General features: G+C 35.2%; 228 protein-coding genes, 6 tRNA genes, 1 other RNA gene and 5 pseudogenes (2 of these 240 running past the window's edge). 127 read left to right on the top strand and 113 right to left on the bottom strand.

Translation table 11 applies throughout. The features are described from left to right. Together purD and serS are read right to left on the bottom strand one after the other, a co-directional pair. Positions 1–593: the 5' portion of a phosphoribosylamine--glycine ligase gene (gene purD, locus NOX90_RS06190; RefSeq protein WP_375603936.1), read on the bottom strand. The gene continues 679 nt to the left of window position 1, outside the view; only the first 593 of its 1272 coding nucleotides appear in the window; it begins with the start codon at positions 591–593; its stop codon lies off the left edge, out of view. 31 nt (positions 594–624) lie between these two features. Next, positions 625–1905, bottom strand: coding sequence for a serine--tRNA ligase (gene serS, locus NOX90_RS06185; RefSeq protein ID WP_375604622.1), 1281 nt, complete (start codon positions 1903–1905; stop codon positions 625–627). 142 nt (positions 1906–2047) lie between these two features. On the opposite strand from serS, the gene NOX90_RS06180 reads away from it, so the two are divergent. Then, complete coding sequence (locus NOX90_RS06180) at positions 2048–3361, top strand: hypothetical protein (protein WP_375603935.1); 1314 nt, start codon at positions 2048–2050, stop codon at positions 3359–3361. 5 nt (positions 3362–3366) lie between these two features. Then, positions 3367–4329, top strand: a complete 963-nt coding sequence (dusB, locus tag NOX90_RS06175) for a tRNA dihydrouridine synthase DusB (protein WP_375603934.1) — start codon at positions 3367–3369, stop codon at positions 4327–4329. A gap of 6 nt (positions 4330–4335) precedes the next feature. On the opposite strand, the gene NOX90_RS06170 is transcribed toward dusB, so the two are convergent. The 23 genes from NOX90_RS06170 to NOX90_RS06060 form a co-directional block, all read right to left on the bottom strand. Next, positions 4336–12849 carry a DNA-directed RNA polymerase subunit beta/beta' gene (locus tag NOX90_RS06170; RefSeq protein ID WP_375603933.1) on the bottom strand — a complete coding sequence of 2838 codons (8514 nt, stop codon included), beginning with the start codon at positions 12847–12849 and terminating at the stop codon, positions 4336–4338. Between the two features lie 58 nt (positions 12850–12907). Beyond that, entirely contained in the window at positions 12908–13309 is a 402-nt protein-coding gene (gene rplL, locus NOX90_RS06165) for a 50S ribosomal protein L7/L12 (RefSeq protein ID WP_015588768.1), read from the bottom strand. Positions 13310–13335: 26 nt separating this feature from the next. Further along, complete coding sequence (gene rplJ / locus NOX90_RS06160; protein ID WP_375603932.1) at positions 13336–13854, bottom strand: 50S ribosomal protein L10; 519 nt, start codon at positions 13852–13854, stop codon at positions 13336–13338. A gap of 12 nt (positions 13855–13866) precedes the next feature. Continuing rightward, the gene (rplA, locus tag NOX90_RS06155) at positions 13867–14520 is read right to left on the bottom strand and encodes a 50S ribosomal protein L1 (RefSeq protein WP_375603931.1); all 654 of its coding nucleotides are present in this window, start codon (positions 14518–14520) and stop codon (positions 13867–13869) included. A 4-nt stretch (positions 14521–14524) separates the two neighbouring features. Further along, entirely contained in the window at positions 14525–14965 is a 441-nt protein-coding gene (locus NOX90_RS06150; RefSeq protein WP_375603930.1) for a 50S ribosomal protein L11, read from the bottom strand. A 2-nt stretch (positions 14966–14967) separates the two neighbouring features. Continuing rightward, the gene (gene nusG, locus NOX90_RS06145) at positions 14968–15804 is read right to left on the bottom strand and encodes a transcription termination/antitermination protein NusG (RefSeq protein ID WP_375603929.1); all 837 of its coding nucleotides are present in this window, start codon (positions 15802–15804) and stop codon (positions 14968–14970) included. Next, on the bottom strand, positions 15794–15994 hold the full coding sequence (gene secE, locus NOX90_RS06140; protein ID WP_375603928.1) for a preprotein translocase subunit SecE: 201 nt from the start codon (positions 15992–15994) through the stop codon (positions 15794–15796). The genes nusG and secE overlap by 11 nt, the downstream gene beginning before the upstream one ends. Before the next feature lie 19 nt (positions 15995–16013). Continuing rightward, positions 16014–16086, bottom strand: a tRNA-Trp gene (locus NOX90_RS06135). A gap of 13 nt (positions 16087–16099) precedes the next feature. Further along, positions 16100–17272, bottom strand: a complete 1173-nt coding sequence (gene tuf / locus NOX90_RS06130) for an elongation factor Tu (RefSeq protein ID WP_250296088.1) — start codon at positions 17270–17272, stop codon at positions 16100–16102. Positions 17273–17283: 11 nt separating this feature from the next. Then, the gene (fusA, locus tag NOX90_RS06125) at positions 17284–19356 is read right to left on the bottom strand and encodes an elongation factor G (protein WP_375603927.1); all 2073 of its coding nucleotides are present in this window, start codon (positions 19354–19356) and stop codon (positions 17284–17286) included. A gap of 21 nt (positions 19357–19377) precedes the next feature. Further along, complete coding sequence (gene rpsG, locus NOX90_RS06120; RefSeq protein WP_375603926.1) at positions 19378–19857, bottom strand: 30S ribosomal protein S7; 480 nt, start codon at positions 19855–19857, stop codon at positions 19378–19380. 5 nt (positions 19858–19862) lie between these two features. Then, positions 19863–20237 (bottom strand): 30S ribosomal protein S12, encoded by a 375-nt coding sequence (gene rpsL / locus NOX90_RS06115; RefSeq protein ID WP_375603925.1) that lies wholly within the window; start codon positions 20235–20237, stop codon positions 19863–19865. Between the two features lie 111 nt (positions 20238–20348). After that, complete coding sequence (locus tag NOX90_RS06110; protein WP_375603924.1) at positions 20349–21104, bottom strand: SGNH/GDSL hydrolase family protein; 756 nt, start codon at positions 21102–21104, stop codon at positions 20349–20351. A gap of 93 nt (positions 21105–21197) precedes the next feature. Further along, positions 21198–23219 (bottom strand): RNA polymerase sigma factor RpoD, encoded by a 2022-nt coding sequence (rpoD, locus tag NOX90_RS06105; RefSeq protein WP_375603923.1) that lies wholly within the window; start codon positions 23217–23219, stop codon positions 21198–21200. A 123-nt stretch (positions 23220–23342) separates the two neighbouring features. Further along, positions 23343–23669, bottom strand: coding sequence for a cation:proton antiporter subunit C (locus NOX90_RS06100; RefSeq protein ID WP_375603922.1), 327 nt, complete (start codon positions 23667–23669; stop codon positions 23343–23345). Then, the gene (locus NOX90_RS06095) at positions 23666–24085 is read right to left on the bottom strand and encodes a Na(+)/H(+) antiporter subunit B (protein ID WP_250296097.1); all 420 of its coding nucleotides are present in this window, start codon (positions 24083–24085) and stop codon (positions 23666–23668) included. Before NOX90_RS06095 ends, NOX90_RS06100 begins: the two co-directional genes overlap by 4 nt. Next, positions 24078–24605 (bottom strand): DUF4040 domain-containing protein, encoded by a 528-nt coding sequence (locus tag NOX90_RS06090; protein ID WP_375603921.1) that lies wholly within the window; start codon positions 24603–24605, stop codon positions 24078–24080. Before NOX90_RS06090 ends, NOX90_RS06095 begins: the two co-directional genes overlap by 8 nt. 1 nt (position 24606) lies before the next feature. Beyond that, on the bottom strand, positions 24607–24894 hold the full coding sequence (gene mnhG / locus NOX90_RS06085) for a monovalent cation/H(+) antiporter subunit G (RefSeq protein ID WP_250296099.1): 288 nt from the start codon (positions 24892–24894) through the stop codon (positions 24607–24609). Positions 24895–24900: 6 nt separating this feature from the next. Continuing rightward, positions 24901–25146 (bottom strand): monovalent cation/H+ antiporter complex subunit F, encoded by a 246-nt coding sequence (locus NOX90_RS06080; protein ID WP_375603920.1) that lies wholly within the window; start codon positions 25144–25146, stop codon positions 24901–24903. Positions 25147–25174: 28 nt separating this feature from the next. Then, on the bottom strand, positions 25175–25570 hold the full coding sequence (gene rpoZ, locus NOX90_RS06075; protein WP_375603919.1) for a DNA-directed RNA polymerase subunit omega: 396 nt from the start codon (positions 25568–25570) through the stop codon (positions 25175–25177). Positions 25571–25630: 60 nt separating this feature from the next. Further along, on the bottom strand, positions 25631–25927 hold the full coding sequence (locus NOX90_RS06070) for a helix-turn-helix domain-containing protein (RefSeq protein ID WP_375603918.1): 297 nt from the start codon (positions 25925–25927) through the stop codon (positions 25631–25633). Between the two features lie 123 nt (positions 25928–26050). Continuing rightward, positions 26051–26509 carry a transposase gene (locus NOX90_RS06065; RefSeq protein ID WP_375604575.1) on the bottom strand — a complete coding sequence of 153 codons (459 nt, stop codon included), beginning with the start codon at positions 26507–26509 and terminating at the stop codon, positions 26051–26053. A gap of 64 nt (positions 26510–26573) precedes the next feature. Next, entirely contained in the window at positions 26574–26816 is a 243-nt protein-coding gene (locus tag NOX90_RS06060; RefSeq protein WP_375603621.1) for a transposase, read from the bottom strand. A 368-nt stretch (positions 26817–27184) separates the two neighbouring features. Between NOX90_RS06060 and purE the strand changes: the two genes are divergently transcribed. The 8 genes from purE (at position 27185) to NOX90_RS06020 (ending at position 35902) form a co-directional block, all read left to right on the top strand. Then, positions 27185–27676, top strand: coding sequence for a 5-(carboxyamino)imidazole ribonucleotide mutase (gene purE / locus NOX90_RS06055; RefSeq protein WP_375603917.1), 492 nt, complete (start codon positions 27185–27187; stop codon positions 27674–27676). A 7-nt stretch (positions 27677–27683) separates the two neighbouring features. After that, a complete protein-coding gene (gene mutL / locus NOX90_RS06050; protein ID WP_375603916.1) occupies positions 27684–29525 on the top strand; it encodes a DNA mismatch repair endonuclease MutL in 1842 nt (613 codons plus the stop codon). Between the two features lie 906 nt (positions 29526–30431). Further along, positions 30432–31307, top strand: a complete 876-nt coding sequence (locus NOX90_RS06045; protein ID WP_375603915.1) for a J domain-containing protein — start codon at positions 30432–30434, stop codon at positions 31305–31307. 77 nt (positions 31308–31384) lie between these two features. Further along, positions 31385–34030: a 2-oxoglutarate dehydrogenase E1 component gene (locus NOX90_RS06040; protein ID WP_375603914.1), complete on the top strand. Its 2646-nt coding sequence runs from the start codon at positions 31385–31387 to the stop codon at positions 34028–34030. A 243-nt stretch (positions 34031–34273) separates the two neighbouring features. Continuing rightward, positions 34274–34813 carry a hypothetical protein gene (locus NOX90_RS06035; RefSeq protein ID WP_375603913.1) on the top strand — a complete coding sequence of 180 codons (540 nt, stop codon included), beginning with the start codon at positions 34274–34276 and terminating at the stop codon, positions 34811–34813. 132 nt (positions 34814–34945) lie between these two features. After that, positions 34946–35311, top strand: a complete 366-nt coding sequence (locus NOX90_RS06030; protein WP_375603639.1) for a transposase — start codon at positions 34946–34948, stop codon at positions 35309–35311. Then, on the top strand, positions 35254–35712 hold the full coding sequence (locus NOX90_RS06025) for a transposase (RefSeq protein WP_375604575.1): 459 nt from the start codon (positions 35254–35256) through the stop codon (positions 35710–35712). The genes NOX90_RS06030 and NOX90_RS06025 overlap by 58 nt, the downstream gene beginning before the upstream one ends. Before the next feature lie 10 nt (positions 35713–35722). After that, a complete protein-coding gene (locus NOX90_RS06020) occupies positions 35723–35902 on the top strand; it encodes a hypothetical protein (protein ID WP_375603912.1) in 180 nt (59 codons plus the stop codon). Between the two features lie 72 nt (positions 35903–35974). Here the strand turns inward: NOX90_RS06020 and NOX90_RS06015 are convergent, their stop codons facing one another. Then, on the bottom strand, positions 35975–36568 hold the full coding sequence (locus tag NOX90_RS06015) for a TIGR02217 family protein (protein WP_375603911.1): 594 nt from the start codon (positions 36566–36568) through the stop codon (positions 35975–35977). Positions 36569–36766: 198 nt separating this feature from the next. Further along, positions 36767–37525: a DsbA family protein gene (locus tag NOX90_RS06010; RefSeq protein ID WP_375603910.1), complete on the bottom strand. Its 759-nt coding sequence runs from the start codon at positions 37523–37525 to the stop codon at positions 36767–36769. Positions 37526–37857: 332 nt separating this feature from the next. Here NOX90_RS06010 and NOX90_RS06005 point away from each other — a divergent pair, with 332 nt between their 5' ends. The 4 genes from NOX90_RS06005 to NOX90_RS05990 all read left to right on the top strand — a co-directional run bounded on the left by NOX90_RS06005 (position 37858) and on the right by NOX90_RS05990 (position 42699). Further along, positions 37858–38028 carry an ATP-binding protein gene (locus NOX90_RS06005; RefSeq protein ID WP_375603909.1) on the top strand — a complete coding sequence of 57 codons (171 nt, stop codon included), beginning with the start codon at positions 37858–37860 and terminating at the stop codon, positions 38026–38028. A gap of 8 nt (positions 38029–38036) precedes the next feature. Next, positions 38037–39917, top strand: a complete 1881-nt coding sequence (locus NOX90_RS06000) for a DUF3857 domain-containing protein (protein ID WP_375603908.1) — start codon at positions 38037–38039, stop codon at positions 39915–39917. 132 nt (positions 39918–40049) lie between these two features. Then, positions 40050–41129 (top strand): Fic family protein, encoded by a 1080-nt coding sequence (locus NOX90_RS05995; RefSeq protein WP_375603907.1) that lies wholly within the window; start codon positions 40050–40052, stop codon positions 41127–41129. A gap of 88 nt (positions 41130–41217) precedes the next feature. Next, positions 41218–42699 carry a UbiD family decarboxylase gene (locus NOX90_RS05990; protein WP_375603906.1) on the top strand — a complete coding sequence of 494 codons (1482 nt, stop codon included), beginning with the start codon at positions 41218–41220 and terminating at the stop codon, positions 42697–42699. Positions 42700–43504: 805 nt separating this feature from the next. Here NOX90_RS05990 and ftsH read toward each other — a convergent pair. Then, positions 43505–45337: an ATP-dependent zinc metalloprotease FtsH gene (ftsH, locus tag NOX90_RS05985; protein WP_375603905.1), complete on the bottom strand. Its 1833-nt coding sequence runs from the start codon at positions 45335–45337 to the stop codon at positions 43505–43507. Between the two features lie 145 nt (positions 45338–45482). Further along, entirely contained in the window at positions 45483–46598 is a 1116-nt protein-coding gene (locus tag NOX90_RS05980) for an AAA family ATPase (RefSeq protein ID WP_375603904.1), read from the bottom strand. A gap of 334 nt (positions 46599–46932) precedes the next feature. Here NOX90_RS05980 and NOX90_RS05975 point away from each other — a divergent pair, with 334 nt between their 5' ends. Genes NOX90_RS05975 through NOX90_RS05965 form a run of 3 tightly spaced genes read left to right on the top strand, consistent with a single transcriptional unit; the run spans position 46933 to position 47583 of the window. Further along, positions 46933–47280 (top strand): transposase, encoded by a 348-nt coding sequence (locus NOX90_RS05975; protein WP_375603903.1) that lies wholly within the window; start codon positions 46933–46935, stop codon positions 47278–47280. Then, the gene (locus NOX90_RS05970) at positions 47223–47420 is read left to right on the top strand and encodes a transposase (protein ID WP_375604568.1); all 198 of its coding nucleotides are present in this window, start codon (positions 47223–47225) and stop codon (positions 47418–47420) included. The genes NOX90_RS05975 and NOX90_RS05970 overlap by 58 nt, the downstream gene beginning before the upstream one ends. Next, a complete protein-coding gene (locus NOX90_RS05965; protein ID WP_375603902.1) occupies positions 47326–47583 on the top strand; it encodes a hypothetical protein in 258 nt (85 codons plus the stop codon). The genes NOX90_RS05970 and NOX90_RS05965 overlap by 95 nt, the downstream gene beginning before the upstream one ends. Here NOX90_RS05965 and NOX90_RS05960 read toward each other — a convergent pair. The 6 genes from NOX90_RS05960 to NOX90_RS05935 form a co-directional block, all read right to left on the bottom strand. Further along, positions 47569–47925: a transposase gene (locus NOX90_RS05960; protein ID WP_375603641.1), complete on the bottom strand. Its 357-nt coding sequence runs from the start codon at positions 47923–47925 to the stop codon at positions 47569–47571. The two genes, NOX90_RS05965 and NOX90_RS05960, sit on opposite strands and share 15 nt — an antisense overlap. Then, a complete protein-coding gene (locus NOX90_RS05955; RefSeq protein WP_375604568.1) occupies positions 47831–48028 on the bottom strand; it encodes a transposase in 198 nt (65 codons plus the stop codon). The genes NOX90_RS05960 and NOX90_RS05955 overlap by 95 nt, the downstream gene beginning before the upstream one ends. After that, on the bottom strand, positions 47971–48336 hold the full coding sequence (locus tag NOX90_RS05950) for a transposase (protein WP_375603639.1): 366 nt from the start codon (positions 48334–48336) through the stop codon (positions 47971–47973). Before NOX90_RS05950 ends, NOX90_RS05955 begins: the two co-directional genes overlap by 58 nt. A 12-nt stretch (positions 48337–48348) precedes the next feature. Continuing rightward, complete coding sequence (locus tag NOX90_RS05945) at positions 48349–48939, bottom strand: AAA family ATPase (RefSeq protein ID WP_375603901.1); 591 nt, start codon at positions 48937–48939, stop codon at positions 48349–48351. 196 nt (positions 48940–49135) lie between these two features. Next, positions 49136–50416: a tRNA lysidine(34) synthetase TilS gene (gene tilS / locus NOX90_RS05940; RefSeq protein WP_375603900.1), complete on the bottom strand. Its 1281-nt coding sequence runs from the start codon at positions 50414–50416 to the stop codon at positions 49136–49138. Between the two features lie 184 nt (positions 50417–50600). Next, positions 50601–51080, bottom strand: a complete 480-nt coding sequence (locus NOX90_RS05935) for an OmpA family protein (RefSeq protein WP_375603899.1) — start codon at positions 51078–51080, stop codon at positions 50601–50603. A 275-nt stretch (positions 51081–51355) separates the two neighbouring features. Between NOX90_RS05935 and NOX90_RS05930 the strand changes: the two genes are divergently transcribed. From NOX90_RS05930 to NOX90_RS05865, 14 genes are all read left to right on the top strand, one after another. After that, positions 51356–52777, top strand: a complete 1422-nt coding sequence (locus NOX90_RS05930; RefSeq protein ID WP_375603898.1) for a carboxypeptidase — start codon at positions 51356–51358, stop codon at positions 52775–52777. Positions 52778–52800: 23 nt separating this feature from the next. Further along, positions 52801–53877 (top strand): rod shape-determining protein, encoded by a 1077-nt coding sequence (locus NOX90_RS05925; RefSeq protein ID WP_375603897.1) that lies wholly within the window; start codon positions 52801–52803, stop codon positions 53875–53877. Positions 53878–54184: 307 nt separating this feature from the next. Next, entirely contained in the window at positions 54185–55297 is a 1113-nt protein-coding gene (gene mnmA / locus NOX90_RS05920) for a tRNA 2-thiouridine(34) synthase MnmA (RefSeq protein WP_375603896.1), read from the top strand. Positions 55298–55396: 99 nt separating this feature from the next. Continuing rightward, positions 55397–56608, top strand: a complete 1212-nt coding sequence (locus NOX90_RS05915; protein WP_375603895.1) for a hypothetical protein — start codon at positions 55397–55399, stop codon at positions 56606–56608. A gap of 59 nt (positions 56609–56667) precedes the next feature. After that, positions 56668–57174 (top strand): inorganic diphosphatase, encoded by a 507-nt coding sequence (gene ppa / locus NOX90_RS05910; protein ID WP_375603894.1) that lies wholly within the window; start codon positions 56668–56670, stop codon positions 57172–57174. A gap of 131 nt (positions 57175–57305) precedes the next feature. Next, a tRNA-Ser gene (locus NOX90_RS05905) sits at positions 57306–57399 on the top strand. 304 nt (positions 57400–57703) lie between these two features. Beyond that, positions 57704–58714 (top strand): hypothetical protein, encoded by a 1011-nt coding sequence (locus tag NOX90_RS05900; protein ID WP_375603893.1) that lies wholly within the window; start codon positions 57704–57706, stop codon positions 58712–58714. A 59-nt stretch (positions 58715–58773) separates the two neighbouring features. Next, positions 58774–59139: a transposase gene (locus NOX90_RS05895; RefSeq protein WP_375603639.1), complete on the top strand. Its 366-nt coding sequence runs from the start codon at positions 58774–58776 to the stop codon at positions 59137–59139. Next, positions 59082–59279, top strand: a complete 198-nt coding sequence (locus NOX90_RS05890) for a transposase (RefSeq protein ID WP_375604568.1) — start codon at positions 59082–59084, stop codon at positions 59277–59279. Before NOX90_RS05895 ends, NOX90_RS05890 begins: the two co-directional genes overlap by 58 nt. After that, positions 59185–59541, top strand: a complete 357-nt coding sequence (locus tag NOX90_RS05885; RefSeq protein WP_375603641.1) for a transposase — start codon at positions 59185–59187, stop codon at positions 59539–59541. Before NOX90_RS05890 ends, NOX90_RS05885 begins: the two co-directional genes overlap by 95 nt. A gap of 2 nt (positions 59542–59543) precedes the next feature. Then, positions 59544–59729, top strand: a complete 186-nt coding sequence (locus NOX90_RS05880; RefSeq protein ID WP_375603892.1) for a hypothetical protein — start codon at positions 59544–59546, stop codon at positions 59727–59729. Positions 59730–59866: 137 nt separating this feature from the next. Continuing rightward, positions 59867–61006, top strand: a complete 1140-nt coding sequence (locus NOX90_RS05875; RefSeq protein ID WP_375603891.1) for a SurA N-terminal domain-containing protein — start codon at positions 59867–59869, stop codon at positions 61004–61006. Between the two features lie 100 nt (positions 61007–61106). Beyond that, entirely contained in the window at positions 61107–61727 is a 621-nt protein-coding gene (locus NOX90_RS05870; RefSeq protein ID WP_375603890.1) for an oxidoreductase, read from the top strand. Then, positions 61711–62262, top strand: a complete 552-nt coding sequence (locus tag NOX90_RS05865) for a 5-formyltetrahydrofolate cyclo-ligase (protein ID WP_375603889.1) — start codon at positions 61711–61713, stop codon at positions 62260–62262. The genes NOX90_RS05870 and NOX90_RS05865 overlap by 17 nt, the downstream gene beginning before the upstream one ends. A 620-nt stretch (positions 62263–62882) precedes the next feature. Here NOX90_RS05865 and NOX90_RS05860 read toward each other — a convergent pair. After that, the gene (locus NOX90_RS05860; protein WP_375603888.1) at positions 62883–63314 is read right to left on the bottom strand and encodes a hypothetical protein; all 432 of its coding nucleotides are present in this window, start codon (positions 63312–63314) and stop codon (positions 62883–62885) included. Between the two features lie 54 nt (positions 63315–63368). Here NOX90_RS05860 and NOX90_RS05855 point away from each other — a divergent pair, with 54 nt between their 5' ends. Continuing rightward, on the top strand, positions 63369–63734 hold the full coding sequence (locus NOX90_RS05855) for a transposase (RefSeq protein WP_375603639.1): 366 nt from the start codon (positions 63369–63371) through the stop codon (positions 63732–63734). Further along, the gene (locus NOX90_RS05850; protein WP_375604575.1) at positions 63677–64135 is read left to right on the top strand and encodes a transposase; all 459 of its coding nucleotides are present in this window, start codon (positions 63677–63679) and stop codon (positions 64133–64135) included. Before NOX90_RS05855 ends, NOX90_RS05850 begins: the two co-directional genes overlap by 58 nt. Here NOX90_RS05850 and NOX90_RS05845 read toward each other — a convergent pair. Continuing rightward, positions 64107–64250 (bottom strand): hypothetical protein, encoded by a 144-nt coding sequence (locus NOX90_RS05845; RefSeq protein WP_375603887.1) that lies wholly within the window; start codon positions 64248–64250, stop codon positions 64107–64109. The genes NOX90_RS05850 and NOX90_RS05845 overlap by 29 nt on opposite strands. Before the next feature lie 137 nt (positions 64251–64387). On the opposite strand from NOX90_RS05845, the gene elbB reads away from it, so the two are divergent. Next, positions 64388–65095 (top strand): isoprenoid biosynthesis glyoxalase ElbB, encoded by a 708-nt coding sequence (gene elbB / locus NOX90_RS05840; protein WP_375603886.1) that lies wholly within the window; start codon positions 64388–64390, stop codon positions 65093–65095. Between the two features lie 175 nt (positions 65096–65270). Next, positions 65271–65579: a hypothetical protein gene (locus tag NOX90_RS05835; protein WP_375603885.1), complete on the top strand. Its 309-nt coding sequence runs from the start codon at positions 65271–65273 to the stop codon at positions 65577–65579. A 2-nt stretch (positions 65580–65581) separates the two neighbouring features. Here the strand turns inward: NOX90_RS05835 and NOX90_RS05830 are convergent, their stop codons facing one another. Next, positions 65582–67408, bottom strand: a complete 1827-nt coding sequence (locus tag NOX90_RS05830) for a peptidoglycan D,D-transpeptidase FtsI family protein (protein WP_375604621.1) — start codon at positions 67406–67408, stop codon at positions 65582–65584. Positions 67409–67428: 20 nt separating this feature from the next. Here NOX90_RS05830 and ispH point away from each other — a divergent pair, with 20 nt between their 5' ends. Continuing rightward, a complete protein-coding gene (ispH, locus tag NOX90_RS05825) occupies positions 67429–68358 on the top strand; it encodes a 4-hydroxy-3-methylbut-2-enyl diphosphate reductase (protein ID WP_375604620.1) in 930 nt (309 codons plus the stop codon). 229 nt (positions 68359–68587) lie between these two features. Here ispH and NOX90_RS05820 read toward each other — a convergent pair whose 3' ends face one another. Next, positions 68588–69565 carry a quinone oxidoreductase family protein gene (locus NOX90_RS05820; protein WP_375603884.1) on the bottom strand — a complete coding sequence of 326 codons (978 nt, stop codon included), beginning with the start codon at positions 69563–69565 and terminating at the stop codon, positions 68588–68590. A 118-nt stretch (positions 69566–69683) separates the two neighbouring features. Between NOX90_RS05820 and NOX90_RS05815 the strand changes: the two genes are divergently transcribed. Continuing rightward, a complete protein-coding gene (locus tag NOX90_RS05815) occupies positions 69684–70394 on the top strand; it encodes an ankyrin repeat domain-containing protein (RefSeq protein WP_375603883.1) in 711 nt (236 codons plus the stop codon). A gap of 80 nt (positions 70395–70474) precedes the next feature. Here NOX90_RS05815 and NOX90_RS05810 read toward each other — a convergent pair whose 3' ends face one another. The 3 genes from NOX90_RS05810 to rlmB all read right to left on the bottom strand — a co-directional run bounded on the left by NOX90_RS05810 (position 70475) and on the right by rlmB (position 72569). After that, a complete protein-coding gene (locus NOX90_RS05810) occupies positions 70475–71011 on the bottom strand; it encodes a cytochrome c oxidase assembly protein (protein ID WP_375603882.1) in 537 nt (178 codons plus the stop codon). Beyond that, positions 71012–71725 carry a Bax inhibitor-1/YccA family protein gene (locus tag NOX90_RS05805; RefSeq protein ID WP_182309587.1) on the bottom strand — a complete coding sequence of 238 codons (714 nt, stop codon included), beginning with the start codon at positions 71723–71725 and terminating at the stop codon, positions 71012–71014. Positions 71726–71804: 79 nt separating this feature from the next. Further along, complete coding sequence (gene rlmB / locus NOX90_RS05800) at positions 71805–72569, bottom strand: 23S rRNA (guanosine(2251)-2'-O)-methyltransferase RlmB (RefSeq protein WP_375603881.1); 765 nt, start codon at positions 72567–72569, stop codon at positions 71805–71807. Positions 72570–72661: 92 nt separating this feature from the next. Here rlmB and NOX90_RS05795 point away from each other — a divergent pair, with 92 nt between their 5' ends. Then, entirely contained in the window at positions 72662–73159 is a 498-nt protein-coding gene (locus NOX90_RS05795) for a Smr/MutS family protein (protein WP_375604619.1), read from the top strand. 153 nt (positions 73160–73312) lie between these two features. Here the strand turns inward: NOX90_RS05795 and NOX90_RS05790 are convergent, their stop codons facing one another. Then, positions 73313–73495: a hypothetical protein gene (locus NOX90_RS05790; RefSeq protein WP_375603880.1), complete on the bottom strand. Its 183-nt coding sequence runs from the start codon at positions 73493–73495 to the stop codon at positions 73313–73315. Between the two features lie 54 nt (positions 73496–73549). Here NOX90_RS05790 and NOX90_RS05785 point away from each other — a divergent pair, with 54 nt between their 5' ends. Both NOX90_RS05785 and NOX90_RS05780 read left to right on the top strand, forming a co-directional pair. After that, positions 73550–74068, top strand: a complete 519-nt coding sequence (locus NOX90_RS05785) for an IS5 family transposase (RefSeq protein WP_375603879.1) — start codon at positions 73550–73552, stop codon at positions 74066–74068. Positions 74069–74087: 19 nt separating this feature from the next. After that, a complete protein-coding gene (locus NOX90_RS05780) occupies positions 74088–74318 on the top strand; it encodes a transposase (RefSeq protein ID WP_375603878.1) in 231 nt (76 codons plus the stop codon). 104 nt (positions 74319–74422) lie between these two features. Here the strand turns inward: NOX90_RS05780 and NOX90_RS05775 are convergent, their stop codons facing one another. After that, positions 74423–75544 carry a hypothetical protein gene (locus NOX90_RS05775; RefSeq protein ID WP_375603877.1) on the bottom strand — a complete coding sequence of 374 codons (1122 nt, stop codon included), beginning with the start codon at positions 75542–75544 and terminating at the stop codon, positions 74423–74425. A 904-nt stretch (positions 75545–76448) separates the two neighbouring features. On the opposite strand from NOX90_RS05775, the gene NOX90_RS05770 reads away from it, so the two are divergent. The 5 genes from NOX90_RS05770 to NOX90_RS05750 all read left to right on the top strand — a co-directional run bounded on the left by NOX90_RS05770 (position 76449) and on the right by NOX90_RS05750 (position 80413). After that, positions 76449–76655 carry a GIY-YIG nuclease family protein gene (locus NOX90_RS05770; RefSeq protein ID WP_375603876.1) on the top strand — a complete coding sequence of 69 codons (207 nt, stop codon included), beginning with the start codon at positions 76449–76451 and terminating at the stop codon, positions 76653–76655. A gap of 82 nt (positions 76656–76737) precedes the next feature. Then, a complete protein-coding gene (locus NOX90_RS05765; protein WP_375603875.1) occupies positions 76738–76929 on the top strand; it encodes a hypothetical protein in 192 nt (63 codons plus the stop codon). 74 nt (positions 76930–77003) lie between these two features. Further along, entirely contained in the window at positions 77004–78041 is a 1038-nt protein-coding gene (gene hflK / locus NOX90_RS05760; protein WP_375603874.1) for an FtsH protease activity modulator HflK, read from the top strand. Between the two features lie 2 nt (positions 78042–78043). Next, positions 78044–78916 (top strand): protease modulator HflC, encoded by an 873-nt coding sequence (hflC, locus tag NOX90_RS05755; protein ID WP_338406295.1) that lies wholly within the window; start codon positions 78044–78046, stop codon positions 78914–78916. A gap of 3 nt (positions 78917–78919) precedes the next feature. Continuing rightward, positions 78920–80413: a DegQ family serine endoprotease gene (locus NOX90_RS05750; protein ID WP_375603873.1), complete on the top strand. Its 1494-nt coding sequence runs from the start codon at positions 78920–78922 to the stop codon at positions 80411–80413. Positions 80414–80885: 472 nt separating this feature from the next. On the opposite strand, the gene dnaK is transcribed toward NOX90_RS05750, so the two are convergent. Together dnaK and NOX90_RS05735 are read right to left on the bottom strand one after the other, a co-directional pair. Then, positions 80886–82808: a molecular chaperone DnaK gene (gene dnaK, locus NOX90_RS05740; RefSeq protein ID WP_375603872.1), complete on the bottom strand. Its 1923-nt coding sequence runs from the start codon at positions 82806–82808 to the stop codon at positions 80886–80888. An 86-nt stretch (positions 82809–82894) separates the two neighbouring features. Continuing rightward, entirely contained in the window at positions 82895–84658 is a 1764-nt protein-coding gene (locus NOX90_RS05735; RefSeq protein WP_375603871.1) for an Rne/Rng family ribonuclease, read from the bottom strand. A 149-nt stretch (positions 84659–84807) separates the two neighbouring features. On the opposite strand from NOX90_RS05735, the gene rpmG reads away from it, so the two are divergent. Both rpmG and NOX90_RS05725 read left to right on the top strand, forming a co-directional pair. Continuing rightward, positions 84808–85008 (top strand): 50S ribosomal protein L33, encoded by a 201-nt coding sequence (gene rpmG / locus NOX90_RS05730; protein WP_006279743.1) that lies wholly within the window; start codon positions 84808–84810, stop codon positions 85006–85008. Positions 85009–85033: 25 nt separating this feature from the next. Then, positions 85034–85309 carry a helix-turn-helix domain-containing protein gene (locus NOX90_RS05725; RefSeq protein WP_250296286.1) on the top strand — a complete coding sequence of 92 codons (276 nt, stop codon included), beginning with the start codon at positions 85034–85036 and terminating at the stop codon, positions 85307–85309. Between the two features lie 62 nt (positions 85310–85371). On the opposite strand, the gene NOX90_RS05720 is transcribed toward NOX90_RS05725, so the two are convergent. After that, a complete protein-coding gene (locus tag NOX90_RS05720; protein WP_375603870.1) occupies positions 85372–86253 on the bottom strand; it encodes a zinc ABC transporter substrate-binding protein in 882 nt (293 codons plus the stop codon). Here NOX90_RS05720 and NOX90_RS05715 point away from each other — a divergent pair. Together NOX90_RS05715 and ubiB are read left to right on the top strand one after the other, a co-directional pair. Then, positions 86245–86985 (top strand): metal ABC transporter ATP-binding protein, encoded by a 741-nt coding sequence (locus NOX90_RS05715; RefSeq protein WP_375603869.1) that lies wholly within the window; start codon positions 86245–86247, stop codon positions 86983–86985. The genes NOX90_RS05720 and NOX90_RS05715 overlap by 9 nt on opposite strands. After that, positions 86982–88412 (top strand): 2-polyprenylphenol 6-hydroxylase, encoded by a 1431-nt coding sequence (gene ubiB, locus NOX90_RS05710; protein WP_375603868.1) that lies wholly within the window; start codon positions 86982–86984, stop codon positions 88410–88412. Before NOX90_RS05715 ends, ubiB begins: the two co-directional genes overlap by 4 nt. A gap of 957 nt (positions 88413–89369) precedes the next feature. On the opposite strand, the gene NOX90_RS05705 is transcribed toward ubiB, so the two are convergent. Further along, entirely contained in the window at positions 89370–90293 is a 924-nt protein-coding gene (locus NOX90_RS05705) for an FKBP-type peptidyl-prolyl cis-trans isomerase (RefSeq protein ID WP_375603867.1), read from the bottom strand. After that, a complete protein-coding gene (locus NOX90_RS05700) occupies positions 90286–91077 on the bottom strand; it encodes a polyprenyl synthetase family protein (RefSeq protein ID WP_375603866.1) in 792 nt (263 codons plus the stop codon). The genes NOX90_RS05705 and NOX90_RS05700 overlap by 8 nt, the downstream gene beginning before the upstream one ends. 145 nt (positions 91078–91222) lie before the next feature. Between NOX90_RS05700 and acpP the strand changes: the two genes are divergently transcribed. The 4 genes from acpP (at position 91223) to thyX (ending at position 95047) form a co-directional block, all read left to right on the top strand. Further along, positions 91223–91483 (top strand): acyl carrier protein, encoded by a 261-nt coding sequence (acpP, locus tag NOX90_RS05695; protein WP_006279836.1) that lies wholly within the window; start codon positions 91223–91225, stop codon positions 91481–91483. Between the two features lie 13 nt (positions 91484–91496). After that, entirely contained in the window at positions 91497–92768 is a 1272-nt protein-coding gene (gene fabF / locus NOX90_RS05690) for a beta-ketoacyl-ACP synthase II (protein ID WP_375603865.1), read from the top strand. A gap of 143 nt (positions 92769–92911) precedes the next feature. After that, on the top strand, positions 92912–94189 hold the full coding sequence (gene murA, locus NOX90_RS05685; RefSeq protein ID WP_375603864.1) for a UDP-N-acetylglucosamine 1-carboxyvinyltransferase: 1278 nt from the start codon (positions 92912–92914) through the stop codon (positions 94187–94189). Positions 94190–94198: 9 nt separating this feature from the next. Continuing rightward, positions 94199–95047: an FAD-dependent thymidylate synthase gene (thyX, locus tag NOX90_RS05680; RefSeq protein ID WP_375603863.1), complete on the top strand. Its 849-nt coding sequence runs from the start codon at positions 94199–94201 to the stop codon at positions 95045–95047. 24 nt (positions 95048–95071) lie between these two features. Here the strand turns inward: thyX and NOX90_RS05675 are convergent, their stop codons facing one another. The 6 genes from NOX90_RS05675 to NOX90_RS05645 all read right to left on the bottom strand — a co-directional run bounded on the left by NOX90_RS05675 (position 95072) and on the right by NOX90_RS05645 (position 99949). Further along, positions 95072–95863 carry a hypothetical protein gene (locus NOX90_RS05675; protein ID WP_375603862.1) on the bottom strand — a complete coding sequence of 264 codons (792 nt, stop codon included), beginning with the start codon at positions 95861–95863 and terminating at the stop codon, positions 95072–95074. 225 nt (positions 95864–96088) lie between these two features. Then, entirely contained in the window at positions 96089–96472 is a 384-nt protein-coding gene (locus NOX90_RS05670) for a transposase (RefSeq protein WP_375604573.1), read from the bottom strand. A gap of 17 nt (positions 96473–96489) precedes the next feature. Continuing rightward, positions 96490–96807: a transposase gene (locus NOX90_RS05665; protein WP_375604617.1), complete on the bottom strand. Its 318-nt coding sequence runs from the start codon at positions 96805–96807 to the stop codon at positions 96490–96492. Between the two features lie 90 nt (positions 96808–96897). Further along, positions 96898–97221 carry a DUF2163 domain-containing protein gene (locus tag NOX90_RS05660; protein ID WP_375603861.1) on the bottom strand — a complete coding sequence of 108 codons (324 nt, stop codon included), beginning with the start codon at positions 97219–97221 and terminating at the stop codon, positions 96898–96900. 378 nt (positions 97222–97599) lie between these two features. After that, positions 97600–97818: a ParD-like family protein gene (locus NOX90_RS05650; protein ID WP_264702559.1), complete on the bottom strand. Its 219-nt coding sequence runs from the start codon at positions 97816–97818 to the stop codon at positions 97600–97602. A 115-nt stretch (positions 97819–97933) separates the two neighbouring features. After that, positions 97934–99949 (bottom strand): hypothetical protein, encoded by a 2016-nt coding sequence (locus NOX90_RS05645; protein WP_375603859.1) that lies wholly within the window; start codon positions 99947–99949, stop codon positions 97934–97936. Positions 99950–100289: 340 nt separating this feature from the next. On the opposite strand from NOX90_RS05645, the gene NOX90_RS05640 reads away from it, so the two are divergent. Beyond that, positions 100290–101477, top strand: coding sequence for a lipase family protein (locus tag NOX90_RS05640; protein ID WP_375603858.1), 1188 nt, complete (start codon positions 100290–100292; stop codon positions 101475–101477). Positions 101478–101520: 43 nt separating this feature from the next. On the opposite strand, the pseudogene NOX90_RS05635 reads toward NOX90_RS05640, so the two are convergent. Together NOX90_RS05635 and era are read right to left on the bottom strand one after the other, a co-directional pair. Continuing rightward, positions 101521–102340: pseudogene (locus NOX90_RS05635) on the bottom strand (3'-5' exonuclease). Continuing rightward, complete coding sequence (gene era / locus NOX90_RS05630) at positions 102333–103217, bottom strand: GTPase Era (protein WP_375603857.1); 885 nt, start codon at positions 103215–103217, stop codon at positions 102333–102335. The pseudogene NOX90_RS05635 and the gene era overlap by 8 nt, the downstream one beginning before the upstream one ends. A gap of 1086 nt (positions 103218–104303) precedes the next feature. On the opposite strand from era, the gene NOX90_RS05625 reads away from it, so the two are divergent. The 3 genes from NOX90_RS05625 (at position 104304) to NOX90_RS05615 (ending at position 107077) form a co-directional block, all read left to right on the top strand. Further along, positions 104304–104903, top strand: a complete 600-nt coding sequence (locus tag NOX90_RS05625) for a peroxiredoxin (protein ID WP_375603856.1) — start codon at positions 104304–104306, stop codon at positions 104901–104903. Continuing rightward, complete coding sequence (trxB, locus tag NOX90_RS05620) at positions 104890–105837, top strand: thioredoxin-disulfide reductase (RefSeq protein ID WP_375603855.1); 948 nt, start codon at positions 104890–104892, stop codon at positions 105835–105837. The genes NOX90_RS05625 and trxB overlap by 14 nt, the downstream gene beginning before the upstream one ends. Positions 105838–105925: 88 nt before the next feature. Next, complete coding sequence (locus tag NOX90_RS05615) at positions 105926–107077, top strand: ankyrin repeat domain-containing protein (protein ID WP_375603854.1); 1152 nt, start codon at positions 105926–105928, stop codon at positions 107075–107077. Here the strand turns inward: NOX90_RS05615 and NOX90_RS05610 are convergent. Then, the gene (locus NOX90_RS05610; RefSeq protein WP_375604575.1) at positions 107068–107526 is read right to left on the bottom strand and encodes a transposase; all 459 of its coding nucleotides are present in this window, start codon (positions 107524–107526) and stop codon (positions 107068–107070) included. The genes NOX90_RS05615 and NOX90_RS05610 overlap by 10 nt on opposite strands. Positions 107527–107590: 64 nt before the next feature. Then, complete coding sequence (locus tag NOX90_RS05605; protein WP_375603621.1) at positions 107591–107833, bottom strand: transposase; 243 nt, start codon at positions 107831–107833, stop codon at positions 107591–107593. A 113-nt stretch (positions 107834–107946) separates the two neighbouring features. Here NOX90_RS05605 and NOX90_RS05600 point away from each other — a divergent pair, with 113 nt between their 5' ends. Further along, complete coding sequence (locus NOX90_RS05600; RefSeq protein ID WP_375603853.1) at positions 107947–108438, top strand: hypothetical protein; 492 nt, start codon at positions 107947–107949, stop codon at positions 108436–108438. On the opposite strand, the gene NOX90_RS05595 is transcribed toward NOX90_RS05600, so the two are convergent. Genes NOX90_RS05595 through NOX90_RS05585 form a run of 3 tightly spaced genes read right to left on the bottom strand, consistent with a single transcriptional unit; the run spans position 108435 to position 111848 of the window. Beyond that, a complete protein-coding gene (locus tag NOX90_RS05595; protein WP_375603852.1) occupies positions 108435–109364 on the bottom strand; it encodes a tyrosine recombinase XerC in 930 nt (309 codons plus the stop codon). The two genes, NOX90_RS05600 and NOX90_RS05595, sit on opposite strands and share 4 nt — an antisense overlap. Positions 109365–109366: 2 nt before the next feature. After that, positions 109367–110746 carry a dihydrolipoyl dehydrogenase gene (gene lpdA, locus NOX90_RS05590; RefSeq protein ID WP_375603851.1) on the bottom strand — a complete coding sequence of 460 codons (1380 nt, stop codon included), beginning with the start codon at positions 110744–110746 and terminating at the stop codon, positions 109367–109369. Next, positions 110739–111848, bottom strand: a complete 1110-nt coding sequence (locus NOX90_RS05585) for a PQQ-binding-like beta-propeller repeat protein (RefSeq protein WP_375603850.1) — start codon at positions 111846–111848, stop codon at positions 110739–110741. The genes lpdA and NOX90_RS05585 overlap by 8 nt, the downstream gene beginning before the upstream one ends. A 373-nt stretch (positions 111849–112221) precedes the next feature. On the opposite strand from NOX90_RS05585, the gene NOX90_RS05580 reads away from it, so the two are divergent. From NOX90_RS05580 to tsaD, 3 genes are all read left to right on the top strand, one after another. Beyond that, positions 112222–112959, top strand: coding sequence for a hypothetical protein (locus NOX90_RS05580; protein ID WP_375603849.1), 738 nt, complete (start codon positions 112222–112224; stop codon positions 112957–112959). Between the two features lie 123 nt (positions 112960–113082). Next, a complete protein-coding gene (locus tag NOX90_RS05575) occupies positions 113083–113514 on the top strand; it encodes a hypothetical protein (protein ID WP_375603848.1) in 432 nt (143 codons plus the stop codon). A 75-nt stretch (positions 113515–113589) separates the two neighbouring features. Further along, on the top strand, positions 113590–114597 hold the full coding sequence (gene tsaD / locus NOX90_RS05570; RefSeq protein WP_375603847.1) for a tRNA (adenosine(37)-N6)-threonylcarbamoyltransferase complex transferase subunit TsaD: 1008 nt from the start codon (positions 113590–113592) through the stop codon (positions 114595–114597). Between the two features lie 125 nt (positions 114598–114722). Here tsaD and NOX90_RS05565 read toward each other — a convergent pair whose 3' ends face one another. From NOX90_RS05565 to NOX90_RS05530, 8 genes are all read right to left on the bottom strand, one after another. Then, a complete protein-coding gene (locus NOX90_RS05565) occupies positions 114723–115142 on the bottom strand; it encodes a transposase (RefSeq protein ID WP_375604608.1) in 420 nt (139 codons plus the stop codon). 64 nt (positions 115143–115206) lie between these two features. Beyond that, positions 115207–115449 (bottom strand): transposase, encoded by a 243-nt coding sequence (locus NOX90_RS05560; RefSeq protein ID WP_375603621.1) that lies wholly within the window; start codon positions 115447–115449, stop codon positions 115207–115209. A 37-nt stretch (positions 115450–115486) separates the two neighbouring features. After that, positions 115487–115684 (bottom strand): hypothetical protein, encoded by a 198-nt coding sequence (locus NOX90_RS05555; protein WP_375603846.1) that lies wholly within the window; start codon positions 115682–115684, stop codon positions 115487–115489. Between the two features lie 333 nt (positions 115685–116017). Further along, complete coding sequence (locus NOX90_RS05550; protein ID WP_375603845.1) at positions 116018–120541, bottom strand: ankyrin repeat domain-containing protein; 4524 nt, start codon at positions 120539–120541, stop codon at positions 116018–116020. Between the two features lie 744 nt (positions 120542–121285). Continuing rightward, positions 121286–121903 carry an SURF1 family protein gene (locus NOX90_RS05545; RefSeq protein WP_375603844.1) on the bottom strand — a complete coding sequence of 206 codons (618 nt, stop codon included), beginning with the start codon at positions 121901–121903 and terminating at the stop codon, positions 121286–121288. Position 121904: 1 nt separating this feature from the next. After that, positions 121905–122381 carry a bacterioferritin gene (bfr, locus tag NOX90_RS05540; RefSeq protein WP_375603843.1) on the bottom strand — a complete coding sequence of 159 codons (477 nt, stop codon included), beginning with the start codon at positions 122379–122381 and terminating at the stop codon, positions 121905–121907. A 59-nt stretch (positions 122382–122440) separates the two neighbouring features. Beyond that, positions 122441–122926 carry an RDD family protein gene (locus tag NOX90_RS05535; protein ID WP_375603842.1) on the bottom strand — a complete coding sequence of 162 codons (486 nt, stop codon included), beginning with the start codon at positions 122924–122926 and terminating at the stop codon, positions 122441–122443. Next, positions 122926–123564 (bottom strand): HAD family hydrolase, encoded by a 639-nt coding sequence (locus NOX90_RS05530; RefSeq protein WP_375603841.1) that lies wholly within the window; start codon positions 123562–123564, stop codon positions 122926–122928. The genes NOX90_RS05535 and NOX90_RS05530 overlap by 1 nt, the downstream gene beginning before the upstream one ends. Before the next feature lie 312 nt (positions 123565–123876). Here NOX90_RS05530 and NOX90_RS05525 point away from each other — a divergent pair, with 312 nt between their 5' ends. From NOX90_RS05525 to NOX90_RS05495, 7 genes are all read left to right on the top strand, one after another. Then, positions 123877–124941: a hypothetical protein gene (locus NOX90_RS05525; RefSeq protein WP_375603840.1), complete on the top strand. Its 1065-nt coding sequence runs from the start codon at positions 123877–123879 to the stop codon at positions 124939–124941. A gap of 263 nt (positions 124942–125204) precedes the next feature. Next, positions 125205–128513 carry a carbamoyl-phosphate synthase large subunit gene (gene carB, locus NOX90_RS05520; protein WP_375603839.1) on the top strand — a complete coding sequence of 1103 codons (3309 nt, stop codon included), beginning with the start codon at positions 125205–125207 and terminating at the stop codon, positions 128511–128513. 127 nt (positions 128514–128640) lie between these two features. Further along, positions 128641–129804, top strand: a complete 1164-nt coding sequence (locus NOX90_RS05515) for a hypothetical protein (protein WP_375603838.1) — start codon at positions 128641–128643, stop codon at positions 129802–129804. 135 nt (positions 129805–129939) lie between these two features. Next, a complete protein-coding gene (locus NOX90_RS05510) occupies positions 129940–130119 on the top strand; it encodes a transposase (RefSeq protein WP_375603837.1) in 180 nt (59 codons plus the stop codon). 59 nt (positions 130120–130178) lie between these two features. Then, positions 130179–130946 carry an IS5 family transposase gene (locus NOX90_RS05505; RefSeq protein WP_375603836.1) on the top strand — a complete coding sequence of 256 codons (768 nt, stop codon included), beginning with the start codon at positions 130179–130181 and terminating at the stop codon, positions 130944–130946. Positions 130947–130948: 2 nt separating this feature from the next. Beyond that, positions 130949–131467 carry a DUF2163 domain-containing protein gene (locus tag NOX90_RS05500; protein WP_375603835.1) on the top strand — a complete coding sequence of 173 codons (519 nt, stop codon included), beginning with the start codon at positions 130949–130951 and terminating at the stop codon, positions 131465–131467. A gap of 31 nt (positions 131468–131498) precedes the next feature. Then, a tRNA-Ser gene (locus NOX90_RS05495) sits at positions 131499–131585 on the top strand. Between the two features lie 110 nt (positions 131586–131695). Here NOX90_RS05495 and NOX90_RS05490 read toward each other — a convergent pair. Continuing rightward, positions 131696–132883 (bottom strand): class I SAM-dependent methyltransferase, encoded by a 1188-nt coding sequence (locus NOX90_RS05490; protein WP_375603834.1) that lies wholly within the window; start codon positions 132881–132883, stop codon positions 131696–131698. Positions 132884–132963: 80 nt separating this feature from the next. Here NOX90_RS05490 and NOX90_RS05485 point away from each other — a divergent pair, with 80 nt between their 5' ends. Both NOX90_RS05485 and NOX90_RS05480 read left to right on the top strand, forming a co-directional pair. After that, positions 132964–133347 carry a hypothetical protein gene (locus NOX90_RS05485; RefSeq protein ID WP_375603833.1) on the top strand — a complete coding sequence of 128 codons (384 nt, stop codon included), beginning with the start codon at positions 132964–132966 and terminating at the stop codon, positions 133345–133347. Next, a complete protein-coding gene (locus NOX90_RS05480; protein ID WP_375603832.1) occupies positions 133348–133632 on the top strand; it encodes a DUF2610 domain-containing protein in 285 nt (94 codons plus the stop codon). Between the two features lie 6 nt (positions 133633–133638). Here the strand turns inward: NOX90_RS05480 and dapD are convergent, their stop codons facing one another. After that, positions 133639–134469: a 2,3,4,5-tetrahydropyridine-2,6-dicarboxylate N-succinyltransferase gene (gene dapD, locus NOX90_RS05475; RefSeq protein ID WP_250296361.1), complete on the bottom strand. Its 831-nt coding sequence runs from the start codon at positions 134467–134469 to the stop codon at positions 133639–133641. Between the two features lie 75 nt (positions 134470–134544). Here dapD and NOX90_RS05470 point away from each other — a divergent pair, with 75 nt between their 5' ends. Together NOX90_RS05470 and rpe are read left to right on the top strand one after the other, a co-directional pair. Beyond that, positions 134545–134973, top strand: coding sequence for a zinc-ribbon domain-containing protein (locus NOX90_RS05470; protein WP_375603831.1), 429 nt, complete (start codon positions 134545–134547; stop codon positions 134971–134973). A gap of 93 nt (positions 134974–135066) precedes the next feature. Next, on the top strand, positions 135067–135747 hold the full coding sequence (gene rpe / locus NOX90_RS05465) for a ribulose-phosphate 3-epimerase (RefSeq protein ID WP_375603830.1): 681 nt from the start codon (positions 135067–135069) through the stop codon (positions 135745–135747). A gap of 437 nt (positions 135748–136184) precedes the next feature. Here the strand turns inward: rpe and pnp are convergent, their stop codons facing one another. From pnp to truB, 3 genes are read right to left on the bottom strand one after another with little or no spacing between them, the layout of a single operon-like run. Beyond that, positions 136185–138458: a polyribonucleotide nucleotidyltransferase gene (gene pnp / locus NOX90_RS05460; RefSeq protein WP_375603829.1), complete on the bottom strand. Its 2274-nt coding sequence runs from the start codon at positions 138456–138458 to the stop codon at positions 136185–136187. A 14-nt stretch (positions 138459–138472) separates the two neighbouring features. Continuing rightward, positions 138473–138745, bottom strand: coding sequence for a 30S ribosomal protein S15 (gene rpsO, locus NOX90_RS05455; protein ID WP_006279944.1), 273 nt, complete (start codon positions 138743–138745; stop codon positions 138473–138475). Positions 138746–138757: 12 nt separating this feature from the next. Further along, a complete protein-coding gene (truB, locus tag NOX90_RS05450; RefSeq protein ID WP_375603828.1) occupies positions 138758–139831 on the bottom strand; it encodes a tRNA pseudouridine(55) synthase TruB in 1074 nt (357 codons plus the stop codon). 134 nt (positions 139832–139965) lie between these two features. Here truB and NOX90_RS05445 point away from each other — a divergent pair, with 134 nt between their 5' ends. Further along, the gene (locus tag NOX90_RS05445) at positions 139966–140499 is read left to right on the top strand and encodes a hypothetical protein (protein WP_375603827.1); all 534 of its coding nucleotides are present in this window, start codon (positions 139966–139968) and stop codon (positions 140497–140499) included. Positions 140500–140571: 72 nt separating this feature from the next. Here the strand turns inward: NOX90_RS05445 and ribD are convergent, their stop codons facing one another. Together ribD and NOX90_RS05435 are read right to left on the bottom strand one after the other, a co-directional pair. After that, positions 140572–141780 carry a bifunctional diaminohydroxyphosphoribosylaminopyrimidine deaminase/5-amino-6-(5-phosphoribosylamino)uracil reductase RibD gene (ribD, locus tag NOX90_RS05440; protein ID WP_375603826.1) on the bottom strand — a complete coding sequence of 403 codons (1209 nt, stop codon included), beginning with the start codon at positions 141778–141780 and terminating at the stop codon, positions 140572–140574. After that, a complete protein-coding gene (locus NOX90_RS05435; RefSeq protein ID WP_375603825.1) occupies positions 141780–142961 on the bottom strand; it encodes a deoxyguanosinetriphosphate triphosphohydrolase in 1182 nt (393 codons plus the stop codon). Before NOX90_RS05435 ends, ribD begins: the two co-directional genes overlap by 1 nt. A 47-nt stretch (positions 142962–143008) precedes the next feature. Here NOX90_RS05435 and NOX90_RS05430 point away from each other — a divergent pair, with 47 nt between their 5' ends. Next, on the top strand, positions 143009–143470 hold the full coding sequence (locus NOX90_RS05430) for a HesB/IscA family protein (RefSeq protein ID WP_375603824.1): 462 nt from the start codon (positions 143009–143011) through the stop codon (positions 143468–143470). 368 nt (positions 143471–143838) lie between these two features. Then, positions 143839–144513, top strand: a complete 675-nt coding sequence (locus NOX90_RS05425) for an ABC transporter ATP-binding protein (RefSeq protein ID WP_375603823.1) — start codon at positions 143839–143841, stop codon at positions 144511–144513. A 238-nt stretch (positions 144514–144751) separates the two neighbouring features. Here NOX90_RS05425 and NOX90_RS05420 read toward each other — a convergent pair whose 3' ends face one another. Then, on the bottom strand, positions 144752–145450 hold the full coding sequence (locus tag NOX90_RS05420; RefSeq protein ID WP_375603822.1) for an alpha/beta hydrolase: 699 nt from the start codon (positions 145448–145450) through the stop codon (positions 144752–144754). Positions 145451–145596: 146 nt separating this feature from the next. Here NOX90_RS05420 and NOX90_RS05415 point away from each other — a divergent pair, with 146 nt between their 5' ends. From NOX90_RS05415 to NOX90_RS05385, 7 genes and pseudogenes are all read left to right on the top strand, one after another. Next, positions 145597–146733 carry a cysteine desulfurase family protein gene (locus NOX90_RS05415; protein WP_375603821.1) on the top strand — a complete coding sequence of 379 codons (1137 nt, stop codon included), beginning with the start codon at positions 145597–145599 and terminating at the stop codon, positions 146731–146733. Between the two features lie 944 nt (positions 146734–147677). After that, positions 147678–149144 (top strand): phage terminase large subunit, encoded by a 1467-nt coding sequence (gene terL, locus NOX90_RS05410; protein ID WP_375603820.1) that lies wholly within the window; start codon positions 147678–147680, stop codon positions 149142–149144. Positions 149145–149545: 401 nt separating this feature from the next. Further along, positions 149546–151996: a type I DNA topoisomerase gene (gene topA, locus NOX90_RS05405; RefSeq protein ID WP_375603819.1), complete on the top strand. Its 2451-nt coding sequence runs from the start codon at positions 149546–149548 to the stop codon at positions 151994–151996. A 186-nt stretch (positions 151997–152182) separates the two neighbouring features. Continuing rightward, positions 152183–153136 (top strand): annotated as a pseudogene (locus NOX90_RS05400) (D-alanine--D-alanine ligase); the annotation flags it as partial. A gap of 3 nt (positions 153137–153139) precedes the next feature. Continuing rightward, positions 153140–153916, top strand: a complete 777-nt coding sequence (locus NOX90_RS05395) for a cell division protein FtsQ/DivIB (RefSeq protein WP_375604616.1) — start codon at positions 153140–153142, stop codon at positions 153914–153916. Between the two features lie 204 nt (positions 153917–154120). Next, on the top strand, positions 154121–155482 hold the full coding sequence (locus tag NOX90_RS05390) for an NAD(P)H-dependent flavin oxidoreductase (RefSeq protein WP_375603818.1): 1362 nt from the start codon (positions 154121–154123) through the stop codon (positions 155480–155482). Positions 155483–155562: 80 nt separating this feature from the next. Then, positions 155563–156456, top strand: coding sequence for a hypothetical protein (locus tag NOX90_RS05385; RefSeq protein ID WP_375603817.1), 894 nt, complete (start codon positions 155563–155565; stop codon positions 156454–156456). Between the two features lie 277 nt (positions 156457–156733). Here NOX90_RS05385 and NOX90_RS05380 read toward each other — a convergent pair whose 3' ends face one another. Beyond that, a complete protein-coding gene (locus NOX90_RS05380; protein WP_375604575.1) occupies positions 156734–157192 on the bottom strand; it encodes a transposase in 459 nt (152 codons plus the stop codon). A 64-nt stretch (positions 157193–157256) separates the two neighbouring features. Beyond that, the gene (locus NOX90_RS05375) at positions 157257–157499 is read right to left on the bottom strand and encodes a transposase (protein ID WP_375603621.1); all 243 of its coding nucleotides are present in this window, start codon (positions 157497–157499) and stop codon (positions 157257–157259) included. 110 nt (positions 157500–157609) lie between these two features. Between NOX90_RS05375 and rnpB the strand changes: the two genes are divergently transcribed. After that, positions 157610–157954, top strand: an RNA gene (gene rnpB / locus NOX90_RS05370) — RNase P RNA component class A. A gap of 54 nt (positions 157955–158008) precedes the next feature. Here the strand turns inward: rnpB and NOX90_RS05365 are convergent. Next, the gene (locus tag NOX90_RS05365) at positions 158009–158767 is read right to left on the bottom strand and encodes a response regulator transcription factor (RefSeq protein WP_375603816.1); all 759 of its coding nucleotides are present in this window, start codon (positions 158765–158767) and stop codon (positions 158009–158011) included. 332 nt (positions 158768–159099) lie between these two features. Between NOX90_RS05365 and NOX90_RS05360 the strand changes: the two genes are divergently transcribed. Genes NOX90_RS05360 through NOX90_RS05345 form a run of 4 tightly spaced genes read left to right on the top strand, consistent with a single transcriptional unit; the run spans position 159100 to position 162533 of the window. Further along, positions 159100–160083 (top strand): NAD(P)H-dependent glycerol-3-phosphate dehydrogenase, encoded by a 984-nt coding sequence (locus NOX90_RS05360; RefSeq protein WP_375603815.1) that lies wholly within the window; start codon positions 159100–159102, stop codon positions 160081–160083. Positions 160084–160102: 19 nt separating this feature from the next. Continuing rightward, the gene (locus NOX90_RS05355) at positions 160103–160585 is read left to right on the top strand and encodes a phosphatidylglycerophosphatase A (RefSeq protein ID WP_375603814.1); all 483 of its coding nucleotides are present in this window, start codon (positions 160103–160105) and stop codon (positions 160583–160585) included. Next, on the top strand, positions 160575–161354 hold the full coding sequence (locus tag NOX90_RS05350; RefSeq protein WP_375603813.1) for a GNAT family N-acetyltransferase: 780 nt from the start codon (positions 160575–160577) through the stop codon (positions 161352–161354). The genes NOX90_RS05355 and NOX90_RS05350 overlap by 11 nt, the downstream gene beginning before the upstream one ends. A gap of 42 nt (positions 161355–161396) precedes the next feature. Continuing rightward, complete coding sequence (locus tag NOX90_RS05345) at positions 161397–162533, top strand: hypothetical protein (RefSeq protein ID WP_375603812.1); 1137 nt, start codon at positions 161397–161399, stop codon at positions 162531–162533. A 3-nt stretch (positions 162534–162536) separates the two neighbouring features. Here NOX90_RS05345 and NOX90_RS05340 read toward each other — a convergent pair whose 3' ends face one another. From NOX90_RS05340 to NOX90_RS05295, 9 genes are all read right to left on the bottom strand, one after another. Next, positions 162537–163325 (bottom strand): succinate dehydrogenase iron-sulfur subunit, encoded by a 789-nt coding sequence (locus tag NOX90_RS05340; protein ID WP_375603811.1) that lies wholly within the window; start codon positions 163323–163325, stop codon positions 162537–162539. 86 nt (positions 163326–163411) lie between these two features. Continuing rightward, positions 163412–163864, bottom strand: coding sequence for an rRNA maturation RNase YbeY (gene ybeY / locus NOX90_RS05335; RefSeq protein ID WP_375603810.1), 453 nt, complete (start codon positions 163862–163864; stop codon positions 163412–163414). A 345-nt stretch (positions 163865–164209) separates the two neighbouring features. Beyond that, entirely contained in the window at positions 164210–164608 is a 399-nt protein-coding gene (locus tag NOX90_RS05325) for an EVE domain-containing protein (RefSeq protein ID WP_375603809.1), read from the bottom strand. After that, positions 164608–165804 (bottom strand): cell division protein FtsZ, encoded by a 1197-nt coding sequence (gene ftsZ / locus NOX90_RS05320; RefSeq protein ID WP_375603808.1) that lies wholly within the window; start codon positions 165802–165804, stop codon positions 164608–164610. The genes NOX90_RS05325 and ftsZ overlap by 1 nt, the downstream gene beginning before the upstream one ends. A 353-nt stretch (positions 165805–166157) precedes the next feature. Continuing rightward, positions 166158–166550, bottom strand: a complete 393-nt coding sequence (locus tag NOX90_RS05315) for a hypothetical protein (RefSeq protein WP_375603807.1) — start codon at positions 166548–166550, stop codon at positions 166158–166160. Between the two features lie 97 nt (positions 166551–166647). Further along, positions 166648–168111: a YifB family Mg chelatase-like AAA ATPase gene (locus tag NOX90_RS05310; protein WP_375603806.1), complete on the bottom strand. Its 1464-nt coding sequence runs from the start codon at positions 168109–168111 to the stop codon at positions 166648–166650. After that, the gene (locus tag NOX90_RS05305; protein ID WP_375604614.1) at positions 168041–169447 is read right to left on the bottom strand and encodes a recombinase family protein; all 1407 of its coding nucleotides are present in this window, start codon (positions 169445–169447) and stop codon (positions 168041–168043) included. Before NOX90_RS05305 ends, NOX90_RS05310 begins: the two co-directional genes overlap by 71 nt. 128 nt (positions 169448–169575) lie before the next feature. Next, a complete protein-coding gene (locus tag NOX90_RS05300) occupies positions 169576–170034 on the bottom strand; it encodes a transposase (RefSeq protein WP_375604575.1) in 459 nt (152 codons plus the stop codon). 36 nt (positions 170035–170070) lie between these two features. Beyond that, positions 170071–170343, bottom strand: a complete 273-nt coding sequence (locus NOX90_RS05295) for a transposase (protein ID WP_375603804.1) — start codon at positions 170341–170343, stop codon at positions 170071–170073. Positions 170344–170404: 61 nt separating this feature from the next. Between NOX90_RS05295 and NOX90_RS05290 the strand changes: the two are divergent. The 5 genes and pseudogenes from NOX90_RS05290 to NOX90_RS05270 form a co-directional block, all read left to right on the top strand. Continuing rightward, positions 170405–170650 (top strand): annotated as a pseudogene (locus tag NOX90_RS05290) (terminase gpA endonuclease subunit); the annotation flags it as partial. A 1-nt stretch (position 170651) separates the two neighbouring features. Continuing rightward, positions 170652–170867 (top strand): hypothetical protein, encoded by a 216-nt coding sequence (locus NOX90_RS05285; protein WP_375604613.1) that lies wholly within the window; start codon positions 170652–170654, stop codon positions 170865–170867. A gap of 26 nt (positions 170868–170893) precedes the next feature. Beyond that, on the top strand, positions 170894–171931 hold the full coding sequence (locus tag NOX90_RS05280) for a YhcG family protein (RefSeq protein ID WP_375603805.1): 1038 nt from the start codon (positions 170894–170896) through the stop codon (positions 171929–171931). Further along, positions 171931–172339, top strand: a pseudogene (locus NOX90_RS05275) (phage portal protein); the annotation flags it as partial. The gene NOX90_RS05280 and the pseudogene NOX90_RS05275, both read left to right, overlap by 1 nt. Before the next feature lie 53 nt (positions 172340–172392). After that, positions 172393–173340 carry an IS5 family transposase gene (locus tag NOX90_RS05270; protein ID WP_375603607.1) on the top strand — a complete coding sequence of 316 codons (948 nt, stop codon included), beginning with the start codon at positions 172393–172395 and terminating at the stop codon, positions 173338–173340. Between the two features lie 144 nt (positions 173341–173484). On the opposite strand, the gene NOX90_RS05265 is transcribed toward NOX90_RS05270, so the two are convergent. Both NOX90_RS05265 and hemF read right to left on the bottom strand, forming a co-directional pair. Next, positions 173485–173757: a transposase gene (locus NOX90_RS05265; protein ID WP_375603804.1), complete on the bottom strand. Its 273-nt coding sequence runs from the start codon at positions 173755–173757 to the stop codon at positions 173485–173487. A 271-nt stretch (positions 173758–174028) separates the two neighbouring features. After that, the gene (hemF, locus tag NOX90_RS05260; protein ID WP_375603803.1) at positions 174029–174853 is read right to left on the bottom strand and encodes an oxygen-dependent coproporphyrinogen oxidase; all 825 of its coding nucleotides are present in this window, start codon (positions 174851–174853) and stop codon (positions 174029–174031) included. 152 nt (positions 174854–175005) lie between these two features. Between hemF and NOX90_RS05255 the strand changes: the two genes are divergently transcribed. From NOX90_RS05255 to NOX90_RS05245, 3 genes are all read left to right on the top strand, one after another. Beyond that, positions 175006–177486, top strand: coding sequence for a response regulator (locus NOX90_RS05255; RefSeq protein ID WP_375603802.1), 2481 nt, complete (start codon positions 175006–175008; stop codon positions 177484–177486). A gap of 90 nt (positions 177487–177576) precedes the next feature. Further along, positions 177577–178419, top strand: a complete 843-nt coding sequence (locus NOX90_RS05250) for a ParA family protein (protein ID WP_375603801.1) — start codon at positions 177577–177579, stop codon at positions 178417–178419. Then, the gene (locus NOX90_RS05245) at positions 178416–179270 is read left to right on the top strand and encodes a ParB/RepB/Spo0J family partition protein (RefSeq protein WP_375603800.1); all 855 of its coding nucleotides are present in this window, start codon (positions 178416–178418) and stop codon (positions 179268–179270) included. The genes NOX90_RS05250 and NOX90_RS05245 overlap by 4 nt, the downstream gene beginning before the upstream one ends. Before the next feature lie 308 nt (positions 179271–179578). Here NOX90_RS05245 and NOX90_RS05240 read toward each other — a convergent pair whose 3' ends face one another. Both NOX90_RS05240 and NOX90_RS05235 read right to left on the bottom strand, forming a co-directional pair. Next, positions 179579–179962, bottom strand: a complete 384-nt coding sequence (locus NOX90_RS05240; RefSeq protein ID WP_375604573.1) for a transposase — start codon at positions 179960–179962, stop codon at positions 179579–179581. Between the two features lie 17 nt (positions 179963–179979). Beyond that, positions 179980–180345 carry a transposase gene (locus tag NOX90_RS05235; protein ID WP_375603639.1) on the bottom strand — a complete coding sequence of 122 codons (366 nt, stop codon included), beginning with the start codon at positions 180343–180345 and terminating at the stop codon, positions 179980–179982. 748 nt (positions 180346–181093) lie between these two features. Between NOX90_RS05235 and NOX90_RS05230 the strand changes: the two genes are divergently transcribed. Continuing rightward, a complete protein-coding gene (locus NOX90_RS05230; RefSeq protein WP_375603799.1) occupies positions 181094–181624 on the top strand; it encodes a phospholipase D family protein in 531 nt (176 codons plus the stop codon). 109 nt (positions 181625–181733) lie between these two features. After that, positions 181734–182276, top strand: a complete 543-nt coding sequence (locus tag NOX90_RS05225; RefSeq protein WP_375603798.1) for a hypothetical protein — start codon at positions 181734–181736, stop codon at positions 182274–182276. A 70-nt stretch (positions 182277–182346) separates the two neighbouring features. Here the strand turns inward: NOX90_RS05225 and uvrC are convergent, their stop codons facing one another. The 11 genes from uvrC to NOX90_RS05170 all read right to left on the bottom strand — a co-directional run bounded on the left by uvrC (position 182347) and on the right by NOX90_RS05170 (position 196359). After that, positions 182347–184149: an excinuclease ABC subunit UvrC gene (gene uvrC, locus NOX90_RS05220; protein ID WP_375603797.1), complete on the bottom strand. Its 1803-nt coding sequence runs from the start codon at positions 184147–184149 to the stop codon at positions 182347–182349. Further along, positions 184133–186250 (bottom strand): glycine--tRNA ligase subunit beta, encoded by a 2118-nt coding sequence (glyS, locus tag NOX90_RS05215; RefSeq protein ID WP_375603796.1) that lies wholly within the window; start codon positions 186248–186250, stop codon positions 184133–184135. Before glyS ends, uvrC begins: the two co-directional genes overlap by 17 nt. Positions 186251–186253: 3 nt before the next feature. Beyond that, complete coding sequence (locus tag NOX90_RS05210) at positions 186254–187093, bottom strand: glycine--tRNA ligase subunit alpha (RefSeq protein WP_375604612.1); 840 nt, start codon at positions 187091–187093, stop codon at positions 186254–186256. Positions 187094–187137: 44 nt separating this feature from the next. Next, positions 187138–187896, bottom strand: a complete 759-nt coding sequence (locus tag NOX90_RS05205; protein WP_375603795.1) for a phosphatidylglycerophosphatase — start codon at positions 187894–187896, stop codon at positions 187138–187140. A 146-nt stretch (positions 187897–188042) separates the two neighbouring features. Continuing rightward, positions 188043–189038, bottom strand: coding sequence for a porphobilinogen synthase (hemB, locus tag NOX90_RS05200; RefSeq protein ID WP_375603794.1), 996 nt, complete (start codon positions 189036–189038; stop codon positions 188043–188045). Then, complete coding sequence (gene nuoH, locus NOX90_RS05195) at positions 189031–190056, bottom strand: NADH-quinone oxidoreductase subunit NuoH (RefSeq protein WP_375603793.1); 1026 nt, start codon at positions 190054–190056, stop codon at positions 189031–189033. The genes hemB and nuoH overlap by 8 nt, the downstream gene beginning before the upstream one ends. Before the next feature lie 425 nt (positions 190057–190481). Then, positions 190482–192530 carry an NADH-quinone oxidoreductase subunit NuoG gene (gene nuoG / locus NOX90_RS05190; protein ID WP_375603792.1) on the bottom strand — a complete coding sequence of 683 codons (2049 nt, stop codon included), beginning with the start codon at positions 192528–192530 and terminating at the stop codon, positions 190482–190484. A gap of 5 nt (positions 192531–192535) precedes the next feature. Next, positions 192536–192748, bottom strand: coding sequence for a hypothetical protein (locus tag NOX90_RS05185; RefSeq protein ID WP_375603791.1), 213 nt, complete (start codon positions 192746–192748; stop codon positions 192536–192538). 239 nt (positions 192749–192987) lie between these two features. Beyond that, positions 192988–194490: a leucyl aminopeptidase gene (locus NOX90_RS05180; protein WP_375603790.1), complete on the bottom strand. Its 1503-nt coding sequence runs from the start codon at positions 194488–194490 to the stop codon at positions 192988–192990. 96 nt (positions 194491–194586) lie between these two features. Then, positions 194587–195237, bottom strand: a complete 651-nt coding sequence (locus tag NOX90_RS05175) for a protocatechuate 3,4-dioxygenase (protein ID WP_375603789.1) — start codon at positions 195235–195237, stop codon at positions 194587–194589. A gap of 174 nt (positions 195238–195411) precedes the next feature. Next, entirely contained in the window at positions 195412–196359 is a 948-nt protein-coding gene (locus NOX90_RS05170; protein ID WP_375603607.1) for an IS5 family transposase, read from the bottom strand. Positions 196360–196456: 97 nt separating this feature from the next. On the opposite strand from NOX90_RS05170, the pseudogene NOX90_RS05165 reads away from it, so the two are divergent. From NOX90_RS05165 to sucD, 7 genes and pseudogenes are all read left to right on the top strand, one after another. Beyond that, positions 196457–196900, top strand: a pseudogene (locus NOX90_RS05165) (hypothetical protein); the annotation flags it as partial. A 68-nt stretch (positions 196901–196968) separates the two neighbouring features. Further along, positions 196969–197040 (top strand) — tRNA-Glu (locus NOX90_RS05160). A 28-nt stretch (positions 197041–197068) separates the two neighbouring features. Further along, positions 197069–197755 (top strand): 16S rRNA (uracil(1498)-N(3))-methyltransferase, encoded by a 687-nt coding sequence (locus NOX90_RS05155; RefSeq protein ID WP_006279818.1) that lies wholly within the window; start codon positions 197069–197071, stop codon positions 197753–197755. 209 nt (positions 197756–197964) lie between these two features. After that, positions 197965–198038 (top strand) — tRNA-Pro (locus NOX90_RS05150). A 199-nt stretch (positions 198039–198237) separates the two neighbouring features. Then, entirely contained in the window at positions 198238–198438 is a 201-nt protein-coding gene (rpsU, locus tag NOX90_RS05145; protein ID WP_006279819.1) for a 30S ribosomal protein S21, read from the top strand. Between the two features lie 37 nt (positions 198439–198475). Continuing rightward, positions 198476–199627 carry an ADP-forming succinate--CoA ligase subunit beta gene (sucC, locus tag NOX90_RS05140; protein WP_375603788.1) on the top strand — a complete coding sequence of 384 codons (1152 nt, stop codon included), beginning with the start codon at positions 198476–198478 and terminating at the stop codon, positions 199625–199627. Between the two features lie 3 nt (positions 199628–199630). Then, positions 199631–200506 (top strand): succinate--CoA ligase subunit alpha, encoded by an 876-nt coding sequence (gene sucD, locus NOX90_RS05135; RefSeq protein ID WP_375603787.1) that lies wholly within the window; start codon positions 199631–199633, stop codon positions 200504–200506. Positions 200507–200514: 8 nt separating this feature from the next. On the opposite strand, the gene dapF is transcribed toward sucD, so the two are convergent. Next, positions 200515–201312: a diaminopimelate epimerase gene (gene dapF / locus NOX90_RS05130; protein WP_375603786.1), complete on the bottom strand. Its 798-nt coding sequence runs from the start codon at positions 201310–201312 to the stop codon at positions 200515–200517. A 103-nt stretch (positions 201313–201415) separates the two neighbouring features. Between dapF and NOX90_RS05125 the strand changes: the two genes are divergently transcribed. Further along, the gene (locus NOX90_RS05125) at positions 201416–202507 is read left to right on the top strand and encodes a glycoside hydrolase family 5 protein (protein ID WP_375603785.1); all 1092 of its coding nucleotides are present in this window, start codon (positions 201416–201418) and stop codon (positions 202505–202507) included. Position 202508: 1 nt separating this feature from the next. Here the strand turns inward: NOX90_RS05125 and NOX90_RS05120 are convergent, their stop codons facing one another. Further along, positions 202509–203099 carry a nitroreductase family protein gene (locus NOX90_RS05120; protein WP_375604611.1) on the bottom strand — a complete coding sequence of 197 codons (591 nt, stop codon included), beginning with the start codon at positions 203097–203099 and terminating at the stop codon, positions 202509–202511. 85 nt (positions 203100–203184) lie between these two features. Here NOX90_RS05120 and NOX90_RS05115 point away from each other — a divergent pair, with 85 nt between their 5' ends. The 6 genes from NOX90_RS05115 (at position 203185) to petA (ending at position 208715) form a co-directional block, all read left to right on the top strand. Further along, on the top strand, positions 203185–203712 hold the full coding sequence (locus NOX90_RS05115; RefSeq protein ID WP_375603784.1) for a biotin transporter BioY: 528 nt from the start codon (positions 203185–203187) through the stop codon (positions 203710–203712). Then, positions 203709–204098, top strand: coding sequence for a DUF1284 domain-containing protein (locus NOX90_RS05110; protein WP_375603783.1), 390 nt, complete (start codon positions 203709–203711; stop codon positions 204096–204098). The genes NOX90_RS05115 and NOX90_RS05110 overlap by 4 nt, the downstream gene beginning before the upstream one ends. Before the next feature lie 160 nt (positions 204099–204258). Next, the gene (locus NOX90_RS05105; protein ID WP_375603782.1) at positions 204259–205134 is read left to right on the top strand and encodes a tetratricopeptide repeat protein; all 876 of its coding nucleotides are present in this window, start codon (positions 204259–204261) and stop codon (positions 205132–205134) included. A gap of 61 nt (positions 205135–205195) precedes the next feature. Then, positions 205196–205268 (top strand) — tRNA-Val (locus NOX90_RS05100). A 52-nt stretch (positions 205269–205320) separates the two neighbouring features. Then, on the top strand, positions 205321–208029 hold the full coding sequence (gyrA, locus tag NOX90_RS05095; protein WP_375603781.1) for a DNA gyrase subunit A: 2709 nt from the start codon (positions 205321–205323) through the stop codon (positions 208027–208029). An 86-nt stretch (positions 208030–208115) separates the two neighbouring features. After that, on the top strand, positions 208116–208715 hold the full coding sequence (petA, locus tag NOX90_RS05090) for a ubiquinol-cytochrome c reductase iron-sulfur subunit (RefSeq protein WP_375603780.1): 600 nt from the start codon (positions 208116–208118) through the stop codon (positions 208713–208715). A 9-nt stretch (positions 208716–208724) separates the two neighbouring features. Here petA and priA read toward each other — a convergent pair whose 3' ends face one another. After that, positions 208725–210728 carry a primosomal protein N' gene (gene priA / locus NOX90_RS05085; protein WP_375603779.1) on the bottom strand — a complete coding sequence of 668 codons (2004 nt, stop codon included), beginning with the start codon at positions 210726–210728 and terminating at the stop codon, positions 208725–208727. Between the two features lie 100 nt (positions 210729–210828). On the opposite strand from priA, the gene NOX90_RS05080 reads away from it, so the two are divergent. From NOX90_RS05080 to NOX90_RS05070, 3 genes are all read left to right on the top strand, one after another. Then, the gene (locus NOX90_RS05080) at positions 210829–211224 is read left to right on the top strand and encodes a DnaJ domain-containing protein (protein ID WP_375603778.1); all 396 of its coding nucleotides are present in this window, start codon (positions 210829–210831) and stop codon (positions 211222–211224) included. A gap of 132 nt (positions 211225–211356) precedes the next feature. Further along, on the top strand, positions 211357–212526 hold the full coding sequence (locus tag NOX90_RS05075) for an IS4 family transposase (protein WP_253303197.1): 1170 nt from the start codon (positions 211357–211359) through the stop codon (positions 212524–212526). Between the two features lie 14 nt (positions 212527–212540). Continuing rightward, positions 212541–213479, top strand: coding sequence for a reverse transcriptase domain-containing protein (locus NOX90_RS05070; RefSeq protein ID WP_375603777.1), 939 nt, complete (start codon positions 212541–212543; stop codon positions 213477–213479). A gap of 463 nt (positions 213480–213942) precedes the next feature. Here NOX90_RS05070 and dxr read toward each other — a convergent pair whose 3' ends face one another. Next, positions 213943–215106: a 1-deoxy-D-xylulose-5-phosphate reductoisomerase gene (gene dxr / locus NOX90_RS05065; protein ID WP_375603776.1), complete on the bottom strand. Its 1164-nt coding sequence runs from the start codon at positions 215104–215106 to the stop codon at positions 213943–213945. 65 nt (positions 215107–215171) lie between these two features. Next, a complete protein-coding gene (locus NOX90_RS05060; RefSeq protein WP_265043335.1) occupies positions 215172–215669 on the bottom strand; it encodes a hypothetical protein in 498 nt (165 codons plus the stop codon). A 415-nt stretch (positions 215670–216084) separates the two neighbouring features. On the opposite strand from NOX90_RS05060, the gene NOX90_RS05055 reads away from it, so the two are divergent. Further along, entirely contained in the window at positions 216085–217254 is a 1170-nt protein-coding gene (locus NOX90_RS05055) for an IS4 family transposase (protein ID WP_253303197.1), read from the top strand. 204 nt (positions 217255–217458) lie between these two features. Here the strand turns inward: NOX90_RS05055 and NOX90_RS05050 are convergent, their stop codons facing one another. After that, positions 217459–218160, bottom strand: coding sequence for an ABC transporter ATP-binding protein (locus NOX90_RS05050; RefSeq protein WP_375603775.1), 702 nt, complete (start codon positions 218158–218160; stop codon positions 217459–217461). Then, positions 218153–218935 (bottom strand): MlaE family ABC transporter permease, encoded by a 783-nt coding sequence (locus NOX90_RS05045; protein WP_375603774.1) that lies wholly within the window; start codon positions 218933–218935, stop codon positions 218153–218155. Before NOX90_RS05045 ends, NOX90_RS05050 begins: the two co-directional genes overlap by 8 nt. Positions 218936–219493: 558 nt before the next feature. Here NOX90_RS05045 and rpmF point away from each other — a divergent pair. The 10 genes from rpmF to NOX90_RS04995 all read left to right on the top strand — a co-directional run bounded on the left by rpmF (position 219494) and on the right by NOX90_RS04995 (position 227091). Then, the gene (gene rpmF, locus NOX90_RS05040; protein ID WP_065094662.1) at positions 219494–219676 is read left to right on the top strand and encodes a 50S ribosomal protein L32; all 183 of its coding nucleotides are present in this window, start codon (positions 219494–219496) and stop codon (positions 219674–219676) included. Positions 219677–219686: 10 nt separating this feature from the next. Then, positions 219687–220724, top strand: a complete 1038-nt coding sequence (gene plsX, locus NOX90_RS05035) for a phosphate acyltransferase PlsX (protein WP_375604610.1) — start codon at positions 219687–219689, stop codon at positions 220722–220724. After that, on the top strand, positions 220717–221673 hold the full coding sequence (locus tag NOX90_RS05030) for a beta-ketoacyl-ACP synthase III (protein WP_375603773.1): 957 nt from the start codon (positions 220717–220719) through the stop codon (positions 221671–221673). Before plsX ends, NOX90_RS05030 begins: the two co-directional genes overlap by 8 nt. Before the next feature lie 545 nt (positions 221674–222218). Continuing rightward, positions 222219–222398: a hypothetical protein gene (locus NOX90_RS05025; protein WP_375603772.1), complete on the top strand. Its 180-nt coding sequence runs from the start codon at positions 222219–222221 to the stop codon at positions 222396–222398. Positions 222399–222439: 41 nt separating this feature from the next. Then, positions 222440–222805, top strand: coding sequence for a transposase (locus NOX90_RS05020; protein WP_375603639.1), 366 nt, complete (start codon positions 222440–222442; stop codon positions 222803–222805). Next, positions 222748–223206 (top strand): transposase, encoded by a 459-nt coding sequence (locus NOX90_RS05015; RefSeq protein WP_375604575.1) that lies wholly within the window; start codon positions 222748–222750, stop codon positions 223204–223206. The genes NOX90_RS05020 and NOX90_RS05015 overlap by 58 nt, the downstream gene beginning before the upstream one ends. A gap of 2 nt (positions 223207–223208) precedes the next feature. Then, complete coding sequence (locus NOX90_RS05010; RefSeq protein ID WP_375603771.1) at positions 223209–224525, top strand: hypothetical protein; 1317 nt, start codon at positions 223209–223211, stop codon at positions 224523–224525. A 131-nt stretch (positions 224526–224656) separates the two neighbouring features. Then, positions 224657–224857 carry a hypothetical protein gene (locus NOX90_RS07385; protein ID WP_410543686.1) on the top strand — a complete coding sequence of 67 codons (201 nt, stop codon included), beginning with the start codon at positions 224657–224659 and terminating at the stop codon, positions 224855–224857. Positions 224858–224949: 92 nt separating this feature from the next. Continuing rightward, positions 224950–226116, top strand: coding sequence for an aspartate kinase (locus NOX90_RS05000; protein WP_375603769.1), 1167 nt, complete (start codon positions 224950–224952; stop codon positions 226114–226116). A 207-nt stretch (positions 226117–226323) separates the two neighbouring features. Beyond that, positions 226324–227091 (top strand): IS5 family transposase, encoded by a 768-nt coding sequence (locus tag NOX90_RS04995; RefSeq protein WP_375603768.1) that lies wholly within the window; start codon positions 226324–226326, stop codon positions 227089–227091. Between the two features lie 127 nt (positions 227092–227218). Here the strand turns inward: NOX90_RS04995 and NOX90_RS04990 are convergent, their stop codons facing one another. Next, positions 227219–229150, bottom strand: a complete 1932-nt coding sequence (locus NOX90_RS04990; RefSeq protein ID WP_375603767.1) for a hypothetical protein — start codon at positions 229148–229150, stop codon at positions 227219–227221. Positions 229151–229374: 224 nt separating this feature from the next. Between NOX90_RS04990 and nuoE the strand changes: the two genes are divergently transcribed. Continuing rightward, entirely contained in the window at positions 229375–229875 is a 501-nt protein-coding gene (gene nuoE / locus NOX90_RS04985) for an NADH-quinone oxidoreductase subunit NuoE (protein WP_375603766.1), read from the top strand. Further along, a protein-coding gene (tgt, locus tag NOX90_RS04980) for a tRNA guanosine(34) transglycosylase Tgt (RefSeq protein ID WP_375603765.1) crosses the window boundary here: on the top strand, positions 229876–230686 show its 5' portion. 407 nt of this gene lie beyond the right edge of the window; only the first 811 of its 1218 coding nucleotides appear in the window; the start codon lies at positions 229876–229878; its stop codon lies off the right edge, out of view.

Genomic DNA, 230686 nt, shown 5'->3' with positions numbered 1-230686 from the left:
AAAAAGCTTACTTCTTCTCCAATTAAAAATTCTTCTATGATTATTTCTTCACCTGATTCACCAAATTCTTTCTCCACTAGCATTGAATCTATTGCTGAAAAAGCTTCGTTTTCTGCGCAACATATCATCACGCCTTTCCCTGCCGCAATTCCATTTGCTTTCACTACAAGTGGAAACTTTATTTTATTGCTACGTACAAAATCTTTAGCTAATCCTTCATCAACAAAACACTCGTACTTGGCAGTTGGTATGCCATATCGCTTGCATAGTCCTTTGGTGAAAGACTTTGATCCCTCAAGTTTTGCAGTTGCTTGACTCGGAGCAAAAACATTTATTCCCTCTGCAACTAAATCATCAGCAAGCCCATCAATTATTGGTTGTTCTGGACCAATAACAACCAACTCTATATTTTCTCTCTTGCAAAATTGTGTAACATCCACTGAATTTTGAATATTTACATCCACAAGAATTCCCAAATTTTCCATGGCCGGGCGACCAGGAGTGACATATAACTCAGTCAAGATAGGAGATTTTTTTAGAGCCCAAAGTAGAGCGTGCTCACGCCCACCAGAACCTATAACCAGAACCTTCATCTTTGTTTCCTCGCTTTTCTATATGTCAAAATTATTGTTTGTTTATAACAGTATCATTACTCATATATTTTTGCAACACGTTTGGTATTGTAACTGATCCATCAGAATTTTGATAATTCTCCATTATGGCAACAATTGTTCTTCCTATGGCTAAAGCTGAGCCGTTTAAAGTGTGAACGTATTTTTTTGTTTTTCTGTCAGTTTCTAAGAAGTATTTAGTGTTCATTCTTCTTGCCTGGAACGTACCGCAATTTGAGCAGCTTGATATTTCTCTGTATTTATTTTGCTCAGGTAACCATACCTCTATGTCATAAGTCTTTTGTGCAGCAAAGCCCATATCGCCACTGCACAGCAGCATTACTCTATACGGTAATTCTAGTTTTTTTAATATCTCTTCAACAACACTCGTCATGCGCTCAAGTTCATCATTTGATTGGTCTTCAGTTGTAATACTCACCAACTCCACTTTACCAAATTGGTGCTGCCTTATCATGCCTCTCGTGTCTCGTCCTGCGCTGCCTGCTTCTTTACGAAAACACTCTGAATACGCAGTAAAGCGAATAGATAGTTCTTTTTCCTCTACTATTTTATCAGCAACCAAATTTGTTAAAAACACTTCACTTGTGGGAATCAACCTCAATTCGTCGGTAGTTAAATACGAATCATCAGAAAATTTCGGTAGCTGACCAACGTTATACATAGCTTCGTTTTTCACCAAAGCCGGGTGATACACCTCAGTATAGCCAAATTCATTAACATGCATTTCAAGCATAAAATTTATTAGCGCTCGTCCAAGCTTAGCTAACTGTCCTTTTAATATCGCAAATCTTGATCCGGAAATTCTCGCCGCTTGTTCGAAGTCCATTAAACCTAACTTTTCTCCGAGTTCATAATGAGATTTTGCTGTAAAATCAAATTGCCTTTTTTCTCCATATTTTTTCACTTCTAAATTAGAGTTCTCATCTGCGCCTATTGGCACATCTTGCGCAGAAATATTCGGCAAGTTAGATAAAACATTCACTGACTTATCCTTTTCTGCTTGTTCTTTTAAGCTGATTGCCTCTATCTCATTTGTGATGTTTTTTGACAATTCTATTTGCTCTTCACAAGGGCTCTTGCTCATTTTAAGCTTCTTTATTTCCTCTGTGATTTCATTGCGCTGCCTATTTAAATCCTGTAGTTTAGTGGTCAGTGATCTTTTCTCGTGATCAATTTCTAATATCTCTTTTGCAGTAAACTCTCTTATCCCCCTGCTTCTCATTGCCTTTTCAAATCCTTCAGGGTTTTTGCGTATATATTCTATATCGTGCATATATTGTGCTATTACTAACATTGTTACTGTACTCCAAAAGCTCTTAATATTCAATATTTTCTCATACTACTAAACTTATTATGGTTGATTTTTTTGTTAGAATTTGTTAAAACTAATTAACTTAGCGTTCATAAGATATAGTATGTTGGGCATCACAGAAAAATATAATCAATTTAAAAAGAGCACTTACTTTGCTGGTGGGAAATTTGTTATCAGCGCTACTTGTGTATGCCTAGCAGCCACATTCGCTGCTGGCTGTTTAGGGGCGGTAATAGGATCCCCTCTATTGACCTTTCCACTTGCTATGCTCATCTCTAACCCCGTAGTTTGGGTTTTAATGGGAATAATTCTTACAGTAGCATACAAAATGGTTGTTGAACCTTTATTTTACTTAGCGAAGAACTATATTAATGGAAAAGGAACTTCAAAAGGGGAAAAGAGTGAAGAAAAATCTCCTGAGCAAGAACAACCTGAAGAAAATCAAGAAAGGCCAAAAACTCCGGATAGGGATAGTGGTGTTGTACTAGATGACACAGAAAGCCCAAAGAATAGAAGTCGTAGAAATTCTGATGCTTCTTTGGATAGTGGTTTGGATATGAATTCAAAAATTGTTACATATGATACTGCAGGGGACGGTAACTGCTTTTTCCATGCGGTATTTGGTGATAATAGCTCTGGTCCATATAAGGCTGAAAAAGCACAAGATATGAGATTAGATTGGCACAGATTTTTAAGTCAATTTACATTTTTGGATGATCCGAGCATGCCAGCTCCTCTAAGAGGGCATCTAGAAACGCTTTTTAATATGTTTTTAAATAAGCCAGAAGATCTAACTGGGAGATCAAACGAAATAAAGAAGCTGGTTGAACAGACAAATGAAAAGACTAGAAGTGCTAAAGATAAGGTTGGGAAGCTAGTAGGTAGAATTATTAGAAATTTTAATGTATCGCATGATAAGGCTATCAGCGATCTAAGAGAATATGCAGAAGCTCTTGATCCAGATAATTTTGATGAAGAGATTTACAAAATAAAATATAATAGTGATGTTATTACAAATTCATTTCTTAATAACCCTGAACTTTACAAAGCTTATTTAGAAGCAATAAATAATCCGTGCTATTATATTTTTATCGAAGAAATTCCTATTTTGGCTTCTTTAGCCAATATTGAGATTACAGTTCATCATCAAAATAATGGTAATAATGTGCATACAGTATTTGAACCAAATCCAGAAATAATAGAAGTGTCTAATTTAAATACAAGCAGTGTAGAAGTTTATCAAAGAAATAGTGAATTATGGGGTGATAAAAGACAAGAAACAATATACTTAAAACCTGGTCATTACGAGAGAGCTAAGGTAGTAGAGGCAGAGCCTTCTCTTATGGAAAAAGCAAATTCGGCTCTACAAGGTGCTGCAGCAGCATGTGTGAATGCACTCGGTTTTAATAATCCGTAAATTCTATGCCCCTTCAAATAGGAAGTCTAACGATTGATTCTCCAGTAATCTTGGCGCCAATGTCTGGAGTGACTGATTATCCGTTTAGAAGTATTGTGAAGAAACTTGGTGCAAGTTTGTTAGTCTCAGAAATGATTGCAAGCAGAGCTATGATTATGCAAACTCGCCAGAGTCTACAAAAAGCAAAAGTTGATGAGCTAACTGCTGTTCAGCTTGCTGGATGCGAACCGAATGTTATGGCAGAAGCTGCAAAATTGAATGAGGATATGGGAGCTAAAATCATAGATATAAATTTTGGTTGCCCTGTTAAGAAAGTTGTAAACGGTTATGCAGGATCAGCGCTAATGCGTGATGAAAAAAAGGCTGCTGAAATAATTGAAGCTGTAGTCAAGGCAGTGAATGTGCCAGTTACAGTAAAAATGCGCACCGGATGGAACGATGAAAATCGCAATGCTCCACGTTTAGCAAAAATTGCAGAGGATCTTGGAGCAAAAATGATTACTGTACATGGAAGAACAAGGGCACAGCTTTATAACGGTCAAGCAGATTGGAAATTCGTTAGAAATGTTAAAGAGCAAGTAAAAATTCCAGTTATAGTAAATGGCGATATTAAGAATTTAAATGATATTCAGAATGCTCTCAAAGAATCCGGAACAGACGGAGTGATGATAGGTCGTGGTGCCTACGGTAAACCTTGGCTGATTAGTCAAGCAATAAATTTTCTAAATGGAAGTAAAACTTCTGAACCGACAGCTTCAGAGAGGTTAAACATCATACTTGAGCATTACGACAGTATTCTTGAGTACTATGGAAATGATACAGGAATAAAGATGGCCCGCAAACACATAGGTTGGTACAGTAGCGGACTTCAAGGCTCATCCGAATTTCGCGTGAGAGTAAATAACATGACAGATAGCACGGAAGTGAAAGAAAATATCATTGGCTTTTTTGGTCACGAGACACACTAGCTGTACTCAATTCGACTGATCATATGCCACCACGCTCTCTTCCTCACCAGAGTGTAAATGACAACTATTATCCATCAACCATTTCTCGTCATAAGTTTCAATATCAAAATATTTTTCATATTTATCTACATTATCACAAAGTGAAAGCGCTTTGATCTTATTCATAATCAAACCTGTACCAGCAGGAATTAATCTTCCTACTATAACGTTTTCTTTTAATCCACTTAAAGGATCACTCTTCCCGCAGAATGCTGCTTCTGTAAGTACTTTTGTTGTCTCTTGGAAAGAGGCAGCAGAAATAAAGGAGCTAGTTTCAAGACTTGCCCTAGTAATCCCCTGCAGAATAGGAAGATAATGAGTAGGCCGTTTGCCAGAGTTACTCATAGCATCATTTTCCCTATCAACTTCCAGCTTGTCAATGCTTTCGCCAACCAAGTACATAGTATCACCAGGATCAGTAATTTCCACTTTTTGTAGCATTTGTTTTAAGATCACCTCTAAATGCTTGTTGTCTATACGAACACCCTGCAATCTATAAACTTGCTGTATTTCAGAAATCATATAGTGTGCTAAAGCTTCTAACCCAAGCACACGTAAAATATCATGGAGATCAGGGTCACCATCCATCAATAGATCACCTTTACGTACAAAATCACCTTCATTGACTATTACATGCTTACTTCTTGATACCAAATATTCAACTGGAGAAATTTGTTCATCTACAGGTTTAATTAATATACTGCGTTTTCCTCTACGGTCTTTTTCAGAAAACGCTACATAGCCATCTATCTCACTAACAATAGCATGCTCTTTAGGACGACGTGCTTCAAATAACTCTATAACCCTCGGTAAACCACCAGTAATATCACGAGTTTTAACTGACTCTCTTGGTGTTCTTGTAATAACATCACCTGCATGAACCTTCTGGCCATCTTGTACATTGAGCACTGCCCCGATTGGTATAAAATAACATGCTTCAACGCCACTTGCGAGTGTCATTACTTTACCATTATCGTCAAGCAGCACAATACGAGGACGTAAATTAGCTCCACCAGAATGCAATTTCCAATCTTTTACTACTTTGCTTGATATTCCTGTAGATTCATCCATCACTTCAGTGATCGAAACTCCATCTTTTAAGTCCTGATAAGATACTGTACCAGTCTTTTCCGTGATAATAGGCAATGTATAAGGATCCCATTCCGCAACTTTATCGCCAATTTTTACTGACCCACTCTCATCTACATAAAGTTTAGCACCGTAAGGTACACTGTGCTTCAACTTCTCACTACCAAGGCTATCAATCAATACGACTTCACAGGAACGGCTTATCACAATTTTATTTCCGTTTCTATCTATAATTATATTACTATTGTTTAACTTTATTTTAGCATTAATAGAAGCTATAATATTCGAGGATTCAACGCCTCTAGTCATTACTCCACCTATATGGAAAGTACGCATCGTTAACTGAGTACCCGGTTCTCCAACGGATTGAGCAGCTATAACACCAACTGCTTCACCTATTGAAACAATTTTACCAGTTGCAAGATCTCTTCCATAACATAAAGAACACACACCAGGACTTATTTCACAAGTTAAAGGCGATCTAATTTTTACAGCATCAAGACCTGCAATGCTGATTTGCTTTACTTTATCCTCATCAATTAATTCCCCTGCTTTTACTAATAATTCTTTTGTCACTGGGTTATATATATCATTTGCAGCTGTTCTACCCAGCACAACACTCTCTAGAGATGCAACTATAGTACTTCCTTCAACTGTAGCTCTCACAACAAGACCATTTTTTGTTCTACAGTCATGCTTTGTAACTATGCAATTTTGAGACACATCAACTAAACGACGAGTTAAGTATCCAGAGTTTGCAGTTTTAAGCGCAGTGTCAGCTAAACCTTTACGCGCACCGTGAGTAGAATTAAAGTACTCAAATACGTTCAATCCTTCACGGAAATTAGAAATTATAGGTGTTTCTATAATCTCACCAGAAGGTTTGGTCATGAGCCCTCGCATTCCTGCTAGCTGTTTCATCTGTGAAGTAGAGCCCCTTGCACCAGAGTTAACCATCATATACACTGAGTTGTACTTACTATTTTCATCATATATAGATATTGCTTTTAACATATCATTAGCTATCATATCCGTACACTTAGACCATTCATCTATAACCTTGTTATACCTCTCACTTCTAGTTATTAGCCCATCTTGATATTGCATAGAGAATTTCTTAATTTCACCCCTCGCGTGATCAACATGTGTAGCTTTAGTTTCAGGTATAACCATATCACAGCGACCAAAAGAAACACCAGAAAATGTGGCATACTCAAAGCCAAGTACCATTAATTTATCAGAAAATACCACTGTAGCACTTTGACCACAGTTACGATATACTAAATCAACTATACCAGTTATTTCCTTGACTGTTAATATCTGATTTATTAGATCGAAACTTAGATTCTCATGCTTAGGAAAAATCTGCCATAATATTAACCGTCCAGGAGTTGTACAAACAGTTTTATAGTGAATTTCACCACTACTATCAATATACTCCATCCTATACCTTATACTAGAATGAATATGTAAAGTACCATCACTCAAGGAATGCTCAACTTCACAAAAAGCACCAAAAGATGGTAAATTATCTTCCTTAGGTTCTTGTAAAGTCAGATAATATATACCAAGTACTATATCTTTACTAGGAACTATAATCGGTCTGCCATTAGAAGGACTTAAAACGTTATTAGTGGACATCATCAACACCCTAGCTTCAAGCTGAGCTTCCAATGAAATTGGCACATGCACTGCCATTTGATCACCATCAAAATCAGCATTAAACGCTGTGCAGACAAGCGGATGAAGCTGTATTGCTTTGCCTTCAATAAGGATTGGCTCAAAAGCCTGAATACCAAGTCTATGTAGCGTAGGCGCTCTATTCAACAAAACAGGATGCTCTTTTATTACCTCTTCAAGCATATCCCAAACTTCTGGTTTTTCTGCTCTTATCAACTTACTAGCAAACTTAATAGTTGGAGCCATACCATACATCTTAAGCTTTGAGTAAACAAAAGGTTTGAATAGTTCAAGAGCCATTCTTTTTGGTAATCCACACTGATTTAGTTTCAAAGTTGGACCAACAACTATTACAGAACGTCCAGAGTAGTCTACCCTTTTTCCTAAGAGGTTCTGGCGAAAACGACCCTGTTTTCCTTTTAACATATCACTAATGGACTTTTTATATCCAACAGCACCAGCTTTATTTACCAGAGTATTACGACGGCTATTATCAAAAAGAGAATCAACTGCTTCTTGTAACATCCTTTTTTCATTACGAATCATAATCTCAGGAGGATTTAAGCTCAACAATTTCCTCAACCTGTTATTTCTATTAATAATAGTCCTATAATGATGATTCAGATCAGAAACTGCAGGACGACCACTTTCAAGCGATACCAAAGGACGCAAATCAGGTGGTAAAATAGGTATAGTTGTAAGTATCATCCACTCAGGTCTATTTCCAGACTTAATGAAGTTTTCAATAATACGTAATCTCTTTATAATTTTCTTTCTTTTTATCTCAGAAGCAACAGACTCTAACTCTAGTCTTAAATTCTTTCTAATTTCATGTAAATCAAGGCGCGTTAGCAACTCTCTTATAGCTTCAACACCTTGCATAGCTATAAAATTATCGATCCCATAGCTATCTTTAGCTTCATTATAAGCTTTTTCACTAATAATCTCACCTTTTTCAAAAGGCGAAACAAGAGGATCTATCACGATATAATTATCGCTATATAAAATATTCTCAATATCTCTGAGAGACATATCCAATAATGCTCCAATTCTTGAAGGAAGCGATTTCAAAAACCATATATGAGCAACAGGAGATGCAAGCTCTATATGACCCATCCTTTCTCTTCTTACTTTAGAAGATGTAACTTCTACTCCGCATTTTTCACATATGCGACCTCTGTGTCTTCTTTTTTTGTATTTTCCACATAAACATTCATCGTCATTGACAGGACCAAAAACCTTAGGGCAAAATAATCCACCTTTCTCAACTTTGAACGTACGATAATTTGCAGTTGAAACATCTTCTATCTCACCACAAGATATACGCTTAATACTTTCAGGGCTAGCAATCGATATGCTAACCTCATTAAAAGGTTGTGCAATGTTAGTGTGAGATATATCTTCAATCACTACATCATTTTGCTTTAAATCTACATTTAAACATAAAGAACGTAGTTCTTTTATCATCACATTAAAGGATTCAGGAATTCCACATTCAAAATTACTGTCACCTTTTATTATCGACTCGTAAATCTTAACTCTACCATTAATATCATCAGACTTCACAGTTAACATTTCCTGCAAAGTATAAGCAGCACCATAGGCTTGTAATGCCCAACATTCCATTTCACCAAAACGCTGACCACCAAAATGAGATTTTCCTCCTAGAGGTTGTTGAGTAACCAAACTATAAGGCCCTACTGAACGCGCATGAATTTTACCATCAACCAAGTGGTGCAACTTAAGCATGTACATGTAACCAACTGTAACCTTGCGGTCGAATTTTTCACCAGTGCAACCGTCATACAATACAGCTTGTCCAGAGTTATCTAAACCAGCAAGTTCAAATAATTTTGCTATTTGTTCATCTTTTGGACCCTCAAATACAGGTGCAGCAACAGGAACGCCATCACGTAATTTGCGTGCAAACTCAATGAGATTATTATCACTAATATTACGAATATCATTACAGATAGATACGTTACTGCCATAGCTATAAACCTCAATCAGGAAGTTACGTAAATTGCTGTATGAACTTTTACAAGAGCTCAAATAGTTCTCTACTAACGCATTCAACTCGTCATTTAGTGCATTCTTATTAGGTGTATTTAAAACAGAAGCCGTTATTTCATCATCATCAATATTTTCAATTTTTTTATTGTCAAGGTATGCTACTGCAAATTGTGTAAAATTATCATCGTTAAGGGACCTAATTTCCTTGCAAAAAGCACTTTTGATTTTATTGATCTCATCGAGAAGATTACTTACCTTTTCCCCTAATTTTCTACAAGCCCAACCTACATGCGTTTCCAGTATTTGCCCTACATTCATTCGTGAAGGAACACCAAGAGGGTTAAGAATAATATCAACAGGAGTACCATCTTCCAAATAAGGCATATCTTCCACTGGCACAACTCGAGAAATCACACCTTTATTTCCATGTCTACCAGCCATTTTATCCCCTGGTTGCAGACTATGTTTCACAGCAATGAAAACTTTTACTGACATCGACACACCTTGAGGCAGGTCATAACCTTCATGTAATTTTTCTACTTTTCGCTTAAACTGTGCTATTGCATGTGATACTTTTTCATCGAAACCTTTTTTTAAGCTCTTAACTTGCTCAGAAATGGATTGGTTTTTTAACCCTATACCCCACCATTGCTCACGTTCAATAGAGTCAAATTTTTCTCGATCTTGAGAACCAGAATTAATAAGAAGTTTCTTCAGTTCATCATAGAAATATTCACTAGTAACATTGATTATATAATCTCGCTCTCCCTCAAAGTCATTTACCTCTTTTTGTTTGATAAGTAATGCCCTTTCATTTTCTTCAACCCCCCTGCGTGTAAAGACTTGTACATCAATTACTGTCCCTTCAACATCTGGAGATGTATATAAAGAGGAATCCGCACAATCGAATGACTTTTCACCAAAAATTGTCATTAATAACTTCGTTTCAGGAGGCAATGAAAGAGAAGGTTTAGGTGTAACTTTACCTACCAGAATATAGCCTGGACCAACTCTTGTACCGATTTTCACTATACCACTATCATCCAAGTGATATAGATTCTCTTCATTAACACCAGGTATAGCACGAGTTATTTTTTCTGATCCTAAAGGGGTATCATGCACAACACAGTCAAATTCTTCTATATGAATAGAAGTAAAGAGATCTTTTTTAACAACTTCACTAGAAATAATAATAGAGTCTTCAAAGTTATAACCTTGCCAAGACATAAAAGCGACTAGCAAATTTTTACCAAGTGCTAACTCACCACTGTTAATTGCAGGACCATCAGCTATTACATCACCCTTTTTAACATAATCACCTACGCACACTAGCGGCCTTTGATTAATACAAGTATTATGATTAGAACGCTGAAATTTCCTTAGATGATAAATATCTACGTCCAAGTAATTAACTCTTTCTTTATCAAAAGCACGTATAACTATAGAGTTACTATCAGAACTATCAACTATGCCATCGCGTTTTGCTAAAACTACAGCACCAGAGCCAGAAGCTACAAAAGACTCCATACCAGTAGCAACCAGAGGAGCGGTAGGCTTCAATAAAGGTACGGCCTGACGTTGCATATTTGAGCCCATTAATGCTCTATTAGCATCATCATTTTCTAAAAATGGAATCAAGGAAGCTGCAACTGATATTACCTGCTTAGGAGATACGTCAATGTAACTTACCTGATCACTACTTACCATAACGAAACTACCAGCATACCTACAGTATAGCATGTCATCAACAAAGCAATTATTTTCATCGAGCTTTACGCTAGTATCAGCTATGTAATATAAACCTTCATCTATGGCAGACAGGTACTCAATTTGATCAGTAACAACCCTATTAACTACTTTTCTATAAGGACTTTCAATAAAACCATATTTACTAATACGCGCGTATATAGCTAAGCTGTTGATTAACCCTATATTTTGCCCTTCAGGAGTCTCAATAGGACAAATTCTTCCATAATGAGTTGGATGAACATCACGCACTTCGAATCCTGCTCGTTCTCTTGTTAAACCGCCAGGACCTAACGCGGACAACCTTCTTTTATGCGTTATTTCAGATAACGGATTAGTCTGATCCATAAATTGAGATAATTGAGAAGAATTGAAGAAATCTCTTAAAACATTAGTTAACACTTTTGGATTAATAAAATCAGATGGAGAAACTTTATCTAAACTAGAAGTGGACATAGAATCAACTATTGCACGTTCCAATTTCAACAATCCAGTTCTAAATTGATTTTCTATAAACTCTCCAACTGATCTCACTCTTCTATTTCCTAAATGATCAATATCATCTACAGATCCTTGACCGTCACGTAACAATACTATTTTTCTCACAATTTCAATAATATCTTCATATGTTAAAACAGTTAAATCCTCATCATAATTTAATCCAAGGTAAGAGTTAAGCTTTAACCTACCAATATTAGACAAATCATAATATTCCGGACTGAAGAAAAGATTACGAAAAAACTCCTCTACTATCTCTAAAACAGGAACTTCACCAGGACGCAAAATTCTATATATTTCATATAGCGCGTCCTGATAAGACATGTTTTCGTCTAAGAAAAGCGTATTTAATATATAAGGTCCAACAAACAAATTATCTATATTCAACACTGATATTTCATCTACAGATAATAACTCAAGCTTCTTTACATCTTCCAGCTTTATAGGTTCACCAGCAGATAAAATTTTCGTAGAGCTAGCACTATCCATTAAATCTTCTGCGAGGAATAAACCACATATGGAATTAAAAGGAACCAGATACTCTTTCAACTCATTATCATATAGCTTTTTAGCTAGCCTTGAGGTAATACGAACATTAGCTTTAAGCAGCACATTACCTTCAATATCCATTAAGTCGAAAGGCAGCCTCACCCCTTTAAATTTATCAGGCACAAAAGGCACTTTCCAACCATCTTTATGTTTTACATACTTTATTTTCTCATAAAATCTATCGAGTATATCATTATTTGATAGACCCAACGCCTTTAATAAAACTGAGATTGGCAATTTTCTTTTTCTATCAACACGAAAATACAAATGGTCTTTAACATCAAATTCAATATCAAGCCAAGAACCCCTATAAGGAATAATTCTAGCAGAATAGATCAATTTACCAGAATTGTAAGTTTTTCCCTTATCGCTATCAAAAAATACACCAGGAGACCTATGCATTTGTGAGACGATAACTTTTTCCACACCATTAATGATGAAAGTGCCCTTATCAGTCATCATAGGCAGCCCACAAAAGTGGACTTTCTGCTCTTCTATAGATTTTACAACGGTTGCAAGTTTAGAATGATCTCCACTCTCTTTAATCGATTTATATTCATCAAGAGAAATACCATCCTGCATAACAACAAGACGTATAGAAGCAATAACCTGAGCAGAAAAAGTTACACCACGCTTTATACACTCAGATTCATCATACTTAGGATCATCTACCCTACAACTTATAAACTCAATAGTAGCCCTACGCAAAGGATCATTTATTGGAAAGATTGTATGAAAGATAACTTCAAGTCTTTCATTACCCTTATTCTGAGGAGTAAATGAATCATACGATTCCTTTTGAACCTTAACTAAATCCAATAAAGAATCTTTTAAATCAATCGACCTAGAATAAGAAACTCTAGGAACAAAAGCACCAGAAGCGTACATATAAGAAGAATCAACCATTAAAATACCCCAAATTAATTAAAAGAGCTATATCAATATAAAATTAATACATTAAATATTATTCAAGCTCCACTTTAGTTGCTCCTGCTTCAATAAGTTTTTGCTTGATTTTTTCTGCTTCGTCTTTAGGAACATTAGCAGTCAAATCTTTAGGTAAAGATTCAACCAACTCTTTTGCTTCTTTTAAACCCAATGTAGAATTAACCTCTCTCACAGCTTTAATAACTCCTATTTTTTTACTCGCATCAATTTCTTTAATCACAACTTTATATTCAACTTTCTCTTGAGCAGCAGGAGCAGCAGCATTATCGCCAACAGGCGCCCCAGCACCAACAGCTCCACCAAGAAAAGAACCAGCAGGCAACCCTATTTTCTCTTCTAGAACTTTTACAAGTTCAGAAGCCTCTAATAGATTTAAAGATAATATTTTATCAACCAAATCACTTGTTACATTACTCATAATTACCACCTTACTTAACAATAAATTTATTTTTTAGAACTATAATAATCCAAAACTCTCATAAGCCTCATAGAAGATGAATTAATAGACAACGCCAATCGAGCAGGAATATCATAAGATATTAAACGCATAATTTTAATACGCAATTCATCCAGAGAAGGCAACTTAGCCAGTTTATTAACATCTTCCATTGTTAACAATTCATTTAAATGAGCCGCGCAAATCACAGACATTTTTTCTTTGTTAGCATTAGCAAAATCAACTATTAACTTTGCAGCTTCTACTATGCCACTAGAGTATATAATAGCAACAGGACCAGAAAATTTGCCTGATAAATAAGAAAATTTGCCAGTCCTTTCCAAAGCCAAGCGAGCCAGAGTATTTTTAACTACTAATACCCCACCTGTTATAGACTTCAGGTTATTCCTCAGGATTAATGAATCATTAGCATTTATAGATTTAAAATTTACTAATATTAAGAAATCATTATTTACAAACACGTTTATTGTGTTCTGTATAAATTCATCCTTATTTTTACGCTTCACGGTATCTCTCCCTTAAATTATATCTTCCACTTTGCTTATCTTATAAGCTTTACCCATAGTTGAATTTAAAAAAACACCCTTAAAGTAAACTCCTTTCACAGAAATAGGTTTATTATCTTTAATTACTTTAAGAAAGGCTTTTAAATTTTCTAGCAAGTCATCAATATCAAATTTAATATTTCCTAATTTACCATGAATAACACCATTTTTATCTGTTCTAAATTTTATCTGACCAGACTTAATGGTTTTAATAGCTTCTGCAATGTTAGAAGTTACAGTACCAAATTTAGGGTTAGGCATCAGCCCTTTAGCACCCAATACTTTTGCAATAGGAGTGATTTTTGCCATAAAATCAGGAGTAGTAATGCACCAATCAACATCCAACTTTCTACCTTTTTTTATTTCTTCAACTAAATCCTCTCCTCCTGCAATATCAGCACCAGCTTTTTCAGCTTCTAATAAATGTTTATCTTGAGTGAAAACAGCTACTTTAATATTCTTCCCGATACCCTTAGGCAAAACTACTGTACCACGCATCTGCTCTTCAGATTTACGTGAATCTACGCCTAAATTGACCGCAATATCAACTGATTCATTAAATTTTGCTGAAGCAGACTCAACAACCTTCTTCAAACACTGCTTAGGATTATCATTATATGTATTCATTTACCTAACCTTCCACAACTTCTATACCCATAGATTTTGCAGTGCCTACAACCATTTTCACTGCTGAATCTTCATTATCCACTTTCATATCTACCATCTTGCACTTTGCCACTTTAATTATAGCAGACATAGGTAATTTAGCCACTAATTCTTTACCAGGATTACCAGAACTTTTACTTAATTTAGCCTCCTGCTTAAGTAAATAAGCCACAGGCGGACCGCTGACAGTAAAATCATGAGAGCGATCATCCTTTATGGAAATTCGCACTGTTACTAAATCGCCTACTTTATAATTAGCGTTAGCAGCGCTAGTAACTTTATTAAAAGCTTCACAAAACTTAGGAACAGGTATACCGCGCGGACCAAGTACTGAAGCAATTTTTGGTCCTGGAATTGCTTTTCCAGCTTCCATAAGTAAGTTAATCTTAGCAACTACAACACTCATAATTAATCCTCTATTTTCTCTACTTGAGCCAGATCAAGCTCTATTATTGTCGGCTTACCTAAAATCGATACTTCCACATTAATAATTTTTTTCTCATCGTTTACCATATTTACCTTACCAGTAAAATTTTGAAAAAGACCATCATTAATTTTCACTTTTTCACCTTTTTCATAACCATAACCTAACTTCTTTGTCTCTTGAGCATTATAAAGTGCATTACACATTGAGTGAATCTCATCATCCAAAATTACCTTTGGAATATTACCATTTTTCAAAAATCCATAAACCTTAAGAGATTTTGGTATATTATTGATAAAATTCAATACTTCATCGCATAAATTCACGTATAAAAAGACATAACCAGGAAAGCATTTCCTTCGTGTAGCAATTTTCTTAGATTTCAACTCTATTTCACTTAGTTCTTCATATGGAATAAAAACTTCCTTAAAGTAATTATTAACACCCAATCTCATAGAATTTTCCAATATATGTTGACGCACTTTCTCTTCACAATTGGAAGCAACTCTCAAGATATACCATTTATATCTATTAAATTCTTTACACTTTAAACTTATCTCATCATCTGAAATCATCTCAAAATCACCAGATTCGCCACTACAGAATCCAGGCGTTTGATTCAAAATATTTTTGCTTTCATCACACAGATGCATATATACATACACTTCACATAACTCTTTTATATCAGACTTTGAATTACATACCGTTTGATAAGGAATAAACACTTCCTTAAAATAAACAGCATTACTTACCAATTCGCGTATGTTTTGCTCATATCCATAATCAACTTTAATGATATACCATTTATATTCACATTCCATAAATAATTCCAAATAAAGCCTTAATTACGTAAAGAGACATAAAATCCACAAAACAGAAGAAAATCGAAAAGCATAATATAACAATCATTACAACAAATAGAGATGACAATACCCCCTGTTTCTTTACCCAAGCAATTCTTCGTATTTCTTGCTTTATATCACAGAAAAAACCACACAAACTTTTTAACATTTCCACCACAACATTAATGCAGGAGCGATAGGAATTGAACCTACAACCTCTGGTTTTGGAGACCAGCGCTCTACCAATTGAGCTACACTCCTATAACTTAAACTCTCACTCCAAAATTTCAGAAACAACACCAGAACCAACAGTTCTACCGCCTTCTCTTATCGCAAAACGCAATCCCTTATCCATTGCTATCGGTACTTGCAATTCTACTTCTACACTCACATTATCCCCTGGCATTACCATCTCCTTCCCATCTAGCAATTTTATGCTCCCAGTTACATCCGTTGTCCTTAAATAAAACTGTGGCTGGTAATTCGCAAAAAATGGTGTATGCCTTCCTCCTTCCTCTTTCTTTAATATATAAACCTCCGCCTTAAACTTTCTATGCGGCGTTATCGTCCCCGGTTTTGCTAATACTTGTCCTCTCTCCACTTCTTCTCTTTTTGTTCCTCTTAACAATATTCCTACATTGAGTCCTGCACTTCCCTTATCCAGCAACTTCTTAAACATTTCTACACCTGTGCATATCGTCTTTTGCGTCGCTTTCAGGCCTATTATCTCTATCTCTTCTCCCGTCTTTATTTCTCCTTTCTCTATTCTTCCTGTTACCACCGTTCCTCGCCCCGATATCGAAAATACATCTTCGATTGGCAATAAAAATGGTAAATCCACAGGCCTTGGTGGAACCGCTACATATTCATCTAACTTTTCCATCAATTTATCTATTGATTTCTTTCCATATTCGCTGCTGTCATCCTCCAGCGCCTTGAGTGCTGAACCAACCACAACAGGCACTTCATCCCCTGGAAATCCGTATTTATTCAGCAATTCCCTCACTTCCATTTCGACTAAATCCATCATCTCAGCATCAGCAACATCAGCTTTATTTATATACACCACGATATATCCAACACCTACCTGCTTCGCCAGCAATATATGCTCTCTTGTTTGTGGCATTGGCCCATCAACCCCTGACACTACCAATATCGCTGCATCCATCTGTGCTGCACCTACTATCATGTTCTTTACATAATCAGCGTGTCCAGGACAATCAACATGTGCATAATGCCTTTTTTCCGTCTGATACTCAACATGCGCTGTTGCTATTGTTATCCCCCTCTTCCTTTCTTCTGGCGCCTTATCTATCTGATCGTACGCTACAAAATTTCCATAATGCTTTGTTATCGCCGCTGTTAATGTTGTCTTCCCATGATCCACATGTCCTATTGTTCCCACATTTACATGTGGCTTTCCAAATGCTTCCACTACTGCTGTCATAATTATTACCCTTAATTATACTTTAACTTTAATTCATCAACCACATATTGTGGTACTTGTTCATAATAAGAAAAATGCATACTATACTGAGCTCTTCCCTGCGATATAGAACGCAAAACATTTATATAACCAAACATATTCGCAAGAGGTACGAAAGCAAGAATTATAGTGCTACTATTATGTGTTTCCATACTTGAAACTTGCCCCCTTCTGCTATTTACATCGCCCATGATATCACCCATATACTCTTCAGGCGTAATGATTTCAACTTTCATCACAGGTTCTAACATTTTTGGACCAGCTTTATTTGCCATCTCTTTAAAAGCACCTTTAGCAGCAAGCTCAAAAGCTAAAGGACTTGAGTCAACTTCATGAAAAGCACCATCAATAAGAGTAGCTTTAAAGTCAATAACTGGAAACCCAGAAATTATACCACCTTCTTTGATCAACTCTAATCCATTCTCCACACCAGGAATATATTCTTTTGGAATAGCACCACCTACAATTTTGCTCTCAAACTGAAACCCAGATCCAGGCTCAAGAGGCTCAAATTTTATTTTAACCTTAGCAAATTGACCAGCACCACCGGACTGTTTTTTATGAGTATAATCAATTTCAACAGATTTAGTGATAGTTTCACGATATGCAACTTGAGGCGCACCGACGTTAGCTTCAACATTAAACTCGCGCTTCATTCTATCAACAATAATCTCAAGATGCAGCTCACCCATGCCTTTCAATATAGTCTGTCCACTCTCCGCATTTACTGACATTCTTAAAGAAGGATCTTCTGCAACCAATCTATTTAAAGCAACACCTAATTTTTCCTGATCTGAAGTAGTTTTAGGTTCCACAGCAATTTCAATAACAGGCTCAGGAAATTCCATACGCTCTAATAATATAGGAAAATCAGGTGAACATAAAGTGTCACCAGTAATTGTTCTCTTTAATCCAACTAAAGCAACTATATCGCCAACTTTAGCTTCGTTTATATCTTCTCTGTTATTTGCATGCATAAGCAGCATCCTGCCAATTCCTTCAGTCTCATTTTTTCCCGCATTTAACACAGCAGATTTAGATTTTAACTTACCGGAATAAACACGAATAAACGTCAAGCTACCTACAAACTTATCCGTCATCACTTTAAATGCAAGAGCAACGAATTTCTCTTTTTCTGAAGGTTTGACCTCAATTTTCTTTTCTGAATCTTTAGGGTCAGTTCCAACAATTACATCAACATCAATAGGAGAAGGTAAAAAGTCAACCACACCATCTAAAAGTGGTTGTACGCCTTTATTTTTGAAAGCTGATCCACATAATACAGGGACAAATTTTCCTTTAATGGTCCCATTTCTCACACATTTTTTCAGTAAATCCACTGGCAGATCATTAGACTCAAAGTAAGTATTCATCGCTTCATCATCCATCTCAGCTGCAGCATCTAATAAAAGATTTCGATATTCTTGAGCCTTATCAAGCAAATCGGAAGGAATATCTTCATAAGAAAATTTAGCGCCCAACGTTTCTTCTTGCCATATAATGGCTTTCATAGAAATAAGGTCAATTATACCTTTGAAATCTTTCTCACTTCCTATTGGCAACTGAATGACTAAAGGTGCTGCACCAAGCTTCGTCTTTATCATATCGACACATCGATAAAAATTTGCCCCTATTCTATCCATCTTATTAACAAAGCAGATACGAGGAACACTATATTTATCAGCTTGACGCCAAACTGTCTCAGATTGAGGCTCAACTCCAGCAACTCCATCAAATACAGCAACTGCACCATCCAAAACCCTTAAAGATCTCTCAACTTCAATAGTGAAATCAACGTGACCAGGAGTGTCTATTATATTAACCCTATGATCATTCCAAAAACATGTTGTTGCAGCAGATGTAATTGTAATACCACGCTCTTTTTCCTGCTCCATCCAATCCATAGAAGCTGCACCATCATGCACTTCACCAATTCTATTTTGTTTACCAGTATAAAATAAAATACGCTCTGTTGTGGTAGTCTTACCAGCATCTATGTGAGCCATTATCCCTATATTTCTGTATTTAGATATTCCAACTTCCATATCACAATTAATTAGCTAACATTAAAAACGAAGATGAGAAAATGCCTTATTAGCCTCAGCCATTTTATATTTTTCTTCGCACATCTTAAACGCACCACCGCGTTTATTATAAGCATCCAGTATTTCAGATTGCAAACAATCAACAGTGGTTTTTCCACTCTTTTTTCGAGCAGCAGAAGTTGCTTTAGCAATCCACCTTAACGCTAAAGAAACCGCTCTATCTTGTCGAACTTCAACAGGCACTTGATAAGTTGCACCACCAACGCGTCGAGAACGCACTTCTATAGAAGGAGTAACATTTCCTACCGCTGTTTCAAAAATTGATAACCCACCTTCACCTATTTTCTTTTCAGCTAAAGACAAAGCGTCATAGATAATCCTTTCTGCAGTAGATTTTTTACCACATTTCATGATTGTATTAATGAAACGCATCAGCAAAACACTGCCGTAACGCGAATCAGGACTTATTTCTCTTTTTTTTGCTTTATTCCGACGAGCCATAAACTTTAACCAGATTTCTTTACACCATATTTTGAACGAGCCTTCTTCCGATTTTGCACACCACGCAGATCAAGGGCACCTCTTATTATGTGATAACGCACACCTGGCAAATCTTTAACCCGCCCACCACGCATCAAAACAACAGAGTGCTCTTGTAAATTATGACCTTCACCAGGTATATAAGCTATCACTTCACCATATCCACTAATTTTTACTCTGGCTACCTTACGGAGTGCTGAGTTAGGTTTCCTAGGAGTTGTAGTATACACTTTAGTGCAAACACCTCTCCTTTGAGGGTTACTTTCTCCCAAAGCTGGTGCCTTTTTCTTATGGGTTAATCCTAATCTACCCTTACGTATTAATTGATTTATCGTAGGCATATGTTATAAACTCAAGCTCATTAAAATAACTAAGTTTTTAGTTATAAAATAATAAACCTCAATAGTCAATATAAAAATAAACATTACTACTCTAATAATTAAGCTCAATAACTATTCATACCATCTGAGTAAGGTCATTTTTTTCATTTTAGAGTTAAGATCAAATGCTTTTATTTCAAGATCTGTATTTTTCTTCATATAATCTAAGCCATTAGCCAATTTTGCATTGAAACTCTCCGTAAGCTTTGTAGCTAATTCCCTTGCTTCTTCATCTCTATTAAAAGCTGATATTAAGCTAATGTCAGGTGCGTTTGCAACAACTACATGCTTAACACCATGTTCATTTAGAACCTTAAGTGCGTTACATATTTCACTCACTGCTTGTTCCAATACTTCTTCCGCTTTAGTATCGTCATAAGCAGTAGCAACCATAACATCATTTCCGCTGATCACGATGAAAAATAAATCTTCTTTACCCATGTCTGGATGATGTTTAATTACCGCATCTAGCTGGTTAGCTAAACGAAATTTATTGAAGAAATAAGAAAAAATAGGGTCAAAAATTTCAGATGCCGCTGCATATGAAACTGCATAGTTTTGACCTTGCTGTTCGTGGCATCTACCAAAAAATGAATAACTCCACCCAGGTTTAAATTCGTCTAAATCTAAATATTTTGCTACATATTCAACAGCAGTAGGGCCATCGCTAAAAGATCCTCCTTGATAAAAAGGGTCATCAAACTTTACGCTTTTTGCAAAGGATAAATTATTTAAAATTCCAATGATTGCACCATTATCAGATAAACTATCACCCAAAACATAAAAATTTCTATACTTTGAATTAGAATTGTCATTTTTGTTTGCCACAATATTTACTATATCCAATCATGTTGTTTCATGAGATTCATAAAAAAAGAAAATAGTGGTGAAATCAGCTTCTTCTTAACTTGACACGTATACTTAAAAGAACCCTCTCAGTTTTCTAGCGCGGCTTGGATGTTTCAACTTGCGCAGTGCTTTTGCCTCTATTTGCCTAATTCTCTCACGTGTTACATTAAAAATTTTTCCTACTTCTTCTAAGGTATGCTCCTTCCCATCTTTACCAAGGCCAAAACGCATTCTCAAAATTCTTTCTTCCTTTGGTGTTAAAGTTGCAAGAACATTGGTTGTAATGCCGCGCAAGTCAGCAAGTATTGCAGCATCTTCTGGTCTGGAGACTCGCTTGTCTTCTATACAATCACCGAAGGTACTACTATCATCTTTTCCTGTTGGAGCTTCAAGACTTACTGGATCCCTTGCTATTTTCATAACTTTGCGTATTCTTTCCAGTGGCATTGTCAGTTCTACACTCAATTCCTCTAACGTCGGCTCCTTTCCCATCTCATGAGTCATCTTTCTTAATGCTCTGTTGATTTTACTGATAATTTCCACCATATGAACTGGTATTCTAACTACTTTGGACTGCTCAGGTATTGCCCTAGTGATTGATTGTCTTACCCACCAAGTGCCATAAGTTGAAAATTTATATCCACGTTTGTAATCAAACTTATCCACAGCCTTCATAAGACCAATATTGCCTTCTTGTATCAAATCAAGCAGATCAAGGCCTCTTTTTGAATACTTCTTAGCAATGGAAACTACTAGCCTTAAGTTAGCCTTAATCATTTCTTGCTTTGCTTCAGAGACTTCTCGTTCGTGTTTTTGTATTCTCCTGATTAGCTCCTTAAATTCTTGTACGTTATCTTCCTGTATACGCTGCTTAATACCGTTCAAGGTACTAGCTATATGTTCAGAGTTATCGTCTATAAACCTTAAAAATTTGTTTTTTAATTCACCTGTAAAAGAGGACTGATTTTCATTGATCTTTAAAAGACTTATCTCTTTCAACTCGTGCTTTAAAAGCACGTCATCATAAACTTTATAGAAACTTTCTCTATCGATATTGTATTTTCTAGCCTCAGCAATAAGATTAGCCTCTTCAAGCGTGATGGATCTATTTATCTTATAAAGTTCTTGTGTAATTCTGGCAACAGCAGCATCACTTAACTTAATTTGTAATGCTATAGACCATATTTGACTATACAAATTCTCTAGTTCATCAGAGGAATCTTTAGAATTTTTTCTTAATACCAACGCTTCATTTGTTAAAGTAATTATCTCATCCAATGCAACTATGACCTTTGGCAACAAGTCACTTTCCATTTCAAGAATAGAAACATTTAAATTCGCTGAATTTACATCTTCATTATCACCGTCTTTCTCATCATCACTTTTTTTACTATCTTTCTCATCATCACTACAGTACTCAGCATCTTCAGAAACATCCTCAGAATCCTCAACATCTTCAGAAACATCCTCAGAATCCTCAACATCTTCAGAAACATCCTCAGAATCCTCAACATCTTCAGCACTTTCTTCACTCTCTTCACTCTCTTCACTTTCTTCTTTGGGTACCACATTAAAGTCAGAGTTATAAATTGCATCCAGATCTATAATTTCTCTCAGTAAGAGAGCTCCACTACTTAAATCATCACGCCATACTTTTATCACCTTTAATGTTACTGATGTTTCAATTATTGCACGTAACATGTTATGCTTTTCAGATTCAATTTTTTTTGCTATCTCGATTTCATCTGCCCTTGACAAAAGCTTTACAGAGCTCATGTCTTGTAAATAAATCCTCACTGGATCATCATTTTGTACTAAAGTTGCAGTAACATTTGGCAATGTGTCATCATCATCAAGTTTACTATCATCACTGTTGGAAGGAATATCTTCTTCATCTTCGCTACTTTCAAGCACATTAATTCCGGAGTCCTGCAATAAAGATATAGCATCATCTATAAAGTCAGACGAAAAATTTTCATCTGATAATTTATCATTTATATCATCAAAGGTGATAAAACCACCCTTTTTTATACTTTTAGTTACAAGATCTCTGATAATTTTTTTCTTATCTTCTGCATCATTAATAATTGACATCATTACCTTTATAGTTCATAATTTTATTCCTTATTAACAAACAAACTTACAACGAGCAAGTCTATAATTTTACTCTTAACTTGTGGCTATTTGTTATTTCATATAGTTTAAGATACTGTTAATTTATGTACACTTGTCTTGATCAATTGTTCCATACTTTTCTTCCATTTTTACTGCTATGGACAATCCAACTGAAAATGTTGCAATTCCAACCACTATAGCAGTAAGCATTAAAACATGAGGTATAGGATTGCTATATAAATAAAAATTTGAAACCAATATAGGAGGCAAAGAACTTTTTATATATCCTAGAGATATGTAAAACAACAAAACAGATGCTTGGAAGACGCTTACCCCTATCATTTTCTTGATTAAATTTTTATCGTTTATAATAATATATAAACTTAGCACCATTAATACAATAATAATCGTATAATTATATAAAGTCATTGTTTTTTCCTACGAGCAAAATTCATATATATAATTAACATAGAGGAGCAGACAGTAAATGCTACACCTAATTCCACCAAAAAAATACCCAATTTTTGACCGGTTCTATTATTGGCTGACAAGATATCATAAGATAAAAAATTTTGGCCAAGTAAAGTTGTTGCAACGCCCGTTCCTCCATAAATTAAAATACCGAGCACGTTAGTCAATCTAACCACAGAATAAGGTATTGCTTTTAGAGTTGTAGATACACCAAATAGCATTGAATATAATATTATCCCGGAGGCAATAATTATTCCTGCTTGAAAACCTCCACCTGGAGTGTAATCACCGTGAAATTGTATGTATAAACCAAATAAAATGATAAAAGGTATCATCAAAAATGTTACTACATTTAATATCGGATCTTTAATCATTTTCTTTTTCTTCTTTTAATATCAATGTTATACAAAGCGCAGCAGTAAAAACTACTATAGTTTCTCCAAACGTGTCATAACCACGAAAGCTTGCCAAAACAGCTGTCACTATATTAGGAATACCGGTAGCTTTTTCGGTATTTTCCACATAATAAGGAGCAACATGCAAGTGAATCGGAGCATTGTGGCTGCCAAAATCTGGCAATTGAATCATAAAATATGACAAACATACAGCCAGAAATAACATAAAAAAAAGCGTTATAGGGTTATGAGATAGATTTACTTTATGATTCTTTATTAAGGAGAGTGCCGCAAACGTAAAAACCGTACCGAGCCCCGCACCAACAGAAGCTTCAGTAATTGCAACATCAGGTGCATTCATAATTAAGTATATAAGCGCAATAAGTGAACTAAATACACACATTAGAACAGCACTTGCGACTAAATGTCGCGAGAAGACTATAAAAACCGTAACTGTTAGTAACAACAAAAGTAGCACTACATTTAATATTTCTAACACCTTAACCTTCTTTAACAGTTTTTTTCTTAACTTTATAATAAGTGCGCGCTAAAATATAGCTATTAGTTGAGCTAGTTACCCATATTATAAGAATTAATAATATTATTTTAACAGTATTGATTGAAAATTCATTCTGCAGAGTAAAACCAATTAACAATAACGTTGCACCACTAGAATCTGTAATACCTGCTGCATGTAACCTAGTATAGAAATCAGGAAATCTAATTACTCCCACACTTGAAATGATTACTAAACAAATGCCTAAAAATATAAGAACGGACCCTATCATAAATTATTAAAACAACATTAATCTCATTAGTGCTATAGTTGATATAAAGCTAACGCTAGCATATAACAATGCTATATCAATTAAAAAAAANTTATTCAGAATGATTGATATTGCTGTTATGAGCACAACTACTTGCGTTGAGAAATTATTGAACGCTAAAACCTTATTGTACACATCACTTGACTTAGATACTATGCGACACAACATTACACTCATACAGAACAACAGTGTATAGATAGCAATGTGAATCATTTAAAGACTATGTAACTTCAGTAAATTTCTAAACGGATACTTCTTCATTGCCATCTTGATCATTTATTTCATCATCCACTTCGTAATCTTGGCTTTCTTGACTTACATCAAGATCTGTGTTATCAGAAAAATCTAATAAATTCGCTAGCTTACTTGTATTACTAATGTAAACATTATTCATATTTCCTTTCATGTACTCCTTGCACCTACCTACCAAAAGGTTAAACAGTTCATGAGTATCCACCTGTTTTTCTGCTATTTCATGTAAGGAAACTATGGTGTTCTTATGGTCTTTAAACTGAGCTGTGTGAACTGGATTACTTGCCCCTGTATTTAAATCATGTGTTCTTTGACTTGCCAATAGAACCAATTTGAAACGGTTACTTACCTGTTCTGTACACTTTTCTACAATAGACTCAGCCATAAGATACTACCTTAATAAGTTTTATACTATATCACAAAAAACAAGTTGTCAACTTTGTATCTATTGCGATTCAACCTCATGTTTTACTTTTTCTGCCTCAGATTTTATTTTTTGGCTTTCTGTCATCGTAATTGTTATTTCATGATCAAATTTTTTCAGAAATCCTAACAATCGCTCTAAAGAAAAACCATCTATTTTACCATTTTTAATTTGCGATACCTTTGGCTGATCGATACCAAGTTTTTCAGCTGCATAAGCCTGAGTCCAAGCATTTTTTTCTATAACTTTATTTATTATATGAAGCAACTTTGTTTTTACTCCTGCACTGTCTAAGTTATTTAACGATATTATTTCCATAATCCTTACACTCGCATATCAATTAACTTTATTAAATATTATAGCATAATATTTAATAAACCAAGATATTAATATCATATAACTTGTCAATAACTATATGATACTAAGAGCATGTCTTCAAACTCAAGAATGAGCTAATTTGTGAAGCATAATAGTGATCATATTAAAAAAGATGTTATTTTTTGAAGTGAGAGGAGAATGCTCATAATCCTTACTCATACGTCTAAAATTGGAGAGCCAAGCAAAGGTTCTCTCAACAATCCAACGTTTAGGAATAACCTGAAATCCTGTATCAACTACTTTCTTGGTAATCGTCAACAAACATCCAGTTTCCAATAAACAGCGGTTTTGCAATTTACCTGTATATCCTTGATCAGCAAAAAACTTACGTAATGTTGGAGCTTTGCATTTGGCTTGAACAAAAAGATTTAGTGCACCATCACGATCTTGAATGCTTGCACTGTGTACTTCAGCAGCAATTACAAGACCTAGAGTATCTACAACGATGTGGCGTTTTCTACCCTTTACTTTCTTGCCAGCATCATATCCTCTGGATCCCCTTTTTGAGTGGTTTTTACTGATTGACTGTCAATTATTCCTACTGATGGAGTTTCATTCTTACCAATTATCTTTCTTAGTTTTTTAACTAGAAAATCATGAATTTCTTGCCATATTCCACTTTTTTTAAACGCGAATTACAACTATACACGGTTTTCCATGGTGGAAAATTCTTAGGTAGTTGTCTCCATTGACAGCCTGTTCTCATCACATACCTTATTGCATCGATAATCGTTCTGATACTGTGTTTTCTTGGTCTGCCGGTCTTTTTAGGTTCAAAATATTGCTCTATCATCTTCCATTCTTTGTCACTTATATCGCTTGGGTACATTTAAAATATATCTTATAACACACTTCTTAACTCCTTTCTACTTAGTTTGAAGACATGCTCTAATATTTAAAACTTTAAGTTGATTATATATTGATATTTTTACCAAATTTCTAGTAATTTTAAATGATTATTTTATCTAAAAAAATCATTTATAGAAAGAACGAGTTAAAATTACAAACTTAAAATACAAAAATAATCATTTTGTAAATTCATTTTGCATAAGAAGTTTATATTTCTATACCTTAAAAATAGATATTTATTCAAAATTTCTATTTTAACGAGAATGTTATATACTATATTTATAATATAAATATTTGTTGCCTTTTAGCTGGAAAATTATTTAGTTAGTAAGTAAAATTGTGTTGAATATGACAAAAATAAAAAAAGATGTCGCTGTTATTATGGGAAGCGAGTCAGATTACACCACTATGGTCCATGCTGTTGATATGTTAAAAGCATTAGAAGCTTCACATGACGTATTCATAATATCTGCACATAGAACGCCAGAAAGGCTCTTCGATTTTGCTAAATCTGCACAAGAAGAAGGTTTTAAGGTTATTATAGCTGGTGCAGGAGGTGCAGCTCATTTACCTGGTATGGTTGCGTCACTAACTTGTTTACCAGTTATCGGCGTTCCTGTGCATAGTAAACAATTAAATGGGCTGGACAGTCTACTCTCTATAGTTCAAATGCCAAAGGGTGTTCCAGTTGCAACCATGTCTATAGGAGAAAATGGAGCATATAATGCTGCCATTACCGCCGTATCTATATTGTCAATTTCTAACAGTGAAATTGCAGGTAGGTTAAAAAAGTGGAGAGAGAAGCAGACCAAAGAAGTAAAAGAAAAACCAGTTTCATAATAAATCTATGGCAATAATTCTTTTAGACACAAAAATCATAAACCGTATAGCAGCGGGGGAGGTGATAGAAAGGCCAGCAAGTGTAGTAAAGGAATTAGTGGAAAATGCAATAGATGCTGGAAGTTTAGAAATAGAGATCAAAATAGAAAGTGGTGGGCGTAACCTTATTATTGTGACAGATGATGGTAATGGAGTAGAAAAAAACGATTTAGAACTTGCGTTTATGCGCCATGCTACTTCAAAATTGAGCGATAGTGAATTAATAGAAATCAAGCATCTTGGGTTTAGAGGAGAAGCCTTACCTTCAATTGCTGCAGTAAGTAGAATAAAGCTATCGTCTAAGGCACATGGAGCAAGTGAGGCGTGGTCTATAAGTTATGAGGGTGGAGAGAAAATAGGGGAGCTAACTCCTTACCCTTTATCACAAGGGACACATATTGAAGTACGAGATTTGTTTTTCGCTACCCCAAATAGACTAAAATTTCTAAAAACCGAAAGAGCAGAAACTCAAAGCATTGTTGATATTGTAAATAACCTAGCAATGATTAACTATCATATAGGGTTTACTCTCACTTCAGGTAATAAAAAGCTCTTAAAATACGCTAAGCAGACTTCGTTATTTCATAGATTGTGTGAAGTAGAAGAAGAATTTCAGGGCAATTCTTTGGAGGTCAATGAAGAAGAAGACGGCATTAAACTTACGGGACACATCTGTACGCCGACCGTCAATCGTGGTAAGTCAACTCAGATCTATACGTTTATTAATGGAAGGCCAATCAAAGATAATCTACTTATTGGTGCAGTTAGATATGCATATCATGATTTTATTCCAAGCGATAGGTATCCTTTTGCAGCGTTACATTTAGAGATACTTTATGATCAAGTAGATGTAAATGTGCATCCAAATAAGTCAGAAGTAAGGTTTCAGAATAAGAAGCTCATATATGAGATAGTGACAAGAGGATTAATTAAAGCATTGTCAAGAAGGATAGGCACCTTTCCAGCTAGTACTACTAATACAATAGAGGGTTTTTTGAAAGGTTCATTATCAGATCTTTTTGATAAGTCTAATGTTCAAAAAGAATTTTATGAAAAAAGACCAAGTCCTTTTAAAAATCAACTAATAAAAGAATTTGCTTCTCCAAATGAAAAAGCAAAAGGCTTATCAGAACAGTCAAAATCGTTTGATTATACCGGCATACAGAAATTTCCATCACAAGCGGAGACTATGGTTCTGGAAAAAAAGGTGTTAGAGCAAGTTGATTTGATAGAGAGCCACCCGCTCGGGTTTGCACGCTGTCAGGTCTATAATACTTATATTATTGCAGAGGTAAGGGACAAATTGATTATAGTCGATCAGCATGCAGCCCATGAAAGACTAGTATATGAATGCTTAAAACAAAAATCAAGTATAAAAAGACAAAAACTACTTCTTCCTGAAACGGTTGAAATCAAAAATCAAGCCGGAGTGGAGATGATTGAAATCTATAAAGATAAGTTATTTGAAATGGGTTTTGATATTGAAATCAAATCAGAGAATAAAGTGATAGTAAAAGAAATCCCTGCAATTTTGGGAGCAATAGATGTGAAAGAGATGCTAATTAATATAGTTGATAGATTAACGGAAATAGAAGATACATTGCCAGTAGAAGATAAAGTGAACAAAATATTGGCCACTATTGCTTGTCATGGATCAATTAGAGCAGGCAGGAAAATGAGATTAGAAGAAATGAATGAGTTGTTAAGACAAATGGAAAAAACACCATATTCCGGGCAATGCAACCACGGAAGACCAACTTATATAGAAATGAAATTAAGTGATATTGAAAAACTTTTTGAGCGGAGGTAATGAGGTTGCCATAAATATGTAACCTCGTCATCCAAGTAGCTCATAGAAACGGATTAAACGAAAAAACTTGCTTGACAAACTCCGCCAGCGCCCTTATCATGAAACTGAAGCTATTGTGTTTGCTTTCGCCAATCTGCAGATTAAAAGGTAAGGATTACTTAATGTATCGGCGTCTTATGTTCAATTTTTTGCAGTATATAGATACTGTATGTCTTTACAAAACTTCATCTACATCTAGATTTTTATCTAAATAAGCTGAACGCGCTTACAAAGCGTTACAAGACATCAAAAAATGCCAATACTCGACAGAGATAGTAAAAGACTAGCTAACTCGGGGATTCTTTGTCTTTCTTTCTGCTTAGTAAATTTCTTAAACATTTGCAGCGTAAGTTAGTTGCAATTAAAAGCGGCTGAATCTCGCTTGTCAAGCGTTTAAAACATAAAAAACGCCAATATTTTAAAGCGGATAATAACCCCAGGGCTTCTTTTGCCTTTTTTTTCATTTGGTAAATTTTTTAATATTTATACGGAAGGTGTCATCCGAGTGCCTTGACTACTTGGATCCAGAAAACTTAACTTTAAATAAGTGGCTGCATAATAAAGACTAGATCCCAGTGTCAAGCACTGGGATGACAGAAGAAGGTGCTGGGATGACAAAAAAAGGAGCACTGGGATGACAAGAGGGGGCACTGCCCTCTTGGATGAAAACCAGTGTCAGCTACTTGCATGACACCATTCTTTTTCCTGGATCCAAGTAGTTAGGGCGCTGGGATGATACCCTTTCCAGGTGGAACAATGTTCGTACAGTTATGGGATTGCGCAGTGGATGCAGTTTAACATAGAAAGATTTGCTTTTTGAAATTTTGGGTTATACTTAACTTAAAATATTTCAGTAGGAGGTTTATTGTGAATAGAAAGGAAGCTTTAAAAATATTGGACTTAAATGCAAATCCCAGTGAACGAGAAATTACAATAGCATATAGAAAATTAGCCCTTAAATATCATCCTGATAAACATTCAGGTAAGAGTAAGGATGTGCAAAAACAAAATGAGGAAAAATTTAAAGAATTAGGTGCTGCATATGAGTGCCTTACTGCACGAAGTTCAAAAATAATCGCAGAGATGACAGATGAAGAATTTGAAGATGTGATGGGGATGTCAGATGAGAGATTTGATATGTTCATGAAGAAGAAAATGCAGTGTTGTATGAAGAACTTAGATGAGATTAACTCTGCTGACGATTTGAGTTCTTCTTTAAGTGCTGCTACCTTAGGCAGAGATGTAGAATACCTAAAGAAGCTTTTTTCTAAGTTCAAGAGTAGCAAGAATGGACAATTTGGTGATTATATAAACACATGTGATCTATTATCTCGGGCTGTATATTTTCGAAATATCGAAATTGTAGAGCTTCTCTTAAAAAATGGTGCAGATCCTAATACAGAAATTGTTGTACAGGACAATGAAATTGAAAAGTTATTAGTCGAGTATGGGAGAGTTGATAAATATAGTACATGTCGTCAATTAATATATGGTTTGATGGTAGGTCTCTTTGCTTTACAAGTCTATATTATATGTAATGCATCTCCTTGGTGTTATGTGCCAATAGCAGTACTTGCCCTTGTTGCAGTTTGTATGGCTGTAGGCGCTATACATGATATGTTTTATGCACAAACAAAATGGCCCTCTCCTGATTTTGATGAAGTTAGTACTGAAAAAGTAGTAACTAATGTTGAGCTAAATGCTGAAGACAATTCTCAAGAAATCGGTAATGCATTAGCTTAATCTACAAAGATCAAAAAAGTTCTTTTTTAAAAAACTTAAGGTATACTTATAAGTATTTGATATCTTTTATAGTGATTATGTCGAATTTAAGCTGCCTTTATGGTGATAATGCAGAATTTGTAGAGGAAATGTATAGCCGTTATCTGCAGGGCGATAAATCAATCGGGGAAGATTGGAACAGAATTTTTTCAAGTAATTTAGAAGTTAAGAAAACGGAGACCTGCAATGTAACCAAGACGGATGATTCGGCTTCTGATTTGGCAAATTTCTTTAGGTCCTACGGTCATTTTTTTGCAGACCTTAACCCGCTATCACCAAATGAAAATCAAGAAATAGATTATCAAAAATATTCAAATTTATCCCCAGCACGTGACGCTGAAATCTATAGAGATATTTACTGCAAGAATATCGGTTTTGAATTTATGCATATTTCCTCTTATGAAGAGAGAATGTGGCTGCAGGAAAAGATCGAAAATCAAACCTATACGCTGAGCTCACAAGACAAAAAAGAAATACTGAGGCACTTGGTCGAATCCGAAATGTTCGAGCAATTTCTCCATATGAAATTTCCTGGATATAAGCGTTTTTCTATCGAAGGTGGAGAGGCAGCTATTGTTGCAATTGAAAGAGTTATTAGTGATTCTGCAGCTTTTGGTATTGAAGAAATAGTTCTTGGCATGGCTCACCGCGGACGACTCAATGTTCTAACCAAAGTTATGGGGAAAGAATATGCGGCAATGCTGTCTGAATTTCAAGGCAACCTTGCATACCCAAGTGGTCTTGAGGTGTCTGGTGATGTTAAATATCACCTTGGTTATTCTTCTGATCGAGCACTTGCCGGTGGCAAAAAAATACATTTAAGTTTATGCCCTAATCCATCTCACCTTGAAGCGGTAAATCCGGTTTTGGCTGGAAGAATAAGAGCAAAACAGAATATAAGATCTGTGCTTGGCATATCAATTCATGGTGATGCGGCTTTCATTGGTCAAGGAGTGGTTGGTGAAACTCTAACCTTAAGCAACATTGAAGGTTATAAAGTGGGTGGTATTGTGCACATTATTATAAACAATCAAGTTGGTTTTACTGCTAATCCGTGTTGTGCGCGATCCTCTTTTTACTGTACTGATGTAGCAAAATCAATAGAAGCTCCAGTGTTTCACGTTAATGGAGATAACCCTGAAGCTGTGAGTTTTGTTGCAAATTTGGCGATGGAATATAGGCAGAAATTCAAAAAGGACGTAGTGATTGATATAATATGCTACCGCAAATACGGCCATAATGAAGGCGATGAACCGAATTTCACTCAGCCACTTATGTATAAGGCGATATCAAAGCATAAAACTCCTGGAACATTGTATGAAGAAAAATTGACTGCAGAGAAAGTATTAGATGGCGATGAAGTAAATAAATTGCGCAGTGAATTCAGGGCAAAATTAGATAAAAGTCTTGCTGAATCAGCGGCTTATACTCCAAAAAAAGCTGACTGGTTCGGTGGAGTGTGGTCAAAATTAAGAAGAGCAAAGTTGAACGATTTGAGCGAATACTACACGGATTCTGGTGTTCCGCCAGATGAGCTGAAAAAATTAGGTGTGCATATAAATAGCAATATACCAAGTAACTTTAACATTAACAATAAGGTTAGAAAAATACTCGATGGCAGAATAGACAGTATAAATTCCGGTAGTAATATAGACTGGGCAACTGCCGAAAGTCTTGCGTTTGCATCACTGCTTACAGAAGGAATAGGAGTGCGTTTATCAGGACAAGACTCTGGTCGCGGAACTTTTTCGCACCGTCATTCAAGGCTTGTTGATCAGGTAACAGAAGAAGCGTTTATTCCGCTAAACAATATAAATGAAAAGCAAGCTCACTTTGAGGTCATAGATAGCGCTTTATCAGAGTATGCTGTAATGGGCTTTGAATATGGATATAGCCTTGATTCCCCGTATTCACTGGTGCTCTGGGAAGGACAATTTGGTGATTTTGCAAATGGTGCACAAATTATGATCGACCAGTTTATCGCATCTGCAGAAACAAAGTGGTTGCGATCAAGCGGTCTAGTTTTATTGCTGCCTCATGGTTATGAAGGACAGGGACCTGAGCATAGCTCCTCACGTATAGAGAGATTTTTGCAACTCTGCGCAGAGGATAATATGCAGGTAGTTAATTGTTCCACTCCGGCGAATTACTTCCATGTCTTACGCAGACAAATGCATAGAGACTTTCGTAAGCCTCTGGTAGTGTTTACACCTAAATCGCTACTGCGCCACAAAAGAGCAGTATCTAACCTATCTGACTTTGAAGGAAAATTCCTCACGGTAATTCCAGAATATAGAACAGGTTTAGTTTCAAATGATAAAATACGCAAAGCTGTAATATGCAGTGGTAAAGTTTATTACGACATAATTGAAGTATGTGAAGCACAAAAAATAAACAATATCGCAGTAATACGTTTAGAACAATTCTATCCGTTTCCTGCAGATAAACTAAGTAATGAACTTGAAAAGTATAAGAACGCTGAAATTATATGGTGTCAAGAAGAACCAAAAAATATGGGAGGATGGTTTTTTGTCAACCCATTGATAGAAGAAGTGTTGTCCAATCTCGATATCCAAGCAAAAAGACCTAAGTGCATTGCAAGACTTGCTGCTGCATCTCCTGCATGTGGTTATTCTAGTGTACATGCTCAGCAACAGGAGGAGATTTTAAGACAGATCGCTTAGTATTTACAGTTATTGAAGCAGAAGTGGTGCTATAAAAGTAGCTGACACTTGAATCCGGTTGCATCACGCGCTGCGGCCAGGCGCAATAGAAAACGCATTACACCAATAAAGCCCTTTTGGTACTCAAGCAAATATAAAAGATTTTTATTCTATTAAAAAAATTAATATTTATTAAAATTTTCATTTATTTTTATTTAAAAAGTAAACATTATTAATATTTACTTTAACTAACATAGGATATATATGAATACAAAAATATTTGAGATGTTAATAAGGAGAACTGGTCTACGCAGAGATAGCAAAGCTGAGATCATACAGTTAAATAGAAATGAAAAAGCTTTCGTAGATGAGGATAAAGAATCTATCGAATTAGCTGAGGCTATTTTTGCAGAGAATAATATGTTTCGTTTTCGCAAACCAGGTCCTGCTACGGATTACATTTTGCACAAACTAATAAATGATAGGAAGCTTTTCGAGGAAATGAAAGATAGAGGTACAAGTATAATACGTCTTTTTTCTTTGTTATCAATGTATCATGGTCGTCTCAATTACTGTGTTATAAGAAAAGGAGGGTGTATTACTGAGTGTGGCATACTTGATTACGCTGGCACCTATCCAGAACTAGTGCCTTTAGAGGACTTTATACTTATTGAGCCTTGCTCGTACCTCGAGTACACTGTGCTTGATAATGATAACATCAGAAATAGGTTAGCTAGAGACTTGACTGAAGACAAAACAAAATTAGATATTTTCGTAAATGGAATTTTAGCAATAAAGAGCTAGGATTTAGTATTATCTTGTATCAATGCAATAGGGACTCTTAATGAGGAAGCTAGAAATTATGTTAATCTCTTAGAGCATGTCTTCAAACTAAGTAGAAAGGAGTTAAGAAGTGTGTTATAAGATATATTTTAAATGTACCCAAGCGATATAAGTGACAAAGAATGGAAGATGATAGAGCAATATTTTGAACCTAAAAAGACCGGCAGACCAAGAAAACACAGTATCAGAACGATTATCGATGCAATAAGGTATGTGATGAGAACAGGCTGTCAATGGAGACAACTACCTAAGAATTTTCCACCATGGAAAACCGTGTATAGTTGTAATTCGCGTTTAAAAAAAAGTGGAATATGGCAAGAAATTCATGATTTTCTAGTTAAAAAACTAAGAAAGATAATTGGTAAGAATGAAACTCCATCAGTAGGAATAATTGACAGTCAATCAGTAAAAACCACTCAAAAAGGGGATCCAGAGGATATGATGCTGGCAAGAAAGTAAAGGGTAGAAAACGCCACATCGTTGTAGATACTCTAGGTCTTGTAATTGCTGCTGAAGTACACAGTGCAAGCATTCAAGATCGTGATGGTGCACTAAATCTTTTTGTTCAAGCCAAATGCAAAGCTCCAACATTACGTAAGTTTTTTGCTGATCAAGGATATACAGGTAAATTGCAAAACCGCTGTTTATTGGAAACTGGATGTTTGTTGACGATTACCAAGAAAGTAGTTGATACAGGATTTCAGGTTATTCCTAAACGTTGGATTGTTGAGAGAACCTTTGCTTGGCTCTCCAATTTTAGACGTATGAGTAAGGATTATGAGCATTCTCCTCTCACTTCAAAAAATAACATCTTTTTTAATATGATCACTATTATGCTTCACAAATTAGCTCATTCTTGAGTTTGAAGACATGCTCTTACAGAAAAACGTCATGCTAGACTACATCTTAAACAAAGATGATAAAACACTTGCAAAAATAGCTATAAAAGAGTTATTAAAACTTTCTGTTTTACAGGAAAAAGAAAGTACTAAATTAGAATCTCCTCAAATTTCAGGTATGGAGACTTATCAACATTGTAATGGGCGATAGACTCTAAAATATGCTGAGGTTCATTTAAATATGAGCCTCAGTGTCGCTTAATTTTTGTGGTAGCTGAATAGCTTATTTCACTTCCACCAAGGGAATATTATTCCAGCTATTGCTTCCATAGTCATCAATAGAAGCGTTTAAGTAATCTGTATCAAAGCGCACGGGCACATCAAATTCGAAGCTTGCAGTGATTATCGCATCTTTTACTGGTGGCTTCATAAATGTTACTTCCCCCGTTGAATAATTTACTGAATATTCACTCTCTTCTTTACCATTTAAATAAATCTTTACTGTCCCATGTACTGGCTTTTTGATCATGCGTATATGCTTATCTTCCCCACTTACATAAGTTTTGATTAGCTGAAAAGTCGTTTTTTTGTTATCTCCTATACCAATCTCTTTATTAATGGCTATAAAATCTGACCAATCCTTAAAACGAAATCCTATTGCTTTACCTTTGCGTGCATGAAAAAATGTTATTAATTCTGTTAGCTGCTCGTTTGATCTGACCCCGTAAGCTATGTTGTATCTAGTGCGTGCATGAGACCAATTGATGTTGCGCTGTTCACAACCATTGTGAGTTGTTACAACGTCAGTGGAAAATTCCGGTCCTCCAGTGGAACCATAAGATATATTTTCTGGAAATCTAATTTCTGTGAATGACATATGTCCTCCTATGAAAGTAAAATAGTTTGGTTGAAGAAAATGTTGTAATTTGAAAGCGTTTCACATAGTAAATGACGCTATGGAAAGTAGATGAGACCACTAAGATAATACCTTAAACTGCTGTCACACCCACAATTACTATACTCAGGTTCATTTGAGTTGTCAAGCAAAAAAATAAAATTTTATGGCAAATTGAAACTAGCCTTGCTTGTGACTTAATTCATCTACTTTTTTGCGTAATACATCCAAATCAGTTGCTCCTACAAACAGGCTATCTCCTATTACTAAAAAAGGTGTGCCACCTACTCCCAAATCTCTTACTAGGAGCTTACTATCGTTTATCATTTGCTCAATTTTGTCCGCATTATTTTTCATGGAATTATTAAAATCATCTTCATTAATCCCTATGCTTTTCACTATATCCAATATGCTTTCGTCTGAAAATCCTCCTTTGTGACTTAAAGCAGAATAGTGAAAATCGAAATATTTTTCTTTATCAATAAAGTAAACAGCTAAAGCGCTTTTTGCTGCCCTTAAAGAGTCATTACCAAGTATTGGAGCATCCCTAAAGATATACTTAATTTTGCCGTCATTGATTAATTGCTTTATATCGTTCTTTATGGCTTTGCAATGTCCACAAGAATAGTCAAAGAAGCCTGCAGCTACAACACTACTATTTTCATTTCCGGAGTAAGGATAAGTAAGGTCAAATATTTGATTCTTGTATTGTAAAATTTTACTTTTTGTCACATTATCTCGAGCAGCGTAACTACTTTTAATTGACTCCTCTCTGAGAGAGTTTATAACTTTATCAAAATTCCTACTTATATAATTATCTAATCTCTCACCTATATAATCATCGCTCAGGGGTTGATTGCGTTTTGCAAGCCAATTATTTATTACCGGTAAGCTTGCTATTGCTATTATTAAAATCAATAAAAACGATATTCTAGACATATACTTATTAAAGAACCTACAATATAAAACTTTTAGTACACATTTATCTGTATATTAAAAGAAGCATCTAATGTTAATATATAAAAACATTTATATCAAGTGTATTTTATAGCCGGTTTTGCCTCAAATGCAAACTTTACACAATAAAACTCAAGCACATTACCACAAAGTTCATCAGAAGACTTGGTAATGTAGGTGACCAAATTACCGCCAGAATAGCCAATTATAAGATACTCTATCTTTTACCGCCGAACTGTAAATGCGGCGGTAAAACAAAGTTGATAATTTTATTCCGCTGTGTATAATTTCAACAAACTCCGCGGAATAAACATATGAGTGAACCAATAATTGGCAGAGAAAAAGAAATAGCTATTCTACAAGACAAACTTCTTTCTCAATCAGCTGAATTTATTGCTGTTTATGGTCGGCGTCGTGTGGGCAAAACATATCTAATAAAACAATTTTTCAGTAAACATGCCGATAGTTTTAAATATTCTATGTGAGTGTCATAATGAAATTTTTAAAAACTCTTTTTAACTTAACATTGTTAGTGTTTTTTATAACTCCTTCAGTTGAAGCAAGGTGGAGTAAGTATGAGGATGCTCCCGTTGAGATCAAAATTTCTAATAGTACCATTAATATTAATGGGGATGGTACTTATGAATTAGAATCAGAACTCCAAGCAAAAGTACTCAAGGAATCTGGGCGTAGTGCATTCTCCCCATACAGTCTTATTTATAATGGTGATAGTGCAGACCTCACTATTTTAGAAGCTAAAACAGCTTACAATGGGAGGGAATACGTAGTCGCTAAAAACATGATAGAGGACAAGGCGTTGACTAATCCTCAAGGTTTCGATCAGCTAAGGCAAGTAACCATATCATTTCCTAAAATGACAATTGGTGCAGAAGTATATCTAAAATATAAACAAATTCATAAAAAAGTTCCTATTGATAATTTTTATGGTTTGCACTTTTCTTATTATGGGCGGTATTTTCAAGCAGAGAATACTAAAATCAATTCTGAGTTGCCTCTAGAGATTAGAGTGAATGATCCAAGAAACGTATTAAAGATCGCTGAGGAGAAAAAGAATGGTGTACATTCTATAAGCATTACTTTAAAAAAGGCAATTTATGAAGGTTTGATAAATGAGCCACATAATGGAATATTGAATTTTAAGCACAATACTTGGGTATCACTGTCAAGCCTATCTAAATGGGAGGATTTAGCAAAAAAATTAGCTCCTGGATATTATAACGTCATTACTCAGCCACTTCCTACAATTTTTACGGCCATAGCAGAATCTGCTGCCAATGAGAGTACTGATGAAGAGAAAATTAACGTTGTTACTTCTTTGTTGAATGAGAAAATTCAATACACGGGAGATTGGCGTACAGTGTCAGGACGATTTTTTCCAAGAGATTTAGAGAAAATTGCTGATTATCAAACTGGAGATTGTAAGGATTTTTCTGTTAGTACGGCTGCTATTTTACAAAAACTTGGTTACAGAGTTCAACCTACTCTAGTTATGAGAGGAATTACTAGCATTCCTAATTCCGAAGCATTACCTAATCTGGGTAATTTTAATCATGTAATGCTCAAAGTAACAAATAAAGGTGGAAAAATATATTGGATTGATCCGACTAATAAGGTTAGTATGGCACAAGGTATTTTTCCAGATGTTGCTGACAAAGTTGCTTTAGTATTGGATTCTAAAGAAGTTAGCTACACAAAAATTCCTGCTGTACAAGCTGAAAATTCAAAAATTATATCCCATAGTGAATTAACTATACAAGATAATGTTGTAAACGAACGTGGTCAGCTTACTATGCAAGGGGAGTCAGCTATGAGCTTAGCAAGTGCTGGATTATATTACTCAAACGAGCAGTTAAGAGATTCTGTTTTTTATATAATTAGTGGGGTATATCTTAATGAAAAAGAAAAGAAATTCTTAGAATTGCCTGATCTTACTTCGCGTAATGTAGAGGATCTTACAATTAAGTATGAATTACAACAAAAAAATAAAGTTTTTAGGACGAACCTAGGACTTGTTTTAACTTTAGAAAATAATTTGCTTAATGGTGTCGTAAATACAGCTTCTGACCAAGTGTCAGACATTTTTATAGGTACTCCTCATACTCGTGAAACGCATACGGTAATAAAAGACATTGCGATTAAAAACTGTGCAGAATTGAATTTTGAACTAAATTCTCCATGGTTATATGTAAATAGGTCATGTAAACATCAAAATGGCAGCACAGAATTAAATGATATAGTAGCTATACAGAAAAGCTTTATTACCAATGAAGAGTTAAACACTACTGAATATAAAAACTTAAAAAGCGAGCTGGAGAATAATTTTTCTAGAGCTTCTATAGTAATCAGTGAATAGATAATTGTCTTATGTACTTATTGTGCTAGGCTAGAAAGCAGGTCATTTGCTAAATTTATTGCAGTTTATGTGTGAATGTTGCATTATCTGCATTTTATCAGCATAATATAAGGGTAATGTAATGCAGATATTATGCCGATACCAAATTATACAATTACTTCTAAAATTGCTAATTGCCTTATGAGGATTGAAGCAGCAAAAGAAAAAGTGTTACATTTGCCGCTCACTGTATCAATGCTTTCGTCTCTTCGTGAAACTGCACGGCTTTATACCACACACTATTCTACTATGATTGAAGGAAATCGACTTGAGCCTAAACAGATTGAAGAGGTTTTAAGTGGTAAAAGCCACTTTCCAAAATATAGGAGAGATGAAAATGAGGTTAAAGGATATTATGCAGCTTTAACTCAAGTTGAACAATGGGCAGCAAGGAGAATACCCATTACTGAGAAAGCCATTCAAACGCTTCATGCCCTAGTAATGGCGAGTGGAAAATCTAAAGTGAAGCCAACCTCTTATCGTGATGGTCAAAACGTTATTCGTGATAGCCGTACACGTGCAATAATTTATATGCCACCTGAAGCAAAGGATGTACCAAAGCTCATGAGCAGTATGATTGATTGGATTCGTGACAGTGAGCAAGTGCCTTGCCCAATTATTGCAGGTATTGCGCATTATCAATTTGTAACAATTCACCCTTACTATGACGGTAATGGTCGTACTGCAAGATTGTTGACTACATTAATTTTACACCTTGGTGGATATGACCTAAAAGGACTTTACTCATTGGAAGAATATTATGCTAAGAATCTAGGAGCGTATTATGAAGCAATTAGTGTAGGGCCATCGCACAATTATTACATGGGGCGAGCTGAAGCAGATATCACTAAGTGGGTGGAGTATTTCGTAGAAGGTATGGCAAATTCATTTGAGAATGTTTTACAACGTATAAATGAAGAAGAATACCACACTGATCAGACTGATCTTATACGTAAGCTTGATCCTAAACAACGCAAAGCTCTTGAGCTCTTCCAGGAGTTTTCCGCTATTACAGCTAGTCAGGTTGGCGAACTATTTAATTTTAAGCCTCGTACTAGTGCGCAACTTTGTAAAAAGTGGGTGGAAATGGGGTTTATCGAGATTGTAGATTTTTCCAATAGAGGAAGGAAATACAAACTTAGTAAGCAATATGAAGATTTGATCTCAAATTAACTGAAAGCTCGCTAGCAAAGTGCATAGATCAAATTTCAATAAAGTGCTTGGAAACTAAATGTAAACTTAAAGTTTTAAAAACTGGAATATGTACAACAACTTACGCGACTTCATTAAAGCCTTAGAAGAAAAAAAGGATCTGATTAGGATTAAGGAAGGGGTTTCAACAGTTCTTGAAATGACGGAAATTCATCGCAGAGTTTTGTCAAACAAAGGGCCAGCTATCATCTTTGAAAATGTTGTCACAGAAAATGGCAAAAATTCAATTCCAGTTTTAGTGAATTTATTTGGTACTATTGAGAGAATTGCATTCGGACTTGGTATAAATTCTGATGAATTAAGGGATCTGGGTAAACTTCTAGCATTTTTGCGATCACCTGAGCCGCCAAAAACCTTCAAAGATGCTGTGAAAATGTTTCCTCTACTAAAAGTTATATTGTCGATGCGAAGTAAAGTCGTGAGCAAGGCTCCATGTCAAGAGGTAGTGCTAACCGGAGATGAAGTGGACCTAAGTCTACTGCCCATTCAAACATGCTGGCCAAATGAACCTGCACCGCTTATCACTTGGCCACTTGTGGTAACAAAAGGACCAACAGCAGACAAGCAAGATAATTTTAATCTTGGAATATATCGTATGCAGGTCGTGGATAAAAAAACGACTTTAATGCGCTGGCTTGCGCATCGTGGTGGTGCAGGTCACCATAAACGGTGGAAGGAGAGAGGGCAAAATATGAAGTTTCCTGCGGCTGCTGTGATTGGTAGCGATCCTGCAACGATTATTGCTGCGGTAACTCCGGTACCGGAGACTTTATCAGAATACCAATTTGCTGGGCTGCTGCGAANNAAAAAACCACTTGAGCTTGTAAATTGTAAAACTATTCCACTTCAAGTACCAGCTCACGCGGAAATCGTTCTGGAAGGCTATGTGAGTTTGGATAGATATCAAGACGAAGGGCCATACGGAGATCACACCGGCTACTATAATGCTGTTGAACAGTTTCCTGAGTTTAACATCACTGCAATTACTATGCGCAAAAATCCAATTTATCTCAGCACTTTCACCGGCAAACCACCTGATGAACCATCAATTCTTGGTGAAGCACTCAACGAAATCTTTGTGCCGATTCTCATCAATCAATTTCCGGAGATAGTAGATTTTTATCTGCCCCCAGAGGGTTGTTCATATAGAATAGCGGTAGTATCGATAAAAAAGGCTTATCCAGGGCATGCAAGAAGAATTGTTATGGGCACACTATCTTTTCTCAAACAGTTCTTATACACGAAATTTATTATAGTTGTTGATGATGATATAAATATACGTGATTGGAAAGAGGTGATGTGGGCAATGTCAACAAGAATGGACCCTGTGCGTGACACAATCACAATAGAGAATGCACCTATTGATTATTTAGACTTTGCTTCCCCTGAAAGTGGACTTGGAGGTAAAATGGGATTTGATGCGACAAATAAAATCCCGCCTGAAACCAAACGAGAGTGGGGAAAGAAAATTGAGATGAGTAAGGAAATAGTAAGAAAAGTCACGGAGAAGTGGGAGGAATATATGGACTAGACTTCTTGCATAAAAGCAGAAAAAAGTTTGGCGTTTTTGATAATGCCGCATTAACTGATAATTGTGCGTCACAGTGCTCTCTTCTTGTCATCCCAACACCTTCTTCTGTCATCCGAGTAGCTGACACTGGTTTACTTTATGATGATGTCATGAAAGTAGCTGACACTGAGATCCAGAAGACAACCAAATAATAAAGGCTAGATCCCAGTGTCAAGCACTGGGATGACATCATCCTTTTTTTTGGATTCCAGCATCAAGTGATGGAATGACACCTTTTATGGGCTCTTAAATTGCAACTATAAATATTTAAGAAATTTACCAAACGAAAAAAAGGCAAAAGAAGTCCCAGTCATTATCTATTTTCAGTATTGGCGTTTTTTAAGTCTTAAACACTGCAATTTAGCTGCTTTTAAATGCAACTCACCTTAGTTTAAATGTTTAAGAAATTTACTAAGCAGAAAAAAAGGCAAAAGAAATCCCGTGGTAATTAGTGTTCACTCTCTAATCCTTCAAATTGGCGTACTATACTGTCTTAAACAACGCGTTTCAGCTTATATAGCTAGAAATGTTGTGAAGACATAAGGTGCACATAGTGCAAAAAATTAAAAATAAGACGCCAACTACGTTGTTTTTTTGCTGTTTAATCTGCACAGATGAAGATAACTAAATACCTTCAGTATCATGATAAGGGGACTGGCGGAGTTTGTCAAGTAATTTTAGCTCTGTTTCTGTGGGTCAGATAGCTACCTGATGACGCCATTGCTGCAACTAAAAACTTTCATTTAGCAGTTAAACAAGGCCAAATTTAATAGAGAGAGGATTTTTTTATTTTCTCATTCTTCTCATTTTCCTCTCTAACAATTTTTTTTCCATTTAATATGTCCTTTATTTCATCTCCTGTTAAAGTTTCAAACTCCAGTAGATTTTCGGCAATGAGATCTAAGCCTTTCTTATGCTTGGTCAAAATCTCTTTTGCTTTTTCATAGCAAGAAGACACAACTTTCTTCACTTCTTCATCTATAAGTTTTAACGTATCTTCAGAAATTATGTCAGAACCATGCATGGTTTGTTCGCGATTGTGATAGATCGGACCTATTTTGTCGCTCATTCCCCATTTTGTTACCATAGAACGTGATAAATCTGATGCTTGTTTTATATCCGAAGATGCACCGCTTGTGACTTTATCATAGCCAAAAATTAGCTCTTCTGCCACACGTCCACCCATTGCAACAGTTATATCTGCTAGCATCTTTTCTCTTGTGAGGGACACTCTATCTGTTTCTGGTAGTCTCATCACTAAACCTAGGGCTCTACCCCTTGGAATAATAGTTGCTTTGTGTATCGGGTCAGAGGCAGGCATGTTGATAGCAACTACTGCATGACCAGCTTCATGGTATGCAGTCAGTCTCTTTTCCTCTTCTGTCATAATGAGAGATCGCCTTTCTACGCCCATCATCACTTTATCACGTGCATATTCAAAATCGTCCATGGTAACAATCTTCTTGTTTCTTCTTGCAGCAATAAGCGCAGATTCATTCACCAAATTTGCTAGATCAGCACCTGAAAAACCCGGTGTTCCTCTTGCAACTGTTTTCACATTTACATCAGGGGCCATTGATATTTTCTTTATATGAGTATTTAATATCTTTTCACGCCCATTTATATCGGGTAAAGAAATAGTAATCTGCCGGTCAAAACGACCAGGCCTAAGCAGTGCTGGATCTAAGACATCCGGACGGTTAGTCGCAGCAATTATTATTACGCCCTCATTAGATTCAAAGCCATCCATCTCAACTAATAACTGATTTAATGTTTGCTCTCTTTCGTCGTTGCCGCCACCAAGGCCAATGCCACGATGTCTACCCACCGCATCTATTTCATCTATAAAAATTATACAAGGAGCATTTTTCTTGCCTTGATCAAACATATCACGAACACGACTTGCACCAACACCCACAAACATTTCAACAAAATCAGATCCAGAAATACTAAAAAATGGCACATTAGCTTCACCTGCAATTGCACGAGCAAGTAAAGTTTTACCAGTTCCAGGAGAGCCAATTAAAAGGCACCCTTTTGGTATTTTTCCACCTAATATTTGAAATTTTTGCCTTTGTTTAAGGAAATCAACGATTTCTACTAGCTCTTCTTTTGCTTCATCAATTCCGGCAACATCATCAAATGTTACTTTTTTTCCACTAGTCATGAGTCTAGCCCTTGACTTGCCAAAGCTTATAGTTCTGTTGCCCCCCGCTTGTGTTTGTTTAAGAAAGAATAGCAAGAAGCCAATAAAGATAAATGTTGGGACCCATGAGATAAGTAATCCACCAATTACGTTCATGGCAGAATCTCCAGTTGAAAAGGAGAATCTCACTTTTCTATCATGTAAATTTTTTATTAGGTCGCTATATATAACACCGCTTGAGTTGAAACTTGAACCATCCCTAAACTTGCCCTCAATACTCTGGTTTTTTATGACAATATTTTCTACATCATTTTCTTCTAGTCTAGTTAAAAATTCCGAAAAAGGTATGATTGTTTTACTGCTACCTATATTTCCGCTGAACTGAATATAAGCAACTGAAATAAGAACAATAATTACTAACCAGATCAATAAGACTTCTAAAAATTTTTTCATCGTTACTTTTAACTAGATATCAATTAAGCTTACCAGATTTTGTTTTATTACGCTATTAGTAATGCATTGCATCTCATCGTCATTGGCATTTTCTCCATTATAATTTGTATGAGGATAAGCCAGTATCTTTTCATCTTTATAATCTCTAATAACAAGAATTAACTAAGCTTGCTTTGACAGATACCTTCCGAAGCGTGATTTGGTACTTGTTGAGTGGTAGTTTGCGCAAAAAAAGACGCAACATTATCATTTGCCTGTTCTCTAACCTTTGCCTGCTTCCTTTCTTCCTCAATTTTTTTCCAATCTCTTCAAGTGGTTTTGTAAAATCATCCGTGGTAATAAAGATTTCTTCTGTGCCCTCTGTTACAATACGATTCCTGGCAAAATCTTTTACATAATTTACTAAATCAAATAAATCAGCTCCTGAAAAACCTTCAGTTCTACCTACAAATTTTGTAAGATCTAGATCTTTTGTTCTTGGTGTGTCCTTCATATAAAGATTCAATATTTCCTTACGTAGGTTTCCGTCTGGTAAAGGAATATTAATGTGCTTGGACAAACGACTACCCCGAGTGAGTGCAGAATCTAAAACATCTATACGATTAGTTGCAGCAATTACTATCACACCCTTTCTAGATTCGAAGCCATCCAAAGCAGTCAATAACTGATTTAAAGTTTCTGTACGCGCTTGATGACCATAATGGCTACCATAACAGCGCTTTTCACCAATAGAATCAATTTCATCTATAAAAACTATACAAGGAGCCTTTTTTCTTGCTTCCTCAAAAAGCTTACGTATATTTTCTGGACCAGTGCCAACATACTGCTGAATAAACTCAGATGCAGAAACACTTATAAATGAAGATTCAGTTTCATTTGCAATTGCTTTAGCAAGCAAAGTTTTACCAGTCCCCGGTGGACCATAAAAAATGTATCCTGTGTCTTGCGCATAATTTAGTTTTTCGTCTATTTCTATTTCCCTTTTTGACTGACTTTTACAAATCTTTCTTAACTCTTGTCTTACATCTTCTGAAACTGCAACATCATTAAGTTTTACTTTCGCCATCCTATCTGGTTTTGTAGGGGTTTTGTTGTTTTTATTGGTAAGTTTTTTTAATGCACCTTCAAGATCATCTTTGGTAACGTAGGTTTCCCCGTCCGTTTTTCCTATACGGGATGCAGCGTTAAATTTTGCTGTATTTACTAAGCTATGCAACATACCTAATGAAAACCCTTCAGTTTTGTTTATAATTTCTTCCAAACTTACACCTTGTTCTACTCTTCCCTTTAGATGTGTATCTAATGTCTGCTTGCGTAGGTCCTTGTCTGGTTGAGGAATGTGAATTTTCCAAAGGCAACAATAACTGCGCTCAACCAATTGCTGATCTAAGAGCTAATTTGTGAAGCATAATAGTGATCATATTAAAAAAAGATGTTATTTTTTGAAGTGAGAGGAGAATGCTCATAATCCTTACTCATACGTCTAAAATTGGAGAGCCAAGCAAAGGTTCTCTCAGAGCATGTCTTCAAACTAAGTAGAAAGGAGTTAAGAAGTGTGTTATAAGATATATTTTAAATGTACCCAAGCGATATAAGTGACAAAAGAATGGAAGATGATAGAGCAATATTTTGAACCTAAAAAGACCGGCAGACCAAGAAAACACAGTATCAGAACGATTATCGATGCAATAAGGTATGTGATGAGAACAGGCTGTCAATGGAGACAACTACCTAAGAATTTTCCACCATGGAAAACCGTGTATAGTTGTAATTCGCGTTTAAAAAAAAGTGGAATATGGCAAGAAATTCATGATTTTCTAGTTAAAAAACTAAGAAAGATAATTGGTAAGAATGAAACTCCATCAGTAGGAATAATTGACAGTCAATCAGTAAAAACCACTCAAAAAGGGGATCCAGAGGATATGATGCTGGCAAGAAAGTAAAGGGTAGAAAACGCCACATCGTTGTAGATACTCTAGGTCTTGTAATTGCTGCTGAAGTACACAGTGCAAGCATTCAAGATCGTGATGGTGCAACTAAATCTTTTTGTTCAAGCCAAATGCAAAGCTCCAACATTACGTAAGTTTTTTGCTGATCAAGGATATACAGGTAAATTGCAAAACCGCTGTTTATTGGAAACTGGATGTTTGTTGACGATTACCAAGAAAGTAGTTGATACAGGATTTCAGGTTATTCCTAAACGTTGGATTGTTGAGAGCATATCTTCAAACTCAAGAATGAGCTAATTTGTGAAGCATAATAGTGATCATATTAAAAAAGATGTTATTTTTTGAAGTGAGAGGAGAATGCTCATAATCCTTACTCATACGTCTAAAATTGGAGAGCCAAGCAAAGGTTCTCTCAACAATCCAACGTTTAGGAATAACCTGAAATCCTGTATCAACTACTTTCTTGGTAATCGTCAACAAACATCCAGTTTCCAATAAACAGCGGTTTTGCAATTTACCTGTATATCCTTGATCAGCAAAAAACTTACGTAATGTTGGAGCTTTGCATTTGGCTTGAACAAAAAGATTTAGTTGCACCATCACGATCTTGAATGCTTGCACTGTGTACTTCAGCAGCAATTACAAGACCTAGAGTATCTACAACGATGTGGCGTTTTCTACCCTTTACTTTCTTGCCAGCATCATATCCTCTGGATCCCCTTTTTGAGTGGTTTTTACTGATTGACTGTCAATTATTCCTACTGATGGAGTTTCATTCTTACCAATTATCTTTCTTAGTTTTTTAACTAGAAAATCATGAATTTCTTGCCATATTCCACTTTTTTTTAAACGCGAATTACAACTATACACGGTTTTCCATGGTGGAAAATTCTTAGGTAGTTGTCTCCATTGACAGCCTGTTCTCATCACATACCTTATTGCATCGATAATCGTTCTGATACTGTGTTTTCTTGGTCTGCCGGTCTTTTTAGGTTCAAAATATTGCTCTATCATCTTCCATTCTTTGTCACTTATATCGCTTGGGTACATTTAAAATATATCTTATAACACACTTCTTAACTCCTTTCTACTTAGTTTGAAGACATGCTCTAAAGCATCTACACTTTTAGCTGAAACAATTAATGTTACATCAGACTTCAACTTAGACAATTCCTCTAATCGTGTGAGCTGAGTCTCTTTATCGTATTTTGTACTAGCATCTATTCCATCTATAAAGACTATACAACGAGGCTTTTTCTTTGCGTCTTTTAAAAGATCACCATACCCACTAAAATAACTTATGGAAAGCTCATGCCCACTAATGCTTAAAAATGGCAAATTAGTTTTAGTTGCAATTGCTTCAGCTATTAAGGCCTTACCATTGCCTGGTGGGCCATGTAAAATGTAAGTTATTTTTCCAGTAACGTTTAGTTTTTTTAATTTTTCTCTCCCTTCTTTTGACAGATTATTACAAATCACCTGTAGCTCTTTTTTTACTTCATCTGTTGCTATAACGTCATCAAGTGTTACTTTTTGCTCGGTTACATCTCTCTGTTCAGGTACATTTGTTACTTTAGGTGATTTAATTAGCTCATAAACACCGACACATATTGCTCCAAACACAAATAGAAGTGCAGTTGCAGTACCTGCCACTGCACAAGTTACTACGGCAGATTTATAACTATAGGCATGAAAGATATAGTGGCAGCAGTAGCTTTAATGCTAAGCCACGTAAGANTAAATAAGGTAAATAAAAGCGGTGATTGCTAGACACAGCAAAACAAATTTAAAAAACCCTCGCCAAGTTATCTTCATATAATACCTCACTAAGATAAATTTTCATTATTTATCATACAAGTCTTTTTTGTATTATGCAACTAATAATGAATTGAACCTTATTACTATTGATGTCTTTTCCATCATGACTTACATAAGGATAAGCAAGCACCTTTCCATCTTTTAGCACTACAGGCAAAGAATAGAAAACTTCAGGGCAGCAGTTGTAATCCTTCAGAAATTCAGGAACTTTTTGTGTTTTTTTTAATGGAGCAATGATAACTGAACACTCTTGATTTCCAAGTATTGTGCAGCTAAATCTGTTATCCCATTCAATAGGATCGTTTAATGGCAAGCTTACAGTACTTTTCTGTATCTTTGACGATTCTCTAATTATTAAGATATTTTCTCCATATTTTCTTATTTTGCACCCAGAAAGTGTGCAGTTAACATTACTATCCTTTTGCAATATTTTATTAAATATTACGATAAGGCTGTTGTACCTTGGTTTATAATATTTACTAGCAATTGCCATTATAGAGTAAAGAAGAATTCTCAAGGCTATTTCCTCTGGCAATTGATAAAATTCACTTAGTTTAATTTCAATATAACCAAGATAATGAACATTAACACAGTCATTAAATGCAAGGCGTGTGTAGTACATCAACGCTTTTGCAGCTCTTTTCATATGAAGGGCTGTGAGGCATATTCGCTCTGTTAAAATCTCTTGATTGTCACTTGCTTTAAGTAAGTTACGGTATAAAGTTCGCCTGTATTTTAAGTTATAGTTGCTTCTATCTTCAATCCATTTTAACCGGTGAAGCTTAGCGTACTTTTCTATTTCACTACGACTAAAATTTAACAATGGCCTAAATATATAAATACCATTTAGGAAAGACTTGTAGTCCATTGATGATAATCCATCTACGCCACTACCTCGCTCCAATCTTAATAAGAACGTTTCTGCTTGATCATCTTTGTGATGAGCAACAAGTAAATATTTAACATTATTATTTTTACACCACTCTGCTAGTAACTTATACCGTGCTTTTCGTGCCTGTAACTGAATATTGCCTTTAATATTTTGCTTCTCCCAATTTAATATGAACGATTCCTTTGCTCCAAGTTCTTTTGCATAACTTACAACAAAATCAGCTTCTTTTTGAGACTCTGAACGTAATTCATGATTTACTGTTAATGCTATAGGAAGTGAAAGCTTGTTTTTTTTNGCCCAGTTAGTCATTAAGTGCAGTAAGACTGTACTATCTACACCACCTGATACTGCAACTGCAACTTGATTATTATAGAAAGCAAAGCTATTAGCTATATTTTGAAATAATAACTCTAATTCCATTATATCTCTTGATGGCCAGATAGGTCAGATCTCTTACGTCATACCGCGACTTATTTGTGGTATATATAGATCCCGCTAACAAGCAACGAAATATGACAAGTTTTTCCTTTTTTGTCTACCCCAGTGCCCTTTCTTTATGTCATCCCAGTGCTTGACACTGGGATCCAGGTTTTAATGCAAGAAACTATTTCTTTATTCCAGAAAATGAAAATTCCACTCTACGATTTTTAGCATGCTCTTTTTCATATTTAGAATTTCTAGAATCATCTTTTACATCAACCAAAGGCTCAGTTTCACCTTTAGAAGCAGTTTTTATTCTGTTTTCTATGTAGGGTGTGCAACTAACCATAAATTTTTTAGCTGCATCTGCTCTTCTAGCGCCTAGCGCAAGATTATATTCATGAGAACCACGGTTATCAGTATGACCAGTTAAAGTAACCTTCGCATCAGGATTGTTTTGTAGCACTTCCATTACATCAAGTAATGCATCTGCACTTACTTCAGTAATATTAGATTCATTATAACCAAAGAAAACTCTTTTATCACCTATCTGCTTAACAACAGAATTCATTTTATTTGTTGTATTTGCTCCTTTTTTTGGACAAGAACTTACACCAGTAAGTAGTAAACAAAAACAGCACATTATAACCAGTCTACTCCACATTACTAAACCTCCATAAATTTTAAATAGTGCGTAACTTTAATTTCAGTACCTAATATCTCCCCATATTGTAATATAGTCAAGAGAAATAAAATACTAAATACTTTTTCTACAACCTTACAATTAATTTTCTTATAATATGCTGGACTCTGAGTAGAAAAATCCAATAAAGGAATAAAATGTGCAATTTTTTATTGTACTTTAAGGAAATATACTTTTAACTTTATTATTAATCTATTACGATATTAAACAGATGTTTTCTAAAATAATGAACAAATATGAAATCTTGTAAGTTTTTAGAGGGAGTATTACATAGGGTAAAGAATATCGAAAATACGCTAAAAGTACTAAACCAAAGCCAATTGAATGCAGAGGACAAAGTTGAACAAATGGGTCTTCTAGAAGAAATCAGACATGAAATTATCTCTCATGACGTAATAAAGGAATCATTAGCAGATGCTCTTGACAACAAAAAGAGTGCAGATGCTTGGCAGCTAAAGTTAATAGAGAGAATACATAAGAGCAACAGTGCTGTTCCTATTGATTTAGTAAAATCTTTGTCCAAAGCTAAAGTTGAATGCCAAAGTTTATGGAGGCTAACCAATTCTGAAGCCAGTAATTTGGAAAGACTAAAAGAACGTTTTGCTGATTTAATCAAACTCATTCGCGAAGTAGCTTCTATAAAATCGCAGCAATTAAAATGCTCAAAATACGACTCACTGCTTGCTGACTATGACTCTGATATCACAGAAAAGAATATAAAGGAAATATTTCCCAAGGTAGGCAAATTCTTTAGTGGAAATGTAGATAAAATAATTGAAAAGCAGAAAAAGGATAAGGTTACTAATATACAAAAAGTTGCTACTCAGAAGCAGATTGAACTTGGCTCGTTATGTTTACAGCAAATGGGCGTTGCACTGCATGAGGTTCGTACTTCTTATTACTGCCCTATAGATTATGATGAATCTGATTTTTGTTATGGTTTATTTTCTCTTTTACGGCATAGTGGTTATGCAATTTATCAAAAATGTTTAGCGCAAAATTCTATAAGTAGTCCAATTACGAGACATGTTATGTATGAAACTCAAGGGTTATTCATGGAAAGGATGATTGGAACATCCAGAGAATTTATTGAGTTCATTCAACCACACATAAAAGAGAAATTTGCTATAAAAGGCAAAACTAACGAGAAAGTTAGCAGTGTTGAAAATTTGTACTTGATTTTCAATGAAATAAACCTTTCTTCTTTTTTAAAAAATGCAGATGAATTTAGTCTGTTAGCTCATATTATGTTGAGAACTAGGTTAGAACAAGATATAATAAATGGTACATTGGAAGTCAAAGACCTGCATGATGCGTGGCTGGAAGGTATGAAGCACTATAAAATTCCAGTAAAAGCTGAAAATGAGCTAAACACTTATTTTCAAGATGAATATTGGGTAAGTGGTGTTATGGGCTATTTTCCTGTTAAAATTATAGCTTTAATTACTGCTGCGCAGATTTTCTCTTTCATTAAAAAGAATCATTACGAATCTTTAGGTGCTATAATAAAAGGAGATTTTAGTTTACTTATCAGTTGGTTATCTCAAAATATATACAGTGCAAAGTGTGGCCTGGAACTGCTAAAAAAAGTAACAGGTAAGGGTTTAGACGTTGAGTGCTGCATTAGCTACTTATCTGGAAAGTATAATTTGTCTTAATAAGTGATTTTCTTGAGTTGCGTATGAATTTTGTTCGAAAATTAACCAGAAAGTTTTGTAGCCTTTTCACTTTCAAAGGTTTATTCGCTAGCGATATTGCTATAGATCTTGGCACTGCAAACACTTTAGTTTATCAGAAAAATCAGGGAATAGTGCTTGATGATCCTTCAGTTGTAGCAAGAATAAAAGAAAAAGGAAGCTATGTTCCTTATGCTTTTGGTAAAAAAGCTAAAATGATGCTTGGAAAAACGCCTGGAGAAATAGAGGCGATAAGGCCCTTAAAGGATGGAGTTATTGCTGATTTTAAAAGTGCGGAAGAAATGCTAAAATATTTCATACGCAGTGCAAACACAAAATTCACTGTTAATAAACCTAATATTATCATATGCGTTCCATCTGGATCCACGCCAGTTGAAAGGCGTGCTATACAAGATGCAGCAGAAAGTGCTGGTGCAAATGAAGTATTCTTAATTGAAGAACCAATGGCTGCAGCAATTGGAGCTGGACTTCCAGTTACCGAACCTGAAGGTTCTATGATTGTTGACATAGGAGGAGGTACAACTGAAGTTGCAATTATTTCTTTAGGCGGAATTGTTTATTCACGTTCTGCCAGAGTAGGCGGCGATATTATGGATGAAGCAATAAAATCATATATTCGTGAAAATCATAAGTTATTAATTGGTGAAACAACTGCCGAAAAAATTAAGAAAAGCATAGGTTCAGCCAATCTGCCAGGTGAAAATAACAAAGAGGGAATGATAATTAAAGGCAGGGATTTAGTGAGTGGTATGCCAAAAGAAATGCTTTTATCAGAATACCAAGTTGCAGAGAGTTTAATAGAGCCTGTACATCAGATAATTTCTGCTATTAGAACTGCACTGGAAAGCACTCCACCTGAACTTTCTTCTGATATAGTCGATAGAGGAATAATTTTATCTGGTGGCGGTGGATTATTGCGTAACTTGAGTAAAGTTATTAGCGAAACAACAAAATTACCAGTTCGTGTTGCAGATGATCCACTTTGTTGTGTTGCCCTAGGTAGCGGAAAAGTACTTGAAAACATGGACTATTTTGGCCATGTTTTATTCAAGCAAGATTAAATTGTTTTTGAAGGTAGTTTATCGAATTGTTTTGATGGAATTATGTAATATAAATGAGATCCCAGTGTCATGCACCAAGTAATTTGAAGGCAACTTCTAGCAGAAAAGGGTGTTATCCAAGTAGCTGACACTGGAACTTGATTACAAATAAATATGCTGTTTTAATGAATTTGTGTAATAGAAGCTAGATTCCAGTGTCAGCTACTTTCATGACATCATCTACTATGTGAATTGCCCCCAAATCAAAACGTTTGCACAGTTGTATGTTGGAATGACACAAGATTTGCGTTTATAAATTAAGGCGATTATGCTAAAAGAATTTGAAATTGAACCTTTGTTAAAAGATAAAGCTCCGCATCAGACCAGGGCTATTGTTGCAATGTCCGGAGGAGTTGATAGTTCCGTTGCTGCAGCACTGCTACATAACCTTGGGTATCAGGTGATAGGTGTAACTCTTCAACTCTATGGCACCGACGGTAATGCTAACGCAAGAAAAGGTGCATGTTGTGCTGGACAGGATATTTATGACGCTAAGCGCGTGGCTGAAAGTGTTGGCTTTCCTCACTATATTTTAAACTACGAGGAAATATTCAAAAAGGAAGTAATAGAGGATTTTGCAAGTACCTATATGCGTGGGGAAACTCCCATACCATGCGTAAGATGTAACCAAACGGTAAAATTTCGTGATCTATTGCAAGTTACAAAAAATCTTGGTGCGGATGTGCTTGCAACAGGACATTACGTGAGAAGATTAGAAAAAAATAGTGAGGTAAAGTTGTGCAGAAGCATTGATAAAAGTAAAGATCAAAGCTATTTTCTATTTGCTACAACAAAGGAGCAGTTGAAGCTTTTGCGATTTCCACTAGGTGGGTTCTATAAAAGTGATATAAGAAAATTAGCAAAGTATTTCAGCTTACAAATTTCTAAAAAGCCGGACAGTCAAGATATATGCTTTGTTTCCGAAAGCTATAGTAAAACAATAGCTAAATTAGCTCCACAATCTGTACAGAAAGGTAAAATAGTGGATGTTAATGGAAAAGTGCTAGGCGAGCACAGTGGCATAGTAAATTTTACAGTAGGGCAAAGAAAGGGCTTGGGTATCGCACACAATGAACCTCTTTATGTGATAAAAATTAATACAGAGAATAATGAGGTTATAGTAGGTCCGATCAACGCATTAATGCAAAAAAAAATATTGATCAAAGAGTTAAATTGGTTAGAACAACCAAAGGAAGGTATGGAAGTAACTGTGAAGCTCAGGTCATCACACGCGGGAAGTTTAGCAACAATATATTCAACTGACGAAAAGAATAAAGCCTGTGTCATTTTAAACGACAATTACTTTGGCATCAGCCCTGGTCAAGCCTGTGTAGCGTATAAAGATGAGCAAGTAATTGGCGGTGGATGGATATGCTCTTAACTAAAGGCTTTAATGCAGAGTGTAAACGTACAATAATATTTATTGCTATTTTGCCATATATCCCTTATACTATAAAGTAGAACATTATAGGTTTTAGCAATGGTTAAGGAAGTTGAAGAATTAATAAAAATTGTTGGTAAGGGTAATTTATTAGAGACGTTATTTATTTTTTTAGGTAGCTTTCAACATGCTGACTTAGATCGTTTTATGGATCACAGGAATCACATAGGTCTGTCTGCATTCATACAGAAGCAAGATGAACAATTAGATTACTATTTTAACTTAAAGTTTAGTCTACAAGGGCTGTTTTTAATTCATGCTCTAGCTTATCGAATTCTAAGTGAAAACAACAACCTGAATACTAAAGATGTCATAGATGAAATATATGACATTATTAGAGGGTCTGAGTTAGGTAAAGATATAAATGAAATAGTAGATGGAAGAAAATTAGACTTACTTAACGCCTTGGCAAACCCAAAGAGAGCGCCAATATTTAAAACAGAAGAAGATTTTGAAAATAAGGTACTTGCTGACATTAAAAAATTACTAAATGAAAAATTTGATAAAGAGTTTTATTTTAATAAATTTGTTATCGACTGTTACTATTCTATTCATCAAGACATAAAAGTAGATAGAAATGTGGCTTTATTGTTTTCTCTATTATATTCTTTTGGGGGTAGCTATAAAAAACCTTTATCGCCTGACAAAATAGTAAAAAGAGAGGTACTAGAGTTAGATAAGAATCCGTTAATAAAAAGTTATATAGTATCTTTAGCCAGTATACTACATCACGAAATTAATCTAGCAAATAGAGATGGAACAATCGAGTATATAATCGATCATAATAGTATAGATCAGAGGGAGGAAAACTCGAAGTATGGATACAAATTGTATACTATAAGTACAAAAAATACCCTGGAGCAACTGTTAAAAAACCAAAACAGTGATCAATTTGAGCAATTAGTAACAAGCCCTGAGAATACATATTACTTAGCTCCACAAGAAGAGAACAGGTGTAGGCGTCTCAACAACAAGAAAAAAGACAAAGACCATAGAAATACGTTCTGCAAACTAGCTTTAGGCATGTTTATATTGTCTGCTGGATTATATGCTGCCGATTATTTCTTTATGGAACAAAAATTGTTTAACTCAATAAAGCCACAAACTAATCTAATAATTGCTGCGGTACTTACTATTGTAATAGTATATGCTTTATTTCAATTATCACAGAAACCACCGCTTTCAACAGTCAATGAGATGACGAATGAAAATTTAGGACAGCCCGTGCAAAATAAGTTTAGAATTACATAAATGTAGCAACTTAAAAGCACATATTGTATAATGCTTATTCTTAAGTTAAGAGGTGATTTATGGATTTAAGTAAAATAACAGCGGGACCAAATGCGGTGAATGTGGTAATTGAAATAAGTGCAAATGCTGAGCCTGTAAAGTATGAATTTAATAAAGAGCTTGGGTTGTTACAAGTTGACAGATTTTTGTCTACCTCAATGGCTTATCCTTGCAATTATGGGTTTATACCAAATACCTGCGCAGGTGATGGTGACCCTGCGGATGTTTTGGTGCTAACTCAATTTCCCTTAATATCCGGAGTTTTGATATCGGTGCGTCCAATAGGCGCATTACTCACTAAAGATGAAAAAGGAGAAGATGAGAAAATATTAGCTGTGCCTGTTTCCAGTGTTGATAGCTATTATGACAATATAAAGGACTATTCTGACTTATCTAAAAACCTACTAGATAAAATTGCTCATTTCTTTTCTCATTATAAAGATCTAGAAAAGGGAAAAACGGTAGCAGTTGGAGAATGGGTTGGTGTAGAAGAAGCAAAGAAAATCATTGAAAAAAGCAGAAATTAGTTTGTGTTGATTTAGCCCAGATCTAAAAATTACACTGTTTGGAAAAATGTTGTTGTTTTTAATGTTGCAATTAAAAGCATTAGACAGGCGGTAGAGGTCTTGGTATTATATGATCTTTAGGTTCTAAATTTGGAAGGGTGGCCGAGCGGCTGAAGGCGGCGGTTTGCTAAACCGTTATACGATTGAAAAGTCGTATCGAGGGTTCGAATCCCTCTCCTTCCGCCACTATGTCAAAGCAAATTATTTTCTGTACTCAATTTAGTGTCCCGTTGTCTTGGTCATTTTTAACCATAAAAAAATATTCAAATCTTGTTTTGCAGTAGGTCTTACGTCCCCAACTATCTAAATTAATTCAATATATCAAAGGAAAACAAACTGTTTCGAAAATTTGAACCACTATGGAGCAAATTTCGTTTGATTAATAAAAAATATAATCTAAGTTCTATTTAATCTGATCGTGATGGTACAATGAATTATATAAAAATTTTCTTAGTCTTATTGCTATTTTCTACATATTCTGCAGCGCAAGTTGATAAAAAAAGATTTTTTTATCAACTTATCCATCGATAAAAATATTACTTCATCACAAAACGCAGGAACAAGCGCTGCGTTTTCCGCTATATCCGGTCTTGCCTACTTATCAAGCAAATACGATTTGAACAAAAAATTTTTTTATAGACTAGGTTTTGGCTACAGTGCTGCTATGATTACTTTATTAAATCATGAATTATCTGGGCATAGCTTAAGGGCTTTAGAATTCAACTGTAACCCACATGGTTTAGAAATAGATCCATTATTACTTAGTGGATCTATACATACTGGATGTACTGGATCAATGCATATACAAAAAGATACTATAATTTCACTAGGAGGTATCCAAGCTAACTATCTGTTAGCACAAAAAATTTCGGATAATCTTTTTGTTCATGAGCAAGAAATTGACCCTATTACAGGTATTGGTTATATCTTGAGCGCTGCAGATCAAATAGAATATAACTATATAAATCATAATAATAATCCAGGGCATGATGTGAATAATTATGTAGAAGATATGGAAATAATGTATGGTAACAAATCCATCAGTCGCAATATCATTAAATCTCATGGATTTTTAAGCTTTCTTGATCCGATACTTTTTGCTTCTGTATATTCTGCTATTACTGGCAGAAATGTTAATGTTCCTGTACTGAGTATTGGTAATATTGGTGTCATGCCATTTGCAAGATCAATCTTTACTCCATACGGTGTAATTGAAAAAAAGTTTGGTGCATACATCATAACAGATCATACTCCAATTAAAGTTGGATTTAGTTTTGGCAAACAATTTAAAACACACGAATCTAAAGATCTTTCTCAGTGGTCTCACAAATATTCTGGTAGTGGTAAATTTGCTGGCTTAAAAGATAGCGAAGTGGTTGAAGAGTACATGGCATATGGTTTTGATATTTCTGTACTTAGATTATTTACTTTCAACAAGTTAAATATTGGTGCAAGTGCTGCATTTTGGAAGCAACCTGAATTATTTGTGGAAGATCCTTAGAGCATGTCTTCAAACTAAGTAGAAAGGAGTTAAGAAGTGTGTTATAAGATATATTTTAAATGTACCCAAGCGATATAAGTGACAAAGAATGGAAGATGATAGAGCAATATTTTGAACCTAAAAAGACCGGCAGACCAAGAAAACACAGTATCAGAACGATTATCGATGCAATAAGGTATGTGATGAGAACAGGCTGTCAATGGAGACAACTACCTAAGAATTTTCCACCATGGAAAACCGTGTATAGTTGTAATTCGCGTTTAAAAAAAAGTGGAATATGGCAAGAAATTCATGATTTTCTAGTTAAAAAACTAAGAAAGATAATTGGTAAGAATGAAACTCCATCAGTAGGAATAATTGACAGTCAATCAGTAAAAACCACTCAAAAAGGGGATCCAGAGGATATGATGCTGGCAAGAAAGTAAAGGGTAGAAAACGCCACATCGTTGTAGATACTCTAGGTCTTGTAATTGCTGCTGAAGTACACAGTGCAAGCATTCAAGATCGTGATGGTGCAACTAAATCTTTTTGTTCAAGCCAAATGCAAAGCTCCAACATTACGTAAGTTTTTTGCTGATCAAGGATATACAGGTAAATTGCAAAACCGCTGTTTATTGGAAACTGGATGTTTGTTGACGATTACCAAGAAAGTAGTTGATACAGGATTTCAGGTTATTCCTAAACGTTGGATTGTTGAGAGAACCTTTGCTTGGCTCTCCAATTTTAGACGTATGAGTAAGGATTATGAGCATTCTCCTCTCACTTCAAAAAATAACATCTTTTTTAATATGATCACTATTATGCTTCACAAATTAGCTCATTCTTGAGTTTGAAGACATGCTCTTATAGAGAAAAGCCTAAAAACGGTTTTATGTTTACTATAGATACCCGCTATGAAATATCTAAAGATATTAATATATTATGCGATATCGGATATAAGAGTAAAGGCTTTATACCAGGGCAATACCTTGATAAGACACTCATTGCAAACTTAGCACTCGAACACAGAATATAGAAATAAATTATGCATTTGTAGCCAAAAAGACCTATTTCCTGTATCTATAGCTAACTATACTTAGATGGTTATTAAAAAGTTAGCTAGCATTCACTCAGCATTTATTATAGAATTGGTTATTAGCTGAATAGCCTTATATGCATAAAATATTAATTTTACTATTAATAATGTTGCCGCTTAGGTTGCTTGCAATTGAGATTGTTGCAGACGTAAATGGTGAGCCGATTTCAAATTTAGATATTGAAAAACGCGTCAATTTTATAAATTCATTGCTTGGCAATCAGAGTGTTAATCGCGAAGAAGTAAAACCTCAAATCCTAAGACAGCTAATAGACGAAATCATCATTATCAGCGAAGCGCAGAGGCTGAATATAGAATTAGGCGATGAAGAATTAAATAACGCTGTCACGTTATTCTTAACCCAAAGCTTAAAAACTAAGGCCGATGAAGTTGATCAATATATAAAGAAGCATAACATAGATCTCAATACTATAAAAAAACAAATAAAGCGTCAGTTACTGTGGAGCAAAATTATTGAAGTAAGAATTGTGCCATTTATTAATATAAGCGATAAAGAAGTAGATGATGTAAAAAGGCAAACAGAAAAGCCGGATTATCTTATCACGTTCCAAGAGTTTGTAATTCCTGATCAAAAAGACAAGGATGTTTATGGCGTAGCTGAAGATTTAGTAAAAAAATTACGTAATAGTAATAACCCGGAATCTCCAATAAAGATGCGTAAAGCAACAGTTAATTTAAGTCAGCTCAAAGATAAACTTAAGAGCGTTTTAGAAAGACTAGAAACCGGCGATATAGCAGGTCCATTCAGTTTCAGTGAAGGTTACTCTATTATAAAAGTCATAGACAAGGTACAACTTAATTATGCACTGCTGGAAAGCACTTTAAAATTAAAACAGATTGTGGTTGAAGGTTCAGAAAGCTTATTGAATAATTTTAAAGAGCAAAAGGTCAATTGTTTAAATTTTGACAAATTAGCAGATGATTTTAAGTTGCCAAACGCAAAAGAGTTTGAAATAAAAATGCGAGATTTAAATCCTGATTTACAGATTTTATTTAGTAAAACAAGTGTGAATGAAATAGTAGAATTAAGAGAAAATGGCACTGCAAAGTTAATGATGTTGTGTGATATCAAGAGTAATGTAGCGGATATAGAAGCAATCAAACAGAAAATGTACCAACAAAAGATTATGATACAAAGCAACTTGTTATTAGATGATATGCGTAAAAATTCAGCTGTCAGTTACCGGTATAGTTGAAGTCAGAGAGTGTCCTTGTCTCTGTCTTTGTGTACAGAATATAAATTACTTTGTTCTATAAAATTTCAAAAAATTTGAACAAATGCAGTTAAAATAGCACATGAAGAATATAATGCTAATTGGTGGTGGAGTTGGAAATGCAGTATTGTTTTCGATAGGGAAGGCGTGTCTTGAAAATAATAATAAGGTTTTGTACTTCGCTGGCTATAAGAAATTAAGTGATGTATTTAAACGAGCACTGATAGAGCGTGCATCAAATGCAGTAGTTTGGGCATGTGAAGAAGGATTGATAGAAACAAGCAGAGATCAAGATAAATCCTTTCATGGTAATATAGTTGATGCAATAGTCTCTTATCAACAAGGAAGATTAGGTATTAATTTGAACGCCATAGATAAAATTATCACTATTGGTTCTGATAAAATGATGAAAGCTGTAAATGAAGCTAGAAAAACAATTTTAAAGCCATATCTGAAGTCAAGTCACATAGCAATATCGTCAGTTAATTCTCCTATGCAGTGTATGATGAAAGAAATCTGCGCTCAGTGTGTGCAGCAACATATAAATGCGAAAACAGGAGAAAGGAGTTTTGTTTATAGCTGCAGTAATCAAGACCAGGATATGGAGTGTGTTGACTTTGACTTTTTAAGTGAGCGCTTGAAGCAAAATAGTTTACAAGAAAAACTTACTGCAAAATGGATAGATCATGTTCAAAGATATTAAACAGCACAAAAAGGAAATAAGAGAGCAATATAGAGCTATAAGAAAAGATATTGATGAAAGTTATTCCAGTTATGCGGCAAATTCCCTTATTAATCTCTTTAATCAGAACTTAAGCTACGTTAAAGGCAAAACAATAGCAGCTTACATTCCAATGGATGAGGAAATAGATGTTGTGCCTTTGATGCATAGTTTACTCGATTTAGATTATAAAGTAGCAATTCCTAATAAAAATCAGTTACTAAGATTTGAGGGATGGAACGAAACAAATGAAGATGTAATTCCCGATACAATCATTACTCCTGTTGTTGCTTTTGATGATCATTTTAATAGATTAGGTTTTGGCGGTGGTTGGTATGATACAATGATAGAAAAACTGCGACCGCTTGGAAAAATATTTATAGGTGTAGCCTATGAGAAACAATATTGTAAAAATTTACCTGTAGAAAAACATGATCAAAAATTGGATATTATAATCACTGAGATGTGTGTTAGATGTGGAGGTGGATTGCTCAAAAAAGTGGATAAAAAGGAGTAGCGTAACCCCACTTTCTAATAGTAATTTTTGCGTCAAAACGCTCCTCAAATGCATCAACTCGATCTTGTGATTTCTCCTTCACTCACTTGTGCAGCACTTGAAATACCTAAGTGAGAATTTGGCTTCATTTCCTGAGCTTTCTCATTAACTTTTTGTTCTACCTCTTTTNNTATGTCACTACCAATTGCCATAATTGCAGGTTGAAATTCATCCATAAGAATGTGAAATCCTTTCTTTTTAGATTCTTCCGTGTCTTTAGATCTTTCCATATCTGCTACATGAGTACTAAGACCTTTGTTCATAAGTCTGCTCATGTCATCTTCTGAAAAATTTTCAATGGTTCCATTCTTTACTAACTCTTGTATAGCAGATCGCTGCCCTTCATTTTGAAGCATTTCTAATATTTTTTGCCTATCAGCAAGGCCTTCTTTAATGTTAACGTCTGTGTTATCTTTAAGACTAATGTTTGCAATAGTTTCAAGCACGTTTGTTTTTAATCTACTAAAATTATTCTCTCTTACTTGAACTTTAGGTAATTTATCGATTATATTTTTCACAAAACTTTTCACTGCTTTTCCAAATTCAACTGTACCNCTGGGTTGCTTTACTGGCACCCTTATCTACACGTTTTCTTTTATCTCACTTCGATGCTGATATATAGCATAACCAATAGCAGCTATAGCAACTAGTGCCACAAATCCTACTAATGCTGCTCCTCCAATTATTAATGCACCAGCTACTCCTCCTATTGCCAATGTACCTGCTAGTGCACCTGTCAATGTTGTAAATGCTGCTCCACTTATAACTCCTTGTATTAACAATCGATTACCTAAAGCTTCCAGCTTTTTCTCCATTACTCGATTTTTACCAACTTGCTCAGCTAGTTTTTTGAATTTTTCTATTTTAGATAATCCTTTTGACATAGCTGCCAAAAATTCTTCGCTTTTCCTACTACTTAATAAAAGAATTACGCTTCCCTCTTTAGTTAAATCTAGATCTTTTAGATCTTTATTTTCATCCAGAAAACTTTTTATTTTTTCTTGTAAGAGCATGTCTTCAAACTAAGTAGAAAGGAGTTAAGAAGTGTGTTATAAGATATATTTTAAATGTACCCAAGCGATATAAGTGACAAAGAATGGAAGATGATAGAGCAATATTTTGAACCTAAAAAGACCGGCAGACCAAGAAAACACAGTATCAGAACGATTATCGATGCAATAAGGTATGTGATGAGAACAGGCTGTCAATGGAGACAACTACCTAAGAATTTTCCACCATGGAAAACCGTGTATAGTTGTAATTCGCGTTTAAAAAAAAGTGGAATATGGCAAGAAATTCATGATTTTCTAGTTAAAAAACTAAGAAAGATAATTGGTAAGAATGAAACTCCATCAGTAGGAATAATTGACAGTCAATCAGTAAAAACCACTCAAAAAGGGGATCCAGAGGATATGATGCTGGCAAGAAAGTAAAGGGTAGAAAACGCCACATCGTTGTAGATACTCTAGGTCTTGTAATTGCTGCTGAAGTACACAGTGCAAGCATTCAAGATCGTGATGGTGCACTAAATCTTTTTGTTCAAGCCAAATGCAAAGCTCCAACATTACGTAAGTTTTTTGCTGATCAAGGATATACAGGTAAATTGCAAAACCGCTGTTTATTGGAAACTGGATGTTTGTTGACGATTACCAAGAAAGTAGTTGATACAGGATTTCAGGTTATTCCTAAACGTTGGATTGTTGAGAGAACCTTTGCTTGGCTCTCCAATTTTAGACGTATGAGTAAGGATTATGAGCATTCTCCTCTCACTTCAAAAAATAACATCTTTTTTAATATGATCACTATTATGCTTCACAAATTAGCTCATTCTTGAGTTTGAAGACATGCTCTAAGTCTTCACTTTCCTGAATAATTTCAAGTACACCTTGGGTAAGATACTCACTGTTGCCAGTATCTACTGCACCACCTTCTACCATATTCAACTCCATCAACTATAAATATGCCTAATTATATATACTAATTATTAATTATATTATAATAATTATGAGATAATTAATATAATAACCTCTTTCCAAATATAGAATTTGTATTAAAATATCTAGATTACATGAAATTAAGGTACTTTATGGGTGAANAAAAATTAAAAGCTGCTGTGGTTTTATCAGGGTGTGGTCACCTTGACGGTGCAGAGGTAAGAGAAGCGGTTTTAAGTTTGCTTGTGCTTGATCAGCAGGAAGTGGATGTTAAATGCTTTGCACCTGATATCAATATCACACAAGTTATGAATCATAAAACAAAAGAGGCAACAAAAGAAAAAAGGAATGTACTTGTGGAAGCAGCAAGAATCGCAAGAGGCGAAATATATGACTTAAAAGAAGCAAAAGCTGAAAATTTTGACATGCTAGTTGTACCTGGTGGATACGGAGTTGCAAAAAATTTATCTGACTTAGCTGAAAATAAAGGCATGGTGACAGTAATGCCTGAATTTGAAAGATTAGTTTCAGAATTCTTTGTTACAAAAAAGCCAATAGGAGCGATATGCATATCTCCAGCTATCATCGTTTCAATTTTAAGTAGTAAGATAGGTAAAGAAGAAAATAAAGTTAAGGTAACTGTAGGAGATGACAAAGAACAGTTGATAGAGAAGCTTGGCGGCGAACACATAAAGTGCGATACAGGGTTATCAATAGAAGATGAAGAGTATAATGTATTTTCTTGTTCTGCTTATATGCGTAGTGACGAAAGTACATACTCCGTATATCAAGGGATAAAGCATATGATTGACAGCATGGTAAAAAAGATTAACAAAAAAACTAAACAGCCATTCCTATAAGGTGTACTAAATAAGACTTCTCTATTAATCACACAATTAACTGTTGAATTTTACATTTCTAGCTGTATTATGGCTACGTAGCTAAAGTAACTTAGGTTTATCGACGCTTTACTACTTGTTAGCGGTGTGGTGTAGTGGCCATATATGTTTAGTTCTTTTTTTTAAGGTATTTTGTATGTCAGATCTTTTCTATATTGAAACTACGTGTTGTGTGGACGATCAGTGTGATGTCTATAAAGGGGAGGTGAGTTTTAATGATGTCATGTTAGGCAAGTTCAGTCTAAATTCATGCAGCGAGAAAGAAGCTATGATAAATCTAGACGTTATTACATTCGATATTAATATCGCTATCGATGGTCAAAATGGAAAGACAATAAAAAGAGACCTTAAAGGTCTTGAATTTGTAACTAAAGATGATGGTTCTTGGTATATTAATAAGGATTTTGGTAATGATAAATTTGAAATTATAGTAAAGCAATCATAATTTTACATCTCAGGTGTAACATTTAGTATAGGTGCTATTCTATTTATAATGTTCCTTACTATAGGTGCAGCAATTACTCCCCCGGTATGGTGCATCCCTTGAGGCTCATCAATAGCAATTAGCACTATGTACCTTGGGTCAAGCATAGTTAGCACTCCTATAAATGATGCTATGTTTGCATCTTTGCTATATTTACCATCTACAACTTTTTCCGCCGATCCAGTTTTTCCTCCTATTGAATATGCCTTCATTTTTGCTTTTCTGCCAGTGCCATCTGTTACTGCTGCGCGTAATAATTTTCTCATTTCCCTGGAAGTTCTTCTTGAGATAATTTGCTCTCCTATACTTCTTTTATTCAACATCAAGGTTGCGTTATGAAATATCCCATTATTGATTAATGCTGCTGCAGTTTGTGCAAGATGTATGGGAGTTACAGCTATGCCATAACCATAAGATACAGTTATTAAAGTGCTTTCACTCCATTTATCCGGGATTATCGGTGTAGATTTTTCTGGTATTTCTATTTTTAAAGGAGAAAATAGCTTCATAGCTTTAAAGTACTCTACTTGTTTTTCAATACCTAATTTGACTGCAATTTTTGCTGCACCAATGTTGGATGATTTTACAAATATATCTTGCACAGTAATTTTGGGAGTTTTAGATTTGTGAAAATCCTGAATTTTATACTTTCCAATGGTGATTGGTGTTGATACGTCATATAAATCGCTGATTTTTGTAACGTTTGCATCAAGCGCTGCGGCTATTGTAAAGAATTTTAACACCGATCCCATCTCATACACCCCAAGACTGGCGCGATTAAACTTTTGTACGTCTTCTGCCTTATTCTGTAAGTTGGGATTAAAATCAGGTAGACTGACCATCGAGATGATTTCACTATTTCTCACATTTAAAATAATTCCTACTCCGCCAAGTGCCTGATATCTGCTTACAGCTTTAGTTAGTTCCTCATGTACTATGCTTTGCACTCGTGTATCTAAGGATAGTTGAACATATTGATCAGCAGAGCGTGACCATCCCTGTCGGATGACAGAAGATTGTGCAGAAGCTTGGTCTGCAGTGCACTGACACTGGAATCCAGTTTTATGCGCAATTTCATCACAAACATTGCTTTTGACATATTTTTCTGGAATCCGTTGTTCATCACGTAATTTGTCAGTATTTTTATATCTGGATCCCAGTGTCACGCATTGGATCTGTTGTGTGGGGAATTGCTGTGCAGGAATTGCTTTCAAGTTGCAACATTCATACAACTGTATATTAGGTACTTGGATAACAGAATGTTGTTTGTTTTTACTTATATATGCCTCAACTCCTGCAATACCGTTGCCATCTATGTCAGTGTAACCAAGCGCGTGTGAAAATAAATTACTGTGAGGATATATACGTTTTACATCGTTATAGAAGTTTATTCCTGGCACGCCGGCGTTTTTTATTGCTAACAGTTCTTTTGGAGTTAAGTGCCGCTTTATCCAAGCAAATTTCTTTTCTGAAGTAAGTACTCTATATAAGTTCTTGTATTCGAGATCATGCAAAGTAGAACACAGTTGTGCTGCTATACTTTCCGGATTCTTTACTTTGGTTGCATCTATATATAGTGATGTTGTGGGCACATTTGCTGCTATTACCACTCCATTTCTATCTAAAATATCGGGTTGTTTATGTACTATATTATCTTTTCTAAAATTTTCTGAAGTAGTAAGTTGATCAAATGTGAAAGAGAATATGCGAAAAATAATTATTATATAAAACGTAAATAATGGTACTATAAAACACAGTGAGCGGAGCTTATTTTTAAGTAATGCTTGCATATTTACTTGATTTGACAAAAATGGAAATCATCTTAGCTGAGCCGCGAGGTTTTTGTGCCGGGGTAAAAAGAGCCGTGGACATATTAGCTGTTACTTTAGAAAAATACAAAAACAAGTGCCAAGTTTATGTGCTACACGAAATTGTTCACAATAAATATATAGTAGAGGACTTTAAGAGACAAGGAGTGGTTTTTGTGAACAGTATCGAGGAAATTGAAGATAATGGAGGAATACTGATCTTCAGCGCGCACGGAGTATCAAAAAATATAGAAGATGAGGCAAAAAGAAAGGGTGTTCAAGTGATTGATGCAACATGTCCTTTAGTCAGTAAAGTGCATAAAGAAGCAAAAAGGTATGAAAACAGTGGTAAAGAATTAATTCTCATTGGGCATGAAAACCATCCAGAAGTTAAGGGAATTAGAGGAAGAGTAAATAATCCTATCATTTTAGTGCAAACTGTGCAGGACGTACGCAATTTAAAAGTTAAAGATCCAGATAATTTATCTTATGTTACACAAACCACGTTAAGCATCGACGATACCCATGAAATTATTGTTGCCCTGAAGCTCAGGTTTCCAAGCATAACAGGTCCAGATTTAAAGGACATATGCTATGCAACGCAAAACAGACAAAATGCTGTTAAAAAGCTAGCTGAAATTGTAGACATGGTGTTAGTTGTAGGAAGTAAAAATAGCTCAAATTCAAACCGCTTATTAGATCTGTGCACTGCCAGAGGAAAAAAAGCCTACTTGATTGATAATTATAGCTGTGTGAATAAAAGCTGGTTCCAGGGCGTAGAAAAGATAGGAATCACTGCAGGTGCTTCCGCTCCTGACATATTGGTTGATGAATTAATGGACTACCTAAAAGTAAACCTGAGTGTAAAAATTTCAGTTATGCCAGGTGGTATTATTGAAAATGTTCAGTTTAAAATACCGAATTTGATTTAAAACACAACTTATCTACTAAGCTTCTCTTGAAATTACTGGGAGCATACAAACCAGCATCTATAGCTAAGACGTCATACCGCAGTGGCGCTAACAAGTAGCGGGATGACGGTTGTCGGTAAATCTAAGTCAGTTTAGCTATATGCTTTTAATTCCCCCAAAAGGAGAATTAAATATATGAAATTCTAGTTGATATAATTTAATGAATGGTTAGTTTAAATTACTAATTTACTTAAGAAACTTTGATAATATTTAATCCACTCGCTTTTCTATTTTCCATATCGCGATGAGCTTGAATTATTTCATCAAATTTATATTTTTTATTGATCCGTACAGTTAAAAGTTTTTTTCTTATCATCTCGAAGATTTCCATTGTGGTAAGCACTAATGTGAATCTATCATGCTTATAATGATATATCGAAGTTCCAGTTGCAAATAACGAGCGTGAACTAAGTAAAGAAAAACTAATAGGAGCGTTACCTGATATCTGCCCATAGGAAACGTATATGCCGAACCTGCCTAAAGATTCAAAAGAGAGCTTGCTTGTAGTATAGCCTATGGGGTCATACACTGCACCTACTCCTCTGTTTTGCGTAATCTCCATAACTTTAGAAACGAAGTCTTTATCATTGTAGTTTATTGCGTATGTGCAGCCACTTTGTAAAGCTATCTTCATTTTTTCATCAGAGCTTACAGAACCTATCACTACACCTTTTTTATCCTTTGCCCATTGGCATATTATTTGTCCTAAACCACCATTAGCCCCATGAACTAGCACGAAAGCACCAGGCCTAATTTTATAAGATTGATTAACTAAATAGTGAGCTGTCATACCTTTAAACAGCACTGCAGCAGCAACTTCATCAGATATGTCATCTGGAATTTTTATCAGATATTTCTGGTGTATAACGCGCTTTTCACAATATGCCCCTGGAGGAGCTGTGCAATATCCAACTCTATCTCCAACCTTCAATCCATCACTGATTTTTTTACCAAGCTTTTCAATAACTCCCACTGCTTCTACCCCAAGCACTGATGGTAAATTTTTAATTTTGCGCGTACCTTTTCTGTGCTCTAAATCATAACGATTTAAGCCAATAGTTGTGTGACGTACTAAAACTTCCTCGCCTTTTGGCTCACCTATATTCTTATCTACAAATTCTAATACTTCTGCTCCCCCAGTTTTTTTTATTTGTATAGCTCTAACCATGATGAATGTAAGATAAAAACTTTGATTATGTTATCTAACAATTAATATTTTGCAAAATGTTATTTAGAGTTTATATACTACATAAGTGTATATTAATAGTTTTAAGGTATAAATTATAATGAATAGAGAAACTTGGCTTTATAGTGTTTTGTGTAATGTGTTGCATAAAGTGGATAAAGATCACGATTTAAATACTAGTAATGTAATAAAAAAAATAAAAGAAAGGCTAGAAAGTGGAATGCGAACTCCAGGTGAAAAAGAAGACTATTATAGATATTTACACACTTCTTGGGAAAAAAAAGGTTTTGATATTAATCACAAATTTGATTTGAAAGATTATGATGACTTTCCAATAGACAGTCTTTTTTCTATTGCTATTAATTGCAAACCTTGCGCTTTACCAAATCTAGCACAAGTTTTAATAAAAGCAGGTGCTAACGTGCAAAACGAAAAAGGATATTTACATGCCTGCGCTTTGACGCGTTCTCCAGACATGTTAAAGGCTCTCATAGAAGCTGGGGTAAGTGATAGCCCACATGAACACTACGGTGGAAATACCGCTTTAGATTGCGTTACTAAATTATATGGTACAGATAAGTCAATTAACTGCGAAGATTGCTGTAAGATTCTAATTAAGCATACATTAGAAAAAAATCCCAACATAGAAATGCCAGATTCTGTAAAAAATAATAAGGAATTGGCTCAATGTTGGAATGCTTGTGAAGCAAATAATGAAGGATGGGAATTAATTGATTCAGCAATACCAAACACTGAGACACAGAAAGTCAGTGCACAAAAAGCAAATAAGAGCTCCTGCTCAATTCAATAGATCTGTTACATAATCATTATTTGAATAACAACACACTCCTTTCAGCTCACGCTGCTTGGATGACAATAGGAAAAAGTTTATTACTTAAGCTTAAAAAACGTGTATGATAGTGTTATTTCGCTCAAATCTTTTGTATTACTATCAAGCATTATCTCAGGATCTATATAGAAAGATACGGGCATAGCAGCTTTTTGTTTTGGTAGCAACATTTGTTCTTCAAAACAAAAACATGCAACTTTATTAAAATACTTACCTGCTTTGAAAGGCGTAACGTTATATACTGCCATACCAAATGAAGGCTGATCAGATAGATTTTTTGCGTAATAAAAAGCTAAACTTTGTTCTCCTATGTTTACATCAACGTAGTTAGTTTCTGATTTAAATTCCCAAGGTAGATCGGACATTATATCAGCATTGAAGTGGACCCTGATTTTTTGGTCAGTTGCACTTATTGTTGCATTAGTTACTTTTCTTGTTGTGCCACCATATCCAGTAGCTTTACAGAAAATGCTATATAGTGGCACCGATGCATATGCAAGACATAGCATCAACACAACTAAAGATATTAAAAAGAAAACTATAGAATTCTTGTTATTCTTCCTTAAAAAGGAGAACATTTAGTCCCTGTTATTAAGTAACCTGAGCAAACTGAGAAATATATTGATAAAGTCTAGGTAAAGACTAGTTGCACCAAGTATTGCCAGCTTAGTAGTAGCAGCTTCTGAACCATCATTATACTTGTAATAAACATCCTTGATTCTCTGAGCATCAGATGCAGTTTTTAAAGTAAACACTATCACCGATATGAATGATATTGCAAAATCGAGTGGACCACTTCCAAGGAACAAATTCACTACAGATGCTATAATTAATCCCCAGACTCCCATTCTCAAAAAAGAGCCCATACTTGTTAGATCTCTTTTTGTGATGTTACCATACAAAGCCATAGAGCCGAACATGATTGATGTAATGAAAAATGCTCTTGCTATACTTTCTGCAGTATAAATTATGAAAATATAGGATGAAGACATTCCAATTAATACTGCAAACGCAAAAAATATGGTGAATGCAGACTGAACACTAAGATGTAGAATTTTAGGGTATACAAAAAACACTAGTACAAGTGGAGAAAATATTACTGTATACAATAGGACTGGATTAGAATGAATTACCTGAAAAAGACCTGAAAACACCGTTAGGAACGCGACAAGCCCTGTAACACCTAAAGCTAAAGCCATGTAATTATATACTTTAGTTAGGTAACTTCTAAGCCCAGCACTATAATAAGCGCCTTGAGAGCGAATATCCTGTTCATTTCTCATGTAAGACATAATATAACTCCTTTTGTCCATTATTTAACACATTATAATATAAAACCACATTTTTATCAAGTATTTTTATTATAAACAGCTATGCGCTGGCATTTGTTTTAATATAAATAGAATATAGGCCTATTGCTGCTGCATTTGAAACATTTAAGCTGTCAATTACGTTTGATATTGGGATCTTTAAAAGATAATCACAATTTTCTTTAACTAACCTCCGCATTCCTTTCTCTTCAGAACCAAAAATAATTACTCTTTTTTTCTCAAAGCTCTTTATTTCATCTATATTTTCTTTAGCATTGCAATCAAGCCCGTAACACCAGTAGCCGACCTTTTTTAAATACTGCATAGTTTTTACTATATTTGTAACGTATATTAGCGGAACAATATCCAATGCTCCACTTGCTGCTTTTGCAATAGATGCATTTTCGCCAGGTGAATGATTATGTGGTAAAACCAATGCGTTGACATTAAAACAAGCTGAAGTTCTTAAAATTGACCCAATATTGTGCGTGTCAGTGACTTGATCTAAAATGACTATAGTAGAGCTTTCGTTTGAGCTTTCAGCTACTTCTTCGATGCTTAAGTTATAAAGAATAGGGGCAACATTTAAAGCAATTCCCTGATGGTTAGCACCTTTGGGTAAAACGTCATTAAGTATTTTGTTTTCTACTAATCGAACTTTAATGCTCTTACTATTTGCACATTGCCTAATTTCTTTTTCGTGTTCTCTATAGAAATTTTCTGTTACTAACAGTTCTATACACCGCCTATTTTTATTCTTCAGTGCTGACATGCAGGTGTGCTTTCCATACAGCCAAAAATTCTCATTAGTTTTTGACGATTTCATCGTATTATTGAAGACCGAATTTCTATAAAATAAGCAACATTTTACTATGTTTGGATATTGTTGTAAAATTATACAATTCGATTAATGCGTTTATGTCGGACGATGAGTTGGATTGGCAAAAAAATGTTAAGCCAATGGAATGTGGAAAAGTTACTTTGAAAGTTGATCATAAAGTAAATATAAAATCTATGGTTGATAAAGGTACCTCCGACTTACAAAGGAATTTTCTTAATACCAATAGTGGTAACTCATCATTTTGTCTTGACCAAAACACAAAATCAAAGATTGATAGGGGTAAATATTTTATAAGCGATAAGCTCGATTTGCATGGCTATAATATAGAGGATGCTTATTGTAAATTGATAGATTTTATTATCAAAAATTATCGAGCAGGAAATAGATGTTTATTGGTAATTACTGGATACGGCAGTGCAACAAATAAAACAGACACTATAAAGAATAACTTAAATAAATGGTTAAACGATACTAAAGTCCAGCATATGGTTCTATACTACCAGCAAGCTACGAAAAAACATGGTGGTAAAGGAGCTTTTTATGTTTTATTAAGAAGGAATAAAGACCTTATATGATGGTGTCATGCAAACTGGTTCACTCTATAATGGCAGCGCCCCTATGATGTCATCCGAGTAGCTGACACTGGTTCCTTTATGACGGCAGTGCCCTCTTCTTGTCATCCAAGTANNGCCCCTTTCTTGTCATTCCAGTGCCCAGACACTGGGATCTCATTTCTTAATTTCACAATATAAATCATTCCAAATTGCACCTATTTGCAAGTATATAAATATAATAATTTTGCATAAAAACTTAGATCCCAGTGTCACGCACTGGGATGACAAGAGGGGTATTGGGATGACAAAAAAAGGGTGCTGGGATGACAGAGGATAATATAAAAACTCTAAGAGCATGTCTTCAAACTAAGTAGAAAGGAGTTAAGAAGTGTGTTATAAGATATATTTTAAATGTACCCAAGCGATATAAGTGACAAAGAATGGAAGATGATAGAGCAATATTTTGAACCTAAAAAGACCGGCAGACCAAGAAAACACAGTATCAGAACGATTATCGATGCAATAAGGTATGTGATGAGAACAGGCTGTCAATGGAGACAACTACCTAAGAATTTTCCACCATGGAAAACCGTGTATAGTTGTAATTCGCGTTTAAAAAAAAGTGGAATATGGCAAGAAATTCATGATTTTCTAGTTAAAAAACTAAGAAAGATAATTGGTAAGAATGAAACTCCATCAGTAGGAATAATTGACAGTCAATCAGTAAAAACCACTCAANAAAGGGGATCCAGAGGATATGATGCTGGCAAGAAAGTAAAGGGTAGAAAACGCCACATCGTTGTAGATACTCTAGGTCTTGTAATTGCTGCTGAAGTACACAGTGCAAGCATTCAAGATCGTGATGGTGCACTAAATCTTTTTGTTCAAGCCAAATGCAAAGCTCCAACATTACGTAAGTTTTTTTGCTGATCAAGGATATACAGGTAAATTGCAAAACCGCTGTTTATTGGAAACTGGATGTTTGTTGACGATTACCAAGAAAGTAGTTGATACAGGATTTCAGGTTATTCCTAAACGTTGGATTGTTGAGAGAACCTTTGCTTGGCTCTCCAATTTTAGACGTATGAGTAAGGATTATGAGCATTCTCCTCTCACTTCAAAAAATAACATCTTTTTTAATATGATCACTATTATGCTTCACAAATTAGCTCATTCTTGAGTTTGAAGACATGCTCTAATTGTAAATTTAAGTTGAACATAAGAAAAACAAAAAAGGATGTTACTCAATGAGTAACATCCTTTGGAGAAAACAAGTAGTTTTGTTTATTCCCTGTTTAATTCCGTGTGACCTTTAACACTAACATTACTCTTTAATGAATTTGGTTTATACAACGGATCGAATTGTTCTAACAATTCTTTTACAGAAGGCCCTTGTCTTTCCGGCGTAGAAGGAGCAGAGCCCATGCCACTATCAATAGAAGGGCTTCCAGGCACCTTTGGTGGAGCAGCTGGAGCAAGCTGAGGAGTTAAGCAACTAGATGAATTGCTTCTTCTAAGACGATTAGGATTGACTGTTGCAAAATTATCTGAACCTAAACCAGGGACAGCATCAGTACTTACAGTTCCTATAGAATTTAGTGAATTGCTCCTTGGTGGCTTTGGTGGAGGAACGTAAAAAGTGCTCTCTCCTACTTGTCTAGACAACGTGTCTGGTTCAGAAAAAACTTGATACTCAATGTCAGTAGCTTCTTTCAGTGGTTCATTTCTCTTAACCCTTGAGAATAAACCATAAGGTCGTTTTACTTCTTTATGCTTCGCAGGATTTAATAATTCCGCTTCGCTGCTAATAGTACTGTCAGTCCTTGCAGAATCTAGTGAACTCATTGAACTGCTTCCTGACAAGCTGTCAGATTGTTCAGAGCCTTTTCTTCCCAGTGAAGAGACTGATGGTAATGAAAAAGACTTACTAGCTTTTCTTTCTTCCGCGTCTTTTGCGTTGTTACGCCTCACAGATTGATCAAATTTGCATTCTCTTTTACATTCTCCAATAATCCTCTTAATTTCATCGTGATGTTCAGAGAAAATTTCATAGAGACTGTTATTATCTTTAGATAACAAATTTTGCAACTTCTTAGCGTCTAATTTATTGACAAAATCTACTTGCTGTTTCAACCGGTTGATCAACTGGTCCTTTTGGAAACCTGATTGACCATCAACAGAATAAGCTTTCTCTAATATTTTTTCTCCCAGCTTAGAAAATATTTCCTTAGTTAAAGCAGAGCTATTCACGGCTTTGTCTCCAAGAACTTCCTTAATAAACATCTCCTTTGTACTATTGAAATTCCTTGTTTTTTCTTCTGTTTTCAAAACAACAGTTTGACCTTCGTTACCTGTTGAATATGGGATGCTGTCTAAACTAGACATGCTCACACCACTATTACTCATCTTTCTCCCAAATTTTTGAACGCCANNTCCCCCATTGCTCTTAATGCAGAACTAGTTCCCTCTCTTGTTGCCTGTTCCACAGAACTTACAGCTTCTTTTACTGAGTCCNTTAGTATGCACAGCACCATCTCTAATTTTTCCGCCAATATGCTTCGCCCCATCAACTGTTTTTTCTGCAGCATATTTGAAGCCTTCTTTTATTTGTGCTCTATATTTCCATATTGCATAAGAAGCTCCTACTAAAACAGCAGCTCCTATTATTGCCCCAATTGCAATTCCTATTACCGGCGCTGCAGCAGCTATAGCTGTTCCTGCAGCTACAAGCGCAGGAGCAATTGCTGACCAATTGGTTGCAATAATATAACCTATCAAGCCAATTACTCCCAGTCCGATAATACCACTATTTAACTGGTTCTGCTTTCTTAACGACTTTATTTCTTTCCCCAATAATTCTATCTTTTGTTCCAATGAACCCTCTGGAGAAGGCGTAGAATTACTTTGTTGTTTAAGTTGTTGCATTTCAACAACATTTGAATTTGTTCCATTATTAGGTAACATTTTTAACCTCACTATTAATTAAACATATTCATATTGTACATCCTTAATTCTTAAGTTAGTGTTAAATTGATTGCCAGTATTTATTTGTCTTCAAATAATTTCGCTTGACGTGTTTTTTGGAAGCCAGAAAATAAGACTGTACAATTTCGAAATATATCAAATGGTTTCATTCCAGTCACAACTGTACGAACGTTGCGATTTGAGGACAATATCCACCATGAAGGGTGTCATCCCAGTGCTTGACACTGGGATCTAAGTTTTTATGCAAAATTATTATATTTATATACTTGCAAGCAAATACAATAAGACTCTATATATAGGTGTCACATCAAATTTAATTAAATGAGTGTGGGAACATAAGAATAAGGTTATTCCTAGTTTTACGTCGAAATACAATGTACAAAAATTAGTTTATTTCGAGGAATTTCAAAATATAGATTCAGCTCTTAACAGAGAAAAACTTTTAAAGAGCTGGAAAAGGGAATGGAAAATAGATTTAATTGCAAGCAAAAATCCAAATTGGGACGATTTATATTGCGAAATTACAAAATGAGATCCCAGTGTCAGCTACTCGGATGACAGGGCTAGAATGAGAGAGGCAATAACGCTAGAATCGTATGAGGCATAGAAAAAGAGTGTTTATCTTACTAGCTGCTGTAATTTTAGCAATTTTATTATTAAAAAACTATAGTGATTTTCACGAAGGCATAGTACACTTAAAGAGTGACAATAAGGAATTTAAAAAAAAACCGGAAAATTCTGTAGAATCTACCATATTACATAGGGAAAAGGAAGTGTATGATCATGTCCTTCGCTCCGATAATTAATTTGTAAATAAAATAGTTTTGCATTTTCTTATAAAATGAGTAATATTAGCGTATTAATTATAGAATCAATCATTATGTTTGATGAGAATAATCCTTGGAATTTGGGAAAGAAATCGGTAGGGAACAAAACTCCTAATAATGAAGATATTTTAAGTAAAGCTGTATCTGATATAAGGTTCTTTCTTAATGGATTAACCAGAAACAGGGGAAAAAAACCTTATTTCATCATTTTTATTATTTTGCTGTTCTATGCTTGCGCTGGCTTTTATATTGTTCACCCTAGTGAAGAAGGCATAGAACTTACCTTTGGTAAATACTCTAACACAGAGATGTCCGGTTTGCGCTATCACTTCCCCTATCCTATTGGTAAGGTTTTTAAAGTGAACGTTAAGGAAGTAAATCGCGAAGAAATTGGAGTAAGCGGTTCTTATGGACGAGATACAGACCGCGGTGAAGGTGTTATGCTTACCGGAGATGAAAATATAGTCAACGTTAACTTCGAAATTCAGTGGCGCGTTAGAGATGCTAAGGACTATTTATTCAAAGTGCGGGATCATCAACCTGGTTTAAGCGTTAAAAACGCTGCTGAAAGTGCTATGAGGGAGATAATAGGTAAGAATACGATTTCTTTTGCACTGGAAGGTCAAGGGAGAGCCGAAATTTCCAGAGATACCAAAATTTTATTGCAACAGATTCTTGATGGATACCAAATGGGCATAGAAATTTTATCTGTCCAAATGAAAAAAATCGATCCACCAGAAAAAGTAATTAGCTCATTTAGAGATGTGCAAAGTGCTCGTGCAGATAAAGAGCGTACTATAAACGAAGCATATTCTTATAGTAATGATATCATACCTCGAGCAAAAGGTGAAGCGATAAAGATAAAATTAGATGCACAAGCATATGAAAATGAAATAATAAATGAAGCAAAAGGTAATGCAAATCGCTTTTTATCTCTTTATGAGGAATATAGACAGAACCCTTCTCTCGTTAAGAATCGTATTTATCTTGAAACTATGGAAAATATTTTCAGTAAGGTAGACAAAGTTGTTGTAACTGATGATCTGAAAGGTATGTTTTCTTATTTACCTCTTACAAATTTAGGAAAATAACCATGAGTAGTAATATTAAAATTGTTTTTGTTTCTGTATTTGTTGTTTTATTGATTGTTTTATCTAATTCAATATTTGTTGTGCAAGAAACAAAGCAAGCTATAGTTATACAACTGGGTAAAGTTGTAAGAGATGTCAGGGAAAGTGGCTTATATTTTAAGTTGCCATTCATAAATAGTGTAGAGTTTCTTGATAAAAGAGTTTTAGATTTAAGTCCTGACAAAACTCCAAGAGAAGTGATAACTGCAGATCAAAAACGTATTATAGTAGATGCGTATGCAAAATATAAAATAACGAATCCTATTACTTTTTACCAGGCTGTGAGGAATGAATCAGGGCTGGTTAGAAGATTGTACCCAGTTATAGAAGCACACATAAGAGAAAATATAGGCAGATTTTCGTTGATTAGTTTGTTGAATGAAAAAAGATCAGAGGTTATGCAATTGATTCAGCGTGGAGTTTATTCTGAAGCTGAAAAATTTGGCATAGAAATAATAGATGTAAGAATTAAGAGAGCAGATTTACCAGAAGAAAATAGTTCTGCAATATTTCGCCGTATGCAAACTGAAAGGGAAAAAGAAGCAAAAGAAATTAGAGCAGAAGGAGAGCAAGCGGGGCAGGAAATTAGATCGAAAGCTGATAAATTAAAGAGGGAAATTATCTCCAGTGCAGTAAAAGAATCGTATGAAATAAGGGGTCGTGGTTATGCTGAAGCAACTAGAATTTATAATGAGGCATTTAAGGTTGATGAAGAGTTCTTTAACTTTTATCGCTCTATGAGTGCTTACAGTAAATCATTTGCCGAAAATAATACTAAATTTGTACTTTCACCAAACAATAACTTTTTAGATATTTTAAATAAAGGATGGAAATAATTTATGAAAAGTAAGGCATTTATTTTATCTATATTTGCATATTTTCTAATTGCGTTTTCTTCGTATGCTAATATGTTTGATTGGAATGCAAAAAAGGTCGTTGATGCTAGCACTACTGCATGCAACTGTAATCAAGGACTTGCCGATTTAGTGGAAGAACTCATTCCTGCGGTTGTAAATATTTCAAGCGAACAAATCATCAAACAAGAAAATAACAGTAGAACTAGAGTTCCATCTATGCCAGGAAATAATTTTTTTGATGATTTTAGAGAGTTTTTTGAGCATTTTGATCAGTTTTTTATGGATAGGGGCCCTAGTGTTAACAGAGAGGTGGTGTTGCTTGGTTCTGGGTTTATTATAGATAAAGGTGGAACTATAGTAACCAATTATCACGTTATTAAAAACGCCAAAGATATCACAGTTACTATGAACGATAATACTTATTTTAAAGCAGAAGTTTTAGGCTATGATGCAAGAACTGATCTTGCTGTGCTTAAGATTAATTCTGATAAAGATCTTTCTTCTGTTGCATTTGGTGATTCTGATAAAGCAAGGGTTGGTGATACGGTTATGGCAATAGGTAACCCATTTGGTTTGGGTGGCTCTGTAAGCACAGGAATTATATCTGCAAGGTCCAGAGACATTAGTATTGGCACTATGAATGAATTTATTCAAACTGATGCTGCAATTAATAGGGGTAACTCTGGAGGACCATTATTTGATTTAAATGGAAAAGTTATAGGTATTAATACTGCTATCTATTCTCCATCTGAGTCTGGCGGCAACGTGGGTATAGGTTTTGCCATACCATCTAATTTAGCTATGTCAATTATTGACACATTAAAAAGTGGCAAAAAAATAAAACATGGTTGGCTTGGTGTGCAAGTTCAGCCTATAACGAAAGAATTTGCTGAGTCCTTGGGTTTAAAAGATATAAAAGGCGCATTGGTTGCAAGTATAGTAAAGGATAGTCCTGCAGAAAAAGGTGGGATTAAAGTAGGTGATATATTATTAGAATTTGACGGTAAAAAAATCGATAGAATGACACAATTACCTCAAATGGTTTCAAGAGCTGGACCTGAGAAAAAAGTGCAAGTTAAGTTACTTAGAAAGAGCAAAGAGGTTAATATTAAAGTTGTGATCGGAGAATCTACAAATGATGGCCAAGATAACAATCAAGAAGAAAATAAATCAACATCTGATTATGTAACCGGTTTAACTGTTTCAAATCTGCCAAAAGAATCAAAAGAAAGTAAAAATGATGTACCTACAAAAGGTGTGATAGTTACCAATGTAGATAGTAACAGTAATGCCACGCCGCGTGGTATTAAAAAAGGGGACATCATTATCCAATTGGATGGAACTGATATAGAAAATACTAACGATTTTCAAAAACAAGTTGATTTAGCAGTAAAGAAAAACGGTAAAGATTCAATAATGTTGCTCATTTACCGCAATGGAAATCAGTTTTTCGCTTCAATAAAGTTAAAGAAGTAATTTTATTCACTAAATTTACAAAACAGTAGTGTTGTAAGCTCGCTACTGTAACACTTCAATCTTATAAAATAAATTAAAATCTACACTAGATTTCTTGCATAACCATATAAAAAACCAAAGGATGTCATCCCAGTACTTGACTACTCAGATCCAGAAAATTTAACTGCAAATGAGCACATCAAGCAGTTGTATAATGAAGACTGGATTCCATCGTCACGCACTGGAATGACAAGAAAGAGGTACCAAAAGAGACCTTTGCTTGTCGCCTTAGTAGCCATTCTAAGTACCTATCATAGAATGTCATCTCAACTAGGAAGGGTGTCATCCCAGTGCCCAGACTACTTGAATCCAGGAAAGTTTGCTTGTAAGCAAGCAAACTAGCATAGGAAGTGGTTATAACGTTTTTGATGAGATTATATGGAAAACTAGATTCCAGTGTCAGCTACTTGGATGACAGGAAAAGTGATCACAATTATTTATTCTCTTCTTTGTTATCTATGTCTTGATAATCAGAATCTACTACTTTTTCTTCTTTATCATTTGGATTTCCTTCTGATGAAAAGCCATTTTCAGCACTATTTTGTTGAGATGCTTGATACATAGCTTCCCCAAGTTTCATAGATAATTGAGAAAGATTAGTAACTTTCTGCTGTATTGAATCAGCGTCATCAATGTTATCAGATTTACTAGCCTCTTTCAGCTCATTCAGTGCACTTTCAATAGCAGATTTATCTTCAGGTGAGACTTTATCACCATACTCTGTCAGAGACTTTTCTGTAGAATGAACTAAACTATCCGCCTGGTTCTTCACTTCAATAAATTTCTTACGCTTTTCATCCTCGTGAGCTTTTTCTTCAGCTTCTTTCACCATGCGATTTATTTCATCATCAGACAGACCACCTGAAGATTGAATGCGTATTTTTTGCTCTTTTCCAGTAGCTTTATCTTTTGCAGAAACGTGCGCTATTCCATTTGCATCTATGTCGAATGTCACTTCAATTTGTGGCCTTCCGCGCGGAGCAGGAGGTATCCCCTCCAAACTAAACTGGCCAAGTAGTTTATTATCAATTGCCAGTTTTCTTTCACCCTGATGTACCTTAATTGTAACAGCTGTTTGGTTATCTTCTGCAGTTGAAAATACCTGAGATTTTTTAGTGGGAATAGTAGTATTACGTTCAATAAGTGGAGTAAATACTCCTCCTAGAGTTTCAATACCAAGAGAAAGTGGAGTCACATCAAGTAGTAATACATCTCTTACATCACCTTGAATGATTCCCGCCTGTATTGCAGCTCCAATTGCTACAACTTCATCAGGATTGACTCCTCTATGTGGATCTTTGCCAAAGAATTCTTTAACTTTCTCTATGACTTTTGGCATACGAGTCATGCCACCAACAAGAACCACTTCGCCAATTTGACTAGCAGACAAACCAGCATCCTCAAGAGCTTTTTTACAAGGAGCTATAGTTCTTTCGATTAAATCATTCACTAAACTTTCAAGTTTTGCTCTTGTTAATTTCATATTTAAGTGTTTTGGGCCACTTGCATCAGCTGTAATAAACGGTAGATTTATTTCCGTTTCCATTGCGCTTGATAATTCAATTTTTGCTTTTTCAGCAGCTTCTTTGATTCTTTGCATAGCCATTGGATCATTTCTCAAATCAATGCCATTACTTTTCTTGAATTCATCTAGTAAATAACTCACTACTCCATTATCAAAGTCTTCACCTCCAAGATGGGTATCACCGTTTGTCGCTTTCACTTCGAAAACTCCATCGCCTATTTCAAGTATTGAAACGTCAAATGTACCACCACCAAGGTCATATACTACTATTGTGTGCCCATGTTTCTTATCAAGACCATAAGCAAGTGCTGCAGCAGTAGGTTCATTTACTATTCTGAGTACATTTAATCCGGCAATTTTTCCTGCATCTTTTGTTGCTTGACGTTGAGAGTCGTTGAAGTATGCTGGCACTGTTATCACAGCATCTTTTACTTCCTCTCCAAGATAAGCTTCTGCTGCCTCTTTCATGTTTTGTAGTATAAATGCACCAATTTGACTAGGAGAATATTCTTTATTATCAGTTGTTTTAACCCATGCATCACCACTTTTTGCTGCAAATACTTTGTATGGTACACTTAGATTTTTCATTTCAGGATCACTATATTGACGGCCTATTAATCTCTTAGTAGCAAAAAAGGTATTACTTGCATTGGTGGTTGCTTGTCTTTTTGCAGGAGCGCCAATCAACCTTTCTCCTGACGAAGTAAATGCAACTATAGATGGAGTAGTTCTTGCCCCTTCTTTATTTTCTATTACCTTTGTATCCTTGCCCTGCATTATTGCGACACAAGAATTTGTTGTTCCGAGATCTATGCCTATTGCTCTTGCCATAATGAGTACCCCATTGTAAATATTATCTGATATAAGAATATATAAGTATAGGGCTTATTAATTACAAGCCCTATTTAGGTTTCTAATTAGTTATTAGAACTTAAAAGGCGCGAAAGCCATTTAGTCAGCCAAAAATTGCCTCGTAGTTTATTTGAATTATCAGCTTCTTCATTGCTACTATCCCCAATTTGGTATCCAGAATTCTGTAATGGCTTATAACCGTTTAAATTAACATCATCTCCTTGTTTTAAAACAAATGTATTTACATCTAAACTGTTATCAATACTGACGTTCAATGTAATATAAAACTCTTTTTCGATTGTAGAAATTGTATTGCGTTTATTATTAAAAATATGCGCTATAACTCCACTGTGCGCTACTAAATCAAAAGACTTATTTCGATTCTTGTTAGCAATATGTTGTAAATCCCTTAGTATTGATGAAACAATTACTTCGTTTGATTTTACTCTTCCAATACCCTTGCAGTGTAAACACTCTGTAGTATTAATTTCTTGTATGTTTGGTTTAATTCTTTGTCTTGAAAATACCATTAAACCAAAGTCATTTATGTAGCTAAATTGAACTTTAGCTTTATCGTCTTTAAACGCTTGCTTTATAGCAGACTCAACAGCTCTGCAATACTGATATTTCAACATGTCAATAAAATCGACTACTATTAATCCTGAGAGGCCCCTAAGATTCACCTGTCTTGATATTTCAGGTACTGCTTCCATATTGGTTCTATAAGCTGTTTCTTCTATGCTATCTTCTCCTGTCATCTTTCCTGAATTTACGTCTATTGAAACAAACGCCTCAGTTAAAGTTATTATTAAAGACCCACCAGATGGCAACTCTACTCTATTGCTATATAACTCAGAAATTTGATCTTCGATTCCGTAATAAGTAAAGATCGGAACATAACCTCTATACAATCTATAGCGCAACTTACTACCTTTTAGTGCATTGTTAGCATATTGCCTAACTGCTTCAAAAGCTTCCTTTCCAGACACTATAACTTCTACACCATCGCTACAAAAATCACGAACAGATCTCATAATTACATCTGCTTCGTTGTAAATTAATGATGGAGCATTTACAGAGAAAGCATTTTTTTGAATGCTCTGCCATAATGAGGATAAATAATTATAATCCTGCTCAATTTCTTTCTTATTTTTTCCTGAACCAACAGTTCTTACTATTAAACCTGATCTTTTTGGCAAGTTTATTGAACTCAGTATCTCCTTTAACTGCTTTCTGACATTAACATCTTCAATTCTGCGAGACACTCCACCTTTACTCATGGAATTTGGCATGAAAACACAGTATCTACCCACTAAAGTTATGTATGTTGTAAATGAAGCTCCTTTATTGCCTCGTTCCTCTTTAGTTAGCTGAACCAATACTTTTTGATTTACTGAAATAACATCTTGTAATTTGTATTTTTTATATAAAGGTACCTCTCTTACAAAACCACTACCTGACTCGTTAACATTCTTACTAGCTGCAGAATCTAAAGAGACACTTGCTGGGGCTTCTTCTATACAATCGTCATTTGAGTAGCCCTCAAAAATAGTTTCCTTTTCTTTTTCTGGAATATTGAAGTAATCTAGAGATATCTCGGAAAAAGACAAAAAACCTTGCTTATTTTTTCCATATTCAATAAATACGGCTTGCAAAGAAGGCTCTATACGCTTTATATAAGCAACGTATATATTACCTCTTAATTGTTTTTTTTCCTTGAATTCTTGTTCAAATTCTACAACCTTGTTATTAATTGACAAGGCAACTCTTACCTCATTAGAACAGATAGAATTTTCTATCAATAATACCCTTTTACCACTATTTGTCACTTATTTACCGTTTGCTTTTTATTCTGAAGTTAACTTTATGCTACTTAATGCACTGTTGATTGTCAAGGATTTTGCAATCTGCATTATTCGATTGACTTTTAGTATTTTGCGTAATAAACTCGCATAGAATTTATTATATCATTATAAGTATGGCGAAAAAAAATGCTTCTTTGCTTGTTAAGTTAGTCAGCACTGCAATCAAGACAACAAGAGCTGGTGAAGAAAAATCAACAGGCTATTTTTATGTAAAAAAGCGTAATCCAAAAAAGCTCACCAGAAAACTGGAATTTAGAAAGTATGACCCAGTAGTCAGAAGGCATGTTCTATTTAAAGAAGAAAAATTAAAGTAGTTTTTTTATAGGAAAGTTTATTATTATGCAAAGTCTACAATTAAGTTACCCTATAATGGTAGAGTTGGGGGATGTGAAAGATACAAAGCTGAGATTAATAAAGGTCATTGCACAATTAATAAATATAAGGTACAAAACACAGAAAAAAGCAGCAATCGCTCTAAAGATTGATCAACCTAAAGTATCTCAAATCAATAGATTAAAAGTCGAAGGGTTCTCCTTAGAATACTTGCTTAACTTATTGGTTGCTTTGGACCAAGACATAAACGTAAGAATAAAGCATAATTCTAAACCTGCATAATATGTAAAGAACAAATGGTTTTAATTGCAGCACAATAAAACGGTAAGCTAAAAGGGAGCTTATTACTCAACAAAACAAGACTTAAAATTTTGTGCAATGCTATTGATTATAGCTAGATATGCATCTTTTCCAGGCTCTATGTCTGATCCAATAGGGTCAAGAACTACCATTTTTGCGTCATTAGAAAGGGCATTAGGCTTTATGCTATCTTCCTGTGAATGAGCAAATATACATTTAACGTTTTCTTCCTTCATTATCTTTTTTAGCTTCATTAAACTCTTCATACCTATGTAAGAATCCTCTTCTATAGAAAGAATAACGCTTGGATGATTTAGACCGAAATATTTTTCAAAATATTGATAAGCATCATGAGTAACGATGTATTTTTGATTTTTAAAATCATTCAGTTCTTTCATGATTTCTTTTACTTCTTGGTCTATTTTTTTTATAGCTTTTGTTGCATTAGAACTGTATCGATGGGAATTTTCTTTATCTATGTTAGACAATGTTGCACTTATAGAAAGTATCATGCTCTTTGCATTTTCGGGACTCAGCCAAATGTGTAAATCTTTTTCATCTTGAATGTGAGTGATTTTTCTAGAAAATGAATGTGGCCGAGTAGGAAGTAGGTTGATTGCCTGTGATAATTGCACTAGTTCTTTATTATTTTTGGCAAAAGTTTGAACAAACGTCTCTAAGTTATCGTCAACATAAAATATAACGTCACTTGATTCTAAATTACTCGCATCAGATGGCTTTAATATATAATTATGTGCAGATGTTGCATAGCCAAGCAATTCCGGTTCTAAAATCCCTTCTGTAACAGAAGCTACAAGTGAGTGGATAGGTTTGATTGTAGCTACAACTTTTAAATTGGATGAAAAGGCGATATTATAGTATAGTGTAAATGAAAGTAATAGAAAAAAAGTCAGTAAATGTCTCATATAAACGTTGAGAAGAAGTTAAATTTTGTCAATAAATTGAATAATGTCAATAATCGTGTTCTAAAAATAGAAAATCTTGCTCTCACATATGATGGTAAAAGAATCCTTGATAATATCAATATGTTCATGGAAAGAGGAGACGTAATTACAATACTTGGTCCAAATGGTGGAGGTAAAACCTCTTTAGTGAAAGCAATTGCTGGTATAAATAAAAATTATACTGGAAATATTGTGTTAGCTGAGAACACAAAAATTAGCTACATGCCGCAAAATTTTAGTGTTAGTAATTTGATGCCAATAACAGTTGAATATTTCCTTTTAAATAGCTCCTTGAAAAGACTAAAGAAAAATCAATCCATTATTAGAGAAGCGATAGAGTTGGTTGGTATCGGTAACATTTTGAAGAATCAAGTGTTAGAAATTTCTGCAGGGCAAACACAACTACTACTGCTTGCACGTTGTTTAATTGCAGAGCCTGACCTGATCATTCTAGATGAACCAGTTAGTGCAATGGATATTAACGCACGGGCTAAGTTCTATGATATTATAAGCAAAATAGCAAAAAACCGATTAGTGTCGATTCTTATGACTTCTCATGATCTTAACTCTGCTCTACCATGCTCAGATTACATAATTTGTATAAATAATACTGTCTACTGCCAAGGTAAGCCTGGTGAGATTATGAAAAATAGAACCCTAAATGAAATATTTAGCAGTTACGCAGCGAAATGATTCAAAATATTTTGCGTCTTCTGCACATAACTACGGTGCTGACGCGTTACAATATATTACCTTATTTACTTCCACTATCAAAAAAATCAATAAATAAAATACAAGGCCATAAACTAAAGCGTGCTCTTGAAAAATTAGGTCCGGTGTTCATTAAGTTTGGGCAGTCTATCTCATCACGTACTGATGTTTTAAATGAGGATATAACAAATAACTTGTTATTGATATGTGATAGATTGCCATCGTTTTCACATAAAATAGCAGTTAAAACTATAGAAAGTGAGTTTAATTGTAAATTGAGCGACATTTTTTCAAGCTTTTCTGAAAAGCCAATTGCAGCAGCATCGATTTCTCAGGTGCATAGAGCGGTTACAACTGAGGGTAAAGAAGTTGCTGTGAAGGTTTTAAGGCCAAATATTGAGAAAACATTCTCAAGGGATATAAAGATGCTTTCTTGGCTTGCGGAAATTGCAGAAAAATTTAGCGAACAATCAAAAAGGCTGAAGCCGATTGAATTAGTCAAAACTTTTGCTGAAATTTGCCGATTAGAGTTAGATCTACGTTTTGAAGCTGCTCACTCTTCGGAACTAAAGGAAAACACAAAAAATGACAGAGGTTTTTACGTACCTGAAGTAGATTGGAATAGAACTTCAAGAAAGGTTTTAACATTAGAATGGATAGAAGCAACGCCAATATACGAAGTTGAAAAACTGAATAATCATAAGCAAATAGCTATCAACCTTATAGAATCGTTTTGTAATCAGGTATACAGGGATTGTTTTTTTCATGCTGATATGCATCCTGGAAATCTAATGGTTGATAGTAATAACAATATTATTGCCCTGGATTGTGGAATCATGGGTAGAATAGATCGTGAGACATGCTATTACGTTATAGAGATACTCAAAGGCTTTTTAAATCGGGATTATGATCACGTTGCAAAAATGCACTTTAAAGCTGGTTACGTTTCATCACAGCATAGAAATTTTGTCACAGCTTGCAGGGCAATAGGTGAACCCATTATTGGGCAGCCTATACAGAAAGTTTCATTTGCTAGTTTACTTGCTCAGCTATTAAAAATAACGGGTGATTTTGATATGAAAGTTCAAACACAATTGTTATTGCTGCAGAAAACTATGATTTTACTGGAAGGGACATGTAGAAAGATCTACTCAGAAATCAATATGTGGAAAGTAGTTGAAGCGTGGATAAGCAGTCAACATGAAAATAAAATAGGGTATAGGGAAAAAATTAAAAGTTCTTATCCCATAAAAACAATCCAAGGAATATTTAGCCTTATAGAAAAATTGAACCTAATAGCTGATAAAAAATTAGAAAACATCCAAATTAAAAATAAATCAAATGGAAAAGTCTATTTTTTGCTGTGGTCTGTAATTATAATTCTAATTGTTAAATTTTTAATTTCTTAAACTGTGGGAAAAAACTGCGTCAAGCCCAATTTTTATTCAACTTAATTTTTGTATCTATTCAGGGGCATCGCAAATATTGAAGCAAAAGTGGTCAGTGCTTACTGTACGAACATTGTGATTTTAGCTTACCAGGGGGGTGTCATTCGAGTAGCTGACACTGGTTCCTTTATGACGGCAGTGCCCAGACACTGGTTTCCATCCAAAAGGGCAGTGCCTCCTCTTGTCATCCCAGTGCTCCTATAATGTCATCCCAGTGCGTGACACTGGGATGACACCCTACTAGCGGAAGTTACCCTCAAATATGTTAGCTATAAACATTAAGAAATTTACCAAATGAAAAAAAAGGCAAAAGAAGCCCTGGGGTTATTATCCGCTTTAAAATATTGGCGTTTTTTATGTTTTAAACGCTTGACAAGCGAGATTCAGCCGCTTTTAATTGCAACTAACTTACGCTGCAAATGTTTAAGAAATTTACTAAGCAGAAAGAAAGACAAAGAATCCCCGAGTTAGCTAGTCTTTTACTATCTCTGTCGAGTATTGGCATTTTTTGATGTCTTGTAACGCTTTGTAAGCGCGTTCAGCTTATTTAGATAAAAATCTAGATGTAGATGAAGTTTTGTAAAGACATACAGTATCTATATACTGCAAAAAATTGAACATAAGACGCCGATACATTAAGTAATCCTTACCTTTTAATCTGCAGATTGGCGAAAGCAAATACAATAGCTTCAGTCTCATGATAAAGGGGCTGGCGGAGTTTGTCAAGGAAGTTTTTATGGCCTAGCGTCACGCGCTGGAATAACAACGTAAGGTGAATTTTTCAATATCCTGAAATTACAGAATTTAGTCTGTTTAATTAAGTGTGAACTGTTACAAACAAGAAGCCTACTTTAAGTAGTCTAGAGAGTGTTCGGAAGATCAGCCAGTATACCTAAAATTTCAGCTATATTCCTTGGGCTATTTTTCAATAGTAGAATGGTGTGCTGTAACCTCTTGCTTCACATCTAAGCTTAAGTCAATTATTGAGATGTTTTCTTCATCATAATCTATGTCTTTTATTAACATATCGTCAGTAATAGTCAAAAGGTCAGGTGGAGAAAGAATAGTTCTTTTATTACCAGCTCTCATTCCCACAACTCCAAGCTCTATAGCAAGTGGTATTTTTTTATCGCCAACCCTAAATTGCACTGTTTGATCTTTGACTATATATTCCCCATTATGCTCCTTTACGCTATATTTAACCGATATCTCATCACCGCACCTTACTTGTTTTCCAGTCTTGTTAATTAAGTCATTAAAAACCATCAGATTATTTACTGAGTCGGGATATTTATCCTTTACTTCAATCAGTTTGACGTAATAAGAATTAAAATTCATTTTGTTATCATTGGCAATAGTAACTACACGCTCTCCGCCTTCTTTCATACCTATTACCCCTAAACTCACTTCTTTTAGGTCATCTTGACCTATTTTCAAAGTAACATCAGAAACTTTGCTAGGGAGTGTTGCTAAGTTATTATTAGAAATTTTATATATTTGCAGTAGGACTTCCAGGCCGCAGAAAGCCTTGCTGCCACTGCCTTCAGTAATTTCATAAAAATTTATTGAATCTTCTTCTTTTTGCTGCGTCATTTCTTCTAAATATTCTGTTAGCCCATGCTTTTCAATATAGCGGTCAAGTGCTGATTCAAGTATTGGCTTCACTAGGTAATGTGCTATCGTCTGTATCAAACCACCATGCGTGGCATTTATCTCATAAAGCTTGTCCTTTTTTTCCGGTTTACCTTTGTTTATATAGACAATAGTAAACACAAAAGCAGAAGTTAAAGTGAGAATCGTTACTACAGAAATAAGCATTTGTAATATAATTTTTCTAACCATCTTTCTTTACTTGATTTAATAAATCATATAAATAATTAGTATCCCCTGAAAGCGCACTCAAATTATCCAAGCCTTGTTTAAAGAGGCCGTCTATATAGTCCTCTACTTCACTTTTACCAAGCACAGACATTAGATTATTTGTTTTATCTTGTTCGTAGTCTTCAATATCATCCCTAGCTTGAAAGATAAGCCCTAGGTTTATTCCATAGTTATATAATGCTCTCCGCTGCTTGTCTGTGGCACCTCCTATTATGGCGCCTATTTCGCATGAAGCTGCAAATAGTTTTGCGGTTTTCATCAAATGAATTTCTTTTGTTTTATTAAAATCTGTGTCAATATCTAAAGCCTGTCCTCCTACCATTCCCCTAATTCCTATTGCTTGAGAGAGCACTTTTATGATCTCACAGCGTTTCTCATTTAACGAAGATAATACCTCAAAAGCCAGAGTAAGTAGTGCATCTCCGGCAAGCACTGCTGTTGCTTCATCAAATTTTTTATGGCAGCTCAGCTGGCTTCTGCGAGTATCACTGTTGTCCATGCACGGTAAATCATCGTGAATTAGAGAGTAAGCATGAACAAATTCAATCGCTGCAGCAGCTGATATTACTTTTTTAGCTTCTACGTTAAACACTCGCGATGAAGCTACGACTAAAAAGGAGCGTATATGTTTTGCAGGAGCAAGGAGTATATAACGCATAGCTGATATAAGCTTATTCTCACTATTTTCAGGTAAGAGTTTGTTTACTTCTACAATAAGCAAATTTTTCGTTATTTCGTCTAGCATTTTTGAATTGTTAATCACCTAGCACGTAACGCTAGCCAGCTAGGGCAGTAAAAAACTTTGCTGTAGTTTACCAGTTATAAAAGATATTGCAAACATAAAAATTTTTTATAACATCAAAGAATAGGTTATTTTTTTGGTAAGAAATGTGAATAGCGAACTAGCAAAGAGCACTAGAGAAGACATAGAAGAAAAAGTGAAAAAGATTATACTAGAGCACATTAGTAAGGATGTAGAGAAATTCAACAGCTCTTCAAAGCTTTCGGAGCATGGTACAGACAGCTTAGATGCAGTTGAAATCATCATGGCAGCAGAAGAAGAGTTTGGAATAGAAATTCCAGATGAAGATGCACAAAAAATGGAAACTATGGAGCAAATAGTTGAGTACATTAATAATAAAAAAGGCTAATAGTTAGTGTTAAATGAGCAGAAGAGTAGTAGTCACTGGTGTTGGTTTAATCACTCCACTAGCAGCAGATGTTGACAACACTTGGTCAAGGCTAATAAAAAGTGAGTCTGGCATAAAAGCAATCAATACGGATAGATTTGACTCTTCTGATCTTGCTTGCAAGGTTGCAGGGCAGGTGCCGTTGCAATCAGACAACATTGAGCACCATTTCAATCCACTAGATTATATTTCTGAGAAAGACTCAAAAAGGACAGATCGTTTTATCCATTACGGTATTGCAGCAGCTATTCAGGCAGTAGATGATTCATTAATTTTGGAAAGCCAAAATATCAATCGGGAACGTGTTGGTGTGACTATTGGCTCTGGTATAGGTGGTCTTCCGTCAATTCAGGAAAATGTTATTACCATGCAGGAAAAAGGGCCCAGACGTGTCAGTCCATTTTTTGTCCCTGCAAGTCTAATAAATTTGATATCTGGCCATATTTCTATTAAATACGAATTTACAGGTCCAAACGATTCAGCAGTAACCGCATGTGCAACAGGTGCGCATGCAATCATAAACTCAGCAAGAACTATAAAACTTGGTGAAGCGGATGTTATGATTGCAGGTGGAGCAGAAAGTGCACTGTGTAGAGTTGGAATTGCAGGTTTTGCATCTATGAAGGCGTTATCAACTAAATTTAACGATAAACCGGAAGAAGCTTCAAGGCCATGGGATGAAGAACGCGATGGATTTGTCATGGGTGAAGGAGCAGGTATATTGGTGCTGGAGGAATACGAACATGCAAAAAAAAGGGGGGCAAAAATACATGCTGAACTGGTTGGGTACGGACTCACAGGAGATGCGCACCACATTACAGCACCACATCCAGAAGGAAGAGGCGCATTTAAGGCAATGCAGCTTGCTTTAAAGAGTGCACAAATTAATCCCGATCAAGTAGGGTATATCAATGCACATGGAACTTCAACACCACTTGGAGATAAAATTGAAGTAATAGCAATGAAACAGTTATTCGGTGACTACGTTTATAAAACACCTGTTTCTTCAACTAAATCTTCTATAGGACATTTACTTGGTGCTGCAGGGAGCGTTGAAGCAATATTCAGTATTCTTGCGTTAAATAATGGAATTATTCCGCCAACCTTAAATTTACATAAACCTTCAGAAGGATGTGATTTAAATTTTGTACCGCTTAAAGCTCAGGAGCATAAAATTCAATATGCACTTTCTAATTCGTTTGGTTTTGGTGGCACTAATGCATCGCTCATATTTGGACAAGTGTAATCAATTCTGCTGCTGAATAGCTAAAATGTACGAACATTATGATCTGTGATAGCTATATTATCTGTAATTTGCCTTTTACGGTCAATCTATTATACTTAGTAAGACTTCAATAAACTAATGAATTATACTTTATATCTAATTAAATGCACAAGATATTAATAAGAAATAACTACAAACCCCTGGTTGGAAAAATCAAGATCAATGGTTCAAAGAATGCTATTTTACCAATAATGGCAGCAAGTCTATTGAGTAGCTTCCCGGTAATTTTGCATAATGTACCTGATTTAATTGATGTGCATCTAATGTCTAAGCTGCTTGAGAGTCTTGGAGCGAAAGTGAACTTTATGCACAATAAAGATTATAAAGCGAACCATACTTTGAAAATTGACTGCAGCAATATCAACAATCACGTGATGCCATATAAAACCGCAAGTAAGCTAAGAACTTCTTTTCTAATATTGGGTCCAATGCTTAGCAGATTTGGCAAAGCGAGAACAGCATTTCCTGGTGGATGCAACATTGGAAAGCGTCCCGTTGATATGCATATTAAAGCATTAGAAGAAATGGGAGCTAAAATTGAAATTGACGGCTATAATATAATTGCAACAGTGAAAGGAAAGCTACAAGGAAAAGAAATCACATTTGAGAAAATAAGTGTTGGCGCAACAGAAAATGTAATAATGGCAGCAACATTTGCAGAAGGAGTGACAACAATAAACAATGCTGCAACTGAGCCGGAAGTTCTTGATTTAATAGATTTTCTGAAGAAAATGGGTGCTGATATTGAAATTGATAATACAAAGGTCATAATAACAGGAGTTGAAGCACTAAATGGATGTGTTCATAAAATAATACCAGATCGCATAGAAGCAGGCACCTATGCACTAGCTGCTATAATAACCGGTGGTAAGTTGGAGTTGGAAGGAATAAATCTATCTGATATAAGGTGTATTACAAATGAGTTGGAGACTATAGGAGCTATGGTTGAACTGTATGATGGAGGCATTGTTATTTCCAGAAAAAATGGCTCTATTAAGTCTGCTAACGTTGCGACAGATCCATACCCCAATTTTCCCAGTGATATGCAACCACAACTGATGTCTGCAATGTGCATCGCTGATGGGATATCAGTAATTGAAGAGAACATTTTTGAAAACAGATTTACACATGCAGATGAATTGAGAAAGTTAGGTGCTAATATCAGCATCGAGAAAAGCAAAGCTACTATAAGTGGAATAAAAAGCTTATCCGGAGCTAATCTATATGCTACTGACTTAAGATCAACAGCAGCTTTGGTGCTTGCTTCTTTGGTAGCCGGTGGAGAAATTATAATAAACAATTCACATCATTTATGGAGAGGATATGAAGCAATGCATGAAAAACTCAATTCATGTGGAGCTGATATCTCCATTTCGTCTTGAGGATATTTTATGAATGAAGCAACCAAACGAACTATAGTAAAAGAAATAGATGAAATCTTATATGAAGAACATAAGGTATTAGACCATGGATTTATTCGAGTAGTGGATTATATGGGCTCTGATAGCGCTATAGTTCAAGCTGCTCGTGTTTCTTATGGCAAGGGAACAAAACAGATAAGTCAGGATGAAGCACTTATAAAGTATTTAATGAGACATCATCATACAACTCCATTTGAAATGTGTGAAATTAAGTTTCACGTGAAACTTCCAATTTTTATTGCAAGACAGTGGATAAGGCATAGAACTGCAAATGTGAATGAATATTCAGCAAGGTATTCGATACTTGATAATGAATTTTATATACCAAAACCAGAACAGGTTGCAAAACAATCTGACAATAACAAACAAGGTAGTGGGGAAGCTTTTGATCCAGATACCTCAAAGGAAATAATAGATTCTCTAACAAATGACTCTAATTTAGTATATTCTCATTATGAAAAATTTATTGAGCAGGGGCTTGCAAGAGAAATTGCCCGAACCAACCTAACGCTTAATTACTACACGCAATTTTATTGGAAAATAGATCTGCATAACCTCCTTCATTTTTTGAAGCTTAGAGCTGATAAGCATGCCCAATATGAAATCAGAGTTTATGCAGAAGTTATGCTGGATATAATAAAAAAATGGGTCCCATTGGCCTACAATGCCTTTGTTGAATATTGCCTAGAATCAGCCCACATTTCAAAAACTGGTCTTGAAATAATTCGCAAATTAATAAAAGGAGAAAATGTTACGAGAGAAGAAAGTGGCATTGGTAAAAGAGAATGGGATGAGCTAATGTCTATACTTGGTAAATAGCCAAAAAGATCAAGTTAGGTCCGTTCACAGACTTGCAGGTGTGAACAACAATTGATTCATGCCTTTATCAACTGATATATCAATTATTTTTGAATTTGTTCTTTCCGTTGTTTCATAAAGCTTTTCAGCTTTTTTTGATATTCGTGTTGCATTTCTAAGTCCAATATGAACTTCGCAATAATCTGCAAAATTTTTAATATACATATCATATGAATAATGGTTTACAGCAAGTTCCATTGCCCTACAAACTTCCTCTAATGTAAAATTGGCAATTCCTGTATCAGGACAAAAGCCAATCGCTCCTTTATTAGGGTCAAAAAATATGTATTTATCATTCTCTGCTTTATACACCAACATAGAATGCCCCTCATCCTCGATGAAACCTCCTCTATTATAAGCATCGCAAAAATAACTAAATTCTAAGTAGCATTCTATCTCTACATCATTTAACGCACATTTGATTTGTTCTTGCTCAGTATAGATCCATAGTTCTGTTGAAGAGAAATTATTATATAATTTCTTATATATTGTCTCATCATAATAAAATTGATCTCCTTCTCGCCTTTCAATGCTCTGAACATCAAGAATAGGTAAGAATTGCGATAAAAACTGCATCATTAATAACTTTTTCGTTTGTTCTTTTTTTTCATCAATATAATTCATAAAATCTTGTTCAGATATAATATTATTAGACTCGAGAAATGCAACAAAATCTTGCCTATTCTCTAATTTTACAAAAGTAATAAAGTAACTTAATGAGTGACATAGCCCTTTTTGGGGATCAAAATCTAAAGTTTCTTCAAATCTATCTTTCAATTGTGCAATTTGTGATATACTATCTGATATGCAATCATTTAAATTAAATTGAATGGCTTGCTCACTTTCAAATAATTTATTGTATTTTTCTTCAGCTGATAAATCTGGCGCTTTATATACATATCTACCATTTTCTCTATGTATACCTTCTATATCTTTAATGATACCACATTCTACATTTTTACTGATAGAAGTTTTGTGCTTCCTTAGAGCATGTCTTCAAACTCAAGAATGAGCTAATTTGTGAAGCATAATAGTGATCATATTAAAAAAGATGTTATTTTTTGAAGTGAGAGGAGAATGCTCATAATCCTTACTCATACGTCTAAAATTGGAGAGCCAAGCAAAGGTTCTCTCAACAATCCAACGTTTAGGAATAACCTGAAATCCTGTATCAACTACTTTCTTGGTAATCGTCAACAAACATCCAGTTTCCAATAAACAGCGGTTTTGCAATTTACCTGTATATCCTTGATCAGCAAAAAACTTACGTAATGTTGGAGCTTTGCATTTGGCTTGAACAAAAAGATTTAGTGCACCATCACGATCTTGAATGCTTGCACTGTGTACTTCAGCAGCAATTACAAGACCTAGAGTATCTACAACGATGTGGCGTTTTCTACCCTTTACTTTCTTGCCAGCATCATATCCTCTGGATCCCCTTTTTGAGTGGTTTTTACTGATTGACTGTCAATTATTCCTACTGATGGAGTTTCATTCTTACCAATTATCTTTCTTAGTTTTTTAACTAGAAAATCATGAATTTCTTGCCATATTCCACTTTTTTTTAAACGCGAATTACAACTATACACGGTTTTCCATGGTGGAAAATTCTTAGGTAGTTGTCTCCATTGACAGCCTGTTCTCATCACATACCTTATTGCATCGATAATCGTTCTGATACTGTGTTTTCTTGGTCTGCCGGTCTTTTTAGGTTCAAAAATATTGCTCTATCATCTTCCATTCTTTGTCACTTATATCGCTTGGGTACATTTAAAATATATCTTATAACACACTTCTTAACTCCTTTCTACTTAGTTTGAAGACATGCTCTTATAATTCACAAGAAATATCTCAATATTTGCAAAGTCGTACTTTCCTGATAAAACATCTTCTTCTTTAATATCACCACTATTTAATATCCCTTCAATTTCTAGATTATCAGTTTTTAAATCGCTGTTTAATATTATACTACTGGCTGTAAATCCACTTGAAGATTTATAGAGTATATTATCAATATTTAAATCTTCATCATAGTCAGTGAATCCCATTACTTCTCCACCTGCGAGCTTTAATTTCCAGCACGTAGCGGTGGTAAGTAATTCTCCAGCTAAATGATTTTTTAGTGTGGTTTGCATAGGGGCCTCCTGTTTAATTGATTGAATTTGAAAGTAGCTATACGGCTAGTAGAATAAGGGAAGTGTGTTCTTTTCTCATCATCTAAGTAGCCATAAAGCGTCATTCCAGTGCTTGACATACAGCTTTACAAACAAATGTTTGTAAAGGCAGTATGTTAAGTGTTATAGCCGGTTTTGCCTCAAAGACAAAGGCAGTGCCTTGACACTTGGATCCAGAANAATTGATTGTGCATTATACAACATTTTCGATCAAAAGCTGGATTCCAGTGTCAAGCACTGGAATGACAGGAGAGGGGTGCTGGGATAACAAGGAGAGAAATACTGGAATGACAAAAATTGGCACTGAGACGATAGAAAAGGAGCACTTATGGAATATGGCTACAAAGGCTTATACTTCTCAACATCACCTGATTTTGCATCCTCGATGCCTGAAAGGATTTCTTTAATGATGTTATAGCTTAGCTCAGGGTTATCTTCAACAACTTGACCAATTTTAGCCCAATGCTCGATTTGTTGTGGTACGGAACGATTTTGTAACATGGAATGAGATTGTACTATTTCCTCAAATTCTCCATCAAGATTTACTGTTATATCCATGATATTGTTACTTCTACTTTAAGCTATTATACCATATATTGGAAATTTTTTCAATATAAAATTTTCATCTGGAAATACACACCACATTCAAGCTGTGGTGTGTATTATTAAACAATTAGAAAGAAAACTTCACACCAGTAAGTAGAAGAATTCCTTGGTTAGAAGGTGCCTCTTCTGTGGTACTACCTACTTTTGTAATCTTATGATCTGCGTTTTGTTTCTCGTTAGTCATAAAATAGTGGAGAGCTGCGTAAGGAACAAATTTGCTCTTACTGCATGCAGGAGATAGATCATATTGAACGCCAAGTGCACCATCGTGAAGCATATCTCCATCATTCATTCTGCTACCAAAGTACGTCAAACTTGTGTAGATATTCTCGTGTTGATACCCAGCTCCTACAGTCCAATACATGGTATCTATACTATCTTCACCAAATTGAGCTTTCAGCCCTTCCATTCTTTTGTCAGTATCAGGAAGCAGTTCATATTTTTCAATTTTACTATTAGTATCTTTTTGCAGTGTTTTAATACCTTTTGGTTGACCAGATTTGCCCAAGTATGCAAAAGAGGCGGCAAATTTTATGCCTTGATCCTCATTAATCTTATAATCAGCGCTTACACCCAAATTAACACCCATAAGGTCATTGTACTCTACAAATTCCTCATAAAGATGCTTATCTTTACTTGGTTTTTTCGCTTGACCATACTCACCAACTGCAGAAGTTTTAACTTTCACCTTGTGTTTATCAAAGTCATATTCATATGATGCACCAGCACTTATTATGTGCTCATAGTCTGGACCGACATGCTTTATCTCTTCTTTATGCTTTGTCACCTTGTTACCACTTATATTCTCCTCAAAAGGAACTGTTTCTTTTACAGTAAACAAACTACTATCATAACGAGGTGAGTAGCTAATACCAAATCTTGCGCCCATATAATTTGGTGAGTAGTAAGCAACTCTAAACGGCAGTGTAGTCATAACGCCTTTGTTATATTTCCCTGCCATGCGGAAAGAGAATTTTTCACTTTCACTCGAAAAACTTTCAGTGTAAAGACGTGGTGTTACATAAAATGGAAAGCTAGCAGCGCTTCCTTCTAAGTTCACTTTTCTGAACCAGTCACTATCTGCAGCTCCATCAACAGTTGCAATTCTTGTTGCATCAAGTCTCATCAGAGCCTCAGGACCAAATTGGTAACCAAGCTTCACGTCACCATATTTTGAGTTAACAAACACATGCGCACTTCTGCCTTTTGCAGCATAAACACCCTGTGAAGCTCCCTTACCTTCGGTCACTGGAACATGAAACTGCACGTCAGCACCATAAAGAAGACCTAAATCTTCATTTTTGTTTTCAGCTCTTAAGTGCAATATTGCATCAGCAATCATACCCATATCGTTGCTGTAATCACCAATATTTCCTATTCCTTCATAGAATATTGGATTTGCTCCTCTTGTTATATCTGGAGTGGCATTATAATACTCTGTAGATCTGTTTGGCATAACGTTATAACGTTCATACTCTTTACCACTTGGCCCTGCTTTACCATAACCTTGAGCATCAACAACACCACCGAAAGTTATCCTTAAGCCATCCTTTCCTTGATTGGTATCAATAATATCAACACCACCAACTGAGACAACAGGACTTGCCTTACCTTTTTCCTCTGTATTTTTGTTAACAATTTTTACATCCTTCTTTACATCTTTAGCTTCAACTTTAGCATTCTTAGTTTTAGAACGCTTAGTTTTTGAAACTTTACCTTTTTCTATATTAGAATTCTTAGCGTTTAGAGCTTTCGCTTTTGAATCCTCTATAAGCTTTGCTTTTTTCTCATTTGCTAGCCTGATCTCCTCTTTTTTCTTTTGCTCGGCTGCTAATTTCATCTCCTCCTTTCTCTTAAGCTCTTCAGCTTTTTTTCTTGGATCAGCATTACATATTCTGTCCATCTTTTCTTTCAGTTTTTTATTTGATGTTTTCATAACTTCTGTTTTTCCAGAAGTTTTTGTGCTCTCTTGTTTTTTTATTTCCTTCATACTCTCATCAGGAAAGTCAGCTGCAAAACTGCTGAAAGAACATAAAGTTAATAAAGAAACTAGAGCAGTTCTAGTATATATAGATTTTTTCATGAAGTGCCCCCAAAAAATTTCGAAATCATATCTTAAATGTAAATAGTATAAAAATGTTGAAAATTCAACTTAAAGCAACCTTATAACGAAAATAAAAGTAAAATGCAATACCTTAAAAGCAACTTTCTTAATACGCTCAACGTGTATATTAACCAAAATTTAGTACAGAGGTTCGCTTGTTAGTGCATTATAACCCTACTATTTATTCTACGGAAGTAAAATTTTTTTACTCAAAGTGAGAGCATATAAAAAATTAAAGTGTTAATACAGTTGTTGACAATAATATCAATCTACATTATAGTTAAGTAAATTGTTTAGCTGATAATAGATTGAGGTAGTTATGGATTTTAGTTTTTTACGCAATTTGTTTAGCACCACAGGTACTGGTGCAAGTAGTATAGGTCCACAATTAGAACAATCAAGCTCTATCTTAGCAGATGACGGCAAATGTAAGATAGAAGAATATGATGATGAATTTGAGATCATTGAAGAAGATTATGAGTTTATAAATCCTCGTGACCCAAATGAACCACATTCTTTACCTTCTTCTTACCAGATAGATGAAAGTATTGCAGAAATTGCAGGATTTAATAAAGAGAAATTATTAGAGATGTGCACTTTTTCTAAGATGACCTATGGTAATAATGATACAAAATTATCTCAGGCAGGGTATAAAACTAAAGCTGAATTTTTTAACGAAGGCTATAATATTATTCCATTTTATTATAGCGATGGAAGACATGCCGGTTTTGTTTCTACAAAAGGAGAGGAAATAACTATAGCTTACAGGGGTACTAAAGACCTTTATGATGTAATGATCGATATGAATGCAATGCTTTCTACTTCGGAATTTTCACCTGAAGGCGGGAGAATGCATAGCGGTTTTTATAATTCGTTTAAAGATTCATGGAATAGTCTTTATAAAATATTAAATACTCATGCTAAAGAACAAAAGTCAGAAATTAAAGATCTTAAAATTAACCTTACAGGTCACAGTATGGGAGGAGCTATTGCTAAAATAGCTGCTTTATATCTTAATAAAACAGAAAGCGCTGAAGATGTTCATGTTGCAACTTTTGGTGATCCAAGAGTTTTTGATCTGGATGCCAGTAAATTTTATAATGAAGCTCTTCAGGAAAAAACCATTAGGGTAACTCAACATAGACAAGATCCAGTTCCAGCAGTAGCACCTGGCTTTCTTGGTTATGTTCATGTAGGTGCACAATTAAGAGTTGAAGCACCACCGACACACGGTGTCCATAAGATTGATGGTTATTATCAAGCTATTAATAATATGGAGGAAAAAGACTTTAAATCAAATAATAGTGTTTCTCTCTTTTACTACCCTGTTAGGGCATTAAGTCGAATTAACTCTGCAGTTTTAGGTAATGTTCAATATTGCGTTGCCAATGCGGTAAATTATATGGTTGGTGGGTCAAATTTTTTCGAAGAAGTAAAAAATAAAAATTCTTCTCAGCTTGAACAAGCAGAAGTTGAGAGTTCTTTGTCTACTGCAAGGAGTGTATAACTATTATTATGGAGCAATTATTAGATTGCTCCATAATATTTATTCATTTAAATTCAATATAAAAATTTCCACCACAACCACTCTTCTTTAAATTTTTTTAGGTGTTCTTTTTTCTCGCATTCCAGAAGCAGCTCTTCCACACTTTTGTTGTAGCTTTCAGTAGTGATTCTTCCTTGATGATGCATGGATCTCAAGTAAATCAAATAAGTGTTAATTACATCTGTCTCACAATAATCTCGAATCTCTTGTATCTTGCCGCTATCGTATAAGCCCATAACTTGTGATCCATCAACTCCAATTTTACCAGGAAGATTAAATGCTGCACAAACTTCGTTCATTTTTACTCTCGCAGAAGCTCCAAAATCAGAGAGGGATTCGAGCAAATCACAATGCCAATCACTGCTATATCTCTGATTGTAACTATTCCACTTATCACCAGCTTTATGAAAATATTCTGCTTGAATGCCATGGACCATAGCACGATACTTCAGCACTGGTATATCAAAAGTGCGTCCGTTAAACGAAACTAATCTTGGCTTTTTCTCTGATATGTAGTTAAAAAATCCTTTCACTAGCTCCTTTTCACTGGAATTTAGTGTGCCTCCAGATCTTATTTCTTGCAGTGTGAATACCTCATAACCGCTCTGGTAGCTTATATTGCAAAGTAAAAAACTAATAACTACAATTTGGTGGAAGGGCTGACGCAAAAAAGAGTTTTGCCCGTTTGTTATTTCGAGATGATACTTTGTTAATGCATCCCTCTTCTCTTCTACACTACTATCGTCACTAATATTGAGTAAATTCTTGCAGGAGTTTACATCTGGTATAGTTTCAATATCAAATACTAATAAAGAATTAAGCATTGCCTATATACTCCTCCGGACGGTCGATCCAAGGTCGCACTTTTACAAATAAAAAGAGGTGTACCTTGCACTCAAATAATTTTTCTAATTCAGCACGCGCTTCGATATTAATTTTCTTAATATTACTGCCATCTTTTCCTAGCACTATTTTTTTATGACTATCTTTCAACACAAATATTATCTGTTTTATGACTAAACTCTTATCTTTTTTTTCCTCAAATTGTTCAGTTATAACAGCTGTAGAATATGGCAATTCTTCACGCAAATTCAAGAATAATTTTTCTCTCGTAATTTCTGCTGATAAAAAATTTGTCGAGGAATCGGTTATTTGATCTTCTTCATAAAACCAAGGGCTCACAAGTGCAACTTCAGACAAGTAATTCATCAAATCAGAAAGTCCATCACTCTTTAATGCTGATATTATAAAAATTCTTTCAAACTTATAAAGCAAATCTAGATGTTCATATGCCATCTTCAGTTCAGGCTTCTTTACCAAATCAATCTTATTGATGACCAAAATGCATCTGCCTTTTGTACGTTGCAGCCGCGCGAATATGGTCTTGATTCTTTCTATATTTTTCAAATAATTGCTTGCATCGATAAGCAACAAAGTGATGTCATCACCCTTGATTGCTGACCATGCAGACTTGACTAAAGCTTTTTCAAGTTTTGTTTCTGCTGAGAAAATTCCTGGGGAATCAGTAAAGACAATTTGTGTATTGTTGCATGTTGCAATACCCCTTATTTGCGTCCTTGTTGTTTGCACTTTAGGGGTAACAATTGCAATTTTCTTGCCTATGATGCTGTTAATTAATGTAGACTTCCCAGCATTTGGTAAGCCAGCTATGGTTACAAATAAGCACTTTTGTTCTTTCACAAAGGAAATTATAAAGAAAACTGGATGCGAGTGTCAAGCTACTTTCATGACCCCAATCCCTATCATCCCCTGGATTTCTACTACCTTTTTCATTCTAGGCTGTGCTTTTATGGTAACTAATCTCGTTCAAACTATGATTAATGAGTCACAAATAGACCAAAATAATAATTTCAAAAGTAATAGTTGTTTTTATAGTCAACCTGCGACAATTGGAGCCTATACAAAAGTGTAAGCAGAAATTGTGGGTTTATTGGGGTAGGAGCGCTCAGTGTTCCTATTTTCACATCAATGGATTTCTTACACTACCTCCCAAGCCACAATTGTCATNTCAGTAGGAACAAAAAAACTTCCTTGACAAGCTTCGCCAGCTCCCTTATCATGAAAATGAAGCTATTGTATTTGCTTTCGCCAATCTGCAGATTAAAAGGTAAGGATTACTTAATGTATCGGCGTCTTATGTTCAATTTTTTGCAGTATATAGATACTGTATGTCTTTACAAAACTTCATCTACATCTAGATTTTTATCTAAATAAGCTGAACGCGCTTATAAAGCGTTACAAGACATCAAAAAATGCCAATACTTGACAGAGATAGTAAAAGACTAGCTAACTCGGGGATTTTTTGTCTTTTTTTCTGCTTAGTAAATTTCTTAAACATTTGCAGCGTAAGTTAGTTGCAATTAAAAGCGGCTGAATCTCGCTTGTCAAGCGTTTAAAACATAAAAAACGCCAATATTTTAAAGCGGATAATAACCCCAGGGCTTCTTTTGCCTTTTTTTTCNNATTTGGTAAATTTCTTAAATATTTTCTTAAATTTTATAGCTAATCAGTACTGGGATGACACCATCATAAAGTGAACCAGTGTCACGCACTGGGATGACACCGAAGGGGCTACTCGGATGACACCGTCATAAAGGAACCAGTGTCAGCTACTTGCATGACACCATTCTTTTTCCTGGATTGTATCTTATCGGTAAAAAAGAAGAGCTATTTGAGGAAGTTTTTATAGGACTAAAATCAAAGAAAACTTGCATATAGGTTCATCAAAGTGTAAAATTGGACTTGTTTTAAAAGAATAGGTCAATTATGAATCTTGTAACAAAATCTGCTATCGATTTTACTGCTTCAGCTGTTCTCTCTGGCGGGGAAATTATTGATAATTTCTGTCTGAGTAAGCACATAAAAAATAAGTATGCTGTCCTTTTTTTCTATCCACTTGATTTTACCTTTGTCTGTCCAACTGAGTTGATATCATTTAGTAATAAAATAGAGGATTTTTCAAAACGTGGTGTTGAAGTGATAGGAATAAGTGTAGATTCAAAATTTTCACATTATAAATGGCGAAACACTCCAGTTAATGATGGTGGTATTGGAGAGATTAGCTACACTTTAGTGTCTGATATCAAAAAGTCTATATCAAAAGACTATGGGGTCTTATATGATGACTCAATTGCGCTGAGAGCAACTTTCGTTATTGATGATAAATTTATTGTACGTCATCAATCGATAAATGATTTGCCTTTAGGTCGTAATATCGATGAATTCGTTAGAATCGTTGATGCAATTAAACATAATGAAGAGCATGGTGAAGTATGTCCAGCAGGGTGGANNAAAGGTAAGCCAGCAATGCAGGCAAGCGATGAAGGAGTAGCTGATTATCTAAACTCATACAGTGAAGAATTATAAATTTAGTACAAAAGTTCTTATTATTGGATCTGGGGCAGCGGGTTATGCTGCCGCTATATATGCAGCACGTGCAAACTTAGAGCCGATTGTAATAACGGGAATGCAGCCTGGTGGTCAGCTTACAATTACTACAGATGTTGAAAATTATCCTGGTTTTGTTTCAATACAGGGTCCAGAACTAATGGAGCAAATGAGGTTGCATGCAGAAAAGGTTGGAGCAAAAATAATAGATGATGAGATAAAAAGCGTTGAACAACTTGAGGATTCTAATGAGTATAGGTTTAGATCTTCTGGTAATATCAATGACTACTATTCAGATGCAATTATCATTGCATCTGGTGCGCAAGCGAAGTGGCTTGGTTTGGAGAGTGAAAAGGAATTTCAAGGTTACGGAGTTTCAGCTTGTGCAACTTGTGATGGTGCGTTTTTTAGGAATAAAGTTGTAGCTGTGGTTGGTGGTGGAAACACTGCTGTTGAAGAGGCGATATTTTTAACTCGATTTGCCAAAGAAGTGCTATTAATACACAGGCGTGATAAATTAAGAGCGGAAAAAGTAATGCAAGATAGGCTCTTTAAAAATGATAAAATAAAAGTAATGTGGAACCATACCGTAGAGCAGATTCTTGGAGAAGAAAATCCAAAAAGGGTTGCTGGTATTGCGATTGAATCAGCAGAGACCGATAAAACCCAAGAATTAAAAGTGGATGGAGTGTTTATTGCAATCGGGCATGCACCAAATACGGGTATTTTTAAAGGCTTTGTTGAAATGGATGAGCAGGGTTACATCATTACAAAACCTGGAACAACTTTAACTAGTAGGGCAGGAGTGTTTGCTGCAGGTGATGTTCAAGATAAGGTATATCGTCAGGCAGTAGTTGCAGCAGGAACAGGGTGCATGGCTGCGCTTGATGCAGAAAAGTTTTTGGAGTCGTAGTTAATTCTAGGATTTTGAATAAATTGCTTGCAATTTCCCTTTTTTTTACATAATTATGTTAGTAAGTTATTAAAAAGAGGAATTTAGTATGCCTTATGAAAATAGTGTAGCATATTTTGGAAGAAGGGCTGGCAATAATACGGCATTCCAAGCTCAAAATCATGCAACTTCAAGACAGCTAAGTGAATCAACAAAACAGCTATTTAAGGCTATTGATGATGAGAACCTAGAAGATTTTAAACTAGCTTTGGAAGGAGGTGCGGATGTTAATGCGTTTGACAAGGGATATACACCATTAATGACTATTATCATGAATGGTGATGACAGCCCTATATGCTTAAAAATGATGATGTTGCTTTTACAACATCAAAGTTTAAATATTAATGCTCAAAAAACTAAAGAATGCAATACAGCTCTACATCTAGCCTTTCTCATGGAAAATAGGAATTTTGTACAGATGTTATTTAGACATCCTAACTTAGATATAGATGTTAAAAATAGTTATTTACTTATTAAACCTGAATACCAACAACTCCCTGAAGTACTTCTTCATGATTTTCATAAAGAGCGTTTCTTTCATACTCCTAAAGAATATATTGAAAAAATAGGGCGAATACAAGAAAAGGACTTTTCGCATCTTACAATGGAAATACAAAAAGCACGAAAAGGAAGAGAATTATTAAGTGCTCTTTCTAGCGGAAACATTTACCAAGCGAAAAGATCATTAAATCAAGAGTTTAACCCTAATTGCTGGAAAAGAAGCCGAAGCCGAAGTGAAGAAATAGAAACACCGCTTAGCTTAATTATCAAATCATGTTTACAAGAAATAACACCAGATAACGAAGAAGTATTGACTAAATTTTTAAAACATAAAGAGCTAGATTTTAGTCAAATAAAGCCAATACAAGCTATAGAGCAAAATCCATGGGTGAAGCAAATAATTGAACAAGCTATTACAGAGCGATTAACCGCTACTATTAATAAAAAAGATTTAGATGATGTAAAAAAATTAGTAGAAGATAATTGCTTCATGAGTCATGCAATTGTTACTGCTGCATTGAGAGATGCTAGTGAGCCAACTAAGTCCATTAAAAAGGATCTAAATGAAAAATTTCCTGCAAGTGCAGAGCAACCTGTAGCAAATACACATAATGTTCAACCAGAAACAAACGACGCATTTATTGCTCAAGAGTTGCAGCAACTCGAAAACCTTAGAGCATGTCTTCAAACTCAAGAATGAGCTAATTTGTGAAGCATAATAGTGATCATATTAAAAAAGATGTTATTTTTTGAAGTGAGAGGAGAATGCTCATAATCCTTACTCATACGTCTAAAATTGGAGAGCCAAGCAAAGGTTCTCTCAACAATCCAACGTTTAGGAATAACCTGAAATCCTGTATCAACTACTTTCTTGGTAATCGTCAACAAACATCCAGTTTCCAATAAACAGCGGTTTTGCAATTTACCTGTATATCCTTGATCAGCAAAAAACTTACGTAATGTTGGAGCTTTGCATTTGGCTTGAACAAAAAGATTTAGTGCACCATCACGATCTTGAATGCTTGCACTGTGTACTTCAGCAGCAATTACAAGACCTAGAGTATCTACAACGATGTGGCGTTTTCTACCCTTTACTTTCTTGCCAGCATCATATCCTCTGGATCCCCTTTTTGAGTGGTTTTTACTGATTGACTGTCAATTATTCCTACTGATGGAGTTTCATTCTTACCAATTATCTTTCTTAGTTTTTTAACTAGAAAATCATGAATTTCTTGCCATATTCCACTTTTTTTAAACGCGAATTACAACTATACACGGTTTTCCATGGTGGAAAATTCTTAGGTAGTTGTCTCCATTGACAGCCTGTTCTCATCACATACCTTATTGCATCGATAATCGTTCTGATACTGTGTTTTCTTGGTCTGCCGGTCTTTTTAGGTTCAAAATATTGCTCTATCATCTTCCATTCTTTGTCACTTATATCGCTTGGGTACATTTAAAATATATCTTATAACACACTTCTTAACTCCTTTCTACTTAGTTTGAAGACATGCTCTTAGAGATGAGCTTGAAAGAACAAAAGCTCAACTTACAGAAAAAGAGCAGAAGTTGATACGCGAAAGAACAAGAGACACTGGCAAAATTTCACAATTAAAAAGAGATTTAGCACAAGTAAGGCAGGAAAAAGCGGCTCAACAAGATGAATTAATTCAATGTAAAAGAATTGTGTATGAAAGAACAAACGACACTGTCGAAATTTCACAATTAAAAAGAGATTTGAAACAAGTAAGGGAAGAAAGAGATAGGCTTTCATCAGAAAATAGACTGCTCCGTACTAAAAGTCTGAATAATAAAAACGAAAAATCCTCGGAAGCAAGTGCTCAGAGTAGAAAGCAAAGTAACTATGCTTCTGCTTCTTTTGTGTTATCTGGAGCATTCGCTGTTGGTGCATGTTTAACAATGCCTGATTTGGAAATATGTATTCCACTTGCTGTAACTGCATTTGCCTTCTTTACAATTGGATGTTACTGTTCATACAAAGCAAACACAATACTTAGTGATGTTAAAAGCACTCAGCTTGGTGATTTAGAACGAAGTTAAGGTTTTGATTTCTTCTCCAAACTTTGCTGAAAGTTCTTATACATATTAAAAACATCTTGATAATTGAGGTGAGTGTAAACTTGAGTGGTTTCAAGGCTTGAGTGGCCAAGCAGTTGTTGTATTGATCTTATGTCAATATCTTCCTGAAGCAAATGAGTAGCAAAACTATGACGAAATGCATGTGGAGATACAATTTCTGGCAGATTTAACATTCTCCTTATTTTCTGCAAACGATTAGCCACATAAGTTCTCCCCAGTTTTTTTCCTCTTACTCCCAAAAAAAGATATTGTGTTTCATTATTAATGCCAAGATAAGGACAGGCTTTTACATATTCCTGTATACATTTTTTTACTACCGGAAGAATGAATACCTGCCTTTGTTTATCTCCCTTACCTGTTACTATTAAACTTTCATTGTTAATATCACTAACCCCAAGGTTCAACGCTTCACTGATTCTTAAGCCTGTACCATATAGCAGGACGATAATTGCAATTTCTCTTTTTACCACCCAAGGTTCGCTCAAGTCAGATAATTTCATTTCTTTCACCAAAGTTTTTATATCAGGTATTGATAATGCTTTGGGCAGAGTTTTTCTCTGAATTGGCCTTGATAAGGAAAATACAGCTTCATTGTCTATATTGTGGTTATTTTTTATGTACTTGAAGAAATTTCTGATTACTGAGAGTGCTCGAGCGTTAGATCTTGCATTCACACCTCTTGCGTAACGAGAGGTAAGCCAACTTCTTAACTCAGGTATGCTTAAATTTTTCAGAGTACCAACATTTACTTCTCCACCAATGTGAGTATTTAGGAAACTTATAAGATCCTTCAAGTCCCTCATGTATGATTCCAAAGTGTTTGGTGAATAAGATCTGTTGCACCTCAGCCACTCATACCATTTTTCAATGATTGAACTGAGGTCCACGGTTACTTTTTAAAAAAAGCATCAATGCACGCGTCGCGGAAGGCTTCGTTTATATCAGGGTGAGAGTGACAAATTCTGTATATATCCTCTGCTGCTGCGCCATATGCCATTGCAACCGCTGCTTCGTTGATTAGCGTATCAGCGTATGCCCCTATGATATGCACACCGAGTATTGTATCTGCTCTGCTACAAGTCAGCACTTTCACGAATCCTTCAGCATCATCAGTGATTTTTGCTCTGCCGTTTGCAGCAAATTGACACTTACCAACTTTGTATTGACGGCCAGCATTTTTGAGTTCCTCTTCGGTTTTACCGATTGAAGAAACTGCAGGGTGAGTGTAAATGACAGATGGTATGATTTCGTAATCAACGTGAGGTAATTGCCCTGCTATTATTTCTGCAACTGCCACTCCTTCTTCCTCTGCTTTATGAGCAAGCATTGCTCCACCAATCACATCACCAATAGCAAATATTCCTTTTACATTAGTTTCATATCTATTGTTAACTTGAACGAAACCGTGATTATCTTTTTTTATTTTTTCAAGATCCTCAGTGCATGGTTTGCGACCTACTGCAGCCAGCACCTTATCTGCTTCTATAGTGTTTGTTTGATTATCTTTTACAGAGCAAACTTCCACATTCAAAGAGTTACTACTTTGTTTTATCTCCTCAACTTTAGTGCTAAGTAAAAATCTTATTCCTTGTTTTTGTAGACTAGAAAGTAGAGACTTACTTAATTCTCCATCCATTGCTGCAGCGATTCTGTCAAAAAATTCTACTACAGTGACTTCAGACCCTAGCCTGCTCCATACAGAAGACATTTCAAGCCCTATTGCCCCAGCTCCGATTACGACAAGTTTTTTTGGTACTTCAGTTAAAGATAGTGCACCAGTAGACGAAATAATGTCTTTCTCATCGATATTAATTCCTGGCAGAGAAATAACGTCAGAACCGGTTGCAATTACTATATTTTTTGTTTTCAGTGCCTTGCCTTCAACTAAAACTTCAAGATTGCCTTGATCAAAAGAAGTAATTTTCCCAAACCCATTGATTTTAGTGATTTTGTGAAGGTTAAATAGATATTCTATTCCTTGCCCCAATTCTTTAACTCTGGCATCCTTATAACCTAGCATTTCTTTTAAGTCGAAACTTGCGTCCTTAATTTTTATGCCAAGCTTTGACAGATCATTTTTCGTGTGAGCATACTGATAGGAAGAATGGAGCAATGCTTTAGAGGGTATACATCCAACCCGCAAGCATGTGCCACCAAAAATGCTATTTTTATCTATACAGGCAACTTTCAATCCAAGTTTTGCAGCAGCGATAGCGCACTTATAGCCTCCTGGGCCACCACCTATAACAATTAAATCATAATCAGTCATAAAAAACAAACCTATTTTCTAAAGAATAAACACCATTCTTCTCAGTTGTTACATATATCTTATTGCGAGTAAACACTGGAGCGTGAAACACATTACCAGGTACTTTGACTACCTTTCCTACACTTTCAGATCCAGGAAAAGCAAGCATTGAACCTTTATTGCTTGTCACCCACAGTGTATGGGCATGCACAATTGGAGCAAACAATTGCGTATTTTCTATTAAATCAGATGTCCAGACTGTTTCTCCATTTTTTATATTCAGGCCAATTATTTTATCGTCTTTAGTAACTATAAAAATTCTTCCGCCTTCTTTTTGCTCCTTTGGAGGAATAAGAGGACTGTAATATGATTCAATGTTTGATACACTTTTTACTTGCAGTGACTTTGACCATAAAATATTTCCTGATTTCACGTCAATGCTATAAATATAAGAATTATTTGTAGCTATTAAAGTATCGCTAAGCACTCTCGGTGTAGTAGTTACATCTGTGAGCTGTGTATCCAAAAGGTTTGTAGCCAATTTTTGGCTCCACAATTTTTTACCATCTTCATCAAAAGCTATTAACTCACCATTTGAAAATGGTGCTATTATTTTATCATTAGAAATTGCTGGCGATATGGAATACAAACCTCGAACCTCATTGATACCGTTTTGATAAGTCCAAACGGAGCTGCCATCTTTTATATCAAACACGTACAGATAATTATCAACAGTCAATACTACCAATTTATTATTTATTACTGCTGCTTTCCCTCTTACTGGAGCTCTCAATTCTTTTTCCCACTGAATCTCGCCGGTTTTTGCATCTATTATGTGTAGAACGTTATCCACTATAAAGAAAACATTTCCTCCGTGACGCAATAGGCTCATGTTACCAATTTTTTTCCTATGTGAGAGGTATAATTTCCAATTCATAGCCTTTGAGTTATCAATATCAAAGGAATATAAAGCGCCGTGCTTGTCTGGTAAAATAACGCTATTTTCTGTAAGCACTGGAGCTACATATCCTTGAGATAGTTTTTTATCCACTAGACTTATTCGCTCGCTTGCCATTGTATAGTTGCTACACAATAACATTATTATAATAATTATTACTTTCATTACTTAGTTGAGAACAAGATTTATTAATATACATACTAGAAATCTTAATCACAATGAAAATGTTCTTGTTGTACGTTGAAACATTGATTTATGAACAGAATATCACATTATTATGTAAAAAACTATACTCTTAGAGCTCATCCACTATGCGGCAACTTGCATAGTTGTACGAACATTCATTTTTGAAGGTAAACTGCACAGCAAATGGTGTCATGCAAGTAGCTGACACTGGAATGACAACATTCGTTTCGTTAAACACAAATGTTCATGCAGTTATGTGATCTTCATTAGTTACATCTGCAATCAGGCTTCCTAAAAATACTTTGTAGCCAATCAATCCTTGAGTATAAAAAAATTCCTTTAATAATAAGGCATGCTAATCAGGAATTTAATCAAACAAGCGACTCAAGTAGGAAGCAGTGAAAATGCAATACGGTATGTCGAATATCTCTATCAATTTGAGAAGTTTAGAAACACATTAAACCTCACTTTATCACTAATAAAGCAAAACAGGCTCTCATTTGAAATATACCAAGAGGGATTAGTGGATATGGAAGAGGGAATGTGTAAGACAATCAGGTCTTCCAGTGTAAATAGATATGTTATTGTGCTAAGAAGGTCAAACCCATACATTATAGTGCATGAACTTTCACATATGGTTGAAAATGAACTGAACTTAAGCTTAGAGCAGGAATTTCTCCATAAAGTTTATCAAGATGTTGAACAAAATCTTAAACAAGCAAATATTCTAGTACAGAAAATTATCGGCCAGGTCATATTTAAAGAGATAAAAGCTTATCAAACTGCAAAATCACGCGCATCTGAATTATTTGCACGCTATTTTGAGCTTTTCGCTTGGGCTCAGGAGGTTTATCCTAAAGATAAAGAATATCTAATTCGCACTCAAGATTTAAACAAAGTATTTCTTGCTACTGATGAGTGGAAAAAGAGCTGCCTGGATCCACAAATAATGGAGAGAATAGATAGAGAAGTAAAGGAGTATAGCAACAAAACTGCCTTTAAAGATATAAACAAAGTACAAAGCAGTTGGACTAATAAATTTTCCTCTGGGAGTAAAAAAATTGGTTCTATATTTGGAGATGATAATTAGTTTATAGTTTTCTACATTTACCATTACAGGTGAATCCACTAATGAATATTATATTTGATTGACAAGGGAGCTTTAATATTTTAGAATGCAAATATACGGAACTAGAGAGGGTGAATTATAGACTTGCTACCTGAGGAAAACATCAGAGATCTTATAATAAATGCCCTAAAAAGTTCAACAGATTCTTCTGTAGGGCGATATAAACGATCAACAATATTTCCTAATGGGCTGAAAACAACAGAGGAAGTAAAGTTATCTGGTGATTTTATTGATATGTTGGTGGGAAGAGAAGTACAAATATCTTACAATGATATCATAGCAAAGTGTAGCAGGGTAATAACCCGTCCAAATGGGGAAGAAATATCAGAAGAGAAAGAAATAAAATCCCAGGGGTTTGTTACAGAATTGAAGGAAAGAATTCGAATATCTGGCAGAGAAAGCATTGTAGAATGGGCTGCTGATTGGTTAATAGAAGGGTTTAAACAACAATTATCGCCACTACCTGATCTGGAGGATGTTACTGTAGCTACAAGTCAGCAGAGTAGGCAGCAATAGTAAAGCAGATTGTTTTTAGCTTAGGTTATATACGTTTTGCAACTACAGCATTTTAAGGTATAATTTTAAGTATTTATGAAAACTATCTTAGCTGTTGAAACAAGCTGCGATGAAACTGCAGTTGCGATTGTAAATAGCAACAAGCAAGTTCTTGCTCACGAAATTCTCTCTCAAGCAGAGCATAAAAAACGTGGTGGGGTAATACCTGAAATAGCGTCACGTGCTCATATGAAGCATTTAAGTGGTCTAGTAAAAAGCGCTATAGAAAAATCTAACCTTAACTTTTGTGACCTCAATGCAATTGCAGCAACATCAGGACCAGGACTCATAGGTGGATTAATAGTTGGTACAATGATGGCTAAAGCAATTGCGCATGTAGCACAAAAACCGTTCATTGCAGTGAATCACTTAGAAGCGCATGCATTGGTTATTAGGTTACTGCGTGAGGTAAAATTTCCATTTTTAGTCCTATTAATATCAGGTGGTCACTGTCAATTTTTAATTGCACAGGATGTAGGTAAATACATTAAACTTGGAGAAACGCTCGATGACTCGCTGGGTGAAGCGTTCGATAAAGTTGCTAAGACGCTGGGTTTAAGCTACCCAGGAGGCCCATTAATTGAAAAGTTGGCTAAAAAAGGCGATGGCACAAGATTTAAACTTCCAAGGGCAATGATAAAACGTTCTGGATGTAATTTTTCATTTTCTGGAATTAAAACAGCAGTAAAAAATTTAGTGCAAGAACTGAAAATGAGCGAGCAAGATGTGTGTGATGTATGTGCTTCGTTTCAAGAGTGTATTAGTGACATACTGCTGGACAGGGTTATTAATGCGATTATTATGGCCGAATCTTTAAATATCAAAATCAATGACTTTGTGATTACCGGCGGAGTTGCAGCAAATAATTTCTTGAGAGAAAAATTAAAACAACACATAAACTTAAACATATTTTTTCCCCCTAACAACCTATGTACAGACAATGCAATTATGGTTGGATGGACAGGAATTGAAAGGTTACAGAAAAATTATATAGATCCACTTAATTTTGCACCAAGACCAAAGTGGGAATTGGAAAGTTATTAAAAGCTCTCAATTCTGAATTAGGTAATGAAGGTAAGATTTCACGACGTCATACCGCCACGGTATCTCTTAGAGCATATCTTCAAACTCAAGAATGAGCTAATTTGTGAAGCATAATAGTGATCATATTAAAAAAAGATGTTATTTTTTGAAGTGAGAGGAGAATGCTCATAATCCTTACTCATACGTCTAAAATTGGAGAGCCAAGCAAAGGTTCTCTCAACAATCCAACGTTTAGGAATAACCTGAAATCCTGTATCAACTACTTTCTTGGTAATCGTCAACAAACATCCAGTTTCCAATAAACAGCGGTTTTGCAATTTACCTGTATATCCTTGATCAGCAAAAAACTTACGTAATGTTGGAGCTTTGCATTTGGCTTGAACAAAAAGATTTAGTGCACCATCACGATCTTGAATGCTTGCACTGTGTACTTCAGCAGCAATTACAAGACCTAGAGTATCTACAACGATGTGGCGTTTTCTACCCTTTACTTTCTTGCCAGCATCATATCCTCTGGATCCCCTTTTTGAGTGGTTTTTACTGATTGACTGTCAATTATTCCTACTGATGGAGTTTCATTCTTACCAATTATCTTTCTTAGTTTTTTAACTAGAAAATCATGAATTTCTTGCCATATTCCACTTTTTTTAAACGCGAATTACAACTATACACGGTTTTCCATGGTGGAAAATTCTTAGGTAGTTGTCTCCATTGACAGCCTGTTCTCATCACATACCTTATTGCATCGATAATCGTTCTGATACTGTGTTTTCTTGGTCTGCCGGTCTTTTTAGGTTCAAAATATTGCTCTATCATCTTCCATTCTTTGTCACTTATATCGCTTGGGTACATTTAAAATATATCTTATAACACACTTCTTAACTCCTTTCTACTTAGTTTGAAGACATGCTCTTATGGTGTCAAATTTATTTAAAAACTCTGCAATTTCTTCTTTTGAAAATGTTTCTTCAATTTGTCCATCTTCTCTATCTTCAGTTTTATAAAACACTTTAACTCTAGGATGTTCCTTATCAGTATAGACTTTTAATACAATAGATTGAGCAATGCGATTAACATATTTTGGCATATTAATTATTAAGATATTAACTATATATCTTAATAATAGTATAACTCACACTACTTGTCAATTAATATCTTATTAAATTAGTATTATTTATTATATAAAAAAGTAAATTGCATAATAGATGGCGTCATTCCAGTGCTTGACACTGGAATCCAGGAATTTTGATTCTAAATTGGGTATTGGTCTAAAATTAAAATAAACGTTTGTGATGAGATTATATGAAAAACTGGATCCCAGTGTCGGGGCACTGGGATGACACTTTTCTGATTGGGATGATAAAAGATCAGGCAAAAACCCTAATTCCTTATATCAATTAATTTTTGTCCACCTTTTACATTACATAAACTCATCACTTTTATAGAACATCTTATTGAAATCACTTATAGTTCCAAAATCATGATCCTCGATAAATAGGTGATTGTTTGTCACATAAGCTTCAGGAAGAATCATTAGCTCTCCATCATAGCTAAAATCTCGTGCATAAACTTTATTATACATAATCATCTTTTGGTCATAGGTGTATTTTTTAGCGGTACACTGACTTATTAAGTTTTGATAAAAATTATCTATGTCTTCACCCGCAGCTTGCAGCTCCACCTTATACTTTCCCACTTCAAGAGGACTTCCTATCCTTATTTTTAAGGGATATTGTGAATTTGCAACACTGTTAGAAATTTCTGCTTCAATATCAGAATTTTTATCCATATTTTCTATCACACTTGCCATAACAGTTTCTTGTTCATCTTCATCAACTACCTCTCTCTTTTGCCTCGATTTTCCTTGTTGTTCACTATGTTGATTATCATTATTTGAATTAATAGTTGGTTGGTTAACTTCCATGTCCTTATGTTGTGAATGCTCTTTACTGCTCAATTGAACCTTAACCCATTCTTTAAATTCTTGATCATAGCCTTTTAGCTCAGTTAGAAAATCCTCAACTAATTTATCAGCTTGAGGCCTACCATGATATCCATAAGTAGAAAGGCTCTTTAGTAAATTATCAATCAAGTCCGGATGTTTATGTTCAAGGAACTTTACTACTTGCTCTGCTTCTGAATAATAATGTTTTCCTTGATAATCATTACGTAGTATTTCATCTGGTTTAAGATTTTTATTTCTTATTTCAGCTAAAGCCTCCTTATCTCCATGATCATTGATATGTCTGCCATTTTCTAAGCCAGCGACATAGTTAGCAATAGCTTCATGCATTGCTTTCGGTAAAATATAGCTCAAACCAAGATTTGCAAAGTGCATTGCATGCCCTATCTCGTGTTCTAACGTATGTTGATTTACATTCCCTTTACTATCTAGGTAGACATAAACATCAGCAGCATTTCCCTTATTTAGATCGATCATTCTTGTGTAGCCATTAACACCGTTGCCAGCATCGAATCCAACTTTTTTCAAGTACCCTTTAAACTCATTTTGAGTGTTGAATACATAAGCATTGATCCTTATATCGTGGTCAGAGGTATTAAAAGCACCCTTAAAGTCTCGTACGGCATCCTTAATGCTTTTTTCTATTGTATCTAGCTTATTAGCAGCCAAATCATACTTGATATTTATATTAGTGTTATCAAGAGATACAGTTTTGCTACGTGAAAGGTTTGACATTACACTATCCATGTAATTTACTATTTCCACTTGCCCTTGCTGTTTAGCATAAGTAAGAGGTGTACCATCACATGCTCTTTTAATATAAAGATCAGCACCATTATCTATCAAACATTTCACCATATCCAAATTTCCACGTGTAATAGCCAGGTGTATCGGAGTATAGTTATGAGTAAGATTTATATCTGCACCTTTTTGTATTAGATAATCTACTATTTCTGTGTGACCTTTATTGACTTTCACATTCGCAGCAACGTGAAGGGGAGTTTCTTTCCACTTGTCTAGAACATCAAGTTTAGCACCTTTATCTACTAAAAACTTTACTGCAGCTAGATTTCCATCTTCAGCAACTTTGTGTAGAAGGGTTCTGCCGATAGTATCTTGTTGGTCTAAATTTGCACCTTTGTTTATCAAATATTCTGCTAATTCCATATATCCATGTGAAATAGCTATGCCAAGGGGATTATTATATTTGCCTAGGTTAACATTGGCATTACCTGTTTCCACTAGAAATTTTATCATTTTCTCATCATTCTTCATAACAGCATAAAAAAGTGGAGTGAGTTCGTGTTTATCTTGCACATCCACTCTAGCGCCCTTATCTATCAAAAGTTTTACTTCATCAAAATGCTTACTAAAAACAGCTTTATGTAGAGCGGTATAACCCATAGAGTCTTTAGCATTTAAATCTTCATCATCATTATTTTCTATCACACTTGCCATAACAGTTTTTTGTTCATCTTCTATTGGTTTTGTTTGTTTTTCAGTCTTATTACTGCTACTGTCATTTTCTACGGTTACTTTTTTTACTTCTATATCTTTTTTAGCTTTCTCATTACTTTGCTTGCGTATTTCATCTTCACGCAATTTCTCCTGTAGAGCTTTTTTCGTATCAGCATAATCATCACGATTGCTTTGCAAAGCGGGTTGATCTTCAACATAACTGCTGCTATCATCTGCTTGCATTTGATCTATATAGTTAGATTCTTCTTCCTGTATAGTATTTTTTATAACTCCCTTAAGGTAATCAAGCATATCTTTCCTAGTCTTTTCCCAACTTGCAGCATCTTTTAAGCGTTTTTGGTGAGAAGGATCATCATCAGTATATCTTCTATCATTATCTATTACATTTTTTAATATTCTCCTATCATCTATCCATTGTTCAGCATGATAAAATAGCGTCCGTCCTTCATTACCACGAATATCAACATCAGCTCCATTCTTTACCAGGTACTTTACTTTGTCCAATTGCCCATGTCTTACTGCATGAATAAGTGGTGTCCAGCCTTCATTATCTCGAACATCAATATCTGCATTATTTTTAATGAGATATTCTACCATCTCTTGATTTCCTAAATTAACAGCAAGGTGTAGAGGTGTTAGACCATAGTGATCCTTAATATCAACATCTGCACCATGATCTATTAAGTACTTTGCTATCTCTATTTGTGCACCTATGGCAAAGTGTAGTGGAGCTCTATAACCATTACTGTCATGTCGAGTATTAATATCTGCATTACAATCTATTAAGAGTTTAGCTATCTTGGTATGCCCCAGTTCAATTGCGTAAAGTAATAGTGTTTGAGCAGAAGTATTTTTTACACTAAGGTCTGCACCATGCTCTATTAAATGCTCAACTATATCTGTATGTCCCAACTTAACAGCAACAAGTAGCGGAGATGATCTATTATGATTTCCAACATTAGGGTCTGCTTTATGATCTAACAGATATTTCACTATTTCTGTATTATCTGAATAAATAGCACTTTGTAGTGGTGTTCTGGAATAAGCATCTTGAATATTAGGATTTGCACCATGATCTACTAAGTATTTAGCTATCTCTGTATCTCCAGATTCAACAGCATAGTGTAAAGGTGTTTTGTAATAAACATATTGAGTATTAGTTTTCTGATAATAATTGTCCTGAATATTAAGGTTTGCACCATTATCAATAAGGCATTTTGCTACTTCTGAATTCCCGGATTTAATAGCACAATGAAGTGGTGTTAGTCCGTTATGGTCTCTTGCATCAATATACGCTTTGTGTTCTATAAGCTTACTTACTTTTAGTAAATCTCCCGATGAAGCGGCGTTATGTAAAGAAGTAACACCAAATTCATCTACCTTATTTACATCTTCTATAACGTTTTTCTTATTATCCTCATCAATTGCCCTTTTCCTCCTAGATTTAATTTCACTCTCTACCACAACTTCTTCGTCTACTTGCTCATCATCAATTGTAAACTCAGTATCTACCTGATTACTATCTTCCTTCAACTCATTAGATAACTTTTCAGATAGCTGATCACCACTCAAATAAGGTTCTTTTGAATATTTAGCGTAATTATAGGGATCAGTGCTGTCTGCTGAATAAAACCCACTTTCAAAACCAGAGTAAGAGCTTTGATTGAGCACAAAAAACAAATTTTCATAATCAACCAGCATCTCACCTCTAGGGCTAACAAAATGCAAGTATTCATCGCCTTCCCATTCTGGGTGGTGTGTATATTTTGCTATGTAGTATTTGTTTGAATCAAGGACTATCTCCCCATCAAGTTGTAAAATTACTGCTGAACGCCCATTGCCTATATCATGACCTTTTATCACTTGAAATATTTTAATCTCATCATTTTCTATAAGTTCTTTTAATTCCTCGTTCTTTTCATTTAACTCTTCTTCCCTTTGTCTTTCTTCTTCTCTTTCTCTTGCCAATCTTTCTGCTTCTTCATTATCTTTCTTCTGCAGTTGTGAGAATACGTTTTGTAATACATCTTGTGTAGTTAAGTTGTTTGCATTGCTTAGCAATTTATTTAGTATGTTCGATACAGTTGGTAATAATTTACCATGGTCATCGAATTTTTTNTCCTTTGCTTTATCATAGTAATTTGGGTTATAGATTGCACGTAGAGGATAAAAACCATAATCTGCGCTTGATACATCATTAGATGACAGTTCCATTGAGAATCCATAGTGATTAAGCGGAAGGTTGGAGGTTAAATGGCTACTGTTGTCATCCCTAACGGTTAGCTCATTTCTGCCACCATATTGGTTATAAGAGATATAAAAATTTTCAGGGTTGAGATTGAAGTGGTCATCTAAGTTATCAAATTGAACTGTACTGCCAAGTTGCTCACGCAAAAGATTTTTGCTTTCGTTTGTAAGCTTTATACGTGCAGAAAAGTAATATGGATCTATAAACTCGCCTTTTTCTATCTCAAAATTCAAAGTAATCTTATCATTGACCATTAGTAGCCTCTAAAAATTATATAAATCTATTCATTATTTTATTTATCAATTGTATGGTGTGTACTATGAAAAATGTGTTAAACGTTAAGATTTTTTTGTGCACCTAGGTCAGGTATTGCAATCTGTCATTTCAGCGCGTAACGCTGGAACCCAGCTTTTTAAATCATGAGAGCTACAAAAACTTGCTTGACAAACTCCGCCAGCCCCCTTATCGTGAAATTGAAGCTATTTATTTATCTTCTCTGTACAGATTAAATGACAAAAAAACTCAACGTATTTGGCGTCCCATGTTTAATTTTTTGCACTATGTGCACCTTATATCTTTATAAAATTTCTAGGTTTTTACCTAATATAAGATGAAATGCGTTATTTAAAACATCAAAAAACGCCAACTTAAAAAATGGATAGTGAATAACTAGCTACCCTAGGGTTTCTTTTGCCTTTTTTTTCATTTGGTAAATTTTTTAATATTTATACAAAAGGTGTCATCCCGCTACTTGTTAGCAGGATCTAGAGATACCGTGACGGTATGACGAGGGAGAGCAGACAATGGCGTCAACTTAAGGACACATTTTAAACTTTTTTGTTGAAATAAAACAGAAACAAACGTGCTGTTTATTGCACTCTTTGGATAATTTAATGATAAAAAATTTAGAGAGAAATTTTATACACAATCACTGATATTTTCCCTTAAGTTGACGCCATTGCCTGAACAGATACCTCTAATTTTATGTACAGAAAGCTTCAAGCTTTATTGAGGTTTTGCCTATGGTAAATTACGCACATAATCAACCAAGTTAAGGAAAGTGCAAACCAAGTGATTGCATATTCCAAATGCTTCATTGGCTGTATAGCTAATTTGCTACCAAAATTGTTCGGCCATAATACACACTTCTCTAGCTTAATACCTAACTCATTGGAAATTTCCTCTGTACTCAGGGTAAACCATGTATTCGAAGCAGTATCGTTCTTGATAAACCAATTTTTGCTTTTACTGCTATTGCAATATAAAACTCCACCTGCAGCTACTTTTTCAATTTTTGCTCTTTCCTCTTTTTTNTCTTTAACTATTCCTTTGTTCACTAGCATATAATTTCCAGTAGTAAGTAGCATAGGAGACAACACATGATAGCCATGTTGTCCTGCAAAAACATATAGTTCTATGTCACTTAAAATCCCATCGATCTTGATGTGCCTGTAGTTAAATTGCGCAAGATCATCATTAGGCAATAGATGAACAACTGGAAGACTCATACTTTTAATAATATTATTCTTCCAGTTCAATCTGAATACTTGCCATAATCCTAATAAAAAAAGAAGTGAGCAAGGTATAATTAAAATAAATACTATTTTTTTTAACACTCTATATTTGTGTTCTTAAATAGTTTTCAACACCCATTAGTTCAATAAGATCGATCTGTTTCTCAATCCAATGGAAATGCTCTTCTTCATTCTCTAACATCTCTTCTAATAACATTACACTAACAAAATCTTTTTCTTTCTCAGCGATAGAAATCGTTTCTTTGATATCCTTAATACCTTTTCCCTCTAATTTCAAATTAGCTTCTAAGATTTTCCGTATTGTGTCTTTTGTAAACTTTCCATCATACTTTGATATTTCATTTGTATCTTGAAAATTTGGTACACCTTTAAGCAACAAAATCCTTTCTGCCAACTTGCTTGCATGTTCAAGTTCTTCGTTAAGCTCATTTTTTACCTTTTCTGCAAATCTATTCATTCCATTGTTTTGGAGGACTGCAAAATGTAAAAGGTACTGGCGTACAGAAGTCAGCTCATTGGTCAATAATTTATTCAAATATTTTACTATCTCTTCATTCATAATCTTCCCTTAGTTCAATTTATCAGCATAATTTATATAATAACGATAGTTATAGCAACTCATTTAATAGTTCCTTTGATAACAACCGTATTAAATAGCATGTCGTGGTATGTCTGTTTTTTCTTAGAGAAGCAAGCAACTAGATACCAATAGAGGGTGAGCAGCACTATAATTACTTTCAATGCGCTCAAGACATTCACTAATACCTCCTGATCTTGCAAAAATTCAGTAAGGACAACTACTACACTGTTTAACAAAGGAAGAAAAAACTGGGAAGTGCTTCTGTCAAACGCTAAATTCAAGTCTATTTTAGAATCATCTAAATTGATAGTATATATATTCATTAACTGTTGACCTGGAGTTGCTTGGGCCTTTGAAGATATAAAATATATGAAGTAACTACAATTTACACACATGTATGATAGATGTAAGATCAACGGAGAATCCTCTAATAGCAGTATAATTAATAAAGTTGGAATTAATAAAATTGCTACATCTATTAAATATGCGCAAAGGCGCCTTTGTATACTGGCAATCTCTGTCATTACCTATCTTCTAAATACTTTATTATAAAATCTGTAAGTTTATCAAAATGTTGAAAACATAACAAATCTTCATAACCGCTGATTGATTGGCCGTATATAATAGGTAAACAATTGGCATTTTGCGCACACAGAACATCTGTGATGCTATCACCAACAAAAAACACGTTTTCTCTATTTATAGGCAACGTACTCTCTTCTAGTGCAAATAGCAGTGGGGTTGCAGATGGTTTATCTTCTCCAGTATCGCATGACCCAACTACTCTTTCAAAGTAAGAATCTAGTTTAAAATAGGCAACTTCTTTACGTAAATTAGTATTTTTCTTATTACTTACTATTGCTAGATAAATATTGTGGCTTTTCAGTGTCTGCAACATTTCCTCTACTCCTTGATTCAGAGCGATGTTTTGCAATAGTGCATCATCTAAATATTGTTGATATATCTGATTTGCTTTTTTCCACTGATCGCCAAATAAATTGACCATATAGCTCTTTCTCGACTCATGGGAATTTCTATCAGCAGCTCTATTACTATACCCCATTGAGTTTATGGTATGCTTAATAGCATTAAAAATGTTATCTTGAGTGTCAACTAAGGTATTATCCCAATCGAATACTACTGCTAATGGGCTATTTTTCATTTCTACATTGTTACGTATTTTGGGTTAATAAGTAAATAACATTTTGATGAAAAAAATATAAAATAGGACGCTCTTGGCGATTGAAAAAACGCTATTCATCACAAGTTGTATTAACCATTTTTACATAATGAGCCAATATACTGGTTATATGATATGTTTTAATAGGTAACAGGTATGGCCCAGACATCTAAAGAAAGTGTTGAAAAAAAGTTTAAAGATGTTTTTGAACGTTCTCCAGGTGCTTTTCCAGAAGGTACCTCATTAGAAGAGAAGGTTAATTATATCGCAAAAGGAACAGAGGCTCTAAAAGCTATGAAAAGTAAGGAGCTTGAGAATAAAATGAAGAACGTTGTTGAATTAAATAAAGAGCTTGAAAGTCGAAAGAGTCATGTAGCTGAAAAAGTACATCAAGATTTTGAAAGAATTGCTGAGCTTGATCGACAATATAGAGGCAAGGGTATTTTTACAAGTGAAAAAGTTGCAGGGTCAAAAAGTGACAAAAAACTCCAAGACACTCCGAGAAAAACTACAACAGCAGTTAAAGACCTTGAACATAATACACAAAAAAAGACTACTGAAGCTTCTGTGCAAACAGCATCAGAGCACGATTCACAAACCGTTAATCCCTCAGTGAGCAAGAGTTCTGTAAAAGAGAAGCTCAACACTGAGCTGGACAAAAAAGATAATACACCTCAACCACAAGAAAATCAAAAAGAAGAAGGGTTTTTGATTCTTCTGAAGCGCTTTGTTAAGAAAATATTAGAAAAACTTTTAGGTGAAGGTGAAAAGGATGTAGAGAATGCTCGTGGCATGAAAGAAGATGCTCAAAGAGATACGTCAAATAATGAAATGCAACAAAAAAGTATGGATCAGAGCTCTTTTATAAATATAAACGGAAAGAAATTTGACCTAGAACCAGAAAAGGCTTTTAATTATCAGGATAAAGCTCTCAACATTAGTATTACATACAATAGTCCTGAAAATCTGCAGCAAGATACAATTTCTCCCCATACTGCTAATACAATTGACTTAAACGTTACTGACAGGGAATATAATGTCCAAAATCAATTAAGACCTGAAACAGAACAACATTTACAACGAGACACAGCTTCTCCCAATATTGCTAATGCGATTAACTTAAATATTAATGGTAAGGAATATAGTGTCCAACCTGGTGAGTCTTTCAATTATAAAAGTCCCGGCTTAGAAATTAGCGTGGTGAATGGTCATCAACAAAGTAAAAACTTTGACAAAATTTTAAATCAAGATCGGAGCATAAGTGAAGGTTTAAAGCAAGCAACACAACTTGAAAACCCAATGATAACGCCTATTCATACTCCTAAAGTGAATGAAGTAAACACAGGTCGTGAAAGGTGATCCGCTTTCAAGCTTCATTAGTTTAAAAAAGTATTTAATTATACAATAATCCCACAACTGTGCGAACATTGTGATTTGAGTCCGCTAGGAAAGCTGGATTCCAGTGCCAAGCTACTTGCATGACACCACTTGCCACCTGCAAATTGCAATTTTCGTACAGTTATGCGTCAAGCCTAAAAGTAGTTGCTATATAAGTCCAATAAAAATTCACATTTATAGGAAAGATTGGTAACATTACTTGAATAGAGATCGTTATTGTAATTATGCCGAAACGCACAGATATAGAATCTATATTAGTAATAGGAGCAGGCCCAATAGTTATAGGTCAGGCATGTGAATTTGATTATTCCGGAACACAAAGCTGTAAAGTATTAAAAAGCGAAGGTTATAAAGTCATTTTGGTTAACTCCAACCCTGCAACTATAATGACAGATCCTGAGTTTTCTGATGCGACGTATATTGAGCCGGTGCTGCCTGAAATCATAGAGAAAATTATAATTAAGGAGAGGCCAGATGCAATATTGCCAACAATGGGCGGGCAAACAGCACTCAATTGTGCAATAAAACTTGCAGATGATGGAGTGTTAGACAAATACAACGTAGAATTAATAGGGGTAAATAGAGAAGCAATTAGAAAAGCAGAAGACAGAGAATTATTCCGCCAATCCATGGATAAAATAGGACTGAAATACCCCAAAAGTATCATTATAAAAAATCAAGAACAAATAAAAAAGGCTTTGGATTACATTGGATTACCAGCAATTATCCGCTCGTCATTCACTCTTGGTGGCGCAGGTAGTGGCATAGCATATAATAAAGAGGAGTTTTTTAACATTGCAGAAAGTGCTCTTAAAATTTCGCCAATAAATGAAGTTCAGATAGATGAATCAATTATTGGCTGGAAAGAATATGAAATGGAAGTTATCCGCGACTGTAAAGATAACTGCATAATAATCTGTTCAATAGAAAATGTTGATCCAATGGGAGTGCACACTGGGGATAGTATCACAGTTGCTCCTGCTTTGACTCTGCGTGATGCTGAATATCAACAGATGAGAAATGCATCTATAGCAGTGCTGAGAGAAATTGATGTTAGTGCCGGTGGTGCAAATGTTCAGTTTGCAGTGAATCCTAAAGAAGATGGAAGCCTCGTTGTAATTGAAATGAATCCAAGGGTTTCTCGCTCTTCTGCACTTGCTTCGAAAGCAACCGGCTATCCTATTGCAAAAGTTGTAACTAAACTTGCTATTGGCTATTCGCTCGATGAAATACGTAACGACTGTGCTCCAATAATACCAGCAGCATTCGAACCAGTGATTGATTATATCGTCACTAAAATTCCTCGATTTGAGTTTGAGAAATTTAAGGGGACAAATTGTGAATTATCAACCTCCATGAAATCAGTGGGAGAAGTGATGTCAATCGGCCGTACTTTTAATGAGTCACTGCAGAAAGCTTTTCGTTCACTTGAAACTGATCTTACAGGACTTGATGAAGTATTTCCTGGGAACATTGATATTGATCACGTAAAATCTCAATTAGCAAAATTGCTGCCAAACAGATTACTGATTGCTGCTGACGCAATGCGCCACGGAATTAGCATAGAAGAAATAAATTCGATTACAGGATATGACTTATGGTTTCTGCAAAATATACAGCAAATTATATTAGCTGAACAAAAAATCAAGGAAAATGGCCTTCCTGAAACTGCATGTGAAATATTAGAACTAAAAAAGATGGGATTCTCGGATGCAAGGTTGGCAAAGTTAAGTAATAGACCTACCTCTGTCATCCCAGTACCCTCTAATGTCATCCCAGTGCGTGACACTGGGATCCAGCCAGTGTTACACGCTGGAGATCGAGTAAAACAAATTGAGGAAATAAGAAAAAAATTCGGCATTCATCCAGTTTATAAACGTGTAGACACGTGTGCAGCTGAATTTGAATCGAGCACTGCTTATATGTATGGATGTTATGAGGGAGACATTACAAACAGGACAGAATGCGAAGCGGACATTTCTGACCGAGAAAAGGTTGTCATTTTAGGAAGTGGACCAAACCGCATTGGTCAGGGCATTGAGTTTGACTACGCATGCGTACACGCAGTTTCTGCTGCCAAAGAAATGGGGTATGAAACAATAATGATCAACTGTAATCCAGAAACCGTTTCAACTGATTATGATACCGCTGATCGTTTATATTTCGCCCCACTCATTGCAGAAGATGTGCTTGAAATACTAAGTAAAGAGCAAGAAAATGGCACACTGGTTGGTGTAATAGTTCAAATAGGCGGTCAAACACCTTTAAAGTTAGCCAAAGTGCTTAACGAGAGAGGTTTCAAAATTCTGGGAACTTCGTTTGATTCTATTGACCTTGCAGAAGATCGCATGAGGTTTAAAAACCTTGCTTTGCAACTTAATTTAAAACAACCTGAAAATTCTATCTGCCATTCAGTAGAAGAAGCGTTAACCAACGCAGAAAAGGTGGGGTTTCCACTAGTAGTCAGGCCATCATATGTCCTCGGCGGTCAGTCTATGTCGATTAGACACGATACTCAGAGCTTTAAAGAGTACGTCTTAGATCAAACTAAAATCTTTGAGCATGGTTCGCTGCTTCTTGATAAATTTTTAGTCAATGCAGTTGAGGTTGACGTTGATGCTGTGTGTGATGGGGAAAAAGTTTTCATTGCAGCGGTCATGGAGCACATTGAAGAAGCTGGTATCCACTCTGGCGATTCAACATGCTCAATACCGACAAATACATTGAGTGACGAAGTAATAAAAGAGATCGAGCTCCAAACTGAGAGAATAGCTCTTGCACTAGAAGTGAAAGGTCTGATAAACATTCAGTTTGCTGTTCAAGAGAGAGATGTATACATACTTGAAGTAAATTTACGAGCTAGTCGAACCGTTCCTTTTATTTCCAAGGTAATCAATATTCCTATTGCAAAGCTTGCCACTCAGGTTATTTTGGGTAAAAAATTGAATCAGGAAAACAAGCCTTTCAATCATTTTGCAGTTAAAGCTGCTGTTTTTCCATTTACCCGCTTTGCAGGAGTTGATACTTTACTTGGTCCTGAAATGAAATCAACAGGAGAAGTGATGGGAATCGACTCATCTTTCGAAGCTGCACTTGCAAAAGTGCACATGGCTGCAGGATACAAGTTACCAACAGAAGGAGCAGCTCTGGTTTCAGTAAAAGATGATGATAAAGAGTATATATTGCCTGTTGTACGAATGTTGAAAGAACTGAGTTTTGAAATATATGCAACCAAAGGTACGGCTTTGTATCTGAACAATAACAGTATTGCTGCACAAACTGTAAATAAAGTGAGAGAAGGCAGACCCCACATAGTTGATATGCTCAAAGATGGAAAAATAAATCTAGTGATTAATACTTCAAAAGGTGTAAAGTCAGTCTCAGATAGCAAAGATATCAGGAGAACTGCTATTTTGCAAAATATAGCTTATAGCACCACAGCTTCTGGGAGTAAAGCGTTAGTGCTTGCAATTCAATATGTAAAGAATAGCAAATTGGAAGTGAAATCATTACAGCAGATACAAAACGTTTAAATATCAAAACTAAAATAATTCATTCCTCTATCTCGAAATCGTGGTATAGTAATGTAAGTTAATTTTTATTGACTTACTTATGTATTATGTTATCTGTCAAAGAATTAGTGAATAATAGTTATGCAACATGATTAATAGGGTAAAAAGGAAATTAGTACAATCAACTGAATTTGATCAGCCTTATCCATTACGTAAGAAGAGGAAAACAGAAGCAAAAACTATCCAAGAATTATGTGATCCAACACTAACTGATATTAGGTTAGGCGGAAGTGATAGTCAACAAATTTTTGAAAATATAAAAAATCTGGCGCAGCTCTCTTATAATCAAGAGTATAACTTTGTCGACGATGATTTTTCAAACAAAACAGATAAATATGAAAGTGATAATCAACAAATTTTTGAAGATAATATAAAAAATCTGGCGCAGCTCATTTATAACCAAAAGTGTAATCAGGTAATTTGCGCTGATTCTCTTCTTCCAGAAAACTCATTTTTCATGACTACTAATGAAATAAAAAAGCAACAAATAATAGATCAACAAATTTTTAAAAGTAATGATCCGACGAAGTTCTCTCTTAATCAAGGGTATAACTTTGCCAAAGATGATTTGTTAAACAAAACAGATGAACACGAAAGTGATAATCGACGACAGAACTCTAGTGATCATGGTTCAGATGGTAGTTCCGCTGATAGGCGCCTTACTGAATCAAGTGATGGGGACTCAAATTCGAGCTGTAGTTCAGATTATTCTTATTTTTCGGAAGATGGCTCACTTTTAATGGATCCAAAAATACCATTAACTGAAAATGAAGGGGAGCTGATTGATCAGTTTTTTGAAGAGATGGAAGATGTGAAAGAAGAAAATAACAAAGAAATTGCTTTAAGGTTTATTCAAGACATAACACAGAGATATTTAAGGAAAGGGATAAGACTAAATGCACTTTACGGTAGGCATGATAAAACTGTAACAAATTTAGTATTTGAGGAAGTGATGCACGCTACTCTCAATGAAGGTATGTCTCCTGCCAATAGAAAAGATCATTCTGATTGTGATAAAGAAGTATTATCAGATGAAAGTAAAAAAATCATGAGGGAGATCATTGACAGTTTATTGTCAGAAGGTGGGAAAGTAAAAGAATATATCTTCTCTGATGGTGAGCTAGGACATGTAACTCTTGATTCTAATTATACAAATAGTATCCTTGCGAAATGTGGGAAAATTAAAAATAATCTAAAAAATGTAGCATATGAAAGTATTGTAAACAAAAATAAGCAAACCCAAAAAAGATAAATTAGAAGTAGAGATAGATAATGGATGTTTTTGTATAAAATATCCACAAGATAGTACTGTTGAAGTTGCAAAAGTCCTAGGCAGTGTCGACATTAATAAAAAATGAGTTATAATAGTGTTTTTTGAGAGGTAAAAGTGCTATATGACTTAAAAGATGAACAATGGGAAAGGATAAAAAACAGCTTACCAGGGAAAGAAGGAGACATAGGTAGAAGTGCACAAGACAACAGGAAATTCATAGCTGCAATAATGTGGATAGGACGTACTGGAGCGCCATGGAGAGCGTTACCAGCTAGATACGGAAAATGGTCTTAGAGCATGTCTTCAAACTAAGTAGAAAGGAGTTAAGAAGTGTGTTATAAGATATATTTTAAATGTACCCAAGCGATATAAGTGACAAAGAATGGAAGATGATAGAGCAATATTTTGAACCTAAAAAGACCGGCAGACCAAGAAAACACAGTATCAGAACGATTATCGATGCAATAAGGTATGTGATGAGAACAGGCTGTCAATGGAGACAACTACCTAAGAATTTTCCACCATGGAAAACCGTGTATAGTTGTAATTCGCGTTTAAAAAAAAGTGGAATATGGCAAGAAATTCATGATTTTCTAGTTAAAAAACTAAGAAAGATAATTGGTAAGAATGAAACTCCATCAGTAGGAATAATTGACAGTCAATCAGTAAAAACCACTCAAAAAGGGGATNCCAGAGGATATGATGCTGGCAAGAAAGTAAAGGGTAGAAAACGCCACATCGTTGTAGATACTCTAGGTCTTGTAATTGCTGCTGAAGTACACAGTGCAAGCATTCAAGATCGTGATGGTGCACTAAATCTTTTTGTTCAAGCCAAATGCAAAGCTCCAACATTACGTAAGTTTTTTGCTGATCAAGGATATACAGGTAAATTGCAAAACCGCTGTTTATTGGAAACTGGATGTTTGTTGACGATTACCAAGAAAGTAGTTGATACAGGATTTCAGGTTATTCCTAAACGTTGGATTGTTGAGAGAACCTTTGCTTGGCTCTCCAATTTTAGACGTATGAGTAAGGATTATGAGCATTCTCCTCTCACTTCAAAAAATAACATCTTTTTTAATATGATCACTATTATGCTTCACAAATTAGCTCATTCTTGAGTTTGAAGACATGCTCTAAAGACTTGACCCAGGGGACAATGAATCTACATTCTGGAACTTTTGGCAAAGTAACATTAAGTAGAGGAAGATTTATTGTTGAAATTAGAGGGCTTGCGACAAAGCTTGAGAGAAGCATAGCAGAATTATATTCTTCTGCATGCAGAGCACAATTTTGCGATGATAAGTGTAAAGCCGATACTAAAAAATTTAGTAAAATAAGTACAATCACTAAAGTAATAGATGAAAGAAGATTTGAAGACACTAATTTAACTGAGAGTGATGAATATTATAAGCACGGAGTAGTGAAATTCTTTGGCTCAACAGCGTTTGAAGGTGTAGTAAAAGAATATAAAAATAAAGTAGTTACGTTGTTCACTTCGCCTCCATGCCAAATTTCCGCTGGGGATAAATATTCAATACTCGCAGGTTGCGATAAAACATTTCCAACTTGCAGAAGCAAGTTTAACAATATTGTGAATTTTCGTGGTGAACCCTATATACCAGCTTTTTATATTGTTTAGCAGTACAATTTTCAATATTATGAATAAGCATGGAAAGGTGGCTGAGTGGTCTAAAGCACACGCTTGGAAAGCGTGCACATATGAAAATATGTCGGGGGTTCGAATCCCCCCTTTTCCGTATATTACTTCTAGAATATTATAAAACCCGCTATGTCAGCCTCCTTTTACCCCACTTAGATATGTACCAACATACCTAATTTTGTTACAACATTTCCAATAATATTTTAGCTATGCTATCAATAGCATTGCTTTAAAAAGAGTGCCCATATTTTCAGTCAATCTTAAGAATTCACTAAAGATCCTATTCTTTTGTTCATCACTTGCGCTTTTCATTAAAGCCTGGGTTCTTTCTTTTATTCCAAAAAGATATAAAAATTCTCTTTGAGTTAAAATCTCGCAATCTACGTGTTTTAATGAATCTTTTAATGCTTGAAAGTTTACAAGTGCAGTAATATCACTATTACCAACATTCTCAAGAAAATTAGCATACTTATGTTGTTTTATCGATTGCAAAGTGCTCTTATATCCAGGATATACGTAACCATAATCTATAATCAAAGCAGCTCCTTTATTATTATATATCTTCTTCTCAAGTTTTTTTNNTAATATTTCAATTCCAGATGGACATACTTCCACTACTGCTCCATCAAAAAGTTTTCCACTTGTCATTCTAGCGCTTGGTATACAACTGCACGACTTGCAGATGATGTCATGAAAGCAACTGACACTGGAGTCCAGTTTTTTGATCAAAAATGTTGTATAGTGCGCTTGTTTACAATCAATTTTGCTGGATCCCAGTGTCACGCACTGGGATGACAAAGAGGGGGCAATGGGATGACGAGGAAGGGGCACTACACACTGGCATGACACCAAGAGACTGCCATCATCTTGTTTTGTCACCCTATTTTTATACCACCCCTCATCACGATATACAAACTGATCTATCGGAAGAGCGTCAAAGAACTCATTTGCTAAAAAAATGGTTGGTTGTTCTGGTAGGTTGTCAATATCTTTGTGCCAATTAACATCTAAGCTTTTTAATTTTTCCTTTTGTATCTTCCGTAAAGTAGGGCTTATTTCAACTAAGTGGATCAACATTGAATTAAAAAAGCTGCTGTATTTTTTAGTGACTCTTATTATATCGTGAATGAGTGTTCCTTTACCTGGCCCAAGCTCAACTAGAGAAAATTTTGATGGCTTTCCTAATTTTTCCCATGTATGCATTATCCAAACTGCAATTACTTCACCAAATAATTGGCTGATCTCAGGTGCGGTAATGAAATCACCATCTTTGCCAAGTGGTAATTTACTCGTATAATAGCCGTATTTTTCATGGTACAAAACGGCATTCATGAAATCACTGATGGAGATTGATCCTTGACTTTTGTCAATTAATTCGTGTATATAAGTGAGCATGTTATTAATAAATGTTTAACTATAGCGTGTCATGATATAAAATAGTGGCGTACTTATATATATAGTATAAACTTAAGCTTATGAGCAATAGTGCTTCTATTATGGACAATCAAGACACTGATCTTGCTTCTCAAGATGATGATATTAAACAAAAATTTGAAGAAGTTGTCAATCTCATAGAGAATAAGGTTATAAATGCTGATGGGCTCACTTTAGCAGAGGTATTTCAAGTGCTAGTTCAAATGCTAAATGGTAATCTAGAATTGGTAAAAAAAGTACTAGCATATGCTAATATTATGGCAAAGCATGGAATGAAGGTAGCAAAAGAGTCGCAATTGAGCAGAGCTGATGTTCGCCGAGCTTTGGAAGGTAAAGAAAGTGTTGTCAATAGACAAGATTTTATAAAGAAACCACCTCTTCCACCTGCTATAAAATCAACCAAAAAGAAAAGTAGAGGTCTTTAGATGGCTGAATCTATAAAAAAATTTACTGTACAATGTGACTTCAAAGGGCAAAGTTCACCTTTTGCAATATACATAGGAAATCCAAAAGGTGATGCTCATCCAATTCATCATCAAGATTCCTGGCTTGTAAAAGAACGTGGGGGGAATATCCCTAATAAAGTAAAAGAAAGTCTACAAAAATTATATAAATTATCTCAAGAAAATGGAGTCTCTTTCTCAGAGTTATGTGCGTATGCCATTACTGTGGTTAGTAATAATGATAAAAAAAGTGACAACAAGAAGTAAGATAATTTAATCTCTCAATATTTCATTTATAGAGATTTTCGATCTCGTCTTTTCATCCACTTTTTTCACTATGACTGCACAATAGGTTGAAATGTTATTTTTAGATGGAATAGACCCTGGTATCACTACAGAATAAGGCGGCACTTCACCATAAAACACCTCGCTAGTTTCTCTATCAATAATTTTTGTTGATGCCCCAATAAACACACCCATGCCAAGGACTGATCCTTCTCTCACTACCACACCCTCAGCCACCTCGCTACGTGCTCCGATAAAGCAATTATCTTCTATAATGACAGGTGAAGCTTGAATAGGCTCAAGAACTCCACCTATTCCCACTCCACCGGAAATATGACAGTTTTTTCCTATTTGCGCACAGCTACCAATCGTTGACCAGGTATCTATCATTGTTCCTGAATCAACATATGCACCAACGTTGATAAAACCTGGCATTAGAACAACATTTGTACCTATATGAGCAGATTGGCGGACAAAACACCCAGGAACTGCTCTAATTTTTAACCGGTGAAATTTTTCTTCATTCCATTCACTAAACTTGTTACCGATCTTGTCAAACCAGCAATTGGTATTATCTATTATTTTGTTTTCTTCAGTGAGAAAATGTAATAATATTGCCTGCTTTATCCACTTATGTACTACCCATTCTCCACTTGATAGCTTTTCTGCTACTCTAATTTTGCCACTATCAAGGAGCTCAATTACCTCTTTAATTGCTATTCTTGCTGTTTTCTTTAGATTACAGTCATTAAATTTTTCTCTATTTTTCCAAATATTTTCTATCTCACTCTGTGTTTTTTTTAGTTGCAAACCTTCCATTTGTTATATATATATTGATATTAAATTTGTAGCTCTGTATCATTTGAGCTTGTTACTACTTTATATGTAAGTGCTATGAAAATACAATGTAATAGTTGTACTAAAACTTACTTAGTATCTCCTAAGCAAATTGGCGCGTCTGGAAGAAAAGTGAAATGTACGAACTGCAATTACATATGGCATGAATATCTAGAAGAAGTGTCAAACAAGTCGCCCTCTGCTAATGTACAGGAAAAAAAAGTTAATGGAAGGAATTTTTTACAAAATCTAGCATTTACCACTCTAGCTTTTGCAACAGCTACAGGATTATGCGTCGTAATTGCTAATGGCATCTTTCCTAGAGAGATGAACAAAGCATACAAAACGATCAGTTTATATAAGGATTCAATAAGCTATAAATTAGGGTACAAAAAAGAACAAACAGAAAGTCCAAATGTAAAAAAACTTGCTGTAAATAAGTTTTATCAAGACTACCTTTTTTTATCTAATTTAAGATCTAGTTAAATAGGCATACCGATATCGGTCTCTAGCTACTCAGATGGTGTTTAGGGTGACAGAGTTTAAAAATAAGTTATTTTTTAGCAAAAAAGGCAGCTCATGAGTATTAAAATTGCACCTTCTATACTTTCAGCAGCCTTTGCAAAATTAGGAGAAGAAGTAAGAAAAATTAGCGATTTAGGCGTGGATTACATACACATAGACGTTATGGATGGGAATTTCGTTCCAAATATTACAATTGGTCCTAGCGTTATCTCTGCAATACGTAAATATAGCAATCTTCCTTTTGATGTGCATTTAATGGTCAAATCTCCTGGTAACCACATTGAAAGCTTTATAAATGCTGGTGCTGATATTATCACTGTACATGCAGAAGCAGAAATACACCTTGAGAGGTTGATAAGAAAGATAAAGTCATACAAAAATGTAAACGACGCAAAAAAACCGATTCAAGTTGGAGTTTCAATTGTTCCTTCAACTTCCCCAAGTGTGCTTGAATACATAATACATGAGCTAGATATTGTGCTGATTATGACAGTCAACCCTGGCTTTGGAGGGCAGGAATTTATTCATCCGCAGTTGAACAAGATATCTGTTGTGAAGAAAATGATACAAGAGCGTGGTCTTAAAACACAAATTTCAGTAGATGGTGGAGTAAGTCCCCTAAACGCAGCTGATATAATAAAAGCAGGTGCAGATATTTTAGTTGCGGGATCGGCGATATTCAAGGCTGAAGATATTAAGAAGGCCGTAAACGATCTTAAAAATCCATCGTGGTAATCCTATATAGCTAGTGCAGCCCTACGTCATATTGCGATTCATTCCACAACTGTACGAACATTGTGATTTTGGCCCATCAGATCCCAGTACTTGACACTGGGATCCAGGAATTTTATTAAGTTGGTAAGCATAAAAGTAGCCATTTTATGTAAAAATACAACATTTTGATGATTATGAAAAAGCTGGATCCCAGTGTCAAGCACTGGGATGACATCATAGAGGCACTGGAATGACACCTTCCTAGTGGAAATTGCTCTCAAATCATAATGTTCGTACAGCTATGGATTCATTCGCGGTATCTCAGCCACTAACACGTAGCAGAATGTTGGCAAACCTAAGACCTTTAGCTAGTTAACACAAACCATTTCTATTGTCTACCAATTTGAAAAAGTTTCTGGTCCAAGTAGTCAAAGGCTACTTGGATGACAGGAGTACTCTTAATAAAAACCTGATGATGAATCATTATTACCAAATTTCGGCCTATTTCTGTTGCTGAAACCAGAACGAGGACGAGGAGGCCTCTTATGGTGACTTCCTCCAGGTTTTCTATTAAATGAATTATTGTAATAATTATCCCTGTCATTTGGACCATCTTTCCTTTCCTCGTTGTAAAGCTCACCTTCAAAAAACTCTCCCGTCTCTTGATCAACCCGACGTCTTGACAACTTTGGACATCCACCTTTTTCGAAGTCAATTACTAGTGCTTTGAAAGTATCATCTTGTTTAAGTATGCTCTCTATAGAATCTATGTGTTCATTAGCTACTTCACTTATGTGCATTTTTCCTTTTCTGCCATTAAGAAATTCAAGCTCTACAATAGACTTCTCTATTCTTACAACCTTGACACCAACTATACAACCTTGTTCTAGTTCTGTTATTGAATCAATCATCATACTCTTTGCAATTTCAGCTTCAGTGCCACTTGTGGCAAAAACAGAAACTTTACCATCATCTCCTATTTCAATTTTTGCATTACTTCTTTCACATACACTGCGTATATTTTTTCCTTTAGCACCAATAGCTGCAGAAATTTTATCTTTATCTATGTAAAATGATAACATTCTTGGTGCATGGTCTTTGACATCATCACTGTGTTCTGAAATCACTGCATTCATTTTTTCTAAAATATGTAATCTTCCAGCTTTTGCTTGTTCTAAAGATTTTTCAACAATTTCAAAGCTTATACCAGAAATTTTCATATCCATTTGTAGTGCCGTAACCCCTTCACTAGTTCCTGCTACTTTAAAGTCCATATCACCAAGATAATCTTCATCACCCAATATATCGGAAAGTATCACATACTCGTCTTTATCTTTAATAAGGCCCATAGCAACTCCAGCAACAGGGGCCTTTATTGGCACACCCGTATCCATTAAAGCAAGAGAAGTACCACAAACTGTTGCCATAGAAGAAGAACCATCAGACTCCAAAATTTCGGACACTACTCTTATTGTATAAGGAAATTCAGATTTATCGGGTAAAACAGGATGAATTGCTTTCCAAGCAAGTTTGCCATGACCGATTTCTCTTCTTCCAGGTGGACGTCCAGTAGAAATTTCTCCAACAGAAAAAGGAGGAAAATTATAATGTAACATAAAGTGCTCACGTCTATCCCCTTCAATATCATCCACGATTTGCTCATCTTGCGTAGTGCCAAGAGCAGTAACAACCAGCGCCTGAGTGTTACCTCTGGTAAACAACGCAGAACCGTGAGTCTTGGATAGAACATCAACTTCAATTTCTATCTGACGTATTTCATCATGCTTACGACCGTCTATCCTTACACCTTTCTTCCTAATTATTTCACGTACTAACGATCTTTCAAAGTTTTTTACTGCATACGTAATTAACTTTTCGTCTTTTCCAGCTTCCTTAAGAGCATTCAATATATTATCTCTGATTGCTTCTAGAGCTTGAACTCGCTCTTGTTTTACTGTTTGCGAATATGCTTTTTCAAAATCTTTACTGTGCTTTTCAAGCTCTTGTGTTATATCTGATATATCAACAGGAGCAAAGCTTTCAGGTTTATTGCCAACTGTATCAGCAAACTCTTTTATGAGCTCAATGACAGGCTTAAGATGTTCATGGCCAAATTTTATTGCATTAAAAACATTTTCTTCAGAGAGCTCTTTCACTTCTGATTCAACCATTAAAATTGAATTTTCATCACCAGACAAAAACAGATCTAAGCTGCTTGCTTTCATCTCTTGAACAGAAGGGTTGAGTATATAGTTATTATTTTCATCACAACCAACCATCACTCCAGCTATAGTAAAGTGAAAAGGAACACCAGAAATTGCAAGAGCTGCAACAGTACCAATCAATGCTGGCACTTCAGGAGGATTGACTGTGTCATAAGTTAATAAATTGCACACCACACTAACTTCATCATTAAATCCTTCTGGAAATAGTGGTCTTATACTTCTATCTATTACTCTTGAGATTAAAGTTTCTCTATCAGATGGCTTGCCTTCTCTTTTAAAAAAGCCACCAGGGATCTTACCCATGGCATAGCTTTTTGCGATAAACTGTACATTTAAAGGTAGGAAATCAACATTTTCTTCCTTCTTTTTACTTACAACAGTTACTAAAACAGAAGTATCACCGTAATTTACAACTACTGAACCATGAGCTTGGCGTGCTATTTTTCCTGTTTCTAAAGATAAGGCACGACCACCCCACTCTATAGATTTTTTTATAATTTTAAACATACTAAATTCCTCGATTATTTTCTAATGCCTAACTTTTCTATTAATTCCTGATAGGCTTCATTACCAAATTTACGCTTTATATAATTTAAGTGCTTGCGTCTTCTACCTATCAATATAAGTAAACCACGCTTAGAGTGATGGTCATGCTTGTGCACTTTAAAATGCTCAGTTAAGTTACTGATCCTCTCGGTCAAAATTGCACATTGTACAAAAGATGAACCTGTATCATCTTCTTTGATTGCATATATATTTATCAAACTCTTTTTCTTTTCGGATGTTATCGACATCTAAACCTCATTTTAAATATTAAAAACACGAATAGGTTTCACACAACCATAAATAAAACTGCAGATTGCAATAGGTACACTACCCACTATCGTACAACAAATATCATAATTCTTTAAATTACGCAAGTTATTTAATACAACTTCCTGACCTTTTCTGATTTTCCCCGCATCTTCTGGGGAAATTTCAACTTTGAACATCGATTTTAAAGCCGATTCAATGGGGATGACAAAACTTTTTGTATCACTCCCTGTCACTCCATCATCTTCTGTCATCCCACCCCCNTCTGTCATCCAAGTAGCTGACACTGGGATCCAGCCTATTTCATCACGAACATTGTTTTTGACATATGCTCCTAGAATCTTTTGTCCATTACATGATTTGTAAGTATTTGTATATCTGGATCCCAGTGTCAAGCACTGGGGAGAGTAAGTTGTTGTGTTTTTNTTAGTAAGTTGCTCAATTGTCACTGATTCATTTTCTCTAAAGTCACCTACCATAGTTCTTCTTAATTTCGTAATGTGTCCAAAACAATTTAATGCAATGCCAAGATCCCGAGCAATTGATCTTACATATACACCACTACCGCACATCATAGAAAAATTTGCACTATTATTTATGGTATCCACAGATATCAATTTCAGCTCATGTATTTTGACTTGTCGGGGTTTTATATTCACCTTTTGCCCACTTCTTGCCAATTTATACGCCCTTGCTCCCTTGATTTTTATTGCTGAAAATTGAGGAGGAGTCTGCTTAATCTCACCAATAAAATTTTCAATTGCACAATTTATTTGATTATATTCGGGTTTTATATCGCTAGTTCTAATGATATCACCATCTAAGTCATCCGTGGTTTTTTGTTCGCCCCATTTTATTGTAAAATCGTATGCCTTTAAGTCACAAGATAAATACGGTATAGTTTTTGTTGCTTCACCAAGAGCAATTGGCAACACACCTGAAGCTAAAGGATCAAGTGTTCCCAGATGACCAGCTTTCTTAATTCCAAAAATCTTTTTAACTTGGGTTACAGCTTGTGCAGAACTAATTCCTATTGGTTTATCAAGATTCAGCCAACCATGTTTCATAGTTAATTATATACAATTGGTAACAGTTTAGCTTGAAATATATACTTTAAATAATAATATAAAAAATGGCTTGACCAACATGCATTATTAACGCATACTTAATCTTTTTATTAGTCTTATTTTAGGAGATTGTTATGACGAAAGACAAAGATCAAACTATATGGAAGCTGGAAAACACTGCACATATAACAAAAATGGGTATTGAAGGTTTAGTTGCACTTGCATCTTTAGCGGGAGCAATAACAACAATATTAATTGCTACTAAAGTAATTGCTGGACCTGCATCTTTAGCACTTGTTACTAGCCCTGCTGGAATTGCAGTTCTATTTATTGCCGCTATATATTTTGCCGCACTAGCTTATTCTTCATATCAGCAAATGAATGCAATAGAAAATGCTAAGGGTGAAAAGGGTGACAGAGGCGAACAAGGACTTCAAGGTGAGAAGGGTGAACAAGGACCTCAAGGTGAGAAGGGTGAACAAGGACCTCAAGGTGAGAAGGGTGAACAAGGACCTCAAGGTGAGAAGGGTGAACAAGGACCTCAAGGTGAGAAGGGTGAACAAGGACCTCAAGGTGAGAAGGGTGAAACACTCAATCTTTTACATGAACTACAACAACCTAATGTTACGCAAATATTTGATGCCAAATACGCACCTAAGCTTACATAAGGTAAATAAATAGCACAAGAGGTAGAGATGATTCTGCCTCTTTTTTTCTTCTTTTATTTGAATATGTAAAAGTTACAATAATTTACCCCACACTTCAACCACATCCTCATCAAAATCTATTATCTCTGTTTTTTTGAACTGGTAACATTTGTTGATAGATTGAATTTCTAAATTTCCTATAAAAGGAGTGGCGTCATTACCTAAAATCTTGCCACTGCGGCAGATTATCAGCCTGTCGATTAAATTACACTTTAATAGTTCTGTAATTAACACTCCTCCGCCTTCAACTAATAATCTTGTTATACCAATTTCTGAAACAAGTTTTGATGCCATGTCTTTTAGGCAGGCTTTGCCAGCATTGTTTGAGTTAACTACTAAGTAGTTAATGTTTTTTATTTTTTTCTTTACTTCATTGTTTGTAATTACCCAAGTTGAACCTCCTGTCATCCCAGTGCGTGACACTGGGATCCATTCTTCTTCTTTTTTTCTAGATTCCAGCGTCACGCGCTGGAATGACATCGAAAGGTATGCTGTTGGCTCTTTGCTTAAATCATGGTTATATAAGGTATCTGCAGTCTTTGCAATGTTATGCTCTTCCTTTAATTTCCCTTGGCTATCAATAATTAGCCTTATTGGCGATCTATTTTCCAGTCCTGGTAATCTGCAAGTTAAGAGTGGATCGTCATTAATAAGAGTATTGCTGCCGATCATAATTGCGTCATATTTTGCTCTGAGCTTCTGTACCCAGTTTCTCGTATCTTCACTTGTTATCCATCTGCTATCGCCTGTAAATGTTGCGATTTTCCCGTCAAGAGTTGTTGCGATTTTGCAAGCTATAAATGGTCTATGTAATTCTTTAGTGGTGAAAAAACCGACATTCAGTTCTTCTGCCTCTTTTTGCATTATACCTTGCTCAACTTCAATTCCTGCTTCTTTCAGAGCTTTAATGCCTCCACCTGAAACTCTACTATCTGGGTCAATAGTTGCAATCACTACCCTTTTTATTCCAGCTCTTATAATTCCTGCGGTGCAAGGTTCTGTAACTCCAAAGTGGCAACATGGCTCGAGCGTGATATACATAGTTGCATCTTGAGTTGAATCTTTAGCGTTTTGCAAAGCAACTACCTCCGCATGCGGACGCCCACCGATCCCTGTATATCCCTCACTAATAATTGTACCATCTTTTACAATAACACACCCGACAGCAGGATTTGGTGCAACATTTCCAAGATTTTTTTCTGCAAGCCTTAATGCAATTGACATGAAATGATCATCAGTCATTAGAAAGAAGTCATTTCGTATGAGGTATCAAAAATTCTTCTGTGCTCGTGTATGGCAAATCTATCTGTCATACCTGAGATATAGTCACATATTATTACTGAACGCTGAGATTCACAAGCGAGTTTGCTCCACTCTGTGGGAAGTAGTCCTGGGTTTTCATAAAAACATTGAAAAAGTTCCTGTATCATGCGTTTTGCTTTGTTCATCGTTCTACTCAGTTTATAGCTTCTGTATATTTTTTCCATGTTGAATCTTTTCATTTCTTTTGTAGCATTCGCAACTTCTGGTGAAAATGTGACTAGCATTTTATTTAGACTTCTTACGTCTTCTACGCTTTTTATTTTGTGATCTTCAATATTTCTTTCAGTCTGAGAAACAACATCACTTATCATAGTTCCTATAGTTCCACTCAGTGATTCATGTATGAGTTTGCTCTGAGGCAATTCTGAATATCCGCTTCTTACGTCTTTAAACGTTTTTCCAATTAAAGGGACATTCAGCAAATCTTCGATGGTTACTAAATTTGCCCTGAGTGCATCATCAAGATCGTGAACACTGTAAGCAATATCATCGGCAATTGAAGCAACTTGCGCTTCAATGCTTGAAAATTCCTCAAGTTTTAGATCATATTTTTCATTATATTTTAATAACAGCTGATTATTTGTAGAAGACTCCGCGTTTTGACCAAGCAAGGGACCGTTATGCTTTGCAACTCCTTCAATCACCTCCCAACTTAGATTCATACCATCAAAATCAGCATGTTTTTGTTCAAGATAAGTTAAAATTCTTATAGCTTGAACATTATGATCAAACTCATATTTCTCATTATTAACTTGAACTAAAGCATCCTCACCTGTGTGACCAAATGGGGGATGACCAAGATCATGTGCAAGCGCTATGCATTCAGTGATATCCTCATCTAAGCTGAGCCTGCGTGCAATGGATCTTGCAATTTGTGCAACTTCAAGGCTATGAGTCAGCCGAGTGCGATAGTAATCGTGCTCGTAATTGATAAAAACTTGTGTTTTGTACCCCAATTTCCTAAACGCATTAGAGTGAATAATGCGATCCCTATCACGCTGAAAGCAGCTGCGATTCTCATCTTCTGGCTCTTTGAAATATCTCCCTTTTGTTTTGCTTGGAAAGCATGCATAATTTAATAGAAAATTATTGTTTGACATGTAAAATTTCTACTATAATAAATTATCAATAATAAACGGTGGTTACTATGTCAACAAATTACAACATCAACTTAACTGATAATGCACTAAAAAAAATCCACTTTCTTGCAGAGCAGGAAGGGGATAAGAGTTCCGTTTTACGGATTGCAGTTTCAGGTGGTGGATGTTCTGGCTTCAAATACAATTTTCTTATGGATCAAATGAATAAAAATCTATCTTTGGATGATGAAGATGATGATTACGATGATGAGTTTGATGACGAAGACGAAGATGATGACTATGAAGAAAGCGAGGACTATAGAAGCCATTCCAGTTTTAGCGAAAAAGGTAAAGATATAGTAATTAATGATGAAAATGGCAATCCTGTATTAATGGTTGATAATTGTTCAGCAAAATTTTTGAATAATTCAGTTATAGATTATACTGAGAATCTCAGTGGTTCTGGTTTTCAAATAAAGAATGCCTTTGCTAAGTCTCAATGTGGTTGTGGTAACAGCTTCTCAGTTTAGTCAAAATTTGATAGTGCTTGACATATAACTGTACGGATGTTGCAATGTGACACGATGTTACATAGTAAATGATAGTGCGTAACAATGGAATCCAGCCTTTTACGCAATCCCATCACAAACGTTGTGTTTTAACATAGGATTAGCTACTTTTATGCTCACCAACTTAGTGTCCAATCAAAATTCCTGGATCCCAGTGTCTNNGAGCACTGGGATAACACCCTTCTCTGGTGGAGGGTGCTCTCAAGTCACAACGTTCATATAGTTGTATACTTGACACTGAGGTTTATTCTTCTATTTCTTTTTTACTGGTCATGCACTATCATTTGCTATGCAAGCACAACATTTGTATGGTTATAGGTCTTTTAAACATGAGTGATGATGTAGCACTAGAACTAACTTCTGTAGATAAAAGCTTCAAGGGCAATTCTGCTATCGTAAAAAACATCAACCTAAGTGTCACAAGAGGGCAAGTAGTAGCGCTGATTGGCGATTCAGGTGCAGGAAAAACAACTATATTGCAAATCGCAGGTTTGTTGGACAAGCCAACTTCAGGTATAGTTACGATAGATGGAATAAATTGCACACAAGCCAATAATAAGCATAAAACCCATGTAAGAAGAAATTTTCTTAGTTTTGTTTATCAATTTCACTATTTGTTACAAGAGTTATCGGTGTTGGAAAATATTATGCTTCCTCAACTCATTGCAGGAAAAAGCGAAGCTGAAGCAAAAAAGAATTCGCACGCAATGTTGGAAAAATTTGGTCTGGGAAACAAAGCAAGTAGTATGATATCTGAAGTTTCGGGTGGGGAAAGGCAGAGAGTTGCAATTGCAAGAAGCATTGTAAATTCTCCAAAGCTTTTGCTTGCAGATGAGCCAACAGGAAATTTAGATCCAACAAATTCTTTTAAGGTGTTTTTACTGCTACATTCGTACGTAAAGGAAAATAACAGCTCTATGCTTATAGTAACGCACAATCATCTCCTTGCAAAAAAGGCAGACTGTATTTTCCAATTGAGAGATCGATCATTAGTGAAGTTGTGAATAGGAAAAATAGCGCAATTTCTATGCCTTATACTTATCTAACCAATGATCATTAACAGAGTATAACTCGCATGAAATGCTTTCATTGCTTTTTATACACGGACTTTTTAACTTACGCTGTTTACTTAGGGAACACCCCGATAACATAAACACAGCTAAAACAAAAAATAATAGCTTTTTAAACATAACAAAACCTTTTCATTTATATTACTACACTCATTTCCCTTATTTGTAAAGATTAAGCATATTCTTTTACTCTTACCTCTTTTTTAGCTTTTTGAGAAGAAATAGCTGCACTGTTTAAGCGCAGTTTTATATAATTGTCCACGATTTGAGTCACTTCCTCTTCTTTATCCCTTAGAAAGTGATTAGTATCATCTATTATATGATATTTCATGTGATCACTTTTTACTGAATTTATCAACCTTTTTGCTAATTCTGTTACATCGCTTTCTTCTGAGATGGTATCATCACTGCTTTGTATTATAAGCCCAGAAGCTGGACAGGGAGAAAGAAAAGAAAAATCGTACTTAGTTACCGGAAGAGAAAGAGCAATAAAACCCACTATCTCAGGGCGGCGCATTGTTAGCTGCATAGCCACCCATGCTCCAAAAGAAAAGCCAGCGATCCAAATTGGAACGTTGCTAGGATTATGTTCCTGAAGCCAATCAATGGCTACCGCAGCGTCAGTCAATTCTCCTATACCCTTATCAAAAGTTCCGGTAGATTTTCCCACACCACGAAAGTTAATTTTCAATGCAGAAAAATTGTTATCGATAAAAGACGTATATACACTATGTACAATTTTACTATCCATATTACCACCATATTGAGGGTGATGATGTAAAATCAGCACAACCGGCGCGTTGACATCTTTGCTTTGGTGGTATTCACCTTCTATCTTTCTTGTTGCATTATTCAAAAAAACTTCTACCATAGTAACTCCTAATAAGAACCCGCTTGACAGGTATTTATGACGTGAATTATTAATTATGTATTAATTTCGCTGTTTTTGCAATAAATTTTTTATCGTGTTAAACATAGTTATGATTATAGTTAATGGTAAACTTATTTAAGTGACAGATGAGTCCATTCTCTTTAGAAAATAGTGGTTGCGTATATGCTGATTACAATGCAACTGCTCCAATTAGTGAAAATGTAAAAAAAAGTATATTTGAGGTTTTGTTAAAACAAACGCTCAATCCATCATCACTACATAAAAGAGGACAAGAAGCGAGGAAGATTCTTCAGGATGCAAGAGATAACGTACGTGGTGCTATTGGCGTCTCAAGTGATAAAGAAACAGTTTTTACGTCTGGTGCAACTGAAGCGAATAACCTTGTTATGAGAGGAATGAAAGGCTACCTGCATGTAATTTCAGCCATAGAGCATCCTTCAATTCTTAATTCTGCATGTAATCCATATATAATACCCGTTAATCAGGAGGGCATTGTTGACTTTTTAGAGCTAGAAAAAATTCTAAGTGAACTTAAAGGAAACAAAGCAATAGTTTCAGTGATGATGGCAAATAACGAAACCGGAGTTATTCAACCTATTGAGGAAATAGCTGAAATAGCCCACAAATTTGGAGCAATTTGCCACACTGACATTGCTCAAAGTGTTGGGAAAATTAAAGTTAATATGGAAGATTTAGGAGTGGATTTACTCACTTTATCTGCCCATAAATTTGGCGGTGTAGCAGGCAGTGGGGTTTTAATATTCAATAAAGAACTTGCGATAGAACCGATTATAATAGGTGGTGGACAAGAGAAGGGATTTCGTGGTGGTACGGAAAATATTGTTGCGATCGCAGGCCTTTCTGCCGCACTGCAAAATATTCCAGATCTTCTGTCAAAAATGGATGAAGTAAAGGAGCTACGTGATCAATTAGAGTGTGAATTATTAAATCTTGCCAGTGACATAAGAATCTTCGGTAAAAACTCTAAGAGGCTGCCAAACACAAGTTTTATTTATATGCCAGGAGTAAAGAGTGATGTGCAGCTCATGCATTTTGACTTGAATCATATTGCAGTTAGTAATGGCTCTGCATGTTCTTCTGGAAAAGTTGAGCCTTCTCATGTTTTGCTTGCAATGGGGGCAACAAAAGAGCAAGCAGAGTGTTCAATTAGAATCAGTATAGGTTCAGAAACTAAACCACAAGACATAAAAAAAATAGTGGATTGTTGGTATAATATCTACAAGAAGAACTCCTTGGTATAGATAATACGTGGTACCATGCAGGGAGCTATAAATTAGATGTAAAAAATTACTTTACAAACTCCGCCAGCGCCCTTATCATGAAACTGAAGCTATTTATTTATCTTCTCTGTACAGATTAAATGACAAAAAAACTCACGTATCTGGCGTCTTATTTTTAATTTTTTGCACTATGTGCACCTTATGTCTTTCACAATATTCTAGCTATATAAGCTGAAACGCGCTTATAAAGCATTTAAAACATAAAAAAACGCCAACTTAAAAAATGGATAGTGAATAACTAGCTACCCTAGGGTTTCTTTTGCCTTTTTTTCTGTTTAGTAAATTTCTTAAACATTTATGACTAAAGGTTAGTTGCATTAAAAAGCAGCTAAATCGCGGTTATTAAGCGTTTAGAATAAAAAAACGCCATACTTGAAAGTATAATGTAAGTAATTAGCCAACCACGGGGCTTCTTTTGCCTTTTTTTCATTTGGTAAATTTCTTAATATTTATGGCTAAAGATTGCACGAATGTTGCAATTACAAAAACGATTTCTACTAGGGTGTCATCCCAGTCTGGGATCCAGGTTGCTCACAAGCAAACTAACATAGAAAGTGGTTACAACGTTCTTGATTACGTTAAATTAAAAACTGGATCCCAGACTGGGATGACATCGTCCTTTCTTTTGGACTCCAGACTGGAATGACAGGAGAAGGAGGCTACTTTCATAACATCATAGGAGCACTGGGATGACACCATTCTTTTTCCTGGATTCCAGACTGGAATGACACCATAGGGGGCTACTTGGATGACGGGAGAAGGAGGCTACTTGGACGACACCCTGACAACCGTCATCCTGCTGCTTGTTAGCACCGCGGCGGTATGACGTCTCGCTTGCAACCTATAGCCTTCAGTGCTCCTTTTTTTGTCATCCCAGCGTCACGCGTTGGTTTCAACATTATATCATGAACTTTCTAAAATTCATTGAGTTATGCTTTCAAACGGTGGTGCCAGGGTGTGAGTATAAGAATTATCGGTACATAAAAGTCATAGCAGACAGACTTGAAGCGGCAAACGTTGGCAAAATGAGGCGAATAATATTCAATATGCCTCCGCGTTCAATGAAGTCCATGTGCATAAGCGTTGCGTGGCCCGCGTGGATACTGGGAAATCAGCCAACTGCAAGAATAATAGTTGCAAGTTACTCTCGGCTGCTCAGCGAAAAACACTCGCTTGATACAAGGTGCGTAATGCAATCTGGTTGGTATAGAAAGCTATTTCCAGAAGTAGAACTATCCAAAGATCAGAATACCAAATACAAATTTCAAACAGTGCAGAGAGGATACAGAATCGCAACGTCCGTTGGAGGAACACTAACCGGTGAAGGTGGTGATTTCATCATCGTGGATGATCCACTGAGTCCCGCCCAAGCTTTGAGTGAAACGTTTAGAAAGCGTGCTACAAACTGGTTTGACCAGACTTTAGTAACCAGGCTTAACGACAGAAAAAAAGGAGTCATTGTTCTTGTGATGCATAGGCTACATCAGGAAGATTTGACCGGGCACCTTCTCTCCAAACCGAAAAACATATGGAACCATACTTGTTTACCGATGATATCTGAAAATAAGGAGATTATCTATTCAATCAAAAAGCCAGCGCCTCCTTTTCTTGTTCCTGTCACCCGAGTAACTACAAATGAGTACAAAAGCTGGATTACAGCATCAAGTGCTAGAATGACACCACCCGTAATATTATACTCAAGAGAAGAAGGTCAGTTGCTATATCCCCTAGATGGAGGAAAAGAGGAAGTTGAGATGATAAAGGTTGAACTTGGGAGCTATGCTTTTGCTGCTCAATATCAACAGAACCCTCTGCCACTTTCAAGTGGTATAGTCAAACGAGAGTGGCTAAAGCGCTATAAAAATGTTCCTGATAATCTCTCGCATGTAACACAAAGTTGGGATACTGCGGTTTCAACAAGCGACATGAGCAACTTTAGTGTCTGCACCACCTGGGCAAAAATAGATAATAAATTCTATTTACTTGATGTATATCGCGCAAAGCTTGAGTATCCAAAGCTTAAAGAACAAGTTTTATCACTAGCTGCAAGATGGTCACCACACGCGATTTTGATCGAAGCCAAAACAAGTGGTCAGCAATTAGCACAAGAGCTGAAGGCAAACAGTCATTTGCCCATTATCGAAATAGTGCCACATGATGGTAAGCTCACTCGATTCCACCGGATTGCTCCGATGATAGAGTCTGGCAGGATTATTTTGCCGCATCAAGCAGTATGGCTAAATGATTTTGAGTATGAAATTTTAATGTTTCCAGAAACGCGCCACGACGACCAAGTGGATAGTACCGTGCAATATTTGCAGTGGATGAGAAAGACTAACACCAACGCCTTTAGAATCAGAGGCTTTGAGTGAAACCAGTCACGATTTGCTTTTACAACAAACGGTGTCATTCCAGTACTGGAATCCAGAACAATAATATACAACCAAGTCCACAAAATGAAAAGAGGAGCAAACTGCCTATTGTAGTTGCTTCTGTACTGGCAATAGCTGGAGTTGCTTTAGGAATAGCTATTGCAGTTTACTTAGAAATGTTGGCAGTGGGAATAGCAGTTGGAGCAATTTGTTGTCTTATTGCTGCTGCAATCGTATATTATTGTTNNTCAAAGTCACTTGAAAATAGCAACGTCCAAGGGTTTTCTGGAAACCATGAACAACCTACTTTGTAAAATTCACAAGACCTATTAAAATATTTTTTTACTTTTCATTGTATATTTCTCAACATATTATCTTTAAGTACTAAAATAATTAACAATATGGCATTATTAATAGTTGAATCACCTGCGAAAGCAAAGACGATAGGTAAATATTTGAGTAAAGAGTTCAAAGTAGCTGCATCCTTTGGACATGTGAGAGATCTTCCAGCAAAAAACGGCTCCGTTGATCCAGATAATGATTTTGCCATAAAGTATGAAATCATTGAAAAAGCAGAAAAGTATATAAAAGAGTTAGTAAAAGCAGCAAGCAAAGCATCAGATATATATCTTGCAACAGATCCAGACAGAGAAGGGGAAGCAATAGCTTGGCATGTGATAGAGGCACTAAAGGAAAGGAAAGCAATCAATGATGAAAGTAACATTCATAGAGTAGTCTTTAATGAGATAACAAAAAGAGCAGTGCAAGAGGCTATAAAGAATCCACGTGAAATAAATATGGACTTAGTGCGCGCACAACAAGCACGCAGAGCTTTGGATTACCTAGTTGGATTTAGCTTGTCACCGCTGCTGTGGACAAAATTGTCGGGAAGCAAATCTGCGGGGCGAGTTCAATCTGTTGCATTAAAGCTTATATGCGAACGAGAAGATGAAATCAGTAAGTTTATAACACAGGAGTATTGGAGCATAAAGGCAGAAATGCAAAATAGCAAAGATGAGGCTTTTTTTGCCATGCTAAGCCACTATGACAATAAAAAGCTAGAAAAATTTGATATTAAGAATGAAGAAGAAGCAAAGAACTTAGTCAGGGAGATTGAGTCAAGGCAGTATGCTGTAAGCACAGTAGAACGCAAGCAAGTTAAGAGAAACCCGCTACCTCCATTTATTACCTCAAGTCTTCAGCAAGATGCAGTGAATAAACTGTATTTTAATGTGAAAAATGTTATGCGAGTAGCGCAAAATTTATACGAAGGTATCGATATTGGTGGTGAAACTGTAGGGTTGATAACTTACATGCGTACAGATGGGTTTCATATTGCAGATGAGGCTATAAACTCAATTAGAGGGTCAATTAAGTCATTATATGGTGATAAATATTTACCGCAGTCTCCTCATAAATATGTAAAAAAGGTCAAAAATGCTCAAGAAGCACATGAAGCAATTCGTCCAACTGATATAAGTAGAACGCCGGGTAGTATTAAGGATTACTTAACGCCAGAGCAATTTAAATTGTATGATTTAATCTGGAAAAGGACCATTGCAAGTCAAATGGAGTCGGCGATTCTTGATCAAGTGGTAGTCGAAATTAGTTCTACTGACCAGAAAGTAATTCTGCGAGCAAGTGGGTCGAGTATATTCTTTGATGGTTTTTATAAAGTCTATCAAGATAACATGGAAGCCGAAAATGAAGGCCTGCTACCTGTCATGAAAGAAGGGGAAGCATGCAAGCTGATTTCAGTTGAGCCAAAACAACATTTCACTCAACCGCCACCTCGTTATAGTGAAGCAAGTATCGTTAAAAAAATGGAAGAAATCGGTATAGGTCGACCATCAACTTATGCAACAATTATTTCGGTATTACAAGATCGTGAGTACGTTTCATTGGATAGCAAAAGGTTTATTCCAAGCAGCCGCGGTAAAATCGTTACTATATTTTTAGAAACTTTTTTTCAGCGTTGTGTAGAGTATGATTTCACATCACAAATGGAAGAAAAGCTTGATTTAATTTCAAATGGACATGCAGATTGGAAAAAAGAATTAGGCCACTTTTGGGTGCCATTTTTTGGTCATGTAAACTCTGTCAAGCAAATGACGCATGATGAAGTTTTCAGCGGCATTCACGATTTGGTAATCGATTGGTTTTGTTCAGAAGAAGGAAGAAAAGAGGTGAATACAAAATGCCCTGCTTGCTCTGATGGCATATTGAAATTGAACTTTGGAAAAGCCGGGGTGTTCCTTGGATGTTCTAACTATCCTGAATGCAACCATACAAAAGAAATTACAGGTAGTAACGACAATTCAGAATATCCAAAAAGTTTAGGTATAGATGATATAACAGGACAAGAGGTAGTAATTAAAAAGGGTCCTTTTGGGCTTTACCTGCAGTTTAATAATGAGTCAGAAAAGAAAAAGGCGGTTTCTATACCAAAAGATATAAATGTTAATGATATTGATCTGAGCATCGCTACTCAGTTACTTTCCTTGCCGAAAGTAATCGGAGAGCACCCTGAAACCGGAAAGGAAGTAAAAATAGGCCTTGGACGATTTGGGTACTATATTTTTTATGATGGTAGATACTTTTCTCTTAAGAAAAGCTCCAAAGAGGTGCTGAATACAGAATTGAGCGAAGTTATACAAATTATTGCAAACAGCCCACGCAAAGAGCTAAAATCTCTTGGGGTTAATGAAAAGGGAAAAGAAGTTTTTATCTGCAACGGTAGGTACGGATTCTATATAAAATGCGGTAAAACAAACATTGCTTTGGGCAAGAGTGCAGATATTGAAAGCATAGATTTGAAGAAGGCATTAGAGTTGATTAAGGGTAAGAAATAGACTTCTTGAATAACCATATGCTCTTTATTGTCATTCCAGCGCGTGACCTTACCCAGATGGTATATTGCTTGGTTGGAAGCATAAGAAGATAATAGCTTCTCAGAGTGGATAGGATAGAGGATTTTTCAAAGCATTTTTTCTATTGAAGATAAGAGCATCTTTTATATGCTTATAGTAAAACATAGAATGCTTATGGTTCCAACTATAGCAATTTTGAGTGGTGGATTTTCTTGTGAAAGAGAAGTATCACTTATGAGCGGAAAAGCAGTAAAGAAGGCGCTTGATAGCCTTTCATATAATGCAATAGAAATAGATGTTGACAGCAACGTTGCTGAAAAGCTTAGAAAAATTAATCCTGAACTTGCTTTTATTGCTCTGCATGGACCTTATGGTGAAGATGGCTGCATTCAAGGTTTATTGGAAATCTTAGGTATAAAATATACACACTCAGGAGTTATGGCTTCTGCTGTTGCTATGAATAAAGTGATGTCAAAGCATATATTTCGATCCCTTAATATCGACACTCCAAAAGGTTATGTAATTAGCCGAGAAGATGTACTAAAAAATAATATTAAAATCGATTATCCGTACGTCTTAAAACCAATTAATGAAGGCTCTAGCATCGGAGTGCACATGATTTTCTCGCATGAGAAATTAAAAAACATGCTTCCAGCACGTGACCAGGCAGTGTCTGGCTACTTGGATGACAAGGAAGGAGCTACTTGGATGACAAGAGACTTGATGATCATAGAAGAATACGTTCCAGGTGTAGAATTACACACTGCTGTACTACTGAGTGAAGCAATTGGTACTATAGAAATAAGACCAAAAAATAAATTCTATGATTATGAAGCAAAGTATACAGATGGATTTGCAGCACATATATTTCCTGCTGAAATTCCTGACAACATATATAAAATGACCTTGGAACACGCACTGAAAGTTCATCAATTTTTAGGATGCAAAACTATTTCCCGCTCAGATTTTCGTTATAATCCCCAAAATAACACTTTAAAAATGCTTGAGATTAATACACATCCTGGCTTTACTAAGTTATCGTTAGTGCCAGAAATTGCAAAATTGGCAAAAGGAATCAATTTTAATGAATTAGTTAAAATTATTGTTGAAANNCAGCACAAGAGTATTAGAGATCAAGCAGATGTTGAACNNAATGTTACTAGAAGCCAAAGGCGTTTTTTGCGCAAGTGCGCTTTCGTTATTATAACTGCGCTTTTTTTTACATTAGTACTTTATAGTTCACTCGATAAAATAATAAGTCGATTTAATTGCTACTTTGCTTGGTGTAATGACTGCCTATCCAGTTTATTACTCAGTAGTGGATTTTCAATCGATGAAGTAGTCGTGAGCGGCAATAAATTTACAAACGAAAAGGACATTCTAAGTTTGGTAGATAGAACGCAACCTATCATGTATATATCACTCTCAAAACTTATAGATAGTATACAATCTGTAAGCAGATGGATAAAATACGTAAGAGTTCACAGAATTTTGCCCAATACTCTACACATTAATATAGATGAGCATAAACCGTTTGCTCTCTGGAAAGATAATAACAAAACTTCGGTAATTGATTTCGAAGGTAAAGTGATCGTAGATGACTATTTAATAGATGATCTTGTTGTAATTACAGGACAAAACTCGTTATCAAACCTAGAATTTGTTAAAGATGTGTTAGAGAGTAAAACTCAATTAAGTGACCACATTTCTTCCTTTGCTTATATAGGGAATAGAAGATGGAATATCATACTTGATAACGATTCCACAGTGAAACTGCCTGAAGATAACCCTTATAGTGCATGGGACTATTTAAACCACTTGCAAAATACAACTGATTTTACTTTCAGCAATTGGAGTATAATTGATATGCGTATTACTGATAAAATTTTTGTGAAGAGGTGACCTGCTGTCATCCAATTCTTGTTATGCAAACACGAACATTGTAATATGGTACAATGTTGCATAGTAGACAATGTCACGCAAGTAGCTGACACTGGAATGACAAGAAGAGAGCACTCTTAGCCAAACTACGATTTGTGGATAGTTTGCTAGCCGAGGAAGTTTTGAAAAATAAGATAAAAAAAGATAGTAATTTCAGGAAAGGAAGTGTGGCCAATCATTGAGGGCGGCAAAGGCATCGCAATCAGTGATGGAAGGTCAAGTGGAGCATTTGCTGCAGCAGATGCTGTGGGTACGTTTTCTGGTGCAAATGCTAAGCTTATTGATGATAATGGTGAGTTAGTGCCGCTGATTTACAAAGGCAAAAAAAGAAATGAAAAACACAGTGAATTGATTGAGTATAGTATTAAAGCTGGAATCAGTCAGGCAAAAATAGCGAATGAAATATCAAAAGGTCATGGAAGAATACATATGAATGTGCTTTGGGAGATGGGAGCAGCAGAACGCGTGCTTCATGGCATATTAGAAAAAGCAAAAGGCTTAGTTCATGGTATTACCTGCGGTGCTGGTATGCCTTATAGGCTTGGAGAGATTGCAGCTAAATATCAGGTTTATTATTACCCTATTGTCTCATCGGTGCGTGCTTTTAAAGCATTATGGAAGCGTACTTACCAAAGAATATCTTCCTATTTGCTTGGTGGAGTAGTGTATGAAGATCCATGGCTTGCTGGAGGGCACAATGGACTCAGTAACAGTGAAGACCCAGAGCTACCACAGGCTCCATTTGAAAGAGTTGCAGAGCTTAGATCTTTCATGAACGAGATCGGTCTTTCAGAAACACCAATTGTTATGGCAGGAGGAGTGTGGCATTTGAAAGATTGGGAACATTGGTTTGACAATCTGCAAATTGGACCAATAGCTTTTCAGTTTGGCACTCGTCCACTTTTGACGAAAGAAAGCCCAATTTCTGCAGAGTGGAAAAAGAAGCTACTCACTTTAGAAGAAGGTGATGTATTTTTAAATAAATTCAGTCCAACAGGGTTTTACTCATCTGCAGTAAAAAATAACTTCATACGTGAGTTACAGGAGAGAAACTTACGTCAAATAAAATTTTCAGAAAATGCCAGCGAAGAATTTAGTAGTGAATTTGCAATGGGTAGCAGAGGTAGGAAGATCTACCTTACTTCAAAAGACAAAGAGCTGGCAAATACATGGACTAAAGCAGGGTATACAGAAGCAATGAAAACTCCAGATACAACTGTTATTTTTGTGACACCAGATAAATTTAAACAAATAAGAGAAGATCAAATCAATTGTATGGGATGCTTAAGTCATTGTTTGTTTAGCAATTGGAAGGATCACGGCGACCATTCCACAGGACGAAAGCCAGATCCACGGAGTTTTTGTATACAAAAAACACTGCAAAACATTATACATGACGGCGATATTGAAAATGAACTCATGTTTTCCGGGCACAACGTGTACAAATTTAAGCAAGATCTGTTTTATGAGAATGGCTACGTACCGACAGTAAAAGAGCTGGTGGAAAGGATATTGATTGGGTATTAAGTTATGGTTGAGTTGACAAGTAGATGTTATCTTATTATAATAAGTATTTATTAATTTAATCTTAACTTAAGAGGGTATTTATGGTAGCAAGTGATAGTGTTTTAAAAAGGTATGCGTTAGCCTATATAAAAAAATCTGGTAGTAACAGTAATGTTAAAGAGTTTTTACAATTTTGTAATACGCAAAACACCACAAATTGGAGTGAGGAGAATTTTAAAAATGCGTATGAAAAATTTACACATCCAAATTCAAGCAATAGGCACGATACAGAAAGCAGAAATGATCAACATAACGCAGGGAATAACGGGCAACCTACAGGCCCTCAAGTTATATATGTGAATAGACAAAATGAAGGCTTAAGTTTTTTGGATTGTTTACTATTACAATGCTGGATTAATTCTTTATGCGGTGGACGTGGTCACACTACGGTTAATAATATAACGAATATTAACAATGGCAATACCTCTCATCAAAGCAGAAAAGAGAATAAAAAAGAATCAGAAGATAGTAGGAAGTTATTAGCTTTAGGTATAGCACTTGTTGTTGTGTGTGTTGCTTTCCATGTTGGTATGTGCTTTTGGTACAATAGCAGCAAAAAAGCGGCTAGAAAAGAAGAAAAAATAGATTACCTTGATAATAAACTTAAAACGTTCAGGAATATAGAATTTGCGGTTGGCACTATTTCTTTGGCAGCTTTGATAGCTTGCGCTGTCTACCCAGTCTTACCGGTGTGGGGTTTAGTTATCCTTGGTGTTAACTCTCTCGTATGTTTTGCCGGTGGTTTAGCTTTTCATATGAAGCACGAGAAAGAATCAGATAATATTGAAAAGGTTGAAGAAGCGGTAAAAGGCTATAACACATCTCCTCCTCCTTACTCTCCTCAAGATCCTAATGCGGATACTTATCCAACTGCTCCTCCTTATAGTAGATTTGATTATCCTAATACAACAGGGCAAAATTTTGGAATTGTGTAGGGCTAAGTACCGAACACAAGATATACCGCCGCCTGCGGCGGTATATGACATTGCCAGTACCCAAATACTTTGGTACGGACAATACAACTTAATATAGGCATAGAACCCCCTATATGGAAAAGATTCAGAAAAAATGTAGTGCACGTTAGGTAGAAATGTATGTGCACCTACACGCTACTTGCAAAAATACGCTACACTTTTTGCTGAATTTTGTTGTTTAACGGAAAACCTGCAGGCAGAGATAAGTTTCGAGCTCTCTAAGAGCATGTCTTCAAACTCAAGAATGAGCTAATTTGTGAAGCATAATAGTGATCATATTAAAAAAGATGTTATTTTTTGAAGTGAGAGGAGAATGCTCATAATCCTTACTCATACGTCTAAAATTGGAGAGCCAAGCAAAGGTTCTCTCAACAATCCAACGTTTAGGAATAACCTGAAATCCTGTATCAACTACTTTCTTGGTAATCGTCAACAAACATCCAGTTTCCAATAAACAGCGGTTTTGCAATTTACCTGTATATCCTTGATCAGCAAAAAACTTACGTAATGTTGGAGCTTTGCATTTGGCTTGAACAAAAAGATTTAGTGCACCATCACGATCTTGAATGCTTGCACTGTGTACTTCAGCAGCAATTACAAGACCTAGAGTATCTACAACGATGTGGCGTTTTCTACCCTTTACTTTCTTGCCAGCATCATATCCTCTGGATCCCCTTTTTGAGTGGTTTTTACTGATTGACTGTCAATTATTCCTACTGATGGAGTTTCATTCTTACCAATTATCTTTCTTAGTTTTTTAACTAGAAAATCATGAATTTCTTGCCATATTCCACTTTTTTTAAACGCGAATTACAACTATACACGGTTTTCCATGGTGGAAAATTCTTAGGTAGTTGTCTCCATTGACAGCCTGTTCTCATCACATACCTTATTGCATCGATAATCGTTCTGATACTGTGTTTTCTTGGTCTGCCGGTCTTTTTAGGTTCAAAATATTGCTCTATCATCTTCCATTCTTTGTCACTTATATCGCTTGGGTACATTTAAAATATATCTTATAACACACTTCTTAACTCCTTTCTACTTAGTTTGAAGACATGCTCTTAGGAAATTGTCTTTTGCTTTTGTGATTTTCATGTTAAAGTATGATTCCTGGGTGAAATGAGTAGCTGCTGTTGTGCCATAAGCATGGCAGAGGAAAGTCCGGGCTCCAAGGAAAAGTAGTGACGGGTAACACCCGCCGGAGGTAACTCCAGTTATAGGGCTGCAGAAAATTACCGCCTAATATTTTAGGTAAGGGTGAAAAGGTGTGGTAAGAGCGCACCATAGCAATGGCAACATTGGTAGTCAAGTAACCAGCACTAGGAGCAAGATTAAATAAGAGTAGAATTTATGTTTTCCTCATATCTACTCGGGTAAATCGCACGAAATAAATGGTAACATTTATTCCAGATAAATAGCTACATAAACAGAACTCGGCTTATATTTCACCTAGGTATTAAAATAATACATATAATATAAGCCATATTCGAAATTTGGACGTTCACACGCATTAACCTTTTACTTGTTCTGTTTGATAATCATTATTCTCATCAGAGCTAGAATATCCTTCATCCTCATCAACATACTCTTTCAGAACGTATCCTCTGCCCCAAACAGTTTCTATGTGACTTTTTCCATCATTAGCGCTTTCAAGCTTCTTACGTAATTTACACATAAAAACATCAACTATTTTGTTATCTGAAGGTTCGTCTAAGCCATTGTAAAGATGATTCAAGAACATTTCTTTTGTTAATACTGTTCCTTTACGCAGTGCTAGCAATTCTATCATAGAATACTCTTTATTAGTAAGGTGAACCGTTTTACCTTTCACCTCAACAACCCTGTGATCAAAATTGATATTTATATTACCAATCTTTATCACCGATTCAGGATGGCCTTTAGTACGACGCACTATGGCCTTAATTCGAGCTAATAACTCACTTTTATGAAATGGTTTGGTTAAGTAATCATCGGCACCATACCCGAGTCCTTTAGCTTTGTGATTAACAGCAGATATACATGAAAGTATTAGGACAGGAACTTTGATTTTTGCACTTCTTAATCTTAACAATATATCATATCCGTCAATATCACCAGGCAAGTGTATATCTAAAATAACTAGATCATAGTAATCTCCGTTTGAGGAAACCATATTATTGTTATAATCTTGTGCAGAAGTAACAACGTCACAAAAGTGCCCATCAGAAGTTAAGGCATTAACCACAGTCTTTGCACTTACTTGATCATCTTCAATTAGTAATATACGCATATTTTACACCCCATAAATAATTTATAATTTTAGTAATATATATAACTAAGGAAAGTAACAAATCAAACTTTTATTAACAAACGATCAAAATTACACTTATTAATTAATAGTAAATATATTGTTCCAAAATTATATAAATAGATCTAAAATATAATAGATACATCATATACCATAATAGTAATACTATTTTTAGTAAATATTAAATTAAAGTTATTATTATTAAAAGAATACTTAGGTTAATAAATATTTAACTATTTGATACGCCTATATTATATTTTTAACTTACTTATTCTACTCTTTTAAAGTATAAGTAATATTTTCAGGAATATTGTGTGGCAATATCAATTTTAGGTGCGGGTGCATGGGGTACAGCAATCGCAATTTCATTAGGTAGTAAGAAAGATGTGATTTTGTGGACTCGCAATAAAACTACATTTGAATCAATCAACGGGAAAAGAGAAAGTGACAAGCTACCCGGTTGTCGAATTTTTGATAATGTGTCAGTAAAATTGGCTATTGAAGACACAATTAATGCTTCAGTAACAATCCTCGCTGTTCCCACTCAGTCTCTGAGGGAGGTATGTCAGCAATTGCATAATTGTAATCTGAAAAAAGATGTAGCAATAATTTTAGCTTGTAAGGGAATAGAAAAGTCTACATTAAAATTACCTAGTGAAATAGTAAATGAAGTTTTACCTAACAATCCTATTGCTGTTTTTTCAGGTCCTAGCTTTGCTGTAGAAGTTGTAAGAAAATTACCCTATTCAATGGTTCTTGCATGTCAAAATAACATATTGGGTTCAAAGCTAATATCAGAACTACAGCAAGAAAATGTTAAATTACACCTTAGTAGCGATGTTATAGGGATACAGATTTGTGCAGCGTTAAAGAACGTTTTTGCTATAGCGTGTGGGATTGTTCTAGGTAGTAAACTTGGGTTTAATGCTCATGCAGCATTGATTACGAAAAGTGTGAGCGAAATTAAGGCTTTATACTCAGCAAAAGTTGGTAACGGTAATGTGGATATAAATACACTACTTGGGCCGGCATGTCTGGGTGACCTAATTATGACATGCACATCCTTGAATTCAAGAAACCTATCTTTTGGGTTTAAAATAGGTAATAGTGACAATGGCTTTAATGTTCAGCAGATTTTGTCAGAAGGCAAGTCAGTGATTGAAGGTTTTAGCACTGCTGAGTCCATATTTAATTTAGCAGGAAAGCTAAAGATAAAAATGCCTATATGTGAAGCGGTCTATAGATTATTGTATGAAAGTGCTTCTATAGAGGATACTATTTCTGTTCTTGTAAATTAGTTTTGTACTTTGGTGTATTGTGAAATTTTTATATAAATTGATATCAACATGGTGGCTGTCTGGCACAGTAAAAAAAATGCCAGGTACTGTAGGCAGCTTAGCTTCTTATCCAATTGTTCCTGTAATACTCAGTAACAGAATTTTAGGTGCAGCAATTATTTTTTTATTATTCTTGATTGGATTATGGTCTATAGGCAATTATATAAAACATTACAAGACTTCATGTGATCCAAAAGAGGTAGTAATTGACGAAGTAGTTGGTCAATTGCTGACAATACTTTTAGTTTCGATATTGTTAAGCCAAGAGATAAATTGCTCTTTATTGTTGTTGTGCTTTTTTTCTTTTAGGTTTTTTGATATAATAAAAACGTGGCCTATAAATTTGATCGATAAAAATACCAAAGGTCCTTTAGGTGTTATGCTAGATGACATTATAGCTGCAATTTTAGCCTGTGTTCTTATAGGAGCCTTTTATTGTTTATTGTTGATGTATGCAGGATAAAAAAATTTATTATTCAAGCTTAATTGTTCAAAATCTAAAGGATTATATACTGTACGCAGCAAATTTATCTGAGTGGGAAGTCCACGATGAATTTGATAACGTTACATTTACAATAAATGGTACCAAGGAGTCATTATTTAATTTTGTGTTCTGTGGAGATCAATGTACCGAGCTTTCTATACGAAAAACTCTAGATTATCTCAGAACAAGAGATATAGAAGCAACATGGGTAATAAATTCACATATGAAAATAAGAGATATTTTAGAAAAGTGTGAAGTAAAACACGTTAGCACACCAAAAAAAGCTTTACTTAATATGAAAAATTACTTTTTACCTGTTGATGTTATTTCAAATTTGAGGTTAAATGCTGTAAATGGTAGCGATCTTTTAGAACAGTTAGATCTACATACTTCTAAAATTTTTTATCATGGCGTTGGAATTGTCAGCACATTTTTTCGCGGATTATCAAATTATGATGATAAGAACTCAAGATTAAGATTTTTTCTTGTAACACTAAATAATGAAATTATTGGGACATGCGGTCTTTATGTTCAAGACAGCGTAGCTGGTTTTTATAGTGATGGAGTTTTACCAATTTACAGGAATCGTGGAATAGGTACCCAAATGGTTTTAGAAAGAATAAAGATAGCTAAACAGCTTGAATGCAAATATATAGTAGCACATTGTATGAAGCCTTCTGTGAACCTTTATAAGAGATTGGGCTTTCAAATGTTAGGCAATCTTTACTTATATACCTCTTCAGCATAATTCTGAGCGGTTACAAATTTTTACATTTGTTTTAAAAATGCTATGTTTTTTTTGTATGAAGTGGTTTTAATATTGATTCTAATATTATTCTTTCTCTCTTATTCTAAATTAAAAATTAGTAATAAGATTAAGAACTTACAGCATCAAAATGTTATCATAAATAATTTAATTGATACTGTGAATGATGGGTTTTATATTTGGGATGCAAAAAAACGTATAGAAAAGTTCTCTCCCAACTTACTAATTTTGCTTAATACTGTTTTTTACTCGTTTAATGAGTTTGTGGATNTTTTTGAGCAATCAGAAAGCTTAATTAAAAATTTTGTTAAAGCAAAGGAAATAAATAAATCTTTTACTCTAGATTTAAAGTCAAAGGACAGTGAGGTTTATTGCATATGTTACGGTAGAAGCATAATAGATGATTCTAACAATGTGATAGGTGTGCTATTATGGATAAGGAATGTCTCAGACTATAAGATAAAAGCTAACGGACTTGAGTTAGAAAATAGTAAGCTTACACAAGAAGTGGAGAGCTATAAAAACATTTTCAACTCTTTACCATTTCCAATACTAAAATATAACAAGAGTAGAAAGGTGGAATTTTATAACTTATTTTATGATAAATATGTAAATGGCTCTAAGAAATTTGCTATTACCAGTAGCGCTCATAACACAAAACCAGTAAGACATGTCATAACTTATAAGAATGAACCTAAGGTTTTCGATTTTGTTAAAATTCTAATACAAGATTCTGGTAGCATAGTAATGTATGGGAAAGATGTTAGTGATGCAGAGAAATTATATACTGAATTAAGCAGTTATTTAGCTACACAGAAAAATTTGCTTGAGAGGTTACCGGTTGCTATAGTAATATATAGTAAGAATCAAAAGCTAAAATTTTATAATAATGCTTTCATAAAAACTTTTCAATTTGACCCAAAATTTTTGGCATCTTACCCAACTTATCACGAAGTTATGCTTTATCTCCTCGAATCTAAAAAGCTTTTAGAAAAAGAGGATTTTCAAACTATTAGTAACCAAAGACATGAGTTATTCAAAAAATTATTTGAATCGTACGATGATACGATACACTTCACAAATGGAAAAGCGTTCAGGGTATTAACAATACCCTACGCTTCGGAAGGTTTGCTGTTCTCTTACGAAGAATACAAAAGATGATACTTAAGCTCCTTCTCTCTCTACCATGAGCTGTTTTACTTTCGCTATTGCACTTGCCGGATTAAGTCCTTTAGGACAAGTTTTTGTGCAATTCATTATTGTATGACAACGATACAACTTGAATGGGTCGTTTAAAACATCAAGTCTTTCATCTGTCTTATTATCACGGCTGTCAGCAATCCATCTGTAGGCTTGTAATAGTATTGCTGGTCCTAAAAATTTATCACTATTCCACCAGTAGCTTGGGCAACCAGTCGAACAGCAAGCACATAATATACAGTCGGACAAGCCATCCAATTTTTTTCTATCTTCAGGAGATTGAGAGTATTCTTTATTTGGTAGGGCAGGCTTATCTGCTTGTAACCAAGGTTTAATTGACTTATATTGCTCGTAAAATTGGCTCAAGTCCGAGACTAGGTCCTTTATCACATACATGTGAGGTAATGGATATATTTTTACGTCACCTTTTATATCATGTATAGATCTAGTACATGCAAGAGTATTGGTTCCGTCAATATTCATGGCACAAGATCCACATATGCCTTCTCTACAAGAACGTCTGAAAGTTAAAGTCGAATCTATTTCATCCTTTATTTTTATTAATGCATCAAGTACCATAGGGCCACAACTATCCATATCAATAAAAAATGTGTCTATTCTAGGGTTTTTCTCGTCATCAGCAGACCAACGGTAAATTTGAAATCTTCTGATGTTTTTTGCTACAGCAGGAATAGGATAAATTTTGCCCTTTTGATTAATCTTAGAATTCTTTGGCAAAGAAAACTGAACCATATCACTTACCTTTTATTGTTTATAGCTAAAACCCTTTGTAGATAACATATTTTATTATCATCTACTATATTTTTATTAAATTCCTTTTAAATCGCGCACATATTGTAGCCAAGCGAAGCTAAAATCTCTCTTTCTAGATTTTTCATTATAATTTCTTCATCTTTTTTNTGGTGATCATAACCAAGTAAATGCAGTAATCCATGCACTAACATGTGTGCAATGTGAGCAAGAATGGGTATACAATACTCATGCGATTCCCTTTCTATTGTGCCTATTGAAATTGCTATGTCTCCTAAATCACACTCATTAGATAATTGTTCACACGGAAATGATAGTACGTTAGTTGGCTTATCCACTTCTCTAAATTTTAAATTAAGTTGATGTAGCAAGTCATCATCAGCCAGAGCTATTGATATATTTGGTTTATAGTGGTCTATTTTTAATTCTTTTAGAGAAGTATTGATGACACCTAATACAAAATTTTTAGGATTTTCTATGATACTGTGCCATTTCTCATCAAGAATGTTTACTTCTAACATGAGTAACGCACCAGAAAGTACATCATCTCATAACTTGACATTGGAATCCAAAAAAGAAGAGTTATAGACCCTCGTGTCATGTACACAACTGTACGAATATTGTACACTAGAAGGATGTCATCCCAGTGCCCAGACACTGGGATCCAGGAATTTTGATTAGACATCAAGTTAGTGAATATAAAAGTAGCTAATCCTATATTAAAACACAACAGTTTTAATGTGGTTGCATTAACCAGTGTCAAGCACTGCTTTGTGTTTGATACAAAATCGGCTATAACGTTTAATGCACTGCCTTCGAGACAAATATTCATACAGCTGTGCGTTGCGTGCTGAGATGACAAGGTATTACACATCACTCATCCTTATTACTTCATTCCATTCAATTTCCGAAACTGGGGCAATTGATAAACGTGGTTGTTTTAATATAGCCATATTTTTCAAAAGTGGGTTTTGTTTTATATTATTTAACGTTACTTGGTTGTTTAAAGGTTTCAAAAACTTTACATTCACTAATCCGAACTTGGGGTCATCAACATGATAATACTCTTTAAATACTTCAACTATTCCAAGTATTGCTTTCTCTTTATCTGTATGATAGAAAAACGCAAGATCGCTTACTTTCATAATTTTCATGTAATTTTGAGCTTGATAATTGCGCACACCATCCCACTCAACTACCTGCTCCTTTTCCATTTTTTGCCATGAGTATTCACTTGGCTCTGACTTGAGTAGCCAAAGTTGCATTATTTTTTTCTTCTTAAGTAAGCTGGTATATCATAGATATTGCTGCCCCACTTAGCTCCTTCGCTTACCTGTTCAGCTGGTTTTGTTTCCAGTGTTTTGTCTTGCATACTTTCACTTTGACTATAGGGCCACTTAAACTTCTCTTTCTCTGAGTCTTCACTCTGACTTATAGGTGAAGTTTCTGATTTGTTATCGCGACTATCAATGCCAGTTGCAAGAACAGAAACTCTAACTCTTCCCTCCATCGCTTGATCAAAAGTAGCACCAAATATTATATTCGCATTTTCATCTACTTCTTCACGCACTCTATTGGCTGCAGCATCAACTTCAAACAGAGTCATATCTCCGCCACCAGTAATGTTAATTAATATTCCTTGTGCACCTTTCATTGATACATTATCAAGCAATGGATTAGATATTGCAGCCTCTGCAGCACTAATTGCTCTATCTTCTCCTTCTGCCTCTCCAGTGCCGATCATCGCTTTGCCCATCTCGCTCATTACTGTTTCTATATCAGCGAAGTCAAGATTAATGAGCCCTGGCATGACCATCAAGTCAGTTACTCCTCTGATGCCAATGTGCAGAACATTATCAGCAAGTTTAAACGCATCAGAAAATGTAGTTTTTTCATTTGCAATTCTAAATAGATTCTGATTTGGAATAACAATAAGTGTATCTACGTATTTTTGCAATTCTTCAAGTCCAAGCTCTGCAATACGCATCCTTCGCACACCCTCGAAGCCAAATGGCTTAGTCACAACTCCAACAGTCAATATCTTTTTTTCTTTTGGCGCTCTATCCTTAACTGCAGCTCTTGCTTCTCTGGCCGCTTTTGCAATTACCGGTGCTGCACCGGTTCCAGTACCGCCGCCCATTCCTGCTGTGATGAAAAGCATATGACTATCTTTTATATGCTCCATAATTTCATCGATTGATTCTTCTGCTGCACCTTTGCCAACATCAGGCAAGGCACCAGCACCAAGACCCTTGGTTAAGTTAATACCCAGTTGAATTTTTTTATCGCATAATGACTTCTCTAACGCTTGAGCATCGGTATTTGCTACAACAAAATTTACTCCTTGCAAATTGGATTGGATCATGTTATTCACAGCATTTCCACCAGCACCACCCACTCCCACAACGGTAATCCTTGGGTGTAATATAGGCAGCTCTGGCAAACTAAGGTCAATTGACATTTAAATTACTCAAATTTAGTGAATTCACTTCATAATAAGTTACTGCTTTTTTAACAATATGCAAATACTTTTCACTTCTATAGACATAAATAGTAAACGGGATTTACTTATTCTTAACATTTATACTAATAAGTGCCGTTAATTAATAGTAACTAGGTTTTTAGGTGACATCATTTAACCGATACAAGAAAATAGAAAATGTTTATAAGAAGGGATAAAAACCTATCCCTTTTTTTGTTAAAGTTACTCTACAGTGCGCTGTGGCTCGTAGCCAACAATACCAGCAATATCGCTTAGAGCTGATTTTGGGTAAAAATTATCTTGTGCTATTTCTGCTTTATTCAGCCTTGCCTTTATTTCACTAGATTGGCTATAATGCTTGTACGCAAGAATTCCAATAGTTCCCCCACTATTGCAGCAGCTAGCAGACCAGTAAATACCGGATTAGTAGCTGCGAATGCATATAATCCCTTACCTCCTTCTACCATACCAACATAAGCTGATTTTGCTGTTGTACTAATAAGAACTGCATAAGCTGGACTCATAAAATAAGCAGCTGTAAGCGCTATTGCTGAAGGTATAACAAAAAAAACCACAGCTGTTTTTAATTTATTATTAATTACATATTGACCAAAACCACTGGCAGCACCTGGAATTCCCCAATGATCATCAGCTTGTTGATATCCCTCCGAAATAGCATGAAAAAAGCCATCTCTTTTCTGATATTCATAATATGTTAATGCCATAATTCTACTCCTTAAAATGGAATGTTAAAAAAAATATTAAAATTTCATCAAGGATAACATATAGTAAAAAAAGTTGCCTGTCAAGTAAGTTAATTTATTAATATACCCTTATTCTGTAATTTAGTGCTTCAGCAATGTGTGCTCTTTTTACTTCTTCACTTTTTGCAAGATCTGCAATGGTTCTTGCAACTTTTAACACGCGTGTGTATCCTCGATTGGAAATGTAATTTTCTTTCAGTACATATTTCAACAATTCTAACCCTGCCTGATCTGGCTCAGTAAATTTATTAAATGCTTCACCACTTACTTCTGCGTTACAACGAACATTCAATTTACTATAACGCTCAGTTTGAATTTTTCTCGCTGCTATTACTCTTTCTCTTATAACCTCGGTGCTTTCTCCCTCTGGAGAAACTTCAGGAGAGAGTATGCTAACGTTTGGCATCTCAATGCATATGTCTATTCTATCAAGCAATGGCCCTGATATTTTGTTTTTGTAATCTGTGCCACACTTTGGAGCTTTGTTGCACGATCTACTTGCATCCCCCAAGTAACCACATCTGCAGGGGTTCATCGCAGCAATCAGTTGAAAATTGGCTGGATAAGTAATGTGAGCGTTTGCTCTTGCAACAGTAACTTTTCTATCTTCAAGTGGTTGACGCAAAGAATCAATCACAAGTCTTGGAAATTCAGGTAATTCATCAAGAAATAATATGCCATTGTGAGCCATGGTAATTTCTCCAGGTTTTGCGTTTTTTCCTCCCCCTATCATTGCTGGCATAGAGCATGAATGATGAGGTTCACGAAAGGGGCGAGTTACTTTGAATATTTCATTACCAGTTTTTGTGATGCTGGAAATAATATTAACATCAATCATCTCCTGTTCGGTCAAATCAGGCAGCAACCCTATAAAGCGTTTAGCAAGCATTGACTTTCCAGTACCGGGAGGTCCAACAAGAAGCATATTATGCCCACCTGCTGCTGCAATTTCAGCTGCTCTTTTTGCAACAACTTGGCCTTTAATATCCTTTATATCTGGAACTGGATTTTTTTCTTTGGGTGCAGCGCTATAGTTAAAAATTACCGGCTGAATTGACTGCTCACCCTTAAAATGTCTGATAATATCAGTTAATTTTTCTATAGCTAGAATTGAAACATTCTTTACCCATGAAGCTTCTACTCCATTTCCCCTTGGGCAAATTACTCCTTTATTTGCCTGTTTTGCATTGATTGCTGTTGGAAGTACTCCTGAGACTGGTATGACTCTGCTGTCTAGTGCAAGCTCACCCATAATGATATAAGACTGAATTTTTTCAACTGGTATCACATTCATTACAACAAGCAGTCCAATAGCAATAGCCAAGTCATAATGACTACCTTCTTTTAGCAAATCCGCAGGGGAAAGATTAACCGTGATCCTTTTTGGAGGTAGCAGAAGATTGATTGAATTTAACGCTGCTCTGATGCGCTCTTTGGATTCCGCAACAGTTTTATCCGGCAAGCCAACAATATTGACTGCTAGTACAACATTGAATAATTCTATTATGCTTATTTTGATCAAAGTTTGCAAGACTTTTTATTCGAAATACTATGTATAAGTGGTTGTGGTTGATTTCGATTTGATGAATTAACATTCTAATAATATTTTGCTTAGTCTGCCAATCTACCTGATCAAGTTTTGATTCAACGTTTGAAGAAAAGTTTTTCAAGCTATCTGTAACTAGACTCAATTCTTGTTGTAACTTCTTCTGATCAAGTACTTTTTCTTTTTGTTCCTCAATTTCTTTCAAATGCTGTCTCATCGCTTTCACTCTTGGCTCAAATTCTTCCTGAGTTATATACTCTTGAGAGTAGCTATCGATAAGCTTTGAAATACTTCGCTTAAGTTTACTTTCTTGCTTTTCAAGCGTCTGATCTAGCAATGGCTTTTTATCCTCTGACAATCTACGTTGATATTCATTTGCAACTCTATCTGGATCTTTCAATAAAACCTTTACCTCTTCCCATATTACTGCATCAAGCACATCAGTACGTATTGATTTATTATCACAGATTTTATTGCCATTAAATTTGCTAGAGTTTGTACCAGAGCAACGATAGTAATAATATGTCGACTTTTTATAGTTAACATAATTTGTACCACAATAAGTATATTGACAACGTTGACATACCATTAAACCTTGTAATAAATACGTTTCTCTTCTTTGCCGTACTCTTGCTCTTTGTCTATTTTCAGCTAGTTGTGCTTGCACTGAATTAAATAAATGCTCATTGATTATTTTTGGCACTGGAATATAAGTCCAGTTCTCTTTATCACTATTAAAGCGACCACTTTTAAGCTTGCCACAGGTTCCTTTTTTTGATTTCCTTACTTGTGGTTTTGAACATGTCTTAGTTTTACCATAAGCTGCTTGTCCTATATAAGCAGGATTTCTTAACATGTTCCAAATAGTGCTTCTTTTCCAATAGCTTTTCCCTGTTCTTGTTACTATCGGTATCTTATTCAGTTTATGTACAACCTCTCCTATACTTGCTCTTTCTTGACCAATCCAACTAAATATTTTACGCACTACATTTGCCTCTTCTTCATCAACCTCAAACTGAGCACTTCCTTCACCTACATGTTTTGCCATGTAGCGATAACCATAAGGTGCATTACTCATTACGCTTATACGGCCAGTTTTAGCTGCATGGAGTTTTCCTCTGCGATTACGCTCCATAATTTTTGCACGTTCATACTCTGCTACTAATCCTTGAATTCCTAAAAACATATTAGATTCTGGGTTATCCTCAAATTTATGATTTAGGAAAATAACCTCTGACCCTGCTTTTCTAAACTCTTCGAGTAAGAGCGCTTGGTATGCAGATTTCCGTGATAGCCGATCAGGTGAATGAATATATATTTTATCGATCTTACCTTCTGTTTACTCTATCACGTAAATTTTCTAAGCCAGGACGTTCTAAATTTGATCCACTGTAGCCATTGTCAACAAACCTGTGCTCATCTAAGAGCATGTCTTCAAACTCAAGAATGAGCTAATTTGTGAAGCATAATAGTGATCATATTAAAAAAGATGTTATTTTTTGAAGTGAGAGGAGAATGCTCATAATCCTTACTCATACGTCTAAAATTGGAGAGCCAAGCAAAGGTTCTCTCAACAATCCAACGTTTAGGAATAACCTGAAATCCTGTATCAACTACTTTCTTGGTAATCGTCAACAAACATCCAGTTTCCAATAAACAGCGGTTTTGCAATTTACCTGTATATCCTTGATCAGCAAAAAACTTACGTAATGTTGGAGCTTTGCATTTGGCTTGAACAAAAAGATTTAGTGCACCATCACGATCTTGAATGCTTGCACTGTGTACTTCAGCAGCAATTACAAGACCTAGAGTATCTACAACGATGTGGCGTTTTCTACCCTTTACTTTCTTGCCAGCATCATATCCTCTGGATCCCCTTTTTGAGTGGTTTTTACTGATTGACTGTCAATTATTCCTACTGATGGAGTTTCATTCTTACCAATTATCTTTCTTAGTTTTTTTAACTAGAAAATCATGAATTTCTTGCCATATTCCACTTTTTTTTAAACGCGAATTACAACTATACACGGTTTTCCATGGTGGAAAATTCTTAGGTAGTTGTCTCCATTGACAGCCTGTTCTCATCACATACCTTATTGCATCGATAATCGTTCTGATACTGTGTTTTCTTGGTCTGCCGGTCTTTTTAGGTTCAAAATATTGCTCTATCATCTTCCATTCTTTGTCACTTATATCGCTTGGGTACATTTAAAATATATCTTATAACACACTTCTTAACTCCTTTCTACTTAGTTTGAAGACATGCTCTGAATATTTTAAGCAGCTAACGGCAGAGCAATTAGTCAGTAAGGTAGTAAAAGGTTATACCAAGCAAGAGTGGCAAAAGGTAAGAGAAAGAAATGAAGTACTGGATTGCCGAATTTATGCGAGAGCAGCATCGATAGCACTTGGAATTGATCGTTGGCCAGAGAGTAAATGGAATAGTTTAAGTGAAAAGCCAGAAAGTAAAAAACCTAAAAAAGTAAGACAAAGCAAATGGTTGAATGAGAAGTAAAATGTACGATCAAGAATATTTAAGTCAAGTAGAAGAAGCGATAAAAAAACTGCAAAATGGAGAGCGAGTAGTATCAATTGCATATGGTGACCATGTTGTGAGATATGCTGAAGTTCAGATAAATGACTTGCTGAATCTACGGCAACGTATTAAGGCTGAGCTGAAAAACGTAGCAAAAAGAAAGATAGTGTTTTCAACGAGTAAAGGGATCATATAATGATAAAAATCGTTGAAAGAAACTCTATGACAAAAATTATAGCAAAAGAATATACAGAATTTTTAGAGCAGCTGAAAGAACAGATTGCTACTAGTCGTTATAAAGCAGCACTGGCAGTAAACAGCAAGCTCATTGTGCTTTACCATCACATTGGTACAGAGATCTTAAAGCGCCAAAAAGAACATGGCTGGGGTGCTAAAATCATAGATCAGCTAAGTAAGGATTTAAGAAGCGCATTTCCAGAAATGAAGGGATTTAGCGCTAGGAATCTTACTTATATGCGCCAATTTGCTGCAGAATATCAAGATACTGAATTTACGCAGCAGGTTGCTGCACAATTGCCTTGGTTTCATATTGTAGTTATTTTAGATAAAGTAAAAGATCCAAAAGAAAGACTATTCTATTTTCAAAAGGCTATAGAGCACGGTTGGTCACGTAGTATAATGGTGATGCAAATCGAACGTGAATTGCACAAACGTCAAGGAAAAGCTGTTACTAATTTCAAAGATAAGTTACCTTCTCCGCAGTCAGATTTAGCACATTATACATTAAAAGATCCATATATTTTTGATTTTTTGAGTATAGGAGATGACGCTCATGAAAGAGAAGTAGAAAAAGGGCTTGTAGGCCATGTAGAGAAGTTTTTGCTTGAGCTAGGGGAAGGATTTGCATTTGTTGGTAGACAATTTCATTTAGATGTTGGCGATGACGATTTCTACATAGATTTATTGTTTTACCACTTGAAGCTACGTTGTTTTGTAGTGATTGAATTAAAAGATAAAAAATTTAAACCTGAATATGCAGGAAAAATGAATTTTTATCTTTCAGCAGTTGATGATTTACTGAAGCATGAAACTGATCAACCATCTATAGGATTAATTTTATGTAAGTCTAAAAATGATGTACTAGCAAAATACACGCTAAAGGATATGACCAAACCGATAGGCCTTGCTGAATATCGAATAACTGAAAACCTACCAGAGGAGATAAAAACAGCGCTACCAACAATAGAAGAGCTAGAGGCTGAATTATTGAAAATTTCAGATTCAGATAAAGAAAAGTAATGTTACTCAAATCATTCAAACAACTATTTAACAAACCAAAGATAAAAAGCTCTGCATGGGATGCAGCAAGTTCAGGAAGAAGATTTTTTCACTTTCAACCAGAGTCAGGAAGTATAAACAATTTGCTGTNCTCAAAACCTTGAAACTTTACGTAGTCGATCACGTGACATGGTAAGAAAAAATCCTTACGCTGCAAATATAATTGATACAATAGTAAGTAACTCTATTGGAACAGGAATAAAGCCGCAATCAAAAGCCAAAGATGCAGAGTTTCGCAAAAGAGTTCAAGAATTATGGCTGGAATGGACAGATGAAGCAGACAGTAGCGGAGTAAGTGACTTTTATGGATTACAAGCCCTGGTATGGCTTTGTTGCATAGCGAGTAGAGATAGGAGAAAAAAAGAGAGAAAATTAAAAAAGAAGTGGTTACTCTATTGAAAAATGAATGCTTTAGGGAGTGTATGCCACAGAAAATGAAAGTCAGTAACAATAACGAGTATAATCAATTTTTAGAAAAAAGAGGAAATGTCTTTCATTTCATTGATGAAGCTATAGAAAACTGGTATGAAATTTCAGAAAAGGTTGCAGGTGGAAATAACATTTACAGCGATAAAGTTGTCATTGCAATACATATAATTGTTAATCTATTTAGAATAGGTTTAAGGCAAGCAGTTGGATTCATAAAAGGATATTTAGAAGGTATAGGGAAGAATCTGCAAGTGATGAGCTATTCACAGGCTTGTCGCCGACTAAACAAACTTAATTTGAAACTGTGTGATCACAGAACAGATAAAAATGATATGGAGAATATTGAAATTGCTATAGATAGTACAGTAATCCATATTTATAGCAACAGCACTCAACATAACAAAGATAATGCCAAGATAAGGAAATATAATGGTAGAAATCAAGCAAGAAAGCTACATGTTGCTTTAGATATAAACAGTAAAAAGGCAATAACAACTCGATATACTAATTTCCTTTCACATGATAGCGTATCAGCATCGGAAATACTAAAAGAAATAGGTGATATCTATAAGATTAAGTCTCTTCGTGCAGATGGAGCTTATGATACAGCAAATTTATATAAGTTATGCAATAAGTATAATTTAAAACCCATAATAAAGCCGAGAAAAAATGCAAAAATCTACAATGATATAGATCATTTATCGGAACGAAATAAGAACATCAATATAAGAAAAGCATACAATTTAAGTCAGTGGAAAAAGAAGACAAGGTATGGAACACGATCACGTATTGAGAGTTTTTTCTTTAGGGTTAAAAAAACATTTGGATTTAGTTTTAAGAATAAATCCAAAATAAATCGTTCTCAAGAGATGATCTTAAAATGCTACTTGATTAACAAATTTACTGATATCGGTATGCCTATTTTCGAATTTGCCTCGTAAATCCCTTACATCACACCTTCTCATTGGTAGCCATGCAACAAAGCCACCCTTTACTTTCTTGCCAGCATCATATCCTCTGGATCCCCTTTTTGAGTGGTTTTTACTGATTGACTGTCAATTATTCCTACTGATGGAGTTTCATTCTTACCAATTATCTTTCTTAGTTTTTTTAACTAGAAAATCATGAATTTCTTGCCATATTCCACTTTTTTTTAAACGCGAATTACAACTATACACGGTTTTCCATGGTGGAAAATTCTTAGGTAGTTGTCTCCATTGACAGCCTGTTCTCATCACATACCTTATTGCATCGATAATCGTTCTGATACTGTGTTTTCTTGGTCTGCCGGTCTTTTTAGGTTCAAAATATTGCTCTATCATCTTCCATTCTTTGTCACTTATATCGCTTGGGTACATTTAAAATATATCTTATAACACACTTCTTAACTCCTTTCTACTTAGTTTGAAGACATGCTCTGAGAGACATAGTCTTTGAAAAGAATTTTCTAAAACTATTTAATGCATTGTAGAGACTTAGAGTCAGTTCAACACCTTTTATGTTATTGTTTTTGACAGATTTAATTAAAAAATTATCTATTATACCCATGATTATACCCCCTATATAAAAGCTCACTACCATGGTACAATTTTAAACTATGATGATTTATTTTCTACTAATAGCAGCTCTCTATAACCACTTAACAAGTGGTGGCATTGACATCATAATTGCATCTGGATTGCCGTCAGTCATCAAACCAAACCTCGTGCCACGATCGTATAACAGATTGAATTCTACATATCTGCCACGTTTTATTAATTGATTTTCTCGTTGTTCTTTTGTCCAAGATTTTTGCATATGTTTACGTATGACGTGCAAATAAATTTCCAAAAAGGCTTCACCTACTGCTTTTGTAAACTTAAAGTCATTTTTCCAATTACCAGAACTCAGATTATCATAGAAAATACCACCAATGCCACGTGGCTCTTTTCTGTGTTGTAAGAAAAAATAATTGTCACATTGCTCTTTAAATTTTGGATAATATCCGGTATCAAATCTATCACATGTCATTTTGATTGATTCATGAATATACTTGCAATCTTCTTCATTTCTATATATCGGCGTAAAATCCATTCCTCCACCAAACCATTGTTTTGAAGTATATATCAGCCTTGTGTTCATATGCGCTGCAGGGATAAGGGGCGATTGCATATGAGACACTAAAGATATACCGCTTGCCCAGAACTCTCCGTTACTTTCACTTGCACCAGGAATTTCATTGATGGCTGAATCTGCAAATTTTCCGTGTACTTTTGAAACGTTTACTCCAACTTTTTCAAAAACATTACCAAAAATAATTGTAGATTCACCACCTCCACCACCTGGGCGGTCCCACTTTCTCTTTTCGATCTTTGGCTCTGCGGATGATTGTTTTTCGATTAATAAGAAAGATTCTATAATCTTATCTCTTAGTGCACAGAACCACTTAAATGCTTGTGTTNTTTGTTTTTCCATAATATCCTCTCGCTAACATTGTTATATCTGATATTTAAGGAACTTAATTAGATTTGGATGATAATTATCTATCAAAGACGTTAATAAATCTATAATAATTAAATCAATATAATAAAACATTTTCGTATGTACAACAATGCCAAGTAACAATAATGAATAAAAGATACATAGATAACAAAAAAGAGAACAGGGTTGATTTCATACTAAGAAATTATGGAATATCAATTGTTGTGATGGCAGTTATTATGCTCTTACCTCCAGTAGCAATATCGATACTCTACTTTTTTGATATATATAGTCAGCATATTAATATAGAGATTAATTTATTAGTTAGCATTCTAACAACTCTCTTTATGATATATAATGTAAAACGCTACAGATACCTACTTAATACTATAGAATTTCAAAATGCAATATTTGCAAATGCACTAAATCATAATACAGAATTTTGCCTTATTTTACATAAAGATGAGGGTGTTATTTATGCTGATGCAAGGTTCTACGAAAGATTTAAAGATCATATAGATGATGACATTACGTTAGGCAAGATTCTTGAAATAGGAGATGTTTCAGAAGAAGACAAAAAAGTACTCTATCATGCACTAAAAAATAACTCTTCTGTACAGGTATGCATTTCCTTAAACAAGAAGAATAGAGTATCTAACTTTCTTTTGCTCTTTGAGCCGATACCAGATAATCCACAAATTGCTATAAATAGTAATAAGATTTTAAATTTATCATTAGTGCCAATAGCAAGGCCAGATGGGTATTTTGTGTTAAAAGCAACACAGATAAACAAGGAGCAGGTATATGAAGAGTTAATAGAAAAACACAGTATAGGAACTTACATTGCAAATGCCAAAGGGGTGATTTTATCTGTAAATAAAAGATTTTTAGACATATTTGAACTGAAAAAACTGGAAAAAGGTAGCTCAATCAGTGATTTTATATCTCAATCTAAATATAACAATACAACAACCGATAATGAAATTTTGTTTTTTACTATAAGTGGTATTCCATTCAAGGCTTATATGAGCACTGCTATATTTTGTGATAAATACAATCATAGCTATATATATGGCCTTATAACACCAACCGAATCAAATATTGTTGATTATCAATTACACCCTTGTTTTGCAAATTCATCAATTGCTATTGCACAATGTGACATAAACGGTAACTTTATAAAGAAAAATACAGCACTAATAAAGCTTGCAGGGTCAGATAATAATTCAATCTTTACATTGATATTGGATAGTTATCATGTGAAAATACGTGAATATTTTTCGAGTAATAGAATAAATAATGCGTCCTTTGATGTACAGCTCAACGGCGGTAATAACATAAAAATATATTTCAATAAGTTTCTTCATAATAAAATGATATTCATACTTTGTTATTTTATTGATAATACTGAACACAAAAACCTAGAGATAAAGCTTGAGCATTATCAAAAGATGCAAGCTATAGGACAGTTAGCAGGTGGTATTGCGCATGATTTCAACAATATATTGACTGGGATAATAGGATTTTGCGATTTGCTTTTACTCCAACACTCAGCTGGTGACCCATCTTTTGGAGATATAATACAGATACAGCAAAATGCAAAGCGTGGATCAAATTTAGTAAGACAATTGCTTGCTTTCTCAAGAAGACAGACCTTGCAGCCAAAAATTATTGATGTAAATAATACTATAGCTAATCTTTATGAAATGATAAAAAGATTAATAGGTGAAAATATAAAATTTAATATTTATTATGGTAGAGACTTGGGTGCTGTTAGGGCTGATCAAGGACAATTAGAGCAAGTTGTACTTAACTTAGCAGTCAATGCTAGTGCTGCTATGGAAAAGGGCGGAGAATTAACTATACGAACCTTTAATCAAAAGATTGACTCATTAAATTCTACACCTCAGGATATGTTTTCTCCAGACAAGGAAGGGATTGAACATGGAAATTATGTTGTGATTGAAGTAATTGATACTGGATGTGGAATGACGAGTGATACAACTGAAAAGATCTTTGATCCATTTTTTTCTACTAAAGATATTGCTTCCGGTACAGGTCTTGGCCTCTCTACTGTATATGGCATTATTAAACAAACTGAAGGATACATCTATGTTGCTAGCAAAGTAAATCATGGAACTAAATTTAGCATATTTTTGCCCATGGTTTACATATCAGATGAAAATGATAGAGAAGAAGATAGTGAAGAAACAGAAAAACCGGTAGTAAGTGAAATTAAAGGTAATGGTATAATTTTATTAATCGAAGATGAAGATTCAGTAAGGGAATTCATCTCTAAAGCACTCAAAAGAAAAGGATTTGATGTAATAGAAGCAAGCATAGGCAGCGAGGCGCTAGAAATAATCAGTAAAAAAAGTCAACATATAGATCTTATAATCACTGATGTAATCATGCCAGAGGTGAGCGGCCCAGAAATAGTTAAAGAAGCATTGATACATAGGCCAAACATCAACGTTATTTTTATTTCTGGGTATGCAGAAGATGCTTTTTTAAAGAGTGATGACATCAATATAGAAGATTTTCACTTTTTGCCAAAACCATTCACTCTGAATGAATTAGGAAACAAGGTTCAAAGTGTGTTACACAAAGTAAAAAAGACAGTCTAATTTTAGTGTGATTAGCAACAAAAAAATTTTCTAATGCAAAAGTTTCTTGCATATATACAATAGAATTATTTTATACATAAGATAAAAGGCGTGAGCAAGATTATTGCAATAGTAAATCAAAAGGGTGGAGTTGGCAAAACCACAACTAGTATAAATTTATCGACAGCCTTTGCTGCTGTGGGAAAAAGCACTTTATTGGTAGATCTTGATCCTCAAGGAAATGCTAGCACCGGACTCGGGATTTCTTATCGTAGCAGGGAAGAAAAAAACATATACAAAATACTACTAAGCAGCAAAAATAAATTGATAGAATCGGCAATTTTCAATATAAAGGAAATTCCGAATTTATCGCTAATTTCGTCAGTAGTTGATTTGTCAGCTGCAGAAATTGAATTATCGCAACTTGAGCGAGGAAAATTCGTACTAAAAAGCGCATTGGAGAAGATACGCGATAATTATGAGTATATAATCATCGATTGCCCTCCATCACTTGGGCTTCTGACCATAAATGCTTTGACTGCTGCTAATTCTATTATTGTTCCTCTTCAGTGTGAATTTTTTGCTCTGGAAGGATTAAGCCATTTAGTTAAAACTGTGGAACTGATAAAAAGGAATAATCTAAACCCTTTTTTGGCAATAGAAGGGATAGTATTAACAATGTATGACAGGCGCAACAAACTCAGTGAACAGATTAAAAACGATATTTGCCAGTATTTAAATGATAAAGTATACAAAACTATCATCCCATTGTATGAGACTGTTATTCCACGTAACGTACGGTTATCAGAAGCGCCTTCTCATGGAAAACCCGCTATTGTGTATGATCTTAAGTGTCCTGGTGCACAAGCATATATAAGTTTGGCAAGGGAAATTTTAAAAAAGCACGCGAGCAGTTGTAAGGAGAAGAAGCTAGTGAGTGAGGGCGTGGTATGAAGGATGATAGACGCCTCGGCAGAGGTCTTGCTGGTCTCATAGGCGATAATTATGATAATAAAGAAGATCGACAAGAGTATTTGCCTATTTCATTACTGCACCCAAGCAAATTTCAACCGAGGAAACATTTTGACGAGGAGTCATTAAGAGAACTTGCAAATTCGATAAAGAAAAGTGGCATTATACAGCCTATCGTGGTACGCAAAGATTCAAATGATGATGGTTACGAAATAATAGCTGGAGAACGTCGTTGGCGAGCAAGCAAGATTGCAAATCTTGATAGTGCACCGGTTATCATAAAAGATCTGAGCGACAAGGAATGCTTGGAAGTATCCATAATTGAAAACATACAAAGACAAGATATTAATCCGATAGAAGAAGGTGAAGCGTATAAGAAACTGATAGATGAGTTCTCCTATACACATGAGGAACTAGCCTCAGCTATAGGCAAAAGCCGCAGCCACATAACCAATATGACTCGGATGTTATCACTTCCCTATAGTGTGAAAATGATGATCAATGAAAAAAAATTGTCTATGGGTCATGCAAGAACACTGATTAATGTTGAAAATGCAGAAGATATTGCAGAAAGAATAGTTTCTCAGGCCTTAAGTGTTAGACAAACTGAAAAATTGATAAAAGATTTGCATCAAGGCAACAACCAAAAAGAACAGAAATATACTAAAAATCAAGATATGGCAGTAATAGAGGGCGCTATATCTTCTCAACTTGGTTTAAAGATCAAAATTAATGACAACAATTCTAAAGGTAAAGTTATGATACGGTATAATAATCTCAGTGAATTGGATTTGATATTGAAAATTTTGAATGGAAAACTTGAATCCCAGTAAAGCAAAAAAATAATATAAAATACAACTGTTGGTGTCATCTAGGTAGTTCACAGAAACGAAAAAACTTCCTTCGCCAGCCCCATTATTGTAGTATTAAGGGCATTTCTGACTCAAAACTTGTTTTTGATCTGCGCAGGTTCAATGACAAAATTCAGTAAAAAACTCAGGGTATCTTTTGGCGGATTACATAAAATTATAGCGGCTGCATGTCTTTTAAATTTTTTCTACATTCAGCCAAACCGCGCTTAAACTAAGCGTCAGCAAATTGTTATAGCGCCAATTTAAAGTATTAGAGCATGTCTTCAAACTCAAGAATGAGCTAATTTGTGAAGCATAATAGTGATCATATTAAAAAAGATGTTATTTTTTGAAGTGAGAGGAGAATGCTCATAATCCTTACTCATACGTCTAAAATTGGAGAGCCAAGCAAAGGTTCTCTCAACAATCCAACGTTTAGGAATAACCTGAAATCCTGTATCAACTACTTTCTTGGTAATCGTCAACAAACATCCAGTTTCCAATAAACAGCGGTTTTGCAATTTACCTGTATATCCTTGATCAGCAAAAAACTTACGTAATGTTGGAGCTTTGCATTTGGCTTGAACAAAAAGATTTAGTGCACCATCACGATCTTGAATGCTTGCACTGTGTACTTCAGCAGCAATTACAAGACCTAGAGTATCTACAACGATGTGGCGTTTTCTACCCTTTACTTTCTTGCCAGCATCATATCCTCTGGATCCCCTTTTTGAGTGGTTTTTACTGATTGACTGTCAATTATTCCTACTGATGGAGTTTCATTCTTACCAATTATCTTTCTTAGTTTTTTAACTAGAAAATCATGAATTTCTTGCCATATTCCACTTTTTTTTAAACGCGAATTACAACTATACACGGTTTTCCATGGTGGAAAATTCTTAGGTAGTTGTCTCCATTGACAGCCTGTTCTCATCACATACCTTATTGCATCGATAATCGTTCTGATACTGTGTTTTCTTGGTCTGCCGGTCTTTTTAGGTTCAAAATATTGCTCTATCATCTTCCATTCTTTGTCACTTATATCGCTTGGGTACATTTAAAATATATCTTATAACACACTTCTTAACTCCTTTCTACTTAGTTTGAAGACATGCTCTTAGAGAGTCAAAACCAGCATCACGGGGTTTCTTTTGCCTTTTTTTTCATTTAGTAAAGTTCTTAAACATTTATAGCTAAACGACAACCGTCATCCAAGCCTCCTATGATATCATGCAAGTAGCTGACACTGGTTCCTTTATGAAGGTGTCATCCGAGTAGCTGACACTGGTTTACTTTATGATGATGTCACGCACTGGGATGACATGGTGAGGCGTCATCCAAGTAGCTGACACTAGTTCCTTTATGACGGCAGTGCCCCCTCTTATCATCTCAGTACTGATTAGCTATAAAATTTAAGAAAATATTTAAGAAATTTACCAAACGAAAAAAAAGGCAAAAGAAACCCTAGGGTAGCTAGTTATTCACTATCCATTTTTTAAGTTGGCGTTTTTTGATGTTTTAAATAGCGCATTTCAGCTTATATTAGGTAAAAACCTAGAAATTTTATAAAGACATAAGGTGCACATAGTGCAAAAAATTAAATATGGAACACCAAATACGTTGAGTTTTTTTGTCATTTAATCTGTACAGAGAAGATAAATAAATAGCTTCAGTTTTATAATAAGGAGGCTGGCGAAGTAAGTTTTTCGTTTCTAACGATTGTTGCCAAAACCATGCAAGAAGTCTATTGACAGGTGATTAAATTATAATGTAGCCTATCGCCGTATATCTGGGGGTGGGTTGTTGTGAGGCTTTTTCACTTTTTATTCTTGTTAATATGTTTTTCTCTGTATTACTATGCGGGTTTTATATTTTCGCCTTGCCCAAAAGCTACGGTTTGCTTTTCACCTGGAGAAGATTGTGCTATGCCGATAATCAGCGTAATAGATCAGTCTAAAAAATCTATCTTAGTTCAAGAATATACATTTACTCTTGGAACAATTGCAAAATCTTTGATCAATGCTAAAGAACGTGGCGTTGATGTTAAAGTCATTTTAGATAAATCGCAACTCTACTCAAAATATAGTGTTATAAATGAACTATTTTCAGGTGGAGTACCAATTTGGATCGATGATAAGCCAAAGATTGCTCATAATAAGATAATGATTGTTGACAATCAAAAAGTCATCACAGGATCATTTAACCTGAGTAAGACAGCTAAAAAAGGAAATGCTGAAAATTTATTAATTATTACAGATTATCCTAAATTGATTCAGCAGTATGTGAAAAACTGGGAGGCACGAATGTCACAATCTTATAAATACGTCCCCAACTAATCAAGAGCGCTTACTCAAAATCGGGTTTAAAAACAGCAAGGGAGAGCTTTTTTTATTGATTGGCATAATGATTATGATATAATAAACTAAAAGTTTCAGGAATAAGGTAATGGATTATATAAACGATGCTGCCGGTAGCTACACTGCCATTCACGATTTTTTTCAAAACAACGGTGTTGGAGATTATAAAGTTCAATGCAGTTATGGTGGTGTACCGTATGCTACTGACGAATACGTACATTCTGGCGATAAATTTTGGAGCAATAATTTCATAGACTCACATTTTGGCAGGGAAATAAAAATGTATCCTCAAAGTGAACTTTTAGCTAAAGAATATGCTGGAAGTACGCTGCCAGTTTCAATATCACTAGATAAGGATTTAATAAAAATAAAGGAATGTCAGAAAAAAACGAAATTTGTAGAACTAGAAAGAGAGTCAGGTGATCTAGTGTATGATAAACAAAAGCATGTAAAGTGTTACACAACGAAGCTATCATATGATGATGTGAATATTTACAACAACGATAAAGTTTCAACATTTAGCATTAAATATGACGTGCCAAACGATACGAGATACAGTTTAAATGTAACATTTACAAAGGTTAATGATAATAAACCAGGGTTTTGGCAAAAATTTAAAAATATGTTTTAACAGAGTAGCTTCTCAATGAAGAGATTCTGAGGGAAAGTGTTGAGTATGACGTTGGGAAACTTTGTCTTCACTAGTTATAATTCACGTGTTTAAGAATGACTTCTGCTAAACCTTTACTAATTCCAGGTACGTTTTGAATTTCAGCCAGAGAAGCTTTACTTATGTTCTTCACTGAACCAAAATAAGACATCAACGCCTTTTTTCTTTTGTTGCCAATGCCGGGTATTTTGCTTAATTGTGAAACTATAAACTGTTTATCGCGTTTTTTTCTATGTGAAGTTATTGCGAAACGATGTGCTTCATTACGCAGCGATTGTAAGTGAAGCATGACTTTGCTGTCATTCGCCAAACTGAATTCTTCCCTGCCCAGCATATAAAATCTTTCATTCCCTGCGTTACGATCAGGACCTTTTGCCATACAAGCAAAAGGAACGTTTATATTCAATACTTCCAGTACATTCTGTACTATGGAAACATGTCCTGGTCCACCATCAATCAGTAAAAAATCAGGTATTATGCCTTTTATATTGCCGGAGAAACGTCTAGTTAGCACTTCCCTCATCATTTTATAGTCATCGCCTGAAAATTTTTCCTTTATAGTAAATTTTCTGTACTCACTTTTTAAAAAACCCTCCTGCCCTGCAACAACCATCACACCAATTTGTTGATTTCCAGATATATGGCTATTGTCATAAACCTCGATACGCTTTGGAATGTGTGGTAACAAGAAGATTTTGCTAAGCTCTTCAAGCTTTTCTAGGTTATTTCTATAATCGATAAGCTTCTGCTCTAAGCTATGCTGAGAATTATTGTAAATAAATTTCAACAAATCACGTTCTTTACTATTTTCTGCATGCAAAACTTTCATTGGTTTTTGAGCAACAGCATACAGTGCTTGCTCTATAATTTCCTTACCCGTAATAAAATCGGGAACGTAAATTTGTGCTGGTGGTGTATTAACTGGATTATACAAATTGACCAAAAAGGTGGATAAAATTTCATCATTTGGATGATCACTACAATTCTCGACGAAGTAAGGAATGCTTCCATAGTTGCCTTTATCTCTGAATGATAATACACCAATGCATGCCAGGTCCGCCTCACGTACAATGCTGAAGAAATCTGCATCTTTTTCAAAAGAAAAATCCATTGGCTGCATTTGAATTTGCTGAAGAAATTTCAATCGATCTCTATATACAGCAGCAAGCTCATAGTTCATTTCCCTGCTGCACTTTTCCATTGTAGAAAATAACTGTTTTTGCACTTCTTTATTCCTTCCGAGCAGCGTATCTTGTGCTTGTTTTACTGATTGGCAGTAATCATCTTTTGTAATTTTATCTACGCATGGTGCTGAACAGCGCTTAATTTGATATTCGATACATGGTCTTTTTGTTGAGGAAAAGTATTGATCTGAACATACTCTCAAGAGAAAAGCTCTTTGCAATGATAATATAGTGTTCTTAACAGCAGCAGCAGATGGAAAAGGGCCATAGTAATGAAACTCATTCTTCTTAAATTTGCCTCTATATTTCGCTATTCTTGGATAATCGTGCTTGGAAATTGTTATATAAGGATAAGATTTTCCATCCTTAAGCACAATATTATAAGGTGGCTTCAACGATTTTATTAACTGTGCTTCAAGAAGCAGTGCTTCGATTTCATTCTCAGTGATGAATATTTCAACCTTAATAACCTGTGAGAGCATAACTCTAATTCGTTCAGAAAGGTTTTCAAATTGAAGGTAGTCGGATAACCTCGACTTCAAGTTTTTTGCTTTTCCAACATATAAAACTTTATTCTTATCTCCAACCATCTTATACACGCCACAGGACTGTGGAGATGATTTGATTTGTTCTTTATATTGCCTGAGCATTTATCCATTGCTTAACCTGTATGAGGTTAAAATCTGCTACTAAATGAAAGATGGAAACAACACTTGCAAGCAAAGATAATCTGTTTCTTCTTAGCTCATTAGAATCACAGTTAATCTTTACACTGTCCATAAATTGATTGATAAATGGAGCAAAACCAGCAAGCTCATCAAGTGCTGCATTAAAGTGATTATTTTTTATTGCTTGTTTTATGTTTTTACAAGCAGTTATAGCGCAATTTGATAGTGCAATTTCTTCATCTTCAATCAAAAACCTCTTACTGTAAGACGTACTATAAGTAGTGCTATCACTTTTCCTTACTTTGCTAACTATGTTACTTACTCTTTTGTAAGTGCTTAGAATCTGTTCACCTTCTGGCGTACTAAGATAACGATCCAATATAACAGTTTGCTTTTCTGCTGTCAGCAGATCATTAATACCGATTTTATATAGTATTGAATCTACAATATCTTGCCTTATATCTCTATTTTTTAAAATAACCTTGAATCTTTCTAAGCAGAATCTCAATACTAGTTCTGAAATTTGTTTTCTATTTGGCTTATCAGCTGACGTTGTATTGTTATTAAATAGAAGTCTTGAATATAAAGATACTGACTTGTCTATCAGTAGCCTAATTGGAATATGCAAATTATTTTCAAGTATTGTCCTAATTATACCAATTGTCATTCTCCGCAAACCAAACTGATCATATGAACCTGAGATCTTTTCTCCTGCTGCAACTAAACCAACTAAGCTATCCACTTTGTCTGCAATGGACACAGCAATTGCAGTAGGAGATTTAGGGCATTCTTGCTCTGGCCCGATTGGCTTATAATGCTCAGTTATAGCTTCCACTATTTCTTTATCTTCGTGAAAATAAGAAGCATAATATCCACCCATTACTCCTTGTAATTCTGGAAACTCTCTTACTATCGATGTTGCCAAATCAGCTTTTGCCAAATATGCAGCACGTTCAACTTTTATCAGCGAAGCATGTGGAATAAATATAGCTATATACTTTGACAGAGCCGTAATACGCTTCACCTTTTCCCCCACGCTGCCAAGTGAAGCATGAAATAATATTGAACCTAATCTTTTGACATAATAATCTAGATTTTCCTTTTTATCTTGAGATATTAAAAATTGGGCATCAGCAAGACGTGCTTCTAATATTCTTTCGTGTCCTTTAATGACTTTATCATTATTGACATTAACAACAGTAACAAAATATGAGATTCTTTGCCCATTACTCAAAGCAAGGTATTTTTGTTGTGTATTAATTATACTAAGTATTACTTCCTTTGGTAATCCAAATGACTTTGCTTGATTCACTTCACCAAACAGTACGATTGGCCACTCTATAAGCCCTGTCAATTCATTTAGTAAATAATCATTTTTCTCAAGTTGTAAATTCTGCTCTTTTGTGAATTTATTAATCTGATCTAGTATAAATTGCTTTCTTTTGTCCATTTGGAGAATTACACTGTTTTTTTCTAGCAATTCAAAATAGTCTTTAGGTGCTTTAACAGTTAACGCTGTACCACTTGAGAGAAATCGATGGCCATATGTTGTGTTAGATGCTGTGATCCCTGCAAAAGACACAGGTATTATTTCATCATTTAAAATGCATAAAATGTTTTTAATTGGCCTAACCCACCTTTCTTTTCCTTCGCCCCATCTCATACTTTTTGGCCAAGAGAAATTTTTTAATATTTCTCCTAGTTGATTTTTAAGAAACTCTTGAATGTTAAATGAGCAGCTTTCTCTTTTAATGAAGTAAAAATCCTCATTATTTACTTTTCGAACGAGCAAATCTTCTTCATTTTTCTGATATTTTCTTAAAAAACCTTCGATAGCACTTTTTGGTGCGTTAATGTTTGGTCCCTTAACTTCGTTATTGGAATCCTTTAGCTCCAAAGCACTTATGTTGTCGACAAATAGGGTAATGCGACGTGCCGTTACAAAAACCTCCATTGATGTAAATTTTACATTATTTTTGTTAAAAACATTGGCAATACAGCTCTTAACTTGAGTTGCAGCTACATTCTGCATTCTCGGTGGTATTTCTTCTGAAAGGCACTCAAATAATAACTGCAATGACATACGCTATTTACTCATGTACAATTCACAACATTTTTTTGTCAGCTCTCTAACTCTGCCAATATAAGCTGTACGTTCATTCACACCAAGCACACCTCTTGCATCAAGCAGATTAAGTAGGTGACTAGTTTTAATACATTGGTCATAAGCTGCCATTGGTAGCTCTTTTTCAATAAGGAACTTACACAATTTTTCCGTATCTTCGAATTGCTGCTGTACCACTTTAGTATCATAATAATCTAACGCTAGATAAGAAAATTCATATTCTCTTTGTTTAAAAATATCTCCGTAAGTTACACCATTATCGTTCCAAATTATATCGTAAACATTATCTACATCTTGTATGCACATTGCTAAACGTTCCAACCCATATGCCACCTCACCAGGAATCATCTTGCAGTCAATCCCTCCAACTTGCTGTATATAAGTAAGCTGTGTTACCTCCATTCCATTGCATGTAACTTCCCATCCAAGTCCTGATGCACCAACACTTGGATTTTCCCAATCATCTTCAACAAACTTAATATCATATTTTTCTGTAGATATGCCAAGAGCTTTTAAGCTATCTAAATAGACGTCTTGTAAATTATTACCAGATGGCTTTATTATAACTTGATATTGGTGATGTTGATACAAACGATTAGGATTATCACTATAGCGCCCATCTGCTGGCCTAATCACTGGTTGTAGATATGCAATTTTTGTCGATTTTGTATCAATTGCAGACATAATTGTTGCAGGATGTAATGTACCAGCACCAACTTCAGATGTGTATGGGTGAAGTATAACACATCCTTCACTAGCCCAAAAATCTTGTAACTCCTTTATTATACTTTGTAAGTCCACACAAATTGTCACTTTNTTATACTAAATATATAAATAAATAAGTACTATTCAATACCTATTTTTTTAACAGTATCATGTAAATAATCACCTAAAAATGCTGAACTTTCCCTCACATACTGAATTATGCTTTTATTTAGGACAATTGCACCATGCATAGTTAAATCGCAGAATATAAATGCTGTTAAATACAGTAAAATCACCGCATAAAATGTGTGAAAAATCCCCTCAAATGTAATTGACATTGCATTATTATAGCTGAGCTGTATTGAACTTATTGGCCATGGTTTTATCACTTCTACGACATTAAAAAATACGTAAGGTATCATAAGAAAAAAGAAAAAGTGCATAAAATCATTAAACCAAAATGGGCATTGAAACATCTGCTTACATATATTCCCATAGAGTTTACTTACAGCATAATAAATTGACATTATTGCTGGCATTGAAAGTGCTACAGTCAGTACTTGCCCTGACGCTATTTGTATTACTATTTCTTCACCACTGTTTGCTGAAGGGTCTTGAGCATGAAAAATAAATATTCCAATTAATTGCATTACTAACATAACTATTGCCAATTTTGTAAAAACAGCAGCTACAACTATTCCTGAGTCTGGCATTTTATATAGTAAGTATTCGCCTCCATATGTAAGAATTAATATAACATCGACAATAAATAATATTAAAAAAGAAGACCAATAGTTCTGCCAACTTGGTAAATATCCTATTCCTAAAAGAGAGCTTACTGTTTTGGCAGGAAAAACTTTGCCTAGTGCCTTTCCCAAAAGTTTAAAAAAAATCCCCATGTCCTAAGTAACACTTGGTTTATATTATTTATAATACTGTATTGTAACGGACTTATCAATAACTTAAAACATGTATTGGAAAATTTTAAGTAATATGCAGCAACAGTAGAAGAACATACACCAAAAATTTAATAATTTTATAGGGCTTATGCACTTAAATTTTTTGCAATATCAAGTGCAGCGTAAGTGAATATTGCACTTGCACCCGCACGTTTGAAACCAATCAAAGATTCATAAATCACTTTGTCATAATCGAGCCATCCATTATTTGCTGCAGCTTTTATCATTGCATATTCACCACTTACTTGATAAGCAAAAATCGGAAAATTAAATTTATCACTTGCTGTTTTAATAATATCCAAGTATGGCATGCCTGGTTTAACCATAATAAAGTCTGCGCCTTCATTTATATCCATTTCAATTTCACAAATTGCTTCGCGCGCATTCCGATAATCCATTTGATAACCACTTTTATCTATAGAGTTTGATAGCCCACATGAACTAACAACTTGCCTGAATGGTGCATAGAAGCTGGAACAATATTTCACTGCATAGGATAATATTGATACATCCTGAAAGCTCTCACCATCCAGTGCCTTTCTAATCATTCCTATTCTACCGTCCATCATATCAGAAGGAGCAACTATATCGCACCCTGATGCTGCCAAAGCAAGTGCTTGTTTACATAATACCGATACAGTTTCATCGTTTTCTACATCAACCTGATTGTCTTTTAAAATGCCGTCATGGCCATGAATAGTGTATGGATCCAATGCAACATCTGCAATAATACCAATTTCAGGTATATTTAACTTTACAGCACGAATTGCTCTGCAGACTAAGTTGTTAGAGTTATATGATTCCTCAGCATTTTTGGATTTTAATTTACTATCAACTACAGGGAAAATCGCAACAGCATTAATTCCTAAATCCTTAGCTTCTTGAATTACGGATACTAGTCCATCTATTGAGTAACATTTTACGCCTGGTAAGCCAGAAATTGGTTCAGTTGTTTCTTCTCTGTCATGAACAAACAGAGGAAAAATCAAATCATTTACCGATAAAGTGCTTTCACTTGTTAAATTGCGAACCCATTTGCTTGAGCGCCTGCGCCTTAATCTTGTATTTGGAAAATTAAACATTGGATCCAGGTAAATTTCCAGTAAAGAGCAACACCCCTGAAATGAGTATCACCCAAAGCACCGATATTGGCAGAAATACTTTCCAACCAAGACGCATTAGTTGATCATATCGATAGCGAGGTATTGTTGCTCTAATCCAAATAAATACGAACAAAAGTATGACTATCTTCAAAACGAACCAAATCAAACCCGGAATTTTGTAAAGTAAACCAAGCTCCAGTGGCGGATACCATCCTCCTAGAAAAAATATCGTCATCATAGCGCTTGCTAAAATCATATTTGCATATTCTCCTAAAAAAAAGAGAGCAAAAGGCATCGATGAGTATTCGACGTTATACCCAGATACAAGCTCTGCTTCAGCTTCTGGTAAGTCAAATGGATGACGATTAGTTTCGGCAAGCAAAGAAATAAAAAATATTATTCCTACAGGCATTAGTAGTAAATCAACCCAAAATGGCATATTATGTTTCGCCACTACCATTTCTCCAAGATTTAATGTTCCAGTGGTAATAACGACTGTAGCAACGATTAAGCCTATTGAAACTTCATATGAAATCATCTGAGCAGCCGACCGTATAGCGCCAAGAAATGCATAATTAGAATTGCTTGACCAGCCTGCAATAATTACGCCGTATACTCCCAGCGACGATATAGCTAGCACATAAAGCACTCCAACATTAATATTTGCTATAACCTTAGGAATAACTACTTGCTGGCCATTTTCTACAATTACTTCAGCACCAAACGGTATAACTGCCCAGGCAATTAATGCCAAGATAAAGGTAAGCATTGGAGCCATAATGAACAGTATGGTGCTCGCTCTAAATGGTATTATCGGCTCCTTAATCAGGAGCTTAATAGCATCTGCAAATGGCTGCAATAGCCCAAAAAGTCCAACTACACTTGGACCATGCCTCAGTTGAATTGCAGCAATCACTTTGCGTTCAAAATATACTAAATACGCAACCGACAACAGTAACGGAATAAGAAGGAAGACAATCTTAAATACCAGAAGCATACAACCCTAAACCACAAAAATGATCCATAATTCTAAGAATCCACAACACAGCGAGTGCTATAGAAAAATTATTTAATACAATTAAAACAAGGATTGCTACATTTTTTGATGTACTATTTCTTTCCGTCTTAATGCAATAGTATGATATACATGCAGCTAACACCAGAATCAGAAATGTAGTTCCCATACACATCTCAACGTATGATATGAAAGGTTTTTCTTGACTTTTGCTTAATATTACAAATGTTATCACAATCCACATAGGACCATTGATAAGCAGCTTTCCAACATCTACACATAACTGCGCTAACGTATATGGCTTCTGTTCTGCATTTTGGTCCTGATTACTTGTAATGGTGACAGTTACTTTATGCTGCAAGTATACAAAAATTGGCAGTAAAAAAGGTGTTAAGATGAATAAGATATTAACTAGTGTAATCATAAAAAGCCTTAGTACAATCTGCCATTATTTTTGAAGCGCGGCTTATTGAATCCGTCATATAAAAATTACCCTCCTTTAAGGTAAAAGGTGTATTATTTAAGCTTATTTCACCACTGCTGATTGGAATCCATTTATTTTTTATCACTTGATCAGTGTTGCTAAACTGTGAACCAATAGTATCTAATTTTTTTCTCACATCAAATAAACTATCATATGGTAAGGAGAGATCCAAATATTGTGAGAGGTTTTTAATAATTAACCAGTCCTCCTTTGCTCCACCCGGAGGCGATACAGCTAAATTTGTTCTTTGCACTCGACCTTCAGTGTTTACATAAGTTGCACATTTTTCTGTATATGCAGCACCAGGCAAGATAACATCTGCTACATGTGCACTTTTATCACCATGATGACCTTGATAAATTACAAATGTGTTTTCTAACTTTGATGTATCAATTTCATCTGCACCAAGAAGATAAACCACTTCTATTTCACCACTTTCTGCATGTTCCAATATTTGATTAATATCCCTTTCGCCTTTTTTAGGAACAAACCCAATATCTAGCCCACCAACTCTTGCTGCAGCTTTATGCAGCACATTAAAGCCATTCCAGTCATCTCTGACCATGTTAAATTTTTCTGCAATTTTGCCAGCTAGAATTAGAATTGATTCAGAATCATCTCTTATTAATGCATCTTGACCAATGATCAGCATAGGGTTTTGAGCAGCCACCAGCAGCTCACAGAATTTATGACTTCCATTTGCTATTTCACTCAAAATATCAGGATTATCGCCCAATTTCTCGACATGATATAAATATTCAATGTTAGGACCAACACTTGCAATAGGAAAGTTGCCCTGTAAATATCTCTTTCTCAATCTTACGTTAATGATCGGTGCTTCTATCCTTGGATTTGTATTTATAAGCAGGCATAAATCTGCATTTTCTATACCTTCAATAGTGGTATTGAACACATACGATCCACGATTACTTGGTATAAGCTTTGCACCATCCTGCCTGCAGTCTATATTCCCCGAGCCGAGCTTCTGCATCACTTCTTTGAGTAGAAGCATAGATTCACAATCTGCTAAATCACCTGCAATTGCAGCTATTTTATTTGATTTTGTATTCTTTAATTTCTTTGCAGCAATAATTAATGCTTCATTCCAATCAACTGGGGCTAATTTACCATCTTTTTTTACATAAGGTCGATCAAGACGCTGAACTTTTAGTCCATCATAGGCAAAGCGGGTTTTATCTGATATCCATTCTTCATTTACCTCTTCGCTCAGCCTTGGCAATATCCTCATAACCTCCGGGCCACGATAATCAACTCTAATTGCGCTACCCACAGCATCTAGTACATCTATAGTCTCACAATGTGATAGCTCCCATGGACGCGCTGTAAAGGAGTAAGGCTTTGAAGTTAAAGCCCCTACCGGGCAGAGATCTATGATATTTCCGGATAATTCAGAACTAATATGCCTTTTTATGTAAGTGCTAATCTCTACATTTTCTCCCCTTCCGATTCCTCCAAGTTCATTTGTACCTGCAACATCGGACAAAAACCTAACACAACGAGTGCAATGAATGCACCTATTCATCGCAGTTTCAATCAGCGGTCCGAAGTGTTTTTTTGGCACAGCCCTCTTATGCTCATCAAGTCTGCTGTTTCCTTTTCCATAAGCAATTGTGATATCTTGCAAATCGCATTCACCACCCTGATCGCAAATTGGGCAATCAAGCGGGTGGTTAATTAGCAAAAACTCGAGTACTCCTTCGCGTGCTTTTTTAACCTTAGGGGTATCAGTGTGAATAACCATCCCTTCTGCAACTGGCATTGCACAAGAGGCTACTGGTTTTGGAGGCCCACCCTCCACTTCAACCAAACACATTCTGCAGTTACCAGCAATTGCTAAACGCTCATGATAACAAAAACGTGGAATTTCAACGCCCACGACTTCACAAGCTTGAATTATAGTGAGCCCATGCTCTACTTCACATTCCTTAGAATTAATAGTAACTTTAACCACAACTATTATACAGCTTCCCACTTTACAGGATTGCCGCTTATCTCATCTTCAACCAGATTGCCGTTGTCATATTGAGCAGACATATAATTCATACGCGAGTCACGATCTATATATCTAACAGGTTTCACTGGTTTATCTTTATACATTTTTTGCTCAGCTTTCTTACGCTGAGTAGGGTTATTTTTACTAGCTGTCTTTGCTTTCCCACCTGCTGCCATATAAACTCCTAAAAACTTTTCATTCTATTTTAACACTTAAGTATATAGCGTCAATATTTAATAACTTTAAAATTTCAATAGACCTCTTACTTATAATCATTGTTTAAATAAAAAGTTATTCCTTGATGCCATTCCAGTGCTTGACCAAAAAAAAGAAATATGCATCAGCTACTTTCATTTGCTGCACCTAGGAAATAAACGTTCATGTAGCTAAGGCCATAAATCCAGTATAAAGACCTTCAATCATTGGCTTCGTAGTACTTTTCAACCAACTTATTAAGTAACCTTACACCAAAACCTACTGCTCCTCTTGGACAAATATCAGTACCTTTTTCGTGCCAAGCAGTGCCTGCGATATCTAAATGTGCCCAGCAAGTTTCATTCACAAAACGCTGTAAAAACTGTGCAGCCATTATGCTATCTCCACCAGAGCCCGCAGGAGCGATATTTTGCACATCAGCAATCGGTGAATCAATAATTTTGTCATAAGTTTCATTCATAGGAAAACGCCATAACTTCTCATTTACTTCATTTCCTGCATCAATCAGACGATTTGCTAATTCATCATTATTTGAAAAAAGACCAGCATATTCGTTATTTCCAAGTGCAACCACTATAGCACCAGTTAAAGTTGCAAGATCAATCATAAATTGTGGTGAAAATCTCTCTTGCGTATACCATAAAGCATCTGCAAGTATGAGCCTTCCCTCTGCATCAGTGTTTAATACTTCTATCGTCTGTCCTGACATTGAAGTTACTACATCACTTGGTCTTTGAGCATTACCACCCACTGCATTTTCTGCAAGTGCAACCACGCCGATCGCATTTACTTTTGCTTTTCGTCCTGCTAAAGCATGCATCACCCCAACCACAGTAGCAGAGCCTGCCATGTCATATTTCATTGACTCCATACCACGTGAAGGTTTGAGTGATACTCCACCAGTGTCAAACGTTATACCTTTACCAACAAAAGCTATTGGCTTTTGTTCTTTAGAAGCCCCATTCCATTTTATCACTACTAATTTTGGTTCTTTACTACTTCCTTGTGCGACTCCAAGCAAGGCTCCCATTTTNTTCTCTTCCATCTGCTTTTTATCAAGCACTTCGATTTCAAGGCCAAGCTTATTAAGTTCTTTTTTTATATGATCAGCATAGGATTCTGGATATAGAATGTTAGGAGGCTCTGTTATAAAAGAGCGCGCAAGGAATATACTCTCACCTTCTTGTCTTAAGTGCTCAAATGATCTTTCAGCATTACTTAATTGTTCATCTTTTACTAATACGGTAATCTCCTCTAACTCTGTAATTTTCTCATCCTTTTTAGTTTTATACTTATCAAACTTAAAACTACGTAGAAACGCACCATATGCAACATTTGCTGCACTACCTTCGATTAAAATCGCTGCTTTCTTAATTTTTAATCTGCTTAGCTCACAATATATTTTACCACCAATATTTAATTCTTTATTTTCATTCCATTCATCCTTTTTACCAAGTCCAACAACTATGACATTTTTTTCTTCTGGCAAAGCAGTAGAGAAAAATTCACCAAAATTTCCATTGAAATCGCTAAATTGCTTTATATTATCTATGATCTGTTTTCCTTGCAAAACTCCGCCATCATTTACGGTTTCGTTGTCCTCAAATAAACCCATTACTATTGTTTTAAAATCGGGCGAAATTTTAGAAATTGTTATTTTCATTGCTGGCATCTCCGTTGCAAATAATTGTAAACTGTACATAAAACATAGCAAACACATCAGTAAGATATTTTTCATATACGTTCTAAGTACAATAACACTCAAGTTTACTATGGACTCCCTTACATGCAAGGTTTTTTATCTTTTATTAGAGAACTTATTATATCCGCCTAAGGTAATGTTAAACGTATAGGTTTTTATGACCTGATCACTGTAAGTAAATGATGTTATGAGAAGGCTTGCAAGTCCGTTACTAACAAAATCTTCAAGAACAGGATCAGCACAATTATCGCAATTATGGTCAGCAAAAAACATTTGCGTTGTGAATTCTGGAAAATCTGGATGTTGAACTAGAAAGTTAATATGTGGAGCTCTATCACCAATTTTACCAGGTAAAATCGTAATAAAATTATAATAGCCAAGATTATTCACTACAAACCTTCCTGATCCAGCAAAATTCGGATCGAGTTGATTATCCTCTATATTCTTATCGTAATGGTTCACGCCGCGTGAATTCGCGTGCCATATAGAAACTACAGCATTTTGTATTGGTAAACAGTTTACATCAGTAATTTTACCCACTATGTGTATTAATTCTCCTGTTGCACTATTTGGAGAACCAGGTTTCCTTCTTAAATTGTTTGAAGAGCTAAAATTTTTTGGCCTTGCATCAAGGTCATAAATCTCTGGAGTTTCAATGCAGTTGAGCAAAACAGGATCAGCTGCAAATAGCGGCAAATTGAATACCGTTTGTACTAAAAGCGCTAATAAGATATTTTTCACATTCATTTCATTTATAATAGACTTCTTGCATAACCATATAACAAACTTTTATTGGGAATAGAAACGAAAAAATTACTTTACAAACTCCGCCAGCGTTCTTATCATGAAACTGAAGCTATTTATTTATCTTCTCTGGGCTTTGTTGCATGGCTACCAATGAGAAGGTGTGATGTAAGGGATTTACGAGGCAAATTCGAAAATAGGCATACCGATATCAGTAAATTTGTTAATCAAGTAGCATTTTAAGATCATCTCTTGAGAACGATTTATTTTGGATTTATTCTTAAAACTAAATCCAAATGTTTTTTTAACCCTAAAGAAAAAACTCTCAATACGTGATCGTGTTCCATACCTTGTCTTCTTTTTCCACTGACTTAAATTGTATGCTTTTCTTATATTGATGTTCTTATTTCGTTCCGATAAATGATCTATATCATTGTAGATTTTTGCATTTTTTCTCGGCTTTATTATGGGTTTTAAATTATACTTATTGCATAACTTATATAAATTTGCTGTATCATAAGCTCCATCTGCACGAAGAGACTTAATCTTATAGATATCACCTATTTCTTTTAGTATTTCCGATGCTGATACGCTATCATGTGAAAGGAAATTAGTATATCGAGTTGTTATTGCCTTTTTACTGTTTATATCTAAAGCAACATGTAGCTTTCTTGCTTGATTTCTACCATTATATTTCCTTATCTTGGCATTATCTTTGTTATGTTGAGTGCTGTTGCTATAAATATGGATTACTGTACTATCTATAGCAATTTCAATATTCTCCATATCATTTTTATCTGTTCTGTGATCACACAGTTTCAAATTAAGTTTGTTTAGTCGGCGACAAGCCTGTGAATAGCTCATCACTTGCAGATTCTTCCCTATACCTTCTAAATATCCTTTTATGAATCCAACTGCTTGCCTTAAACCTATTCTAAATAGATTAACAATTATATGTATTGCAATGACAACTTTATCGCTGTAAATGTTATTTCCACCTGCAACCTTTTCTGAAATTTCATACCAGTTTTCTATAGCTTCATCAATGAAATGAAAGACATTTCCTCTTTTTTCTAAAAATTGATTATACTCGTTATTGTTACTGACTTTCATTTTCTGTGGCATACACTCCCTAAAGCATTCATTTTTCAATAGAGTAACCACTTCTTTTTTAATTTTCTCTCTTTTTTTCTCCTATCTCTACTCGCTATGCAACAAAGCCCTTTCAGAACAAAAAAAGCCTACTAGCCTAAAACAGAAAGAGCCAGAACAGTCGTCAGAACCTATTTATGCTAGGGTAGATTTGTCCAAGAAAAGAGCAGAAAGAAAAGCAAAAGACATAAAAGCTAATTCTGGAACTTGCCATGGGTTAGTGCAAGATAAAGTGAATGATTGGCAAGTGAAGCTAAATGAGCTAAGTGCTAATAAGTCGATAAGTCAGCAACAGACTAATGATCAAAAAATTAAGACCAAGGCTGGCTTTAGTGTAGAAGAAATAAGGCAGAAATATGAGCGTAGAGATTCTGGCTACGATTCTGGCTATGATTCCGATACAAAAGTTGAACAACAATTAGAATTAGCTCCTAAATCTGAGATAGGTTCAGTGAGTATTGAGCATGGAGTAATAGGAGGCTGTCGATATAAGATTACTGATATATCCCTCTAACTATGTGATTCAAAATAATTGAATTGACTTTATATATGTAATCGATATAACCTAGTTAGATTCAAGTTGACTCTTTCGTCTAGTGGTTAGGACACCACCCTTTCACGGTGGTAACACGGGTTCAAATCCCGTAAGAGTCACTCAAGTAGAATATAATTAAAGTTTTGAATGGGAAAAATTAGGCTCTATGTTGAAGAAGCTTTATCACAAGGCGTGAGTTTAGCACTTAATCCACAACAAAGTCACTATATTTGCAATGTAATGCGGCTTAAGAAGTATGATAATCTCTCTCTTTTTAATGGAAAAGATGGAGAATGGTTAGGAGAAGTAGTTAATATATCGCGTAAATTGACAGAAGTTACACCCAAAGAATGCACTAAACAACAGCAATATGAGGAAAATTTATACCTGTATTGTGCCATGGTAAAAAGTGCTGCTTTGAACAACATAGTAAGACAGGCAACTGAAATGGGAGTAATCTGCATTCAATTTATTTCAACGGAACGTACAGTGGTAAAAAATATTAACCTAAGTAGAGCAAAATTACAAGCAATCGAAGCAGCGGAACAATCCGGTAGGATAAGTATACCAGAGATTTTGCCTCCTATTAACTTTTGCGAATTACCTGATTCCCAGAGTAAAAATTTTGTTTTATGTGATGAAACAGGTAAAGCTGATAAAGTGCTGAAAGGTAAGAAAAATGTTGCTATTATTGTTGGCCCTGAAGGTGGTTTTTCATCTTATGAACTTGATCTTGCCGATAAGTTTTGTCAAAAATTGAGTCTAGGAAAAAGAATTTTAAGAGTCGATACCGCTGTGGTTGCTGCACTAACTTTCACCAATTGGTGTAGCTAGATTTTTAAATATGGCTAAGATAAAGAAATCTGGTTCAGTGTTGCGCGCACAAAAACTCTGTAGACTCTCTACGAAGCAGTCTGTTGTTAAAGAGGAGCTAATAAAAAACATATTCTAAGATAATATTAAATCTCGTATTATATTTTTTCTAAAGTAAACAAATGAATCTTGCATTTTGCCTGAGTTATTGATACCCTGAGTAAAGAAGTCGGGGCGTAGCGCAGCCTGGTAGCGCATTTGGTTTGGGACCAAAGGGTCGGGAGTTCAAATCTCTCCGCCCCGATGTTAGTATAATTGTAAGAACGCTGTAACATAAGAGCAATCTCCATCAGTAAGCAAGTAGCTGACACTGGAATGACATCATTTGCCATGTAAATTACGGCATATTACATTTTAACGCTCAAGTTTATAAAATAATTGACAATGTTAATTTTCTAATTTATAAATAGATTTTGAAATGATTACCGAAGGAGGTATAGAGTTTGATAGAAGTATCAGTCCATTATGGTGATGTAGACAGAGCTCTTCCAGTATTGAAAAAAACAATTCAAAAGGAAGGAAGAGGGTTGAAAATGAAAAAACAATATCATGAAAAAAAATCAGAAAAAAGAGCTAAAAAGAAAGCTGAAGCTAAAAAAAAGAGGTACCAACAAGAGTGCAGAAGGCAGCGTTATGGTTGGTAGTTTGTACTCAAGTTAATAGTTTATCATTGGTTATTTTATGAATATTCACGAATATCAAGCGAAAGAAGTTTTGCATAAATTTAATGTCCCAGTGCCAAAAGGTTTTGTTGCTACATCTGCGGAAGAAGTAAAGACTCAAGTAAGTCAATTAAAATCTGACGTGTTTGTAGTTAAAGCTCAAATTCATGCAGGTGGTAGGGGTAAAGCCGGTGGTGTAAAGCTAGCAAAGTCAGTTGAAGAAGCTCAACAGTTTGTAAAGGACATGATTGGTACGACTTTAGTTACTCATCAAACAGGGCCAAGCGGGCAGCAAGTAAGAAAAGTGTACGTTGAAGAAGGCTCAAGCATTAAGAAAGAGTATTATTTAAGCCTGGTGATCGACCCGAAGCTCAGTAGGCCAATATTCATATTTTCCTCAGAAGGTGGAATGGACATTGAAGAAGTGGCGAAAAATTCTCCCGCAAAAATTGTGAAATTTGATATTGATTCTGCTACAAGCTTTGATAGCAGCAAGTTGAGCAGCAGTTTTAATTTGAGTTCAGAACAAATAGAAAAAATAACAAATGTTGCAAAAAATATATATGATGCGTTTATTGCAACTGATGCAAGCCAAATTGAAATTAATCCACTGGTTGAAACAAATTCTGGAGATTTTATTGCGCTCGATGCGAAAATTAATTTCGATGACAATGCTTTATATCGTCACCCAGAAATTATGGAACTTCGTGATTATGATGAAGAAGTGAAAGAAGAGATAGAGGCTTCAAAGTATGGGCTCAGTTACATCAAAATGGATGGCAGTATTGGTTGCATGGTAAACGGTGCAGGTCTTGCTATGGCAACAATGGATATAATAAAATACTACGGAGCAGAGCCTGCTAACTTTTTGGATGTTGGTGGTGGAGCAAGTAAAGAAACTGTAACTGAAGCATTTAAAATTATATTGTCTGATAGCAACGTAAAAGGAATTCTGGTTAACATATTTGGTGGTATAATGCGTTGCGATATTATTGCAAGTGGAATTGTTGCTGCTGCAAAAGAAATGAGCATTAAAGTTCCTCTAGTGGTTAGATTATCAGGTACTAATTTTGAAGAAGGAAAAAAAATTTTAGAAGAGTCGGGATTAAATATTATTGCTGCAGATGAACTGGGTGATGCTGCGCAAAAGATAGTAAAAGAGGTAAAATAAAGCATGTCCGTTTTAGTAAATAAAGATACAAGATTAATATGCCAGGGTTTTACTGGTGCACAAGGTACGTTTCATTCAGAGCAAGCTATTGACTACGGGACAAAAATGGTGGGAGGTGTAACTCCTGGAAAGGGTGGTAGCACTCACCTTAATTTACCGGTTTTTAATACTGTAGCAGAAGCAAAAGAAAAGACCGGTGCAAATGCTACAGTTATATATGTACCTGCTAAATTTGTTGCTGCTGCAATACTTGAAGCAATAGATGCAAAAATAGAATTGATAGTTTGTATTACAGAGGGCATTCCTATACTTGATATGGTGAAAGTTAAGCGCGCGCTTGTTGATTCAAAAAGTCGATTGATTGGTCCCAACTGTCCGGGAATTATTACACCTGAAGAATGCAAAATAGGAATTATGCCTGGCCATATCCATAAGCGTGGACACATAGGAATTATGTCTCGCTCTGGAACTTTAACTTACGAAGCAGTAGCACAAACAACTGCTGTTGGTCTTGGTCAATCCACGTGTATCGGAATTGGGGGAGATCCAGTTCATGGTATGACATTTGTCGACTGTATGGAGCTCTTTTTAAAAGATGATGATACTCATGGTGTTGTAGTTATTGGTGAAATAGGTGGAAACGAAGAAGAAGATGTATCACATTTTGTGAAAACAGAAAAAACTAAAAAGCCAATCGTTGGTTTTGTAGCAGGTCAAACAGCACCTCCAGGAAGACGTATGGGACACGCTGGAGCAATCATCTCTTCCAGTGGTGGAAGTGCTGGTGCAAAGCTAGAAGTTATGCGAAGCGCTGGAATTGCAATTGCAGAGACTCCTGCGGTGATTGGTAAAAAAGTTTTGGAAGTAATGCATCACTAGAATTAGGGTTACAAAAACCCTATATCACCGGTCATGAATACGTTATTTGCCCATTCGATTAATAACTTACCTCCTGGTAAATCTACTGAAGTCTGTTGGGCAGTCAGATATCCACGTAGTGTGGATGCAACAAGTGCTGCACAAGCTGCACTACCGCATGATGCAGTAATGCCTGTACCCCTTTCCCAAACCCTTAAAGCTATTTTTCCAGATTTTTCTATTTGTGCAATACTAACATTTGTTTTCTGAGGAAATAATTCTTGATTTTCTAGCTTTGGTCCTAAATTTTGCAACGGTATTTCGCTTATGTTATCAACAAAAAAAACTATGTGAGGATTACCAATATTTACTGCAACTGGGTCTTTTAGCATTTCAACCTCTATAGGTAAGTGAAGAGTGTTACACTCAGTAGACAAGGGAATTTCATACCATTTTAGCAAAGGCTTACCCATGTTAACCTTTATGGATTTATCACCCACTTTAAAACACTCTAAAATGCGGTTGTTTGTTAGTTCAATAATGGAGTATTCAGCACCTTTTTCTGACATTAGCAAATATCCAACGCAACGTGCTGCATTTCCGCACATTTCAGCTTTGCTACCATCAGCATTATAGATATGCATAAAGCAATCGGCTAAACTGGAGTTTGTTATCACTATGACTTGATCGCAACCGTTTTGGTTAGCAATTTTTTTATAGTTCCAATTTAAATCATTTGCTGAACGTGAGTCTATGATAACGAAGTTGTTACCAGTTCCGTGCATCTTTACAAGCGGAACCTTATCTGTTAAGTTACTTATCACCATAATAAAATGTACATAAGTGAAAATTTTTCTTCTAATTACAGCTGTTTTGTATTCTATAGTTTTCTGTAATGTGAGTGCTAAGTCAATACCGGAGAACAGCAAAATGCTCTTTTGGCAAGCTGAGGTTAGAAAGGGAGCAAATGTTTTTAACAGAAAAATTGATAATGAGTTAATCGAAGCAGCAAAGGAATACAAAATCGGTTTTATTCGTCTTGCTCCTGACAAATTTGAAACTACGCAACGTGACTTCCTCTTAGGCAATGCAGACAATTATCAGGGCCTGATTTCCAAAGACCTGAAAGTTCTGAAAGATGTTTTAGATGCTTTTCATCAACAAAAAATACCAGTAGTCTTAACGATGCTCAGCTTGCCTGGATCTAGGTGGAAGCAAAATAACAATGATAAAGATGATTTACGTTTATGGTCAGATCAAGCTTTTCAAAAACAAGCAGCAAAATTTTGGCAAGATCTTGCAAGAGAACTTAAAGATCATCCTGCTATTGTTGGATATAATATCTTAAATGAACCACATCCAGAGAGGCTTTATAATATCGCAGATTCGGCTATTTATAATGTAGAGCAAAGCAAAGTTCAGAAGAATCTATTTAGCTTTTATAGCAGCGTGGTGGATAGTATCCGCCAAATTGACTCAGAGACACCAATAATACTTGATAGCAGCAGTTATGCTGACTCTAATGCTTTTGATAAATTTAAACCAGCTGATGATTCTAATATTCTTTATTCTTTTCACATGTATGAGCCCTTTGCTTATACAAATTTAAAACTAAATCAAGGAAGATTTTTCTATCCAGGATATATTCGTTCTGCTGACACAAATAAAACAGAGTACTGGGATAGAGACACACTCAGATCATATATGNAACCTGTGAGTATTTTCCAAAAAAAACATAAAATACCAAGCTATAGAATACTTGTTGGAGAATTTGGTGGACATCGTTCTTCAAAAGGATTAGAGCGCTATTTCCAAGATCTTGTTTCTATTTTTAATGAATATAATTGGCACTTTGCTGTTTATAGTTTTCGTGAAGACGTGTGGGACGGTATGGACTATGAACTTGGAAGCGAGAAGCTTTCATGGAAAGACTGGCAAGCAATTGAAAAAGGTACAATGAAAAAAAATTACTTGCCAGATAATCTTATTTTTAAGGTACTCAGAGAGGAATGGTCAAAGTAAGTTAACTGGTTTTTGGCCACTCATCATAAAAAAATATTTCTTCTATTGGTCTCCTTTTTTTNTCTTTGACTTCAGCACCCTTTTCCTCATAACCAACTGCTATTACTGACGTTACATTAAAATCATCGGATATATCGAATCTTTCTACTATTTTATCTCTATCAAATCCACCCATTTGATGAGCCATTAAGTTCATAGCTGCAGCCTGTAGCATAAGTGCATAATTTGCTGCACCAGTATCGTGACTAGCCCAAAGATTTTCTCCTTTACCTTGTTTGCGGAAGTTTTTAGCACTTAAAGATATGATTAACACTTGTGCATCTTTTGCCCATTTTTGATTAGATTCATCAAGGCAATTGAGCAATTTTCCCCATGCGCTTTGATTGTTTTGTTTGTTGCATATCACATATCTCCAAGGTTCATCACCAAAACATGAAGGAGTCAGCCTTACAGCTTCTATTAAAATATCCATTTCTTCCTGAGATATTGCCCTTGTAGGATCGTATGAACGCCCACTGTGCCTTGCTTTCATCAACAATAATAGACCCTGTTTGCTTATCATTTTTAATTTAATAGTGCATAAATAATTCATTGTAGCACAATATGAGCAAAATTTAAATTGCAAAACCTCTTATACACATATATTACATTTAATAAGTTATTTTTATTGGGAAGGTATGTTTATAACACAATCTAGCAGTAGATCAACACTGGCTGAAATATTGTCTTGCGTTTTACTTTTATTCTTGATGGCTCAAATAAGCATACCATTGCAGCCTGTGCCTATCACATTGCAAACTTTAGGAGTGATGCTTATTGGGCTTAAATTTAACTGCAGAACAGCATTTTATTCTGTGCTTACATATCTATCACTTGGTGCAGCAGGATTGCCTGTTTTTGCGAATTTTTCTGGTGGTTATCACATTTTTCTCGGACCAACAGGTGGATATTTAATTGGCTGTTTAGCTGCCGTTATGGTAATGAGCAAAGTAAATGAATTACTGAACTCTAAATATAAATCATTTGTGTGTAATTCTTTAAGTTGTCTGGCTGGTACAGTTATAATCTTTATTTGTGGTGTTAGTTGGCTTGCTGTTTACTTGGGTCTAAGACAAGCAATAATGGTGGGTGTTTTACCATTTATCCTTCCTGGTTTGGTAAAAATTTTTCTACTTGTAGCAGCTTTGCAATATTTGAAAAGATGATAAAACTTCGCCCTCATCATTTTATGTGCACTCTTGCATTTCAAGGGTATGGGTATTCTCAGGGTTTTGTAGAAAATTATAGGAAGATAGCAAGTGAAGTGGTTAGTACTCAAATCGAAGTAGTTGGTAACCTTGATAGTATTTGTAGTGCTTGCCCAAATCAGACTAAACAAGGTAAATGCACCACACAAGCTAAAGTTTTAGAGCTAGATAGAAGGCATATGGAAATTTTAGGAGTAAAAATTGGCGAGACTTTAACTTGGAATGAGGCAGTAAAAAAGATTAGAGAGAAAATGTCTTTAGAGAAATTCGAGTACGCATGTGAGGGGTGCAATTGGCAGCCATATGGAATATGTAAAAATGCCCTTTTAAATCTACAAAGGTAATTGACAAAATGTTAAGATAAATTGAAGCATTTTTGTGGAAATGAAGCGAAATATAGAAGACAAAAGATAAGTGCGTTCTACACAGCATATTCGTCCCACTAATTAATAATATCTTTATTATTGTATGAGATAGGTAATTTAGCATTTATGAATTTGTAATGTGTTGCANATAGCTCAAAGAAATAAGGTTTACTGGTTACACACTGCAGCCAATGCCACAACACTAGGACCTATGTTTACCTGCATGTTAATTTGCGTTGTGATTTTATGGAGGTCTTCTGTTACCTATGCTAGTGAAAATTTGGAGATACAAAAGGCCTTTGATAATGTTGTCAAGCATATAAAAGCTGATAAAAAATATAAAGATCTTGATGTTATTGAGAGAAAAAGTGACAAATTTAATATCAAAATTTCGCAGAATTCTGGCAAGAGTTTTGACATATACTCTACTTTTAAAAAAGCAAAAGATTCCTTTGAGTCAGGAGATAATGAAACAGCTATTTCTCTCCTTAATCAGATTATCGCAAAGTTTCCTTATCATAAAAATGCTTTAATTGGATTGGGAAATATTTATTACGCTAATAAAGAATACAAAAAAGCTGTAGAGATTTACACAAGACTGTTAAAAGAATACCCTAGTAACCCTTACATATTAAAAAATTTTCTGACGATAATCTCACAATATGATCCTGATCTGGCGTTGAGTGAAATGTTGAAATTGTATGATATACATAAAAATTATGCTCCTTTATTAGTAAATTTAGGTCTGATTTATATGAAAAAGGAGGATTATGTAAAAGCTAAAGAATATATGACAACTGCTATTTCCCTTGATGAAAACAATATTTTTTATACCTATAATTTAGCTGTTATTCTAGATAAACTTTCAGATTTTAAAAATGCTACAATATTCTACTTAAAGTTGTTGAACATGGCTACAACTTCGAAAGATGTGAGTGAAAAAATACCTTTATACAAAGTGACAGCAAGACTAAAATTTATAAAACTCCACAGCACGCACTCAAAGATTTCATAAAAGCTCTACATCGCTATTTTTGTTTACAATAATAATATTGAGCTATAGAATTAGATTAAAGGGGCGATTAGCTCAGCTGGTAGAGCATCTCGTTTACACCGAGGAGGTCGGCAGTTCAAGTCTGTCATCGCCCATTTGCTTAACTAAATGTTAGTATTATTAATTACTTCGATCAAAGTATAGAAAATGCAGGATAATATAGTACCAATCTCAATAGTAAAAGAGCTGGAAGATTCTTATCTTTCCTACGCAATGAGCGTTATCATAAGCCGGGCTATACCTGACGTGCGAGATGGATTTAAACCTGTTCATAGGCGCATATTATATGCAATGTCGAGAGCTGGATTCGATGCCGGTAAGCCATATAAAAAGGCAGCTCGTATAGTAGGGGATGTAATGGGAAAATACCATCCTCACGGAGATGGAGCAATTTATGCTTCATTAGTCAGAATGGCTCAAGATTGGTCTCTTCTTTTGCCTCTTATTGATGGGCAAGGTAATTTCGGTTCAATAGATGGCGATCCAGCAGCTTCAATGCGATACACAGAAGCAAGGCTTCACAAAGTGTCGCACTTCTTACTGAATGATATTGATGAAGATACAGTTGATTTTAGGCCAAACTATGATGGAAATGAAACAGAGCCTGTTGTACTGCCTGCAGAATTTCCGAATCTATTGGTAAATGGTGCAAGCGGTGTTGCAGTTGGTATGGCAACCAATATTCCTTCTCACAACCTTGGAGAAATAATAGATGCTTGTATGTTATATATAGATAATCCTGAAGTTACTTTGGATGAGTTACTTGAAGTGATGCCAGGGCCGGATTTCCCAACTGGGGGAACGATTCTTGGAAGGTCTGGAATAAGATCAGCATTTGCAACGGGTCGTGGATCAATTGTTGTGCAAGGCAAGACTCACATGGAAGACTTGCCACAAGATAGGCAAGCAATAGTGATTGATGAAATACCTTACCAGGTAAATAAAGTAAAATTAATTGAGAAGGTAGGTGAGCTTGTAAAAGAAAAAAGAATTGATGGCATAACAGAAATTAGGGATGAATCCGATAAGTCTGGTATTAGAGTAGTAATTGACCTCAGAAGGAATGCTGAAGCAAGTTTTATACTTAATCAAATATTGGGACTAACTCCACTAAGAAGTAGTTTTAGTGTTAACACTTTAGTGCTCAATAACAACAGGCCTGCTTTGATGTCATTAAAAGAAATCATAGAGGCCTTTATTGATTTTAGAAAAGAAGTATTAATTCGAAGAACAGAATTTCGTCTAAGAAAAACGAGAGAAAAAGCTCATATATATATAGGACTCTACATTGCGGTCCTCAGCATAGATGAAGTGATAAAAATCATCCGTAGTGCAAAAGATCCTGCGGAAGCAAGTAGAGAACTTTTAAATAAAGAATGGAAAACTTCGAATGAAATCAACACTATTATTGAGTTGATTTCAGATAGCGCAAGCTTTTTGAAAGACGGAGTGTATAGATTAACTGAGCTACAAATTAAGGCTATCCTTGATATGAAACTGCAGCGTTTAACAGGTCTTGAAAAAGACAAATTAGAAGCTGAGCTAAGTTCAATGATCAACCTGATAAAAGAATATATCGCTTTTCTTGGCTCAGGAGAGAAGTTGATGAAAGAAATAAAAAACAATCTACAAGAAATAAAGAACAGATTTGCTGTGCCGCGAAAAACTTCAATAGAGGAATCAGATACGGACATTGAAGCTGAAGATCTAATTCCACAAGAGGATATGGTGATAACCGTAACTATGAATGGTTATATCAAGCGTGTGAAACTTTCTCACTATAGAACTCAGCGTCGTGGTGGAAAAGGAAAGCTAGGACAGGGATTAAAAGAGGAAGACGTAATTACAGAATTATTTGTGACAAATACTCACACTAGTGTTTTGTTCTTCTCTAACATTGGTCGAGTTTATAGATTAAAAGTTTATAAGTTACCTCTTGCAGAACCAACTGCACGTGGAAGAGCGCTTGTTAACATATTTCCGCTTAGCGATGGTGAAACTATAACTAATATCATGCCATTGCCAAGTGAAAATGACGAAAATCAAAACATAGTTTTTGCTACTGCTCATGGGAACATAAGGCGCAACTCTTTAGCGGATTTTCACTATATTCCAAGTAATGGAAAAATAGCAATAAAGCTCGATGAAGGAGACAAATTAATATCGGTTAAAGTATGCAATGAAATTGATCATGTTTTACTTTCAACAATGCTTGGAAAAAGTATCAGATTTGTTGTAAGTGACGTGCGTCAATTTAAGAGTCGCAATTCAGATGGCGTAAGAGGTATCAAACTTGCAAAGAATGACAGCGTGATATCCATGACCATATTAAATGGGATAGGTGTAGCAACAGAAACAAAAGAACTTTACTTAAAAGTTCCACTTGCAAAAAGACTGGGAACTGCAATTAATAACTCCATTGATTCTAAATTGGAAAAGACTTTGAATGATTTAGGAATAGATAACGAATTATTCTTAAAACTTGCAGTGAATGAGGAGTTTATATTAACTATTACCGAAAATGGCTTTGGTAAAAGAACTTCTGCGTATGAGTATAGAATAACTAACAGGGGTGGTGTTGGTATCACCAATATTCTTACTACTAGCAGAAACGGTAATGTTATTGCTAGTTTTCCAGTTGAGCAGGGTGATAATATAATGCTTATTACAGATAAAGGAAAGTTAATTCGTATTTCAGTAAATGATATCAGGATTGCAGGACGTAGCACTCAGGGAGTAACTCTATTTAAAACAGAAAGTAGAGAAAAGGTGGTGTCAGTAGCGAAAATTGAAGATCCTGATTCCACTGAAGATAGTATTTCTGAAGTTGAAAACTCTATCTCTTCTCAACTGTAGTACAGGTTAAACAAAAAGCGCAAGTTTTTGTTGATTAATACGCAGTATTTAAATTAAAATATATACTTATGGCTAAGTAAAGATTAATGGACAAACATTTAACTAAAAATAAAAAATCACTGGCAGACAAAGAGGATAAAAAAACACCTCCTGTTAAAGATCTTACTAAAAATAAGAGTAGGAGAGATTTTATAACATTAACTACATGCGCTATGGCAGGTATAGGAGCTGCAAGTGGACTTTGGCCACTGGTTAAATCTATGAATCCTTCTGCTGAAGTTCTAGCAACTTCCACAGTGGAAGTGAATTTGTCTGGAATTCAGGAAGGACACGGAGTAAAAGTAAAGTGGCAAGGTAAACCAGTATTCATTCGTAGACGCACAAAGCAAGAAATTGAGGTTGCAAGAGCTGTAAATACAGAGAACTTGAGGGACCCTCAATCAGATGAACAGAGAGTACACAAAGGAAAAGACGAATGGTTAATCATGATCGGAATATGTACACATCTTGGGTGTGTGCCGGTTGACCACACTACAAGAGATGGTAATGGTTGGTTCTGTCCTTGCCACGGCTCATATTATGATACATCAGGCCGAGTAATTGGGGGTCCTGCACCGAAAAATATGGCTGTACCTGATTATTTTTTTCCCAGTGAGAATGTTGTGATAATTGGCAAGAAGGCTTAACGGAACTCGTTAAAAAAAACTCACAGGATCAACATCTATTATCACTGCAATACTCGAATTCAAGTTACAATTTCTAATCCAACATTTCAGCTTTTTTTGTATGGATAAACTGTGCTTATTGTGTATTTTTAGCAACACCCTATACCGATACTTATTATTTAAAAAATTTATCGCTGCTGGTGATGGGCCAAGAATTTCAAATTCCTTTTTGTCTGCACCTACATTTTTTTCCTGGATACAAGTAGTTGAGCTACTTGGATGACAGAGAAGAGATTTTACTATTTCATTCGCTGCTTTTTGTGTTGCAATCTGATTCTTACCACAAATTATAAGCGCTATTAATCTGCTAAATGGTGGCATTTTGGCTTCGCGTCTTGACTCAAGTTCGATTTCATAAAATGAATCCCTTTTTTGGTGTAGCAATGCTTTTATTATTGAACTTTCAGGATTATTGGTTTGCACTATTACCATTCCTTTTTCATTAAACCTTCCTGACCTGCCTGCAACTTGGTGCAACAATTGATACGTCTTTTCCGCTGCTCTTAAATCAGAATTTTCGAGACTCAAATCTGCATTCATTACTCCAACCAAAGTTAATTTGGGGAAATTGTGCCCCTTAGCAATTATTTGTGTGCCGATTATAATGTTCACCTCTTCTTTCAGTACCAAGTCAATTACGTTACTAACCGACTTCTGATCGCTGCTTATCATCGCAGTTTTTGCGTTTGGTATTAATTTCACCATTTCTTCAAGTAACCTTTCAATTCCTACGCCATAAAGTGACAATGACTGTTCACTTTGGCAATTAGAACATTTTTCTGGAAGTTTCAATTGATAAGAGCAATGATGGCACAAAAGAGCATTTTTTTTCTTGTGATATGTAAGCCAAACAGCACAATTTAAGCAGGAAATTTTATATCCACACTTTTTACAAACTGCCAGTTGTGCATACCCTCTGCGGTTTAGAAAAAGCATAACCTGCTGTTTTTTCTCTATGGTTTGTTTGATGCTTTCAAAAAGCTCAGAGGAGATCCATTGCTTGTTGCTTCTCATATCCACTACTTTAATGAGTGGCAATTCTGCACCACCAAATCGTTTAGTTAACTTTACATGATTGTAATTGCCTATTTTAGCATAATGAATGGTTTCAAGTAGTGGAGTAGCTGATGATAAAATTATTGGAATATTTTCAAATTTGGCTAAGATTATCGCCATATCTCGAGCATTATATATAATTCCCTGTTCTTGTTTAAAAGATGAGTCGTGCTCTTCATCAACGATAATCAATTTTAGGTTTTTATAAGGCAAAAAAAGCGCTGACCGCGCTCCAATAATTATTTGTGCATTTCCGTTTGCCACACTGAGCCAGTTATTCCGGCGAGTTTTTGGAGTGAGCCCCGAATGCCACTCAGCTAAGTTTCTTGATATCTGACTGCGAATACGATTTACCAATTGTGAAGTTAAAACAATTTCAGGTAGGAGGATTAAAATTTGTGCACTGTTTACAGTTTCTACCAATTTTGCAACTACGGATAAGTAAACTTCTGTTTTTCCAGATCCTGTCTCACCGTCAAGCAAAGTCACTGAATACTCATTCAAACTGCTGATTATTTTATCGCTAGCTATCTGCTGTTCAGGGTTTAATTGGCAACTTATTTCACTTATTTCCTGCTTCTGCTTAGCACAAACCAATTTATCTATGTGATTTACTTTTAACACTCCTCCCATTATCACTTTTGCAAGCATACCAATAGGTATTAAGTTATACTGCGCAACCCACTCTGCAAATGCGATCAATTTTGGTCTAATATTTGGTAGATCGATTTTTTGCTCAATAAATTTTAATTTCCGATCGCTCTTGTCACTATATCTCCAAACTATCCCGATCAAGCGTTTTTTGCCAAATGGCACCACCACGTAATCTCCAATTGAAATTTCAGTATTTTCCTCAATTGCATATGAAAATAACTGATCAATTGGAAGTGGTAGTAATACGTCAACTGTTCTTGTCATAGCAGCTTAAGTTTAGCACTGTTTTGAAAATATTCGTTTGATTTTTGTGGGTTAAACTGGTATAGTATTATACTAAATTAATTTGATTGGGGGGGTGAGTATGATTCCAAAAACACGTAAAGAAGCATTTAAAGTACTAGAATTACCAGAGAGTGAAAAAACAGAAGAGATCAAGAAGGCATATCACAAGCTTGCACTCAAATGGCACCCTGACAAACACTCAGACAAAAGCCAAGAAGAGAAAGACAAAGCAACAGAAAAGTTTAAGGAAATAATTGTAGCATATGGAATATCAACAGACGAGATCAAGGAAGAATTCATCCAAAAGCAGCCTAATGATGATTGGATTAACAACTTGGCTGAATATTTTGAAAACAGGGCAAAAGAACTTTATAGAGAACGCTACGGCTCACATCTAAGTGAAGAAGAGGTTGATTTATTTGAGGCTCTTGATGATAAAGATCTAGCCAAGACGGCTTTGTTGCATAGCGAGTAGAGATAGGAGAAAAAAAGAGAGAAAATTAAAAAAGAAGTGGTTACTCTATTGAAAAATGAATGCTTTAGGGAGTGTATGCATAAGTGTTGAAAGTAACACAAAAAAGACATAAAGAACTATTATTGCAAGAAAATGGAGGCAATAATGGATCAAATAGAAAGAGTACTAAATTTAATAAAAGATGAGGATTTAGAAAGGCTAGGAAAATTAAGTGAAGTAGATAAATGTAATACTAAATTGTTGGGCAAGATTATATTTAAAGGTCTAATGAAGTTAATATTAATGGGGCAAAAAACAAGCCTAAGAGCGCTAGAAATGGTAATAAACAGGTGTATAATGGATAAGAATAGCGATAAAAGTACAGTAACATACAGTGGTTTGTCAAAAAGGTTAAAAGTTATAAATCCAGAATATTTTAAGGGAGTATATATTGATTTGATGAGCAAGATTAAAAAGCTATTACCCCAAAAAACATCAAATAACTTACATAAGTTTGATTCGACGATCATAAATTTATCGGGATATCTCATAAAAGATGGGCTAAAAATAGGCGGTAAAAGTAACGACAGTCAAGTTAAAGTGAGTGTAGGATTAAAGGATCAATTGCCGACAAGTATAAGATTTTGTAAAGGACAAGAAGAAAGTAGTGAAGATATAGCATTAGTGAGAGCAATTAATGAAGCTAAAGTTGAAAAAGAGGATATTTTATTATTTGATAGAGGAATCAGAAAAGTTGGAACTTTTGCCGAATTTGATGAAAAGGAGTACAAATTTATCACAAGAGTTAAAGTGGGAAGAAAACATGATGTTATAAGCAGGAACAAAGTTATAAGAGAACAAAAATCGGATGGATCAGAGATTTTAGAAGATATAATAGTTAATCTTTATCGTGCACGAGGTAAAGTGGCAGAAAAGCATGATCTACGGCTAATAAAAATCAGAAATAAAATTGGAGATGAAATATGGTTTTTGACAAACTTGTTTGAAATGCCAGCTTATGAAGTAACAGAGCTATATAGGCGCAGATGGGATATAGAAGTGTTCTTTAAATTTATAAAGCAAAATCTTGGATATAAGCACTTTTTAAGCCATACTATGAATGGCATGAAGGTGTATATTTACATGATTATTATTACGGCTTTGTTATTTCTTGTTTATAAAATCAAAAATAATCTACATGGGTTCAAAATAGCATTACTGCAATTCACATTGGATCTAAATGACTCTTTTATACGTTCGATTGTTTTACTGTCGGGAGGTAATTTACATGCCGTTGATCATCTCATATCACGTTATTTTTGATACTTTCAACACTTATGGGATATAGACCTAAGCGTAATGCGCATGAAGCAGTACAAAAAGTAACGGAAGCAGCAATCAAAGGCAATACAAAAGTAATTGACGTAGATCTGAAATCCTACTTCGACAATGTGCGACATCATATTCTGATGGAAAAGATTGCCAAAAGAATAAATGACAAAGAAATCATGCGCATGATTAAGCTAATCCTCAAAACAGGAGGAAAACGAGGAATAGCACAAGGATCACCACTTTCGCCACTACTAAGCAATATATACCTAAATGAGGTAGATAAAATGTTGGAGAAAGCAAAAGAGGTGACCAAAGAAGGAAAGTACCAACGTATGGAATATGCCAGATGGGCAGACGATTTAGTGATACTGATTAGTGAACACCCGAAACGGGAATGGCTAGAAAGAGCAGTATACAGAAGGTTGGAAGAAGAATTAGCAAAACTAGAAGTGAGCGTAAATGAAGAAAAGACAAAAGTCATCAACCTAAAGAAAGGAGAAACATTTAGCTTCCTAGGGTTTGATTTTCAAGAGAATATCACAAAACAAGGAAAGTGGAATGTCAAGAAAACACCGCAGATGAAAGCACGAACAAACCTGCTACGCAAGTTGAAGGAAATATTTCGGCGCCATAAATCGCAACCGATAAAAAGAGTGATAAATGACATCAATCCGATATTGAGAGGGTGGGTAAACTACTTTAGGATAGGAAACTCTAGTCGAAAGTTCAGTTACGTAAAACACTGGGTGGAAAAGAAGGTAAGACGCAATTTAATGCGAGCCAGGAAAGCAAAGAAAGGGTTTGGTTGGAAGAAATGGAGTAGCGAATGGATATACAAAACGCTGGGTCTATATTCAGACTACAGAATAAGGTATTACAAACCGAAAGCATCACCAGTACAATATGTTATAAACTTTGGTAAAGAATCTGCTAGGAAAGCGTAGTGCGGATGCTGCGTTTGACGAGGCGGGAGCTGGAAACGTTAACATGGGAATTTGGATTGAGGCCCACAGTGAAAACGACGGAATAGCCACTAAACCCTAAAGGAGGCGCGCCAGTTCTCGACCCTACAGATTCTTTTAAAGGTTAAATCCAGCTTAGGGTCGAGAAACTTAGATAAAGCCATAGCCAAAGTGCTTAAAAATATTAATAATTATACACTATTATTAACAATTATTCAACCATATTTTTGAAAATAGCTATAGCTATGCCGCCGCGAACCGTCATACCGCGATTCATTCGCGGTATCTCTTAGCCGCTAACAAGTAGAGGGATGACGATTGTCGGTAAATCTAAGTCAGTTTAGCTATAGGCAGCAATTTTCTGTATTTACTTTAAATTGAAGAAAGCTCAAATGAAAGATCGTGTTTTGCTAAAAATCACAGAGTGCAGTCTGGTTACATTACTCTAGCTATATGCAACAACTTTACTTTCAACAATTTTATTAGCAATAATACGACTTTCACAATCAATATTTATTATATCAGATAGTGAATTAATATCAGTATAACTATCAAAATTTTCCATTGTTGATTCCACTACCTCTACTATTTCTAAAAAGCCGATTCGTGACTTCAAAAATTCATTAACAGCTACTTCATTTGCAGCATTGAGCACAATACTGTTTGTTTGTGGAGCAAAAGAGTTTAACACTTCCATGCTAAGCTTTAGCACAGGGAAATGCTTATGGTCTGGCTCTTGAAAGGTCAATTTTCCTTGCTTTGTTAGGTCTAGTTTATAATTTAAAGCTGATCTTTCCGGCCAAGATAGAGCATATGAAATAGGAATTGCCATGTCAGTTTCTGCAAGCACAGCAAAGTTGAACCCATCCTTATAAGTTACAATTCCATGTACTATTGACTCAGGATGCACTACTGCTTCAATTTTATTCGGGCTGATATTAAATAAGTTATGTGCTTCTATTATCTCTAGTGCCTTATTCATCATTGTTGCGCTATCAACCGAGATTTTCTTTCCCATATTCCAAGTAGGGTGACTAAGCGCCTTATCTACCATAACATTTTTTAATTGCTCAAGGCTATAATTTAAGAATGGTCCACCAGAAGCAGTAAGTATGATCTTTTCTACGCATTTATCGTCATTTTGCAAAACTTGAAAAATTGCATTGTGCTCAGAGTCAATAGGGATTATTTGTACATTTTTTTCTTTAGCTTTTTTGAGTAATAACTTTCCACCGCAAACAATGCTTTCTTTGTTTGCCAATGCAATGACTTTGGTACCGCTTTCTATAACTTTCATAACTGGCCCAAGGCCTGCAATGCCAACTATTGCAACGACTGAGAGATCAACAGGTATAGCAGCAACATTTGTAGCACCAATTGCTATTTTTACATCTGTACCAAGTAAACTTTCTTTCAAATCTTTGTAAAGCCTTTCATCGGAGATAGCAACATATTTTGCATTTAGCAGCTTTGCTTGGTGTGCCAGTAGAGCAAAGTTCGAATGGGCACTTAGTGCTTCCACTTGGTATTCTTCTTTTCTCTTTGAGAGCAAATCTACAGTCTTTTTTCCAATGCTTCCTGTTGATCCTAAAACTGAAACCTTTTTCACTAAGACAAACTCATAACAATAGCAACTTTTCTTGCGAACCCAACTATTCAATAGTTTTTAAGCGTTTAACCAAGTTCATGTCCGTGGTCATCGCCAACAGATGGTGAAGGACCAGGTGAAAAAGATTGACCATGGTGATCACCTGCATCATGCATGTCTTGCAAACCATCAGCATTATGAGCTATTTCGTTATTGGCATGAGGGTAATCATCTGAGTGATGTCCATCATCACCATGAGCCATATCCATTCCTTCTGATGGCATATCTTCCCCACCTCCACCTGAAAAATATTCTGCAAGGCCTTCAAGAAGTTTTATGCCAAACATATTACCTGACTTTCCAAACAGTGTTACTAGACTACTGCCACTCACCAAACCTTCAAACACGTTACTATAAGCAGCAATTGCTCCTTCATGAAAATTGAACAACCATTTCATTCCATCCACGACTGTTGAAACAGAGTCACTATGACCAAGACCAAAACCACTTTTCTCACCAGCAGCTTCTTGGTGTTGCTGCTGCGCTTGCCATTCTGCAATGTTTGGACCTTGAGCTTCACTCATAAATTTTTACTCTCAACCTTAAGCTATTATTTTATCACAAATATTGCAAAATATCAATAAGGTTCTTAAATATATAACTAATACAAACAGTTCTGTTATCTTATATATAGCTAAACTGACTTACGACAATTTGAAAAACCGTCATCCCGCTACGTGTTAGCGGAATCTATACCGCGCATAACTGTACGAACATTGTGATTTTGGCCCATCAGATCCCAGTGCTTGACACTGGGATCCAGCTTTTTCATAATCATCAAAACGCTGTATTTTAACATAAAACGGCTACTTTTATGCTTACCAACTTAATAAAATTCCTGGATTCCAGTGTCAAGCACTGGGATGACATCATAGGGGCGCTGGGCATAAGTGTTGAAAGTAACACAAAAAAGACATAAAGAACTATTATTGCAAGAAAATGGAGGCAATAATGGATCAAATAGAAAGAGTACTAAATTTAATAAAAGATGAGGATTTAGAAAGGCTAGGAAAATTAAGTGAAGTAGATAAATGTAATACTAAATTGTTGGGCAAGATTATATTTAAAGGTCTAATGAAGTTAATATTAATGGGGCAAAAAACAAGCCTAAGAGCGCTAGAAATGGTAATAAACAGGTGTATAATGGATAAGAATAGCGATAAAAGTACAGTAACATACAGTGGTTTGTCAAAAAGGTTAAAAGTTATAAATCCAGAATATTTTAAGGGAGTATATATTGATTTGATGAGCAAGATTAAAAAGCTATTACCCCAAAAAACATCAAATAACTTACATAAGTTTGATTCGACGATCATAAATTTATCGGGATATCTCATAAAAGATGGGCTAAAAATAGGCGGTAAAAGTAACGACAGTCAAGTTAAAGTGAGTGTAGGATTAAAGGATCAATTGCCGACAAGTATAAGATTTTGTAAAGGACAAGAAGAAAGTAGTGAAGATATAGCATTAGTGAGAGCAATTAATGAAGCTAAAGTTGAAAAAGAGGATATTTTATTATTTGATAGAGGAATCAGAAAAGTTGGAACTTTTGCCGAATTTGATGAAAAGGAGTACAAATTTATCACAAGAGTTAAAGTGGGAAGAAAACATGATGTTATAAGCAGGAACAAAGTTATAAGAGAACAAAAATCGGATGGATCAGAGATTTTAGAAGATATAATAGTTAATCTTTATCGTGCACGAGGTAAAGTGGCAGAAAAGCATGATCTACGGCTAATAAAAATCAGAAATAAAATTGGAGATGAAATATGGTTTTTGACAAACTTGTTTGAAATGCCAGCTTATGAAGTAACAGAGCTATATAGGCGCAGATGGGATATAGAAGTGTTCTTTAAATTTATAAAGCAAAATCTTGGATATAAGCACTTTTTAAGCCATACTATGAATGGCATGAAGGTGTATATTTACATGATTATTATTACGGCTTTGTTATTTCTTGTTTATAAAATCAAAAATAATCTACATGGGTTCAAAATAGCATTACTGCAATTCACATTGGATCTAAATGACTCTTTTATACGTTCGATTGTTTTACTGTCGGGAGGTAATTTACATGCCGTTGATCATCTCATATCACGTTATTTTTGATACTTTCAACACTTATGGGGCGCTGGGATGACACCCTCCTGCTAGACAATGTTCGTACAGCTATGGAATGAATCGCGGTATGACGTGTTGCTTGGGTCAGCTATAGGATCCAGTTTGAAAAAAATCTGAATTCCAATGTCCGCTACCTTTTACAGAGTGAAAACTCAAAAATATGATTGTTAGCAATAGTGTATATATCTTTAGCTATCTATAATGAATGAATTTTTTTATATATTCGTTATTAGTATTTTGTATTTCCTGAACAGTTCCATGGGAAATGATCTCCCCTTCATATAATACTGCTATTTTGTCAGCTATTTTAAATGCGCTACGAATATCATGTGTAATCGTGATAATTGTAGGGTTAAAGTCTTTAGATAATTTTATTATTATCTCGTTTACTATATCTGACATAATTGGGTCCAATCCTGAAGTTGGTTCATCCAAAATAATGATTTCTGGATTGTGTGCAATCGCCCTTGCAAGTGCTACTACTTTCTTCATTCCGCCTGATAGCTCTATTGGAAACATATCTGCTATGTTTTCCTCCAGTCCAACATCATTTAATTTCTCGATTGCTAGCTGTTTTGCCTCCTTTTTGCTGATATTAAAGCGCTTTTTGTAATTAAAAGATATATTTTCCCACACTGTAACGTAGTCAAATAAAGCGGAATTTTGAAATAAAACCCCAAATTTATTTTTGCTTTTACTATTTATTTTAACAGACCCTGAGTCTGGCGCCAGCAAGCCAATGATTGTTTTTGTTAATACAGACTTGCCGCTCCCTGAGCCGCCAAGTATGACTAATGATTCCCCTTTCGATATATCAAAATTTAGATCTTTTAGTACTGTCCTATCATCAAAAGATAAGCTTAAGTTCAATATTGATATTATGGGGTTACGCATGTATCAAAGTAATCATGTAGTTTGCTAAAATGATCAGTATGGACGATAAAACAACAGTTGATGTTGTAGCAACACCTACTCCTCGTGCACCTTCTTTGCAATGGTAACCGTAATAGCAGCTTGAGACAGAAATTATGGCGCCAAATGCAGTTGCTTTTATTAGCCCAGTTATAAAATCATACGTATTAAAGAACTGAACTGTGTGTTTAATGTATATATTTAAATTGTGGTTAAATTCGAAGACTGCAGTGATACATCCTCCAAATATTCCTATTAAATCTGCACATACTGTAAGTATGGGAAATACTATGATTGACGCTAAAATCCTTGGTGCAATTAAATATTTAAAAGGGTTGATATTCAAAGTTGTAAGTGCATCTATTTGCTCGGTGATGCGCATTGTACCAATTTCTGCTGCAACTGATGATCCAACCTTTCCTACCATTATTAAGCTGATCAAAACTGGTCCTAACTCTTTAATGACAGTGATCGTAACAAGTTTGGGTATTATCTGCTCTTGGTTAATTAATGAGTCACTCAAGCTACTTTGTAAAACTATCGCCGCTCCTATAAAAACTCCAGTGAGCCCAACAATTGGCAGAGAGAAAAAGCCTATCTCTATAATTTGTCTTGCTACGTTGCTAAAATAATATGGCGGCACAAGGCAGTGATATAGAGATTGAATAAAAAACATGAATGCACTACCAAGCCTTAACAAAAAATTGATAAAGTACCTACCAATTATTCTAACACTATTTATATCAAAAAAGCTCACTTTGTATTCATTTTAGCTAGAGAGTCTTACTGATTTTATTAAAATTTTTATTAACTTTATCGCAAAGTATAGCTGAGATATGTTTTAAGTTCAACATACTTGATGTTTTAATTTAAAGCTCTTGCTAACCCAAGCAACACGTCATACCGCCACGGTATCCACAACTGTACGAACGTTGTAGTTTGNGGATTCCCACCAGTGGGCCAGTGCCCAGACACTGGGATCCAGCTTCTATGCAACTTAATTAAAAACGTTTGTTTTAGCGTAAGACACCTACCTTTAGCTCATCAGCTCAGTTATAAGCAAAATNTCTGGATTCCAGACTGGAATGACATCATCTGTTGTGCAATTTACCTTCAAAAATGAATGTTCGTACAACTATGCGCGGTATAGATTCCGCTAACAAGTAGCGGAATGACGGTTTTTCAAATTGTAGAGCCACTTTAGCTATAGAACTCAATTACATAAGCAAACCTTACTTATTTTACTATCCCTGTTTACTTCCTGTAAAAAACATGTTACTAATGTATTGTATTTTGTAGTAGAATGGAGGAAATTTTGGCAGTTCCAAAAAGAAAAAAGTCAAAGTCAAGGCGTAATATGCATCGTTCTCATCATGCTATTCAGCCTAAGAATATTGTGGTGTGTTCAACAACTGGGGAATTCATGTTGCCTCATAACGTGGCAGTTGATGGCAGTTACAAAGGAAAACGGGTTTTCATTAAGCAACAGGCAGAATGACTATTATGGTATGTTATCTACAGTTAATAATAATATAGTTATTGCACTTGACGCTATGGGGGGCGATTTTGCGCCTCTTTCCGTAATTCAGGGTGCTGTTTTTTTTTTGGATAATCTTGTTGACCCAGGCATTAAAGTTTTTTTTCATATTTATGGAGATAAGGAAGAAGTATCTCCTTTGCTTTCAAAATACAAAAAAGTAAGCAATAATTCTGAGTTTACTCATTGTTCTGACAATGTCCTTGCAAATGATAAGCCATCTTTTGCACTGAGGCATCGTAAAGACTCAAGTATGAAAGCTGCAATTGTTGCAGTGAAAGAAGGTAAAGCTTTTGGAGTGGTGTCTTCAGGCAACACCGGGGCGTTGATGGCAATTTCCAGATTTATTTTAGGAACATTACCAAACATTTATCGTCCTGCTATTGCCTCTATCTGTCCAACTAAGACAAAAAGCTTTGCTTTGCTTGACCTTGGTGCAAATGTCGATTGTAATGCCGACTCATTATTTCAATTTGCATTAATGGGAAATATATTTGCAAAAGTAGCAANNAAAATTGATAATCCTGAAGTTGCTTTGCTAAATATCGGCACAGAAGAAGTTAAAGGTAATGACTCAGTGCGCGGCGCTTTTGAGTTGCTTAAAAACGCTCCAGGCATTAATTTCAAAGGGTATATAGAGGCAAGTGAATTTTTAGAGGGCAATATAGATGTGATTGTTGCTGATGGTTTTGTTGGCAATGTAATGCTCAAAACAGCTGAGGCAACCGCTAATACTTTTATCAATCTAATAAAGCAGGAAGTACTGAGCTCATGGGCAACAAAGATGCTTGTTGGTATGTTGTTAAAATCCAAACTAAATAGAGCTTTAACACGTTTTAATCCCAAAATTAGAAGTGGAGCTATGTTTTTAGGGCTGAATGGTATCATCATTAAAAGTCATGGAAATTCTGATGCTATTTCTTTTGCCCATGCCATAAAATTTGCAGTAAATGCAATTAGTGAAAATTTAAATCAAAAGATAATTAACGGGGTAAGTCATATTGAATAAAAGTTTCATATTAAGCACTGGATCTTACCTACCAAGAAAAACGTTGAGTAACAACGAAATTGCATCGATAGTTGAGACGAGCGATGAATGGATAAGGCAGAGAACAGGAATAGTTCAAAGGCATATAGCAGATGAAGGAGAGTTAACGTCAGACTTAGCTGTAAATGCAGCAAGAAATGCTATAGAAAAAGCTAAAATTTCAGTAGATGAAATTGATTTAATCATAGTTGCCACAACAACGCCTGATAAAACTTTTCCTAGCTGTGCAACGATTGTACAAAGTAAGCTAAAATGTAAAAACGCATTTGCTTTTGATGTACAAGCAGTATGCTCTGGTTTTATATATGCAGTTACAGTTGCTGATTCGCTCATAAAATCTAACAATAGAATTAAATATGCACTAGTTATAGGTGCTGAAATAATGTCTAGGATTGTTGATTGGGAAGATAGGTCAACTTGTGTACTCTTTGGTGATGGTGCTGGTGCAGTGGTGATGAAATCAGAACTGGGTAGAAGCGGCATCATATCAACAAACTTACACTCTGATGGCAATGTGGACATACTATGTACGAACGGAGGGGTATCCTCTACTGGTGATTCTGGAAAAATATGCATGAATGGAAGAGAAGTGTTTAAACATGCAGTGGATAAGTTAACAGCCTTAATAGAGGAAACCCTGAAATGCAATAATTTAAAAATTACTGATATTGACTGGCTCATTCCCCATCAAGCAAATATTCGTATTATTGAAGCAGTAGTAAAGAAGTTAGATTTCCCTATAGAGAAAGTGATTAATACCGTTGATCAACATGCAAATACCTCAGCGGCATCAATCCCACTAGCACTTGATTATGCAATACAAAAATCAAAAATAAAATTAGAAAACCTGGCACTGCTGATTTCAATAGGTGCAGGACTAACCTGGGGTTCCGTGTTGCTGCGTTATTAGACTTCCTGCATTACCTCCAACATCACAGGTTGCACCCATAAGGCACAGCCCATAACTGTACGAACACTGAGATATAAGAGCAATTTGTATCAAGAAAAAAGATGTCATCTCAGTAACCTCCTTTTTTTGTCATCCAAGTAGCCGACACTGAAATCCAGGAAACTTAACTTTACACCAGGTAATAAGAGCTTATCCGCAAACCAGTAAATTCAAAAATATTCCCTCTGCAACATAACCTTACTCATAGCTAAATATATAAAATTTTCAGTAGATGTTATAAGCAAATCATACTTTGGAACTGTACATCTAAGCGCCATATGGAGCAAGGCTAATTGGAAGCATAAAAATTCCAGAGCCAATTTGGCTACTAATCACTAAGGCAAAAATAGCCCAAAAACCTATTTTGTTTGACACAATAACTTTTATCTGAATAGATTAACAATATAACCTAAGCTCAGAAATTTCAATCGATCTTTATAAAAACTTGCATTTTTTTCAATTTATTCCTAAAATAAATTATATTAACAGATTATTAAGAGGGGGTTATGAATCCGGGGTTAAAAAGATTTTTAGTTGTTTGTAGGTATGGTTTATTAGTTGGTGCTGCTGTTTGTGCTATTATTGGAGCAGTTCTTTTATCTGAATATTTACTTAATATCTTTATTAATGCACTTTATGCATTCCTTCTTGCTAAAACTTCAAGTGAGAGCATGTCTTCAAACTAAGTAGAAAGGAGTTAAGAAGTGTGTTATAAGATATATTTTAAATGTACCCAAGCGATATAAGTGACAAAGAATGGAAGATGATAGAGCAATATTTTGAACCTAAAAAGACCGGCAGACCAAGAAAACACAGTATCAGAACGATTATCGATGCAATAAGGTATGTGATGAGAACAGGCTGTCAATGGAGACAACTACCTAAGAATTTTCCACCATGGAAAACCGTGTATAGTTGTAATTCGCGTTTAAAAAAAAGTGGAATATGGCAAGAAATTCATGATTTTCTAGTTAAAAAACTAAGAAAGATAATTGGTAAGAATGAAACTCCATCAGTAGGAATAATTGACAGTCAATCAGTAAAAACCACTCAAAAAGGGGATCCAGAGGATATGATGCTGGCAAGAAAGTAAAGGGTAGAAAACGCCACATCGTTGTAGATACTCTAGGTCTTGTAATTGCTGCTGAAGTACACAGTGCAAGCATTCAAGATCGTGATGGTGCACTAAATCTTTTTGTTCAAGCCAAATGCAAAGCTCCAACATTACGTAAGTTTTTTGCTGATCAAGGATATACAGGTAAATTGCAAAACCGCTGTTTATTGGAAACTGGATGTTTGTTGACGATTACCAAGAAAGTAGTTGATACAGGATTTCAGGTTATTCCTAAACGTTGGATTGTTGAGAGAACCTTTGCTTGGCTCTCCAATTTTAGACGTATGAGTAAGGATTATGAGCATTCTCCTCTCACTTCAAAAAATAACATCTTTTTTAATATGATCACTATTATGCTTCACAAATTAGCTCATTCTTGAGTTTGAAGACATGCTCTGAGGCATTAGCTGTTTTTGGAACACTTGCAATTTTTCTTGCTGCCTGTGTTGCATGCTACGGACTGCATAAGCTCTGTTCTATTTTTACAGAAAAGATTACAAGCAGCTATCAATCTTTCAAAAATGAAAATAGTGATGATGATATTTTTTCTGAAGTATATAATGACCCAACAATAGGGTTGAAAGATAAGATTCTATTTTTCTCTATATATTTAATATATTGCATTCAATTACCATTTGTGTACTGTGCATCGAAAATATCTGCCCTTAATGGGTTGCTGCTACTGAACATTAACGGAAGGATACCAGGTATTAACATATTTCTTGTGCTTATCAATACTATATTATTAATCCCAGTGGCACTTCTTGAGTTAATAAAGTATCCATTGATAAAGCTCTTCTCACCTTTGGGTTTGAATGTACAGCAACTTAGCTTCTTGTTTAATGTAAGTGATGTAGGTACTGGCAATCAGAATGTTCATACTAGAAGTTTTGAGCAAAGCGTTATTGAGTGTGCCAAAAAATTAAAGGAAGAATATGGTACTCCGTCAAATGAGCTGGATGAAGAGTTTAAAAGTTATATAAGCGGGTTAACAAATCAGCAAAAAGAACTGATAGCACCTTATTTGAACCTAGATGGTTATAGAGAAGGAGGATGGGTAAGGTGGGTAGATTCTAAAACTGGATTGACATTAACTCAGGCTATAAATTTAGTTTTAATTGCAGCAAGAAAGCAAAATGCAGATGTAGAGTTGTTGAAATCCATATTGCAGGTTCGTTTTGAGGAAAGTAATCGCCAGTGTGGTCCTGGAATGCTTAATCGTATCATTTATGCATTAAGTGGCCTTGAAGCAGAAAATAATTTTGCAGCTCAATTAGAGCCTCAGATAATAGGAGAGTTGGCCGGTAATGCTACTAAAAGATTTCTTGAGAAATATGTGGATAAGCACTACTATAAGATAAAAGTTTTGAAAGAAAATTTTGATGATTTGTATTCACCAAGTTCTGAAGTGGATTTGAGCAACGTGAGTGATGAAGTAAAGGACGGCATTTCTTATACAAGAGATGCTATAAAAGAATTCGTGTTTAAGGAATTATATGTAAAGTTTTATAACGACTATGGGGAGCATATTCAGAGAGGGCAGATAAAACAAAGGTTAAGGGAGTTAATAACGGATGAAGTCGTAGACGCGGCAATATATTCTAAAATAGATGAAATAGAAATCCCTGCAGAACCACCTACTTATCTTGAAAGAGTAAAAGCATTTTTTGGAGGTCATGCAAGGTCTTCTGCTGCTTAGTGGTTTAATTCGTGCTATATAGTTAAAGTGGCTTAGATTTACTGACAATTTTAAAACAACAAATTCGTCATTCCGCTACTAGTTAGCGGAATCTATACCGCGCNNATCCATAGCTGTACGAACATTGTGATTTGAGAGCAATTTCCACAAGGGAGGATGTCATTCCAGCGCTTGGCACTGGAATCCAGCCTTTATTATGCAGCCACTTGGTTGAAATTAAGTCTTCTGGATCCCAGTGTCTAGGCACTGGGATGACACCATTTGCTGTGCAATTTACCTTCAAAAATGAATGTTCGTACAGCTATGGAATGAATCGTGGTATGACGCGTTAGCTATAGCTTTGTCCTCCCTTTTCTAAATGGCTTGCAAGCTGCTATCTCTACAAAAACTATATTTTTCTTCAGAAGAGAGTTATATTGTAACTATGGACAAAATAATCATAAAAAAATTTGGTGGGACTTCGCTAACTGATTTAAACCGAGTTGCAAATTTGATAAAAAACGATATTGAGAAAGGTTGTAATGTAATCGTTGTTGTATCTGCTGTTGCAGGATTTACTGACCAAATGGCTTTTCAGGCTAGACAAATCTCAAATTTAAGTTGCAGACAAGAGTTATCAGAGTATGACGTTATGCTTTCAGCAGGAGAGCAAATCTCTTGCGGTCTATTAGCTATCACTCTCCAATCGATCGGAGTTAATGCTAAATCATGGCTTGCCTGGCAGTTACCAATTGTAACTGATGATTTTTATTCTGAGTCTAAAATAAAAACAATAAAGATTGAACGTGTGAAAAGATCTTTTGCTGAGGGTTATACTGCTGCGATCATCGCTGGTTTTCAGGGTATAAATGATGATAGAATCACTACTTTTGGAAGAGGAGGCTCTGATATATCAGCAGTTGCCTTCGCGATAGCCTTTGGTGTTAGAGCTTGCGAAATTTTTACTGATATTGATGGAATATATACAGCAGACCCGAAAATTGTTCCAAAGGCACGCAAGCTCAAATTTATCTCTTACGATGAAATGTTGGAAATGTCGTCATCTGGTGCTAAAATACTGCATAATCGTTCAGTACAACTTGCAATGAAACATAACATTAAAGTGCAAGTGCTATCCACTTTTAAGGAAGTAGAAGGCACCACAGTACTACACAAAAGGGATGTACTAGAGAGATACTTAATTACTGGAATAACTTATAGCACTAATGAAGCTCTTGTAACTTTCACTAACCTTGCAAATAACTTGCGTACTTTAAGAGATATAGCAGGAGCAAACGTTAAAATTGATATGATACATGGGTCAAGTTTTGTTATCTCCAAATTTGATATTGATTTAATGGAAAAGTTACTGAATAAGAATGAAAATTATGCTATAAACGATAATGTAGCTAAAATTTCAATAATTGGTATTGGTGTTATGTCTAACACTGAAGTGATGCACCGCACACTCAAGGTTTTAAGCGAAAAAAAGGTAGAAATACTTGCTATCACAACATCTGAAATCAAAATCAGTATAATTGTTCAAAAAGAATACGTTGTAGCTTTAGTCAAAGATTTACATACTGAGTATGAGCTTGATATGCAGTACTAAATAGGCTTGACGTCTATAACTGTACGAGCAACGCTAGAATGACAACTTATACCAAGTCTCATTATTAACAAATCAAATTGAGCTTAGTTCTGGTGAATATGAATGTAGATATATAAATTGTTTATTCTGCAGTCGGAATTGGTATTAGAGCATGTCTTCAAACTAAGTAGAAAGGAGTTAAGAAGTGTGTTATAAGATATATTTTAAATGTACCCAAGCGATATAAGTGACAAAGAATGGAAGATGATAGAGCAATATTTTGAACCTAAAAAGACCGGCAGACCAAGAAAACACAGTATCAGAACGATTATCGATGCAATAAGGTATGTGATGAGAACAGGCTGTCAATGGAGACAACTACCTAAGAATTTTCCACCATGGAAAACCGTGTATAGTTGTAATTCGCGTTTAAAAAAAAGTGGAATATGGCAAGAAATTCATGATTTTCTAGTTAAAAAACTAAGAAAGATAATTGGTAAGAATGAAACTCCATCAGTAGGAATAATTGACAGTCAATCAGTAAAAACCACTCAAAAAGGGNGATCCAGAGGATATGATGCTGGCAAGAAAGTAAAGGGTAGAAAACGCCACATCGTTGTAGATACTCTAGGTCTTGTAATTGCTGCTGAAGTACACAGTGCAAGCATTCAAGATCGTGATGGTGCACTAAATCTTTTTGTTCAAGCCAAATGCAAAGCTCCAACATTACGTAAGTTTTTTGCTGATCAAGGATATACAGGTAAATTGCAAAACCGCTGTTTATTGGAAACTGGATGTTTGTTGACGATTACCAAGAAAGTAGTTGATACAGGATTTCAGGTTATTCCTAAACGTTGGATTGTTGAGAGAACCTTTGCTTGGCTCTCCAATTTTAGACGTATGAGTAAGGATTATGAGCATTCTCCTCTCACTTCAAAAAATAACATCTTTTTTAATATGATCACTATTATGCTTCACAAATTAGCTCATTCTTGAGTTTGAAGACATGCTCTAACAGTCTACATATTAAAAACATTTAGACAAATAGCTAAAGGTGATATTCTGGCACATCATCGCTATCCCAAGATAAGCTTTTTTCACTTTTAGACTCCATTTCAGTTAGTCAAGAGCCTGGTCCACTGCTCGAAGACGATGAGCTACTTCTTGATCGACTACTACTTTCTACTGATATACTATTTAGCACTGTTTCAGATTGATATATAGTTCGCATTCTATCACCAGTGGTAAAAATTTCTTCATCGCTACTTGAAGATGATCGCCTTCTATAACCCAAATCAGTTAGTTCTAACACAGGAGCAGCATTACGCCCCTTAACATATCTATATGCTATGAATCCTATAATTCCAACAATACCTATTGCTCCAACCAAAGATCCCCCTATCATTCCTGCCCTATTAGACCCTATAGCAAGTTGAGTAGGCTGTGGTGAAGAAGTAGATTGAGAAAATAAAGTTGTAGTGAACATAGGAGTTGTCAACTCCCTTGTTCTAGTACTCGGCATAGTAGACACTGTTTGTGTAGTTCTCTCTGAGCTTGTTGTTGGCACAGTTGGCTCCACTGTTACTGTGCTTGTTTGAGTCGTTGACTCTGTTGAAGGTTTATTCATCGTAGAAGTCGACGCAACGGCTTCTGTTGTTGGCTCCACTGTTACTGTGCTTGTTTGAGCCGTTGAAGGTTTACTCATTGTAGAAGTAGGTGCAACGGTAGTTGATGCTTCTGTCGTTAATTTGGTAGTCTTCACAGTGTCGGTTTCTGCTGTACTAGCAATTGCAGCAGTCGGCGTTTTCTTAGAAGTCACAACCGTTTCTGTAATAGTTACAGGAGCCACGGTACTACTAGAAATAATATCTGGCGTTAATCGACCGTTAATGATATTAACAAAATCACTGAGAGTTTTGATGCTATTTGCCGGTATTATTGTTACCTTGGAAGGTTTTTCAAATCTTTGATGATTGCAAATTGTGATGTTTCCTTCACTTATTGCAGTTACAATAAAACTGTCTTGACCATTGTCTTTAACGTACAATTGCTTTATAGAATCTTCAAATTCGCAAACAGTAAAGTCCGATTTTGATCCATTCTTAACAAGACTTGTTAAATGTAACGTTTGTTTATTAGGCGACCGGCCTTCTGCAAGAAAAGCAACTAGATCACCACCTTCAACATACTGCAAAAAGCTTATTTCATGTTCTCTAGAAAGAGATAGTGCTTTATTATCTCTTTGACCTTTTCCATTACCAAGTAAAAAGCCATTAACTCCCTTTCCATCCCTCAGACCCTGAATCACTTTAGCCATATCGAACTTAAAAACATTTGTTCTTACTTCTTGATTTTCAATACTATTTTTTCTCACTTGCGAATAAAGTATCGTATTTTCATCTAGTACTAATTGCCCTGGATTATCAAATTTGAGTAATTTTCTTTCTATGGTGTGTTTTGCTCCAGGTAAAGCTCTGAACTTTCCATTCGTGTCTGATTGTAAATACCAAGAAACTAAAGCTTGATCCTTTAAGTTATGAGCGATTACAATGACATTACCATTACCAACTTTTACTGCTTTTGGTTGAAAGTAACTATTGCCCACATTTGCAGGACTACCATTATTAATATTCTTTTGTAATTTCCTTTTATCTAAATGTTCAACTGAAGGTACGTTGATTGATTGCTTGATTCCGTAAGTGTGAAAAGATAAACCTTTAACGTATTTNTCTCCTTCTTCGCCAATTCCCTCTTCAGGAAAGATAACTCCAACTTTATCTATTTCAGCTGAATCTTCTATTAATGTGAGAGATAATTGATCTTTGAATTCATTTGCTACGCTGATATTTGTACCCCATTCGTATGTTTTTGATTGATATAATGGACTAATAAGTAATTTTACTTTACTGCTCCCATTACCATTATCTTGATAGCTGAGTCCATAAGCGACTCCATCTCCTTCAATCAACCCTACGTTTGCTGGGTTAAAACCTATCGCCTCTTTAACTTCCAGTGTACTTGAGTTGATTCCGAGCAGTCTTCTTAATATAGACATAATTTTATTTAAAATATTAATAAAATGCTATTATGATTACTCCTGTGTGTTAATGTCAATGAAAATTTTAACTAAAATTAAAAAATTAATATAATGTTTTATACTAAAAGGTAAATATAAGCTTGAAGAGGGCTAAAAAGCTTTATGCTATTTCTCAAAAAACCAACAATTGCAATCATTGGTTCTACAGGTATAATCCGTTAAAGTTTACACGAGTCTCACGAATGACAGAAAAAGAAAAGCAGTTTAGTTTTACATCAGAAAACCTCAAGAAAGCAGGAAAGTTTATAGAGATGTATCCTAAAGGTAGAGAAGGTAGTGCTGTTATGCCTTTACTATATCTGGTTCAAGAGCAATGCGGATGGGTTTCTGAACCTGCTATGCGTTACGTTGCTGATATGCTGCATATTCAACATATTCGTGTATATGAAGTGGCAAATTTCTACACCATGTATAATTTAAAACCAGTAGGTAAATATCTAATACAAATTTGTAGAACAACCNCCTGCTGGTTATGCAGTAGCGAAAAAGTTTTAAATACCTTTAAAGAGAAACTTGGAATCAATATCGGTGAGACTACTAAAGATAATTTGTTCACTTTAAAAGAAGTTGAATGTCTCGGTGCATGCATTAATGCTCCCGTTGTGCAGATTAATAATGACTTCTATGAAAATCTTACTCCTGAGAAAGTAGAAAACATCATAGCAGAACTTTCAGGCAAATAGATGAAAGAAGAATTTGCATTTAAGATAATCAAGCAATCAGGTTCTGCAAGAGTTGGAACGATCAAAACTCCAAATGGAAGTATAGAAACACCAGCTTTTATATTCTGTGCAACAAAAGCTGCAATTAAAGCTGTAGATACCGAAAGAATAAGTGAAGCAGGTACCCAAATCATACTTTCCAACACCTATCACCTAATGCTTCAACCAGGAGAGAATACTGTTGCAAAACTTGGTGGTTTGCACAAGATGATGGGATGGAATGGGCCAATGCTCACTGACTCAGGTGGATATCAGATATTTAGTTTAGGCCACGGATCTGTTTCAGAAGAGATAAAAGGAATAAGAAAAAAACAAAAAACTTTGATCAAAATTAACGAGGATGGGGCAATTTTCCGTTCTTACATTAATGGTAAAACTTATTGCTTAACCCCTGAAAAATCTATACAAATTCAACAAAAATTAGGTGCAGATTTAATCCTAGTTTTAGATGAATGCACTCCATTTCACGTAAGCAAAGAGTACACAGCAAAATCAATGCTCATGAGCCACAGATGGGCTGAACGTTCTTTAAATGAATTTGAAAAAAACAATAATGGCAAGCAAGCGCTATATGGAATTAGTCAAGGCGGAATATATCACGATTTACGTAGAGAAAGTTGTGATTTTATCAACGATTTGCCATTTTTTGGTCAAGCAATAGGTGGATCACTTGGTCAAAGTAAAGAGCAGATGTACGATGTAGTTTCTTTCATTATGGACCACCTAAAAAAAGACAAGCCTACTCATTTGCTTGGTATTGGTGGGATTGTGG

This window comes from Wolbachia endosymbiont of Anurida maritima (genome assembly GCF_042182995.1).
GTDB lineage: Bacteria > Pseudomonadota > Alphaproteobacteria > Rickettsiales > Anaplasmataceae > Wolbachia.
Note: the sequence above shows the minus strand (reverse complement) of the source record. Positions and strands in the feature narration are given on the sequence as shown.

Coding starts and splice junctions, on each gene's coding strand:
- serS (WP_375604622.1), bottom strand. CDS start 1,905: ATGCACGATATAGAATATATACGCAAAAACCCTGAAGGATTTGAAAAG.
- NOX90_RS06180 (WP_375603935.1), top strand. CDS start 2,048: ATGTTGGGCATCACAGAAAAATATAATCAATTTAAAAAGAGCACTTAC.
- dusB (WP_375603934.1), top strand. CDS start 3,367: ATGCCCCTTCAAATAGGAAGTCTAACGATTGATTCTCCAGTAATCTTG.
- NOX90_RS06170 (WP_375603933.1), bottom strand. CDS start 12,849: ATGGTTGATTCTTCTTATATGTACGCTTCTGGTGCTTTTGTTCCTAGA.
- rplL (WP_015588768.1), bottom strand. CDS start 13,309: ATGAGTAATGTAACAAGTGATTTGGTTGATAAAATATTATCTTTAAAT.
- rplA (WP_375603931.1), bottom strand. CDS start 14,520: ATGAATACATATAATGATAATCCTAAGCAGTGTTTGAAGAAGGTTGTT.
- NOX90_RS06150 (WP_375603930.1), bottom strand. CDS start 14,965: ATGAGTGTTGTAGTTGCTAAGATTAACTTACTTATGGAAGCTGGAAAA.
- nusG (WP_375603929.1), bottom strand. CDS start 15,804: ATGGAATGTGAATATAAATGGTATATCATTAAAGTTGATTATGGATAT.
- secE (WP_375603928.1), bottom strand. CDS start 15,994: ATGTTAAAAAGTTTGTGTGGTTTTTTCTGTGATATAAAGCAAGAAATA.
- tuf (WP_250296088.1), bottom strand. CDS start 17,272: ATGACAGCAGTAGTGGAAGCATTTGGAAAGCCACATGTAAATGTGGGA.
- fusA (WP_375603927.1), bottom strand. CDS start 19,356: ATGGAAGTTGGAATATCTAAATACAGAAATATAGGGATAATGGCTCAC.
- rpsG (WP_375603926.1), bottom strand. CDS start 19,857: ATGGCTCGTCGGAATAAAGCAAAAAAAAGAGAAATAAGTCCTGATTCG.
- rpsL (WP_375603925.1), bottom strand. CDS start 20,237: ATGCCTACGATAAATCAATTAATACGTAAGGGTAGATTAGGATTAACC.
- rpoD (WP_375603923.1), bottom strand. CDS start 23,219: ATGTCAATTATTAATGATGCAGAAGATAAGAAAAAAATTATCAGAGAT.
- NOX90_RS06100 (WP_375603922.1), bottom strand. CDS start 23,669: ATGACTTTATATAATTATACGATTATTATTGTATTAATGGTGCTAAGT.
- NOX90_RS06095 (WP_250296097.1), bottom strand. CDS start 24,085: ATGATTAAAGATCCGATATTAAATGTAGTAACATTTTTGATGATACCT.
- mnhG (WP_250296099.1), bottom strand. CDS start 24,894: ATGATAGGGTCCGTTCTTATATTTTTAGGCATTTGTTTAGTAATCATT.
- rpoZ (WP_375603919.1), bottom strand. CDS start 25,570: ATGGCTGAGTCTATTGTAGAAAAGTGTACAGAACAGGTAAGTAACCGT.
- NOX90_RS06070 (WP_375603918.1), bottom strand. CDS start 25,927: ATGGAAATAATATCGTTAAATAACTTAGACAGTGCAGGAGTAAAAACA.
- NOX90_RS06060 (WP_375603621.1), bottom strand. CDS start 26,816: ATGTACCCAAGCGATATAAGTGACAAAGAATGGAAGATGATAGAGCAA.
- purE (WP_375603917.1), top strand. CDS start 27,185: ATGACAAAAATAAAAAAAGATGTCGCTGTTATTATGGGAAGCGAGTCA.
- mutL (WP_375603916.1), top strand. CDS start 27,684: ATGGCAATAATTCTTTTAGACACAAAAATCATAAACCGTATAGCAGCG.
- NOX90_RS06040 (WP_375603914.1), top strand. CDS start 31,385: ATGTCGAATTTAAGCTGCCTTTATGGTGATAATGCAGAATTTGTAGAG.
- NOX90_RS06035 (WP_375603913.1), top strand. CDS start 34,274: ATGAATACAAAAATATTTGAGATGTTAATAAGGAGAACTGGTCTACGC.
- NOX90_RS06030 (WP_375603639.1), top strand. CDS start 34,946: ATGTACCCAAGCGATATAAGTGACAAAGAATGGAAGATGATAGAGCAA.
- NOX90_RS06020 (WP_375603912.1), top strand. CDS start 35,723: ATGCTCTTACAGAAAAACGTCATGCTAGACTACATCTTAAACAAAGAT.
- NOX90_RS06015 (WP_375603911.1), bottom strand. CDS start 36,568: ATGTCATTCACAGAAATTAGATTTCCAGAAAATATATCTTATGGTTCC.
- NOX90_RS06010 (WP_375603910.1), bottom strand. CDS start 37,525: ATGTCTAGAATATCGTTTTTATTGATTTTAATAATAGCAATAGCAAGC.
- NOX90_RS06005 (WP_375603909.1), top strand. CDS start 37,858: ATGAGTGAACCAATAATTGGCAGAGAAAAAGAAATAGCTATTCTACAA.
- NOX90_RS06000 (WP_375603908.1), top strand. CDS start 38,037: ATGAAATTTTTAAAAACTCTTTTTAACTTAACATTGTTAGTGTTTTTT.
- NOX90_RS05995 (WP_375603907.1), top strand. CDS start 40,050: ATGCCGATACCAAATTATACAATTACTTCTAAAATTGCTAATTGCCTT.
- ftsH (WP_375603905.1), bottom strand. CDS start 45,337: ATGAAAAAATTTTTAGAAGTCTTATTGATCTGGTTAGTAATTATTGTT.
- NOX90_RS05950 (WP_375603639.1), bottom strand. CDS start 48,336: ATGTACCCAAGCGATATAAGTGACAAAGAATGGAAGATGATAGAGCAA.
- NOX90_RS05935 (WP_375603899.1), bottom strand. CDS start 51,080: ATGTGGAGTAGACTGGTTATAATGTGCTGTTTTTGTTTACTACTTACT.
- NOX90_RS05930 (WP_375603898.1), top strand. CDS start 51,356: ATGAAATCTTGTAAGTTTTTAGAGGGAGTATTACATAGGGTAAAGAAT.
- NOX90_RS05925 (WP_375603897.1), top strand. CDS start 52,801: ATGAATTTTGTTCGAAAATTAACCAGAAAGTTTTGTAGCCTTTTCACT.
- mnmA (WP_375603896.1), top strand. CDS start 54,185: ATGCTAAAAGAATTTGAAATTGAACCTTTGTTAAAAGATAAAGCTCCG.
- NOX90_RS05915 (WP_375603895.1), top strand. CDS start 55,397: ATGGTTAAGGAAGTTGAAGAATTAATAAAAATTGTTGGTAAGGGTAAT.
- ppa (WP_375603894.1), top strand. CDS start 56,668: ATGGATTTAAGTAAAATAACAGCGGGACCAAATGCGGTGAATGTGGTA.
- NOX90_RS05895 (WP_375603639.1), top strand. CDS start 58,774: ATGTACCCAAGCGATATAAGTGACAAAGAATGGAAGATGATAGAGCAA.
- NOX90_RS05875 (WP_375603891.1), top strand. CDS start 59,867: ATGCATAAAATATTAATTTTACTATTAATAATGTTGCCGCTTAGGTTG.
- NOX90_RS05870 (WP_375603890.1), top strand. CDS start 61,107: ATGAAGAATATAATGCTAATTGGTGGTGGAGTTGGAAATGCAGTATTG.
- NOX90_RS05865 (WP_375603889.1), top strand. CDS start 61,711: ATGTTCAAAGATATTAAACAGCACAAAAAGGAAATAAGAGAGCAATAT.
- NOX90_RS05860 (WP_375603888.1), bottom strand. CDS start 63,314: ATGCTCTTACAAGAAAAAATAAAAAGTTTTCTGGATGAAAATAAAGAT.
- NOX90_RS05855 (WP_375603639.1), top strand. CDS start 63,369: ATGTACCCAAGCGATATAAGTGACAAAGAATGGAAGATGATAGAGCAA.
- NOX90_RS05845 (WP_375603887.1), bottom strand. CDS start 64,250: ATGGAGTTGAATATGGTAGAAGGTGGTGCAGTAGATACTGGCAACAGT.
- NOX90_RS05835 (WP_375603885.1), top strand. CDS start 65,271: ATGTCAGATCTTTTCTATATTGAAACTACGTGTTGTGTGGACGATCAG.
- NOX90_RS05830 (WP_375604621.1), bottom strand. CDS start 67,408: ATGCAAGCATTACTTAAAAATAAGCTCCGCTCACTGTGTTTTATAGTA.
- ispH (WP_375604620.1), top strand. CDS start 67,429: ATGGAAATCATCTTAGCTGAGCCGCGAGGTTTTTGTGCCGGGGTAAAA.
- NOX90_RS05820 (WP_375603884.1), bottom strand. CDS start 69,565: ATGGTTAGAGCTATACAAATAAAAAAAACTGGGGGAGCAGAAGTATTA.
- NOX90_RS05815 (WP_375603883.1), top strand. CDS start 69,684: ATGAATAGAGAAACTTGGCTTTATAGTGTTTTGTGTAATGTGTTGCAT.
- NOX90_RS05810 (WP_375603882.1), bottom strand. CDS start 71,011: ATGTTCTCCTTTTTAAGGAAGAATAACAAGAATTCTATAGTTTTCTTT.
- NOX90_RS05805 (WP_182309587.1), bottom strand. CDS start 71,725: ATGTCTTACATGAGAAATGAACAGGATATTCGCTCTCAAGGCGCTTAT.
- rlmB (WP_375603881.1), bottom strand. CDS start 72,569: ATGAAATCGTCAAAAACTAATGAGAATTTTTGGCTGTATGGAAAGCAC.
- NOX90_RS05795 (WP_375604619.1), top strand. CDS start 72,662: ATGTCGGACGATGAGTTGGATTGGCAAAAAAATGTTAAGCCAATGGAA.
- NOX90_RS05790 (WP_375603880.1), bottom strand. CDS start 73,495: ATGCTCTTAGAGTTTTTATATTATCCTCTGTCATCCCAGCACCCTTTT.
- NOX90_RS05775 (WP_375603877.1), bottom strand. CDS start 75,544: ATGAGTAATAGTGGTGTGAGCATGTCTAGTTTAGACAGCATCCCATAT.
- hflK (WP_375603874.1), top strand. CDS start 77,004: ATGTTTGATGAGAATAATCCTTGGAATTTGGGAAAGAAATCGGTAGGG.
- hflC (WP_338406295.1), top strand. CDS start 78,044: ATGAGTAGTAATATTAAAATTGTTTTTGTTTCTGTATTTGTTGTTTTA.
- NOX90_RS05750 (WP_375603873.1), top strand. CDS start 78,920: ATGAAAAGTAAGGCATTTATTTTATCTATATTTGCATATTTTCTAATT.
- dnaK (WP_375603872.1), bottom strand. CDS start 82,808: ATGGCAAGAGCAATAGGCATAGATCTCGGAACAACAAATTCTTGTGTC.
- rpmG (WP_006279743.1), top strand. CDS start 84,808: ATGGCGAAAAAAAATGCTTCTTTGCTTGTTAAGTTAGTCAGCACTGCA.
- NOX90_RS05725 (WP_250296286.1), top strand. CDS start 85,034: ATGCAAAGTCTACAATTAAGTTACCCTATAATGGTAGAGTTGGGGGAT.
- NOX90_RS05715 (WP_375603869.1), top strand. CDS start 86,245: ATGTCTCATATAAACGTTGAGAAGAAGTTAAATTTTGTCAATAAATTG.
- NOX90_RS05720 (WP_375603870.1), bottom strand. CDS start 86,253: ATGAGACATTTACTGACTTTTTTTCTATTACTTTCATTTACACTATAC.
- ubiB (WP_375603868.1), top strand. CDS start 86,982: ATGATTCAAAATATTTTGCGTCTTCTGCACATAACTACGGTGCTGACG.
- NOX90_RS05705 (WP_375603867.1), bottom strand. CDS start 90,293: ATGGTTAGAAAAATTATATTACAAATGCTTATTTCTGTAGTAACGATT.
- NOX90_RS05700 (WP_375603866.1), bottom strand. CDS start 91,077: ATGCTAGACGAAATAACGAAAAATTTGCTTATTGTAGAAGTAAACAAA.
- fabF (WP_375603865.1), top strand. CDS start 91,497: ATGAGCAGAAGAGTAGTAGTCACTGGTGTTGGTTTAATCACTCCACTA.
- murA (WP_375603864.1), top strand. CDS start 92,912: ATGCACAAGATATTAATAAGAAATAACTACAAACCCCTGGTTGGAAAA.
- thyX (WP_375603863.1), top strand. CDS start 94,199: ATGAATGAAGCAACCAAACGAACTATAGTAAAAGAAATAGATGAAATC.
- NOX90_RS05660 (WP_375603861.1), bottom strand. CDS start 97,221: ATGCAAACCACACTAAAAAATCATTTAGCTGGAGAATTACTTACCACC.
- NOX90_RS05650 (WP_264702559.1), bottom strand. CDS start 97,818: ATGGATATAACAGTAAATCTTGATGGAGAATTTGAGGAAATAGTACAA.
- NOX90_RS05645 (WP_375603859.1), bottom strand. CDS start 99,949: ATGAAAAAATCTATATATACTAGAACTGCTCTAGTTTCTTTATTAACT.
- NOX90_RS05640 (WP_375603858.1), top strand. CDS start 100,290: ATGGATTTTAGTTTTTTACGCAATTTGTTTAGCACCACAGGTACTGGT.
- NOX90_RS05615 (WP_375603854.1), top strand. CDS start 105,926: ATGCCTTATGAAAATAGTGTAGCATATTTTGGAAGAAGGGCTGGCAAT.
- NOX90_RS05605 (WP_375603621.1), bottom strand. CDS start 107,833: ATGTACCCAAGCGATATAAGTGACAAAGAATGGAAGATGATAGAGCAA.
- lpdA (WP_375603851.1), bottom strand. CDS start 110,746: ATGACTGATTATGATTTAATTGTTATAGGTGGTGGCCCAGGAGGCTAT.
- NOX90_RS05585 (WP_375603850.1), bottom strand. CDS start 111,848: ATGAAAGTAATAATTATTATAATAATGTTATTGTGTAGCAACTATACA.
- NOX90_RS05580 (WP_375603849.1), top strand. CDS start 112,222: ATGCTAATCAGGAATTTAATCAAACAAGCGACTCAAGTAGGAAGCAGT.
- tsaD (WP_375603847.1), top strand. CDS start 113,590: ATGAAAACTATCTTAGCTGTTGAAACAAGCTGCGATGAAACTGCAGTT.
- NOX90_RS05560 (WP_375603621.1), bottom strand. CDS start 115,449: ATGTACCCAAGCGATATAAGTGACAAAGAATGGAAGATGATAGAGCAA.
- NOX90_RS05555 (WP_375603846.1), bottom strand. CDS start 115,684: ATGCCAAAATATGTTAATCGCATTGCTCAATCTATTGTATTAAAAGTC.
- bfr (WP_375603843.1), bottom strand. CDS start 122,381: ATGAATGAAGAGATAGTAAAATATTTGAATAAATTATTGACCAATGAG.
- NOX90_RS05535 (WP_375603842.1), bottom strand. CDS start 122,926: ATGACAGAGATTGCCAGTATACAAAGGCGCCTTTGCGCATATTTAATA.
- NOX90_RS05530 (WP_375603841.1), bottom strand. CDS start 123,564: ATGAAAAATAGCCCATTAGCAGTAGTATTCGATTGGGATAATACCTTA.
- NOX90_RS05525 (WP_375603840.1), top strand. CDS start 123,877: ATGAAAAGTAAGGAGCTTGAGAATAAAATGAAGAACGTTGTTGAATTA.
- carB (WP_375603839.1), top strand. CDS start 125,205: ATGCCGAAACGCACAGATATAGAATCTATATTAGTAATAGGAGCAGGC.
- NOX90_RS05515 (WP_375603838.1), top strand. CDS start 128,641: ATGATTAATAGGGTAAAAAGGAAATTAGTACAATCAACTGAATTTGAT.
- NOX90_RS05485 (WP_375603833.1), top strand. CDS start 132,964: ATGAGCAATAGTGCTTCTATTATGGACAATCAAGACACTGATCTTGCT.
- NOX90_RS05480 (WP_375603832.1), top strand. CDS start 133,348: ATGGCTGAATCTATAAAAAAATTTACTGTACAATGTGACTTCAAAGGG.
- dapD (WP_250296361.1), bottom strand. CDS start 134,469: ATGGAAGGTTTGCAACTAAAAAAAACACAGAGTGAGATAGAAAATATT.
- NOX90_RS05470 (WP_375603831.1), top strand. CDS start 134,545: ATGAAAATACAATGTAATAGTTGTACTAAAACTTACTTAGTATCTCCT.
- rpe (WP_375603830.1), top strand. CDS start 135,067: ATGAGTATTAAAATTGCACCTTCTATACTTTCAGCAGCCTTTGCAAAA.
- pnp (WP_375603829.1), bottom strand. CDS start 138,458: ATGTTTAAAATTATAAAAAAATCTATAGAGTGGGGTGGTCGTGCCTTA.
- rpsO (WP_006279944.1), bottom strand. CDS start 138,745: ATGTCGATAACATCCGAAAAGAAAAAGAGTTTGATAAATATATATGCA.
- NOX90_RS05445 (WP_375603827.1), top strand. CDS start 139,966: ATGACGAAAGACAAAGATCAAACTATATGGAAGCTGGAAAACACTGCA.
- ribD (WP_375603826.1), bottom strand. CDS start 141,780: ATGACTGATGATCATTTCATGTCAATTGCATTAAGGCTTGCAGAAAAA.
- NOX90_RS05435 (WP_375603825.1), bottom strand. CDS start 142,961: ATGTCAAACAATAATTTTCTATTAAATTATGCATGCTTTCCAAGCAAA.
- NOX90_RS05430 (WP_375603824.1), top strand. CDS start 143,009: ATGTCAACAAATTACAACATCAACTTAACTGATAATGCACTAAAAAAA.
- NOX90_RS05425 (WP_375603823.1), top strand. CDS start 143,839: ATGAGTGATGATGTAGCACTAGAACTAACTTCTGTAGATAAAAGCTTC.
- NOX90_RS05420 (WP_375603822.1), bottom strand. CDS start 145,450: ATGGTAGAAGTTTTTTTGAATAATGCAACAAGAAAGATAGAAGGTGAA.
- NOX90_RS05415 (WP_375603821.1), top strand. CDS start 145,597: ATGAGTCCATTCTCTTTAGAAAATAGTGGTTGCGTATATGCTGATTAC.
- terL (WP_375603820.1), top strand. CDS start 147,678: ATGAACTTTCTAAAATTCATTGAGTTATGCTTTCAAACGGTGGTGCCA.
- topA (WP_375603819.1), top strand. CDS start 149,546: ATGGCATTATTAATAGTTGAATCACCTGCGAAAGCAAAGACGATAGGT.
- NOX90_RS05385 (WP_375603817.1), top strand. CDS start 155,563: ATGGTAGCAAGTGATAGTGTTTTAAAAAGGTATGCGTTAGCCTATATA.
- NOX90_RS05375 (WP_375603621.1), bottom strand. CDS start 157,499: ATGTACCCAAGCGATATAAGTGACAAAGAATGGAAGATGATAGAGCAA.
- NOX90_RS05365 (WP_375603816.1), bottom strand. CDS start 158,767: ATGCGTATATTACTAATTGAAGATGATCAAGTAAGTGCAAAGACTGTG.
- NOX90_RS05350 (WP_375603813.1), top strand. CDS start 160,575: ATGCAGGATAAAAAAATTTATTATTCAAGCTTAATTGTTCAAAATCTA.
- NOX90_RS05340 (WP_375603811.1), bottom strand. CDS start 163,325: ATGGTTCAGTTTTCTTTGCCAAAGAATTCTAAGATTAATCAAAAGGGC.
- NOX90_RS05325 (WP_375603809.1), bottom strand. CDS start 164,608: ATGCAACTTTGGCTACTCAAGTCAGAGCCAAGTGAATACTCATGGCAA.
- ftsZ (WP_375603808.1), bottom strand. CDS start 165,804: ATGTCAATTGACCTTAGTTTGCCAGAGCTGCCTATATTACACCCAAGG.
- NOX90_RS05315 (WP_375603807.1), bottom strand. CDS start 166,550: ATGGCATTAACATATTATGAATATCAGAAAAGAGATGGCTTTTTTCAT.
- NOX90_RS05295 (WP_375603804.1), bottom strand. CDS start 170,343: ATGTACCCAAGCGATATAAGTGACAAAGAATGGAAGATGATAGAGCAA.
- NOX90_RS05285 (WP_375604613.1), top strand. CDS start 170,652: ATGTACGATCAAGAATATTTAAGTCAAGTAGAAGAAGCGATAAAAAAA.
- NOX90_RS05280 (WP_375603805.1), top strand. CDS start 170,894: ATGACAAAAATTATAGCAAAAGAATATACAGAATTTTTAGAGCAGCTG.
- NOX90_RS05270 (WP_375603607.1), top strand. CDS start 172,393: ATGCCACAGAAAATGAAAGTCAGTAACAATAACGAGTATAATCAATTT.
- NOX90_RS05265 (WP_375603804.1), bottom strand. CDS start 173,757: ATGTACCCAAGCGATATAAGTGACAAAGAATGGAAGATGATAGAGCAA.
- NOX90_RS05255 (WP_375603802.1), top strand. CDS start 175,006: ATGAATAAAAGATACATAGATAACAAAAAAGAGAACAGGGTTGATTTC.
- NOX90_RS05245 (WP_375603800.1), top strand. CDS start 178,416: ATGAAGGATGATAGACGCCTCGGCAGAGGTCTTGCTGGTCTCATAGGC.
- NOX90_RS05235 (WP_375603639.1), bottom strand. CDS start 180,345: ATGTACCCAAGCGATATAAGTGACAAAGAATGGAAGATGATAGAGCAA.
- NOX90_RS05225 (WP_375603798.1), top strand. CDS start 181,734: ATGGATTATATAAACGATGCTGCCGGTAGCTACACTGCCATTCACGAT.
- uvrC (WP_375603797.1), bottom strand. CDS start 184,149: ATGCTCAGGCAATATAAAGAACAAATCAAATCATCTCCACAGTCCTGT.
- glyS (WP_375603796.1), bottom strand. CDS start 186,250: ATGTCATTGCAGTTATTATTTGAGTGCCTTTCAGAAGAAATACCACCG.
- NOX90_RS05205 (WP_375603795.1), bottom strand. CDS start 187,896: ATGGGGATTTTTTTTAAACTTTTGGGAAAGGCACTAGGCAAAGTTTTT.
- hemB (WP_375603794.1), bottom strand. CDS start 189,038: ATGTTTAATTTTCCAAATACAAGATTAAGGCGCAGGCGCTCAAGCAAA.
- nuoH (WP_375603793.1), bottom strand. CDS start 190,056: ATGCTTCTGGTATTTAAGATTGTCTTCCTTCTTATTCCGTTACTGTTG.
- NOX90_RS05185 (WP_375603791.1), bottom strand. CDS start 192,748: ATGGCAGCAGGTGGGAAAGCAAAGACAGCTAGTAAAAATAACCCTACT.
- NOX90_RS05175 (WP_375603789.1), bottom strand. CDS start 195,237: ATGAATGTGAAAAATATCTTATTAGCGCTTTTAGTACAAACGGTATTC.
- NOX90_RS05170 (WP_375603607.1), bottom strand. CDS start 196,359: ATGCCACAGAAAATGAAAGTCAGTAACAATAACGAGTATAATCAATTT.
- NOX90_RS05155 (WP_006279818.1), top strand. CDS start 197,069: ATGGGAAAAATTAGGCTCTATGTTGAAGAAGCTTTATCACAAGGCGTG.
- sucC (WP_375603788.1), top strand. CDS start 198,476: ATGAATATTCACGAATATCAAGCGAAAGAAGTTTTGCATAAATTTAAT.
- sucD (WP_375603787.1), top strand. CDS start 199,631: ATGTCCGTTTTAGTAAATAAAGATACAAGATTAATATGCCAGGGTTTT.
- dapF (WP_375603786.1), bottom strand. CDS start 201,312: ATGGTGATAAGTAACTTAACAGATAAGGTTCCGCTTGTAAAGATGCAC.
- NOX90_RS05115 (WP_375603784.1), top strand. CDS start 203,185: ATGTTTATAACACAATCTAGCAGTAGATCAACACTGGCTGAAATATTG.
- NOX90_RS05110 (WP_375603783.1), top strand. CDS start 203,709: ATGATAAAACTTCGCCCTCATCATTTTATGTGCACTCTTGCATTTCAA.
- gyrA (WP_375603781.1), top strand. CDS start 205,321: ATGCAGGATAATATAGTACCAATCTCAATAGTAAAAGAGCTGGAAGAT.
- petA (WP_375603780.1), top strand. CDS start 208,116: ATGGACAAACATTTAACTAAAAATAAAAAATCACTGGCAGACAAAGAG.
- priA (WP_375603779.1), bottom strand. CDS start 210,728: ATGACAAGAACAGTTGACGTATTACTACCACTTCCAATTGATCAGTTA.
- NOX90_RS05080 (WP_375603778.1), top strand. CDS start 210,829: ATGATTCCAAAAACACGTAAAGAAGCATTTAAAGTACTAGAATTACCA.
- NOX90_RS05075 (WP_253303197.1), top strand. CDS start 211,357: ATGGAGGCAATAATGGATCAAATAGAAAGAGTACTAAATTTAATAAAA.
- NOX90_RS05070 (WP_375603777.1), top strand. CDS start 212,541: ATGGGATATAGACCTAAGCGTAATGCGCATGAAGCAGTACAAAAAGTA.
- NOX90_RS05060 (WP_265043335.1), bottom strand. CDS start 215,669: ATGAGTGAAGCTCAAGGTCCAAACATTGCAGAATGGCAAGCGCAGCAG.
- NOX90_RS05055 (WP_253303197.1), top strand. CDS start 216,085: ATGGAGGCAATAATGGATCAAATAGAAAGAGTACTAAATTTAATAAAA.
- NOX90_RS05050 (WP_375603775.1), bottom strand. CDS start 218,160: ATGCGTAACCCCATAATATCAATATTGAACTTAAGCTTATCTTTTGAT.
- NOX90_RS05025 (WP_375603772.1), top strand. CDS start 222,219: ATGAATCCGGGGTTAAAAAGATTTTTAGTTGTTTGTAGGTATGGTTTA.
- NOX90_RS05020 (WP_375603639.1), top strand. CDS start 222,440: ATGTACCCAAGCGATATAAGTGACAAAGAATGGAAGATGATAGAGCAA.
- NOX90_RS05000 (WP_375603769.1), top strand. CDS start 224,950: ATGGACAAAATAATCATAAAAAAATTTGGTGGGACTTCGCTAACTGAT.